Genomic DNA, 168241 nt, shown 5'->3' with positions numbered 1-168241 from the left:
CATTCTCGCCGACGAGCCGACCGCAGCACTCGACTCGAAACGCGCCGGGATCGTCATGGACCTGCTGCGCAAGGTCGCTGTCGAGCAGGAGGCCGCGATCATCGTCGTCACCCATGACGAGAAGATATTCGACTGGTTCGACCGCAAATTCACCTTGCGCGACGGTCGCCTTGCGTAGGATCTACGGGAAAACCAAGCATCGTCGGGGGCGATCGGATCTCCGCAAGCGCGTTGTTTGCCGAGTGTGGTCAGCAGCGGATCAGAACATGCCGGCAGTGCTGCCCGGCTTCTCAAGTCTCGCTGGCGCAAAAATGCCCGTAAAGCACTGTCATGATCTCAGTCACGACCGGGTGGCTAATGAAATAATACAGGGTCCGGTGATCGCGGCGGAATTCGACGATACCCTCGGTCTTCAGCTTGGAGAGGTGCTGGGACATCGAGGTTTGGGGCACACCGGTCGCTGCTATCAGCTCCGTAACGCTCCTTTCGCCCTGGGATAGCGCGCAGAGAATCAAAAGCCGGCTCGGATTGGCCAACCCCTTGAGGAAGCCGGCCGCCACCTCGGCTTTGTCAGGCATGATCTGCATCAAATCCATTGCGAGCCCCACTTCACATTTCATATTCTCCTTATATCATCAGAACATGAAGTGGTAAGCGAGCCAGCTAGGAGTGGGTTGTGAGCAAGGATTATCGCGCCATCACCAGGGATATCTCGGCCTACACCAGCGAGATCAGGAAGCTACAACCTGATGCTATGCAGGCCTTTTATGCCTTGTCGAAGGCCGCCGGTGCTGATGGCGCCCTCGACAGGAAGACCAAGGAACTGGTGGCACTCGCAATCGGCATCACGCAGCGCTGCGACGGCTGCATCGGATTCCACAGCAAGGCACTGGTCGGCCTTGGCGCGACGCGGCAGGAAGTGGCCGAGATCGCCTCGATGTCGATCTACATGGGTGGCGGTCCGGCGCTGATGTACGCCGCCGACGCCTTGCGAGCCTTCGATCAGTTCAACGAGCCTACGGCAGGGTAGATCAACCGGCTGGAGGGTGTGTTCGGCTCCGCCGCGGTTGGGCCTCGTCCGTCCCCTGCTTGCTTCAGATCAGAGGGCGGGATCGTCATCCCACGCGTTGATAGGCGGATCTCTGCCTCAAAGAGACAACCCAACTCCAACTCGAAGCGGCCACAGGCCAGAGGGGAATGGACCATGATCAGGAATGTAGGAGGGATCGATCGCCTGTTGCGAATCGTCGTGGGGCTGGTCCTGATATCGCTGATCTTTGTCGTCGAAGGTGGAGTGCGCTGGTGGGGATTGGTTGGACTCGTCCCGCTGTTGACCGGTCTTTTCCAGACCTGCCCGCTTTATTCGGTGTTTGGGCTCAACACTTGTCCGCTCCGGAACATCAGCAAGTGAGCGGAAGCCGGCATATTGCTGGGCGGGGTGTAACGCCTCATCCTGCATGTCGCCGCGCACATCGGTCGGCCGGTCGGAGCTGCCGTCCGTCGAGTCCGGATCGCTTCTCTCAGGCGAATGGCATAGTCACCGTCTCAAGAGCCGCTCGTGAGCGGAAGTGGCCGCAACGGGCGGCCACTTCATTGCGATCACAATTGCGGTCACTTTTTTTCGAGGGCAGCCACAATCCGGTCCTTCAGCGCCAGGCGCTGACGGCGCAGCGCCGCCTCGGCTTCTTCGGAAATGGCGTCGAGACGCGCCTCGGCCCGATGAATTCTGTCATTAACCTCATCGTACTCCGTCAGAATATGCGCAAATTCCGGACTTTTCGCCTTCAGAGCATGAATAGCGTCCATCTGTTCCGGGAACTCATCGCCAAGCGTATGCGGGGTATTGGACAAGGTTCTACTCTCCTTTGTGCGGTAGCGGCCCGGCGTCAGGGCTTTTCGACGCGCGCGACCTGATAGGTGTGAAACTCGTGTCCCCGCCCGACTGAGACATATTCACCAAGGCGGAAGCATTCCTCGCCCAGGCGGAAACCGATCTCGTCGTCCCGGTCACCCTCCTCATAATCGAAGTACCATTGGCCGCCGGGCTTGCGCCGCAACCGGCCGATCCTGACCGTCTCGCCCTTCCGGAAATACCGGACGCGACAGGATTCCTGGGATTTCTTCCATTCGTGAGGATCGAGGAAGCCTTCCCGGTCGAGCGGCAACAGAAGATCGTAGCCCTCCTCACGATCTCCGTCCGGATGCCCTTTGCCGCGAGCGAGAAGCAACCGCACATGGCGGAAGGCCGGGGCAAGTTCCCTGGTTTCGACCAAAATCCATTTCCTCCATTCCAGCGTTTCACCGAAGCCGGAGGGGTTTCGGCGGGTTTTGCGAGAGCCTCCCGTTCCTCTTACGCTATTCGTGCCGCATTCTTCTTGATCTGGCGCAACCGAGGTGACGGCAGGCGACCACGGATGCCCCTACTCACAGGCGGAACTCCTGATCCTGCCGTGGCACGACACCCTGCCAGCCTAGTTCACGCTCGATCCGGACGCGGAGCGCCTCGGACGCTTCCGGCTCACCATGGACGATGAACACGCGCCGCGGCGCTCGCTTGAATCCCGAAAGCCAGCGCATCAGTTCGTCGCTGTCGGCATGAGCCGACAGCATGTCCAACTGTGCGACCTCCGCGTTGATCGGCACCCAATCCCCATGGATTTTGAGATCCTTCGCACCCTGTTGCAGCGTACGCCCGCGTGTTCCGGGAGCCTGGAAACCCGAAAGCAGGATCGTGGACCTCGGATCGGGGCCGAACGTCTTGAGATGGTGCAGCACGCGCCCTCCCGTTGCCATGCCGGACGCTGCGATGACGATCTTCGGATACCGGCTCGCCGTGATCGCCTTCGAGGCTTCGACATCGTTGGTGTATTGGGCGATGCCGAAGGCTTCACGGCAGGTCGCGTGGTCCAGTTTATGGTCGTGCGGATGGCGGCACATCATATCGGTTGCGTCGGTGGCCATCGGGCTGTCGAGGAAGATCGGGATGGAGGCGAGGCGCCCGGCTCGCTTCAGTGCCCAGAAATAGTAGAGAAGCTGCTGCGCCCGGCCGACGGCAAAGGCTGGTATGACGAGCGTGCCGCCGCGCTTCACGGTGCGTTCCGCGATTGTGCCGAGCGCCTCGGCGGGATCCTCGGACGGATGGACCCGGTCGCCATAGGTCGACTCGACCACGATATAGTCAGGTTCCTCACCCGATACGGGATCTGGAAACAGTGGGTCGTCGTAGCGCCCGATATCGCCTGAAAACACCAGGCTCTGGCCGCCCCAGTGGATCTCGGCATGCGCGGCGCCCAGAATATGGCCGGCGTGCCGGAAACGCAGCGTCAGGCCATTGGATAGCGAAATCGTCTTGTCGAACGGTACGGTCGAGAACTGTTCGAGAGCTCGCCGCGCGTCGTGCACGCCATAGAGGGGTAGAGCGGGGGTGTGCTTCGACAAATGGTGCCGGTTAAGGAACTCGGCATCCTTCTCCTGCAGGAAAGCACTGTCCATCAAGATCAGTTCAGCCACATCCCGCGTCGCTTCCGTCGCGTAGATCTTGCCGCGGAAACCATCCCGGACGAGCCGGGGCAGGTATCCGCAATGGTCGAGATGGGCATGTGTCAGGATGACGGCGTCGATGGCGTGCGGTTGAACCGGGAGCTTCTCCCAGTTTAATTCGCGCAGGTTCTTGAGCCCCTGGAACAGACCGCAATCGATGAGGATATGGTGGCCGTCACAGGTGAGGAGGTGCTTTGATCCTGTGACGGTTCCGGCCGCGCCGAGCGATGTCAATGTAAGCATATGCGACCTCTCGCAGTTCTTGCGACAAGAGATGAGCTGGCGCCGCGCATTTGGCGCCAGGCCGGTCATGATGCAGTGGGCGATGTCGTCTGCGATCGAAGCACGCTGCTAACGGGAGCCGACGAGTTGGGTTGGCGATGAGCGGGTACGTTCCCATCACCACTGCGAATCCTGTCCGATAGGAGGCGCAGCCCATTCAGCACGACCAATACCGTGCCGCCCTCATGTCCGATCACGGCGAGCGGAAGCGGCAGGTCGAAGAACAGGCCGCCGATGACCAGTATTCCCATGGCGCCGATCGCGACGATGAGATTCTGCCGGATGATCGTAGCCGTTCGGCGCGCCAGACGGTGCGCATCGGCCAGCTTCGTCATGTCTTCCGATAGCAAGGCGACATCGGCTGCTTGAAGCGCGACGTCCGATCCGGCTGCTCCCATCGCGATGCCGACATCGGCGCGAGCCAGCGCGGCGGCATCGTTGACGCCGTCGCCGACGAAAGCGACCTTGCCAACGCGCGAGAGATCACCGACCTGGCGCACCTTGTCGTGCGGGAGCATCTCGGCATGAATCTCGTCGGGAGCAAGGCCGAGTTCCGCGCCGATGCGCAGCGCAACCGGCCTGCGGTCGCCCGTCATCATGACGATGCGGCTCACGCCACCGGCGCGAAGCGCGGCCAGCGCCGGAGCGGAACTGGCTCGCGCCTCATCCGCCACACTGACGGCGCCCAGGACCGTTGCGCCACGCCCGAGATAGACCACAGTCTGCGCGCTGTCGGCGAGTCCCTGAAATGCAGCGTGATCGACGGCGGCACCCATCTCTGCGACGAGGTGAGCGTTCCCTGCCCATATCGGGCCAAACACGTCGTAGCCAATGATGCCGGCGCTTGGCCGGGAGCTGACGTCGACGACTTTTGCCGGCTCGATGCCGTTGGCAAAGGCCTCCCGGCGGATGGCTGCCGCGACATGATGCTCGGAATGAGCTTCGAGCCCCGCCAGGAGAGACAGGAAGCGATGTTCGTCTCCCTCTAGTGCAACGACGAGCGTCACTGCCGCACGACCGTTGGTTAGGGTCCCGGTCTTGTCGAAAGCGAAGGTATCGACAGCAGCGAGCGTTTCGAGCGCGCCGCCCCCTTTGAACAGCACGCCGCCACGTGCCGCAGCGGAGAGCGCCGACAGGATCGCGGCGGGCACAGATATGACGATCGCGCAGGGACTGGCCGCAACCAGGAGCGTCGCAGCCTTGTAGAGGGCCTGCTCCCAATCAGCGCCAAGCCAATAGAAGACCGCGAAGGCGAGGCCGGCTCCCAGCAGGACGCCGACGGTATAACGCTGGCCGAACCAGGCGCTGAAGCGCTCGGAGGGCGCCTTCGCTTCCTGAGCCTCGGTCACGAGTTGGATCATGCGCGCGATCGTGCTGTCGCCGACCGTCCTGGTGACAGTCACGTCCAGAACCCCGTCGAGATTGACCGTGGCCTCGAAGACCTGCTGCCCAGGCTCCTTGGAGACCGGCATGGACTCGCCGGTGATGTTAGCCTCGTCGATGCCGCCGCGGCCATGCAGGATCACGCCGTCGGTCGGCACGCGGGCGCCCGGGCGCAGCACCACGACGTCGCCGACGACAAGATCGGAAGCGGGAACCTCGGCGACCGTGCCGTCCTCGCCCTTGCGGAAAGCCGTTTCCGGGCGCAGCGCCATCAGCGCCTCGACGGCACGGCGTGCGCGCCCCAGAGCCTGGTGTTCAAGCGTGGTCGAAACGCTGAAAAGCGTCAGCAGCACGGCACCTTCGAACGGCGCTCCGACGGCAGCAGCGGCCACGGCAGCAATGACCATCAGGAGATCGATGTCGAGGATGTGCTCGCGCCACAGCGCCGAAAGAGCGCTCCAGCCGGCGGGAAGCCCGCCGGCAGCATAAACCAATGCCAGGCCGGGCCATCTGAGAGCGGCGAGCCCTTCCGCTGGCGGCCAGGTCCCAATGATCGCCAGCATCATCCCCAGGACCGCCAGGCCAGACATGACGGTCTGAAAATCAAACGATACGCGCTTCATCGTCACACCGCCCGGCCGATGAGAGAACCGATCATCGCGGTTGAAGCCATCGCAACCGCTCCCCAGAACACCACCCTGACAGTGGGTTTCCAGGTGCTGGCGCCGCCAGCCCGGGCCCCGACCGCGCCAAGCACGGCAAGGCCGAAGAGGCAGGCGATGGATACGCTCCATGCGGCCGTTCCAGCCGGCGCAAGCAGAGCAACGAGCAGCGGCAGGGCGGCGCCGGTTGCGAACGTCACCGCCGAGGTGAAGGCGGCCTGGACGGGCCTCGCCATCACATGGCTCGCGAGCCCTAGTTCGTCCCGTGCATGGGCTTGGAAGGCATCCTTTGCCATCATCTGTTCGGCGACTTTCCGGGCAAGTTCCGGGGTCACGCCGCGCTGCTCATAGATCGCGGCGAGCTCAGCCAGTTCAGCCTCGGGCTGCGTCGCCAGTTCATGACGTTCGCGCGCTATATCGGCTTCTTCGGTGTCGGCCTGCGAGCTGACCGAGACATATTCGCCCGCGGCCATCGACATTGCTCCCGCGACGAGCCCCGCCACGCCTGCAACCAGGATTTCGTGCGAAGCTGCGGTCGCGGCGGCGACACCGACGATCAAGCTCGACGTCGAGATCAGTCCATCATTGGCGCCGAGCACAGCCGCCCGAAGCCAGCCTATGCGCTCGATGAGATGATTTTCCTTGTGAAGGGCACGCACGGACACAGCTTCCAAGCAGGCATTGCGGGATTGAACGACCTTGTCTCCTCGGGGAAGACGTTGTTCCAGAACAATCCGCCCTTCGCCCGACAAACAGGGTGCCCAACAGAGATAAATCTAGAGCAATTCTAAAACAAACAAGGGCCGGCGGATTTGTGCTGTGTCAAGGTTCCGGCATTCTGCTCCAGCGAGGCCATTCAGGAGGTTCGCAGGCCTGCACCGAGCCTGTCTCCGGCACCTTTGCGGGCAGATCGGATCACGCTTGTGGCCATGACCGTCGAAAGCCTCCGGATCGTAAAGCAGCAGCTCGCTTCGTCGCCCGTGCTGCCGCAGAAGATCTAGATGCCGTAATGGGCCGGCGCCACCTGGCTATGTCAGTTGGGTGGCTGTCCCTCAGAACGATGGTGTTTGAACGAGGTCCGAGCGATCGGCCTCAATCGAGGATTGAGATGGGACAAAGCCTGCCCCAAAATCGCCTCCTCTACCCAACCAGCAGGGTGGCCGAGATCGAAAAATGATCGATAGCCGAGGCGGTTACGCGCCGGCACTGTCCAGTACTCCGGCAAGAGCTGTCGCCAGGAAATCGAGCACGGCACGGATGCGGGCAGTATGGCGCAAATCCTCATGCGTCAGCAGCCACAGATCGAGACCAAACGTGTCGGGTACCTCGGCGAGGCGGATCAGGTCGGGCTTCCGGTCGGCAATGGCGCAGGGCAACACTGCCAGGCCAAGCCCTGCCTTGGCGAGCCGCACGGTGCAAGCGACCGAATCCGAGCGGATCACCGGCCGAACGCTGGGCAGGAACTGCTCAAAGCGGCGGACCAGAGGCGCGTGGGCACTGTCGAGGCCGATCCAGTCATGTTCCGCCAGTTCCAGGTCGGTGCGGGCCGCGCAATAGACCGGCGCGCCGTAGATCGCGAAATCCAGTCGCCCCACCCGCCGCCCCACCAGTGTTTCGGGCGGCGTGTTGCCGATCCGCAAGGCGATGTCGGTTTCGCGCCGCGACAGGTTGAGCGCTTCGTTGCCAACCACCATTTCGATCTCGATGCCCGGATAGGCGGCGCGGAACCGCGCCAGATGATCGGGCAGCAGCCAGAAGGCGAGCATGTCGATGGCAGTGATGCGCACCGTGCCGCTCAGCCGCAGGTCCTGACCGGTCACGGTGCGGTCGAGCGTCGCAACGTCGGCTTCGATGCGTTCGACAATGCCCAGCGCTTCCTCACCCGCCAGGGTCAGCGCGTAACCATTCGGCAACCGTTCGAATAATCGCACTCCCAATGTCGCCTCGAAGCCGGCAATCCGACGAAACACCGTGGAGTGATTGACGCCAAGATTGCGCGCCGCGCCCGACAGGCTTCCGGTTCGCGCAACCGCAAGAAAGACCCGCAGATCATCCCAGTTCGCAACCTGTGCGTTCATGCAAGCTTACCTTTCGGCTTTCGCTAATCCCTGTGCGCGGATGGCATAGTTATCTCCAGGTCACAGGCAATGCCGATCAATTGAAAGGATCAAGCCATGACCACGAAGAATATCCGCACCCTGCTGCGCAGCGACGAACTGTCCTGCCCAAGCTGTGTGCCGAAGATCGAAAAGGCGCTGTTGGCGCTGCCCGGCGTCACCAAGGCCGAGGTGAAGTTCTCCAGCGGCCGCATCGAGGTCGAGCATGATCCGGCGCTCAGCGACGCGGCCGCCCTGGTCAACTCCATCGCCAAGACCGGCTATGCCGCCAAGCCATCAGCATTCTGATCCTGACCGCCCCCCCTGAACGAGCCGCGGCGCGAAAGCCGCGCTCCACTCCTCGCCCGATGCTTCCGAGCCCTGTCGTTTTAGCGGCAGGGCTCGTCTGTGAAGGAGACAGCCCATGTTTTCCCGGTCAATCGCCATCTACGCAAACCCCGCCAGCCGGCGCAAATGGCTGACCGTTGCCAGTGGGATGTTCATCACCGCAGCGCTGGTCGCCTTTTACGGTTTCGGGCAGGCCGCCCCCTGGGCGCCGCTGATGACGATTGCCGCGATACTGGCCGGCTATGACATTGCGCTGCGGGCCTGGGCCTCGCTGCGGTTGCGGCACTTAAGCATTGAATTGCTGGTCATCGTCGCCGCCATCGGCGCGCTGTTCATCGACAATCACTGGGAATCGGCCGCCGTCACCTTCCTGTTCATGCTGGGAGCCTGGCTGGAAGCGCGCACCATGAGCCGCACCCGCGGCGCGCTGAAGGCCTTGCTCGACGCGACCCCCGTCACCGCAACCGTGCTGCGCGATGGCCAGCCGGTCGAGATTGCCGCCCATGAGGTCGTGCTTGGCGAAACTGTGCTGGTGAGGGCCGGCCAGCGGCTGCCGGTCGATGGCGCGGTGATCGAAGGCACGGCCGCCGTCAACGAGGCCGCGATCACCGGCGAGCCGATCCCGGCAGAAAAGGCGCCCGGCTCGCGCGTCTTCGCCGGAACGCTGGCCGAGAACGGATTGCTATATCTGCGCGCCATCGGTGTCGGGGCCGACACCACGCTCGCGCGCATCATCAGCCGCGTCGAGGAGGCGCAGGAGGCCAAGGCTCCGGCCCAGCGGATGATCGAAAGCTTCGGGCGCTGGTATACGCCCGGCGTGTTCGTGATGGCGGTCGTCAGCTACCTTGTCACACGCGACATCGAACTGGCCCTGACGCTGCTCGTGGTCAGTTGCCCCGGTGCGCTGGTGATCTCGACGCCTGTTTCAGTGGTGGCCGGCATCGGACGGGCAGCACGCGCAGGTATCCTGATCAAGGGCGGCGAACATCTGGAAAATGCCGGACGCATCACCGCGCTGGCGCTTGACAAGACCGGTACGCTGACCGAAGGCCAGCCGCGTCTGGCCGAAATCGTGGCGCTGGCGGGCCGCAGCAGGCAAGACGTGCTGCTGTGGGCGGCGATTGCCGAAACCGGCTCGAACCACCCGCTCGGCCGCCCGATCATCGAAGCGGCGCGGGCGGAAGGCCACCTGCCCACCGCCGAGGCGCTGGAGGAAATCGCCGGCATGGGTCTGATCGCCCGCCATGGCGGCGCTCAGATCGCGGTCGGCAGTCACCGGTTGTTCGACCATCTCGGCATTGCATTCAGTGCCGAGGTCAAGGACGGCATTGCTCGCCTGCATGAGCTTGGCCACACGGTGGTCATCGTGGCGCATAATGGCGAGGTCGTGGGCCTGCTGGGGCTGGCCGACATGCCGCGCGCCAGCGCAAGGCCGATGATCGACCGGCTGCACGCGCTCGGTGTGAACCGTGTGGTGATGCTGACCGGCGACCAGCGCCCCGCAGCCGAGGCGATCGCCGCCACGGTCGGGGTGGACGAGGTGCATGCCGCCATGATGCCCGATCACAAGCTCGACCAGATCCGGGTCATGCGCGCCGAAGGCTTCCGCGTGGCGATGGTTGGCGATGGCATCAATGACGCCCCGGCGCTGGCCGCCGCCGATATCAGCATCGCCATGGGCGCCAGCGGCAGCGACATCGCCATCGAGACGGCGGACATTGCGTTGATGACCGACGATCTGGGCAAGATCGCCGAGGCTATGGAGATTTCGCGCGCGACGCTGACCAATATGCGCCAGAACCTGGTTATCGCCGTGCTGACGGTGCTCGGCCTGCTGGCCGGCGTCTATACGGGCTCCATCCACATGGCGGGCGGCATGCTGGTTCACCAGTTGTCGGTGCTGATCGTCATCCTCAACGGCATGCGCCTGCTGCGCGTTCCCGCTGCCGACAAGGCGAGGGCAGCCATCGCGCAGACGACCGAACGAGTTGCCGCCTAGATCCGTTTCGAGCGAAGTGGACGCCGGTTCGCGTGAAGAAAGTGCGATAAAACAAAAGCTTGGAGCAGATCGGCGATTCGGAGAACCGCGAACCTGCTCTAGAGCATCGGCCCGAAAAACGGCATGCGGTTCCCGGCAAACGGTCTCTTATCTTAAGTTTAGAGACGGAGCCGGTTATAGCGGGGCCGGTCCAGGCCGCGGAACCCGCGCCTCGTCGGAGCGGGTTCCGGGTCATGAAGCGTGTCACCGGGACAGGAAGCTGCGCTGCCGCCCCGGTGAGGGCGTGCGATGGAAATGAAGGCCTGTCCGGAACTTTGGAAGCGGAGTGGATATGAAGCTTATCAAGGATCGCCGGGAATGGGGCGATGTTCTCGACTTCTGGTTTCCCGAGGGGCGCTTGCCGCATGTCGATGCGCAGATGCACAGCGCACATTGGTTCTGGAGAATGCGGGGCGGTGCCCATGGCGAGATCGTGGCGCGCTTTTCCAGTCTTACCGAGCAAGCGGCCAAAGGCGCACGCAATCACTGGGCGCTGAATCCGCTTGGACGACTGGCGCTGATCGTCGTCCTCGATCAGTTTTCCCGCTCCGTCTGGCGAGATAGCGCACGCGCCTATGCACAGGATGTTCACGCGCTGGCGCTGGTGACCGAGGGCTTTTCGAACGGTCACTATTCGTCTCTGGAAACGCCGTACTTTAAAGTCGTGTATGGTCTGCCACTGGGGCATTGCGAAGGCCCGGACCATTTGCGGCGCCTCGATCTCCTGATCGGCCTGCGCGCGGAGATCGCAGCAGAAGCGCCGATCCCGATACGGCCGATCTATGCATCCCTGCTCGACCAAGCTCGCGCTGTTCGCAAGGTCATTGCCGAATTCGGTCGGCACCCGCATCGCAATGCGGTGCTCGACCGCACATCGACCGCTGACGAAGAGAGGTATATCGCCAGGGGCGAGTTTCCGCATGTGAAGGCGTTTGACAATGTCGGCGGCGGTCGTGGCGTTGTCATCTGTGGACGGCCCCTGATCTGCAAGAGGTAAGTTCGGTTTGGCGGGGGAGATCTGCGGGGTGCGGACATCTGTCCGGCCTGTTGGTGCGGCTTTGATAGCCGCTGGCCCGGATGGAGTCCGCCGGTCGGGTCCCGTTCACATTAGCGAGCACGAAGCTCCGACAACGCCTCGGGTTGTCCCGGCCTGCGGCCGCGTTCAGATCGTCTCCGTCATTCCCTGTCGTCCCTCTGCAGTTCAGAGCGGGCGCCCCGATGGCCGCCGCGATTTCGATCAGGCCACGGCCTGTGGCCTGTAGCTCTCTCCTCGTGTCATGACGGCCCAGACGATGCGCGCGGTCTTGTCGGCCATGGCTACGGTGACCACGCGGGCCGGGCGGCGCTCGAGCAGGGTTCGAACCCAGTCAGCCGAGGCGAGTGAAGCGCCCGTTCGCACCCGTCGGATGACGGAGGTGGCCCCGACCACCAGCAGTTTGCGCAGATAGCTATCGCCCATCTTGGAGATGCGCCCAGCCGATCCTTGCCTCCCGAGGAGTTCTGTCTGGGGACCAGGCCCAGGAAGGCGGCGAATTCCCGACCGGATCGGAACAGGGACGGATCGCTGACGCTGGCCGACAGGGCCGTGGCGCTGATGATCCCGACCCCGGGATGGTCGCCAGCCTCTGACTGACCTGATCCTGCCGATGCCAGGCCAGCAGCTGGCGTTCAAGCTGATGAATCCGGTCGGCGAGGAGCAGAAGCTGATCCGCCAGCATCAGCAGCATCGATCGCGCCAGTTCGGGCAGCACGTCGTCTCCTGCCGATCGGATCTGGTCGATCAATTTCGTCACCTGCCGGGCGCCCTGCGGCCCGATCAGGCCGAACTCCGCGCAGTGGCTGCGGATGGCGTTGATCAGCATGGTGCGCTGGCGCACCAGAAGCTCCCGGGTCCGGTGCAGCGTCAGCACGCCTTGCCGCTCCACGCTCTTGACCGGCACGAACCGCATCGTCGGCCGCGTGACTGCCTCGCAGATCGCCTCGGCGTCGGCGGCGTCGTTCTTCTGGCGACGGACATAGGGCTTCACATAGTTCGGCGGCATCAACCGGATCTCATGCCCCAGCGCCGCCAGCTCCCGGGCCCAGTGGTGCGCGGTCGCGCACGCTTCCATGCCGATCAGGCAGGCCGGCAGATCCCGAAAGAACGCCAGCACCTCCGACCGGCGCAGCTTCTTGCGGACAGTAACAGTGCCGGCGTCATCGACGCCGTGGGCCTGAAACACGCTCTTGGCCAGATCCAAGCCTATGGTGGTAGTCTTCAAGGTGGACGGCTCCTGCCACTGTGACCGTTTCGACAACGACCACACTATGGCGCACTCGACGCCGGACGCAGGGGCCGTCCACACCATCACGTTGACGTCGGCTCGGCAGCAGACCGTGTAGATGAACCGGCACGAGCCTGCCGACCGTCAAGCACAAGTACATGGGTGCGGCATGCAGCTGCGCTTGACCCGTCAAGCGCCATCACTCGGCGCCAGCCGCTCCCTCAGCTTCGACCATCGCCGCCTGCCCGACGGATTCTTCGCGGCCATGGCGATGGCCTTTTTCTGGCCGAGCAGGATGACGAGGCGCTTGCCGCGTGTGACGCCGGTGTAGAGCAGATTCCGCTGCAGCATGACGTAGTGCTGGGTCAGGACCGGGATGACCACGACCTGTGCCGCGATCGGCGCGCATCTTGGCTGGACCGTGATGGTCTACAACATCGCCGAAACCCTGCCGAATTTCATCAACCCGTTATGAATGCTGCCGCTGCTCGGCGTGCTCAAGCTGAAGCTCAAGGACCTGATCGGCTACACCTCGATGCAGTTCTTCATCCACTTCCCGGTGGTCATGCTGCTCGCGGTCGCCCTGATGCACACCTTCACCTACCGGGCGCCGGTCATCCCCTGAGCACCCAGCTCCGCTTGAAGACGAAGGATGCATAGGCAGCGGTATGCCGTTGACAACAAGGCTTTGGCGGCAGATGGCCGCCATCTAGCAATGCTTGACTCGCCGGTCCGATTCCGCCGAGCCAAGATGGAGCCCCGTGGACTCCGATCGGCTGCGAGATCAGAATGTAGACAGCATCGATTCGGGCCGGTTCACCCCGATGCAGGCCTGCCGCTCGAGCCGGTGAGAGTGGTCGCGGTGGCTATCGGAGAAGGTCACCGGGTCGTGCCGTGACGCCCGCCCCTCTTGAGGGGGCTAATCACCGCGCTGCGGGGGCGAAGAACGTCGGCGAGCGGAAACGCTCCTCCACCTTCGCCGGACGTCCTCGATGCCAACCCATATGACTAGCCTGCCCGCGCTTGGAACAACCAGCAGCGGTCGCCGCCTGAAGCGGCTCGCGAGCACCAGCCGGGGTGCCGTCGACCGCGCGAGGACCGGACAAGAGGCGATGAGCGAGGAGGCCTGGGAACTTGCCCAGGCCTCCCGGCAGGAAATCCTGGCTCGATCGGCTGACGTGGCCGCGGCCATCGAGCGGGCCGGCGGCACGGCGTTTCGGCGTGCGCCCGAACTGACCGAGATCAACCTGGTGACGTTGAAGGAGCGTGCGGTTCCTCGGGGCTTCCGCAACAATAACTTCATACCGGCCGTCATGATGCTGAACACGCGTCACGTCCGACAGGAACTGGGTGTATACGTCTCGGAGCATCAGGTTTCTGGCTCCACCGTCGTTCTCGGCTGTGGTCTCCACGCTATGGAGGATCTGGACCGGATTATCGCGAGCATGTCCCGGACCATCTCCCGCATCGCGGATCACATAGCATCGAAGTTCAAGGTCGATGTGATCTTCGCGAACACCGAGGTGAAAGCCCACCGGACCGCCTCCGGGAAACTGGCCTTCCATGTGCATTGTCACGTCATCATTGACCACAACCGGCTTCCTTCGTCGCGCTTTGCCGCCCTTGTCGAGGACATCAAGCAGCGGGCGCCATCGCACTACGCGCGCGTCGATCCCTTCAAGGCTGGGGACACGGCACAGTCACTCGTCCGATACTGCATCGCTCCCGAGCTGTTCATCAACGTAGGGATGACCGATTGCGAGGCGCTCGCGCTCGCCGAGGTCGTGCGCGGCAAGAAATTCTATAGACCACTGGGCGGATTCAAGGTCTGGCGCCGGCAGTTCAGACCGATCACGAAGGCCATGTTCGTTATCCCGAATCCCGCGGACATTCATCGGTTCTCCTTCGATGAAGACGGAAATGTCAGGGAACGGCCGCGCCGCGCCCCTGTCGTCGCCGATCTCGGAAATGGCTGTCGGAAGGACATTCTCGAGATCCTGCGGAACGCACGACGGGCTGCGTCGCGTTATGATGCGGCAACCGGGAACGTGGGGCGCGAGACACGGAACCGCATGTTGATGGAAGCGCTTGGCGCTCGCCTGGACGAGCCGTCACTCAAAGAGATGACGCGATGCGCGATCCGCCTGACCCGGATGCAAGGTGTGGGGTCCGCGATCGGCAGGCCCCGTCGACGACTGGCGATCCTGCTCCGGCTCGCCCGTCTGATACACGGACGCCTCATCGAAAAGCCGCGGACGAGATCGGTGAAGACGGCTGAGCGGGTCGTAACCCTGAAAGAGGACACGGGCCGCGAAGTGGCCGTCCGCTTCGCCCCGTCGAGGCCCAGGCCCGTTCGGTTCGAAGCTTTCAAGACGACCATGAAAGACGTCGTCGTCCACCACGCGACCGCGGCCCCTCGGGAAACACGACGGATGGCCCCTGCGATCCTGGTCGCGTTCCGCTCGGAGTGCAGTCCCCTTGCCCTGCTCAAGATGAAGAACCTTGTGCAAGATCACTTGAAAGGGGCGGCCCTCTGGAACGCGCGGTGCGCGCCCAGCGAGCGCGTGGCGATAGCACCCGAGCTGATCGCGCGGGCGCTTGTCATCGACGGCCATCGGGTTGGCTGCATGACCAGCGGGACGTGGATGGCGAGCGATGGCGCCGCGTACCGCTCGGAATGCATTGGTGGACGCGTGTACGTATTTGACGTTCCGGCCGAGAAGAAGCTCGTCGGGGCTGCGGCCAGCTCCGCCTATAAGGGACTTATGACGCACTTATACACGACAACTGCGCCGCCCCAGCGAGGTTCAAACGGCCCGTCCCCACGAGGAGGTGCGCTTCTCACGGGACCCGGGAAACCGCCCATACCTACTCGACTGTCCGCCGCAGCCTGATAGCGAAGGTCTCTTCCAGAACGGCGACGAAGGCGCAGGCCTTGCTGGAAGGATGGTATCCGGTAGGGAGAGAGAGGTCGATCAGGCTCAGGCCCCTACCGAAAAGCGCGTAGCGATGCGGGCCTGACGGCCCCTACGCCGCCAGCGCCTCTGCCGCCGCCGTCACCTGCCAGCCTTGCAACTCCCGCCAGTTCGGCTCCAGCTCCGCGAAGCGCGACAGCTTGAAGGTCGAGATTTCGGCGAAGCTGCAGGTCCCGTCGAGCACGAGATCGCGGATCGCATGGCCGCTCGCCGGAGACAGGCCGAAGCCGACGCTCGAGAGTGTCGCGACCACGACATTCGCCTGCGAGTCGAGTCTGTCGATCACCGGGCGCCCGTCCGGCGTATTCTCGATTACGCCGGCCCAGGAGCGGATGATGCGGGCGTGGGCCGCCTTCGGCAGCAACTCAGCGAGACGCCGGCCCATGTGCAGCATTAGTGGCGTCGTGGGCTTGGCAGGGGAGCCCTGCTCGGCCATGGTCAACCACTCATGCGGCCCGCCGCCATAGGCTAGGTTGCCTCGCAACGTCTGGCGGCCGTAGAGGCCGCAGCCGTCGACCCCGCCGAGCGGCATCAGCGGCAGCGGTTCGGTGACGATCATCTCGCAGCGGGCCGACTGCACGGGCACTTCCTGCCCAAGCATGGCCGAAAGGCGCCCGGTCTGCGGGCCTGCGGCCAGGACGAGGCTATCGCAGCCGATCGGGCCGCGATCGGTCTCGACAGCCGTCACCCGACCACCCTCGCAGCGGAAGCCGGTGACAGTCGTATGCTGGAGCAAGCGCCCACCATGATCCTGCATCGCCCAGGCGTAGCCCTGCAGCGTGCGATGCGGGTTGGCGTGACCGCCGAACTTGTAGTGATAGCCGCCGACGATGGTGTCCCCCGCTAGAGGCACCATCGCCTTGGCCTGCTGCACGTCCAGCACCTCGGAGGCAAAGCCCTGGCGCTCCGCGTTTCGCAGGGCGCGCCCATAGAGCATCATCTGGTGCTCGCTGGCGGCGAGCCGGATGCGCCCACCGCTAAACTCGGTCGGGTAGCCGAGCAATTCGTCCATGATCGGCCACAGCCGCTGCTCCTCGGCGAAGAGTGGGGAGTGATGGTGAGAACAGCCACCACCGTTACGGCCGGACGCCTCCCAGCCGATCATGCCCTTCTCGATGACCAGCACGTCGACGCCGTCGCGCGCCAGCCACCAACCGGCCGAGAGGCCCGTAACGCCGCCCCCCACGATGACGACGGATGCTCCCTTGATCTCGCTCATGATGGCTCTCACTCGCTCGCGACAGGGCCGGTCGCGTCATTGGTCGCGACGGTGTAGCGCTCCGGGACCTCCCAGAACGGGACCCATTGCGCGTGCATGCCGAACCAGGTGTCCCAATGTTCCGCCTGCTCCGGCGCTTCGGGCACATGAGCCGTCATCGACAGCGGCATCGGCCGCGCCGGTGCGCGGTAGCTGGCGAGCGGGATGGCGGACAGGGGCTGCGCGGCGCCGAGCGCCAGCAGGGCCGCGACCTGCTCCCGGCAGCGCCGGCCTTGGCACGGGCCCATACCGGCGCGTGTCAGCCGTTTCACCTGATCGGGATTGGGCGGCCCCTCGCCGAGCAGCGCCGACAGCGAACGGTCGTTGCGGCGTTCGTCCCGCCAGTCAAGATAACGCGGCGGCCGGATCTCGAGGATCTCGCGTGCCGTCACCTCCTCGCACTGGCAGACATGGAATTCGGCGCGCGCCTCGACGACGCTCGCGCGGACCCAGGCCAGACGATAGGCTGAGATGTCATATTCTGGAGCCGGCGGCAGCTCGGTCCGGACATCGGTTGCAGCGGCACCGAGCGCGGCGACGGCGCGCACAGCCTCCGCCTCGGCAATCGCGCGGTCGCGTGTCTTGGCCGCCCAGATGCCGGCGCAGTCACCGACCGCATAGACATTGGCGATGCTGGTTTGCTGGCTGGCGTCGAGGATCGGCGCATAGCCGCCGCGCTCGGGCTGGAACGCCACCTTGCAGCCGCCGGCATCGATGAGATCGATGACGGGCGTGGCTCCGACCGCGAGCACGATGCCATCGCAGGCCAGGGTGCGCTCCTCGCCGACCGGATGCCCCGTGTCGTCGAGGGGACCAACGCTGGCCGCTTCGACGCCGTCGTGTCCGACAGCCGCGCGCACGACATGGCCCGTCAGGATTTCGGTCCCGCCGTTACGCAGATTCGCCAGCAAGGCCGCATCGCCAACGCCACCGTGCGCCTGCTCGACGATCGCGACGATCGCGACCCCGGTCTCGCGCAGGGCCAACGCCGTCGTCAGCGCCTCAGTGCTGGAGCCGAGAACGACGACCCGTTGCGGCCCGAGGGCGCCATATCGGGTCGCGAGATTGAGCGCCGCGGTGGCACCCATCACGCCCGGCTTCTCCCAACCGGGAAAGCCGAGCCCCATGTCGCGCCTGCCGCAGGCGAAGATCACATGCTGCGCCTCGACCAGGAGGCTGCGCTCCTCGTCGGCAAGCCCCACGACGAGCCCCGGCATCCAGCCGAGCGAGGCGCCGTTGGCGTAGAGCCCCCAGCAGGCCGTGCCGAGGCGAACGTCGATGCCGGCCTCGAAGGCTTCTTCGATCCGCGGCTCGGAGGCGACGAACGCTTCCATCATCGCGTTGCGGTTGCGGGCATTGGCAGCCATGCCCTGCCCGAAATGCAGCGGCACGTCGTCGCCCATCGTCCTGATGGGCACAGGGTTCTCGTCCACCAGAAGGACGCCGAATCCGCGCGCTGCCGCCCCGATCGCAGCTTCGAGCCCGGCCGCTCCTCCGCCGATCACCAGAACATCGACTCTCTCGTCGATGACCAGCGGCTTGCCGGTCACGGATTTCGGATCTGAAGCGGGAACGTTCATGGGATTCGATCTCGAATGACGGCTGGCATTCTTGGGCTGGCGGGCCGCATCGGCCGGCCGGCTTGCGGCATCTCGCGTCAAAGCACCTGGTCGAGAAAGGCGCGGGTGCGGGCCTCGCGCGGCGCGCCGAAGAACTCGGCTGGCGGCGCATGCTCGACGATGACGCCTCCATCGGTGAAATAGACGCGATCCGCGACCTCGCGGGCAAAGCCCATCTCATGGGTGACGAGGATGCAGGTCATACCTTCGGCGGCGAGATCGCGGATGGCGACGAGCACCTCCTTCTTGGTCTCGGGGTCGAGCGCCGCGGTGACCTCGTCGAACAGCATCACCTTCGGGTTCATCGCCAGCGAGCGCGCGATCGCGACGCGCTGCTGCTGCCCTCCCGAAAGCTCGCCCGGATAGGCGTCATGCTTGTGTGACAGGCCGACCTTGGCGAGCAGCTGCTTGGCCCGCTCCTCGACCTCGCCCCGGTCCTGCTTCAGGACGTGGATCGGCGCCATCATCACGTTCTGCAGGGCGGTCTTGTGCGGGAACAGGTTGTATTGCTGGAAGACGATGCCGACGTCCCGGCGCAGGGCCAGCTTGTCGAGCGCGGGGTCGTTGACCTGCCGGCCGGCGACGGTGATCGAGCCCTTGCCGATCGGCACCAGCGCGTTGATGCAGCGCAACAGCGTCGACTTGCCCGAGCCCGACGGGCCGATGATGCAGACGGTTTCGCCGCGGCGGATAGTTAGACTGACATCCTTCAGGACCGGGAAGGCGCCGAACGCCTTCTCGACGCCTTCGACGACGACGACGGGCTCGCCGAGTTGATGCTTGGCGGCCATGATCATCCCTTCACGTTGAAGCGGCGTTCGAGCGCGATGGTGAGACGCGCGATCGGATAGCAGTAGGCGAAGAACATCAGCAGGAGCAGCAGGTACATCGGCAGCATCAGCTCCGGCCTGCTTTCGGCGGCGAGGGCGGCGCGCGTCACCGTCAGCCCGTCCTGGATGCCGACCACCGAGATCAGCGTCGTCGCCATGGTCAGGATGGCGTAGAGGTTCATCCAGGGCGGGATCATCCGCTTGAAGGCTTGCGGCAGGATGATCATCCACATCGTCTGGCGGCGGTTGAAGGCCAGGGACTCGGCGGATTCCCACTGGCCCGAGGGGATCGAGCGGATGCCGCCGCGCACGATCTCGGAGACGTTCGCCGCGACCGGGAGCGCCAGCCCGATGATCGCCTTGATCCAGGCCGGAAACGCGATGGTGACCGGCCCCAGCTTCAGTTCGAAGGGCAGCAGGAACATCGCGTAGAACAGCAGGACGAGCCAGGGGGCATTGCGGAAGAACTGTGTCGCAGCCCAAGCCGGCCTCCGTAGGGCGGCGGATGGCGAAACCTGGCCGATGCCGAAGAGCACGCCGACCGCTGTCCCCAGCGCCATCGACAGGAAGCTGATCAGAAGATTGAACAGGAAGCCCTGGAAGATCAAGGGCGCCCAGCGCCACAGGATCGTCATGGCGCTGTCGCGAGCCGCCGGCCCGGTCGACTGCGCCACGGCGAGCGAAGCGGCGAAGACGAGGGCAACGCCCGCAACGAGACCGGCGCTCAGCAGCATCGGTGCCGCGAGCCCGCTCGGCGCGATCGGCCCCGCGCGAAACGGCTTCAGGACCGGAAGGTCGGTGGCGCCGGTCCTCATGGCATATAGCCCGGAATGCGCATGGCCTTTTCCCAACGGTGCATCACCCAGACCAGCACCGCGACGAGCAGTACATAGACGACGAGCAGGACATTCATCATCTCGCGGACGTTGAACATCTCCGACCAGATCTGCGACGCCGCATAGAGCAGTTCGGGCACCCCGATCGCATAGGCGAGCGTGGTGGTCTTCACGAGGTTGACGAGGTTGTTGTTCAGCGCCGGCAGGCAGATGCGGAAGGCGAGCGGCAGCACGATCTGGCGCCAGAGTTGAAAGCGGGTATAGCCGAGTGATTCGGCCGCCTCGACCATCGTCTCGGGGACGGCCTCGATGCCGGCACGAAAAATCTCGACATTGAAAGCGCCGGCGAAGAGCGAGAAGGCGATGATCGCCCAGCCCGTGCCGCTGACGAGCGGGGATTGGCCGCCGAAGCCGTCCGAGACCGTCGGCAGCAGGCCGCCGACGGCGAAGTAGAAGAAGGAAAGCTGCACCAGCGGCGGCGTGTTGCGGAAGAACTGGACGTAGATCCGCACGAGAAGCCGGCCGAACCGGGAGCCGCTGCCCGCGACCCAGACGCCAAGAAGCCCGATCACGAGCGAAGCCAGGATCGACAGGACGCAGATATAGGTCGTCGTCCACAGTCCCGTCAGGAAGCGCGAGCGATCGAACGCATCGTAGAAGATCGAGAAATTGAGCCCCTGCGTGTCGTTCAGGCGCTCGAAGAAGGCTGCGATCATGTCCGAAATCTCGGGTATGGCTGGCGTGTCATGATCGGGCGAAGCCTGGCCATTCCAGCCGCCAGCGATCAGGTCGCGTCATTCCTCGGCTCGCGCAAACGCTGCCGGGGAATGACGCCCCGAGGTTACGAACCGCTCTTCAGCTTCTTGTTGGTCTCGATCAGGTAGGGGCTCTGCTTGATCCCCCATTTGGTCTCGAGCGCTAGCAGCTTACCGCTCTTGTGCCATTCGACCGACATGTCCTTCAGCAGCTTGCCGAAAGCTCCATCGAGATCGTCGAGCCGAACGGCCACGGCCCAGAGCTGCGGGTCCTCCGAGTTGAGCGGCATCTCGTAATTGGCCCATTTCGGATCGCCGCTCGAAAGCGTCGAAACGATGAGCGTGTCGTCGAAGAGGAAGGCGACGCAGTTATTGCCCCGCAGCGCGTTGAGACCGTCCGGCACCGAGGGGAACACGACGAGCTCCGGCGAATACACCTGCGAGACGCGGCGGTTGTAATAGGCGCCCTGGACGGCACAGACCTTGCGGCCCTTCAGGTCTTCCCATTTCTTGAGGCCGGCGCTCTTCGGCGCGAGCACATTGGTCGCGCCGGCATAGTAGTTCGGCTCGATCATGCCGATCTGCTTGCGCCGCTCGGCGGTGTCACCGAGCGTCGCGATCATCAGGTCGATGCGGCCCTGGCGCAGGAACTCGATGCGGTTGGCGGCGATGACCGGGACCATCTCGAGCTTGACGCCGATCTTGTTGGCGACCTCCTGGGCGAGATCGATTTCGAGGCCGACGATCTTGCCCGACGGATCGAGGAAGCCCCACGGCTTGTAGTCGTTCTTGACGCCGACGGTGAGGACACCCTTCTCCTTGATCTTGGCCAGGGTGTCTTGAGCGAAGGCCGGCGCGGCGGCGAGCGTGGCGGCGAATGCCAAAGCGAGAGCGGTGAGCTTCTTCATCGGTCGCGATCCCCTGTCTTTTATTTGAAGCTCTAGACTTCCGGTGGATCGGCCTGCGGAATTGCCCCCATGCGACGCGTTCTTGACATTTAGCGTCGAGTAATCGGGGGCTGCATCAGCCGCTCGGACCTTGGGGGATGGCCGAAACGCCCACTGTAGCTGCGCGAGAAATGGCTGGCGCTGGCGAAGCCGCAGGCCAGCGCAACCTCCATGATCGAAAGACTGGTCTGCCGCAGCAGGTCGCGCGCGCGGTCGACGCGCAGAACCATGTAATGTTCGCCCAGCGACCGCCCGAGATGCTGGCGGAACAGGCGTTCGAGCTGCCGCAGCGAAACATTGGCGAGCCTGGCCAGGTCCTCGCGCGCCTCGGGATGCTCGATGGTCTGCTCCATGCGCCCGATGACGCGCAGCAACGGTGCGTGCGCGATGCCCAGCCGCTCGCGCAACGGCATGCGCTGCGGGCCGGCACCCTCGCGGACATGGGTCTGGAGGAACCATTCGCTGACGGCGAGCGCGAGCTCGCTGCCATGCTCGCGCGCGATCACGGCATGCAGCATGTCGAGCGGGGCCGTGCCGCCGCTGCAGGTCAGGCGGTCGCGGTCGATCTCGTAGAGCGAGCGGCGCAGATCGAGGTCCGGATACTCCTCCAGAAAGGCCGGCGCATGTTCCCAGTGGAGCGTGAAGCGATAGCCGCTCAGCACGTTCGCGCGGGCGAGCAGATAGGGGCCGCCCGAAACGCCACCGATCCGCACGCCACGCCGCGCGAGTTGTCGCAGCCAGGCAAAGGTCAGCTGATGGTGGAACAGCGCGGGGTTGCCGCCCGCGCAGACGAACAGATAGTCGAGCCGCAGATCGGCGCCCACGCTCGCATCGGCGGCGATGGCGACGCCGTTCGAGGCCGAAGCCGGGGCTCCGTCGATCGAAACATGGCTCCAGCGATAGAGCGACCGGCCGGAAAGCCGATTGGCAGCGCGCAAGGGTTCGATCGCCGAGGCATAGGGCAGCAGCGCAAAATCCGGGATCAGCAGGAAGCCGACATGGGCCGGTGTGCTGTCGTCGCTGGCAGGCAATCGAATGTCGCTGTCGAGCATGTCGCGGAGCCTATGTCGGTCAATCTCCAGATGACAAGCCTGTCCGGATCGTTCCATGCGCTATTCAGTCTTCTCGCTGCTCGCTCAGGCCCTGCAAGGGCACAAGGGCTGGACGCCGGCTTGGCGTGATCCCGTGCCGAAGCCGGAATACGATGTCATTATCATCGGCGGTGGCGGGCATGGCCTTGCCACGGCGCATTACCTCGCCAGCCGGCACGACATCACCAATGTCGCAGTGCTGGAGAAGGGCTATCTCGGCTCCGGCAATGTCGGGCGCAATACCACGATCATCCGGTCGAACTACCTCCTGCCCGGCAACACCCCCTTCTACGAACTCTCGATGAAGCTCTGGGAAGGGCTCGAGGAAGACCTGAACTACAACGCCATGGTCAGCCAGCGCGGCGTAATCAATCTCTACCATTCCGATGCGCAGCGCGACGCCTTCGCCCGGCGCGGCAACGCGATGCGGCTCGCCGGCGTCGATTCCGAGCTGCTCGGCCGCGAACAGGTCAGGGCGATGCTGCCCTATCTCGATCACGACAATGCCCGCTTCCCGATCCATGGTGGCCTGCTGCAACGCCGCGGCGGCTCGGCCCGGCACGACGCCGTTGCCTGGGGCTATGCACGCGCCGCCGACAGTCGCGGCGTCGACATGATCCAGAATTGCGAGGTCACCGGCATCACCATCTCGGGTGGACGGGCCGTTGGCGTCGAGACTTCGCGCGGGCCAATCCGCGCCAAGAAGATCGCCATGGCGGTCGCCGGCAACTCCGGGCGGGTAGCCGCGATGGCCGGTCTGCGCCTGCCGATCGAGACCCACGTGCTTCAGGCCTTCGTGTCGGAGGGATTGAAGCCGCTGATCGATACCGTCGTCACCTTCGGCGCCGGACATTTCTACATCAGCCAGTCGGACAAAGGCGGGCTCGTCTTCGGCGGCGACATCGACGGCTACAACTCCTACGCCCAGCGCGGAAACCTCCCCGTGATCGAGGACGTGATGGAATCGGCGATGGCGCTCTGGCCCGGCCTCGGCCGGGTGCGGATGCTGCGCCATTGGGGCGGCGTCATGGACATGTCGATGGACGGCTCCCCGATCATCGATTTCACGCCGGTCGACGGACTCTATCTCAATTCCGGCTGGTGCTATGGCGGGTTCAAGGCGACGCCGGCCTCGGGCTTCTGCTTCGCCCATCTGATCGCGACGGGACAGCCGCACCCGGTCGCGACCGCCTATCGGCTCGATCGCTTCGCCACCGGGCGAGTGATCGACGAGAAGGGCGCCGGCGCCCAGCCCAACCTGCACTGACCGCGCGCTGCCGAGGACCTTCCCATGCGCATTGATTGCCCCCATTGCGGCGCGCGCGACGCCCAGGAATTCTCCTATCTCGGCGCGGCCGACCCGCAACGCCCGAACGGCCTTAGGGCGACGCAGGCGGCCATGACGGATTACGTCTATCTCCGCGACAATCCGGCCGGCGTGAATCGCGAGCTTTGGTATCATGGCGCCGGCTGCCATTCCTGGCTGGTCGTGACCCGCGATACCCGCACCCATGCGATCACAGCGGTAGAACCGGCAAAGGCCCGCAAGGCAGGAGCAGCAGCATGAGCGGGCAGCCTCTCCGCCTTGCCTCCGGCGGACTGATCGATCGCAGCCGCGCACTGAGCTTCAGCTTCGACGGCAAGCTGTACCGGGGCCATGCCGGCGATACGCTGGCCTCCGCCCTGCTCGCTAACGGCGTCCGCCTGGTCGGCCGCTCCTTCAAATATCACCGGCCGCGCGGCGTTCTCTCGGCCGGGCCGGAGGAGCCCAATGCGCTGGTCGAGCTGCGCTCGGGCGCCCGCCGCGAGCCCAACACACGCGCCACCGTGGTCGAGCTGTTCGATGGGCTCGACGCCGCGAGCCAGAACCGCTGGCCCTCGCTCGCCTTCGACCTGCTCTCGATCAACGGGCTGTTCTCACCGGCGCTCGTCGCCGGCTTCTACTACAAGACCTTCATGTGGCCGGCGGCCTTCTGGGAGAAGCTCTACGAGCCGCTGATCCGCCGGGCCGCGGGCCTGGGTCGTGCGGCAGGAGCCGAGGACCCCGACCATTACGAGAAGGCCTTTGCCTTCTGCGACCTGCTGGTCATCGGCGGCGGCCCGGCGGGGCTCGCTGCCGCGCTCGCGGCCGGCCGCAGCGGTACCCGCGTCATTCTCTGCGACGAAGATTTCCGCCTCGGCGGGCGCCTGCTCGCCGAGAAGCGCGAAATCGCCGGCAAGCCGGCCGGCGAATGGCTGGCCGCGACGCTGGCCGAGCTCGAAAGCCTGCCCGAGGTGCGGATCATGCCCCGCACCACCATTTTCGGGCTTTACGACCACGGTATCTATGGCGCGGTCGAGCGCGTCGGTGATCATCTGCCGGAGCCGGCGGCTCATCAGCCGCGCCAGCGTGGCTGGCGGATCTATGCCAGGCGCGCGATCCTGGCCGCGGGCGCGCTGGAGCGGCCGATCGTCTTCCCCGGCAACGACACGCCCGGCGTCATGCTCGCCGGCGCAGCGCGCGCCTATGTCAATCGCTACGGCGTTCTGCCGGGGCGCGAGACGGTGCTGTTCACGGCCGGCGACGATGGCTGGGCCACGGCGCGCGACATTGCCGCTGCCGGCGGCAAGGTGGCGGCGATCGTCGATACCCGCGGGGGTGTCGACCCGGCACGCAAATCAATGGCCGAGAAGCTCGGTGCACGGCTGTTCGCAGGCGGCGTGGTCGAGGATGCGCGCGGCGGCCGCAAGCTCGACGCCGTCACCATCCGCGATGCCTCCGGCGCGACGACGACGCTCGGCTGCGATCTGCTGGCGGTCTCCAACGGCTGGAACCCGACCCTGCACCTGACCTCGCATCAGAACGGCAAGCCAGCCTGGGACGAGGCTCTGCAATGCTTCGTGCCGGGCGCCTTGCCGGCAGGTCTCGCCGTCGCCGGCAGCGCAGCCGGGCGTTTCACCCTGGCGCAGGCGCTGGACGATGGCGCACGGCTCGGCCGGGAGGCTGCCGCCGAGGCAGGACTGACGCCTGCCGGCGTCGAACCCATTCCCGCGACCGATCCCGAGACGACCAGGCTCCAGCCGGTCTGGCGGGTGAAGGGCTCGAAGGGCAAGGCCTTCGTCGACTACCAGAACGACGTGACCGACAAGGATGTCGAGCTTGCGGCCCGCGAGGGCTTCCGGCCGGTCGAGCATCTCAAGCGCTATACCACGCTCGGCATGGCGACCGACCAGGGCAAGACCTCGAACCTCTCCGGCCTCGCCATCATGGCCGAGCAGACCGGCAAGACGATCCCGCAGACGGGAACGACGACGTTCCGGCCGCCCTATACGCCGGTCGCGATCGGCGCGCTCGCCGGCCATCACCGCGGCAAGGATTTCAAGCCCGCCCGTCTTGCGCCGACCCATGACTGGTCGCGCGAGCAAGGCGCCGTCTTCGTCGAGGCCGGTCAATGGCTGCGCGCGCAGTATTACCCGAAGCCCGGCGAGAATGACTGGTTGACCACCGTCAACCGCGAGGTCCTGGCGGTTCGCGCAAGTGTCGGCATCTGCGATGTCTCGACGCTGGGCAAGATCGACATCCAGGGCGCCGACGCGGCCGAGTTCCTCGAGCGCGTGTACATCAATGGCTGGAAGGCCCTGCCGGTCGGCAAGGCGCGCTATGGCCTGATGCTGCGCGAGGACGGCTTCGTCATGGATGACGGTACGACCTCCCGCCTCGGCGAGCAGCATTTCCTGATGACCACCACCACCGCCAATGCCGGCAAGGTGATGCAGCATCTGGAATTCTGCCATCAGGTGCTCTGGCCGGAACTCGACGTGCGGATGGTTTCGGTTTCCGAGCAGTGGGCGCAGGTTTCGATCGCCGGCCCGAAGGCGCGCGAGACGCTGCGCTGGGTCGTCGACCCCGCGCACGACATCTCGAACGAAGCCTTCCCCTATCTCGCCGCACAGGCCGTGACTGTGGGCGGCGGCATCCCGGCGCGGCTGTTCCGCATCTCCTTCTCGGGCGAGCTGGCTTACGAGCTGGCCGTTCCCGCCGATTACGGCGACGCGATGGTGCGCGCGCTGATGCAGGCGGGCGAACGCTTCAGCATCACGCCCTACGGCACCGAAGCGCTCGGCGTGATGCGCATTGAGAAGGGCCATGTCGCCGGCAACGAACTCAATGGCCAGACCACGGCCCGCGATCTCGGCCTCGGCAAGATGATGTCGACGAAAAAGGATTTCGTCGGCCGCCTGATGGCCGGCCGTCAGGCCCTCGTCGAGAAGGATCGGCCGTCCTTCGTCGGGTTCAAGCCGGTCGACCCGTCGCAGCGCCTGCGCGCCGGCGCGCATTTCATCGGCATCGGCAAGGCGACGGCGATGGAAAATGACGAGGGCTACATGACCTCGGTCGCCTATTCGCCGCATCTCAACCACTGGATGGGCCTCGGCCTGATCCGGGGCGGCGCCGGCCGCATCGGCGATCGCGTCCGCGCCTATGACCCCGTCCGCAACGGCGACATCGTCGTCGAGATCTGCTCGCCCGTCTTCGTCGATCCCGAAGGGACCCATCTCCATGGCTGAGACCGCGACCTCGTGGAAACCGCGCGGCGCCTGGGCCAGCATCGCGCAGCCTGGCTCGCTCGGCGCGGAGGGCGAGGCCGGCATCTTCGTCACCGCGCTGGAGGGCTCCGGTCTGGCGAGCGTGATCGCGGGGCCGGATGGCACGGCGGCATTGTCGCGGATCGTCGAGACGAGACTTGGCCTCGCTCCGCCATCGGCGCCGCGGATCGCCCGGGGCCCGGCTCACGACCTCATCTGGGCCGGCCCGGATCAGTGGCTGCTGCGTGCCGCCTCGCGTGATGGCTTCGCCGGGCTTCTCGACGAACTCTCGGCCCATGCCGCGGTGAGTGACCAGAGCGATGCGCGCGCAGCGATCAGGCTCGCAGGGCCGCGGGTTCGCGACGTCCTGGCGAAGGGCGTGATGCTCGATCTGCATCCGGCCGCCTTTGCCGTGGGCGACACGGCGCTGACCAGCATCGCCTATGTCGGCGTCCATCTTTGGCGGCTGGAAGACACCCCCGAAGGGCCGGTCTTCGAGATTGCGGTTCCGCGCAGCATGGCGGGCAGCTTCTGGTCCTGGTTCGTCGCCTCAGCGAGCGAATTCGGTTGTCGCGTGGCCTCGGGCCGAGGTTGACGGCAGCGCGTTGCGCGCTGCCTACCCGCCTGTTCTCCCGTCAACCTTCTTTCAGGGACCCGCACCGGCGGGCCGATGATCCATGTCCAACGCTCCGCTGATCCTTGCCCTGTCCTGTCTGGACCGCCCCGGCATTGTTGCCGCCGTATCGACCCTGCTGGCCGAGGCAGGTTGCAATATCCGCGACGCCCAGCAATTCGATGACGCCGAAACCGGACGCTTCTTCATGCGTGTCGTCTTCGACCGCCTGGACGGAGCCCGCAGCGTCGCCGAGATCCGCAGCCTCGTCGACGAGATGGCGCTACGCTTTAAGATGACGGTCTCGCTGCGTGACGCAACAGCGCGAAAGCGGGTCATGCTGCTGGTCTCGAAATTCGACCACTGCCTCGCGGATCTCATCTATCGCTGGCGCATCGGCGAACTGGCGATGGATATCACCGGCATCGTCTCGAACCATGGCCGCGAGCACATCGCATCCACGGATCTCGGCGATTTGCCGTTTCACCATATGCCGGTCAATCGGCAGACCAAGATGGAACAGGAGGCGGAGCTCTGGCGCTTGATCCAGGAGACGCAGACCGATTTCGTCGTGCTTGCACGATACATGCAGATCTTGTCCGATGGACTTTCGGCCAAGCTCTCGGGGCGCTGCATCAATATCCACCATTCCTTCCTGCCCGGCTTCAAAGGCGCCAAGCCCTATCACCAGGCCCACGAACGCGGGGTCAAGCTCATCGGAGCGACAGCACATTATGTTACGTCAGATCTGGACGAGGGGCCGATCATCGAACAGGACGTCGAGCGAATTTCCCACCGCGACACACCCGAGGACCTGGTCCGCAAGGGCCGCGACATTGAGCGGCGAGTACTGGCTCGCGCCGTACGCTATCATTTGGAAGACCGCTTGCTGCTCAACGGCAAAAAGGCAGTGGTCTTCACCGACTGATCAGAGTCGGCGTGATCGCCGCCGCCAGGGCGCAGAGGATCTCCCGCGCCTGTGTATCGATCAAGCTTCCATCCGAGAGGCGCTAATTCTTGCGCCCTAAGGTCGGCGTTCCCGGCAGGAGCACGGCGTAGTCGGCCTCCGAGATCGGAATCAAGAACGAGCAGGAGGTCAAGGACCTGACAGCCTTCCTCAAGCAGTTCGCTCTGGACGGAAAAAAGGCGCCCTGAGCTAGCTTCGAACAGGAGAAGAAAGATCTCGAGCTGGCGCGGAAGGGTGGGGCTTGGCTGTCGAGGTCGCGCAGGGCGGCGGTGAGAGCAACGTCTGGACCGGTACCATCTGCTGGCGAAGGAGATCCCCATTCTCCCCTCGCGCTTTCCGTACCAAAGTCCGCAAGAAAAACCCTGCCCGTGAAGGAGGGCGCGAGGAGAGGGTGATACAGGCGGAGCAGCGAGAGCCCCTTTATCCTTTCCTCGCGCTCGTCGTCATAGGAAGGGGCTTGCGGGGAGGTCCTCCAGCGACAAACGAGTCCGATGGCCAAGATGAACGATTTAGCAAAGATTGTCATCTGTGGTAGCGTCCCCCGGGAATGGAGGAGCCCATGGCAACGATGAACGTGTCCCTGCCTGAGCCGATGAAGGCCTGGGTCGAACGCCAGGCGGCAGGTGGCCGATACGGCAACGCGAGCGACTATGTCCGCGATCTGATCCGCAAGGATCAGCAGCGAGCGGAAGCAATCGCGGCACTGCAGGCCGCTATCACCGAAGGGGTCGAAAGCGGAGAGCCGCAGTTCCTCGACGTTGACGCATTCAAATTGCGCATGCGCGAGCGTCATGCCGTTAGGTAGCGGAGCCCGCTATAGGCTCACGCCTCGGGCGCTGGACGATCTCGACGAAATCTGGCGTTTCTCCGCGGAGACTTGGTCGGCCGCGCAGGCCGACCGCTATGTCGACGCGTTGGCCCAGTTGTTCGAAACGATCGCCACCATGCCGACATTGGCGCGGGAGCGTGCCGAATTCACGCCGCCCGTGCGGATTCTCGCGCATGAAGCTCATGTGATCGTCTATACCATCGCCGCGGATCATGTCGTGATCCTGCGTCTGTTGGGCGGCCGCCAGGACTGGGGCTCGATTCTGAAAGCAACAGATCCCTGATCGTGTCCCGCTGGCTTGCTTGGGTCGGCAGACCCATGCCGCCGTTCGAGGTCAGGCCGTCGGCATTCTTCCCGCTCGCCTTCGACCGCTGCCTCTATCGTCATCATGGTCCGCCTCGTGCCTCCGAGGCCCGCCCAACATGGTGAGGAGAAGGATGCAGAGCAGTCGCCCTGCTTGCGGCCCCTCTCGCGCTCTCCCTTGCCGTTGCGATCAGCCATGTCCCGGGCTTCTGCCTCGAGGGGGCGGGTGGGTCTTGATTGGTTATCTGTTCATGATACGTTCGTTGTGTCCTGCCCGTGTGATTCGGATCCGCGGGGCGACGAATTCAGAGATCCGCTCGACACGGCGGGCTTGTGAGCGTCGTCCTGCCGAGCCTCAGCGGATAGAGAGGGCGGCCGCGCAGGACCGGGCCGTTTCCAGGTTCTATCCGCGGGGATGTCCCTGCGGAGGTGGGGGATTGAGCACGGACTGGGGTCGACGCATCGAATCCGTGTAGGGGCGCCGGAACTTCGCTACCTACACTACGCCGGGCCTTTCAGTGCCGTGCCCGGGTACGTCCGAGTGAGGCGCGGATGACCACCTGCCGAAAGGCGGGTTGGCCAGCCGTGGGCCTGCTTGATGCCTTCGATCCCGCCTCAGCTTTTCTTCCTGTCCCCGATTTTGTTCGGCCTGCTGCTGGTCGGCATGCCCGCAGTGTCCGGCTCTTCGAGAAGCCCCCGACCTTTCCGCGGCAGGGCGGTCTCTATGCCGCGTCTGCGCGTCGCTGCTTTGCGGTGACGGGCCGATCCGGAGCCATCAGTTAAGCGACCTGCCGCGCCATCACCTTCTTCCGTTCCAGGAGTGCCCAATGCCTATCGAGCAGCCCATGCGCAACAAGCCCAAGGACCCCGGCCAGCAGACCCGGTGGCTCGCCTATATCGACAACGATGCGGCCGGCGGCTATCCGCTGCCGTCCCCCTTCACTTGGCGCGGGTTCGCTCATAGCGAGAGCGACGCTATCGCCAAAGCGATGAGGGCGTCCGAGTTCACGCTTCGCGCCTTCGATGCGCTCGACCAGCGTCCGCCGGCCGGAGCCGCGCCCGTCCCGGTGTCAGCGTTGCGGGTCGAAGCCTTGCCGGAGGGATACGCCGGACGTAACGACCTCGCCCATGCGCTGAGCGTCGCTGGGGCGCCGTTCATCCAACCAGGCGGTGCCGAAGAGCAGTTTTGCCTCGCAGCCACCCGGCCGATGTTCAAGCCCGATCGCGTCGATTACAAGATCACCGACCAGATCAGACACATGACGACGTGGCTCCTGACGCTTGACCCCGAGGTTCACCGCGTGCTGCGCCAGGACCGGACCCTGACCGTCCGCTGGAGTGCGAATGTCGACGTGCTCCGTCAGCCGCACGGTCTCGAGCGACCCTACCGCGAGGTCGGGTTCAAGATCTGTGATCGGGACGGAGTCGCGGTTGCCGTGCATGAGTCGACTGCCAACGCTATCCTCATGCTCATGCTGGCGACGCGCGGGACGCGCGGTAGTTGGGCAACCTTTCGCCCGCTCTCCCTGTCCACGACCTGGGTTGCGCGGCTGTATAACCCTTCGCAAGAGGAGTTGAAGCAGAAGAGCATCAGGCTGCTCGCGAATCCTGGGCGGCGTCTCGGCAAGATTCTCCTGAACCTCCTCATGTCCGGACACACCGAACTCGCGGCCCATGTCGCTGCAATGGCCGACCCGACCGAGCCGCGTGTCTCTGCGCCGATCGCTGAGGACACCAAGACTGCGAAGGTCGCGCGCGCCGCTGTGCCGGTCTCGCTCTCCGCCGCCAATCCGAACTGATAGCCGGTTCCGGCGCGTCGGAAACGATCGCCCGGATCGTCTTCACGCCGTGACGATTGGCTCCAAGCCATAGATACATGGGCGCGGCACGTAGCTGGCGCTTGGCTGTCAAGTGCGATCACCCGGCGCCAGCCACTCCCTTAGCTTCGACCATCGCCGCCTGCCCGACGTATTCTTCGCGGCTATGGCGATGGCCTTTTTCTGGCCGAGCAGGACGACGAGGCGCCTGCCGCGTGTGACGCCGGTGTAGAGCAGATTCCGCTGCAGCATGGCGTAGTGCTGGGTCAGGACCGGGATGACCACGACCGGATATTCAGAGCCCTGCGATTTGTGGATCGTGGTGGCGTAGGCGAGCACCACCTGGTCGAGTTCTCCGAACTGGAAGGAGACCGAGCGGCCGTCGAAGCCGATCGCCATCTCACCCGTGTCGAGATCGATCGCCTCGACGAAGCCGACATCGCCGTTATAGACCTCCTTGTCGTAGTCGTTCTCGATCTGCATGACCTTGTCGCCGATGGCGAAGGTGGTGCCGAACTTCTCAACGCGCGGCTCGGTACCCGAGTTGAGCGCCTCCTGCAGCTCGATGTTGAGCGAGCGAGCCCCGACGCCGCCCCGGTTCATGGGGCAGAGCACCTGGATGTCGCGGACCGGGTCGACGCCGAAGCGGCGCGGAATGCGCTCCCGGACGATCTCGATCAGCCGCGGCACGGCGACCTCGGGACTGTCTGCCGGCACGAAATAGAAATCGGTCTCGCCTTCCGGCTTCGCGAGATCGGGAAGTAGGCCGGTATTGATCCGATGGGCGCTCTGGATGATCTGGCTCTGCGCAGCCTGCCGGAACACCTCGGTCAGATGGACGACGGGTACGGCCCCGCTTGCGATGATGTCGGCGAGCGCCTGGCCCGGCCCCACGGGCGGCAGCTGGTCGACGTCGCCGACGAAGATCACCGCCGCATCGTCCGGCACGGCCTTCAGCAGCGCGTTCATCAGTACGACGTCGACCATGGAGGTCTCGTCGACGACGAGCAGCTCGCAGGAAAGCGGGTTCTCGTCGTTGCGCTTGAAGCCGCCGGTCCTGGGATCGACCTCCAGCAGCCGGTGGATGGTCTTCGCCTCCCGGCCTGTGGTCTCCGTCATGCGCTTCGCGGCGCGGCCGGTGGGTGCGCAAAGCAGCAGGTCTATGCGCTTGGCGGCGAGGATCTTCAGGACAGAGTTGACCAGCGTCGTCTTGCCGACGCCGGGCCCGCCTGTGATCACCATGAGCTTGGAGGCGAGCGCGGTGCGCACCGCCGCCTTCTGGCTTTCGGCCAACATCAGTCCGGTCTTCTCCTCGACCCAGGGGATCGCTTTCCCCGCGTCGATCTCGGGCCAGGGTGTGGGGCCGGATTTCAGGGCTGTGAGACGCGACACGATCGACTGCTCGGCCCGGTAGAGCCCGGCGAGGAACACACAAGGATGGTCCTCGACCGTGTCGGTGATGACGGCGCCGGCTTCGAGCTCGAGTCTCAACGCGTCGATGATCACGGCTTCCGGAATATCCAGGAGCTCCATGGCGAGAGGTCGCAGCTTGTCGCTCGGTAGGCCGCAATGCCCGTCGTCGAGAGCCACGGTCAGCACATAGGAAATGCCGGCGCGAGCGCGGATCATCGCGGTCTTCTCGATACCGAGCTTCATCGCCACGGCGTCGGCGGTGCGGAAGCCGATGCCGCGAATATCCCGCGCTAGCCGGTACGGATCCTCCGAGATGAGCTGGATCGCGTCATTGCCATAGGTCTTGTAGATGCGGACCGCCCGCGAGGTGCCGACGCCATTCGCATGCAGGAAGATCATGATCTCGCGGATGACGCGCTGCTCGGCCCAGCCGGCGACAATCCGCTCTGCCCGTTTCGGTCCGATGCCCGTCACCTCGCGCAACCGCTCCGGCTCGGCCTCGATGACATCGAAGACCGTCTCGCCGAACGCGCGCACCAACTTCCTGGCATAGACCGGTCCGATGCCGCGGATCATGCCGGAACCGAGGTACTTCTCGATGCCCTCGACAGTGGTCGGCGGCGTCGCCTTGAGGAAGCGCGCCCGGAACTGAAGGCCGTGCTGGCGATCGTTCGCCCATTCGCCGCTCGCCTGGATGAACTCGCCCGCGGAGATGACGGCGGCGTGTCCGACGACGGTGACGAGATCACGCTTGCCGCGCGCCTTCACACGCAGGACCGCGAAGCCGTTCTCGTCATTGTGGAACGTCACGCGCTCGACGAGGCCCGCCAGGACTTCGGTCGCGGATTCAGCCGGACGGGATTTCATGGCGGCTATATTCGGCGGTTCTCCGATTGAGAGAAAGGGTCCCGGCGGCCCTTTTGTGGCGCTCTGGCGTCTGTTGACGCGGCCATCCCTTCCTCGCGCACTCTTGCCGGGCCGCCGCGTCTCGTTGTCTGGTCGCCGTAGGTGCCGTCGACGCGGATGAGCTCGATCGGCGGGATACGCCGGATCTCCTCCGCTGGATGGCGCGCTGGCACGTTCAAGTGGCCGGAGTAGAACGACGCGTTAGTCTTCCTCGTCCTCCGGCGAGCGGAAGGCCGCGTTGAACTCCGGATCGTTGCCGAAGATGCTGCGCGCGAGGTCGATTGCTCGAGCCTTTGCGTCGGTGTTCGACATCTTGGCATAGGTCGTGAGCGCCATGGCGTGCTGGTAGACCAGCATGCGGTAGTCCGTCTTCAGATTCTCATCCATCGTTCGTCTCCGTTGTGAATCCTGGGCTCACAGCCTCAGAGAGGCCTCTGTTTCAGACATGCGGCGAATTCCGCAGCCTGCTTCCCGCAGGCGATGCGGCGCCCGCGGAGGCCCTCCGTCTCGCGCAAAAGGGATTGGTTCTGCTGGTTCATGCGCGCGATCTCATCGGCGAGTTCACGGCGGTGCATCTCAATGGCCTTCGTGAGATTGGTGATCTCCGGGCCGCGACCCTGCCGCTCCCTCAGCCAGGCGAGGACGCCTATCAGCCCCTTCGCCTCGCTGCCCAGGAGTACCTGCCGAACCTCGGAAGGCTGCTCGCCGATGTGTTTCATCACCGTCCAGACATGCCGGTTTCGGCCAAGGAGAGCCCACTGCATCATGTCGTCGATGGCGTCGGCACGCTGATCGATCGGCAGCGCGGCGAGGTGGTCGACGACGCCGAGCAGGGCCGCCTCGCGGCCGGGATCGACCTGTGGCGCCGGCGTGCCGAAGACGCGCTCGAACCAGGTCAGGCTCGCAGGGTCGACTGGTCTTGCCGTGATCGTCTGATCGACGATGGCGACGGCGCGGGCGGCCGACCGGAACCTGATCCGAAGATCAGCCGCGGTGAGAGCGGCAGCGTCGGGCACGAGGTCGGCGACAAGACGGGCGAGTCGCACGCTGTCGCGAGGCACGATGCTGTAGCCCCCCACCACACCGGCGCAGACGGTCGCGGCGCCGGCGACAACGACCGAAACCGAAGCGATAAGGACGGTGCGCAGGACCACCGCCGGCTTCGCCATCGCGGCGAGCCGGCGGCTCCAGGTGTCTTCGAGGTCCCGGGCGCGGGTAATGCGCCCGAGACCGACCCTAAGGATCAACTCCTTGCGACGGGTCGGGTCGATCACGGAGCGGCCTCCGGCGCCAGCGGCGTACCATCGACCCGCCGGTTGGCGAGCGCCTGCCGGAAGGCCGGCAGCCACCGGGCCTTCTGCTCTTCCAGCCAGTCCTGGAACCAGAGGACCTTCGCCTCGTCGAAATACGACCTGGCCTCGCTCTCGTCTTCTCCGGCCCTGGCGAAGTTTTCCGCAGCGACGTCGGCGAAGCTCAGTCCAAGCGCGACAGCCTCGTCCGCCTCCTCGACGCCGAGATCGTCGATCCAGGTGTCGACGGCGCCGACCTGCTTCGCGTCCCGCAGGCTCCCGGTCGCCTCCCACCTCGTGAAATGCTCTTCCGTGCGGCCCTGGGCCCGGACCTGCATGAAGACGGTCGCGATGGCGCTCCCGGCGGTCGACATTGCGAAGTCGATCGCATTGCGCTGGGCCGAGCCAGAGGTCGTGATCGGGCGGATGACGAGAACCTGGCCGCCGACCGCCGCCATGGTCCGGGCGAAATAGTCGAGCTTCGCGCGGACGTGGACCTCGTCACGCGCGCCGGTGTCGAAAACGATCACGTCGGCGCCGCCGGGATGACCCATGCGCTGCAGGTGGACGCCGATCGTCGTGTGCCAGCCCGCCTTGCCCGCGCTGACGAACACGACGTCGTCATGGGTCGAGCTCATGATCGAGTTCGTCGTATCGCTCTCTGCGGCCAGGGTGACGTAGCCCAGGCTGCTGAAGCAGTAGTGCGCGGCATCGGCGGTGACGCTCTTGGCGACGCCGCCTTTGCCTTCGAGGACGATGAGGAGCAGGGGCGGGAAGCCGCTTTCGAGCGGCTTGCTACCAGTCCTGTTGCCGTTTCGGTTCACGATGTGCTCCTTGCGCTGCTGAGGTTCACCTGGGCCGGCTGACCTTGGTCGGTCGGTCGCTGTGGAGGGCTTCGACGTATTGATCCGCCACCTGACCCGGGCCCGGAGCCGGGTGCGAACTGTTGTCCGCAGGCGCAGAGGCTCGGGCGCCGTCGCTCGGGGAGGGTGAGGTTTCATCTGCCCGTCCCTGATGGACTTGAAGCGGAACCCGGGAGGTTCCTGCTTTGCCGCGGCGGGGGAGAGCGACGACAACCGGGTCCTGCGACGTCTCGTCCCGGCCATGCCCATCGTGGGCGCAGGCGAGACGGCCTTGACGACGATGCTCACAGACATAGTTGGCCAGGATCGGCGGCTCGATCGCGATGCCCGCGGCTAGGATCTCTGCGTGGATCTCTTTCCAGCTAAGACCCTTGGCTCGCGCCTCTTCGATCGCGGGCATCAGCGCCCGAATGCGGTCCTTGAGGGTTCGGCGCCGCGAAGAGCCCGGGGCAATCCGAGCGAGGCGTGCGACCGCCATCTCGACCTCGTTGTCCGCCGACATGTGCCACCTCCTTTCGCCAGGAGAGTGATCGCAAATGGCCGGCGCGCGATCCAGTAGACATGCGTGACAAATGAGACATTAGCGAAAAATGAGCCGCTTATATCTGGCTCATGGATAGTTGATCTCAAATTTATGGACGGGTCTTTTGAATTTATGATCGATGATCATTCACCGGATTATAATCAGGTGAGATCGCGGTGATTTTAAGCGAGGCCCTTTAGTGCGACGTTAGGCCAGTGACGACTTGTAGACATCGCAGGCGATGCTCCAAGTCTGCTGGCCAGAGGGCGCTGCCCCCGTGGACCCCCGCCGCCTCGTGGGACGAGCCGGGTTCTGTCCGCGCTATGCACGGAAGGTTCGCATGGCGATCCAACATGAAGAGAAAGACAAGGGCCTTATGCGACCGGTCAGCTTCAGGCTGCCGCCAGCCGATCGGGCCAGGTTGATGGAAGTGGCGGCCGCGCAGGGGCTCACCGCCGGCCAGTTCGCGCGCAGGATCGTCGCCCGCGACCTGGGCATGGTGGCAAAGCTGAACCACGTGCGCCGTGCCGTCGCGAACGCCGCGATCCTGCGACAGCTCCTCGGCGACCTCGGGCGCCTAGAAAACAAGCTGAACCAGATTGCGGCACGCCTCAATGCCGACGGAAGGCATGCGGATGCGATTCCGGATCTTGACCGCCTGCAGAGCGTTCTCGAGGCGGCGCTCGCGTGCGTGATCGCGACGCTGAAGCGGCGCCGGTCGTGATCATCCGCTCCAGCTTCGTCGGCGACGACCCGGACCGGGTCCGGCACCTTCTCGACGCCGAGAATAACGAGCGCGTCGTGGACCGGACCGATCTGGACCGGGACTGCCCAGCCGATCTCGATCGGGCGTTGCAGATGTTCTCCGCGCTGAGCGCGTCGAACGTGCGGGCGAGGATCACGGTCGCGCACATCAAATGCTCGCCGTTCCTGGCGCTCGACGAGGTGGGATTGCTCAGGATGATCGAGGTCGTCGAGCGCGAGCACGGGATCCCGGCCGATCAGCCGCGAAAGGTGATCGTCCACAAGAAGGGCAGGCGCCCCTCCCATGTTCACCTGCTCTATGCGGCCGTGAATCCGGCGACCGGGCGGGTCCTGTCGTCGAAGCTGAACTACAGGGCCGACGAACTGGCCGGCCGCATCCTCGAGCTCGAGTTCGGCGAGCAGATCGTGCCCGGACCGCGGATCCAGAAGAACGCGGAAGCCCTCCATGCGCGCGGCGAGATCGCCATGGCCGAGGTGCTCGCTCAATACGAACCGGTCCGGAATCGAGATCGCGATACCGAGGCAGACAGGCAGCAGGGCGCGCGGACGAAAATGCGGCCGGTCGAGTTCCGACGTCTGCTCGCGGCTGCGCTAGCCTCGTCCGGCCCTGCCTTGCCAGTTCCTCGTGCCCTCTCCCGTGCGGGTTTTGCGATCGCACTCGGCGACAGGCGGGAGGTGCTGATGGCTGTCCACATGTCTTCCGGGGCTGCCTATTCGCTGGCGCGGTCGCTCAAGAAGATCGTCCCAGAACCAATGGTCATCAGCGACGAGGATCTTGGCATCCTCCGATCGCAGGCCCGTCGACTGGCTGAGGTCGTCCGCAGCGGCCTGGTTGCCTCTCACCGCCGTGCTGAGGCCAATGTCGATCGCGAGATCTGCAGGGGCCTGTTCGAGGCCGCCGTCGACGGCGACCTCGACCCGTTTTTCGCCGAGCAGCGCCGCAGGCGCGCGAAAAGCCCGCGCGGCGACGAAGAGATGTCGCAACAGGCCCGGCGCATCGCGATCCGTGCCGCAGAACAGACAGCCAGTATCCTTCAGGAACGAAGGGCCAATCGCGCACTACGCGCTGCTCGAATCTTGCCGACGCCAGCTCGGCGCAAGGAGGTCGCTGGTCTGGCGGCCTCCGGTACTCTCCTGGCAGGCCCTGACTTCGCCATGCGGATGGGGGGAGGAGTTCTCCTGCCGGCCGCCATCGAGGCCAGCCAACGGCAATCCCTTACACGCACCTTGCTGGATAGTCGCGAGCAGAAACATAGAACCGGCCAGGGCGCGGGAAGGAATTTTCGGTCGGCGGTCGGCCAGGTGATGTTCGATGGCGATGTCGCGTCGAGGATGGCCGGCCTTCCACCGCCGAACCGCCGGCATGCGGACCGGACAACCATGCGGCCTGCGGCGTCCCAACAGCTTCTCGCTTCTGCCATGGCCTCGATGAGTTCATCCCTACCGCTCCCTCGCGCCTTCGCCGAAGCCGGCTTCGAGATCGCGCTTGGGGACAAGCCAGGCATTCTGATGGCAGTTCACCTGGCGACCGGCATGGCCCATGATCTTCAGTCGCAACTCACGCCGACCGCCCCTGGGGCGATGGCCATCACTCCTGACGACCTCGCCCTCCTGAGGGCACAGGCACGTCCCCTGGAGGACGTCATCCGAGATGGCTTGATCGCGGCCCATCGCCGCGCCGAGGCGCAGGTCGATCGCGAAGTCCGTTGCGGCCTGTTCGAGGCGGCGATCGACGGCGAGCATGATCACGTCTTCTCCGAGGTGCGCCGCAAACGCGCGCAGGAGCCGCGTCGCGACGGCGACATGTCGCGGAAGGCACGGCGCGCAGCGATCCGCGCTGCGGAGCAGGAGGCTCAACGTCTCCTGCAAAGACGGATCGACCGTGCCTTCCGCGCTGCGCGCATCTTGCAGACCACAGCCCTGCAAAAGGCCGCCTTCGCCCTGGCGATATCGGGTGGGCTTCTCGCCGGGGCGAGCTTTCCGATCGCGATCGGTGCGGGCTTCATGGTCGTGGCAATCCTGAGGGATCAGGCGAAGGCGCACCGGGCCGATGCGCACGCGCTCATCGATGAACGCAAGGGGAAGAGCGAGAGGACGCGGAAAGCGCGAGGCGCTCGGCCCTCCGAAAGGCTGGCGACGTTCGACTTCAACACCGTTCCGAAGGAGAGCCGCGTCCTCGCCGGCATCGCCCTGCGACACATGTCGCAAGGGTGGAGCACGGATCTCACGGCGGCGGTCGCGCGAGCCCTGGGGCCGGATATCATGGACGGCTTGCGTACGCTCCATGAGACCGGGTCGGAGAAGCAGAAGGCAGCCGTAACCGGTTGGGCCTCGAACACCCAGCGACACATCTTCGCGGCGGCATCGGCGCTGCGTCGGGCGGGCGAGCCGGCCGCAGCCGCCTCGCTCGAGCAGATCGGCCGTCGCAGCAATGCGAGAGCGGGCGATCCCGGTTGGGACAGGGTAGGAGGATGAACGACCCAGCTATAGTTCCATGCCGCCTGCGCCGGGAGCATTATAGACCTTGCCGCGTTTCACCCAGGCGATGAGCGCGCCCCGGCTGTAGGTCGGGCGGCAGCCGGGCAACTGTTCGAAGGGAGGTCCGCCGCCGCGTCCGCGGCGCTTGTTGAAAGCAGTTGGCGGGATCTCGAGGATCTGGGCGACCATTCCGGAGGTCAGGAATTCCGGCGCGCGCTCCAGGCGCTGCAACACCTTTTCAATGTAGGTCATCAAGCGATTTCCATCGCGTTTGCCATCCGATCGGGTCGGTACGGCCTTGCTCGCTCGAGTTTGCCGCTCGCGAGGGAAATCGGCGGGCCGAATGCGTCGCCCAACATCGACGAATAACCGCGATTATTGACACAGCAAGCCCTTTCGGACGGTCAAAGTGTGAAAATGTGGAACACTCGCGCGAATACCCACGATTCCGGAGGCCGCTCCGGTTGCGATCTGGCCTTTCGGTCCTACGATTGACGCCTGAAGGATAGCCGGCAATCGGAGGCGTCATGCACGATATGCTCGTCAGGCTCGACAGGGCGACGCTCAAGCGGATGAAGCGCGATGCGCGCGTCGTCTTCCCCGGGGTATGTCATGCCCAGGCTCTCGAAGCGATGGCGCGTGGCCTCGGTGCCAGCAGCTTCAACGAGTTGCGCGACTTTGGCCGGAATTATGGCGCTATTCTCTGGGATAGTGACGATTCGGAAGCCGACAAGTTTCTGCGCATCCGGGGCGCTTCAGCGCAGCCCGGCGGCCTCGCCAACCTCGTCAAAGGCCATGTGATCGATCACGAGGCGGTTCCCGGTTTCGATGTATGGATTCGTGCATCGGGCGCGCGCGCCGGCGCGAACTGTGTGAAGTAGCAAAGAGGGACGCACCCGTCTGACAACTGGGTCGTCTACGCCAAGCGGCCCGTCGGCGGCCCTGAGGCCATGCTGGCCTATCTCGCCCGCTATACCTACCGCGTCGCTATGGCCAATATCCGAGCGGTTAATTGCGCGCTGAGATGCAGAATTATCCGCGGAAAATCAGGCTCATGCCGGCGATCTGGAAGAAATAAGGAACGGCGTCAAATAGGCGTCCATTCCTTCGATTCCTCCTTCCGAGCCCATCCCGCTGTCGTGAACACCACCGAAGGGCGTCTCGGGCACGGCCAGTCCGAAATGGTTGATCCCAAGCATACCGGCCTCGATCGACCCAGCAATCCTCCGTTCAGTCTCCCTGCAGGTTGTGAAGGCATAGGCGGCGAGCCCGTATGGCAGGCGGTTCGCCTCCTCCAGCGCCTCGTCCAGATCATCAACCGGCGCGACGAGCGCGAGTGGTCCGAATGGCTCCTCGTTCATCACCTGCATCTGGGGTGTGACGTCGGCGAGCACGGTCGGCGCGAAGAAGTAACCGCAGTTTCCGATGCGCGTTCCGCCAGCCTCAATCCTCGCGCCCCTCTGCACGGCGTCCTCAACTAAGCGTTCGACCTTGTCGCGTTGGCCGGCCGTCGCCATCGGCCCCATCTGGGTCGCAGGCTCCGTGCCTTTGCCCACGACGATCTCCCGTGCCGCCTGCGCAACACCATGCACGAAATCGGGATAGAGGGAGCGATCGACCAGGAAGCGCGTCGGCGAGATGCAGACCTGCCCGGCGTTGCGGAACTTCCATTGCGCCGTCGCCTGTATCGCGTGACCGAGGTCGGCGTCGCGCGCGACGATAACCGGGTTGTGGCCGCCGAGTTCCATGGTCGTCTTCTTGAGCCGCTCTCCGGCCGCGCTTGCCAGGAGGCGACCAACGCGCGTCGAGCCCGTGAGCGTGATCTTGGCGATCTGTGGCGCTGCAACCAGCGCAGCGGAGATCTCTGCCGGAGCTCCCCAAATTAGCGCGAGCGCCTTGGGCGGCAAACCGACCTCAAGCAAGGAGCGGCAGATGCGCCACGCAGCGGAGGGGGTTTCTTCCGCGGGCTTCAGCACCACCGAGCATCCCGCCGCGAGAGCGGGCGCCAGCTTCTGCGCGACCGTGAAGGCCGGAAAATTCCAGGGCGTGAAGGCCGCCACGGGGCCGACGGGGCGCTTGCGCACGCACCAATCCATGTCCGCCGCCCGCGAGGGGATGATGCGGCCATAGGCGCGGCGCGCCTCTTCCGCGAACCAGTCGAACGCATCGGCAGCGCCGAGCCACTCGGCGCGTGCCTGTGCGAGCGGCTTGCCTTGCTCGCGCGTTATCTCCCATGCCGCGTCCTCGATCTCGTCGCGCATCCGCGTCGCAGCGGCTCGCAGGATCCGGCCGCGCTCGATCGGCGCGACCGCCGACCATTCGCGAAAGCCGATCGCAGCGAGGCGCGCCGCATCCTCGGCCTCCACGCGGCCACCGCGGGGCACGCTCGCGATCTTCTCCTCGGTTGCCGGGTCGATCAGGTCGTAAACGCCGAGGGACCCGGTATCGATCCGCTTTCCATCGATCAGGAAGCAGGTTTGCTCTGCGGTCATGTTCGCTTCTTCCGTCATCATGCGCGGGCCTTTGCCTGCCATGAAGGCAGGCGGGGGGCGTCGTCGAACCAGGTGTATTTGGTCATGTCGGCCGAGGTCGCGGGCGGGGGCGCGCGCCGGTCGGCGCATCGCTTATGCGTCGACCGGCGAACAGGCTGTCTCAACGCTGCCCGTCATGGACGCTGACATTCTCCTTCAGCAGTCCGCCGAGCCGGGAATGCAGGCGCCCACCCGTGCCCATGACGAGCGTGAACAAGATCTCATCCGGCCGGGGCGCGTCCTGTACGCCGACCTCGATGCTGTTGAAGTGGCTGCGCACATAAGAAGCGTGGATGTAGTGCACGGGCACCATCACCCGGTAGCCGGCGCTTGCGACTGCCTTGACCGCAGGCACCATCGCCTTGGGCTCGCCGAGCACCGAGCGCATCGCCCAGCCGCCGGCCTCGTGCCAGACGGCGCCGTGCTCCATCTCGCCATTGAGGCCGACGATCGCGGCCTTCGAATAGACCTCGACATTATCCTTGCCGAGCGTGGCGACGAGCTCTTCGGCGAGCTCCCGACCGAGCGGTCGCAGCGCAGCCATGAAAGGCATCAAATCGGGCTCGTAGCGCCCGGCGAAGGGGTTGCGGATCACGGCTGACGCGGCTGCGAGCTTCAGCGGCGTCTCGGGCGGGGGACCGAAATCGTGAAAGCTGGTTTCGATGGTCAGCACGCGCTTGCGGATATCGATCTTCATCGCTGTCATCCTTCCCTGGTTCCGCGAAGCGCCGCGACATGGCGGTAGACTTCGGTGTTGTCGGCGCGAGGGCCAAGCTCGGCGAGCGCGTCGCGCCAGATGGAGGCGCAGAGCTCGAGCTCCGGCGCATGAAGTCCCGTCGTCTCCTGAAGGGAGCGCGCGACGCGCAGATCCTTCTCCATCAGCCGCAATGCGAACCCGCCGGCGAAGGTCTCGGGGATCATGAACTGCTTGAGCTTGGTCTCGCTGGCGACGTTGCGGCCGCTCGAAGCGTTGAGCACATCGGCGAAGACCTCGACGTCGAGATCGAGCGCGCGAGCCATCGCCAGTGTCTCGGATACGGCGAGCAGGCCGGCGGCATAGACGTAGTTGTTCAGCGCCTTCATCGCATGCGCGGAACCCACCCGTCCCGAACGGATGATGGCGGTCCCCATCGCCTCGAGAACCGGGCGGGCGCGTTGGAATTCAGCGTCGTCTCCGCCGACGAGGATGGCCAACGTGCCGGATCTCGCCTTGACGACCGCGCCGGAGACCGGCGCGTCGATCAGTGCGATGCCTTTTGCCGTCGCCGCCTGCGCCAGCTTGCCGGTTTCCACCGGGTTGGACGAGCCCATGTCGATGATCATTGCGCCGGGTTGCAGGCAGTTGAGCAGACCGGCTTCTCCGTTGCTTCCGAGAATGACGGCGTTGGTGATCGTACTGTCGGGCAGTATGGTGACGACGATCTCGCGATCGGCGAACTCAGCGGGCGCCGAGGCGATGCGCAGCGAAGTGCTGAAAGACGGATGCCCTTCGAGCTGCTTCAGGGGCTCGGCGGCGCGGTCAAAGGCGACCAGGTCGAGATCCGGCCTTCCGGCAAGATTCTCCAACATGGGCAATCCCATGACGCCCAACCCGATGAAACCGACGCGCATGGCGTTTTCCCGATCCTTCATTCGCCGACGAACCTCGGCGTGCGCTTTTCGAGCATCGCGGCGACCGCCTCGCGATGATCCTTCGTCTCATGCGCGAGCGCCTGCATCGCGGCCGATAACTCGAGCAGCGGCTCCAGCCGCGAGGTCCATGCCTCGCGCAGCAGGCGCTTGGTCATGCGCACCGCATGCGGTGGGTTCGCCGCGATGCGCAGCGCGAGCTTTCGTGCGGTCGGAAGCAAATCCGCCCGGGATACGACGGCGCTGACGAGGCCGATCGCCTTCGCCTCATGCGCGTCGACGGCCTCGCCGGTCAGTGCCATTTCGCAGGCCTTCGAGAAGCCAACAACGCGTGGCAGCAGCCAGGCTCCCCCATCGCCCGGCACGATGCCGACCTTGACGAAGCTCTCAGCGAAGCGGGCCTCCTCGGAGGCGACGCGCAGATCGCACATCAGCGTCAGATCGCAGCCAGCTCCAACGGCAGGGCCGTTGACCGCGGCAATGACCGGAACCTCCAAGGCCTCGAAGGCGAGCGGCAGCTTCTGGATGCCACGCCGGTAGTTGAGCCGGGTGCGCGCGGGCAGCGGGTCGTTCAGCCCGCCCTCGGCGCCCATCTTCTTCAGATTGCCGCCGGAGGAGAACGCCGAGCCGGCGCCGGTGAGGATGGCGACGCGCACATCGCGGTCGCGTTCGAGGCGGTCGAGCGCCGCGTGCATCGCCTCGAGCATGTCATCGTCCGAGATCGGATTGCGCGTCTCCGGCCGGTTGAGCGTCAAGGTGACGATCCCGGCATCGTCCTTTTCGTAGAGAACTGGATCGGACATGGTCTCGTCTCCGGATGGTCAGCGCAGGCCGAGGCCGCGCGCGATGATCCCGCGCAGGATTTCGCGGGTCCCCCCGCGCAGGGAGAAGGCGGGGGCGTTCTGGATCGTCCAGGCGAGAGCCTGCGCGAAGTCGTCAGGCGCTTCGGCGGAGGGCTCGGCGGCGACATGTCGGCGGACGATTTCAGGGGTGTCCTGCTCCAGCAGTGCGCCCAGATCCTTCACCAGGGCGGCCTCGAGCGTGGGATCGGCACCCGCCTGCAACCGGGTCGCGACAGATCGCGAAAGCCGACGCAGGGTCACGAGATGCGCGACGAAGCGGCCGACCGCCTCGGTTCCACCGGACGTGGGCTCGGCGCGCACGACCTTGGAAAATTCGTCCATCAAGGTGAAGGAGGACAGGAAGCGCTCTGGTCCGCTGCGCTCGAAGGCCAACTCGTTCATCACCTGTGCCCAGCCCTGACCGGGCGTGCCGAGCAGCGTGTCGGCGGGGAGGAACACGTCGTCGAAATGCACCTCGTTGAAGTGGTGCGCTCCCGAGATGTCGCACACGGGCCGCACCGTCACGCCCGGAGTCGTCATCTCGACGAGGAACTGGCTGAGGCCCTTGTTCCGCTCGCCCTCGTCGGAGGTGCGGCAGAACAGGATCATGTAGTGCGATTTATGCGCGTAGGTCGTCCACAGCTTGGCACCCGAGACGCGCCAGCCTCCTTCGACCGGCCGGGCGCGCGTGCGCGTCGCGGCGAGGTCGGAGCCGGAATCCGGTTCGCTCATGCCGATGCAGAAGAAGCACTCTCCAGCTGCGATCCTCGGTAGGATCGCCTCGCGCTGCGCCTCGGTTCCGTAGCGCAGCAGGAGCGGACCGCTCTGGCGATCCGCTATCCAGTGCGCCGCGACCGGCGCGCCGGCGGCGAGCAGTTCCTCGAGCACCACATATCGCTCAAGAAAGCTCGCCTCGCGGCCGCCATAGCGCCGGGGCCAGGTCATCCCGATCCAGCCTCGCGCGCCGAGCTTGCGGGAGAACGAGGCGTCGAAGCCGCTCCACGACGGCGCCCGGTCGATCGCGCGGGCATTCGTGAGCTCGGTCGCGAGGAAGGAGCGCACCTCGGCGCGCAAAGCCTCTTCGGCCTCGCTGCGCGAGGGCGCGGGAAAGTCGAAACGCGTCATGATCGAGCGCTCCTTCAGGCCGCGGTGATGAGATGCCAGAGCGAGCCGCCCGGCGCCGCGAGCGCGGCCTCGCCGAGGCGGCGGTTCCAGAAGGCTTCCGGGCCGTGTTCGTCGCGCCAAGCCCAGAGGCGGCGGGTGACCAGCCGCAATGGATGCTCGTGCGAGAAGCCGATCGCGCCGTGGATCTGGTGGGCTATGCCGGCGACGCTCCCCGCTGCCTCACCGCAGCGGGCTTTAGCCACGGCGGCTCGCAGGCTTGCATTCTCGCCGTCATTCACCACGGCTTCGGCCGCGAGCGATGCGGCGCTCACGGCTGCCGCGACCTGGCCGGCGGCGGAAGCCAAAGCCTGCTGGATTGCCTGGAAGCGGCCGATCGGCTTGCCGAACTGGCTACGCTCGCCGGCATAGGCAACCGACAGATCGAGGGCCCGCTCCATTGCCCCAGCCATCTGGATTGCGCGAAGCGCAGCAAGGCGCCAGAGCAACCCCTCAGCGTCGACGGGCGAAGCGGCAACGCTTGCAGGCGGAATGTCGGCCGCGATCGACAGATCGTCACGAGGCTCGTCGGCCAGGTTGCGCCCCGCCGTCGCTGCGTAGCCGTCGCGCGGGACGAGTGCGATATGGGCGCGGCCATCCTGCGCCGTGACGACGACCAGTGCGGCGGATTGCGCGCCCCAGGCGACGCGCGTTGCCTTGCCCTGGACCCGCCAGCCAGAGGGGACCGGCGTCAGTTCGACGTCCCCGCAGGCCAGTGACAGCGGCCCGGCAGGCAGATTGATGCCGGCCTGGGCCAGCAGGCGTGCGGCAAGCATGGTTTCGGCCAGGGGGATCGGCGCAGCGTGATACGCCGACCGGCGCAGGAGGCCCGCGGCCGATTCCGGATCGACGCCGAGGCCGCCGGCCTCCTCGGGAATCAGTGCCAGCAAGAAGCCGGCTTCCTCGACCGCACGCCACAACGCGTCGGGGAAGACGCCGTTCTCTGCGGCGTCGGCGGCTTGCGGCGTCGCGAAATCGGCGAGCAATCGCTCGGCCGTCTCTGCGATGAGGTCGACTTCGGCCATCACTGCCCCCTTCGACCGGGTGTCACTTTGCCTGCAGGCGCGGCGGCGAGATCGCCGCGAGCTCGGCCGCATAGTCGAGCAGGGAGGAGAAATCCTTGCGCGCGTAGGGGCCGGAGCGTGCGGCGCCATAGACCGCATGGATCGCGGCGCCGCCGGGCAGGCCGAGCCGACAGGCGTTGGCCGCCTCCATGGCGAGCGTGAGGTCCTTGTGAGCGAGATCGATCGTGAAGCCCGGCTCCGTATCGCCGAGGAGCGACTTGGTCGCGAAATTCACCTGCATCTGGCCGTTGGTTGCGGTGGTACCGGCATTGATCGCCTTCACCGTCTCGACGTCGAGTCCGAGCTTGGCTGCCAGAACCAGCGCCTCGGCGGTGATCTGCGCGATCGTCAGCACCTGGAAGTTGTTGACGATCTTGACGCGGATTCCCGTCCCGCGCCCGCCGCAGCGGATGATCGTGTCGCCCATCGCTTCGAAAAGCGGCTTGACCTCATCGAAGGCCGCCTCGTCGTCACACCCCACCATGAAGAGCGATTTTCCGGCCGCTGCGTGAGAAGCTAGGCGCCCCACAGGTGCATCGAGGAAGCGCACGCCGCGCGCCTCGCACATCGCCGCCGCCGCGTCGGTGCCGGCAGGAGAGATCGTGCTCATGTCCAGCACGATTCCGCCCGGCTTCATCACCGCCAGCGCCGCAGCCACGACTTCATGAACCTGCGGCGTCGCCGGCAGCATGGTCACGACGATGTCGGCATTCTGCGCCGCCTGCGCGACGCTGGCGCAACGCACGCCTCCCGCCGCGACGACGCGCGCCAGATTGGCTTCGACGACATCGAACACATGGATCGGGCCGAGCGAGCGAATGGCGTTCGACGCCATCGGCCCACCCATGGCGCCGAGGCCGATGAAGGCGATCTTGCGGGTCATACGTAGCTCCCTGAACCGTTCCCCCACGAGGAGCGCATATGGCTCCTTGCGGTATTTCATTAGATGAAATAGAATTTCATTTACAACGTAGCCATTCTTTGCCATCGTGCCGGGCAGTTGGCAAGGCGAAATCGCAAGCCTGCTTTCGTGACGGAAAAAGCGCGACAGGCGGAGCGAGGCCCTGGTCAGCGACGAAAGAGCGGCTCGGTCCGCGACAAGAGAAACGCGCCCGCCGACGACTCCCGCCCCTAGCGGCGGAAGAAGCTCAGGGACCGGGCGCACGGGACGGAACACAGGGAGAGACTATGACCATGACTTACCTGCGCGCCGCCGCGATCGCGGCCGGGCTTACGATCGGCGCGGCTGCCTCGGCCCAAGACATCAAGCTGGGCGTCATCTACGATCAGACTGGCCCATTTGCCGGCGGGGGCTCGGTCAACGCCTCGATCGGGACTCAGACCGCCATCGACATGATCAACGAGAAGGGCGGCGTGGAGGGGCGCAAGCTCGCCCCGATCATCGTCGACGCGCAATCGAAGGTCGACGTCGCCATCAACGCCGCCGAGCGACTGCTGAACGAGGACCGAGTGGACCTCGTAATGGGCGTCTATTCAAGCGCGCAATGCGTTCCCATGGCTGCCAAGGTCGACAACGCCAAGCGGTTCATGTGGGCGAACGTCTGCATCTCGTCGGCAGTCTTCGCCAATCGCAATCTGCAATACGTTTTCCGCTCCCAGGTCCATTCCGACCAGTATGGCGAAGCGTCCTGCCTCTTCCTGAAGGAGAACGCGAAGGCGCGCTTCGGGGTCGAGCCGAAAGACCTGAAGATCGCCGTCATTCACGAGGATGGCCCTTATGGGACCGGCGTCGCGAAGGGCAACAAGGACACCTGCAGCAAGCTCGGTCTGAACATCGTCCTCGAGGAGGGCTATGCCGTCACAGCGACGGACCTCTCGGCGATGATCTCCAAACTTCGCCGCGCGCGGCCGGATGTCATCCTCCATACAGGCTACAATCCCGACATTGCGCTTTTCCTGCGCCAGGCCAAGGAGCAGGGCCTCAAGTGGAAGGCGCTGATCGGTCACGGTGCCGGCTATTCCAACATTGACCGGATCCGTGAATCGGCGGGCGACGACGTGCAATACATCATGGACGTCGATCCGGTGTCCGCGCAGCTCCTGGATGCGAAGACCTTAGCGCCAGGCCTTGGCGGCGTGATCGAGGAAGCCGTCAAGCGCTACAAGGCGAAGACGGGCAGCGAGCCTGAATCCAATTTCTGGATGGGCTTCAATCAGAGCTGGATCCTCTTCACCGACGTGCTGCCCCGAGCCATCAAGCAGTTCGGCGGCGTGGATCCCGAAGCGCTGCGCAAGGCCGCTCTGGCGTCCGACATTCCGGTCGGCGGAACAGTGCAGGGTTATGGCGTGAAGTTCTTCGGGCCGGGTGCTGCTATGTCCGGCCAGAACGAGCGTTCCTCGCCGGTCATCATGCAGCATACGCCGCAAGGCACGAAGGTCGTCTGGCCAACCGCGATCAAGACGGCCGATCCGGTGATGCCTCTCCCCAAGGGGCACGCCTACGCGCAGTGACGCCGCTGCCGCTCGGCTGCGCCAGCAGTCGAGCGGTTAACCTCTTTTCAACCTCGGACAACCGCTGACGTGGCAGGCGCCGCGGAGAGGCCTCATGCTTGCAGTGCGTGGACTAACCAAGAGTTTCGGTGGCTTTGCTGCTGTCTCGAATGTTTCCTTCGACGTACGCGAAGGCGAAATCATGGGCCTGATCGGGCCCAACGGCTCAGGCAAGAGCACCACCTTCAGCTGCATCGCGGGCTTCTACACGCCGACCGCCGGAAGCGTGACCTTCGACGGACGCGACATCACCGGCCTCGGTGCGCAGAGCATCTGCCACGCAGGCATCGGGCGGACCTTCCAGATCCCCCGCCCATTCGCCAAGCTAACGGTGCTGGAGAATGTCGCTCTCGCCGCCTGGTTCGGCCAGGACCGCAAGACGTCCCGCGACAAATGCTGGCGGCAGGCGGCCGAAGCCCTGGAACTGGTCGGCCTGCCCACCGATCCGCATTCGACCACCGAAGGCATGGGCGCTGCCGCGCTGAAGAAGCTCGAACTCGCCCGCGCGATCGCAAGTCAGCCTCGCCTGCTGCTCGCCGACGAAAGCCTGAACGGGCTCGACCCGAGCGAGATGAACCAGGCCGCCGCTATGCTCGACACCATCCGCAAGGAGCGCGGCATCACCATCATCTGGGTCGAGCACATCATGGGTGTGCTCATGCGTGTCGTCGATCGGGTCGTGGTGCTCGACCATGGCGAGGTCATCTATGACGGAGACCCAGCCGGCTCCCAGGCCGATCCGAACGTGATCGCGGTCTATCTCGGCCGCGAGGCCGCGAAGGAGGCCGCGCAATGAGCCTGCTCGAACTGAAGGACGTCGACGCAGGATATGGCGGCTTTCCCGCCATCAAGGATGTGCGGATGCGCATCGAGCCCGGGGAATCCGTCGCCGTGATCGGCGCCAACGGCGCGGGCAAGACGACGCTTCTTCGCGTCATCTCCGGTATGCTCCCGGCCCAGCGCGGCTCGATCCTGATGGCAGGGCGCGACCTGCGTGCCCTGCCGCCGCACCGGATCCTCGAGACCGGAATCGCGCATGTGCCGGAAAACCGACGCCTGTTCCCGGGACTTTCCGTCGAGCAGAACCTGCGCATGGGCGCATTTATCCGCTCGGCACGGCCGAAGTTCGAGGAACGACTCGACTATGTCTACGCGCTGTTCCCGCGCCTGAAAGAGCGCCGTGCGCAGCTCGCCGGCACCATGTCTGGCGGCGAACAGCAGATGTGCGCCATCGGTCGTGCCCTGATGAGCGATCCCAAGCTCATCCTGCTCGACGAACCTTCGACGGGCCTCGCTCCCGTCGTCGTCGAGCAGGTGTTCGAACTGGTGCGCCGCATCAGCGCGGACGGCTACACGGTGCTGATCGTCGAGCAGAACGTCCGGCAGGTCCTGCAGGTCGTCGATCGCGCATATCTGCTCGAGGTCGGCCGGGTACGCCTGAGCGGGGCGGGGAGTGAGATGTTGCATTCCGAAGTCGTCCGCAAATCCTACATGGGGCTTACGGCATGAGCTGCTCGCTCGATATCTTCTTCCTCGAGGCCATCCTGAACGGGCTTCTGCTGGCCGGCTTGCTGGCGCTGCTCTCGCTCGGCCTCAACCTCATCTTCGGCGTCGTGGACGTGGTGTGGATCTGCTACGCCGAACTGGTGATGGTGGGTATGTACGGCGTCTACTGGGCTTTCGCCGTGCTTGGCCTGCCCCTGCCACTCGCGATCGCGCTCGGCGTCGCGTTCACGGCAGGCGCCGGCGTGCTGTTGCATATGCTGGTCATCAGCCCGCTTCTCGACGCCCCTCCGATCAATCAGCTGCTCGCGACGGGAGGCGTGATCTTCGTTCTGCAGGCGCTGGCGACCATGGCGTTCGGCGTCGAGTTCCGCAGCCTCGGCGTCCAGCTCGGCTCCTTCTCCGCCGGCGATATGTTCTTCTCCTGGTCGCGTGTAGTCACCTTGGCGGTCGCCATCGTCGCCGTCGTCGCGCTGCGCTTTTTCCTGCGCCGCAGCTGGCTCGGCCTTGCCATCCTGGCGCTGAGCCAGGACCGCCGCGTGATGCCATTGATGGGAGCGGACGCGAAGCGGCTCTATGCCATCACATCCGCGATCGGTGGCGGCCTTGCCGGTCTGGCCGGCGCGCTGATGGCGATGCAGTTCGACACCTATCCGCAGATTGGACTGCAGTTCGGCCCGCTGATCTTCATGGTCTGCGTGCTCGGCGGGCTCGGCAACATCGTCGGCGGGCTCGTTGCAGCCGTCATCATCGCGCAGTTCATCACCATTGGCGGCTCCTGCCTCGCCAGTGAGTGGGGCTACGCGATCGCCTTCCTGTTTTTCATGGTCATGATGTTCATTCGCCCGCAGGGCGTCATGAGAGCGCGCTGATGAACCGCAAGATTCTCCTTTCGACGCTGGGCCTCGTCGTCCTCGCCTGCGTTCCGGTACTCATCGGCTGGGTCAACCCCGGTGGCTCGCGCTATTATCTGCATCTGGCCATCCAGATGCTGCTGTGGGCGCAGATCTACACTGCCTGGTCGCTCATGGGGCGCTTCGGCCTGACTTCGCTTGGCCATGGCGCGTTCACCGGTATCGGCGCGTATGCGACCGTTCTGCTGTGGAACCAGCTCGGCCTGACGCCGCTTCTCGGCATTCCGATTGCCGTTGCCCTCGCGGTCGTCGCGGCTCTTCTCGTTGGCTATCCCTGCTTCCTCCAGCGGATCAAGGGGCATTATTTCGCGCTGATGACCATGGCGATGGTCGAGTTCGTGCGGCTGTGCATCGTCGGCTGGCGCGGCGTCACAGGCGGCTCGCTCGGAACGCAGCCCACGCGCCATGGCGACGGGGTGTCCCTCTACGCCGTGCAGTTCGAGCCCAATCGCGTGCTGTCCTATTTCATAGTCCTCGCGCTCTGGGCGGGAACGCTCTATGTTTGGAGCCGTGTCGACCGTAGCATGGACCGCCTCGCGCTCGATGCCTTGGGCCAGGACGAAGAGGCTGCCGCCGCAGCGGGCGTCGACGTAACGCGCGAGAAGCTCAAGATCACGGCCATTTCGGCGGCGCTGTGCGCCTTGGGCGGCGCACTCTTCGCGCAATACCAGATGTATGTCTCGCCGGAGACCATCGCCGGGCTCGGCATTTCGCTGAACATCGTCTTCGGGGCCATCGCGGGCGGCATGGGTGTCCTGCTCGGCCCCACCGTCGGCGCCGTCTTCACCCAATTGCTCAGCGAAGGCCTGCGCGTGACGATGCAGAGTTCGCAGGTGCTCTCCGCCCTGTTCGGAACGCGTGCGCTGGCGCTCGACATGCTGGTCTATGGCGTGCTGCTGGTGCTCTTCATCATCTATATGCCGAAGGGCATTCTGGGCACGCTGCTCGATCGCTTCGCCCGGAAGCGTTCGGCATGATCGGAGTAGAACAGGCAACCGTGACTCCAGGCCCGTTGTCGCATCTCAAGGTGCTGGACCTAAGCCGCGTGCTCGCCGGGCCCTGGGCCGGCCAGGCGCTCGGCGATCTGGGCGCGGATGTCATCAAGGTCGAGGCACCGCAAGGGGGCGACGATACGCGCAAATGGGGCCCCCCCTTTCTCGATGGGCCGGACAACACGCGCGACGCGGCGTATTTTACCGCCTGCAACCGCAATAAGCGGTCGGTGACCATCGACTTCGCGCGGCCGGAAGGCGCCGCATTGGTGAGACGCCTCGCGGCGCGCTGCGACGTCGTGATCGAGAACTTCAAGGTCGGCGGCCTCGTCAAATACGGTCTCGACCATGAGAGCCTGCGCTCGGGCGACCCCCGTCTGATCTATTGCTCGATCACGGGCTTCGGCCAGACCGGCCCCTATGCTCATCGCGCCGGCTATGACTTCCTGGTTCAGGGCATGGGTGGGTTGATGAGCGTCACAGGCCAGGCAGACGGCCTGCCCGGGGCGGCGCCGATGAAGGTCGGGGTCGCCGTCAGCGACCTTTTCACCGGGATGTATGCCGTATCCGCCATTCTGGCCGCCTTGATCCATCGCGACCGAACGGGTGAAGGCCAGCATATCGACTGCGCCCTTCTCGATTGTCAGGTGGCGATGCTAGCCAATCAGGGGGCGAATTGGTTGGCCGGCGGTGCCGTTCCCACACGCATGGGCAACAATCACCCCAATGTCGTACCTTATCGCGTCTACCCGGTTGTCGATGGCCACGTCATCGTCGCCTGCGGCAATGACGGACAATTCCGGAAACTGAGCGCCGCACTCGGCTCTCCCGGCCTCGCCGACGATCCACGCTACGCGACGAACGAGGCGCGGGTGCGCAACCGCGCGGCAATCGACGATGAACTGACGACATTGTTGGCTGGGTTGATGCGCGACGAAGCGATCATGAGGCTGGAGCGGGCCGGAGTGCCGTGCGGGCCGATCAACACCCTGCCGGACGTCTTCGCCGACCCCCATGTGAAGGCTCGAAACCTCGAGATCGTGCTGGAGCGTTCGGACGGCACAGGCGTTAACGGAGTCGCCTTCCCAGCCCGCCTGAGCGCGACGCCGGCGACGTTCCGCGCTGCGCCGCCCTTGCTCGGGCAGCACACGGAAGCCGTACTTGGCGAGGAGCTTGGGCTCGACAGCTCAGCATTCGCCTGTCTTCGCGCGCAGGGCGTCATATAGTGATACGGGGCCAAGGTGCTCCAGAGAGCACATATCGGAGACGATCGGTCCATGGCGTCGTACAAGCCCGTTACTGCCGCACTACGTGTTCTGGACGTTCTGGCGGCCGTTAACATGGCGAATGGTCGGGCCACTGTAGGCGAGACGCATCGCCTGACCGGCATCGACAAGGCTACCATCGTGCGGATGCTGGAGACGCTGCAGCACGCCGGCTACGTCATGCGCGACGAGGCGAACGCGGTCTATCAAGTCACGGGCAAGACCCTGCTCTTATCCAACAGCTACGATCGGCACTCCGTCGTCGCTGCGCTGATCGCCGACGAGCTGACCGCTTTTCGTCGCGAGATCGGTTGGCCATCGGACGTCGCGATTCTGGACAACGACGCAATGCTGGTGATCAAGTCCTCGCGCGAGGGCGCACCGATCACCTTCAGTCGTCCACCGGGTTATCGGGCGCCGATGCTCGCAACGAGTCTGGGGCTGGCCTATGTCGCTTTCTGTCCCCAGGGCGAGCGGGCAGAGATCTTCAAGCGCGTAGCGGCGGATCCCAAGGCAACGAACGAGCTCATTCGTTCTCCGGAGAAGCTGGCTGCCAAGATCGAAAGCGTTCGAAGACTTGGCTACGCTACAATGGATGAGAGCTACTCGCGGCTCATGTACGAGGGAAAGATCTACAGCATCGGCGTGCCGATCATGTTCGACGAGCGTGTCTTCGCAACGATGAACGTGATCTATCTGCTGAGCGCGTTGACACCGGCCCAAGCCGAGGCGCGCCTGCTCACCCCCCTTCAGGCCGTGGCCGATAAAATGGGGCGCATCCTCGCGTCGAAGAATCAGGCTCTCGCTTAAGCGCAGTGAGCATCAGACATTATGGCCTTCAACGGATGCAGGCCCCAGCCAGGGATGCGATCGCCGACGGCGGACACCGTGTGCGTCTGCTCGTGTTCCGCTGAGTCTGCGTGAGCAATCTAGCTCCATCGATCCATCGAGGGTAAAGGAAGCCAGAAAAGCCGACCCGTCCGAAAGCAGATGGGGTGGATGGCTCCCGCTCCCGGCGTTGCGGCGCCACAGTGGTGCTGTCACGCAGCACGAGCTTGGAGCGACCACGATGGAGATCACGACTGTCGGCATCGATCTGGCCAAGAATGTCTTCCAGGTGCACGCTATCGGTGGAACGGGAGAGGTCCTCGCCCGACGAGCGCTGAGGCGAGCTCAGGTGATTCCCTTCTTCCGCAAGCTTGCGCCTTGCCTGATCGGCATGGAGGCTTGCGGCACGAGTCATCAACGGGCGCGCGAACTGACCGCTCTGGGTCATACTGTGCGATTGATGCCTACGGCCTACGTCAAGCCATATGTGAAGCGGGGCAAGACCGACGCCGCTGATGCGGAGGCGATCTGCGAGTCGGTCACGCGCCCGACCATGCGCTTTGTTCCGATCAAGTCGGTCGAGCAGCAGGCCGCGCTCGCGCTTCATCGCACCCGCGACCTCCTCGTTTGTCAGCGTACGCAACTCATCAACATGATCCGTGGGCTCCTGGCCGAGTTTGGCATCGATATCCCGAAGGGCATCACCCACGCCTTGGCCTTCGCCCGACGCGCTGTGGCCGGTGGCGCGTTCGGGGTTCCCGATCTCGCCGCCAAGGTGATCAGCGCCTTGGCCGAGCAAGCAATCGAGGCTCAGGACCGCATCCGCCAGCTCGAACGAGACTTGCTGGCCTGGTACCGATCGAGCGATCTCGCGCAGCGCATCGCCACCGTGCCGGGCGTGGGCCTGCTCGGAGCAAGCGCGTTGGCGGCCACCGTCACCGATCCGACCCAGTTCCGCTCCGGACGTCAGTTCGCGGCCTAGAGCGTCGGACGTTTAATCTGACGCATATCCTGCGTGTCTAAAGAGGTTTCTGCATTCGGCTGGTGTGACGATCTCGCAGATGTCTCCGACGGCCTTCCAGAGGGCGTCGAATGTTCTTGCGGCGCTGCGCCTGAGATGGGCCTTGAGCTTTGCGAAGGCCATCTCGATTGGGTTCAGGTCCGGGCTGTAGGGCGGCAGGAAGAGGAACCAGGCGCCTCTTTCGGCAAGGCATCGGGCGGCGCGGTCGCTTTTGTGGACGGCGAGATTGTCGAGGATGACGATGTCGCCCTTCGAGAGCGTCGGCGCGAGCTGGGTCTCGATGTAGAGATCGAAGGCGACGCGATCCATGGCCTTGTCGACGATCCACGGCGCGGTCAGCCCGTGGCAGCGCAGAGCCGCGATGAAGCTCTGGGTGCGCCAATGGCCGAAGGGCGCCGAGGCGGGCAGCCTCTCTCCGCGCTGGCTGCGGCCGCGCAGCCGGACCATCTTGGTGGTGATCGCGGTCTCGTCGATGAAGACGAGCCTATGAGGCTCGAGCCGCATCAGCGGCTGGCGGCGCGTGATCCAGAGGGTGCGCTGCTCAGCGATGTCAGCGCGTGCGCATTCCGACGCCATCAGCGCTTTTTTTATATGTGAAGCCCAGCCGGCACAGGAACCGCGACAAAACCGCCGGCGCCGCACTCACCCCCGTCGCCTGGACCAACCGGGCGGCGAGCTCCGGCATGGTGATGTCGGGCGTGGCCTCGACCTGGGCCACCAGGAAGGCGCCGTGCGCGTCCAGCCTGCTGCCGGGCGGACGTCCCTGCCGCGCCGGCCGCAACGTCTTCAGGCGGGTCGCGCGCTGAAGCAGCTTTACCGCAAAGCTCTCGCTCACCCCGAAATGACGCGCCGCCGCACGACGCGAATGCCCCGCCGCGACGAAGCCGGCAACCCGTTCGCGAAGATCAGACGAATAGCTGCGACCCATGATCCACCTCCAAAACCGTGAATCACAAAGCCGCCCTCAAGGGAATCCCACAGATTCCGATTTCAAATCCGAGGCTCTAGCTGGGCCTGACGCCGCTCAACAACTCCAGTAGCGGCAAGGAGCGCCTCGGTCGCATCTCCAAAACGGGCGATCAGTACCTGCGGCGGCTTCTGGTCACCGGCATGACGTCGCTCGTCAGACGCAACAAGCATCACCCCGATGCAGCGGATCCTCGCGTGAACCCGCTGCTCGGCCGCAAGCCGATCCGGCTCGTCACCGTCGCCCTGGCGAACCGGGCAGCGCGGGCGATCTGGGCCATCATGGTTCGGGGCGAGATTTATCGCATGCCAGCGCCGAGCTTGGCAGCAACCTGAGGATCAGTAGCCCAATCAGCGCGCTACCCGCGCGAAGGAGGTTGCGAGGACCCTGTGAGATGATGGCGCACCGGTCTGACCGGGGATGAGGACAACCCGCCGAATGTCGAGGGCGTCGAAGCCCGCAAAGCAGAATGGGACCTTTATCCGCGGAAACCATCAGGGCCAGCGGTCGATGACCGCGCGAACAGGCCGGACACAAGACTGCACCCGACCAGCACGCCAAACTGTCACAGACCCCCTTGCAACGCGGGAGCCATCCACACAGGACCACCTAGGCGTCAACAACGGGCCACCCTTTCTCCTTCGTAGCGGGAGCGGGCGGAGGCGGATCCTCGCCTGATGTCAGGCAAGCGAGCGGATTCCGGAACCCAGTGTCGGGAACCCCCGGGAATGAGCAGGTGAGCCGTCCCGGGTCCTGGAACCGGAACGGACTACCGATGAGTATGATGAACGACGGCGCCGCGACCGCGGAGGACGATGCGCGCCCGACGGCCGCTGACCTCGCACGCTATGCGCGGGCCTATCGGCTCAGCACCGAGCACGCCCGGATGTTTCCGATGTGGCAGGCGGCGCTGGCCCATGCGCTGCTTCTCGATCATGACGGCGACCACGCGCATGATGATCACGGTGGCCTGAGCGGCCGCCAGATGGCGGAGGGCGCGCGGTCGATGGCGCGGACCTTCGCGCTGCTGATCGCCGAGGCTCCGGCACGTGACGAGGCCGAGCTCGAACAGAAGATCCAGATCTACGAGATGATGAGCTTCCTGCCGGGCGAGATGGAGCGCTCGCGGACGGCGTCGATGGTGGAGTTGGCGATGCATTTCGACGGTGTCGATCTCGGCATCGAACTGCGCAAGGCGCGGTACGATGCCGGCCCCGGCGGCGTGCAGTAGGATCGCCGCCATGTCCGCCTTCATCATCTACGATCTCGAGACCACCGGCCTCGATCCGGCCTGGAACGTGCCCTTGCAGGCCGCCCTCATCCACACGGATGAGGAACTGCGCCCGCTCGGCGAGCTCTCGCTGCGCTGCGCCCTTCCGGCCCATATCGTGCCGAGCCCCGGCGCGCTGCTGACCACCGGCGTCCGTCCGGAGCAGCTGGAGCAGGCGCCGATGTCGAGCCTCGACATGCTCGGCCAGATCGCCCGGGCGATCGGGGCGTGGTCGCCCGCGACGATCCTCGGTTACAACACCTTGCAATATGACGAGGAGGTGCTGCGGCACTCCTTCTTCAGCCATCTCCTGCCGCCCTATGCGACGCAAGGAGCAGGCCTGAAGCGGGCCGATCTTCTGGTCATGCTGCGGGCGGCGATCATACTGGAACCTGGCGCGATCACGATCCCCGTCGACGGCAGCGGCAAGCGCTCGCTCAAGCTCGGCGCCGTCTGCCGGGCCAATGGAATCCAGCTCGGCGAGGACGAGGCGCATGACGCGCTGTTCGATGCCCGCGCCACGCTCGCGCTGTTTCGGTTGCTGAAGGCGCGCGCACCGCGGACGGTCGAACTCATGCTCGCCAATGCCCATAAATCGGGACCGATCCGGCTGCTAGCACGTGGTGATCTCATCTGCCTTGGTGGTCACTCGGCGCTGGTGCCGGCCGTCGGCATCATGCCGAACCCCGACAATGCGACATCCTGGGCCACCGCCGATCTTTCGATCGATCCTGCGAGCTATCTCGACGGTACCGCGGAAGAGATCGCGTCATTGCTGACGCGCTCCGGCGCGCGGCCGATCCGGATGGTGAAGGCGAACTCGCAGCCGATCCTGTTCGGCTGGGACGACGCGCAGCATGCGCTCCCAGCCGAGCGGCTCGATGACGCGGTCTACCACGACCGGGCCCGCATGATCCGCCAGCATCCAGCCTTCCGGCACCATCTCACCGCGGCGCTGAAGAACCGCTTCGCTGGCCGTGAGCCGTCGCCCTTCCCGGAAGCCACGCTGTACTCGGGCGGGTTCCTGTCGGATGCCGACGTTCGCGTCTGCGAGCGCTGGCACGAACTGCCCTGGGATCAGAGGGGCGCGCTCACGAAGCATATGGGGGACGTCCGCCTCCAGGCCTTCGCCAACCGCCAGATGTTTCTGGAGGCGCCGGAATGCCTCGCGCCCGAAGCCTGGTGCAAGGGCCGCGACTGGCTGCGTGAGCGGCTGACGACCGAGGAGGACGTGCCCTGGCTGACCCTGCCAAAGGCGCTCATCGAGGTCGCGGACCTGCGCGCCACGCTCGATCCGCAGGATGCCGATCGTCATGCCCATCTCGATGCGATCGAGCGTTGGCTGCGCGAGTGCAGCGACCACCAGCGATTGGCGGCATGATGGAGAGAGAGAGAGGCCGGCGTCCCGGACGCCGGCCGTTCGGACGGAAAGCGCAGAGGCGCTGCCACGGAGGCAGTAACCCCCAAAAACCTCTGGATCCGATATGCAGACCGACAACCCGACCGCCACCACCTTTGCCGACCTTGTGCTCGAGCCCGTGATCCGGCCCGTCACCGACGAGCTCGACGGCATCGCGCGCAGGCTTCTTCACTCCGGTGATCGCGACGGCGCCTATGCCGCCTTCGTAGGCGAGCGCTTCCCGATCAGCACTGTGGCGGGTCGTGCGCTCGGCTTCGGGCAGGAGACCGAGCGCTTCCTCGCGCTCGCCCAGGCCTCGGCAAAGCCGCAGGCGATCGCCTGCCTCGACATGCTCACCGCGCTGACGCTGCTCAACGCCGCCTCGGTCATCGCGGTGGCGATCATGCCGCCGCGAACCGCAGACGATCTGCTGGCACGTGAGTTCATCGCCGGGAGCGTCGATTCCAGGCTCCGCCAGTCCGACGATCTCGCCATGGTCGAAGCGGCGGCGCTCGCGTTCGGGATCCGCCTGCTGTCGATTGCGATCGGCGAGCAGCAGCGCCGGACCTTCGTGCTGGCTGGGGCCGTCCCGCCCGCTGCCACGCTCATCCGCGAGGGCGTGCCCGCCATGGTCGGCCTGGAGCAGGGTTTGAGCCTGGTCGCCTTCATGCAGGACCTTCCACAGGTCGCGGCGCTCGTCGCTCGCGCCGGGCTCCAGCTCGACGATGCCGACCGCATCGCGCGTGCGATCGCCGACGGTGACCCTGGCCATGAAGCGCGCGATCGGCTCGAGCGCGCTCGCAGCGGAGCCATCCTGCTGGCGACGGTCGATCTCGCCCGCGCCTGTCTCTATGCCGACCTCGTCGTGGAAGGCGCGGCCGCGAAGGAGCGCGCGCTCGCACTCGCGCCGCGCCTGCCCGAGGCGAGGCTGCAGAGCATCGTCGCCTTCGCCGCCCTGACCGGCGGCGTCATCGGCGAGCTCAGCAATACAGCGCGTGATCTCGCCATTGCGGCCCGGGGGGACTGAGCGTTCGAGCACGGAGCCGGAGAAGACGAAGGGGCGCTCCCGGAGCGCCCCTTCGCGATTCCAGGGACCGGGACGGGGATGCAGTCGAGATGGCTGTCACCCCCATGGAAAGATCCCATCATGTCCAAGAAGAACGATCAGGGCCGGCTGCCGCCGCCCAGGACCAGCAGCCTCGCGCTTCGCGAGGGAACGCGCTTCCGCGATCCGATCGAAGTGCTGACCTCCGGCTTCGGCGAGGATCCGACGCTCGCAGATCTCATCGCCTTCCGCCGGAGCCGGCCCGACCTCAAGGAGGCCGCGCGGGTGTCGCGGCAGCTCGACCACGAGGCCCATCGGGTCGCCTATGCCGATGATCGGCATCGCGAGGCGGGAACGATCGCGGCCGCCATGGAGCTCGCCGCGCTCCTCTGCGACGGCCTGGTCTGCGCCTGGCCGGCCGACAGCCTCGACGAGGTCGATGCCAAGCGCGCCCTCGCGGACGGGCGGGGTCCGTACGGCACCGACCAGGAGCCCGACTATGTCGCGTCGCTCGACGCGACGACCGCACGCCGCATCCGGGTGATGCGGGCGGCGTTCAACGTGGGCGAGCTGACCGTTCCGCCGGCGCCGCCGGCGCCCGGTCCCGACGACCGCAACCTCGCGGTCTGGCCGCGCCGGCGGTACGATCTGCGCGACCTTCTGCCGATCCGTGGCGGCCAGCCGGTTCTCGACCTCGCCCCGGAGATGTGGATCGCGTTCGCCCGCAGCGGCCCCGACTTCGGCGGCTTGCGCGAGCGCGTCGTCGCGATGTTCGCGACCGCGGAACGCCTGTTCGATCTCGCGCGCAGGAATGAGGATGGCAAGAGCCTTGACCTGCGGCTCGCCGCCGAGGGGGCTCAGATCCTGGCTTACCTGGCCGCCTGCCAGGCGGTGATCTGGCCGGCGCGCTCCAGGGCGGACATGGCCGAGAAGCGCGCCGTCGCGCGGATCGTCAACGATCGTGCCTGCCGCCCGGACCCGCTGCACCAGCAGGCGATCGTTCGCCACCTGGTCGACGAGGCGATCTGGGTCCATCGCCGGCTCGGACTGCATGATCAGGCGCTCTTCACGACCGACTGGATCGAGATCGTCTGAACCACATTCGCGTTGTCGATAGCGGACCATAGCGCGCACGAGGCGGCGTCCCCCCGGGGCGTCGCCTCGTTTGGTTGCGGGGAGAGGGAGGAAAGCGACTGCCCGGAGCAGCTCACCCCTGAGAAACGAGAGAATACCGAACATGTCCTCCAGCACGCCCAGCTCGCTGTCCGACCTGAAACTCGATCCGCTCACCTTCCCGATCACCGATGAACTGACCGGGCTGGAACGGCTCCTGCCCGAAGGGCCGGACGAGATCGAACGCTTCGCCATCCTCGGCGGCCAGACGCCGTCGATCCTCGACATCCGCGGCCGCGCCCTGACGCATGAGAGGCAGATGGACCGCTTCATCATCCTGATGGGCGATGACCCGGAGGGCCTTGAGGCCCGCCTGGATACGGCGAGGGCGCTGACGATCCTTGCACGTGCCGGCCATCTCGCACAGATGCTCGCCCCGGCGCGGACCGAGGAGGACCGCTGGGCTCAGGCCGAGATCGCCCACGTGCACAAACGTGCCGCAAGGCGCAGCAAGAACAAGAGTGAAGCCGATCTTCTGTTGCGTTTCGCCAGCGGGACACCGCCTCGCGTCAAGGAATACCGCCTTGATGACGCAGCCACCCTCTCGGATTCCGTCACCGCCATGGCGCGCTATGTCGGCGCCATCCTGCCCGAGCCCACCGACGATCGCAGTGTCCGGCCGGGGGAGCCCGGTGCCTACCGGCTGGAGAACGCGCGCAGCCTCGAAGGGTATTTCGTCGCGCCGCCCGACCTGACGGATCTCCTGACGCAGGCGCACGGACTCCTGCAGCGGAGCGATCGCTGGTCGCAGGACGAAGATCATCCCGCCGAAATGGTCGACGCTGCCCGTCGGGCTGCGCTCATGCTTGCCTATGCCCGCCTCGCCAGGGTCGGTCTCTGGCCAGCCCGGAGCGAGGCTGATCTGGAGACGAAGTCGATGGTGAAATCTCTCGCTGCGTTCCGCAGCAACGATCCTGACCATCTCCGGGCTCTGGTCTTGCTTGCTCTCGACACCGGCGATCTCATCGCGCGCCAGAGCGACCGCTTCATGTCCGCCGCGGCTGGCGAACTGTAAACCCACGGTCTCATCGCGATCATCACAAGGCGGCGTCCCCCGGCGCCGCCTTTCGTGTTGACCCTGCCGCAGGGAAAATCCGGAGACTGGATCCGCGGACGCTATCCACTCCGGCTGGCAGGATTCAATGTGCGATCATTTCTTCAAAATTCTGAATTAATTCCAGTTGAACATCTGTCAGGCAATTTTCCGACGAGAACAAAAAAAGAACTTGAAACAAAATCGTCTCGTCGCCATCATGAAAAATAGAAGGATTTGAGGCGGATACGGCAACCATAAGGGAAATTGCCTCACGACGCTCCCAGGAAGCGGTTGTGTATGTTCAAATGGAGGCTGAGAAATGTTTGATCGGAACGAAGAGGATTTGTATTTCGATATCGACGACAGCGTGCTGGAGAGGGCCTTCTTCGCGCTGGGTACGAAGGCGGAAGCCGAAAAGTGCCGCTCGCTCTACGCTGAGATCGCCGCGATGTATTCCGCTGGGGATTTTGAGTATCGCGTGCGTGAGCTGACCCGGGAGGAATACAACGAAGCTTGTCTCGACCTCGACGACTGCGAGGCGTTCGCCGAGCCGATGTGCGTCGTCATCGAAGGGCTCGAAATGAAGCTCCACGAGCACTGGCGGGAGGCCAAGTACGAACTGGAGGGCGAGATCACGGAACTCGTGGCCAGCATCGGCGATATCGAGGACGACCTCGATGAGAAGCGGGCGAAGGTGGCGCTGCTGGCATCCAAGCTGGAAGCGTGCAGCTCCGCTGTTGCATGACGCAGGACGCTACCGTCGACAATACCTCGTACGATCAGGCCTGCGTTATCCGGGCCGGCCACGTGAGAGAACTTGGCAGGCGCCTCCACGGGGCGCCTGTTTCGTTGTGGGCCGGAGACCGGAGGCGTCAGCCGATTGGGAATCGGCGCGCGTCCCGTGGCGCTGCTGCACTGGAAGACCGCCCGTGACGCCGGGCGGCCGGCACCTGTCGGCGTGAGGAAGAGAGAGGAGGAAACGACCTCAACGGGAGGTCACCCCCGAAAACCCTGTGGGCCATGCATGTCGATCACCATCAGCAACTCCTCGCTCGCCGACATCGCGCTCGAGCCCGATCTCCGCCCCGTCATCGACGACCTCGACGGCCTCACACGACGCCTGCCTCGCGGGGGCAGCCGGGAGCGCAACTACGCCGATCTCGTCACCAGCCTTCCTCCGGTGAGTGACGTCGCCGGCCGGGCACTCGGCTTCGCGGCCGAGACCCAGCGCTTCCTCGCGCTCGCCGGGAGTTCGCCGCCGGCCCTGGTCTCCAGTTTCCTCGAGGCGCTGACGGCGCTGTGTCTGCTCAATGCCGCCTCGGCTCTCACCATCGCGATCATCCCGCCGCAGGGCGTCGATTACGTCCTCGCCCGCGCCCTGGTCGCCGACAGCGTCGATGCCTCGCTGCGGCAGGGTGACGACGCGGCGATGGCGCAGACGGCGGCACTTGCCTTCACGATCGGATCGGCAGGCTTCGACATCGCCGAGGCCAAGCGCAAGGCCTTCGTGATCGAGACGGCGACAATTCCCCGAACAGAGGATCTGCGCGAGGGCGAACCGACCATCCTCGCGATCGAACAGGCGCATAGCCTCACCGCCTTCCTGCGTCATCCGCCACGGCTCGAGGCTTTGGCGCAGAGGGCCGCGCTCGAACTCCACGACGCTGATCGCTTCACCCTGGCGATCGACGAGGGCGATCTTGGCCATGAGGCTCTCGACCATCTCGAACGCGCCCGTCAGGGCGCCTCGCTGGTCGCGGCCGGCGATCTCGCCCGGATCTGCCTCCATGCCGGTCTCGTTGTCGATGGACGGGCGATAAAGGAGAAGGCCCTCGCTCTCACCGAGCGTCTCGGCGAGCCGCGCCTGCGCAGCATCGTCGCCTTCGCGGCCCTCGCCGGCGATGCCCTCGGCGATCTCCACAGGTCGCGGCGCCGGTTCATCGACGAGGTCCGGCTGCTGTCCTGACCGGTGTTGGCCGAGATCGGCTGACGGCTGGACCGCGGCATCCATCCTGGAGCGGCAGGAAGGCGCGCCCACGTGGCGCGCCTTTCGTCATGACGAGGAGGAGACGGTGAAAGGGCGGATAGGCCGACCCCTCAGGACAAGTTCAGATCATGACCGACAACAACGCACCGTCCCTGCGCGATCTCGTCTTCACGACCGACACCGTGCCCGTCATCGACGAACTCGCCGGGTTCGACGCCCTCGTGCCCGACCTCTCGGACGATCTCAAGCGTCTCACCGCGCTGCTCGAGCGGCTGCCGCCGATCCTCGACCTCCGCGGAAGGGCTCTTGTTCATACGCAGCAATACGAGCGCTTCCTCGCGCTCGCCGAAGCGGATCCCGAGGAGCTGGGAGCGCGTGTCGATACCGCCAACGCGCTCGCTATCCTCGCCCATGCCGGCGAGATCGCGATGTTGCTGGTACCGTCGGGCTCGCCCGAGAACCGTTTCGCGCGGGCCATGCTCTCGAAAGAGCGGAACAAGCAGTATCGCAATGGCGGTGGTGTTCATGATCCGGAACTCATGGATCGGGCGCTGCGGCGGTCCTTCGCCCATGGCAGTCCGCAGCTTGCGCTCGGCAAGCGGATCCCGCCCGGCATGGAGAACGCGGCGAAACGGTTCAGCGGCGCGGTCCTGCCGCTGCCCGAGACGTGCGACGGCACGAGCCCCGGCGTTCATCACCTCGAGCATGCGTCGGCGCTGGAGGCTTGGTTCAACGCCCCGCCCGACCTCGACGCTCTGCTTGATGGGGCCAGGAAGCTGCTCAAGCAGATCGATGTCCGCTCGCAGGCGGCCGATGCCTGGCCGTTTCTGTATGGCGCCCGCCGCGGCGCACTCATCCTCGCCTATGCAAAGCTCTGCCGGATCGGACTCTGGCCGGCGCGCAGCTCGGCCGATCTCATTGCGAAGATGGAGGTGGAGCGCCTGATCACCGAGCGCGCCCATGACCCCGACGCGATGCGCGCCCTGGTCGAGATCGCGCTCGGGGTCGGGCGCCGCATCGCCAAGCAGAGCGGACGCTTCCTGACCATCCTCGACGGCGTTGAGCTGTGAGGCCGGTCATGAGCATCACACCTCAGGATCCCATTGAAGCCTACGAGAACCGGCGCCATCTCGACCTTCAGTTCCTGCTTGCTCATTTGCGTGACCAGCGTCCCGACGGCGGAGGCACGCAGTCTGTCGAGCAGCCTGCTCGCCACGAGCCAGATCAGGCCGGTCCCTCGATCGAGATCTACGATGCCGATCGGCTCGCCCGCCGTCTCGGGCATGGCGACGGTTTCGTCGGTGATCCGACCGAGAACGGCGGCGACGAGGACACGGCGCAAGCGCGCCAGGTCAAGCTCTGGAACCGGATGCAGTCCGACGAGCGCGGCCCCTGGCGCAAGCTCGTCATTCCCGATGAGGCCATGATCGCGCGCCTCGCCGGTCTCGATGTGATCTGCCCGCAGTTCCGGGAGGTCACGGCCTGGATCGTCAGGGCGGCGGGCCTGAGTTTTGCGACCGGCACGCCGCTTCGGCTCGATCCCGCCGCGGTCGTCGGGCCGCCGGGGATCGGCAAGACCTTCTACGCCGGCAAGCTCGCCGGGGCGCTCGGCGTGCCGAGCGAGGTCATGGCGATGAACCTGATGACGGACAGAGGCGCAGCCTTCTCCGGCCTCGCCCCGATCTGGCGGGCGTCATCACCCGGCAAGGTCGCCAAGCTCCTGATCGAGGGCAGTCATGCCTGTCCGCTCATCGTCATCGACGAGATCGAGAAGGCTTCGCCGATCAATCCCAGCGAGACCCCGGAGAACGTCTTGCATTCGCTGCTCGAACGCGAGAATGCCGCCCGCTTCGTCGACGAGTTCGTCGATCTCCCGATCCGCGCCGATCACATCTTCTGGCTCGCGACCGCCAATAGCCTCGATCCCTTGCCGGCAAGCATCGTCGACAGGCTGATCGTATTCCAGGTCGAGCAGAAGGCGGCCGAGATGCTGGTGATCCAGAAGAGCATCTTCCACGAGGCGAACCTGCGGGTCGGACAGTGTTTCGCCGAGCCGGGCATGGCGTTGTTCGAGGCCACCGCCAGACACAATCCGCGCACGCTCTCGCGCCTCTGGGACATCGCCATGGGGTTCGCTTGCGAGCAGGGCCGGCGGCACCTCGTCGCCGACGATGTCCGAAAGGCCGAACAGGTGCTGCTCGCGGGGAAGGAGGGCGTGAGGCGGCCCATCGGGTTCATCCGGTCGATGTCGAAAGGAAAAGAAGGTCGAGAGTGAGGGTGAAGACGGGAATGCCCCCGGAAACCCCGCACGAACGAAAGATCAAGGCCATGACGAATCCCACCGACCAGACCATGACGACGACGCTGCGGCGCATCCGCGAAGAAGGCAGCACGGCTGCCGTCACGCACTATGTCGATACCCGCTGGCCCCGCATCGGCGGCGAGGAGCTCGCGCTGTTGCCTGAGCGGGCCTTCCTCGATATCGAGTTCGCCGAGGCCTACCAGCCCGGCCAGGTCGCCTATGTCTATGTCGCCGGCTGCGGCGACACGCTGAAGGCGCCCGACCAGCCGACCGGCCTGCATGGCCTGGCGCGCCGCTTCGCCATGCCGCTGTTCAAGATCTCCGCTACCGGCTCAGAGAACGCGCTCGCCCGGGCGAATATGCGACCTTCGGCAGCAATGATCGCGGGGCCGCTGAGCTTGGCATACGCCGCCAACGTCTCGGCATTGCTGACCGAACGAACCTCGCCGGCTTCCAGATTAGCAAGGATGACGCGACTGATTCCGCCGCTCATCGCGAGCGCGCTTGGGGTGACACGGGATGCTGCCGCGCGTAGGCGAAAGCGCCGGACTCGGGCTGGCCATAGCGGAGGCAGTCGCAGCCGGTACCGGCCGCACTTTCGAACTGTACTCTCCAAGGAGAGACACAAAGACAGCTTCGAGGCCCCGCTTCGGATCGGCGGGCTTGATCCCGCCCTCCGCCGGCGAGCGAACAACCCCGGCGGTCTCAAATAGGGGGCGCTGGAGGATGGCTCGGCCGGCGCAGCAAGCGGTTTCTTGAAGATAATTTAACGAATTCCGACGTAATCCAAAATTTGATGTAAGGGGATGTAAATCAAATTGCATGGACTGGATCTCCGGGTAATCTATTCAGCCGATCGCGCCCGCCAGACTGGTTTTATTTTCCGCCGGCGATGTGAGCGGTGATATGCGCGAGATCGTTTTCGGTTCGTCATTCGGCCTTCTGGTGGCCGTTGCCGCATTGATTTCTGCCACCTGGCCGGTCGCCGGTCGTCCCGTTGCGGTGCTCTTCGGATCAGATACTTCGCCCGCCGAGATGATAGCCGCAGTCCAGCGTGCTGGCGGCCTTCTTCTGGAGGTCGATGCTGGGTCATCGCTGGTGATCAGCATCAGCGACCAGTCCGACTATGTCGCAAAGCTGTACCAAGCCGGAGCCCGGTTTGTCACCAGCGCTACCTTGGCCAAACTTTGCTTCAGCCGTTCTGGCAGGGAACAGTAATGACCGATGTCGAGCAATTGAGAATCCGCTTCGCCCGGATTATGGTCGCGGTTCTCTGGGCCAATGCAGCACTTCTCGTCGCCACAAGCATCCACGCGCAGCCTGAGAACCCGCTGCCAATCCTGATCTGCAACCTTGGCCTTGCCAGCTTTGGCACGGCGACATGGTGGCTGAAGGGCACAGGCTGGGTGGTACGGCAGGTCACCTCCATCTGCACGATGGGGCAGGTCATGCTGCTGCTCTACATCTATGTGGGCCACCCCTATCAGGTGGACATCCATATGTATTTCTTCGCCATGCTAGCGATTCTCGCCGCCTGGCTCGATTGGCGTATTTTCATCTCGGCGTCGGCAGCAATTGTCGCGCATCATACCGTGCTGAGTCTGATCTACCCAGCCGGAGTTTTTCCAAACGGCGGAAGCTTCGGCCGCGTCGCGCTGCACGCGGGCATCGTAGTGGTTCAGGTCTGCGCACTCAGTTGGATCGTAGCTTGGCTCAGATCAGCCTTCGCGACCTCGGAGAGCGAGAGGAAAGCCGCGCTGGGTGCGAGATTCGAGGCGGAGCAGGCAAGAGGCGACCTCATGACCGCCACCGAGGCTGCGGCGGCGGAACGGCGTGAGGCCCTGTCCGCGGTTGCCTCCGATTTCGAAAGCAAGGTCGCCGGCATAGCCCAAGACGTTTATGCCTCCGTGCAGGCTTTGCGTTCAGCCGCCCTGCAAATGACAACTGGGGCATCCGAAGCTGCCGAGCGCTCGCATGTGACATCGATATCGACGCGGCAGACATCGTCGAATGTGGTCGCCGTTACTCAGGCCACCTCCGAGCTCAGCTCGTCCATTCGTGAAATCGACCAGAGAATGGCCCAATCGCTCCAGATCGTTGGCTCAACAACGGAGAATGCCGAGAAGGTGCTTACGAGCGTTGCCGCCTTGTCGGGCAAGGTGGACGGTATCGGCAATGTCGTAGCGGTAATTTCCGAGGTTGCGGCGCAGACCAATCTGCTCGCTCTCAATGCAGCCATTGAAGCGGCCCGCGTTGGCAGGGCCGGCAGTGGTTTTGCAGTTGTCGCGCAAGAGGTCAAAGCTCTCGCCAACCAGATATCATCCGCGACGGAAGAGGTTCAGTCGTCGATCGGAGCCATCCGCAGCTCCGGCAGCGAAGCAGCCGCCTGCATCAAGGCCATGGGCTGCTCGATCGGGCTGCTCAACGAAGTGGCTATGGCCATCGCGAGCGTCGTCGAGGAACAAAATACTGCAACCCTCGGCATCGCCCGGAATATCGAGGGAACGGCGCAGGAAGTGGTGGCAACCTCGGAGAATGTCGAGGCTGTCAGCCGGATTGCAGCCGAGACCGGCATAGCCGCACAATTCGTGGCCGAGTCCGCCGAGCAATTGAGCAGGCAGTCCCACCACCTCGATGCCGAGGTTGCTGCGTTCCTGAAGCGGGTACGAGCCGCCTGAGGAGCGGCATTATCGCATCGTACGCTTCCGTCCGGGATGTGGAGGCGATGATCGTTGCGGCTCTGCCGGAGGCGCTCAATGCCCTTTGTAGGCAGATCAAGAGCCTATCCGAGACGAGGGCCTTCTTCTGGAACGAGTAGCCGCGACTCGTTGTCTCGGCCCGCTTTCCTTGTCAGGATGTTAAGCGCTCTGAGCGTAAAGCTTCAGGTGACGTCTAATATGGAAACCCAAATTGCTTGGCTTCCGAGGTGAATTTCGTAGCGCCGTCGAGCGCGCCAATGCCGTGATCGAATTCGGGATCGACGGCTCAATCCTGTATGCAAATACAGCTTTCCTGGAATTGGCAGGCTATGATCTGGCCGACCTCATCGGAAAGCATCACTCGATCCTTGTGTCGAAGGAATACAAGCAGTCGCCGGAATACGAGCGTTTTTGGAACGATCTGGCGAAAGGTATCGGCTTCGCATCGGAGTATCGTCGGTTTCGGAAGGACGGCAGTGAGTTCTGGATTAGCGGGAGCTATAATCCCGTGATCCGCCGGGGACGGGTTCAGAAAATTGTAAAGATCGTAAGGGACATCACCGCAAAGAAGATTGAACGCGCCCATGACAGGAGTAGTCTTGCGGCGCTTGACCGCTCCCAGGCGATCGTTGAGTTTGCCTTGGACGGCACCGTTATCGCGGCAAATCAAAACTTCCTGACTGCGTTCGGTTACTCGCGGGAAGAGGTGAACGGTAAACATCATCAGATGTTCGTTGACCCAGCCGAGGCCAAGAGCCTTGCCTACCAAGCTTTCTGGCAAAAGCTCAGAAGCGGAGAGTTCGAGGCTGCGGAATACCAGCGAGTGGCCAAGGGCGGGAAGGCTGTATGGATTCAAGCCAGCTACAACCCCTTGCTTGACGCCAGTGGCCGTGTCATCGGGATCATCAAGTTTGCGACGGATATCACACAGGCCAAAGACCTCGCTCGTCGCCTTCAGGCGCAGTCCGACCGGCTTCTCGGCCAAGCCGTGGCGGATATCGCCGGCTCGGTTTCAGATATCAACAGTCAGGCCGGAAGCGCGGCGGAAGCGGTCGCCAACGCCTCTGACAACATCCGCGCGGTTGCTGCGGGATCGACGCAGATCGCCGCATCCGCTTCCGAGATCAGCATGAAGCTGACGCGAACGTTGGCCGTTTCGAGTGAGGCTGTTCGCGAAGCTTCTCTGGTCGATACACTGATGGTTGGCTTGGCCGATAACGCACGGCAGATCGGGTCGATCGTCGATCTAATCGCGTCAATCGCCGCACAAACCAACCTGCTGGCGCTCAATGCGGCGATCGAAGCGGCCCGTGCCGGTGTCACGGGCAAAGGCTTCACGATTGTTGCCGGCGAGGTCAAGAAACTTGCTGGGCAAACAGAAAGTGCTGCCCACGACATTGCAGCCCGTATTGCCTCCGTTCAAGGAGCGAGCGGGCGCGCGTGCGAGGCGATCCGACAGATTGGCCAGACCATCGAGCATATTCATGTGGCGGCGACCGACATTACGAACGAGGTCGCGGCGCAATCGGCCGTTACGCATACAATGTCGAGCAGCATGCTGGAGATGGCCACCGGCATCGAGTTGATCGGAGCGACTCTGAGCAATTCCGCCCGGCTCACCCAACTGGTGGATCAACGCATCCAGGACATTCAGCGAACTGCGAAAAGCGTGGCGTGAATGGAGTTGACCCGGTTCCGTGGACCGTTCACGGCTATGGCAGGTCAGGTCAGTTCATGGTGCAGCCTTTCGTATTCGATGGGCGAGAGGTAGCCCAGCGCCGAGTGGCGACGTGACGGGCTGTAGAAGCCTTCGATGAAGCTGAAGACCGCCATCCTCGCCTCGCTGTGCGAGCAGAAGCGGTTCCGGTCGAGCAACTCGCATTCCAGCGTCGCGAAGAAACTCTCGCACATGGCGTTGTCGTAGGCATCACCGATTGAGCCGGTCGAGGGCCTGACGCCGGCGTCCCTGCAGCGGTTGCCGAAGGCCAGCGAGGTATATTGGGCGGATTCAACCGGTCGTCGCAACACCGGCATCATACTGCTGAGCGAGGAACTGATCGAGCACGACGCGGGTCTTCAGATCGGCCGAGAAGGCCCATCCGACGATCCGGCGCGACCAGGCATCCATGACAACGGCCAGGAACAGGAAACCGGCGAGCGTGGGCACGAAGGTGATGTCGGCCACCCAAAGTTCGTTCGGCTTCTCGACAAAGAAGTTCCTCCGGACCAGATCGTTCGGCGGCCGATGGTCGGGATCGCGCCGGGTCGTCGTGACGCTTCTGCGCCGGCTGGCGCCGACAAGCCCGGCCGCGCTCATCAGGCGGGCCACACGCTTCTTGCCGATGGCGACCTCCTCGGCCTTGAGCTCGGTATGGATCCGCGGCGCACCATAGGTTTTGCGCGAGGCTGCATGGATCGTACGGATTTTCCGGGTGAGGTCGAGGTCGGCAGTCGCTCGCGCCGACGCAGGCCTGCCGCGCCAGGCGTAATAACCTGACGCGGAGACCTTGAAGACGCGGGCCATAGTCTTGATCGAGAAGACGGCCTGGTGCGCGCTCATGAACCGGAAAACCCGTTCGGGTTCGCCTTGCTCTCCCGCGCGAACCAGGCTGCCGCCTTTGACAGGATATCGCGCTCCTGGCGCAGGCGCTGGTTCTCACGGCGGAGGCGGATCAGCTCTTCGCGCTCGGCCGTCGTCGTACCGTCACTGCGCTTGCCGGCGTCGCGCTCGGCCTGACGGACCCAGTTCGCAATGGATTGCGCAGTTGGCTCGAACTCCCGTGACAGTTATTCAGGCGTTCGCCCGGATCGGAACAACTCGACCACCTGCCGCCGGAACTCCGGCGGATACGCAGCTCGAAAACGCGGCATCGGACACTCCAGAAAATGACTTCAAGGGTGTCCACAAAACCGGGGCAACTCCAGAAAGCCGCCGCGCCGGGTTTGATCGGAGGGTTGCCTCTGCGCTGGCCCGGAGCTGACAAAGCGGCTGACCACCAGTTTGCCGCTGGTGGTCAGCCTAATTCACTCGCTAGAATTCTTCCCAGCCCGTGCTGATGCCGCCATTGGCCGTTTTCCGGCTGCGCAGCGGGGCAACCTTGCTTTGGCTGAAAGCGCTGGCTGCAAGGCTACGAAGGCGATGAAGCTCGGTCGCCGGTGGCTGTGGGGCCGCGACAGGGGGAGCGCTATTCGTCTCGGTGCCAATCCGGAATGAGGCGATCAGCTCGTAAAGGCTTCCGGCTTTTTCCGAGAGGACATTGGCCGAGGCCGCGCTTTCTTCAGCCAATGCCGCATTGGCTTGCGTGATCTCGTCTAGGTGCGCGACCGTTTGGCTCATCTCGTCGATGCCGTTCGCCTGCTCGCCTGCCGCCGCTGAGATGTCCGCGATGGTGCTCGCAACCTTTCTGGAGGATTCGAGGATCGCGGTCAGCGCCTCGCCGGCTTGGTGCACGAGCTTCACCCCCTGGCCGACTTCGGCATGGGAACTCGATATGAGCCCCGAAATATCCTTGGCTGCCGTGCCGGAGCGCTGGGCCAGCGTCCGGACCTCCGAGGCGACCACGGCGAAGCCCTTGCCCGCATCGCCAGCGCGAGCGGCCTCGACCGCCGCATTGAGAGCCAGGAGGTTAGTTTGAAAGGCAATGTCGTCGATGACCCGGATGATGTCCGAAATCTTCGTGGATGAAGCTTCGATCCGGGACATGGCCTGTACGGCCTGGCCCACAATGGCGCCACCTGTCTCAGCCGTGCGCATCGCTTCCATTGCGATGCCCGATGCCTGTTGGGAAGCTTGGCTTGTGGCCTTGACCGAGGCTGCCAGCTCTTCCGTGGTCGCTGCGGTTTCTTCCAGCGAGGAGGCCTGCTCTTCGGTGCGTTTGGATAGATCGTCGGCGGCTGTCGTGATTTCCCGCGACGTTTCGTTTACATCCGCTGCCGTCGCCGAAACGGAGCCAATGACCTCGGCGTAGCTTTTGACGAGTTCGTTGACGCCGTTGCAGAGCGCGAGCACGTCGCCGCCAAGCCCTTCCGTCGAAATCCGCTTCGTCAAGTCGCGCTGCATGGCAGCCTCGACGACGGTCCGGGTCTGCGCAACCGCGCCCCGAAGGTCGCCTTCCGCCTTTGCAGCGGTAATGTCGCTGGCGTATTTTACGACTTTCCAGGGCTTGCCGGAAGCATCTAGGATGGGGTTGTAGCTGGCCTGTAGCCAGATCACGCGTCCGCCCTTTCCAAGACGCATATACTGCCCCTCATCGTATTCACCCTGGCCGAGCTTCTTCCAGAAGGCCTGATACGCCGGGCTGGCACGCGTCTCTTCATCGACGAACAGGCTGTGGTGGCGACCCGCAATCTCTTCGAGCGCGTAGCCGGTCACCTCCAGAAAGTTGGGATTGGCGTGCAGAATCTTGCCGGTCAGGTCGAACTCGATCACGGCCTGGGCCTTGTTGATGGCCGCAATCTGCCCCTGAAGGTCCGCAACCAAGTCCTTATGCGCGGTGATGTCGGTCGCGAACTTGATGACCTTGATCACCTTTCCTGCGCGATTGACGATCGGCGTATAGGTTGCCTGGAGCCAGAGATGGTGTCCGTCTTTGGCGATTCTCAGGAACTGGCCCTGGAACGCCTCTCCGGATGCCAGTTTGTTCCAAAAAGACTGGTAAGCAGCACTTTCGCGCTCCCGCGCTTCCAGAAAGATGGCGTGATGTTTGCCCCGGATCTCATCGAGACCGTACCCGACGGCTTCGAGAAACAGCTTATTTGCGTCGAAAATTAGCCCTGAAGCACCAAACTCGATGACTGCCTGCGTTCGCTTGATGGCTTCCAGTTCGGGGCTATTGGTTTTGAGCGACCCAAGAAAGCTGATTTTTCCCAAGATTATACCTTGCCGATCATCCCGGAGTTCTGCTGCGTCAGCCGTACCTGAGGGGCCGGGTGGACCTAGGAAGGCTCCCTCTTTAGATAAATTCGAAAAGTTAACATAATTGGCGGCCTTTTATCCAACGCATGACCTTGCTCGAAGCACAATACGCTTGAGAGCTGGCTATGTCCTTCGTGGGAAAGGCACATGCTACGGTTGGCGGGGCAAAGGTGGTTCGATCGCCGACCTGTTCGCCTGCGCGCGGCTGACGCTTATCGAGGATAAAGGGGCAGGCGAGATTCGCGTGTTAAGGGCGCTATGTCGTTCGATCAGGCTGCATCGCTTGAAGACTGTCTTGCACCAAGGGGGCTCTTCCCACGGCGAAAATCAGGCGGTTGCCGAGCTGTGCAAGCCCAGGATGATACCAACGGCCCTCATGCTTGACCGATATGGGCCCATTTCCTGGTGCCGATGGAAGCGATGATGGCGGGCTGCGCCGTGAGCCTGTTCCAGGCTTCGCAAGCGGCGTCGAGGATAAGCGGTATGGCGAGGTGGAGAACCCTTCGCGACCTGTCTCGACGAGGGCGGGCTCAGCCCGGCCGAGCGCGACCAGATGATGGCAGCCCAGGAGGGCGCCATGCTGCAGCATCCCCTCGCGCTGGCCGAACTCGCGCTGCCGCGACGGGAGGTCGACGCCGACCTCATCCTCGGCGCAACCCACCCCGAGGTGATGGCGCGCGCGCAGATGAGCGCGGTCCTGTTCATCGCGATCGCGGCCGGTCGGCATCACCGGACGATGCTCGCCCCGATTCCCTACTGAACCTTGAGGGCTGTTGCTCCCTGCTGTGTCCCTGCGTCCTTCCACAGGGTTCTGAACAGGAACGTGCTCCCTCGGCCCTCTCTGTCGCCAAAATCTGCAAGGAGGACCGTGGGACGACCAAGGCGATCGGTTGGCTTGGTCGTGCCAACGCAATCCCTGCGTCCTTCCTCGCTTCCGGCGCAAGGAAGACCGTGGGCGGCCCGTGGGAGCGGCGAGGAAAGGAATTGGACAAAGGAAGGCGCCCTCAAATGGGGGCGCCTTCTGCGATTCCAGGATCGGGTGTGATTGCAGCCGCGTGGCTGTAACCCCCATCGAAAGAAACACCATGACCGACAAGTACCGTGGCCTGATGCGGACGCGCATATCCCGACCTGGATCGAGATCGTCTGAACGATGTTCGACATGCGAAGACCCGACCCGAACGACGTTCGAACAGCGTTCTGGTCGCGTCGCCGCTTAACGACTGTGCACTGCGAACAGCATTCCGAACGCTGTTCGCATCATCGGGCACACACCGCGAACAACGTTCTACCTTCCCTGCGATCGGGGGACAGAGGTTGAGGGTCGGGGCGCGAGGCGACCGGCTCATAACGGCAGACAACACGAGGGTTCGAAGGGGGGATGCCCCCGGGGGAAGCCACTCCTGACCATAGAGAAAGTAATACGATGAAGACCACGACAATCGGCCCAGTGAGCTCAGCGGCTCGGGCGCTTCCCCCTTCGCCCAAGGCGCCCCTACAGCCGGGCAAAAGGCTTCTTCCTCTCGGCTCCGCCGGCGCGGTGACGCATTGGTGGGAGGTGCGTTGGCCGCGGATCGGTGGCCTCAACCTGCTGTCGCTGTCAACCGGCGCGTTCAAGAGCGTGGCGTTCCAGAGTGCCTATCAGCCCGGGACCCTGGTTTATATCTACTGTGCCGGCTGTGGAGAGGATCATCGCATGCCGGAGGTCTCCACGGGACTACTCGGCGTCGCGCGTCGCCTGTTCGCGGCGATTCACAAGGTCTCGGTGACCGCTCAGGTTAAGCTGACCGATCGGCTTCGCGAGCTGAACCGGGATCGGTACGGCTGCGTCACCGTCAGCCGTGACGGCTATCCCTGTTCCGACCGCGGCTTCGACAATTACATGTTGCAACACATCTTGCCGGCTGGCGGGCCGCTGGCCGATTCTCCGGTCAGCGTCGGCAATCGCTGCCTGCTCGTTCGTCTTCCGTTAGGCCTTTCGCGCGACGAGTTCGAGGAACGGCTTCATCAGCGTATGCATGATGCCTCTCTGAATGCCTGGCTGGAAACGGCCGAGGGACGCAGCCATTGCGCCCAGATCGGCAGCGCGCCCGCCGAGTTCAGCCGCAGGACGTCCTATGGATTCGGGGACAGTGCTCGCTGGAGCGTCGCCAAGGAGTTTTATTTCTTCCGCCCGAAAACCGACGATGCCGATCGGCTCGTACGGATCGCCGAGGTCATCATCCACGACTGGGTTGTCAATCCAGCGTCCCGCAAGACCCTGGTCAGCTACAAGTCGCTTGGGCAGGGCTACGTCGTGGCGCTCCCGATCAAGTAATGTTGGAGCCGGCATTCCAACGACGAGGCGAGCCAGTAACTGTCGGTGGAGGCCGGCACACAAGGCATATGATCAGCCTGGCCGGCAGCGCCCCTATTCGATTACGTAGCGCGGATACCGATCCATCCGGACCTTCAGCGCCGACATGCGTCCTCGGAAATAGCCGTCCGAGACGTCCTTGCCGTGGTTGTGCCCGGTGATCGCATTGCTGAAGCGCTTCGAGATGTTGGCCTCCTCGGCGCGGGTCACGAACAAATGCCTCCAGCCATGGTTGGGGCTGACGCCATCTTCGAGCTTGACCTGCTCCTGAACCCATTCGGCCAATTCGCTGGCGCGCTGCTCCTGTTGGCTGCGCGTTGCGCCTTCCTTTTGAGGCACGTCCCCCACGAACAGGAACCCGGCAGGCGCCTTTTCCCAGAAGGCCAGAAGGCCTTCTTCGACAAGCGCAGGATGCATGGGAACCTTCCTTGCGACATTCGTCTTGGTTTTTGGGAAATGGATCACCCAGATCTCACCCTCCTGGCGAATGTCATGCCGGCTCAGCCAGCAGACCTCCTGGATGCGGGCGCCGGTATAAGCGCAGATCCATGGCGCCCAGCGGCGCGATGCGGATGCACGCGGGTAGCGACGGCTCGGCTTCGCATTCCGCGCCGCCATCAGGATCGCTGACACCTCGTGGTCCTCGAAGTGCTTCTCGCGAGTCGTTGTTTTGCGATCGACGTCGAGCTTGATGTCGCGGGCGGGGTTGTCGCTGCGCCTGCGGCCGCCTTGCCGCGTGGTTGCCCAGGAGAAGATCGATGAGACGGCAACGAGGTCGTTGCGGTTGATCGTGCGCGGGTCGATCTTGTCGACATCCTTGCGGTGGTTGGCCCAATCCCAGATGTCGTCGCCACTGACGAGGCGCCAGTCCTTGCCCTTCCAGAAGCGATCGAGCGATTCGAGCGACGGGCCATAGCGGCGCAAGGTACTCGCCGCCTTCTTGTCGGTTTGATATTCGCACCAGCGCTTGTAGAGGTCTGATACCGACTCAGGCTCTCGATCGGCCTTCGATGTGGCGGCGGTCGTCGGAGCGGGGGGCGTCCAGGCCGGCAGGTGCTTACCGATGTCATCGGAGTGATCGGCGCTCGAAAGCCGGCGAATCGCTAGTTCACTGAAGGCTTCGCCGATCTTGACGAGCTCCTTGGACAGCCGCGCCAGCGACTTCTGGTCGATTTGCATCTGGTTGTCGGCGACTAGCTGGCGCGCCTCGCCACCGAAGGCAGCGTCGACGATCTCATCCCGGTTCAGGACGCCGTCGCCATGACGAAGCGCGTAGGCGTGTAGCGCGAGCGGGTCCTGCATCTCGATCGATGCCATCCGCTCGGCCACTTTGGGGTCGTCGACGCCGTTGTCGAGATGCCATTGGGTCGCATCGCGATACTCTTGGACGAAGGCTTCGATCCGGTCGTTGAAATCGAAGTCGGCATCGAGTCGCTCAACCGCTTTGCGATAGGTTTCGCCGGCGAGGGCCTTCACCTGCAGCGGGGTCAGCGTCTGCTCAGGAGTGCGAAGGGAATCCCAATAGGCGAGGAGCCGACCCAGTGCGGCCTGGAACCGCTCCTTGGCCTCTCTTGCGCTCTTGGTGCGCAAGGAGACGTAGACCTTGTCGGAGATAGTGACGGTCACCGACTCGCCGGCGATCGGCAGCGTCACGGCACGCCCGCGAGCGACCTCGCGGAGCTCGTTCGGCACCCGAACGTTGAGGTAGTAAGATCCCGACTTGGTAGCGAAGGGACGGGGCATCGCAAGGGCCATGTGTGAAACCGCTGTGTGAAAGCGGATACCCAATAAGCCCTTACAAAACCGTAACTCTTTCTCCTGCTGAGGAAAAAGAGTGGTGCCCAGGAGAGGACTCGAACCTCCACGCCCTTGCGAGCGCCAGCACCTGAAGCTGGTGCGTCTACCAATTCCGCCACCTGGGCAACGAGGGTCCGTTTAGGGGGGGCGGACGCGCCTGTCAACGGCCTAGCCGACGAAATTATCAGGCGGCTGTGCAGAGTACTCTGCAGCGGGCGGCGAGGCGTTGCGCCGCCTTCACAGTTGGGATGCGATGAACTAGGACAGGCGCGAGAGAAACCGCTTCCAGCGCTTCAAAAATCGGAGCTCGCGTGACCATGGCGAACCTGCCTCCCGCTCAGCAACTCGTCACCGTCTTCGGCGGCTCGGGCTTCCTCGGGCGGCATGTCGTGCGGGCGCTCGCCCGGCGCGGCTATCGCGTCAGGGTCGCTGTGCGCCGGCCCGATCTCGCGAATTTCCTGCAGCCGCTCGGCATTGTTGGCCAGATCCATGCGGTGCAGGCCAATCTGCGCTACCCTGATTCGGTCGCTGCCGCGGTGCGGGGCTCGGATGCGGTGATCAATCTGGTCGGTATCCTCAGCGAGAGCGGCCGGCAGAATTTCTCCAACGTTCAGGCTCAGGGTGCGCGCACCGTCGCTCATGCCTGTGCCAGCCTCGGCATCGAGCGTCTCGTCCAGATCTCGGCGCTCGGCGCCGACGCCGATTCGAAATCGCGCTATGCCAGCACCAAGGCGCAGGGCGAGGCGGCGGTGTTGGAACAGATCGAGAGCGCGGTCGTGCTGCGCCCTTCGATCATGTTCGGGCCGGAGGATACCTTCTTCAATCGTTTCGCCTCGCTGGCCCGCATGCTGCCGGTGCTGCCGCTGGTCGGTGGTGGCGAGACCAAGTTCCAGCCTGTCTTCGTCGGCGATGTCGCCAGGGCGGTCGCGCTCGCGATCGACGGCAAGGTCGCGGGCGGCAAGGTCTATGAGCTCGGCGGGCCGGAAGTGAAGAGCTTCCGCGAACTGGTCGAATATGTCTGCGAGGTCACCGGCCGCCGGCGCTTCATCGCTTCGCTGCCGATCCCGCTGGCACGCTTCCAGGCCCGGATCCTCGAGATCGTCAACACGCTCTCGCTCGGTCTGCTGCCGGACGAGTTCCTGCTGACCCGTGACCAGGTCACCCTGCTGCAGAGCGACAACATCGTCTCCGAGGCGGCGCGCAAGGACGGCCGCACGTTCGCGGGCATCGGCATCGCGCCGGTCTCCTTCGAGGCGGAGGTGCCGTCCTATCTCTGGCGCTTCCGCAAGGCCGGGCAGTTCGCCACCTCGCGCGGCGGCTGAAGATTGGCTCCGGGGCAGGGCCCCGGAGCGCGCAGCGTTCCCCAGGGACACGGCACGGCCGCGTGCGCGCGCTGTCGATCTGACTGCGCGCGCGACGGCGTGCTTCGTCGGAACGGGTCCTTAAGCTGCCGGGCAGGCCTTCAGGCTGCGCTCAGAGCATGCTCGGCAGCACGCGATCCGGCGGCTTGTGCCCGTCCATGAAGGTCTTGATGTTGACGATGACCTTCTCGCCCATATCGGCGCGGCCCTCATGTGTGGCCGAGCCCATATGCGGCAGCACCACGACACGGTGCTGGCGGGCGAGCTTGAGCAGGCGCGGATTGACCGCCGGCTCGTGCTCGAACACGTCGAGCCCGGCACCGGCGAGTTCGCCGGCCTCGAGCATGCGGGCGAGCGCCGTCTCGTCGACGATCTCGCCGCGCGCCGTGTTCACCAGGATCGCATCCGGCTTCATCAGCTTCAGCCGGCGGGCCGAGAGCAGGTGATAGGTCGCCGGCGTATGCGGGCAGTTGACCGAGACGACGTCCATCCGCGCCAGCATCTGGTCGAGCGAATCCCAATAGGTGGCGTTGAGCGCCTCCTCGGCCCGCAGGTCGATGCGGCGGCGGTTATGGTAGTGGATCGACAGGCCGAAGGCGGCGGCGCGGCGCGCCAGGGCCTGGCCGATGCGGCCCATGCCGACGATGCCGAGGCGCTTGCCGGTGATCCGGCGTCCGAGCATCCAGGTCGGCGACCAGCCGCCCCATTCGTCATCGGTGATGACGCGCGCGCCTTCGGCGATGCGCCTGGCGACGGCGAGGATCAGCGCCATCGTCATGTCGGCGGTGTCGTCGGTGAGCACGCCCGGCGTGTTGGTGACGGTGATGCCGCGCTGCACGGCGCTGGCGACGTCGATATTGTCGACGCCGTTGCCGAAATTGGCGATCAGCCGCAGCTGTTCGCCGGCCTGGGCGATCAGGCCGGCATCGAGCTTGTCGGTCACGGTCGGGACCAGCACGTCGGCGGTCTTCAGCGCCTCGACCAGCGCCGCCTGGCTCATCGGCGTATCGTCGAGATTGAGCCTTGCGTCGAACAACTCGCGCATCCGTGTCTCGACGACAGCGGGCAGCTTGCGCGTAACGACGACCAGAGGCTTCTTCTTCGACATAAGCGGCTCCTCCGGGGCGCTCGGCGCAGGCGCTGCGCCTGATCGCCGACTGCTCCCAACACACGGGCGCCGCCCGTCTCGTTTCCGCCTCAACCCGCCATTAACCGAGGCGCTTCAGGAATGGGGCGAGTGGCGTTTCGACGACCGGCAGCCGATCTGTTGTCTAGAGCAGGATGCGGCAAAGTGGAAACCGGATTTTCGTGCGAGATCGCCGCCGGGCTCGGTCGCCTTTTGAGGCGCACGGCCCGACGCCGCGCCGTGGCGGCGCCCGGCAGGCATGAAGGAGTTTGAAAGGATGGCGGCTAGCATGAGGGGTGCACTCGCCTGCCTGGCGCTGGCATTGATGGCGGGGCTTGCTCTGACATCGCCGCGTGCGGTCGCACAGGAGCTGGCCGTCGGCCAGGTCAGCGGCCTGCCGGTGCCGCGCTATGTCAGCCTGAAGTCGGACCGCGTCAATCTGCGCGAGGGGCCGTCGAAGGAGCATCGCACCAGCTGGGTCTTCCAGCGCGCCGGCCTGCCTGTCGAGATCACGGCCGAGTTCGAGACCTGGCGGCGCGTGCGCGATGCCGATGGCACCGAGGGCTGGGTGCTGCACAGCCTGTTGTCCGGGCGCCGCACGGTGCTGGTCGCGCCCTGGTCCAAGGTGAAGGGCGAGACGTTCGCCCTGCGCGACTCGGCCAGCGACAACGCCGCGATCCTCGCCAGCCTCGAGCCGGGCGTGATCGCCAATGTCCATTCCTGCCCCGGCGGCGGCTGGTGCAATGTCACGGTCAACAAGATCAACGGCTATCTGCGCCAGGACCGTCTCTGGGGCGTCTATCCCAACGAGAAGCTGAACTGAGTCGCGGCCGCCCGCTGACGGGCGGCCGGTCACATCGCCGAGAAGGTCATCATCGGCCGGCCGCGTCCATCGAGCAGGACGAGCTTGCCGCGCGCCGGATCGGTGCGCCAGCGCCGAACCTCGCGCAATCCGGCGAAGAATTTCTGCTCCTGGTTCATCGCGGCGGGCGTGCAGGCCATCTGCGTGGCGGCGACCGGTCCGAAGCTGATTCGCGTGCCGGTGATTGTGGCCGAGCCGCTCATCCGGTTGCAGCCGCCGGAGCCGCTCACCCTGCCGTCGGCTGCGATTTCGAGCACTGTCTGCAGCCGGTCGATCACCCCCGCTCGCCGGATATCCTCGAGCAGCCAGCGGCCGACGGGCGAGGCTTTGCGCTCCGGGGCAGGCGAAGGCGAGGCGGCGACACGCTCGACGCGGATATCCGTCAGCTCCGGCCCGCCATCGAAAATGCCGTGATGGCTGGTGTTGATGAAGAGCAGCTGCCCGCGGTGCAGGATGCGGGCCTGCAGCGCATAGCGCCGGCGCGGCTGGATCTGCGTCCGGTCGAAGTGCAGCACATAGCGCGCGGGGTTGCGCGCGCCGCTGACCCTGGTCTCGGCGATGATGCGCGCCGGCGCATCGGCGAGCGAGACGTCCAGCAGCTTGACCTCGACGATGGCGCCGGGCGGCAACGCGATGCGCTCGCGATAGGAGACCGTCCCGCGCAGGGTCCTTGTGGTGGCGAAGGCTCCTCCTGCCGGCAGCAGCAGCCCGAGCGCCAGGGTGGCGACGAAAGCACGCCGCGATGCAGTCATGATATGAAATCCTGTTCTTGTCGCAGCGCTCCGGCCCGTTCCGGCCCGGAAATGCCTCAGCCGTCGATCTTGCGCAGGCGGACGACGACGTCGACGCGCGCGATCTCATAGCCTTCGGGCGGCGGCGGAAGCTCCGCGACATCGACCGCGGAGGCGGGGATGTCGATCACCTTGTCTTCGCCGTCGACGACGAAATGATGGTGGTCGCTGCTGTCGGTGTCGAAGAAAGTCTTGGCGCCGTCGATCGCCAGTTCGCGCAGCAGGCCCGCCTGGGTAAACTGATGCAGCGTATTGTAGACCGTCGCGAGCGAAACCGGCACCCGCGCCTTCATCGCTTCTTCATACAGCATCTCGGCGCTGACATGCCGGTCGCCCTTGGCGAAGAGCAGCCAGCCGAGCGAAACGCGCTGGCGTGTCGGCCGCAGGCCGACGCGGCGCAGGCGCAGGCGCACGTCGTGGAACGGACATCCCTGGCGCGCGCTCGATCCGTAGCCCAGGTCTTGTGGCGTCAGATCGTTCATGCTGCGGGTCCGCCTCCGGAGTTTGCTGCCGGCAGGCGAAAGGCCTCCGGCTCTTCCTCGATTTAAGGCTTCGATCCTCGGCCCGCAAGCGTCGCGGCACCGCGCCGCGCCTTTGCATCTGCGGCGTGCCGGCTGCGGCGCGACGGTTCGGGAGCAGGTCGGGGCGCGGGGCCGGGTCATCCACGCCCTGGCGCGCTTGCGCCCTTTCGTTTCCCGGCGACACCGTGTTAGGCACGCGTCACGAGAAATGACCGCCTTGTCGGCGGCCGGAACGGAGCGGAACGGGAATGGCGCGGCAATCGTCTTTCAGCTACGAGGAGATCCTCGCTTGTGGTCGCGGGGAGCTGTTCGGGCCGGGCAATGCGCAGCTGCCGCTGCCTCCGATGCTGATGTTCGATCGCATCACCGAAATCAGCGAGGAAGGCGGCCCGCACGGCAAGGGCTTTGTCCGCGCCGAGTTCGACATCCGCCCGGACCTTTGGTTCTTCGACTGTCACTTCAAGGGCGACCCGGTGATGCCGGGCTGCCTCGGCCTCGATGCGCTCTGGCAGCTCACCGGCTTCTTCCTCGGCTGGCTCGGCCTGCCGGGCCGTGGCCGCGCGCTCGGTGTCGGCGAGGTCAAGTTCGCCGACCAGGTTCTGCCGAGCGTCAAGCAGGTGGTCTACGGCGTCGAGTTCAAGCGCGTCTTCAAGTCGAAGCTGGTGCTGGGGATCGCCGATGGCTGGCTCGAGGCCGACGGCAAGCGTATCTATACGGTCGCCGACATGCGGGTCGGTCTGTTCAAGCCGGAAGCGGCCTGAGCGGAAACAGCTCGGGCGGACCAGGACGGGCCGGCTGCCGGCTCGTCGGACGAAACCGCTCTGAAACGCCGAAATCGATCACGTTTGTGATCTTGGACGAGAGTGATCCCGGATCATCGTGATCGAGGCGCCTTGCGTTCGCCGCCTGCGCGGTCCATTTGCGCAGGAGCTGACCTTTATGGGGTCCGGGGCTGGCTTCCCGGCCCGTCACCAAAGAGCCGGAGAAACAGCATGAGACGCGTTGTGGTCACCGGGATGGGCATCGTCTCGTCCATCGGCAACAATACGCAGGAAGTGCTGGCTTCGCTGCGCGAGGCCAAATCCGGCATCTCCTATGTCCCGGATTTCGAGAAGCACGGCTTCCGCAGCCGTGTCGCCGGCGTGCCGACGCTCGTCGCCGCCGATGTCGTCGACCGCCGCGCCATGCGCTTCCATGGCGGCGGCACGGCCTGGAACCATGTCGCCATGGACCAGGCGATCCTCGATTCCGGGCTCGAGGCTGCGGAGATCAGCCATGAGCGCACCGGCATCGTCATGGGCTCCGGCGGTCCCTCCACCCGTGCCCTGATCGATGCCTATGACAAGGCGTGCGAGAGCGGCTCGTCCAAGAAGGTCGGCCCCTTCGCGGTGCCCAAGGGCATGTCCTCGACCGCGTCCGCGACGCTCGCGACCTGGTTCAAGATCAAGGGCGTGAACTATTCGATCTCCTCCGCTTGCGCGACCTCGAACCATTGCATCGGCAATGCCTACGAGCTGATCCAGTGGGGCAAGCAGGACGTCGTCTTCGCCGGCGGCTGCGAGGAGCTCGACTGGACGCTGTCGGTGCTGTTCGACGCCATGGGCGCGATGTCGTCCAATTTCAACGAGACCGCCGCCCGGGCCTCGCGCGCCTATGACGTCAACCGCGACGGCTTCGTGATCGCGGGTGGTGCCGGTGTGCTCGTGCTCGAGGAACTCGAGCACGCCAAGGCACGCGGTGCCAAGATCTATGGCGAGATCGTCGGCTATGGCGCGACCTCCGACGGCTACGACATGGTCGCCCCGTCCGGCGAGGGCGCGGTGCGCTGCATGCGCATGGGGCTCCAGGGCGTCAACGCCAAGGTCGACTACATCAACCCGCATGGCACCTCGACCCCGGTCGGCGACGGCAAGGAGATCGAGGCGATCCGCGAGGTTTTCGGCGCCGGCGAGAAGAGCCCGCCGATCTCCGCGACCAAGTCGTTGACCGGCCATTCGCTCGGCGCCACCGGCGTGCAGGAGGCGATCTACTCGCTGCTGATGCTGAACAACGACTTCATCTGCGAGAGCGCTCATATCGACGAGCTCGACCCGGCCTTTGCCGACATGCCGATCGTGCGCAAGCGCATCGACAATGCCGGCCTCGGCTGCGTGCTCTCCAACTCCTTCGGCTTCGGCGGCACCAACGCCACCATCGTGATGAAGCGCCTGGAGGCCTGAGCACGCCATGCTGTTCATGGTGATCGAGCATTTCGATCAGGGGCGCGTGAAGGATGGCTACGCTCGGTTCGCCGAGCGGGGCCGGATGGCACCGGACGGGCTGCGCTACGTCGACAGCTGGGTCGCTGCCGATCTTTCACGTTGCTTCCAGGTCATGGAATGCGACGACATCACCTTGCTGCAGCAATGGGTGCTTGCCTGGGGCGATCTCGTCCGTTTCGAGATCGTGCCGCTCGCGACCTCGAAGGCGACCGCCGCAGCCCTGAGCGGGCAGACCTGACCGGCGCCGCGAGGCGCCTGATCCGCTCCGGGCTTCCGGGGCGGTGAAAATGCCGCTATGAGCGGCAATTGATCGCAGCCAGACCGGAACCCCATGCTTCCCTTGATGCACAACAAGCGCGGCCTCGTCATGGGCGTCGCCAACCAGAATTCGATCGCCTGGGGCATCGCCCGCACCTTGCACGCCCATGGTGCCGAGATGGCCTTCACCTATCAGGGCGAGGCGCTGGGCAAGCGCGTCAAGCCGCTCGCCGAGAGCATCGGCTCGAAGCTGATCATTCCCTGCGATGTCGAGGACATCGCTTCGGTCGACGCGACCTTCGCGGCGCTGGACGAGGCCTGGGGCGGCGATCCCGAGCGCAACACGCTCGATTTCCTGATCCACGCCATCGGCTTCTCCGACAAGAACGAGCTCAAGGGCCTCTATGCCGACACCAGCCGCGAGAATTTCTCGCGCACCATGGTGATCTCCTGCTTCTCCTTCACGGAGGCAGCCAAGCGCGCCGCCGAGCGTATGCCGCAGGGCGGCAGCATGATCACGCTGACCTATGGCGGCTCGACCCGCGTGATGCCGAACTACAATGTCATGGGCGTCGCCAAGGCGGCGCTCGAGGCGAGCATGCGCTATCTCGCGGCCGATTACGGCCCGCGCGGCATCCGCGTCAACGCGCTCTCGCCCGGACCTGTGCGCACGCTCGCCGGCGCCGGCATCTCCGACGCCCGTGCGATGTACTCCTGGCAGCGGACCAATTCGCCCCTGCGCAAATCGGTGTCGCTCGAGGATATCGGCGGCGCCGCGCTGTATTATCTTTCCGATCTTTCGGGCGGCGTCACCGGCGACATCCATCATGTCGATGCCGGCTACAACATCACCTCGATGCCGGTGCTCGACGGGTTGCGCGCCGCCGATTCCGGCAATGGCGAATAGGTCGGGCGGCGGAGCGCGGCCCTTCCCTCGATCGGCCTGACGGCGTTATCCTCGCTCATGGTGGAACCCGACGCGGCCGCGGCGGTTCGACCTGTGAGCGATGGAGAATGCTCATGGTCATCGTCAAATACGAGGTCGTCCAGCACGATGGCGGCTGGGCCTATAAGGCAGGCGGGGCGCTCTCCGAGACGTACCGGACGCATGATGCTGCGCTGAAGGCGGCCGAGAAGGCGGCGGCGCGGCAGAAGCGGCCTGGCACCACCGACGGCATCGTCTACCAGGACGCCGATGGCCGATGGCATGAGGAGCTCGCTGACGGACGCGACCGGCCGGGAACGCGCGTCGTCGACGAGCCCTGAGCCCTCTCAGTTCTGGGTGAAGAAGGTCAGCAGCACCTTGCCTTTCTCGCCGAGCAGGCAGAGGAACCGGCGCGGCTTGTCGGAGCGATCGGTCTTCAGATAGGCCTCGCCCATGATGATGCGCGTGATCCGCGTATCCTCGACCTTGGTTTCCGAGGTCGCGATCGTCAGCCCGTCCTCGTCGATCACGATGTCCTTGATCTCGGGCTCGCGCGCGGTGATCGCCACCATCGCCGTCGATTTGCAGGCCGCAAGTTCGGGCGATGCCGGCTTCTCGACCGGCGCGGGCGAGGCCGGCGAGGCGTTCTGCGCCAGGGCAGGGGCGGCGAGAAAAGCGAGCAGCGCGGTCGTGCAGGCGATGTGTCGGAGCATGTGAACCTCGGTTGCTGTCGAGGTTCAACGCGGATCGGCCTGCCGGGTTCAATTCTGCCGCGGCGCTCATCGTTCCAGGCCAGCGTCGCTGCGGCCGGAAGGACGGGCGGCGGCCCCGAATTCAGCCGCCCAGCGCCTGCTGGAGATCGGCGATCAGGTCGTCGGCGTGCTCGAGGCCGATCGAGAGGCGGATCAGCCCATCGCCGACCCCCATGCTGGCGCGCACTTCCGGCGTGAAGCGCTGGTGCGTCGTCGTCGCCGGGTGGACGATCAGGCTCTTGGCGTCGCCGAGATTGTTGGAGATGCGGATCAGCCTGAGCCTGTTGAGGAAGCGGAAGGCGCCTTGCTTGCCGTCGGCAACCTCGAAGGCGATCAGCGTCGAGGGGCCGCTCATCTGCCGGGCGATGATCTCGGCTTGCGGATGCTCGGGGTCGCCGATGAAGGCGACATGCGGGAGTTCCTTGCGGCTCTTCAGCCATTTGGCGACCGCTGCCGCATTCTGCGCCTGCTGGCGGATGCGCAGTGGCAGCGTCTCCAGCGCCTTCAGCATCACCCAGGCATTGAAGGGCGACAAGGCCGGGCCGGTCTGGCGCAGATAGGTCTGGATATCGCCCTCGATCAGCGCCTTCGCGCCGAGGATGAGCCCGCCCAGGCAGCGGCCCTGACCGTCGATGTGTTTGGTCGCGGAATAGACCACGAGATCGGCGCCGAGTTCGAGCGGGCGCTGGAAAAGCGGCGTGGCGAAGACATTGTCGACCACGAGGATGATGCCGGCCTCTTTGGCGATCGCGGCGACGGCGGCGATGTCGATCACCTCCAGCGTCGGATTGGCCGGGCTCTCCAGGAAGAACAGCTTGGTGTTGGGCTTGATCGCGGCACGCCAGGCGGAAGGGTCGGTGCCATCGACCAAGCTCGACTCGACGCCGTAGCGCGGCAGGTGATCCTCGATGACGTAGCGACAGGAGCCGAACAGGGCCCGCGCCGCAACGACATGGTCGCCGGCGCGCACCGGCGCCATCACGGCCGCAGTGACGGCGGCCATGCCGGTCGCGGTGGCGCGGCAGGTCTCGGCACCCTCGAAGGCGGCCATGCGCTGCTCCAGCATGGCGACGGTGGGATTGGACAGGCGTCCGTACTGGAAGCCGGGATCGGTGTTGAGGAAGCGGCCCTCGCTCTGTTCGGCGCTGTCGTAGACATGGCCCTGCGTCAGGAACAGCGCCTCTGAGGTCTCGCCGAATTGCGAGCGCAGCGTGCCGGCATGGACCAGTCGGGTTTCGGGGTGCAGAGCTGTTGTGTCTGCCGCTTCGATGCTCATGACCCGCCATCCGTTTCGTTCGTTATAACGGACGAAGCGAATATCACCGTCGATTGTGTTCGTAAAGGCGAACGTTTTTCCCTTCTAGGGACTGCCGCCGGCCGTGCTGTGTCAGGATTACGGGATGGGCGGTGCCACGCCTCAGCTTCGCGGGCTGCTGGAGGGAACGACCAGTTCGCCATCCTCCTTGATGAACGGCCCGATCTGCGGGTTCGGCAAGATCTGCAGCACCTCTTCCGAAGGCCGGCAGAGCCTGGTTCCCTTCGGCGTCTCGACGATGGGACGGTTGATCAGGATCGGGTGCGCCAGCATGAAATCGACCAGTTCGTCATCCGTCCATTTCGCATTGCCGAGATCGAGCTCGGCATAGGGCGTGCCCTTTTCACGCAGCAGCCCCCGCGCGCCGATCCCCATGGCCTCGATCAGTTCGATGAGCCGGGCGCGATCTGGCGGTGTCTTGAGATACTCGACGATGACGGGGTCTTCGCCGCTCTTTCGGATCATGGCGAGCGTGTTGCGGGAGGTGCCGCAAGCCGGGTTGTGGAAGATCGTGATGGTCATGGTCGTCCCTCGGCGGCTCGGATTTCGGTATTGTCTGTGCGCGCTGACAACAACCATGTCATCGCGGCCAATGCGCAGAGCGCGCCTGCCAATTCGGCCAGGATGAAGCCCGGCAGGTCGATGGCCCGGATTCCGGCGAATGTGTCGGTCAGCGATCGTGCGATCGCGACCGCCGGGTTGGCGAAGGAGGTCGAGGCGGTGAACCAGTAGGCCGCTGCGATGTAGAGGCCGACCAGCCAGGGGACGGCGCTCCGTTCGAAGCGCAGCCCGGCGAGGATGGTCGCTGCGAGCCCAAAGGTTGCGAGCCCTTCTGAGAGCCATTGCTCGCCGCCGGTTCTGATCCTGGAAGAGGCGTGCAGCAACGGCAGCGCGAACATCGCATGCGCGACCAGGGTTCCGGCGATGCCGCCGACCGTCTGGACGAGTATGTAGAGCCCGGCATCCCGGCGCGGCAACTCGCCTCTGAGCGCAAGGATCAGGCTGATCGCCGGGTTGAAATGTGCGCCCGAGACCGGCCCGAGCACGGTGATGAGCACGACGAGCATCGCCCCGGTCGCCAGCGTGTTGGCGAGCAGGGTCAGCGCCGGGTCGCGGGCGAGCGTGTCCGCCATGATGCCGGAGCCGACGACGGTCGCGACCAGGAAGGCTGTGCCGATGGATTCGGCCGCGAGGCGCTGGGGCAGAGCGCTGCTCATGGCGATCCGGCCGCGCAGCAATCGGCCAGCGCGGCGACCGCTGGACCGCAGATCGCGGGATGACCCTGGCAGCAATCACGCATCAGGAAAGCGACGAGGCCCGACAGCGCCGGATAAGCCACGCTGTAGATGATCGAACGCGCCTCGCGGCGCGACTGGACCAGGCCTGCCTGCTCGAGATGGCTGAGGTGGAAGGAAAGCCGCGACGAGGAGGCGCCGACCGTCTCGCCGATCGCGCCGGCGGCGAGCCCGTCCGGCCCCGCCGTCACCAGCAGTCGGATGATGCGCAGTCTGGTTTCCTGCGAGAGGGCCGAAAAGGCGGCGAGGGCTTGCGCTTCCGTCATTTTCATCTCAACATCTCAATAGAGATTGAAATGAAGGTAGCCGAAGATGCCGATCGAAGCCAGCCCCTCGTCGGTGGATTTTCAGGGCGATGCCCTGCTCGGGACGCTTCTCGATGCTCTCGAACCCTATGCGGCCCTGCCCCTGCTGTTCGACTATGCCGGGCGGACGATCCAGCCCGGCTATCACCTGACCGAGGTCAAGGCAGGGGCTTTCGTCACGCTCGACTGTGGCGGAAATCCCGACCGCTGGCAGGAGACAATCCTCCAGATCGAGGACCTGCCGGCGAGTGATGGCGACGGCTGCATGCCGGTCGGAAAATTCCGGTCGATCCTCGACCGGGTCGCGGCGCGAATCGCATTGGCGGCGGATGCCCGCCTGACTTTCGAAGTTGGCAGGCCGGACGAGCCGATGCGGATCTTCGATCTCGCTGCGCTCGCGCCGCAGCAGGGTCACGTCCTCCTGCGGCTCATGGCGCGATCGGCCATCTGCAAGCCGCGTCACCGCGTAGCGCGCCAAGCCACCAGCCCGGCATGCTGTGCGCCGGCATCATTGCAGGCGGGCTGCTGCTGATCGACTGCGCCGGAGCCGGCGCCGCCGTTCCGTGCGGGGCGGGCTCAGATCGCCGCGCCGTCGCTCACCGTATCGGCGCCGAGGTCGACGCGCACCGCCCGCACGATCTCGGCTTCCGCCGCCGCGCCGCGCCGGCGCGGATGCGGCGCCGAAATCCGGTGCTCGGCGATGATCTGGCCGGGCGCGCCGGAGAGCACCACGACCCGGTCCGCGAGATAGGCGGCCTCGTCGATGTCGTGGGTGACGAAGAGCACGGTCTTGCCGGTGCGCTGCCAGACGCGGATCAACTCGTCCTGCAGCGTCTCGCGGGTCAGCGCATCCAGCGCCGAGAAGGGCTCGTCCATCAGGAGGATCTCGGGCTCGACCGCGAGCGCACGGGCCAGCGAGACGCGCTGGCGCTGGCCGCCGGAGAGCTGGTGCGGCCAGCGCTGGGCGAGGCTGCCGAGGCCGACGAGGTCCAGCGTCTCCTGCGCCTTGGCGTGGCGCTCGCTCCGCGAGGCCCGGCCTTCGAGACCGAAGCCGACGTTGGAGACCACCTTTCGCCAGGGCAGCAGGCGCGAATCCTGGAAGACCAGGGCGACCGGCCGGCGCGAATTATCCTTCGCGTGGATCGTCACCTCGCCGCCGCTCGGCCTGGCGAGGCCGGCGATGACGCGCAGCAGCGTCGACTTGCCGACGCCGGAGGGGCCGACAATGGCGAGGAATTCGCCGCGCGCGACCTGAAGGTCGAGTTTGCGCAGCACCTCGGTCGCCTCTCCGTCGCGGGTGAAGGTCAGCGACAGGCCCTTGATGTCGATCACGCTTTCCAACGCAGCACCCATTTCTGGAAGGCGACGAAGGCAGTGTCGAGCAGCCCGTAGAGAGCAGCCATCGTCAGCATGTAGATCACCACGAGATCGGTCGCGAGCAGGCTCGAAGCCTGCATCATGCGCTGGCCGACCCCGGCGACGCCGAAGATCTCGGCCGCGACCACGGCCATCCAGGCCTGGCCGAGCGCGGTGCGCACGCCGACCAGGATGCCGGGCATCGCCGCCGGCAGCAGGATCTTGGTGAGGCGCTGCCACGCCGAATGGAAGCCGAAGGCGTCGGCGACCTCGATCAGGTCGCGGTCGACGCCGCGGATCGCGCCCTGCGCCGCGAAGAACACGATCCAGAACACGCCGATCGCGATGATGAAGACCGCCGCCTGCGGGCTGACGCCGAACCAGATGATCGCGAACGGGACCCAGGCGAGGCCGGGGATCGGCCGCAGCAGGCGCACCACCCAGGCACTCAGCTCCTCGGCGATCTTCGACATACCGGTCAGCACGCCGAGCGCGATGCCGAGCCCTGCGCCGGTGCCGAGCCCGATGAAATAATGCCCGAGCGAGCCGGCGATCGCCGACAGCCAGGCGCCCGACTGGACCTCGCGCAGGAAGGCGGCCGGCAGCGCGCTCGGCCCGGGCAGGAAGGCCGGGTTGACGATGCCGAAAAAGGGGATCGCCTCCCACAGCAGCAGGAAGGCGACGAGGCCCGTCAGGGCTAGGGCCGGGGCCCGCAATGACTGCAAGATCGTTCCTCTGGGGGGCGTTGGCACAACCCGCCGTCATTCCGGCCGCAGCGAAGCGGAGTGCCGGAATCCATCGAAGGGAGTTGCGCTCTACGATGGATTCCGGAGCTGAGCCGCTTCGCGGCTCGTCCGGAATGAGGGTGCGTCGCGTGCTTGTGTGGGCGGGCGATCGCCGTCAGCCGGCCGCCTTGAGCGCCCGCTCGTAGAACTGCGTCTCGAACAGGCCGTCGAAGGGCAGCTCCTTCTCCAGCGAGCCGAGCTTGACCTGATAGGCCTGCATGGCCCGCGCCGGTGCGATGATCTTGCGCGGATCGATCTCGAACTTGCTGGCTGGGGAGACCAGCGCCTTCTGGATCAAAGCGGGGTCGACGATACCCTTGCCGAGCGCGGCGCCGACATGGGGGGCGGCCTTGTCCGGCGACTTGGCCAGCAGGTCGGCGGCGCGGACGAGGCCGTTGACCAGCTTCTGGACAGCGTCGGGGTTCTTGGTGACGAAATTGCCGGAGGCGGCGACGACCGTGCCCGGCTGGCCCGGGAAGAGTTCCTCGCCGCCGGCGATCAGCTTGATGCCGGGATTACGGGTCTGGACGATGGTCAGGGCCGGCTCGCGCACGATCGCGCCCTCGACGGCGCCGGCGAGCACCGCCTGCTGAGTCGCGTCGATGCCCATCGGCACGATCTCGACATCGGCCTTGTCGGCCTTGGCGACCTCCCAGAGCCAGTATTGCAGCACGGTGTTCGGCACCGAGCCGGCCGGCTGCGTGGCGAGCCGCGCGACCTTGCCGGTCGCGGCCTTGTGCGCCTTGAAGGCGGCCGCTGCGGCCGTGCCCGCCGTGAAGAATTTCGCCAGCGCGGGGGCCGCGACGAAGACGTTCTCACCGGTCGCGGTCGAGGCGACGACACGGATGTCGACGCCGCGCGAGCGGGCGACGGCAAGCGGCGCGACGCCGGCGACGTAAAGGTCGATCGTGCCCGAGGCGAGCGCCTGGATCATGTTCGGACCGGATTCGAACACGGTGAAGGCGGGCTCGATCCCGGCCTGTTTCAGCCAGCCCTCGCCATTGGCGACGAAGATCGGCGCAGTGCCGATGATCGGGATGTAGCCGATGCGGGCGGCAATCGGCGCCTGCGCGCGGACGCCGGCGAAAGGCGTGGCGGCGAGCAGCGAAGAGCCGGCGAGCAGGAACTGGCGGCGGTCCATGGCTTAATCCCTCGATCAGCGTGTGTATCTCAGCCTATTGACGTCTGATAAAAGGATTTTCTATCTAATGACAATAACTCGCCGGTAAAAAGAAATTCCTTCTAACGATGCCGGTTCAGAGAAATAATTCGTCTCGAAATCCAAGGATCTATGGAATGGACGCGATCGACCGGAAGATTCTCACCGTCCTGCAGGCGGACGCCAACATCTCGATCGCGGAGCTCGCCGACCGTGTCGGCCTTTCGCAGACACCGTGCTGGAAGCGCATTCAGCGCCTGGAGCAGTCCGGCGTTATCACCAAGCGTGTCGCGCTGGTGGCTCCGGAGCGGATCGGGCTCGGGCTCACCGTCTTCGTCCAGATCGAGACGGCCGACCATTCCGGCCCCTGGCTGGAGAAGTTCGCCCAGAGCGTCGCGGCGATGCCGGAGGTGATGGAATTCTACCGCATGGCCGGCGATGTCGATTACATGCTGCGCGTCGTCGTCGCCGACATGGCCGCCTATGACGGCTTCTACAAGAAGCTGATTGAGACGATCCCGCTGAAGAACGTCACCTCGCGCTTCGCCATGGAGCGGATCAAGGCGACCACCGCCTATAAGGTGCCGGACCTGCCGAAGGCGTCGTGATCGACGCTTCGGCCTGACACTTACCCTCATCCTGAGGAGCGCTCCGCAGGAGCGCGTCTCGAAGGATGCGCCAGAGAGGCTCCGGAACCAGCTGGAGCATCCTTCGAGACGCAAGCTCCGCTTGCTCCTCAGGATGAGGGCTGGGGAGAGGAGGCTTGCCGGGAATGCCGGCATTGCAGGCCGGTCCCGCCTGCGGTGGGCCTTGCCGAAGCCGGCTTGCTCCCGCATGAACGCTCTGGATTTCTCGAACGAGGCGCGCCATGTCCAGCTATGTCATCGACCCGCCGAAGGTTGCCGCTGCCCCAGTCGCAGGCGGCGGGCTCTTCCCGGTGCGCCGCATCTTCTGCGTCGGGCGCAACTACGCCGAGCACACCCGCGAGATGGGCGGTGATCCCGATCGCGAGGAACCCTTCTTCTTCACCAAGCCGGCCGATGCGCTCCTGACCGCTGGCGCCGACATGCCCTATCCGACCAGGACCGCCGATCTGCACCACGAGATGGAGCTCGTCGTCGCGATCGGGAAGGGTGGCAAGGACATCGCCGAGGCCGATGCGCTCGGCCATGTCTATGGCTATGCCGCCGGCCTCGATATGACGCGTCGCGACCTGCAGGCCGCCGCCAAGAAGGCCGGCCGGCCCTGGGACATGGCCAAGGGCTTCGACCTCTCGGCGCCGATCGGCGAGATCGTGCCGGCGGCCAGGGCCGGCCATCCCGATGCCGGACTGATCGAGCTCAAGGTCAACGGCAAGGTCCGCCAGAGTTCCGATCTCGCCAAGCAGATCTGGAACGTGCCCGAGACCATCGCCTATCTCTCCGGCCTGGTCGAGCTCGCACCCGGCGACCTGATCCTGACCGGAACGCCGGAAGGCGTCGCCGCGGTGGTGAAGGGCGATCTGCTGGAAGGCTCGATCGCCGGCGTCGGCAGCGTCCGCACCCGCATCGTCTGAAGTTTCGGCCTCGGCCGGCCGCCCTTGCGGCCGCTCCGCGATTATCGTGAACAGGTAGGATCGAACATGCGTCTGACTCCCGAAGCCGGCGGCGTCTTCCCGATCGCCCCGACCCCGTTCATGCCCGACGGCGCTGTCGACTGGAACTCGGCCGACAAGCTCTTCGAGTTCTATGCCGATATCGGCTCGGACGGCGTCACCGTGCTCGGCATCATGGGCGAGGCGCCCAAGCTCGAGCCGGAGGAATCGGTCGGCCTCGTCAAGCGCGCGGTCGCGAAGATGGGCGGCAAGCCGATCATCGTCGGCGTTTCGGCTCCGGGCTTCGCCGCGATGCGCTCGCTCGCCCGCCAGGTCATGGATCTCGGCGCCGGTGGCGTGATGATCGCGCCGCCGCCGAGCCTGCGCACCGATGACCAGATCACCGGCTATTACGCCCAGGCCGTCGAGGCGATCGGCACCGACATCCCCTTCGTCATCCAGGACTATCCGCTGACGCTCTCGGTGGTGATGACGCCCGCCGTCATCCGCAAGATCATCCAGGACAACCCCTCCTGCGTGATGCTGAAGCACGAGGATTGGCCGGGGCTGGAGAAGATTTCGGCCCTGCGCAAGTTCGAGGCCGAGGGCAGCCTGCGCCATGTCTCGATCGTCACCGGCAATGGCGGCATCTTCCTCGATTTCGAGATGGAGCGCGGTGTCGACGGTGCCAATACCGGCTATGCCTTCCCGGAGCTGCTGATCGACGTCGTCAGGCTGAGCAAGGCCGGCAAGCGCGACGAGGCGCATGACATCTTCGACGCGCATCTGCCGCTGATGCGCTACGAGCAGCAGCAGGGCGTCGGCCTTGCGGTGCGCAAATACACCATGATGAAGCGCGGCATCCTCGCCCATGACGCGCAGCGCAAGCCGGGTTCCGCCCTGTCCGCAGCGGCCAAGGCCGAGGTCGATTACCTGCTCGCCCGCCTCGCCAGGCACGATCCGCGCGCCGAGCTCTGAGTCCGCCCGGCAAGGCTTTCCGCAACGCAACATGGCGGCGCTCCGGTCAAAACCGGAGCGCCGTTTTTGCTTGGCGCCCCGCTGCGGCCGGGCGCGGATGTCTCAGTACTTGATCACGCCGAAGCGCCGGAAGGCGTCGTGGATGCGGTCGGCGTAGGTGTTGAAGCTCGGATAATCGCCGAGATGGGCCGGGCGCGGCCGCGGCAGCTCGATCTTGATCTCGTCGACGATCCGCCCCGGCGTCGGCGACATCACCAGCACCCGGTCAGAGAGGCCGATCGCCTCGTCGATCGAATGGGTGATGAAGACCACGGTCTTGGCTTGCTCCAGCCAGAGCATTTCGAGATCGTGCCGGATCTGGGTGCGGGTGATTGCGTCGAGCGCGCCGAAGGGCTCGTCCATCATCAGCACGGACGGGTCGTGGATCAGCGCCCGGGCGATCGAGACGCGCTGGCGCATCCCGCCCGAGAGCTGCTTCGGATAGCGATCGACGGCATGCGAGATGCCGAGCTTCTTGAAGAGTTCGAGCGCCCGCTCCTTCGCCGGTGCGAGCGGCAGGCCACGGATCTCGGCCTGGAGCATGACGTTCTGCAGCGCCGTCCTGAATTCCAGCAGGAGATGATCCTGGAAGACGATGCCGATATCGGTCAGCGGCTCGCGCAGGGGCTTGCCGTTGACCAGGAGTTCGCCGCTGCTGGTCGGGATCAGCCCGGCCGCCATCAGCATGAAGGTGCTCTTGCCGCAGCCGGACGGGCCGATCAGGCTGACGAACTCGCCGCTCCTGATGTCGAGTGTCAGCCCGTCGACGGCGGTGAAGCCGCCGAAGCTCTTGACGATGCCGCGCCCCTCGATCGAGGCGGCGGCGGAAGCGGCTGTGGCGGTCATTCTTCGTTCCCAGTCGAGAGCCGATCCGTCATTTCGGGCAAGCCGCGAAGCGGCGTAGACCCGGAATCCATCGAAGGGCGTCCTGCTCTACGATGGATTCCGGCGCTCCGCTTCGCTGCGGCCGGAATGACGGCGCGTTTCCGTTGATGCTCCGTGCGGCTTAAGAGCAGGCCGGCGGCGAGGCCGGCAGCAGCTCGGTGGTGTAGTAGTCGGTGATCGGCTTGTCCTTGGGCAGGCCGAGATACTGGGTCAGCAGCTCGAAGCTGGTGTTCCAGTTCTTCTCCGGCACCTTGCCGAGCGCGGTCGCGCCGGGAGCGCAGAGCAGCTTGTTGACCACCTCGAACTGGGCCAGCACCTGCGCCTTCTTCACCGCGGGGAACTGCGCGACGACGGCGTCGGCGGCGGCATCCGGGTTCTTGCGGGCGGCGTCCCAGCCCTGCAGGCTCGCCTCGATGAACTTTTTGTAGAGGTCCGCATCGGCCTTGATCTTGTCGTCGCGCGCGATGATCGAGAGGCCGACCGTCGGCACGCCGACATCGCGGTAGAACATGTCGCGCACCTTGAAGCCGCGCTCGCGGATCTGGATCGAGTGGAAATCGGCGCCACCCAGGATCGCGTCGACCTTCTTCTCGAGCAGCGCGCCGACGAAGGCGCCGGGATCGATGTTGATGACGTCGACCTTGCTCTTGTCGATCTGGTTCGAGGCGAGGATGGCGTCGAGCAGGATCGTCTGCGCCGTGCCGGGCTGGACCGCGAGCTTCTTGCCGACCAGGTCCTTGGGCGAGGCGATGCCGCTGTCTTCGAGCGAGATGATGGCGAAGCCATTGGTCTGCAGCACGGGGGCGATGATCTTCACCGGCGCGCCCTTGGTGCGCAGCTGCATCGCGGCCGGCGCATCGGCGAAGCCGACATCGCTCTGCCCGGTCGCGACCATCTGCGCCGTCGTGCCCGAGCCCTTGCCTTCCTCGATCGTCAGATTGATCCCGGCCTTCTCATAGAGGCCCATCTGCTTGGCCATCATGAAGCCGGCATTGGGCGCGGCGGCGAGGAAGTTCAGCGTGATCTTCATCGGCTTGCCGCCGGCCTGGGCGAGCGCGCCCGTGGTGCCGAGCGCCAGCACGGCGGCTGCGGTGAGTAAGGTCCTTCTGAGCATGATCCTGTCCTCCCTTATGGTTCCGGTTTGCCCGGTTTGATGGTCGTGTTCCCTTAGCCTTCAGCCTTTACGCTGCCACGGCATCAGCAGCACTTCGAGCCCGTCGACGAGATAGCTGAACAGGATGCCGACGAAGCTCAGCGCCACCAGGCAGGCGAAGATCAGCGGCATGTCGAGGAAACTGGTCCCGCGCAGCAGGAGATAGCCGAGCCCGGCATTGGCGCCGACGAACTCGCCGACGATGGCGCCGGTCGCCGCGAACACCGCGGAGACCTTGAGGCCGGAGAAGATGTAGGTCAGCGCTGCCGGCACCCGGACATAGCGGAAGGTCTGCCAGGCCGAGGCGCCCATCGAGCGGGTCAGGTAGAGCACGCGCTCGTCCAGCGCCCGGAAGCCCGTCATGCTGGCGACCAGCGTCGGGAAGAAGCAGAGCAGGAAGGTGAGCAGCACCTTCGGGAACAGGCCGAAGCCGAACCAGACCACGAAGAGCGGCGCGATCGCGATCTTCGGCACCAGCTGGAAGAAGACGATCACCGGGTAGATCGCCTTCTCGAGCAGCTTCACCGAGACGATGACGTAGCCGAGCGGGATCGAGATCGCCGCCGCCATCAGGAAGCCGAGCACGATCTCGTTCGCCGTGACCAGCGTGTGCTGGAAGATCAGGGCGCGGTCGGTCCAGAGACGCTCGAAGAAGGCGCTCGGGACGGGGAGGATGTATTCCGGGATGCCGGCGGCCGGCACGAACCATTGCCAGGCGAGCAGCAGAACGGCGAAGCTCGCCAGCGGCCAGGCGATGGCGGAGGCCAGTGCGCCGGCTTTCGCGCCGCCGGTGGTGGCCGGTGCCGGAGCGGAAGTGGTGGTGGTGCTGTCCTGGCTCATGCGGCTGTTCCCGTTGCCGGTGCCGTAGCGCCCAGGCGTGGTGCCTGTGCTCCGGCCGGCGCGATCTGTCGGCGCCGCAGCGGCCAGATTTCGGCCATGGTCTGGGCGGCGCGCTGCAGGGCGGCGGCGATTTCTTCGCGCCTGGCTTCGTGCATGCGCTGCAGCGGGCCGGCGACGCTCAATGTCCCGGCGATGGCGGCATCCGGCTCGGGGCCGGCGCGGAAGGTCACGGCCATGGCGACGGTGCCGATCTCGCCTTCCTCGACGGCGAGCGCGAAGCCGCGCCTGCGGGTCTCGTCGAGATGGGCGCGTAAGGCATCGACGTCGCCCAGCGCGTTGGGGCCGGTGCGTCCTTCCGCCTTGAAGCCGCGGGCGCAGACGATGCGCAGCGCCTCCGCCTCCGGCAGGCTGGTGAGCCAGGCTTTTCCGGTCGCGGTGGCGTGCAGCACGATGTCGGTGCCCATTGGCGGTTCATAGCGCAGGCCGGCCGTCGCGCCCTGCGCGCGGGCGATCCAGACGAGATCCTCGCCTTCGACGACGGCGAGGCGACAATATTCGCGGGTGGTGCGGGCGAGCTCGTCGAGCACCAGTTGGCCGGCGTCGGGCAGGCCGCGCCGGTCGAGATTGCGAAAGGCGAGCTGGGCGAGTTTCAGCGTCAGCCCATAGGCGCCGGAGCTGGCATCCTGTGCCACCAGGCCGCGCTCGGCGAGCGTCGCCAGCAGGCGATGCGTCGCGCTGACCGGCAGGCCGAGCCGTTCGGCGAGCATGCTGAGATCGGCGCCCTCGGCCTCGTCGGCCAGGGCTTCCAGCATCTTCAATGCGCGCTCGACCGCAGCGATCGTCACCTGTTCCGTCCCGTTCGATGTTATAATTGGAAATGATTTCCAATTTGGATTTGATTTTCGTATACGGACGGAAGCGGGCCGAGTCAACGCGCCCGGCAGAGAGCCTGACGGAGGAAAGATGAGTCTGGCGGGTGAGGGGGCGGTCGCGATCTGGCACGACATCGCGCCGGAGGGCAGGGCGGATTTCTACGCCTGGCACGGGCAGGAACACATGCCGGAGCGGGTCGGGATTCCCGGCTTCCTGCGCGGCCGGCGCTATGTCGCGATCGAGGCCGATCTCGAATTCTTCAACCTCTACGAGGCCCAGACCGTCGAGGTCCTGAAGGGCCAGGACTACACGGCCCGCGTCAATGCGCCCACGCCTTGGACCCTGTCGGCGGTGAAGCATTTCCGTTCGGTCGCCCGCTCGATCTGCCGTGTCGCCCACGCGGCCGGGCCGGCTCAGGGCGGCCTGATCGCGACGCTGCGCTATGACGTGCCGGATGAGGCTGCCGAAAGCCATAAGGCCGCGCTGCTGCGCGGTCTCATTCCCGATCTGTTGGCCCGGCCGGGCGTCGCGGGTCTGCACCTGCTGACGGCCGATGCCCAGGCCAGCGGCGTCGCCACCGCCGAGCAGAAGGCGCGCGGCGTCGCCAATGCCGTGCCGCGCTGGGTGCTGCTGCTGGAAGGCTGGGGCGACGAGGCCGATTTCATCGCGCTGGCCAAGGCCGAGCTCGCCTCCGACCGGCTGGCGGCGCTCGGCGGCGAGGCGCCTTTCACGCTCGGCCTCTACCGCCACCAGATCACCCGCACCAAGACGCAGTGGAGTGCCGGCTGATGAGCGTGCGCTACGATCTTTCCGGCCGCTGCGCCATCGTTACCGGCGGCGCCGGTGGGCTGGGGCGAGGCATCGCCCGGGCGCTTCTCGCCGCCGGGGCGAGCGTCGAGCTCTGGGATCAGGATGCCAATGCGCTGACCGAGGCTGTCGTCGATCTCGGCCGCCGTGTGAGCCGGCGCCAGCTCGACATAAGGGTGGCCGGGGCGGTCGAGGAGGCGGCGCAGGCGGCCTTCGCCAGCCATGGCCGGATCGACATTCTCGTCAACAATGCCGGCGTGCTCGGCGAGGTGAAGCCGATCTGGGAGACGACGCCCGAGAATTTCCAGCGCGTGCTCCAGGTCAACCTGTTCGGCACCTATCTGGTGACCCGCTCGGTGGTCGGGCTGATGCGCCGCCAGGCGCCGCGCTCGCCCGATGCCGGCGGTCATCCCCTGCGCGGCCATGTCGTCAACATCGCCTCGATTCAGGGCAAGGAAGGCATGCCGATGGCCAGCGCCTATTCGGCCTCGAAGGCCGGGATGATCGCGCTGACCAAGAGCGTCGCCCGCGACACCGCGACGGACGGTATCATGGTCACGGCGGTGACGCCCTCGGCGGCCGAGACGGCGATGGCGAAGGAAATCTCCGCCGAGCGCCGGGCCGAGATCATGGCGCGCATTCCGATGGGCCGTTTCGTCGAGGTCGACGAGGTCGCCCGTATGGTGCTCTGGCTCTCCTCGGACGATTGCTCCTTCTCGACCGGCGGCATCTTCGATCTCTCGGGCGGGCGGGCGAGCTACTGAGCGCCCCGATCTGAGGCTCTCATGGCCTGGCGCATCGGCGCGGGGCCATGCGCCAGGCTGCTGCACGGCCGCGCTTTGCCGGCTACCGCAAGCCGGCGGCTTCGTGCCAGCATGCCCGGGTCCGGCCCGATCCTGCGGCCGTCAAGCCATCCAGGAACCTGCCATGCTTTCGGTTCGCGATATTGCCCGCCGCGTCGCCAATGGCGAGGTTTCGGCCCAGGCCGCCCTTGCCGAGAGCGAGCGCCGCATCGAGGCGCGTGATGGCGAATTGCGCGCCTTCGCCAGCCGCCCCCAGGTCTTGGTGCCGGGCGAAGGTCCGCTCGCCGGCATCGCCTGCGGCGTCAAGGACATCATCGACACCGCCGATCTGCCGACCGGAATGGGCTCGCCGATCTATGAAGGCTGGCAGCCGCGCGCCGACGCCGCGATCGTCATGGCGCTGAAGGCGGCCGGCGCGACCGTCGCGGGCAAGACCCAGACGACCGCCTTCGCCTTTCTCGATCCCGCTCCGACCCGCAATCCACATGATCCGACGGCGAGCCCCGGCGGCTCTTCGGCCGGCTCGGCCGCGGCGGTCGCTGCCGGGCTGATCCCCCTGGCGATCGGCACCCAGACCGGCGGCTCGGTGATCCGCCCGGCCGCGTATTGCGGTGCCGCGGCGATCAAGCCCTCCTACGCCCTGCTGCCGACAGTCGGCGTTAAGCCCTATTCCTGGTCGCTCGACACACTCGGGCTGATGGCGGCCAGCGCCGACGATCTCGGCTTCGCCCTGGCGGCGCTAACCGGGCGGCCGGAGCTCGACGCCGCCGAGGCTTCCTTGCAGGGCCTCCGGCTCGGCCTCAACCGCCAGGAATTCGCCGAGGCGCCGGAGCCGGCCTGCGAGCGGGCCCTGCAGCGCATCGCGGAGCTGGCGCGACAGGCCGGCGCGAGCGTCGTCGATCTGGCTGCACCGGCCGCGCTCGGCGATGCGTTCCGGGCGCATGGGCCCTTGCAGGACTGGGAGGCGACCCAGGCTCTGGGCTGGGAATATGCCAATCATCGCGAGGCCTTGCCGCCCAAGCTGCGTGCCTATCTCGACGAGGCGCGCCGGACCACGCCGGCCCAGTACGACGAAGCGAGACGCGTCGCGCGGCGCGGGCGCCATCTCACCGAGGCGTGGCTCGGCGAAGTCGATGCTATGCTGACCTATGCCGCGCCGGGCGAGGCGCCGGCGACGCTGGCCTCGACCGGCGATTCCCGCTTCAACCGGCTCTGGACCCTGATGGGAACGCCATGCGTGACCGTGCCGCTGCTGCGCGGCCCGCGCGGCTTGCCGGTCTCCTTCCAGCTCATTGGTCGCTTCGGCGAGGATGCGCGGGTGATCGCCGTGGCCAAGGCACTCGAGCGGCTGATCGTGGCGTCTGCCTGACGGAAGGTTGGCGGGAAGGTCAGCCCGTTCCGTCTGGAACAATATTGCATCGCAATAATTTTGGCGAAATGGTGGTGTCGGCTGCGTTAGTAGAACTTGCGAATACTAATGCCCGCTGCGGGAATGGTCTTTATCTTGACTATATACAAAGCAAGATATTGCTTTAACGCTTGATTAAGGTCATTGCTCTCGGGCGGTTCGGCTTCTCGCGCCGTTTCCGCTTGCGGCGCTCCGCGATTCTGCTAGTTTCCATGTCAGGTCAGTGACAAAGGAGGGTTCTATGAGCCTCGCGCTAAGTCTCGACCGGTTGGCCATGGGAGCGGCGTTTTTGCTCGTTCTGGCGATCGTGGTCGGAGCGTTCTGACAGAAGTCAGTCTGAAGTCTGAAGACCATTGAGACGGTTAGGAAGCGTCGCCGGAAGGATCCGGCGGCGCTTTTCCTTTTTCGGCCCGCTCGCCAGCGGGAAACGCGTGCTCAGCTCTCGGGGCAGGGATTCTCGCTCACTTCCCAGGACATCATGTTGATGACCCGGCCGCACAGGGCGAGGCGACGCCCCTTGGTGGTGCGGATGCAGGCGGTCGCGCCTTCGGCGATCTTCTTGCCGTCGCTCCAGCAGAAGCAATAGGGCTCGGGCGCCTGCGCCAGCCTCGGCCGGTCGAGCGCCTCGGCGTGCTCCTGCGCCCGCGCCGGCGGGGACTGCGCCTGGAGCGCCAAAAGCAGCAGCGATGTCGCGAGAGGCGCGGCGAGGCGTGACGCCGTCGCGCCGGTGCGGTGCAGCCTCCGAAGGACCCGGATCATGGCCTGCTCCTTTCGTTCGCTGCCGGAGCGTAACGAAGTCGAAAGCATAGCACGGCGCACAGGCCATCCAAACCGGCCATGTCCCGCGAAAGCCGGCTTTTTCGGAGAGCCTGTCTCCTTGCGAAAGTCGTACGACCTCTCCATATTTGCGCGAAGAGGGCCAATCCGGCCCCGGGAGGGACCATGTCTTTGATTTCGCTTGCCCGGCGTGGCCGGGCCGTCGCTCTTGTAGCTGGCGCGCTGATGCTCGTTCCGGTTCTGGCCGAGGCCCGCCCCGGTGGCGGCAAAGGCTTTGGCAGCCGCGGCTCGCGCACCACGCAGCAGGTAGCGCCGACCCAGACGGCGCCGACCGGCGCTGCGCCGATGCAGCGTACCGCGACCCCTGCGCCCAGCGCTGCGGCGGCCGCCCCCGGCGCTGCCGCCGCCGCCCAGGCGGCGCGTCCGTCCTTCGCCCGCAACATGATGATGGGCATCGGTGCCGGCCTGCTCGGCGCCGGCCTGTTCGGCCTGCTCTCGGGCGCCGGCTTCGGCGGTCTTGCCGGCATGCTCGGCATGCTGTTCCAGGTGGCGCTGATCGGCGGCCTGATCTGGCTCGCGCTGCGCTTCTTCCGTCGTCGCGCGCAGCCCCAGCAGCAGTTCGCTGCGGCCGGCGCGCCGCTCGATCGCGCGCCCTATCAGCCCCAGCAGGAGCAGCCGCAGGCGGCCCAGCGCATGGGCGGCATGATGGGTGGCATGGGTGCGGCGACCGCTGCGGCCAAGCCCGTCGAGTTCGAGCTCGCGCCAGCCGACTACGGCAGCTTCGAGCGTCTGCTCAACGACGTCCAGATCGCCTATTCGAACGAGGATCTGGCCACGCTGCGCCAGCTCGCTACGCCTGAAATGGCCGGCTATTTCGCAGAGGACATCGCCGAGAACGCCAGCAAGGGCCTCGTCGACCGTGTCGCCGACGTCAAGCTGCTGCAGGGCGACCTCGCGGAGTCCTGGCGCGAGGCCGGCGTCGAATACGCCACCGTCGCCATGCGCTTCAGCTCGCTCAATGCGCTGGTCGAGCGCGAGGGTGGCCGCGTCGTCGAGGGCCACGCCACGATCCCGCGCGAGGTCACCGAGCTCTGGACCTTCCTGCGTCCGCGCGGCGGCCAGTGGCAGGTCTCGGCGATCCAGCCGGCCGAGTAAGGCCAGCTTCACCTCCAATCGGAACGGCCGGGTTCGCCCGGCCGTTTTTCGTTTCGGCCGGCGCCGAAGCGGCTTATAGGCATTCGCGGCGCCCGTTCGGGTGCAGGCTTGGCTTTTCTGGAGCGTTTCATCATGAGCGATATGCGCCTCGTCGTCGTCGGCGCCGCCGGCCGGATGGGCCGCACGCTGATCAAGGCGGTCGCGGAGACGCAGGGCTGCGTGCTCAGCGCCGCGATCGAGCGTCCGGGCTCGCCTGCGATCGGTCAGGATGCAGCGGTTCTGGCCGGGCTGCCTGCCAGTGGCGTCCTCGTCACCGACGATGCCCTGCCGGCCTTCGTCGAGGCCGAGGGAGTGCTCGATTTCACCTCGCCAGAGGCCAGCGTCGCCTTTGCCGGCCTCGCCGCCCAGGCCCGCATCACCCATGTCGTCGGCACCACCGGGCTGGAGCCCGGCCATCTCGCCCGGCTCGAGGCGGCTGCCCGGCACGCCGCGATCATCCGCTCGGGGAATATGAGCCTCGGCGTCAATCTCCTGGCGGCGCTGGTGCGCAAGGTGGCGGCGACGCTCGGCACCGACTGGGACATCGAGATCGCCGAGATGCATCACCGGATGAAGGTCGATGCGCCCTCGGGCACGGCCGTGCTGCTCGGCGAGGCCGCTGCGGAAGGGCGCGGCGTCGATCTCGCCCAGGCCCGCGTCGCCGTGCGCGACGGCCAGGTCGGGGCGCGTCCGGCCGGCGCGATCGGCTTTGCCGCCCTGCGCGGCGGCACCGTGGTCGGCGATCACAAGGTGATCTTCGCCGGCGCCGGCGAGCGCCTCGAGCTCGCCCATGTCGCCGAGGATCGCAGCCTGTTCGCGCAGGGCGCGGTCAGGGCGGCGCTCTGGGGCCGCGGCCGCAAGCCCGGTCTCTATTCGATGGCCGACGTGCTCGGCCTCGACAAGTTCTGAGCCGGACGGTGCCGCTCGCGGTCGCCCCCGGCGTCACGCATTGGCCGGGTTATTTCGACGCAGGTGAGCAGGCGGCGCTGGTCGCCGAATTGCGCGAGGTCGCGCGGCAGGCGCCGTTCTTCACCCCGCGCATGCCGAAGACGGGCAAGCCCTTTTCGGTCAGGATGACGAATTGCGGCGTGCTCGGCTGGGTCTCGGACGAGGGCGGTTATCGCTACCAGCCCAACCATCCCGAAACCGGCGAGCCCTGGCCGGCCATGCCTTCGCGACTGCTGCAGGCCTGGGAGGAGCTCGCGGGCTACCCGCTTCCGCCACAGGCCTGTCTGATCAATTTCTACGAGCCGACGGCGAAGATGGGCCTGCACCAGGACCGCGACGAGGAGGATTTCGCTGCTCCGGTCCTGTCCCTGTCGCTTGGCGACACCGCGCTGTTCCGAATCGGCGGCACGGTGCGCGGTGGAAAGACCGTCTCGCTGAAGCTGGCCTCGGGCGATGCGCTCGCCTTCGGCGGCGCGGCGCGGCTGGCCTATCACGGCATCGACCGCATCCTGGCCGGTTCGTCGAGCCTGTTGCCGCAGGCCGGGCGGATCAATCTGACCCTGCGCCGGGTGACAAAGCCGCGGGTCTGATTCTCGACGGTTTGGCCAGTGGATCGATGCCGGCGAGGGCGGCGCTGTCGCTCGCCCTCGCGCCGTCGTTCAGTTGCCGGAGGCGGGCTTGTCCCCGGCTTCCGCCGCAGGGGTCTCGTTCACGGCAGGCTTCGCGCCGCCAGCAGAGACGCCGACCAGGGCCGGACGCAGCACGCGCTCGCCTATCTTGTAGCCGGTCTGCACCACCTTCGAGACCAGGCCCTTTGCGATGCTTTCGTCAGGCGCCTCGAACATCGCCTGGTGCAGGTTCGGGTCGAATTTTTCGCCCTGCGGCTCGATGCGGCGCACGCCATGGCGCTCCAGCGTCTTGAGCAGTTCGCGCTCGGTCAGTTCGACGCCTTCGACGACGGCCTTCAAGGCGGTGTCGGCGGCGGCCTCGGCCGTCGTCGGCACGCTCTCGATGGCGCGGCGGAGGTTGTCGGCCGAGCCCAGCATGTCGCGGGCGAAGCTGGTCACGGCATAGGCCTTGGCATCGGCGATCTCGCGCTCGGTGCGACGGCGCAGATTCTCCATCTCGGCGAGCGTGCGCAGCAGCTTGTCCTTGAGGTCGTCACGCTCGGCCAAGGCGGCGGCGAGCGCGTCGGGCGCCTGGCCCTCGGTCTCGACCTGGGCTTCCGTCTCGGGCTTGGGATCGTCCATCGCAGGGTTCTGCGTCATCGCGTCATCAAACTCCGGTCATGCAGACTCTCAGGAGCGGGGTTTCACCCGCCTCTGTTCGAGGCCGATATCGGATTTCGGTCGACCGAAATCAAGTTCGGGCCATCGCTTTGCTCTTCGTGGCCTTGTCATGGTCGAAGCTGAAGACGGCGAGCAGCGCCTGGCGGATGATCAGCTGGCGGGCGGTGGTGGTGATCTTCGCACCCGTCAGATCGGTGACGTAGAAGACGTCGACGGCCTTCTCGCCGAAGGTGGCGATATGGGCCGAGGCGATGTTGAGGTTGAGCTTCGAGATCGCGGTGGTCAGGTCGTAGAGCAGGCCCGGGCGGTCGAGGCCCGAGACTTCGATCACCGTGTGGCGGGTCGAGAGCACGTTGTCGATGACGACTTCGGGCGCGACCTGGAAGGTCTGGCCGCGCGGCGGCGGGGCGCGGCGCTGCGCCACCAGATCGGCGATCTTGATCTCGCCCTTGAGCGCGCGCTCGATCGCTGCCGCGATGCGCTCGGCCCGGCGCAATTCGTCGTCGTCGCGCTCGAAGGCGCGTGAGACGAAAATCGTGTCGAGCACGAGGCCGTCGCTGGTGGTGAAGATCTGGGCGTCGACGATGTTGCCGCCCGCCGCGGCGCAGGCGCCGGTGACGATGGCGAGCAGGCGCGGATGGTCAGGCGCCAGGATGGTGAGTTCGGTGACGCCACGGAAGCGATCGGTCTCGACCCGCGTCGCCGTGGTGCGGCCGGCCGCCTCGGCCGCGTGCAGGAAGCGGGCATGCTGCTCCTGCCGGTCGAGCTCGACCTTGAGCCAATAGGCCGGGTAGTGCCGGGCGAGATAGGCCTCGCGCGCCGCCGGCTCCCAGTCGGAGAGCCTTGCGGCGAGTGCGTCCTGCTTCAGCTCGACCCTGGCCTTGCGCTCGATCGCCGAATGGCCGCCGGCGAGCACCATCTCGGTCTCGTAATAGAGCGTGCGCAGGAGCTGGCCCTTCCAGCCGTTCCAGACACCGGGGCCGACGGCTTTGATGTCGGCGACGGTGAGCACGAGCAGCAGCTTCAGCCGCTCCAGCGATTGCACGGTCGCTGCGAAGCTCTCGATCGTCTTGGGGTCGCCGAGATCGCGGCTCTGGGCGACGGTCGACATCACCAGATGGTTCTCGATCAGCCAGACCACGGTCTCGGTCTGCGCTTCCGTCAGGCCGAAGCGCCGGCAGAGCTTGCGGGCGATGCGTGCACCGGCGATCGAATGATCTTCCGGTCGCCCCTTGGCGATGTCGTGCAGGAACAGCGCGACATAGAGCGCGCGCCGGTTGGCGATGCTCGGGAAGATCGCATTGGCGAGCGGATGCTCGGCCTCGAGCGCTCCGGCGTCGATCTCGGCGAGGATGCCGATCGAGCGGATCAGGTGCTCGTCGACCGTGTAGTGATGATACATGTTGAACTGCATCATCGCGACGATGCGGCCGAAATCCGGGATGAAGCGGCCGAGCAGCCCGGATTCGTTCATCCGCCGCAGCACCGCCTCGGGCGAGCGCCGCGCGGTCAGGATCTCGACGAAGATGCGGTTGGCCTCGCGGTCATGGCGCAATTGCGCCGTGACCAGCCGGAGCGACTGCGTCACCAGCCGGCTGGTCGCCGGGTGGATGGCGAGGTCGTCGCGGCTGGCGATCTCGTAGAGTCGCAGCAGGTTGACCGGGTCGCGCTTGAAGGCGTCGTCGTCGACGACGCCGAGGCGCTGGCCCTTCAGGGTGAAATCCGGGTGGCCGAGCGCGCGCACGCGCTTGCGCTTGGTCAGCGAGCCGAGCAGATGCGTCAGGCTGGCGCGCGGCTTCTGCTGGCGCGCTTCGAGCGCGGCGCAGACGATGGCGGTGAGATCGCCGACATCCTTGGCGGTGAGGAAATAGGCTTTCATGAAGCGCTCGACCGGCGCCAGTCCGCTCCGGCCGGCATAGCCGATCGCCGCCGCCACCTGGCGCTGCAGGTCGAAGGACAGGCGCTCTTCCGCCCGGCCGGTGATGAAGTGCATCCAGCAGCGCACCCGCCAGAGGAACTCCTCGGCGCGCTGGAAGATAGCGAGCTCGCGGGCGTCGAACAGGCCGGCCTCGACGAGATCAGCCGAATTATCGACGCGATAGGCGTATTTCGCGATCCAGAACAGGGTGTTGAGATCGCGCAGCCCGCCCTTGCCGTCCTTGACGTTGGGCTCGACCAGATAGCGCGAGGCGCCGGCCCGCATCACCCGCGTCTCGCGCTCGGCGAGCTTCGCCTCGGTGAAGGCGGGAGCCGTGCCCTCGACCACTTCCGCGCCGTAGCGCCGCAGCATGTCGGCGAACAGCGTCGCATCCCCGGCCACCAGCCGCGATTCCAGCAATGCGGTGCGGATCGTCATGTCGCCGCGCGCCTCGCGGATGCAGTCCTCAACCGAGCGGACGGAATGACCGATCTTCAGCTTCAGGTCCCAGAGCGGATAGAGCACTGCCTCGACCACGCTCTCGCCCCAGGCCGTCTGCTTGTCCGGGAACAGGAAGAGCAGGTCGACATCCGAGCCCGGCGCCAGCGTGCCGCGGCCATAGCCGCCGACGGCGACGACCGCCATGCGTTCGCCCGAGGACGGGTTCTGCACCGGGTAGAAATGCCGGGTCGCCGCGGCATGCAGGCTGCAGACCACGGCATCCATGCTGGCGGAGAGCCGCTTGGCGCAAGCGAGGCCGTTGCGGGTGCGGACGAGCAGTTCCTTGGCCGAGGCGCGGCCTTCCTCGAGCGCGTCGCGCAGCGCGGGGACGAGGACGGCGCGGAGCGCCTCGGGGCCGCCACGGGTCTGCCGCGCCAGCCTGGCGACGGCCGCGGCCGGGTCCTCGATCAGCTCGGCCAGTTTCGGGGCAGGCTTGTCGTCGATGGGCGGCACGGTGGCGCTTTCGCGGCGGAGGATCAGGTGCGATCCCTAACACGTCGGCGCGCCATGGCGGAAATCGTTATTGAACGCATATTGTATGTGAATAATGGGTAAGCCGATTTTTGAAAGTGTTGTTTGACAAAAAGAACATGTGAGCCTAAAAACCGGATACGCGCCGATTTGAGCCACCAGCTTGCGGGCGCGAAACAAGTGCAGCTAAAGCGTGGGGCGCGGGAGGCCCGGCAAGGCCTCCGATCCCTTCGCAGCCATGTGACGAAAGGGAAACGCCATGATCCGGACCTTGCTTCCGAACCGCCGCGCCGTGCTTGCCGGCCTTGCCGCTGTCACCATCGCAGCCGGCGCCGCTTTGGCCCAGGCGCCGAAGGAAATCCGCGTCGACTATGCGACCTACAATCCGGTCGGCCTCGTCCTGAAGGAGCGCGGCATCCTCGAGAAGGCGCTCGAGGCCGATGGCATCAAGGTCCGCTGGGTCTTCTCGGCCGGCTCCAACAAGGCGCTCGAATTCCTCAATGCCGGCTCGCTCGATTTCGGCTCGACCGCCGGCGCCGCCGCGCTGATCGGCAAGATCAACGGCAATCCGATCAAGTCGATCTATGTCTATTCGCGGCCGGAATGGACGGCGCTGGTCACCGGCGCCAAGAGCGAGATCACCAAGGTTTCCGATCTCAAGGGCAAGCGCGTCGCCGTCACTCGCGGTACCGATCCGCACATCTTCCTCGTTCGCTCGCTCGCCGATGCCGGCCTGACTGAGAAGGACGTCAAGCTCGTCCTGCTCCAGCATGCCGATGGCCGCCTCGCGCTGGAGCGCGGCGATGTCGAGGCCTGGGCGGGGCTCGACCCACTTATGGCGGCTGCCGAGGTCGAGAGCGGCGCCAGGCTCTTCCACCGCAAGGCGGCCGACAACACTTGGGGCGTGCTCAATGTCCGCGAGGAGTTCGCCGAAAAGAACCCGGAACTCGTCCGCAAGGTGCTGAAAGCCTATGAGGAGGCGCGCGCCATTGCCCTCGCCAACCCGGCCGAGGTCAGGAAGGCGCTGGTCGAGGCGACCAAGCTCTCCGATGCGGTGATCGAGCGCCAGCTCACCCGCACCGAGCTGACCCACAGCAATATCGGGCCGGCCCAGGCCGAAACCACCCTTGCCGCCGGCCTCGCTTTGCAGCAGGCCGGGGTGCTGCCCGCGAGCACGGATGTGAAGGCGGCGGTCGACGCGCTGCTCGACCGGCGCTTCGCCGCCACCAACTGAGTGGCGTGATCCTGCGACGATGAGCGCGATCGAGATCGGAACGGCGGCAGCGGCGCCCGAGGCCGTCCCGGCGAAGCGGGCGGGCCGGGCGCAATTGCGGCTCGCCGGGCTGGTGCTGCCGGTCGTGCTCGCCGTGATCTGGGAGGCGCTGGTCAGGGCGGGCCTCGCCAATGGCCGGCTGATGCCGCCGCCGAGCGTGGTCGGCGCGACGCTCTGGGAGCTGGCCGCCAGCGGCGAGCTCGCCACCCATGCCGCTGCGACGCTCTGGCGCGTCCTTGCCGGCTTCGGCCTCGGCGCCCTCGCCGGCACGGTGCTCGGCGCGCTGACCGGGGCGCTGCCCGTAGCGCGCGGACTGCTCGATCCGACCTTGCAGGCGCTGCGCGCCATTCCCTCGATCGCCTGGGTGCCGCTCTTCATCCTCTGGTTCGGCATTTTCGAGGCCTCGAAAGTGGCGCTGATCGCGGTCGGCGTCTTCTTCCCGATCTATCTCGGCGTCGCCGCCGCCATCCTCTCGATCGACCGCAAGATCGTCGAGGTCGGTCGCGTCTTCCGCCTCGGCAGGCTCGCCATGGTCCGGCGCGTGCTGTTGCCGGCGATCCTGCCGGACTGGTTCACGGCTTTGCGCGGTGGCCTCGGCCTCGGCTTCATGTTCGTCGTCGCCGCCGAGATCATGGGCGCGAGCGAAGGCCTCGGCTATCTCCTGGTCGATGGCCAGCAACTCGGCCGGCCCGCCACCATCATCGCTGCCATCATTTCCTTCGCCGTGCTCGGCAAGCTCGCCGACGGCGTGCTCGTCGCGCTCGCACGCCCCTTCCTGCGCTGGCAGGACACGGCCCGCGACAAGCTCTGAGGCCGTGGCGATGCTGACCTTCGACAACCTCTCCAAGACCTATGCCGACGGCACCAGGGCGCTCGCAGGCATCACCGCCGAGGTGGCGGCGGGCGAGATCCTCGCCCTCGTCGGTGGCTCCGGTTGCGGCAAGACCACCTTGCTGCGCCTCGTCGCCGGGCTCGACCGGCCGAGCGAGGGCCGGATCGTGCTGGACGGCAAGGCGATCTCCGAGCCGCGCGCCGATGTCGGCGTGATCTTCCAGGAGCCGCGGCTCTTCCCCTGGCTCAGCGTCGCCGACAATGTCGGCTTCGGCCTGTCGGAGCTCGCATCCGCCGAGCGCCGGCACCGCGTCGGCCATGCGCTCGAGCGCGTCGGTCTCGGCGGGTATGACAAGCGCTGGCCGCGCGAGCTCTCCGGCGGCCAGCAGCAGCGCGTCGCCATTGCGCGCGCCCTGATAACCCGTCCCAAGCTCCTGCTGATGGACGAGCCCTTCTCGGCGCTCGACGCCACAACCCGTGCCAGCCTGCACGAGCATCTGCTGGCGCTCTGGCAGGAGAGCCGGCCGACCGTGGTGATGGTCACCCATGATGTCGAGGAGGCGGTGACGCTGGCCGACCGGATCATGGTGATGCAGCCGAGGCCGGGCCGCGTCTTCGACGAGCTCGAGAACCCGCAGGCCCGGCCGCGTGACCACCTCTCGCCCGCCTTCGAGGCCGCCAAGCGCGAGGTGCTGCGCACGCTCGACCGTTCGCTGCGCGACGACCAGCCCCGGCAGCAGAAGACGGCGGCCAATGCCGGGCTGTGGTGGTGACGTCAGGCTTGCGTGTTTGACAAAGCGGACAATGAGGCCGTAATAAAGGATACGCGCCGATTTGAGCCTCAGCTTGCGGGCGCGAAATAAATGCCGCTAAAGCGTGGGAGACGAGATGACGGCCGTGGCCGTCGTGCGCTTTCCCTCCGCCTTGCTTGGGAAGGAAACGCGCCATGTCCGCCAAATCCAATGAGTCAAAGCTCTTCGCCGCCGGTTTCGACGCGGCTGCGCTGCGCCCGGCGCCGGGGCAGGTCGTCGCCTTGCTCGGCGGGCAGGCTGAAGGTCGTAGCGCTCTGCTGCGCGCTCTGGCCGGCCTCGATGCCGAAGCCGATCCGGTGCCGACAGCCGAACTGGGGCTGCTCGCTGCCCGGCCCGGCTTCTTTCCCTGGCTGAACCTTGCCGAGAACCTTGCATTCGGCCTCGCTGGCACGACGCCCTTCGCCCGCGAGGGGCTGATCGCCAATGCCCTAGTCAGGGCCGGCCTCGGCGGGTTGGCGGATCGTCGTCCGGGCGCACTCTCGCCGGTCGAATTGCAGGGGCTGGCGATCGCCCGGCTGTCGCTGCTGCGTCCGAAGCTGCTGCTGGTCGATGCGCCCTTCGCCGCGCTGGACGACGAGGCGCAGGAGCGTCTCGCCGAGCCTCTCGCGGATCTCTGTCGGCAGGGCCGCCCGGCGGTAGCGATCGCCACGGGCTCCGTCGAGGAGGCCGTCCGTCTCGCCGATCGGATTCTGGTCCTGCCGCAGGCGCCTGGTCCGCTCGCCTTCCGGCTCGACAATCTCCTGCCGTATCCGCGCGATCCCCGTTCTGTCGGCTTCGTCGCCCTGCGGCGCGAACTGCGCCACTCGCTCGAAAAGGAACGCGGTGCCGCGCTGCCGGAGCAGGCGGAAGTCGCCGCCTGACGCGGCAGCCAGAGACCCTGCCGAAAACCGCATCCACTTTCCTGCCCGATGCGGTAAATCCTGCCGGCATCCGTTTCGAACGAGGACAAGTCATCATGGACGTCACCGCGCTTCGCGCCCTCCAGGCCCCGCTCAAGGACAAGTATCGCGAAGCCCCCGACGCGGCCGTGATCACCCTCAAGGCCAAGGGCGAGCTCGACGACCAGCACATCGCCTGCAAGGTCGAGACCGGCCGCGCCATCGCGCTCGCCGGCCTGCACCCGGCGACCGGCGGCACGGGCGCCGAGCTCTGCTCCGGCGACATGCTGCTGGAGGCGCTGGTCGCCTGTGCCGGCGTCACGCTGAAGGCGGTCGCGACCGCGCTCGAGATCGAGCTGAAGAAGGGTGTCGTCCGTGCCGAGGGCGATCTCGACTTCCGCGGCACCCTCGGCGTCGCCAGGGACGCCGCCGTGGGATTCAAGGCGATCCGCCTGTTCTTCGACGTCGAGACCGACGCCCCGCAGGAGAAGCTCGACAGCCTGCTCAAGCTGACCGAGCGTTATTGCGTCGTCTTCCAGACGCTGAACGTCAAGCCGGAGCTGTCGGCGACATTGCAGACGGCCTGAGCCGCCGGCTCAGGCGGGCAGCGGACGCGGCGTTCCGTCCGCGTCCGTCGCTTCCGGCTCCTGCGAGATCGGCGCCGCCAGCGGGTCGATGATGGCGAAGGGCCGCTCCGCCATCTGCTCCGGCGGCGCGCGGTGCCTGATGCGCAGGCCGGCGACCGCGGCGAGCGCGACCGTCGCTGCAGCCATGAAATAGAGCAGTCCGTTGATGTCGAGCTGGCCCATCACCTGGGCGCCGAGGATCGGCCCCAGTGCCGAGCCGATGCCGCTGACCAGGATCAGCCGGCCGCTCACCGCCACGACCCGGTCCTGGGGCATGCGGTCGAGCGCATGGGCGACGCTGACCGGATAGAGCGTCGACATGAAGCCGCCGAGCAGGGCCGCGACCGGCAGCACGAAGGCGAGCCTCGGCGGCACGAGCTGGATCAGGAGGGCCGCGGCCGAAAAGCCGATCGCGAGCCCGGCGAGTACGACCCGCCGGTCGCCGCGGTCCGAAACCTTGCCGACCGGGACCTGGAAGGCGAAGCCGCCGAGCACCGCGACCAGCATGAACAGCGCGATTGTCTCCTGGGGAATTTCGTTGCGTGCCATCCAGGCGGGCACCAATGCGTAGAAGGCGCTGGTGACGATCCCCGATACGACGCAGCCGAGCACCGAGACCGGCGCCTGCCGGGTCAGCTCGCCATAGGGCAGTGAAGCCTCCGCCGGGAGCGCAGGTGCCTCCGCGCGCGTCGCGCTGACCATCATCAGCGCCAGCGCGAACAGCGCGATGATGATGAAGAACGGCGTCATAGAGGCGATCGGCAACGAGCCGATCAGCAATTGCCCGGCCGCCAGCGCCAGGAAGGTGCCGACCATGTAGATCGAGAAGATCCGGCCGCGCTGGTCCGGCGGAGCCTTGGCGTTGAGCCAGCTCTCCGTGGTGATGAACAGGCCGACGCAGCCGATGCCGATCGCCATCCGGCACAGGATCCAGCCGAGTGGCGAGACGAAGATCGCCATTCCGGCCGTGCCGACGACGACCATGCCGGCGAAGGCGGCATAGGCGCGGATATGTCCGATGCGCTGGATGATGCGGCCGCTGCCGACGGCGCCGGCCGAGAAGCCGATGAAATAGGCGCTGAGCACGATGCCGGTGAGTGTCGGGCCGAAACTCTCAGTCGTCAGCCGCAGCGACAGGAAGGTGTTGAAGAAGCCATTGGCGAGTTGGACGACGCTGGTTGCGGCAATGAGGGTTCCGATCTGGACGAGCACGCCGGGCGATCTCCTGAGCAGCGGGGGCGGGCTGCGCAGGACTACGCGGGAATGTGATCTTCAGATGGCGGTGCGGGTTTATTCTGCCGCTTTGAGCAGGGTTTCCCGCGCGAAGGGCAGGCTCGGCTGACTGCCAGGGCCGTCGTCGAACTCCAGCGCGCCGATTTTCTCGGCCCGGCCGGTGACCTTGCCGGCCGAGGTCTTGATCAGGCCGACATCCTCCTGCGCCTGGCGGAAATGCGTATCGAGCTTGTCGACCCGCTCGCCGAGGCGACGGACATCGTCGAGCAGTTTGCCGACCTCGGACTGGATCACCTGCGCTTCTTCGCGCATGCGGGCGTCGCGGATGAGCGACTGCATCAGCTGGATCGCCAGCGCCAGCAGCGAGGGCGAGACGATCATCACCCTGGCCCGGTGCGCCTTCTGGATCAGATCGTCGAAATGCTCGTGCAGATCGGCATGGAGCGCCTCCGAGGGCACGAAGAGCAGCGCCATGTCCTGCGTCTCGCCGGGCAGGAAATAGCGCTCGGCAATGTCCTTGATGTGCTGGCCGACATCGCCGCGTACCCGCGCCGCCGCGGCCTTCTTCTCCTGCTCGCCGCGCGCCGCGCGCAGTTGCGTGAAGCTTTCCAGCGGGAACTTGGCGTCGATGACGAGGCCGCGCCCGTCTCCCGGCAGGGTCACCAGGCAGTCTGGCCGCCGGCCGTTGGACAGCGTCGGCTGGAACGAGAAGAACGCGGCCGGCAGCCCGTCGCGGATGATTGCTTCCATCCGGCCCTGGCCATAGGCGCCGCGCGCCTGCTTGTTCGCGAGCACCTCCTTCAGCGTCACCACCTCGCCGGTCAGCTCGGTCAGGTTCTTCTGGGCGCTGTCGATCACGGCGAGCCGCTCCTGCAGCTTGCCGAGATGCTCGGTGGTCTGGCGGACATTCTGTTCGAGCCCGCTGCCGACCTGCTGGCGCAGTCCGTCGATCCGGTCGGCGACGAGTCGGGCGAGGTCGCCCTGCCGGGTCGAGAGGATCTCGGCCATGGTCTGCATGCGGCCGGTCAATTCGGCCTGCATCCGGTTCATCTCGGCGACCTTGTCGTCCATCTCGCGGGCGCGTTCGGCGGCTGCGCCCGCCTCCGCTGCGTGCCGCCTCCCGCTGCGCCAGGACGAGAGCAGCGCCAGCGACAGGAGCAGCAGGACGAGCCCGGCGAAGCCGAAGGCGGCCTCGCCCCAGCTGACGGGGCGTTCGAGCAGGAGGAAGGCGGTCTGGTTCATGCCGGCGATCCTATATCAACTCGAACAAAAGCGGAACAGTTTGACCGCTCCCGCACAAGTGCTTATGTCGCCAGAACCTTCATTATTCCTGCTCCAGAGCGCCCCATGGCCATTCGCCCCCTCGTCATCCTGCCCGACAGCCAGCTCAGGCTGGTCTCGGCGCCCGTCGCTTCGGTCACGCCCGATATCCGCAAGCTCGCCGACGACATGCTCGAGACGATGTATGACGCGCCCGGCATCGGCCTTGCCGCCATCCAGATCGGCGAGCCGGTCCGCCTCGTCACCATCGACGTCTCGAAGAAGAGCGAGGAGGACGAGGAGACGCCGAAGGCGCCGATGGTCTTCATCAATCCCGAGGTCATCTGGAACTCGGAAGAGATGAACGTCTACGAGGAGGGTTGCCTGTCGATCCCCGAATATTACGAGGAGGTCGAGCGGCCGGCCCGCGTCAAGGTGCGCTACATGAATCTCGACGGCGCGACGCAGGAGATCGAGGCCGACGGCATCCTCGCCACCTGTCTCCAGCATGAGATCGACCACCTCAACGGCATTCTCTTCATCGACCATCTGTCACGCCTGAAGCGCGAGCGCGTCACCAAGCGCTTCGCCAAGGCCGCCCGTCGCGAGAGCGCGGCCTAGGCCAGGGCGACGAAACACACCGTCATTCCGGACGAGCCGCGTGAGCGGCACCGCTCCGGAATCCATCGTAGAATGCCGGAGACCTTCGATGGCCTCCGGGTCTTCGCTTCGCTACGCCCGGAATGCCGGGCGCGTTTGGGGTAAATTCCGCGTATGAGCTTGCGCGTCATCTTCATGGGCACGCCGGACTTCGCCGTGCCCACCCTGACCGAGATCATCGGCCAGGGCCACGAGGTCGTTTCCGTCTATACGCGCGCGCCCGCGCCGGCCGGGCGCGGCATGGAATTGAAGCCGTCGCCGGTGCAGCGCACCGCCGAGCGCTTCGGCATCCCGGTCTTCACGCCGAAGACGCTGAGGAGCGCCGAGGCGGCCGAGATCATGGCCTCGCACCAGGCCGATGTCGCGGTCGTCGTCGCCTATGGCCTGATCCTGCCCAAGGCGATCCTCGAGGTTCCCGAGCTTGGCTGCCTCAACCTGCACGCCTCGCTGCTGCCGCGCTGGCGCGGCGCCGCCCCGATCCAGCGCGCGATCATGGCCGGCGACGCCGAGACCGGCGTCTGCGTGATGAAGATGGAGGAGGGGCTCGATACCGGCCCGGTCGGCATGGTCGAGCGCCTGGCCATCGACAGCGACGCCACCGCCGGCGACATGCATGACCGGCTCTCCGTGCTCGGCGCCGACCTGATGGTCAGGGCACTGGCGGCGCTCGGCCGTGGGGGCTTGCGCTTCACGCCGCAGGCGCAGGAAGGCGTCACCTATGCCAGCAAGATCGGCAATGAGGAGGCGCGGCTGAGCTGGACCAGGCCGGCGCAGCAGGTGCACGATCTCGTGCGCGGTCTCTCGCCCTTTCCCGGCGCCTTCGTCGAGGTCGATCTCGGCAAGGGCCCGGAGCGGCTCAAGCTGCTGCGCACGGCACGCGCCGGCGGCGCCGCCGAGCCGGGCACCCTGCTCGATGACGAGGGCACTGTCGCTTGCAAGGTCGGGGCGGTGAAGCTGCTCCAGGTCCAGCGCGCCGGGCGTGCGCCGATGAGCGGCGGCGAGTTCCTGCGCGGCGCCCGGCTCAGCGCCGGTGCGAAGCTCTAGCGCGATGCCGCGTTACAAGCTCGTCATCGAATATGATGGCGGCCCGTTCTCGGGCTGGCAGCGCCAGCTCAACGGCCCCTCCGTGCAGCAGAGCGTCGAGGAGGCCGTCGAGGCCTTCTGCGGCCACCCCGTGCGGCTGCATTGCGCCGGGCGCACCGATGCCGGCGTCCATGCCACCCATCAGGTCGCCCATGTCGAATTGGAGCGCGAGTGGCGCACCGATGTCGTGCGCGACGCCAGCAATGCCAGGCTGAAGCGCCTGCCGGTCGCGGTGCTGAGCGCCGAGGCGGTGCCGGACAGCTTCGACGCCCGTATCTCGGCGAAGCGCCGCTATTACATCTATCGTATCCTCGACCGCCGGGCGCAGCCCGCGCTCGATGCCGGCCGCGTCTGGCATGTTCCGGTCCGGCTCGATCACGAGGCGATGGACTGCGCCGCCAAGGCTCTGCTCGGCCATCACGACTTCACCACCTTCCGCGCCGCCGAATGCCAGGCCAACAGCCCGCTGCGCACGCTCGACCGGCTCGATTGCCGGCGCGAGGGCGCCGAGATCGTGGTCTACGCCCATGCCCGCTCCTTCCTGCACCATCAGGTCCGCTCCATGGTCGGTTGCCTGAAGATGGTCGGCATGGGGCGCTGGCCGGAAAACAAGGTCGGCAAGGTGCTGGCGGCACGCGACCGTTCGCAATGCGCGGCGCTCGCCCCGCCCTGCGGGCTTTATCTCGACGGTGTCGACTACTGATCCGCGCTTCCGCGGCCCGAGGCTTGAGGTTCAGAACCCGGCGAGTCCGAAAGTCCTGATGATCGCGTAATCGGCGAGCAGGCTCGCGCAGGCGATCGCCCCGGCAATACGGGATTCGGCACCGAACGTGGCGCGCGCCACGCAATAGCGCAGCCGCAGGATGATCGTGCCGAAGGCGAGGGCCTGGATCACCGCGATGCCGCCATGCGACCAGCCGAGTGCGAAGACCGCGGCAGGTACCGCGATCAGCCCGGCTGACAGAATGCTCGCCCAGTTCCAGGCGATGATGAAGCCGGTGAAGCGCGGGGATTGCCGCAGCCCCGGCACGAGCAGCACGAGAAGAGCCGGCACGGTGATGACGGCCAGAAGCTGGGCTGCGATCACCGAGGCGAGCAGGAGAGGGGCGTCGAAGAGGCGGCCGGTGTTCGGCAGGCCGGCCAGCACCCGCTCGGCCGCCAGCACCGGGATGATCGCCGGAACCGTCAGGACCAGCGCCAGATAGGAGCGCCAGAATCCGTCGCGGGAAAGGTCGAGATCGGGCAGGGCCTTGGCGTCGGCCGAGAGCAGGCGCCATGAGGCCCGCAGCGAGCGCGTCACATCGTCGGCAGCAAGCCTCATGGCCAGACCCTCCGGGTTCGACGGCATTAGACTTTCGTCTAAAGCATGTCGAGCCGGGAAGGTTCCGTCAAGCCGTGGGTGCTGCGGCGAAATAGGCGCTCAGCAGGCGATGGGTGATCCGCTCCAGGGCCGCGAGATCGACGAGGGCGACGCGTTCGTCGATCTGGTGCATGGTCTGCCCGACGACGCCGTATTCGACGACCGGGCAGTAATTCTTGATGAAGCGTGCATCCGAGGTGCCGCCTGTCGTCGAGAGCGCCGGGCGCTTGCCGGTCTCGGCCTCGACCGCGTCGGCGACCATGGCGACGAAGGGGCCGGGCTTGGTCAGGAAGGCGACCGCGTTGGTCGGCTCGAAGGTGATCTCGTAGCGCACCGTGTTGCCGGCCGCCTCGCGCAGCCGGCGCTCGATCTCGGCGGCGAGCGTCTCGGGCGTCCAGAGATCGTTGAAGCGGATGTTGAACACTGCCTTGGCTTGCGCCGGGATCACGTTCGATGCGGGGTTGCCGACATCGAGCGTCGTCACCTCGAGATTGCTCGGGTCGAAATGCTCCGTGCCGGCGTCGAGCGGGCTCGCATCGAGCCCGGCGAGCAGGCGGACCATGCCGCGGATCGGGTTCTGCGCCAGATGCGGATAGCCGACATGGCCCTGCACGCCGGCGACCGTCAGCTTCCCGGTCAGCGAGCCGCGCCGGCCGATCTTGATCATGTCGCTCATGTTCGCCGGATTGGTCGGCTCGCCGAGCAAGCAATGGTCGAAGCGCTCGCCGCGCGCTTTCGCCCATTCCAGCAGCTTGACCGTGCCGTTGACGGCCGGGCCTTCCTCGTCGCCGGTGATGAGGAAGGCGACCGATCCGTGCGACTGCGGATTCTCGCGGCGATAGCGGATCGCCGCCGCCACCATCGCAGCGAGGCCACCCTTCATGTCGCAGGCGCCGCGGCCATAGAGGACGCCGTCGACGATCGTTGCCGCGAAAGGATCACGCGTCCAGGCGGCGAGGTCCCCGGGCGGCACGACGTCGGTATGTCCGGCGATGACGAGGACCGGTCCGTCAGCACCGATCCGGGCATAGAGATTCTCGACATCCGGCATGCCGGGCGCCGAGAACACCGGCCGGTCGACCGTGAAACCCTCCGCCGTCAGCACGGCGTCGAGCAAGGCGAGCGCGCCGCCTTCGGCAGGCGTCACCGAGGGGCAGCGTATCAGCGCCTGGGTCAGGGCTACGGGATCGGCGGCGTCGAAGGCGGGGGCGGTGCTGTTCTGGCTCATGACGCCGGTTTAGCAGCAGCCCTCTGTGCTGCAAGCTGCCGATCGGGCCTGGCGCCCGGCAGCAGGCCGAGATCGACCAGCGCGATCAGCCAGGCGATGGTCGAGATCGCATCGAGCGAGGGACGCCAAGCATAGCCGAGATGCGGCTGCAATTCGGCCGGCAGCACGATGGCGCAGACGAGAAAGATGCCGAATTGCGCCGAGCCGCCGCGGTCGGTGGCGCGCTTGGCGGCCAGGGCCGCCCAGGGGAACAGCGCGAAGGCCTTGGTGAAGGCGATGATGCTCATCGCCATAGGCATCTCGACCAGGCGCGGCGCCGCCCATTGCACCAAGAACAGGCAGAGCGCCAGCGCAATGCTGCCGAGCCAGAACTGGCGCAGGCCGATGCGGCCATCGAGATCGGTGAACAGGCGGATGACGGACATGAGTTGGGCTCCGATCACCAACCTTGGCACGTCTTGGCCGCGAAATGAAAGATATGGTGAATGAAGGGTTAATTTTCTCCGGACAGTTGCAGCGAGAAAAGGCTTGTCTGGCGCCGGTCGGCTCGCTAGCTGGCAAGGGCCGCCCGCCTGGACGGTGAGCGGCCAGTATTCGCAAGGGTTGATTCCACACCATGACCATTCGTCTGCATCGCGGCGATCTGCCGGCCGATTTCCAGCCCGGGCCGATCCTGGCGATCGACACCGAGACGCTCGGTCTCAACCCGCAGCGCGACCGGCTCTGCGTGGTGCAGCTCTCGCGCGGCGATGGTTCGGCGGATATCGTGCAGATCCCGAAGGATGTACCGCCGCCGGCCAATCTCTGCCGCATCCTCGCCGATCCCGGCGTGCTGAAGCTCTTCCACTTCGCCCGCTTCGACATCGCCGCGCTGCAGAAGGCCTTCGGCGTCGTCACCGCGCCGGTCTACTGCACCAAGATCGCCTCGAAGCTGGTCCGCACCTATACCGACCGGCACGGGCTCAAGGATCTGGTCAGGGAGCTGCTCGGCATCGATCTGTCGAAGCAGCAGCAGTCATCCGACTGGGGTGCCGAGACACTCTCCGAATCGCAGCTGAGCTATGCAGCGGCCGACGTGCTGCATCTGCATGCATTGAAGGCCAGGCTGGATGTGATGCTCGAGCGAGAGCAGCGGGCTCATCTGGCCAGTGCCTGCTTCGACTTCCTGCCGGTCCGGGCGGAACTCGATCTCGCCGGCTGGCCTGAAACCGACATCTTCGCACATACGTAAAGTTGATGTATTCCAGCTAGGTCAATCGTCGACCGGTCGGTCCGGTGGCCCGCGGCCTTGCAGCCGGACGGGTGGGTGCCGACATGAAAAAGCCGCCGGCGGCTGGCAATGGGCGGGGCATGACCTTGGCAATGACATCGCCTGACATGGCGGCAACACTGGCAAAGCAGGCGCGGGCGCGGCAGGCGGCGTTCAAGGCGGCGCGCCGCCATTCCGGCCTGGTGCGGCTGCTGCGGCGCGCCATCCCGGTCGGTGCGGTCGTGGCCGTGCTCGGCCTGATCGTCGCTCCCTTCCTCAGCCCGCTGCGCGAGGTCGGCAATCTCTCGCTCGGCTCGATCGGGCTGTCCGGCGGCAAGGTCGTGATGGAGGCCCCTAAGCTTGCCGGCTATCGCAAGGATAACAGCCCCTACGTGGTCACGGCCGAGTCCGCCCTTCAGGACATCCGCAACCCCACCCAGATCGAGCTGGTGAAGATGACGGCGCGGGTCCAGATGAAATCCGAGGATGGCTGGGTCACGGTCAATGCGCGCAGCGGCCATTTCGACCAGCAGAAGGAGAAGCTGAAGCTGGTCGACGACGTCAAGATCCGGACGGAATCGGGCTATGACGTGCAGATGCGGACGGCGGATGTCGACTTCAAGGCCGGCACCGTGTTGTCGCGCGAGCCGGTCACTGTCAATCTCGGCACCACCACGGTCAATGCCGATACACTCGATGTTAAGGATAACGGGGGCCTGATCGTGTTCGAGGGGCGGGTGCGTGTCGTGATCGAGAACGCGCCGGCCAACAGCCTGGCCGGTCCGGAGCGCCAGGGCAGCACGCCCAATCCCGATCTGCTGCGGCCCGCCGCGGAGGCGGGGGCTGCGACCGCACCGGCGCCGCAGCGCTGAGAGGCGGGCCGAAAGTGAAGCTCAAGCGAATGACAGGTCGGCGATGAAACCTACAACCCTCCTCTTCGCAGCGATGTCCGCACTCTTCTGGCTGCCTTCGGCGGCGCAGGCTCAGCAGCAGGCCCCAGCCAGGTCCGGCGCGGCGCCGGCGCAGCCGGCCGCCAAGCCTGCGGCCGCCCCGGCCAAGGCGCGTGGCGGCGCTCCGGGTTCGCCCTTCGGCGGCATGGGTGGCGACAGCAAGGAGCCGATCAAGATCGACGCCGACAAGCTCGACGTGTTGGACAAGGACAACAAGGCGATCTTCTCCGGCAATGTCGTCGCCGTCCAGGGCGAGACCACGGTTCGCTGCTCGACCATGACGGTGTTCTATGAGGGGCGTGGCCAGAACGGCGCCGGCAAGCGCACCGCGCCTGCGCCGGCCCCGGCGGCGGGCGCCGCGCCTTCCTCGAACGATGGCGCGATCAAGCGCATCGAATGCGCGGGGCCCGTGACCGTCGTCTCGAAGACCCAGGCCGCGACCTCGGATAACGCGGTCTTCGACCGTGCCAACAACAAGGTGATCATGACCGGCAATGTCGCGCTGAACGACGGCCCGAACATCACCCGCGGCGAGCGCCTCGTCTATGACACGCAGACCGGCATCGCCAATGTCGACACGAAGCCGGGCGGCCGCGTGCAGGGCTTCTTCGTGCCCAATTCGGCCGAGGCCGGCAAGGAGAAGCCGGGTGCGGCGGCCAAGCCCGCCACCCCGACGAACTGATCCCGCCGCACGGCATTTCGTGATGATGAGGGCGTTGCCAGTTTGGAACGCCTCGAATACCAGAGCACACGCCGTGCCGAAAAACAGCAGGTTACGCCCTTTCCCGTGACGATCTCCCCGCCATCGCCCGCCGAAACCGTCGCAAGCCCGCAGCGTTCGCAAGCCTCGGCCGCAGCCGTGGCGTCGCCCGGCGGCGGTGGTGTGTTCTCGCGCCTCGGTCGGTTCTTCGGCAGGAAGGGCGATACCCGGGCGAGCGAGCCGTTCGCGGGGGCGGAGCCGGTCGCGTCCTCGATCGGCGGACCTGGCATCCTCGCCGTCAGCGGGCTGCGCAAGAGCTATGGAGCCCGCAATGTCGTGAGCGAGGCGTCGCTCTATGTCCGCAATGGCGAGGCCGTCGGCCTGCTCGGGCCGAACGGCGCCGGCAAGACCACGATCTTCTATATGATCACCGGCCTGGTCGGGGCCGATATGGGCGTGATCTCGCTCGAAGGAAACGACATCACCAATCTGCCGATGTACCAGCGCGCCCGGCTCGGCATCGGCTATCTCCCGCAGGAAGCTTCGATCTTTCGCGGTCTCTCGGTCGAGGACAATATCCGGGCGGTCCTCGAGGTGGTCGAGCCCAACCGCAAGAAGCGCGAGCGCGAGCTAGACAAGCTGCTCGACGAGTTCAACATCACCCGCCTGCGCAAGGCGCCTTCGATCGCACTCTCCGGCGGCGAGCGCCGCCGTTGCGAGATCGCCCGCGCGCTGGCCGGCCGGCCTTCCTTCATTCTGCTCGACGAGCCTTTCGCCGGCATCGACCCGATCGCCGTCGGTGACATCCAGGAACTGGTCCGGCAGCTGACCGATCGCGGCATCGGCGTGCTGATCACCGACCACAATGTCCGCGAGACGCTGGGTCTGGTCGATCGCGCCTATATCATCCATTCCGGCCGCGTGCTGACCGAGGGCTCGCCGGCCGAGATCATCGCCAATGCGGACGTCCGCCGCGTCTATCTCGGCGAGGATTTCCGGCTCTGAAAGCGGTTTCCGGCCCGGATCGCCGGGCGTCCTGTCGGATGCGGATTGGCAATCTGCCTCATCGTGAAGGCATCGGATGCGCCCGAAGAGTGGATTTCACCTCTCGGTGCGCTGCACTGGCGCCTCGCTTCAGGACGTCAGGCTGCGGCGGATCGGCCTTTGACCTCATCCGCCGAGGCGGGTAGGGTTCTGCTTCAAGCAAGAAGCGTGCCGGCAGATTGGCGTGCCGGCCGGGTCTTGCAGGAGTTGGAGTGAAGGCCGTCTATGGCGATGATGCCGCGCATGGAGTTGCGCCAGGGGCAATCCCTGGTGATGACGCCGCAGCTTCTGCAGGCGATCAAGCTCCTCCAGCTTTCCCATCTCGAATTGCAGAGTTTCGTCGAGGGCGAGCTCGAGCGGAACCCGTTGCTCGAGCGCGGTGACGAGGCCGGCGAGCCGGCGCTGCCCGGGGCCGCCAACGAGGCTGTGCTGGCTGCCGACCAGGCAAGCTATGAGCGGGCCGAGAGCCTGAACACCCAGGAGGGCATCGAAGGCCGGCTCGGCACCGGGCTGGAGAACGTCTTCCAGAGCGAGCAGCCGCAGGTTGCGCGGCTCGACAGCCGTGGCGCCGACAGCCTGCCGATCACCGGCGGGGCCTATGGCGGCAATGGCGGCTCCTTCGAGGATGGCCCCGAGGGCTTCGAGTCGAGCCTGACCGCCGAGCTCTCGCTGCACGAGCATCTCGCCGCCCAGCTCGACCTTGCCGTGGCCTCGCCAGCCGAGCGCCTGATCGGGCGGCACATCATCGACGGGGTCGACGATGCCGGCTATCTCGCCGAGCCGCTGGCCGAGATCGCGTCGCGGCTGGGCGTCGACGAGGCCATGGTCGAGGCGGTTCTGCGCCTCGTCCAGGGTTTCGATCCGAGTGGTGTCGCGGCGCGCGACGTCGGCGAGTGCCTCGCCATCCAGCTGCGCGACCGCGATCGCTACGACCCCGCCATGCAGGCCCTGCTCGCCAATCTGCCGCTGCTCGCCAAGCGTGATTATGCCGCGCTGAAGCGCATCTGCGGCGTCGACGACGAGGACATCGCCGATATGGTCGCCGAGATCAGGCGCCTCGACCCGAAGCCGGGCCGAGCCTTCGGCGGTTCGGCGGCCGAGACGGTGGTGCCGGACGTCTTCATCCGCGCGGCGCCGGATGGCTCCTGGCTGATTGACCTCAACCCCGACACGCTGCCACGGGTGCTGGTCAACCAGACCTACCATGCCCGTGTCTCGCGCGCGGCGCGCAATGACGAGGACAAGGCCTTCATCGCCGAATGCCTGCAGACCGCGAACTGGCTGACCCGATCGCTCGAACAGCGTGCCCGCACCATCCTCAAGGTGGCCAGCGAGATCGTGCGGCAGCAGGACGGGTTCTTCGCCCATGGCGTCGAGCATTTGCGGCCGTTGAATCTCAAGACCGTCGCCGACGCGATCGGCATGCACGAATCGACGGTGTCGCGCGTAACCTCGAACAAGTATCTGGGCTGCCCGCGCGGCGTCTTCGAGATGAAGTATTTTTTCTCGGCCGCGATCGCCGCCACCGGTTATGGCGAGGCCCATTCCGCCGAGGCGGTGCGTTACCGGATCAAGCAGATGATCGACGAGGAGAGCGCGTCCGGGATCCTTTCGGATGACGCGATCGTCACCAGGCTGAAGGCGAGCGGCATCGATATCGCCCGGCGAACCGTCGCGAAATACCGCGAATCGCTGCGCATCCCATCCTCGATGGAGCGCCGTCGCGAGAAACTCGCCATGGCCGGAGGCGGGCGCTGAGAGCGGCCACGGCCGGCCCGGAAGAGCTCTGCACGGGCGGCTGGCAGAGGCGGGAGCTTGTCCTGCCTCGGGTGCTTTCGGTGCCCTAGCGGCAGGTGTCAATTTCGGAGCAGTCCCTTCGAAGCACCCGCCTTCCGGCTCATTGACAAGCCGGCAACCCCGTCCTTACCTCCAGTAGATGGCCGACCACTGGCCATGGCGACAAGAAGGGGAAGCACTCCATGAGCTTGCGAATCTCCGGCAAGAATCTCGATGTCGGCGAGGCCCTGCGTGGCCAGGCCGAAGCGCGCGTGGCGGCAGCCCTGAGCAAGTATTACGAGGGCGGCTATCAGGGGCACGTCACCGTCGGCAAGGACGGAACGGCGTTCAAGACGGATGGTGTCCTGCATCTCTCCTCCGGCATCACGCTCGAAGCCTCGGCCATCGCGCATGATCCCTATGCCAGCCTCGAAAAGATGGCCGAGCGGATCGAGAAGCGGCTGCGCCGCTACAAGCGCCGGTTGAAGGATCGTTCCGCGGCGATGAACGGGCGCGAGGCCGGGCTCGCCATCCCCAGCTATGTCATCGCGGCTCCCGACCAGGACGTCGAGGAACATGATGCGGATCTCGTCGGCGAAAACCCGGTGATCGTGGCCGAATCAACGAAATCCCTGCATCAGATGACGGTGGGTGACGCAGTGGCCGAGCTCGACATGACGGGCGCGCCGGTCGTCATCTTCCGCCACGCTGGCAATGGTCGCATGAACGTCGTATACCGCCGCCGCGACGGCAATATCGGTTGGATCGATCCGCCGGCTTCTCTTTCTTGAGGTTCCGCCGCCGATGAATCTGGGCGCCCTGCCGGGCTTGCCGGTAGGGACCGGACGCCAGGCACGGGACATGCATGGATTGGCCTATGACGTTGACCGATCTCCTTCGGCCCGAGGCGGTGATTTCGCCGCTGCGCGCCAACAGCAAGAAGCAGGCGCTTCAGGAACTGGCCCAGCACGCGGCTTTGCTCACCGGCCTGCCCGAGCGTGAACTCTTCGAGGCGCTGCTGCAGCGCGAGCGCCTCGGCTCGACCGGAATCGGCGATGGAATCGCCATTCCCCATGGCCGGATGCCAGGCATCGACAAGCTGGTCGGTCTGTTCGCGCGCGCCGAGAAAGCGCTTGATTTCGAGGCGCTCGATGGCCAGCCCGTCGACATCATCTTCGTGCTGATCGCCCCGGAAGGGGCGGGGGCCGATCATCTCAAGGCGCTGGCGCGCGTCGCCCGCGTGCTGCGCAACCAGACTGTGCTGGAGCAGGTGCGCCATGCGCATGATCCGGCGGCGATCTATGCGATCCTGGCGGAGACCGCCGCCAAGGCGGCCTGAGTTTCGCAAGGGGCTCCGAGCCCCTCGTCCGGAGGCGCCGCTGGGCGGCGGTCTCGAAGAATGCTCCGGAAGGCATCGGAATCATCTGGGGCGGCTTGCGAGACGCGAATTGCGATCGGGCCTCGGGACAAGGGTTCGTATCGCGTTTCGAGCGCCGCCACCCCTCCCTGGAACCATCGCAATCTAGGCTTGGAGGCCTTGGCCCAAGGGGCTATGACGCGCCCGAAGCTGTGAGGTGTCGCGCCAGGCGCCACCGAAATGCCGGAGTGTCGCCCGATGGCCTATACCCATGTCGATCTCTTCCCGCTCGGCGAGGACAAGACGCCCTATCGCTCGCTCGGCACGGAAGGTGTCACGGTCGAGAAAATCGGTGATCGCGAGCTCCTGACGGTTTCGCGCGAGGCGATCCGCCGGCTCTCCGAGCAGGCCTTCATCGACATCAACCATCTCCTGCGCCCGGGGCATCTCGCCCAGCTTCAGAAGATCCTCGACGATCCCGAGGCGACCTCGAACGACAAGTTCGTCGCCTATGACCTGCTCAAGAACGCCAATATCGCCGCGGGTGGCGTGCTGCCGATGTGCCAGGATACCGGCACGGCGATCATCATGGGCAAGCGCGGCCGCAAGGTCTGGACCGATGGCGATGACGAGGCCGCGCTCGGCGAAGGCGTCGCGGATGCCTATTTCAAGCGCAATCTGCGCTATTCGCAGCTCGCACCGCTCTCCATGTTCGAGGAGAAGAACACGGCGACCAACCTGCCGGCGCAGATCGACATCTATGCCGAGGGCGAGGACGCCTACAAATTCCTCTTCGTCTGCAAGGGCGGCGGCTCGGCCAACAAGACCTTCCTCTACCAGGCGACGCCCTCGCTCCTGACCAAGGACCGCATGACGGCGTTCCTGAAGGAGAAGATCCTGACGCTCGGCACCGCGGCCTGCCCGCCCTATCACCTCGCCATCGTCATCGGCGGCACCTCGGCCGAGCAGAATCTGAAGACCGTCAAGCTCGCCTCGACCCGTTATCTCGACGGCCTGCCGACCAAGGGCTCGCCCGCCGGTCACGCCTTCCGCGACATCGAGATGGAAGAGGAAATCCACAAGCTGACGCAGTCGCTCGGTGTCGGCGCGCAGTTCGGCGGCAAGTATTTCTGCCATGACGTCCGCGTCATCCGCCTGCCGCGCCACGGTGCCTCGCTGCCGATCGGCCTCGGCGTCTCCTGCTCGGCCGACCGTCAGGCCAAGGGCAAGATCACCCGCGACGGCATCTTCCTCGAGGCGCTGGAGACCAACCCGGCCAAATACCTGCCCGAGGTCGAGGACGCTTCGCTCGGCGGCGATGTCGTCAAGGTCGACCTCAACCAGCCGATGAGCGAGATTCTGGCCACCTTGACCAGGCATCCGGTCAAGACCCGCCTTTCGCTGACCGGTACGATCGTCGTCGCCCGCGACCTCGCCCATGCCAAGATCCGCGAGCGGCTCGAGAGCGGGCAGGGCATGCCCGATTATTTCAAGAACCACCCAGTCTACTACGCCGGCCCGGCCAAGACGCCGGACGGCATGGCTTCCGGCTCCTTCGGCCCGACCACGGCCGGGCGCATGGATTCCTTCGTCGACCAGTTCCAGTCCTTCGGCGGCTCGATGGTCATGCTCGCCAAGGGCAACCGTTCCTCGGCGGTGCGCGAGGCCTGCGCCCGCCATGGCGGCTTCTATCTCGGCTCGATCGGCGGACCGGCGGCGCGGCTGGCGCAAGACTGCATCAAGAAGGTCGAGGTGCTCGAATATCCCGAGCTCGGCATGGAAGCGGTCTGGAAGATCGAGGTCGAGGACTTCCCGGCCTTCATCGTCATCGACGACAAGGGCAACGACTTCTTCAAGGAGCTGAATCTCGGATGATTCGCCGTGCCATCCTTGGGGTGACGCTCGCGCTGCTGCCGACGCTGGCTGCGGCGCAGCCGCGCCCGGTTCCGGCGACCTGCTCGCGCGACCTGTTCCAGAACGAGGCGGCCATGCGTCAGCGGCAGTACAAGATGCAGCAGGTCGCCAATGCCGACCAGGCGACGCAATGTGCGGCCTGGCGCGAGCATGTCGCCTTCCTACAGAAGGCCCGTTCGGTCTTCGCGACCTGCCAGAGCGGGCGCGAGCGCGAGCAGAACGTCGCCCAGATGGACGAATCGCTCTCCGACTACCGGGTGCTGCTCGCCAATCGCTGCGGCAAGCGCTAGCTTGCCCGGCGAAATCTGACCGCATTCCCGCGTCATTCCGGGGCTTCGCGCAGCGAAGCGCCCGGAACCCATGAACATGACGCTTGCCACGATGAGCGCACGGTCCGCGCCTGCCTGATGCCTGTCGTGTTCATGGGTTCCGGGCTCGGGCCTTCGGCCCGCCCCGGAATGACGCGCGTCTCCCGAACAATCAGCCGCTCAGGCGGATTCCCAGCGAAAGGCACCGCATGAACGACCAACCGCAGCCCCCGCTCAGCATCGCCGTCATTCCGGTGACGCCGTTTCAGCAGAACTGCTCGCTCGTCTGGTGCACCAAGACCATGGAGGCGGCGATCGTCGATCCCGGCGGCGATGTCGCGCGCATCCAGGCGGCGCTGAAGGAAACCGGCGTCAAGCCGGTGGCGATCTGGCTGACCCATGGCCATCTCGACCATGCCGGTGGCGCGACCGAGCTCGCCGAGGCGCTTTCCCTGCCGATCATCGGCCCGCACGAGGCTGACAAGTTCCTGCTCGACGCGCTGCCCGAACAAGGCCTGCGCTTCGAGATCCGCGACATGAAGGCCGTGACGCCGACGCGCTGGCTCGCGGAAGGGGACAGCGTCTCAGTCGGTGACGTTACATTCTCCGTCCAGCACGTGCCGGGCCACACGCCGGGCCATGTCACCTTCTTCCAAAAGGAGCTGCGTTTCCTGCTCGCCGGCGATACCGTCTTCGCCGGTTCGGTCGGCCGCACGGATTTCCCTTATGGCAGCCATGAGGACCTGATCGCCGGCATCAAGGGCAAGCTCCTGCCGCTCGGCGACGACGTCCAGTTCTTGCCCGGCCACGGGCAGGCGAGCACGCTCGGCGAGGAGCGGCGCAACAACCCGTTCCTGCGCGACTGATATAAAAAGACCCGCCGCGAGCGCTCGCGGCGGGTCTCTGATTGGCCAACGGCCATGTCCCGAACCTGTGCGCGTACATCCGGCGTCACCGGTCCAAATTCATGGCCGTCTTCAACGACGCTGGAGGGCCGTGGAACGCCCTCGACATCGCCGTGAACCCGATATGGGTATGCCCCCGCCGTTGCGCAAGGGGTGAAGCGCTACGCCGGTGCGAGCGCCATTGCCGGGGCTGCCGGCCGTGCGATAGTCGGCGCCATGTGGGAGATTCTCTACGGCTACTGGCCGCATATCCTGGCCGCGCTGTCGCTTGCGATCACCGTGGTCGCCGCCAGCCACGCCGCGCTGACCAAGGACGAGGTCCGCGCCGCCATCGGCTGGGTTGGCGTCATCCTGCTCTCCCCTTTTCTGGGCGCACTGATCTATGCGGTCGCCGGCGTCAACCGCATGCGCCGGGCCTCGATCGTCTCGCAGCGAAGGCGGGAGTCCGGGGCCGGCGCGGCGGGCGAGCCCGCCGCGACCTCCGACGAAGCGGTGGCGCGCACATTCGGCCGGCGCTTCGCCGCGCTGAAGACGCTCGGCGACAAGGTGGTACGCCGTCAGCTCAAGAGCGGCAACGCCATCGCGACCCTGCGAACCGGTGACGAGGCCTATGCCGCGATGGCGGAAGCGATTGCGAGCGCCCGCCGCGCGGTCATCCTCGAGACCTATATCTTCGACCGGGATCCGATCGGGCGGCGTCTCGCCGATGCGCTGATCGCGGCGCGCGGGCGCGGCGTCGCGGTGCGGGTTCTGATCGATGCGGTCGGCGCGCGCTATTCGGTGCCGAGCATCGTCGGCTATCTGCAGAAGGGCGGGGTGCCGGTCGACGTCTTCAACGGCAACATCATCATGGGACTGCGGCTGCCCTATGCGAACCTGCGCACGCACCGCAAACTCCTGATCGTCGACGGGGAGATCGCCTTCGCCGGCGGCATGAACATCAGGCAGGGCTTCACCCGGGAATTCGCCGGGGACGCGACGGCGCGAGACACGCATTTCCGTATCGCCGGCCCGGTGGTCGAGGATCTGCTCGCGGTCGCCGCCGAGGATTGGCGCTTCGCCTCGGGCGAGGACCTCGCCGACGCCGCCTGGTCGGTTGCACCGCAGCCGCCCCCCGGCGAAGGCGGCGTGGTGATGCGCGCGGTCGCCTCGGGGCCGGATTCCAGCCTCGAGACCAATCACCGGCTGCTGATCGGTGCCTTCTCGGTGGCACGCGACTCGATCCGGATCATGTCGCCCTATTTCCTGCCGGATCGCGAATTGATCAGCGCGCTCGTCACCGCCGCCCGCCGCGGGGTTGCGATCGACATCGTCGTGCCCGAGGTCAACAATCTCGTCCTTGTCGACCGCGCCATGCAGGCGCAGTTCGACCAGGTGCTGAAGGATGGCTGCCGGGTCTGGCGCGCCACCGGCGCCTTCGACCATTCCAAGCTGCTCGCCATCGACGGAACCTGGGCCTATGTCGGCTCCTCCAATCTCGACCCGCGCTCGCTGCGGCTGAATTTCGAGATCGACCTCGAAGTGCTGGATGCGGATTTCGCCCGCAGCATCGAGGCGCGTATCGACGGGGTGATCGCCAAGGCGCGTCCGGTCACCTTGGCGCAGTTGCGGGCCCGGCCCTTTCCGATCCGCCTGCTCGACCGCCTGCTCTGGCTCTGCTCGCCCTATCTGTGACGGGCCGCTGCATCCAGTGGCGTTACGGAGTGACGGAGGCGCAGTCTCTCCGAAGTCCGGGCGAGCCGCTTGCCGTCATGGTCGGGCTTGTCCCGACCATCCACGTCTTCCCGTAGCGAGTGCGGTGTTCAAGAGATGGATGCTCGCCCCAAGGGCGAGCATGACGGCGGTCGTCCTTTCCCTGCGCTCGCGGTGGTGCGGCGCGACTCAGGCGTCGAACACGCCCTTGAGGAAGTCCTGCTTGCCGATCGAGAAGCAGTTCTCGCGCAGGATCGCGTAGGCGGTGGTGGCGTGGAAATAGAAGTTCGGAACGGCGAAGCGCGTGAGATAATCCGCGCCCTTCATCGTCACGGTGGCGGACTGACCGCGCGGGAAGGTGACGTCCCGTTCCAGCCCGGCATCGAGCGCCGCCTTGTCGACGGAGGCGAGGAAATCGAGCGTCCGGGCGATCCGCGCCTTGAGTTCCGGGAAGCTCTTCTCCTCGTCGGGGAAGCGCGGATTTTCGCCGCCGGCGAGGCGCGCCCCGGCATTCTTGGCGAAATCCGACATCAGCTGGATCTGCCGGGTGAAGGGCAGCATGTCCGGCGCGAGGCGGCTCGCCAGCAGCACCTCCGGCTGGATCTTGCGCGTCTCCGCTTCGGCCTGCGCCTTGTCGAGGATGGCGTCGAGTGCCTTCAGGGTCTGGATGAAGCCGGTGAAAGCGGCGGCATGGGCGGAAAGCGGCATGGTCTGGCTCCAGAAACGGAAACGGGCCCGGAAAGGGCCCGCTGCCTCATTCTATAGCGCATGCGCCGTCAGGCGGCGCGCCGAAGCGCGATCAATCCTTCGCGCGCTCGACATAGGAGCCGTCGGCGGTCATCACCACGATGCGCGTGCCGACGCCGATATGCGGCGGCACGGCCGAGCGCACACCGTTCGAGAGGATTGCCGGCTTGTAGGAGGAGGAGGCCGTCTGGCCCTTGGTCACCGGCTCGGTCTCGACCACTTCGAGCGTGACGCGCTGCGGCAGCTCGATCGCCACCGCCCGGTCGTCGAACACCGAGAGGGTGACCTTCATGCCTTCCTGGAGATAGGCGGCGAGATCGCCGACCACATCGCCGTCGACCGGCAGCTGGTCATAAGTCTCGGGGTTCATGAAGACGTATTGCTCGCCATCCTGGTAGAGATAGGTGAAGTCACGATCCTCGACATAGGCGCGCTCGACCTGCTCGGTCGTCTTGTAGCGCTGCGAGACCTTCACGCCGTCCGCGATGCGGCGCATGTCGATCTGTGTCGTCGGCGTGCCCTTGCCGGGGAAGAAGCTCTCGGCCGACAGCACCGAGCAGAGATGCCCGTCGACTTCGAGGACGTTGCCCTTGCGGACGGAGGAGGCGATGACCTTGACCACTTGAAATTCCTCGCTGGTGCGCTGCTGAGGGGCGCGCTATGCCGATTTCATCGCCGCGCAACTACCGCATTTACGCGCAAAACGAAAGCTGGCTGACGGTTTCGCCAGAGGATCCATGAACGAAAATGCCCCGCCCTTCTGGCGGCCGGACATCCATGCCGACCGGCGCCCCGCCTTGATGGCGCGTGGCCGCGTCAAGGCGGCGCTGCGGCGCTGGTTCGAGGCGCGCGATTTTATCGAGGTCGAGGCGGCACTGTTGCAGCGCTCGCCCGGCAACGAGACGCATCTGCACGGTTTCCGCACCGTCTTCGTCGACGATGGCGGCGCCGAGCATCCCTATTACCTGCACACCTCGCCGGAGTTCGCCGCCAAGAAGCTGCTGGCGGCCGGCGAGCGACGCATCTTCGATTTCGCCCGCGTCTTCCGCAACCGCGAGCGCACGGCGCTGCATCATCCCGAATTCACCATGCTGGAATGGTACCGGGTCGGCGAGCCCTATGAGGCGCTGATGGCCGATTGCGCCGAATTGCTGGCGCAGGCTGCACGGGCAGCCGGTGCGGCCCGCCTGCGCTGGCGCGGCTCCGAGGTCGACCCTTTCGCCGAGCCCGAGCGACTCACCTTGCACGAAGCCTTCGCCCGCGATGCCGGGATCGACCTGATGGCGACGATCGCCGCCGATGGAGCGACCGATCGCGAGGCACTGGCCGGGCAGGCGCGGGCCGCCGGCATCAGGTTGGCCGAGGACGACAGCTGGGCCGACATCTTCAGCCGCGTCCTCGCCGAGAAGGTCGAGCCGCATCTCGGCCGTGGGCGCGCCACCATCCTGTGCGAATACCCGATCTCCGAGGCGGCGCTGGCCCGGCCGAAACCCGGCGATCCGCGCGTCGCCGAACGCTTCGAACTCTTCGCCTGCGGCGTCGAGCTGGCGAACGCCTTCGGCGAACTGACCGATCCGGCCGAGCAGCGCCGGCGTTTCGAGGCGGATATGGACGAGAAAGAGCGCATCTATGGCGAGCGCTATCCGATCGACGAGGATTTCCTCGCGGCGCTCGGAGCGATGCCCGAGGCCTCCGGCATCGCGCTCGGCTTCGACCGGCTGGTGATGCTCTGCACCGATGCGCGCCGCATCGAGGATGTGCTCTGGACGCCGGTCGCGCAACCGGGCAGGGCAGGACGATGACCATCCATCAACCGCCCGGCCAGCCGCTGAAGACGATCGACGCCCTCGTCGAGCGCGGCCTCGTCGCGCCCGCCCGGCGCGAGGCCTTGGCCGAGGTCGCAGCGCGCTACGCCGTTTCGGTGACCCCGGCTGTCGCGGCGCTGATCGACCCGGCCGAGGCGGCCGACCCGATCGCTCGCCAGTTCGTGCCGGATGCCGCCGAGCTCAGGACCCTGCCCGAGGAACTGGCGGATCCGATCGGCGACGAGGCGCATTCGCCGGTCGAGGGCGTGATTCATCGCTATCCCGACCGCGCGCTGCTCAAGCTGGTCCATGCCTGCCCGGTCTATTGCCGCTTCTGCTTCCGCCGCGAGATGGTTGGTCCGGGCGGCGACGCGCTGACCGGCGAGAAGCTCGACGCGGCACTCGCCTATCTCGCCTCTCGGCCTGAGATCTGGGAGGTGATCATGACCGGCGGCGACCCGCTGATCCTCTCCGCCCGGCGCCTGCGCGAGGTCGGCGAGCGGCTCGCCGCGATCCCGCATATCAAGGTGGCGCGCTGGCACAGCCGCGTGCCGATGGTCCAGCCGGAGCGCGTCACGCAGGATTACGCCAGGGCGCTGCGTGTGCCCGGCAAGGCGAGCTATGTCGCGGTCCACGCCAATCACCCGCGCGAGTTCACGCCGGCGGCGCGCGCGGCGCTCGCCCGGCTCGCCGATGCCGGCCATGTCCTGGTCAGCCAGAGCGTGCTGCTCAAGGGCGTCAACGCCGATGTCGAGACCCTCTCGGCGCTGATGCGCGCCTTCGTCGAGAACCGGGTCAAGCCCTACTACCTGCACCATCCCGATCTCGCGCCAGGAACCTCGCATTTCCGGCTGTCGCTGGCGGAAGGGCAGGCGCTGGTCAAAAGCCTGCGCGGCAATCTTTCCGGCCTCTGCCAGCCGACTTATATCCTCGACATCCCCGGCGGCGCCGGCAAGATTCCCGTGGGCCCGACCTTTCTCTCGGGCTGCGAGACGCCCGGCGCGCAGGGCCATGCGGAAGATCGCCATGGCGATCTCCATGCCTATCCGCCGATCTGAAACCTGCCGCGCCCAGCGCCAAGGAACGAGTCATGCAAGACAAGCTGCCGATCGCGATCGTCTCCGATCTCGCCTGCCCCTGGTGCTTCATCGGCAAGGCGCGGCTCGAGACGGCGCTCGCCAATCACGGCCTGACCGAGCGTGTTGCCATCACCTGGCTGCCCTATGAGCTCAATCCGGAGATGCCGGAGGAGGGCATGGACCGCACCGCCTATCTCGATGCCAAGTTCGGGCCCGGCAAGCGCAGGGAGATCGAACTGCGGCTCTCCGAGGCGGCGCTGGAAAGCGGCGTCACCTTCAACTGGGCTGCGGTCAAGAAGAGCGTCAACACCCGCATGGCCCATATGCTCGTCGCCGCCGCCTCGACCGTGCAGCGCGGCAGCGAGATGAAGGCGGCGCTGTTCAAGGCCTATTGGCAGGACGGCCGCGACATCGGCGATCTCGACACGCTGGTCGCGATCGCGGGCGAGCAGGGCTATGACGAGCGGGCGGCGCGCGACGAACTCGCCAATGACGAGTTGCGCGAGACGGTGATCGGCCTCGAGGCGCATGCGCAGCGGGTCGGCGTCACCGGGGTGCCCTTCTTCATCGTCGACGGCAAGCTCGCCGTCTCCGGCGCGCAGACGCCCGACGTCTGGGCCAAGGTCTTCGCGCAGGTGTTGAGCGGGGCGGCCTGAGGCGCCTCTTCGCCCGCGAGCAAGCAGGCAAAGGTTGCGCTCCCCGTCGAATCGTGCCCCATCGCCGCCGGGCAGCGAGGAGGACAGGGCCATGGCGCAGAAAATCAACGATCTCCGGGACCGCATGATCGTCGCGCTCGACGTTCCGACGATCTGGGACGCCTATCGCATCGTCGCGACGCTCGGCGACCAGGCGAGCTTCTACAAGATCGGCTACCGGCTCGCCTTCGCTGGCGGGCTCGACCTTGCCCGCCAGCTGATCGGCGAGGGCAAGAAGGTCTTCCTCGACCTGAAGCTGCACGATATCGGCAACACCGTCACCGAAGGGGTGGAATCGCTGACCAAGCTCGGCGTCACCTTCCTCACCGTGCACGCCTATCCGCAGACCATGCGCGGTGCGGTCGAGGGGCGCGGCGATTCCGCCATGAAGCTGCTCGCCGTCACGGCGCTCACCTCCTATGACGATGGCGATCTCAAGGATGCCGGCTATGGGCTCGCCGTGCGCGATCTCGTGCGTATGCGCGCCCAGCAGGCCCGCATCGCCGGCGTCGACGGCATCGTCTGCTCCGCCGCCGAGACCGAGATCGTGCGCGGCGTCATCGGTCCGGACATGGTCATCGTCACCCCCGGCATCCGCCCGGCCGGCAGCGCCGCCGGCGACCAGAAGCGCACCTTGACGCCGGGCGAGGCCATTGCCGCCGGGGCCGACCATCTGGTGATCGGGCGTCCCGTCATCCGCGCGGCTGATCCGCGCGCGGCGGCTGCCGCGATCATGGACGAGATCGCCGGCGCCGCCTAAGCTTCGCCCCCCATCCAAACGGAAATGGAAGCCGAAATGCCCAAGGGATATGTGATCGCGCGCGCCAAGGTCTCCAACGCGACGCTGTGGGCGGCCTATGCCGCCAAGGCCTCGGAAGCGATCAAGCAGTATCGCGGCACGCCTTTGGTGCGTGGCGGCCAGATGACGGTCGGCGAGGGCGAGGGCAGGGCCCGCAACATCGTCATCGAGTTCAAGGATTTCGAAGCGGCCAAGGCCTATGTGAACTCGCCGGAATACGCCGCGGCGCGCAAGGAGCGCGAAGGCGCCGGCGAGATCGACATCGTCGTCGTCGAAGGCGTCTGATCATGGCGAAGGGCTACTGGATCGCCCGCCTCGATGTGCAGAACGAGGCTGAATACGCGACCTACCGTTCGCTCAACGCCATCGCTTTCGCGAAGTATGGCGGCAAGTTCATCGTCCGCGGCGGCGAGTACAAGCTCGCCCGCGGCGAGGGCCGCAAGCACAACGTCGTCATCGAGTTCAAGGACGAGGCGACGGCCCGTGCCTGCTATGAATCGCCGGAATATCAGGCGGCGGTGCAGCACCTCGCCAAGGTCGGCCCGGTCGATCTCGTGATCATCGGCGGCTATGACGGAGCCCAGCCGGGCGATTGAGCCCGCCTGGTGCGCAAGACTCGTCTTTCCGGGGCGGCCGCAGGGCCGAGCCCGGAACCCATGAACACCACTTTTGCCGTCATGGTCGGGCTTGTCCCGACCATCCACGTCTTCCTGTTACGAGAGCGGTGTTCAAGACGTGGATGCTCGCCACAAGGGCGAGCATGACGAACTGGAACAACACCGATATAGGGGTCTGGCTCTTCGCTGCGCGAAGCCCCGGAATGGCAGCTCGAACCCAGTTCAGCTTTCGAACAACTCCTTCAGCTGCCGCGGCTGGGAACGCAGATACTGCTTCGGCGCCTTGACGCTGGCGCCGAGATGGGCGGCCGCGTGCCAGGGCCAGCGCGGATCGTAGAGAATGCCGCGCGCCAGTCCGACCATGTCGGCATCGCCGCCGGCGACGATCGCCTCGGCATCCTCGTATTCGGTGATCAGCCCGACTGCGATGACCGGCAGCGCCGTCGCCGCCTTCACTGCCCGCGCCAGCGGAACCTGATAGCCCGGCCCGAGCGGGATCTTCTGCTCCGGCGAGAGGCCGCCGCTGGAGACATGGACGAAGCTGACCCCGCGTGCCTTCAGCGCCTGCGCGAAGGCGATGGTCTGCTCGATCTCCCAGCCGCCCTCGACCCAGTCCGTGCCGGAGACCCGCACGCCGACCGGGATTTCGGCCGGCACGGCGTCGCGCACCGCCTCATAGATCTCGAGCGGAAAGCGCAGCCGGTTTTCGAGCGCGCCGCCATAGGCGTCGTCGCGCCGGTTGGCGAGCGGCGAGAGGAACTGGTGTAGCAGATAGCCATGGGCGCAATGGATCTCGACCATCTGCAGGCCGAGCCGCGCCGCGCGCTTCGCCGAGGCGACGAAGGCCTCGCGCACGCGCTTCAGCCCGTCGGCATCGAGGGGCAGCGGCGGCCGATCGTTCGGGTTCATCGGCAGGGCCGAGGGCGCGAGGGTCTGCCAGCCGCGATCGTCGAGCGGTCGCTGGCGGCTGCCGTTCCAGGGTGAGTGGATCGAGGCCTTGCGCCCGGCATGGCCGAGCTGGATGCCGATCGGCATGTCGGAATGGCGCCGGACGGCGTCGAGCACGCGGCCGAGCGCGCGCTCGTTCTCATCGCTCCACAGGCCGAGATCGTCGGGACTGATCCGGCCCTCGGGCTCGACCGCGGTCGCCTCGATGATCAGGAGGCCGGCGCCGGAGAGCGCGAGATTGCCGAGATGGATCAGGTGCCAGTCGGTGGCCGAGCCGTCTTCCGCCGAATATTGGCACATCGGCGCGATGACGATGCGGTTCGGAAGCTGGAGCCCATCGAGTGCGAGCGGGCGGAAGAGCTGGCTTGTCATGCGCTGTCCTCGAGATTGCTGGAGCAGTGGAAAGGCAGGAATTGCGACGGGCTGCGGTTCAGCCGGAGACCAGCCAGATCGCGATGGGGAAGGTCAGGGCTGCGGCGGTGGTCGAGATCACGATGGCGGCGGCCAGCGGCCGGCTGTCGGTCTCGAAGCGCTCCGAGATCACGAAGACATTGGCGGCGATCGGCAGCGCCGCATAGAGCACGCCGGCTTTGACCCAGAACGGGTCGAGTCTGAGCACGATGGCGAGCACGAACCAGGTCAGCAGCGGGTGCAGGACGAGCTTGCCGAGGACGAGCGGCAGCACGCCTTTCAGCGGCAGCCTGCCTTCCCGGCTCCACTGCCAGGCGGCGACGCCGAGCGCGAAGATGCCGACCGGGGCGGCCGAGCCGCCGAGGAAGACGAGGAAGCGGTCGATCGGCTCGGGGATGGAAAGGCCGCTGAGCGAGAGCGCGACGCCGCCCATGATCGAGAGCATGAAAGGATTGACGATGGTGCCGCGCACCAGCCTTGCCGCGATGCGCCAGGGCGAGCCCTTGCCCCGCCCGGCCTCGATCAGCCCGATCGCGAGGGGAACGACCAGTGCCGTGTCGCAGATCAGCCCGATCGCGATCGGCGCCGCCGCCCCGTCGCCGAGGAAGGCCAGCATCAGGGGAATGCCGAGGAAGGCGAAATTGCCGCCGACCAGGCTCTGGCCGCGCGAGACCGCATTGGGGAAGGGCATCCCGAAAAAGCGGCGCGCCACAAGGATGCCGAGGCCCATCCCCACGATGCCGAGCAGGGCCAGGGCGGCGAAGAACACCCCGTTCCAGAGCTCGGCGATCGGCTGGCGCGACATCACCCGGAGCACCATCGCCGGCGTCGCCACCATGAAGGCATAGGTGTTGAGCACCCGGACCGCATCGCTGCCGAACAGGCCGCGCCAGGCGGAGAGGGCACCGAGCCCGATCACGGCGAAGAAGGGCGTGCTGGTGGCGAGGAATTGCAGCATGACAGGTCCGGCGGTCCGTGCGTTGGACCTCGGGCGAGGAGCTAGCAGATTTGCGTGGGGATGACGGCCCCAGCTCATGCATGGCGCCCGGCATGTTTGCGGGGGGAGGCGGAATACCGGCGGCTGTGATGCGGATCAGGGCTGGCCGAGACGTGCGAGCGCGAGCTGGAGCGGCAGGTCGGAGACGCGGATGAAGCCGAGATAGGGGTGGTCCATGTCGATGATCAGCACCAGTGCTGCCGTCACCGACAAGGCCGAGCCTAACAGCGTCGCCACGACCGTGGCATTTCCCGGGCTCAGCAGACCGAAGGAGGCGAAGAGCAAAGCGAGCCAGAAGACGAGGATGATGATGAAGATGCCGGGGAAGCCGCCGGTCTCGGTTTCTGGCCGCTGCCACCTCATTTCCGAGATCTGTCCGCTGAGCTGGAGGGCTCGGGCCTGAAGCCAGCGCTGTCCGTCATTGGCCGGTACGAGATGCCTGAGTCCGATCTGGATGGGCTCGACGTCGAGGCCCTCATGCAGCAGCCCCTCGCGTTCATCTTTGAGCTCGTTCAGCCTCGTCTCGAGGCTCTGTCGCAGGGCGACGCGCAGCGGCTTCGTCTCCGGCCCGTATTGGGCCATCGTCCGGTCGAGGAGCACGACATGGGCCGCCGAGGTTCTGAGCTCGGTCCCGGCTTCGTCGAAGGAGCGCTTCGCCGAGGCGATCAGCAGGCCGAGCGCGATCGCGGACAGGGTTCCGATGATGGCAGTGGCGAGCTTGATCAACTCCCGGGAGTCGGGGGAGAGATGATGATCCGGCAGGCGCGCGCGCAGCAGCATTCCGCCGGCTGCTGCGCCGAACACGAAGATGAACGCGACGGCGCCGACCAGGAACGGAGTCATGCTCTTTCCCCGCATATCTGTGGCGTGAGATTATTCGGCGAGCCAAGGGCACGGTAGTGGTCGTTTGGGTAGCGAAGTGCTGCCCGCCAGGGCTTCCGCCGGCTGGACTACTTCCTCGCCGCGGCGCCGGCGGTCTTCGCCGCCCTGCCGCGCCAGATCCGGAGGGCCGGCTCGACGACGAAATGCATGCCGACGAGGCAGAGCCCGCCGATCGCAAGCCCGAACACGGCCGAGGCGCCGGCAGTGGTCAGCCATTCCAGCAGGCCGGACGCCGCCGGGACGGTCTGCCCGACCGCCACCGCGACGCCGTGAATGGCGTGCTCGATCCCGTCGAGGCCGTAGCCGGCGAGGCCGTGGATGATGATGCCGCCGCCGACCCAGAGCATCGCGGCGGTGCCGACTGCGCTCAGCGCTTTCAGGAAATGCGGCATGCCGCGGACGAGGCCGCGGCCGATCGGCCGGATCAGCGGCTTGCCGGTGCGCGCCATCGCGGCGCCCGCATCGTCCGCCTTCACGATCAGGGCGACGGCGCCATAGACTAGCAGGGTCATGCCGAGGCCGACCACGGCAAGCACCAGGGCCTGCGTCCAGTAGGACGAGGCGGTGACGGTCGCGAGCGTGATCGCCATGATCTCGGCGGAGAGGATGAAATCGGTCTTGATCGCGCTTGAGATCTTCTGTGCCTCGAGCTGCGTGGCATCGAGGATTTCGGCCGTGGCTTCGCCCTGCACCGCCTCGTGCCCGGCATGCGGCATGACGAGCTCGTAGACCTTCTCGAAGCCCTCGAAGCAGAGATAGGCGCCGCCTGCCATCAGGAGCGGCGTGATCGCCCAGGGCGCGATGAAGCTCAGCACCAAAGCCGCCGGTAGCAGGAAGATGAGCTTGTTCTTGAGTGAGCCGAGGGCGATCTTGCCGATGATCGGCAGCTCGCGATCGGCCGAGAAGCCGACGGCATAGCGCGGCGTCACGGCCGCATCGTCGATGACGATGCCCGCAGCCTTGGCGCCCGCCTTGGTCGCCTGGCCCGCCGCATCGTCGAGCGCAGCGGCCGCGACCTTGGCGAGGCCGGCGATGTCGTCGAGAAGCGCGAACAGTCCTGAGCTCATCTCTGTCCCCGGGAAGGCGGCGGCGGGCGTGCCTGCCTCGCAGCAAGCCGATCGGCATTGCCTTGATATGACAGAAACCCTGCGATTGGCGACAGTTGCGCGGGCTGGGAGGCGATTCCTGCCGCGTCTCGCCTTCGGGCAAGGAGCGTGCCGCATATCCGGGCTTGACTCCGGCAGAGTTTGGGAGTGGTTTTAGATAGGAACAAATAGTGAACATTTTTCATGCCCGATATCCCTTCCTCCGCGCTGGCCAGTCTCCGGCAAAGCCTCGCTCTGGCGGGGCTGGCGCGCGAACTCGCGCCGGTGGAGCGGGTCGATTTCGGCATGGCGGGGCTCGATGAGCCGCTGGGCGGCGGCGTCGCCCGCGCCGCCCTGCACGAGGTCTATGCGTCCGGCGGGGCCGATCTGCCCGCCGCGACCGGCTTCGCCGCGGCGCTGGCCCTGCGGGCCGCGGGGGCGCGACCGCTGCTCTGGGTTCGGCAGGATTTTCTGGCGGCCGAAGCCGGCCGGCTGCACCCGCCCGGCCTCGTCGAGCTCGGCCTCGACCCCGCGCAGGTTCTGCTGGTGCGGGCCCGCGACGCCGAGGGCGTGTTGCGCGCCGGGGCCGAGGCGGCCCGCTGTTCGGCGCTCGGCGCGGCGCTGATCGAGCCCTGGGGCGAGCCGCGCCAGCTCGACCTGACCGCCAGCCGGCGCCTTGCTCTGGCAGCCGGGGCTTCCGGCGTCATGACCCTGCTGTTGCGGGTCTCTCCTGAGCCAGCGCCCAGCGCGGCGACGACCCGCTGGCTGGTGCGGGCCCTGCCGTCGCGGCCGCGCGAGGCCAATGCGCCGGGCGATCCGGCCTTCAGTTTGAGGCTGCTGCGCCATCGCGGCGGCCTCGGTGAGTGTGAGTGGCGTGTGGAGTGGAACCGTGAGCGACGATCTTTCCAGGAATGGAGCCGGGAGGATGGAGGCCGAAGCGATGCAGCGCCGCTATCTCGCCCTCTGGTTTCCCTTCCTGGCGAGCGACCGGCTGCATCGGCAGAGGGCGCTCCCGCCTGGCGCCGCGCCGGATGAGCGACCGCTCGTCCTGGTCGAGAAGGAGGGCGGTGCGCTCAGGCTCGCCGATTGCGACCGGCGCGCCGTCGCGCTCGGCCTGACCCGCGGCCTGACCCTCGCCGATGCCCGCGCCCGCATTCCCGATCTCGCCATCGCCGAGGCCGATCCCGCCGCCGATGCGCGCTTCCTCGAACGCCTTGCCGGGCTTTGCGACCGTTTCACCCCGCTGGTTGCGCTCGATCCGCCGCATGGGCTGGTGCTCGACATCAGCGGCTGCGCCCATCTCTTCGGCGGCGAGGCGGCATTGCGCCAGGAGATCGGCATCCGGCTGCGCCGGCTCGGCCTCCAGCTGCGCGCCAGCATCGCCGGCACGCCCGAGGCGGCGCGGGCGCTCGCCCGTTTCGGCGATTGTGCCGTCTCCCCGCCGGGTGGCGATGCGGAGCGCACCCGGCTCCTGCCGGTCGCCGCTCTGGAAGCGCCGGCCGAGACCGTTCTCGCCCTGTCGCGGGCCGGGCTGAAGACGCTCGCCGATCTTGCCGCCCGCCCTTCGGGCACGCTGTCGGCCCGCTTCGGCGAGGCCCTCGCCAGGCGGCTGCGGCGCATCCTCGGCCATGAGGATGTCCGTATCACCCCCTTGCGGCCGCCGCCCGATTGCATGGTCGAGCGGCATTTCCCCGAGCCGCTGCAGGATACCGATGGGCTGGAGGCGATCCTGCGGCATTTGCTCGACGAGGCCGCCCGCATCCTCGAGCAGCGCGGCGAGGGCGGGCGCGCTTTCGAGATCAGCTTCTTCCGCAGCGACGGCGCCGTCCGGCGCCTGTCCCTCGTGACCGGTCGTCCCTCGCGCGATCCCGCCGCCATATTGCGGCTCTACCGCGAACGCATCGACACGCTGGCGGACCCGCTCGATCCCGGTTTCGGCTTCGATGCGATCCGCCTCGCCGTGCCGGTCTGCGAGCCGCTCGGGACGCCGCAGGCGAGCCTTGACGGGCGCGCCATCGAGGAGGAGGCGGTGGCCGATCTGGTCGACCGGCTCGTCGCCCGCTTCGGCCGTGACCGGGTGCTGCGCTTCGTCGCCCGCAACTCCCACCATCCCGAGCGGGAAGCGGGGATGGTCCCGGCCGTCGGCACGCCATCCGAGGTGCAGCCCTGGCCGGAGCCCGAAGCGGGCGAGCCGCCGGCGCGGCCGCTCCAGCTCTTCGAGCCGCCGCAGCCGGTCGAGACGCTCGCCGAGGTGCCGGACGGCCCGCCCTTGCGCTTTCGCTGGCGCCGGGTGCTGCACGAGATCGCCCGCGCCGAGGGGCCGGAGCGGATCGCGCCGGAATGGTGGCGCGACGGGCCGGACGAGCCGACGCGCGACTATTACCGCGTAGAGGATGCGCAGGGTCGCCGCTTCTGGCTGTTCCGCGCCGGGCTCTACGAGCGCGAGAGCGTCCAGCCGCGCTGGTTCCTGCACGGTCTGTTCGCATGACGACTTACGCCGAGCCCGTCGCCGCGACGAATTTCTCCTTCCTGCGCGGCGCCTCGCCCGGGCCGAACCTGGTCATGACCGCGCTGCTGCTCGGTCAGACCGGCCTCGGCATCGCCGACCGGAACACCGTGGCCGGCGTGGTGCGGGCCTGGAGCGCGCTGCGCGATCTGCGTGAGGACGGGCTGCCTCCGCGGGAGAAGCTACGCCACGGCGGCAGTCCCGGCGAATATGTCTGGGTCGAGAATCCGGTCTTCGCCGACCTGCCCTTCACGTCTGAATGGCTCCAAGCGAAGGCGAAGGCCTTCAAGCTCGCCACCGGTAGCCGGCTGGTCTTCGCCGACGGTACGCCCGATATCGTCGCCTATCCCGCCAATCGTGCGGGCTGGGGCCGGCTCTGCCGCCTGCTGACCGCTGGAAATCTGAAAACGGAAACGAAGGGCGAATGCATTCTCGTCCTCGACGATCTCCTGCGCGACGCCCGCGACCTCCTGCTGATCGTCGTGCCTGAGCGTCGGCTCGACGGCCTCTCCGAGCTTCTCGTTCAGCTTGATGCCGCCGCGCCCGGCGCGGTCTGGCTCGCCGCCACCATGTCGCGCCGCGGCGATGATCGCCGCCGCCTCGCCCGGCTGAGAGGCGTTGCGGCTGCGACCCGCACCCCGCTGATCGCCACGAACGATGTGCTCTACGACGCGCCGGAACAGCGCGATCTCCAGGACCTCGTGACCTGCATTCGCGAGGGCGCGACGATCGCCAGGGCCGGCCGCCTGCTCGAGGCCAATGCCGAGCGCCATCTCAAGACCCCGCAGGAGATGGTCCGGCTGTTCAAGGAGGCGCCGGAGGCGATCGAGGAGACGCAGCATCTGCTCGGCCGCATCGATTTCGACCTCGATCAGCTCAGATATGAATATCCCGACGAACCGGTGCCACCGGGCTGGACGCCGCAGGGCTGGCTGGAGGAGCTGGTGCGCCGGCGCCTGCCGATGCGCTATCCCGACGGCATCCCGCCCGCGGTCCAGAAGCAGGTCGACGACGAGCTCGTTCTGATCGGCAGGCTCGACTATGCCCGCTATTTCCTGACCATCCGCCAGATCGTCGAATTCGCCGAAAGCGAAGGCATCCTCTGCCAGGGGCGAGGCTCCGCCGCCAATTCGGCCGTCTGCTACGCGCTCGGCATCACCGCGGTCGACCCGGCCGAGCATACCCTGCTCTTCGCCCGCTTCATCTCGGAGGAACGGCGCGAGCCGCCCGATATCGACGTCGATTTCGAGCATGAGCGACGCGAGGAGGTGATCCAGTGGATCTACCGGACCTATGGCCGCGAGCGCGCCGGCATCGCCGCGACCGTGATCCATTACCGGCCGCGCAGCGCCATCCGCGAGGCCGGCAAGGCGCTGGGGCTGACCGAGGACGTCACCGCCCGGCTCGCCTCGACGCAATGGGGCAGCTGGGGCTCCGACATCACCCGCGAGCAGGTCCGCCAGGCCGGGCTCGATCCCGATAATCCGGTGATCGCGCAGGCCGTGCACTTCGCCGTGCGCCTGCTCGGCTTCCCGCGCCATCTCTCGCAGCATGTCGGCGGCTTCGTGCTGATGCGCGGGCGCCTCGACGAAACCGTGCCGATCGGCAAGGCCGCGATGGCGGACCGCACCTTCATCGAATGGGACAAGGACGATATCGACGCGCTGCGCCTGATGAAGGTCGACGTGCTGGCGCTAGGCATGCTGACCTGCATCCGCAAGGCGTTTGACCTGCTGCGCGAATGGGAAGGTAAGGATTACGGCCTTGCCGACATCCCGCAGGGGGATCGCAAGACCTACGCCATGCTCCAGCGAGGCGAGTCGCTCGGCGTCTTCCAGGTCGAAAGCCGGGCGCAGATGAACATGCTGCCGCGGTTGAAGCCCGATAGATTCTACGACCTTGTCATCCAGGTCGCGATCGTCCGCCCCGGCCCGATCCAGGGCAACATGGTGCATCCCTATCTGAAGCGGCGCGCTGGCATCGAGGAGGTGCACTATCCATCGCCCTCACCGGCTCATGGGAGGAGGGACGAACTCTATCACGTCCTGAACCGCACCCTGGGTGTGCCGCTCTTCCAGGAGCAGGCGATGCAACTCGCCATGACGGCGGCGAAATTCACCGATCCGGAAGCCAACGGCCTGCGCCGCGCCATGGCGACCTTCCGCAATCTCGGCACCATCGGTCAATATGAGGCGCTGATGGTCGGGCGCATGGTCGAGCGTGGCTATGAGCCGGCCTTCGCCCAGCGCTGCTTCGAGCAGATCAAGGGGTTCGGCAGCTATGGTTTTCCCGAGAGCCATGCCGCCTCCTTCGCCAAGCTGGTCTATGTCTCCTCCTGGCTGAAATGCCATCATCCGGCGATCTTCGCCGCGGCGCTGCTGAACTCGCAACCCATGGGCTTCTACGCCCCGGCCCAGATCGTCCGGGAGGCGCAGGAGAATGGCGGCGTCGAGCCGCGCCCGATCGATGTGAATTCCAGCGCCTGGGACAATCTCTTGGAGCCGGCGGCGCCTGGCTGGAAAAGCCCCTGGGCCTTGCGCCTCGGCCTGCGCCAGCTCGACGGCTTCAAGAAGGAATGGGCGGAGCGCCTCATCGCGGCCCGCGGCGAGGGCTATCGCGATGTCGAGGGTCTTGCACGCCGGGCGCGGCTCCCGGCGCGCGCCATGCGTCTGCTCGCCGATGCCGACGCCTTCCGCTCGCTCGGGCTGGACCGGCGCGAGGCGCTCTGGGCCGTGCGCCGCCTGCCGGAAGACGAGGCGCTGCCCTTGTTCGAGGTCGCAAAGGCCCGCGAGCTCGGGGAGGAGCCGGCTGCTGCTTTGCCAGTCATGCCGCTCGCCGAGCATGTCGTCGCCGACTACCAGACGGTGCGGCTTTCGCTGAAAGGCCATCCGATGGGCCTGCTGCGTCCACGTTTCGCCGGGGCGGGCGTCGTGACCTGCGCGGCGATCGCCGCCGGGCGCGACGGCGCCTGGGCGAATGTCGCCGGCGTCGTGCTGGTGCGTCAGCGCCCCGGCAAGGGCAATGCGGTCTTCATCACGCTCGAGGACGAGACCGGCATCGCCAACATCGTGCTCTGGGCCCGTGATTTCGTCCGCTTCCGCCGCGAGGTGATGGCGGCGCGGCTGTTGCTGGCCGAAGGCAGGGTGCAGAAGAGCCAGGAAGGCGTGGTGCATCTGATGGCGCGGCGCGTCTTCGACCGCTCGGCCGATCTGCTCGGCCTGTCCGACACCCACCGCGCCGAGATCGCGCTCAGCCGCGCCGACGAGTTCCTGCATCCGCAGCACCCGCGCGCCGGCCATCCGCGCAATGTCCGCATCCTCCCGAAGTCGCGCGATTTCCACTGAGCTTGCGCTGCTCAGAAAACGACATGATTTACGGGCAGATGAAGGCGGCCCCTGTCGGGCCTTGGTTGAAATAGGAACGGATGAACGACGGAGAACGGCTTCTTCGCCTGGCCTTCAAGCGCCTGGAACAGGAACTGCCCGAGAGGCTCGCCGCGGTGAGCCGTTGGCTCAGGCATCCCTCGTCGCGCCTCGTCCGCATCCCCGCGGCGCTTCTGCTGATCCTCGGTGGCATCTTCTCGATCCTGCCTTTTCTCGGCCTCTGGATGCTGCCACTGGGCCTGATGCTGATCGCCGCCGACATCCCCTTCCTGCGCAAGCCGATGGCGGCTTTCGCCATGCGCAGCGTCGGTCTGCTCGAGCGCTACCGTGCCTGGCGAGCGAAACGGTGAACCTCGCCGGTGCCTTGCGCTGGCCGCGGGGCGCGAGGTTCCGGCGGGAGGCGCAGCGATCCGCGCAGCCGTGAATGGGGCGGACATCGGCAAGGGCGCCGGCTCAATGAACGGCGGAGCCGGGTTCGGGCACGTAATACCCCTCCGCGACATAGGCTGCGATCTTGTTCCGCAGCGTCCTGATCGAAACACCGAGGATATGGGCGGCATGCGTACGGTTGCCGCGCGTCTCACGCAATGTCGCGAGGATGAGGTCGCGCTCTACCTGTGCGACAGGCAGGCCGACGAGGTCATTGACCGCGGTCGCTTCTGGCCCGGCATCGCCCATGGCCTTATCCTTTTCCGGTTGCCCAGCCCCCGGTCGGATGTCTTCCAAGAGAGAGCCATAGGGTTAACAAATGGTTGAGGCTGCGGCCGCCGTGCCTCGTGGCTGGTCGGGCAGGGCCCGAGCCGGCATGATGCTCCACGGATTCGCGGGGATGAGGTCATGGGCGAGCGCGTCGACTGGGATGCCGAGCAATATCTACGCTTCGAGGACGAGCGGACGCGCCCTTCGCTCGATCTGCTCCTGCGTGTCCGCCCGGCCCAGCTGGAACGCTGCATCGATCTCGGCTGCGGACCCGGCAACAGCACCGAGCTGGTCGCGGCGCGGTTTCCGGCAGCGCAGATCGAGGGCCTCGATTCCTCGCCCGACATGCTCGACAAGGCGCGCAAGCGGCTGCCGCAGGTCACCTTCCAACTGGCGCAGCTCGAGGAATGGTCGGCACGGAGCCGCTACGATCTGATCTTCGCGAATGCCGTTCTGCAATGGATTCCCGATCATGCCACCCTGTTCGCCCGGCTGGCGCGTGCCTTGAAGCCGGGCGGTGTGCTCGCGGTCCAGATGCCGAACAATCTGGCCGAGCCTTCGCATGTCGCGATGACAGAGGTGGCGGCCGATGGTCCCTGGGCGCAGCGACTGGCGAGCGCGCGCGAGGCGAGGGCACTGATCGGTTCGTTCTCCGACTACCGCCGCTGGCTCCAGGAGGCGGGCTGCGCCGTCGACATCTGGCAGACGACCTATGTGCATGCGCTGGCAGGGCCCGGCGCGATCGTGGAATGGTTCAAGAGCACGGGGCTCAAGCCCTTTGTCGATCTTTTGTCCGCCGAGGAGCGGACCGCCTTCCTGGACCAGTATCTGAAACGGATCGCTGCAGCCTATCCAGCCGAACCGGACGGCAAGGTGCTGCTCCGGTTCCCGCGCCTGTTCATCGTCGCGACGCGGCAGGGCACCTAATGTATCGGCCCGAAAAGTGGGATCCACTTTTCGGGCCGATGCAATCGCAAAGAGCTGGATCGCTGACCCGCGTCCGGTGGGACGCCCGGTGATCCAGAGCATTTCCGCGGTTCTCTGAAACGCGCAGATGCTCCAGGTCTTTGTTCTATCGCGTTTTCTTCACGCGAACCGGTGCCCAGTTCGCCCGAAAATGCTCTAGTTCAAGCCGCTTTCGGCCAGGAACTGGCGCGCAACTTCTTCGATCGGGGTCTTGTCGACATCGACCTTGGCATTGAGGCCCTGCAGGACTTCGTCGGAAAGCTTGCCGGAGAGCGCATTGAGCGTCGCTTCGAGGGCCGGATTGGCCTTGAGGATCTCGGCGCGCACCACCGGGACGGCGGCATAGTTCGGGAAGAACTCCTTGTCGTCGGCGAGCACGCGGAACTTGAAGGCCTGGATGCGCCCATCGGTGGCGAAGACGAGCGCGACGTCGACCTGGGAGTCGCGGAGCGCCTGGTAGGTCAGGCCGGAATCCATCGATTTCAGATTGGCGCGCCCGGCCTTGAAGCCATAGGTCGTCTGCAGGCCCGGCAGGCCGTCGGGACGCCCGGAAAATTCGGCGTTGATGGCGATGCTCAGCGGCTTCTTGGCGTTGAAGGCGGCGGCGAGATCCGAGAGCGTCTTGACCGAAGCCGTCTTGGGATCATCGGAGCGGACGGCGAGCGCATAGGTGTTGTTGGCGCTCGAAGGCTGAAGCCAGACCAGGCCGAGCTTGGCATCGAGCTCCTTGACGCGCTCATAGGTATCCTTGGCGCTCAGGCGGTCCTTGATCTTGTTGTAGGTGACGAGCGAGGTGCCGGTATACTCCCAGTAGACGTCGACCTGGCCGCTGATCTGGGCGTCGCGCAGGACTTGCGAGCCGATGCCGTCGCGCTTGTCGACCTCCAAACCCTTCTTCTTGAGCAGTTGCGTGGTGATCTCCGCGAGCAGCAATTGCTCGGTATAGTTCTTGCCACCGACGACGATGGGCTTGGCCTGCACGGGCATCGCCCAGAGGGCCGCGAGCGCGGCCATGGCGAACATGCGCGACGAAAGCTTCATGCCAGGTCTCCTTGAAGCTACTGCGGGAAAAGGCCGGAGGGGTCAGCGCAGCGGGTTGACCCCTCGGGGGATGGTCCAGAACTGGAGCTGGGCCATGATGAAATCGATGAGTACCGCCAGCAGGGCGGTGGGGATGGCGCCGGCGAGCATGGTGCCGAATTCGTTGAGCGCGATGCCGGTGAAGATCAGCTCGCCGAGCCCGCCGCCGCCGATCAGGAAGGCCAGCGGTACGGTGCCGACATTGATCGCCAGCGCGGTGCGGATGCCGGTGTAGATCACGAACAGGCTGTTGGGCAGCTCGACCTGGAGCAGCGTATGGCGCGCCGAAAGGCCCATGCCGCGCGCCGCCTCGAGCAGATGCGGAGGCACGGCGCGCAGGCCCGCCATCGTGTTGCTGACGATCGGCAGCAGGGAGGCGACGAACAGCGCGAAGATCGCCGAACCGTTGCCGATGCCGAGCAGGCTCATCGCCAGGGCCAGGACGGCGAGCGTCGGAATCGTCGCCCCGACATTGAGAAGCTGAAGCGCCATGTCGCCGAGCCGGCGAAAGCGCGGCCGGGTGAGGAGAACGCCGAGCGGCACGCCGAACAGGATCGCGGCGCCGCCCGACACGGCGACCAGCTCGATATGCTGCCAGCCGAGAAAGGCGATGTCGTCCCATTTCTCGATCAGGCCCGGCAGCAGGCCGCCCGCCCAGGCCCATGCTCCGAGCAGGAAGACGGCGAGATGGACTCCATTGCGGCGCAGCCGGGTCAGCATGGGCAGCACCCCGTCAGCCATCCCGGTAGGTCTCCGAGAGCAGGCGCGTCATGCCACGCAGGGTGACATAGCCGACGAACATGCCGTCCTCGTCGACACAGGCGAGCCAGGAGACGTCATGGCGGAACATGGTCGAGACCGCGGTCCGCAGATCCTCATGCGGCCTGATCGTCGTCGGCAGGGTCTCGTGGTTCTCGCCGACCATGCCGCTGGCGCCGCGCGCCGCCTGGAGCGAGACATAGCCGCGTGCCCGACCGCGCGGCCCGACCATCACGATCGCCTGGTGCCCATGCCGCTCCATCGTCGAAGCCGCCTGGCTCAGATCGTCCGTGGCTTTGACGCGCGGCGGATCCGACAGCATGGCGTCGCGCACCGTCAGCAATTGCAGGCGCTTCAGCGTCCGGTCGCCGCCGACGAAATCGGAGACGAAGCTGCTCGCCGGATGGGCGAGGATGTTGTCCGGCGTATCGTACTGGACCAGCCTGCCATCCTTGAAGATCGCGATCCGGTCGGCCATCTTCACGGCCTCGTCGATATCGTGGCTGACGAACAGGATGGTCTTGCGGATCTGCGCCTGCATCTTCAGGAACTCGTCCTGGATGATCACGCGGTTGATCGGGTCGATGGCGCCGAAAGGCTCGTCCATCAGCAGGACCGGCGGATCGGCGGCGATGGCGCGCAGCACGCCGATGCGCTGCTGCTGGCCGCCCGAAAGCTCCCGCGGATAGCGGTGCAGGAAGGCGCCGGGCTCGAGCGCGACCATGTCGAGCAGCTCGGCCGCCCGCTCGCGCGATTTGCGCCGGTCCCAGCCGAGGATGTCGGGGACGATGCAGATATTGTCCTCGACGGTCTTGTTGGGGAACAACCCGATCTGCTGGATGACGTAGCCGATGCTGCGCCGCAATTGCGTGACGTCGCAATCGGCCGTGCTCTTTCCGTCGATGAGGATGTCGCCGGAACTCGGCTCGATCAGCCGGTTGACCATCTTCATCGTCGTCGTCTTGCCGCAGCCCGAGGGGCCGAGCAGGACGCAGATCTCGCCCGCGGGAACCTCCAGCGAAACGCGGTCCACGGCCGGCATGGTGCTTCCGGCGAAGGTCTTGCTGACCTGGTGCAGTCTGATCATCTGGTCCTCAGTCCCGGAGAGGTGAGCTTCCGCTGCAGCCACAGCAGGGCGAGGTCGGCGACGATGGCGAGCAGGCTGACGGCGAGGGCTCCGGTGATGAGCTGGCGCGGATCGGTCTGGCTGATGCCCCGCGAGATGAAGGTTCCGAGTCCGCCGGCGCCGATATAGGCGGCGATCGCGGTCACGCCGATATTCATCACCACTGCGAGCCGCACCCCGGTCATGATCACCGGCAGTGCGAGCGGTAGCTCGACCTCCCGCAAGCGCTGGCCTCTGGTCAAGCCCATGCCTCGCGCAGCTTCTCGCAGGGCCGGATCAAGATTGCGGATCGCGGCGTATGTATTCCGGATAATCGGCAGCTGCGAGTAGAGTAATACCGCAATCACTGCCGGAAGGTAGCCGATCCCGTGGCCGACCAGCGACAGGACCGGGATCATCATCCCGAACAATGCGATTGACGGGATGGTGATCACCATTGACGCCACATAGAGCACAGCGTCCGCCACGCGTCGGTTCTGGCTGATCGCCACGCCGATCGGCACGCCGGTCAGAATGGCCAGCGCAACCGCGACCCCGACGATGGCAACGTGTTCGCCAGTCCGGGTGACGATGAGCCCCCAGTTCGAAATGATGTAATTGAGAATGTCCATTGCGTTGAGGCGGCTTTTAGAGTAGGATATCCGGACTTGGCAACCCATTTTTGAGATTTTTTTATGATAATGTGACAGTTATTCCCGATGATATCTATTCTCTGATTCTATTTAGTTTGAAATATTTATTTCTCATATGACGAATGAATACTTTGTATATCTCAAATTAAATTTTAGAATTTAGCAAATTAACTCTTTGTCGAAACCTTGTAGCTTTTCATGCGTGGCGCAATCCGGTGTCGAGCGTCTTGAAAAGCCGTGAATGAAGAGGATGTTTCATGTGTGGCTTCGTGTGCCTGTGGGAGATCGATGACCAGGACGGGACGCTGATCGAGGCAATGCTCTCGCGCCTTGGGCATCGCGGTCCCGATGCGACCGAGGTCGCCGGGCTGAGTGGGGCACCGGCCGTGATGGGCCATTGCCGGCTCTCGATTATCGGAGCCGAGAACGGCCGCCAGCCCATTCGGGCCGGTGCGGAAATGCTGGTCGCCAATGGAGAGATCTATAACCATGAGGATCTGAGAGCGATCCTCGGCGCCGAGATCTTCGATACGGCGAGCGACAGCGAAACTATTCTTCACTTGTTCCGCACCGGTTCGCAGCGCTGGATCAGCCGGCTCGACGGCATGTTCGCCTTCGTGCTGGCGACGCCGGACCGGATCATCGCGGCGCGCGATCCTCTCGGGATCAAGCCGCTCTACATGGCGCGCCGCGGCAAGGGCCTGGCGTTCGCCTCCGAACTCAAGGCCTTCGACGGCCTCGGTTTCGAGGAGATCAGCGCGCTGCCGCCCGGTGCGCTCTTCGACAGCCGCGGCGGGCTGAGGCAATGGTATCGCGTCCCGTCGGGAGCGGCAAAAGCCGAGCCGGAGCTCGACGTCGATGCGGTGGCGGGTGAATTGCGCCTAAGCCTGGAAGAGGCGGTGGCGAAATGGATGGTCGCCGATGTCGAGGTCGGCTCGTTCCTGTCCGGAGGGCTCGACAGCTCCATCATCGCGGCGCTCGCGCAGAAGGTCAGGGTCAATGCGGGGCGGGGGCCGCTCAAGACTTTCGCCGTCGGCACGGCCGGCTCCTCCGACCTGATCGCGGCGCGGCGCGTGGCGGAGCATATCGGTACGGAGCACCATGAGTTCACCTTCACGGCGCAGGACATCGCCGACAACCTGCCGCATGTGATCTATCATCTCGAAAGCGCCGATGCCGATCTCGTCCGCAGCGCCATCCCGACGCTGTTCGCGGCCAGGCTGGCGCGTGCCCATGTCAAGGCCGTGCTGACCGGCGAGGGAGCCGACGAGCTCTTCGCGGGCTATACCTACCACCATGACTATGTCGACCAGCCGCGCGCCCTCGCGGACGAGCTGACGCGCAGTCTTTGCGCCATGCACAACATCAACCTGCAGCGGGTCGATCGCATGACCATGGCGGAGTCGCTGGAAGCGCGGACCCCGTTCCTGGACCGCGAACTGATCGCCTTCGCCCAATCCATCCCGGCACAGCTCAAGCTACGCCGGACCGATCCGGCGATCACGGAGGCGACCGGGCCGACGACCGAGAAATGGCTGCTGCGCAAGGCCTGCGCCGACCTGCTGCCGGTCGATCTCGTCTGGCGCAAGAAGGCGCAGTTCGACGAGGGCTCGGGGACCGTGGAGGCGCTGCAGCAGGCGCTGCGGATCCTGACGGGCGGCAGGGGCGAGATCGGGCGGCAGCGTGAGAGCGCATTGTATCGCGAGATCCTGCGCCGCCGCTTCAAAGATCCCGGCATGATCCTGAGCCAGGCCGGGCAATGGAACGCCAACCGCATCGCCGCCTGACCTTGGCGCCGGACGCAGGACGGACTTTCGAAGGCTGAGCAAGGCATCGGATCGAGCCGTTCAGCGGCAGGATCCGTGTCCGCCGCGGCACGCCGCGAAGGCGCGGCGCGGGCGGATGTTCCGCGTGGCGCCGTCGCGCGGACGACCCGGCGCAATCGCGCCACCGGGCTCCGAGATGGTTCGCCCGGCCGCTCGAGCATCGGACCGAAAAGTGGACTCCAGTTTTCGGAAAACTCCGATGCGATAGCACTGAGATAGATCACCGCGACCGCGTCCGAACGGACGCGCGGCGATCTCGAGCATTTTGGAGCGAAGCGGGTACCGGTCAACGTGAAGAAAATGCGATTAAACAAGGAGATAGGGCGTTCCCGCGATTCAGGGAAACCCGGAAATGCCCCGAGGTTTCGCGCATTGCTTGGTCTCTGCCAAAAAGCCTGAAAGATTGCATCGAATGCCGCTTGCAAAAATGAGTTGCATTTCCTTGCGGTCCGGAAGAATGTGAGAGGGATTGCAACTTAAGGTTGATGTTACGGCAGTAAACGCCTCTCTTGAAAAGCTTCGCCAATAATGAAGGAGCCTGCTCAAGGAACTTCCTCGCGGAGGAATGGGGTCATGGCGGCCCGGTTTGCGCGAGACGGCTCGAGACAATCAACGTTCGATTTGGAGCACTATACAGCCACCGCGTAACCGACGGCATGATCCGGGGAGATCACCGATGGAGACGAAGGATAAACGGCGCCTCAAAGCAGCAACGGTACTTACGGATTCAGAATTCTCACGGCGCCTTTCCGCTGAAATCGGTTCGCTCGCCCCGAACCTGCTGCTGATCCCGCGCGACGGCACGGATGTGACGAAGCTGCCGTTCGATTGGCCGAGCGCCAGAAAATACTATGCGGAATACTGTTCCCGCGGTGGCGGAAACGACTGCCCCGATCACGAATTTCCCTTGGATTGCACGCATTTCGTCGCTCACGGCCTGTCGAAGAGCAAAATCCTCGTCAACCTCCCGAGCACGACCTGCGCCAATGGTGTCTGCATACGCGTGACGGAACTCGCTGCCGCGTTCAAGAACGCTGCCGGCAAGTACTCGAACGTCAAGCCCATCACTGATCTCAGCAAAACGAAAGAAGGCGATTTCTGCTTCGTCGTCAGCTGGTTCGGCCTGTCGAAGGATCATGTGATGGTTCTGGCCGGCCCCGTCAGCGCCTCCGGCGGCAAGGTCTGGGGGCATACCAATCATCGCTGCGGAGAGCCGGTCGACCTCAGCGGCCAGAGCCTCGTGGTCTATCGGGTCGAATAGCCGCTTCCGTGCCGAGGAAACCGGGCCGGTCCAATGCGAGGCCGCGCCACAGACATGACGTGTTGCGCCTGAGCTGAAGCAAGAGCGCCGATCCGAGCGGCGCCAGCAGAAGATGGGGGGCTGCCTGCGATGGTTCTCGCGTTCAAACTCCATGGCGATTTCCATTGGCCGCCCACACCGGAGCCGGCGCTGCAGCCGACGACGAAATCCGGGACGATCGAGGTCCACTACGCGCAAAGGGGCGGAAACAACCTCGATGCGTTCCTGCGCTGGGTTCCGCGGGGCGTCCCGGATACGGCGGTCGAACTTCCGAAGGAGAACATCTATCGCATTTCCGATGCGGCCCAATGGTTCGTCGAGCACCAGGAGCAGGTTGCGTCGCTCTGGATCGATAACGAAGTCGCAACTGACGATATCTCGAAGGTCGCGTTCCGCGGGGCCTTCCTGATCGACCAGTACGAAACAGACGCGGCAGGCAAGCCGAGGCTCGACCTGCGCCTGCCTTTGGTCACGGCCTGCGCCTATCGGAAGAACAAGACAGTCCATAGCGAACTCGTCGTCGCGCGTATTTCGGGCAGCGCGATCTTTCGCTTCAATCTCCATCTGCCCCTGCCGGTGCGCCGCACCACTCTGGCGACCGGCCGGAACCACAACCCCGCCTCGTTTCCCTTCTGCGTCGTCTATCCGACACGCCGGCCTGCGGAGAAAATCCTCGACTTCACCACGCTGGTCGGCGGCTGGATCGGCGCGGGCGACGGCCAAACCTCGTTCGTCTTCGACGGCAGCCATTTGCCGAAGCGGCGACGACTGGGCCAGTTCGGCTTCGCCGCCCTGGCGGCGGGCGCCGGCAAGGACTTCGCGGCCTATGAAGGAAACAAGTATCTCGGCGGATCGAAAGTCGATCCCTTTCGCTTCTGGCCGCGGAGCAGCGAGGCCTTCGTTCATGATGTGCTGTCGCGCAGCGGGTTCGCCGTGCCGGAGCGCAAGAGCTGGCTCACCATCAATCCCGCACAGGCCTGCGATCTCAGCCTGCGCTTCCGCGCCGAAGAGGGCGGCGGTCACACGCTGGTCTACCGTATGCGCGTCGTCGCCACGGCCGACCCGGCCGAGCCGGGCGACGAGGACATCCGCTCCTATGACGGGCTGGCTCTGCGCCTGACCTCTGAGACCGGTGGCTGGCTGCGAACCGCCGACACCGTCCATGTCGAATGCACCTTGTCCTGGAACATTCCGGATGACGCGATCTTCGAGGACCGCGCGCGTCACTGGAAGGCGTTTGCGACGGTCAAGCTGCTCTGGGACGAAAGGATCGCACCCGGCTTCGCAGCCCCGCCACAGAAGGACGGCATTCTCTTCGCCGGCACGCTCGCACAGGCCGCGCACTCGCTCAGCGCAGCGCGCAAGGCTTTGCAGGCGACGGAGGCCGGACAACCCCAGTCCTTCCTGCCTGACCTCGTCGCCAGGACGAGGCAGACCGTGCGGTTCGCGCTCTATGCGCCCCGCTTCACGGCGCGCTTCCTGAAGGACGGCAATTTCCTTGTCTGGGGAAGACCCGAACGAAGCGGAAAGACCCTGCCGGTCTTCCCGCGTCCGCGCATGTGGTTGAGCCTTGCGAGCGAGGCCGACCTCGTCACGGGTTACGAGACGCCAAAAAGCGTCGGACTGAAACTCGCGCTCGGCGGGGAGCAGCTGAGCTTCTTCACCAATACCGGCATGCGCTGCGACCTCATTCTGTCGCATGATGAGAGCTGGCGGCGGGAGACGGCGAAGGATGTCGCGGATGGCGATCCGTTCTTTGCCTCCTTCGCCCTCGACGTTGCCGGACAAAGGAAGTGGCAGGGGCGCCTGTCGTCGCTGCAATTCAGGCGCTCCCGGGCGGACGGGGAGGAAGGGGACGATGAGACGCCGGTGTCCTGGGTGGGCAAGGAGGCTCACTATCTTCGGGTCGCCGGTCCCGGGGCCCGGTACGGAATGGGCCATGGCGCCGCGCCGATCAGCCTGGCGACGGGCTATGTCGCGGCCCTGCTGCGCATCATCGTTCCGCTGTCGCGGGTCGAGCCGGTCGCCGTCGCCGTCGCCCGGACGGATCGCAGCGGGCGGCCGACTCCGCTTCTGATACCGCTGAACCAGAGCGCGGGCGGTGCAGGCATCGCGTTTCATCTGCAGGTGACCGAGCAGATCTCACCGACGCAGGACCGCCTGCTTGAGGTCGACCTGCTGGAAGACGGGACCGATGGTGGCAGCGTCTCCTATGTGCTGCTGTCGCAGGAACCGTTCTCGCTGATGCGCTTCACCCAGCGGCCGCTCGGCGACCGTGGTGATCTCGGCAGCGCGTCGGTCGCCTTCTATTCGAGCGACACGCGCGTCTGGGAGTTCCGGCGCGTCAACGAGCTCTTTCATTACAGGATGGCCTCGCAGGTCGCCGCGGAGAGCGCCGACAAGCCGCGCCGGCTCGAGATCCACGATCTGCCCGATGGTGCAGTCGAGATGCCGCCGCGGCCCTTCGTCAGCGATCTCGACGAAGACTCCGGAAAGCCTGCCCGGTTCCAGAGCGGGCTGAAACGCCGGGCGGTGGAGTTCCGGCTGACGCCGTCGGCCGAAATATGGATCCGTCCGAGCGATGTCGAGCGCGGTTACTTCATGCCGGAATCGTCGAGCCACGAGATCTTCCGGCAGCGCGGCGAATATGGGCTCGGCGCTCCGCTCGCCTTCATCCGGGCCGAATTCCTGTACGGGCTGTCGGTAGGCATCGACGTGGCGAAGGAACGTACGGTCGCGCGTTTCGCCAGAATCGCCGAGATCGAGGCGTTGACCGGCCGGATCGTTGGCAACGCGCGCGAAAGACATGCAGATGCTGCGCTGCGCGACCGTTGGAACGGCCTGTCGCAGGCGCTCGCGCGCCGTCCGGAACGCCTGGAAGTCTGGGCGCGCGATCCCGACGCGACCGTCGACTTCGCCCCGGCGCGCTTCTCGGACGGGGTCAACTTCGCCTTGCGCGCAACGGCGCTGCATCGCGCGCCGCTCAAGGCGCTCGAAGACGAAACGGATTATCCGGAACTGCCCAAGGGCAGCCAGGGCAGGGCGCCGGTACCCGGCGCACCGCGCTACCACCCGCAGGGCTTGAGCGGCGGCGCACTCTTTGCAGTCGAGTCGGTCAACCTGTTCAATCTCCTGCTCGAGCGCCCGGAAGCGCGCGGCGGTGCGATCGAGGCGATCGCTTTCACGCCGCTCGGCGGCGACGCGACGCAAAAGGCGGAGTTCCTCAACGGCATCGTCACGATCCTGAGCGAGACCCGCAACGGCTTCATCGAACGGCAGAAGGTCGAGGTGCTCGGCCGCATCTGCGCGCTCTGGCACCGGGCCAAGCATGTCGTGGTCTATGAGCGCACGGTCAACGCTTCGGCGCAGTTCGCGCCGAAATATGAGGACGACCCGGGCAGAACGAGGTCGCGCCGGCCGATCCTGCGCAAGGTCCGCGAATATATCGAGCTGCTCGAGCCGGAGCGAGCCTATCCCGATTTCGACAATGCGGCCGCGCGCAGCGCCGGCTTCCTCGAACGGGTGCGCTTCAATTCGAGGATCATCAATGTCGACAGCGCCTGGAGCAGTGAGGTCGGCGACTATGGCTGGCAGATTCCGCTGTGGAACCGGCTGAGCGCACGCGAACGGCCGCAGGTCTATCCGATGCCGGACATCGCTTTCGTCACGGTGGCGGAAGGCGAGGGCGAGAAGCCGGTGGCGGCGCAGGAATGCCGCGATCCGGACTTTCTGTTCTTCTTCGCGGATTTCAAGGCGATCACCTCCGACACCGATGCCTGGCCTGCCCGCATCGATCTCGATTTTGCCAATATCCCCGCCGCCCAGGCGATGATGAAAGCGCTCGCCCCCGCGCGCCCGCAGAACCCTACCGTTTCCGGCGGCGGCGACCCGCGGCAGGCATCCGTCAGCCGCTTCCTCCCCGGGCTGCGCCGCTTCACCTGGCGACTGGCGCCGGCGGCACAGAAGACCGCGATCAATGCCGGCCGGGCCAGCAAGCCGGTCTATGTCAGTCTCGACACCGTCACCTTCATGCGCGCCTCGCATGTCGCGGCGGTGGAGAAACCTCTCCACGCGGATCTCGGCAAATTGCTCGCCGGCCTGGCCGAACTGACGCCGGACAAGGAGCCCCCGGCGATCAGGGAACTGACCTACTGGGATGCTGTGGGCAATGACAGCAGCGTGCCGGACGGCGCTGCGTTTTCGGGATTGGTCAAGGATCTGCGCGACGCGCTCGCGGCCGAGGACCCGGGCAGGACCGGCACGGCGCTGGCGGCGCTCAAGGCCAAATGGGCACAACACCCCGGCAGCTATGCGCAGATCGTGGCGGACAATCTCAAGCCGCGCGCCAAGGATGCTCAGGGTTTTCTCGACGGGCTGAAAGGGGCGCTCGGCAGCTTCGCCGACCAGGAGAGCCCCTGCGAGAAGATGAAGTCCGATGCCGTCGGCATGATCCGGCGCAAGCAGATGCTGATCCGCAGCGCGCTCAGCGAGTGGGCGGACGATGCGCGAGCGGTGCTGCCGGACAACTTCGAGTTCACGACGAAGGCAGCGTTGATCGAGGCGCTGCTCGATCGCAGCACGGCCTATATCGAGCCGCATTTCCGCGAAGCGAGCCAGGATGTCGGCAAGGCCGGCGAAGGCGCCGAGAAGGCGCGCGCCATCATCCGCGACCTCGATTCCGAATTCGCGGCGATGGTCACGCGCGCCCGTCAGCGCGTCGAGGAGTTCGTCGCGGGCTATGATCGCGACAAGCCCTGGTCGGCAGGACGCATCAGGAGCCTTCACGCCGGGTTGCGCGCCTGCACCGGCAATATCGCGGCCGACATCAGCGCGCTGATCGGCGAGGCACAGCAGCGTTTCGCCTCGGAGCTCGATGACGCGAGCCAGGCGATCGGCGGCTATTTGGCGAAGGCCCTGAGCGAAATCGCAGAGCAGCGCGCCGGCGCATTGTCCGGCCTCGGTTCGTTCGCCAACAAGCTTGAACTTCACACGGCGCGGGCCGCGCTGGACCGACTCGCGCCTGACGGAAAGCCCGGCCAGATCGATACGGCGATCGTCAGGATCAATGCCGCAATCGTCAGCGTCGCCAATGAGGGCAAGATCGACGCAGCGCTGAAGGGCAAGGTCCTGACGGCGTTGCAGGCGCTGCGGACCGCCGCGAGCGACGCCAAGACGACGGTATCGAACACGCGCCAGCAGCTCGACAAGATGGAAGCGCAGGGCGACGAGGCGCTGGACCGGGCGGCGGCCACGGTCGCCAGCCTCTCCGAGGCACTGTCATCCGTCGTCACGGCCCTGGCCGGGACGGCCGATGAGGTCATTGCCTTTGCAAAGGAGCTCTCCGATCTGGGCTTCGATGCGATCGCGAATGCGTTCAAGGCGATCTGGCCGGATGTCGAGAGCGAGATCGGTGAACTCGCCGGCTGGGTCGAGACGAAGCTTGCGCCACTCGAAAAGGAATTGGCGGATCTCGGCAAGCTGCTCGACTTCCTGATCGCGTCGGCGCTCGCGCGCCTCGACGGCGTGCTCGAAGAGCTCCGCGGCGATGTCGACGAGGTCGAAGCCCGGATCACCGCAATCGTCGACGATGTGGCCGGTGCCCTCAAGGCGGCTCAGCTCGCGCTGGCGCCGCAAGGCCTGCTGGCGACCGTGGTGCGCGAAAAGGTGCTGCGTCCGGCGCTCGAAGAGCTGCTCAGATCGCTGACCGAAGCGGAACTCGGAAAGCCCGACGAGGCGCTCGCACGGATCCGCCAGCAGATGCGCGCCTTGGGCGAGGCGATCCAGGAGCCGATCGGCGAGCTCTCGGCCGCGACGCTCGGAGCGCTGGACGAAGTCTCGCTCGCCTGCGGGGCGGTCTTCGAAGGCGTGGACAAGGCCAGATCCTATCTCCAGGCCCTGGCGACCGATGCGGAGAAATATCTCGATACGAAGGCCGAGGAGCTGAAGGCCGCATTCGGTACGGTCACGAAGCGCATCGAGGATGCCATCGGCGGCAGTATCGAGGATTTTGGCAGGAAGGCAGACGCGCTGCTCGCCACGGTGAACGCGCTGGATCATTCGGTGCGCGGCCTGCAGAACGACCTTGCCTGCTCGACCGAAACAGCGCGCATGTATGGCGAGCGCGCCTTCGGCGCAGCGAGCCGGCTCACCACGGGCGGGCCGATGGCGGCCCCGTCCAATGTCCTGAAGCTCTATTCGGCGGTCACCTCGGCGCCCGAGCTTGCCGCTCTCAAGGCCGATATCGACCGTATCCGGTCAGGCTATGACGAGCTTTCGGACATCATCGACACCACCGAGACGAAGGCGCTGTTCAACCGGCTCGGCGACGAGCTGAAGGCGCTCGGCCTGTCGCTGCCCTTCGACAGGATCGGCGACCGGCTGCTGCCCTCCGACCTGTCCGGGCTCGATATCGGCGCGGTGTTCCGCAATCTCGGCGGCGCCAAGCTCGACGGCCTGTTCAAGGGCTTCAAATTGCCTGCCGGCGTTCGCGACGCCATCAAGGTCACGCACGACTTCGACAAGGCTCAGGCGCGCGCCTGGGTACAGCTCGACATCAACGCGCCCATGCCGGGGCGTCGCAGCCTGTTCTCGGTCGGTCCGTTCAGCGCCGATTTCGTCGACATGGGGCTCACCGGCCGCGTGCGGCTGGAAGCCTCCAAGGACGAGGATCGGCCGACGGAAAGCGGCTTCGGCCGCATCGACACCAGCATCGACATCGTCGTCGGCGGCCAGTCGATGCTGCGCTTCGACAAGTTCGCGCTCGCCTTCACGCGCGAGAAGGGGCTCGAGATCGAGTTCGATCCGAAGAACATCCGGCTCAATCCGAGCTTCAAATTCATCCAGGACTTCCTTTCGACCCTCTTTACGGACGAGATCGGTGGGCTGAAGCTCGTCAAGCGCGATGGCGTCCCGGTCGGCATCGAGCACGAATTTGCGATCCCGCCGCTCGCTCTGAACTTCGGCACCAGCGGCATCTCGAACCTTTCGATCGAGAACCGCTTCAAGCTGCTCGCCTATCCGGACTTCATGCTCGCCGACCGCTTCAACCTGTCGACGGTGGAGCGGCCCTTCATCTTCTCGATCTTCATCATCGGCGGCACTGGCTACATCCAGGTCGAAGCCGAATACCGGCCCTTCGACTCCGAGCTGATGGTCGCGGTCGAGGCCGGCGCGGGCGGGTCGGCGTCGCTCGCCTTCGCCGTCGGCCCGTTCTCCGGCCAGGTCTTCATCACGCTTTCCGGAGTGCTGAGCTACCGCAAGCTGATCGGCCGTCCCGGCGGCGGGCTCTCGATCGCCTTGGTGCTGGTGGTCGCCGGCCACGTCAATGTCGCCGGCATCGCCACGGTCGGCATCGTGCTGATGCTGCGGATGACCTATCGCGACTCCGGCCAGATCGACGCCGACGGCACGCTTTCCGTGACCATCCGCATTTCGAGGTTCTTCAAGATCACGGCGCGCGCCGGCGTCCGATACAAGCTGCGCGACGGCAAGGCCGAGACCGCCACGAGCCTGAGCGTCGCCGCAACGGCAGCCAATCCAAGATCGGAGCCTGAATTCCAGACGCAAGCCAGGAAATTGCAGGGAGCGAGGAGCTGAGCCATGGCCTTGCAAGACCCCGTCCTCCATTGCCTGCTGGATCGCGAGCCGGCCTCGTTCCACCCCGCCAGCGCCGAGAAGCCGATCGTCTTCGCGGTCAATCTCAGTCTGGAATGCCCGTCGGTTTCCGGATCGGCCGCGCCGATCGATGACGAGGAGGCCGCGGCGCGGCGCCTCTTCGATAGATTTCTGCAGGCCGTGCAGCAGGTCCGGTTCCATGTCTGGAAATACGTCACCGGCCAGGGGCTGGCATGGGTCGGCAAGGTCGACGACCAGATTTCCGAGACTTCGCTCGGTGCGGCCGGGGAACTCCTGGCATGGCTCGACAAGGAAGAGCGGCCAACCTCGACATCCTCGTCGCGGTACTGGTCGGCCAGCGCAGCTGCCAACACGCAAGAGCCGACGGAGATCACCGTCCAAGCTGCCGGAGCGGCCGACCGGCTGCGGGCGGCCCAGTCGTGGAACGCGCCGATCGCCCACAAATTCGGGCTGACGCATCTGCTACGCCCGGCGAGCAAGGGGCTCGGGCACTATCTGGTGCTGCCGTATTTCGCCGACCCGGGCGAGCATCCGGAGGTGCCGACGACCGCTGGCACCGTCGCCGATCCGAACTGGGATGTCAGCTATGATTCGCTTGGCAAACTCGGCAAAGTCACTTGCAGGACCGAGCTGCTGAGCGAGGCGGCCCTGCCGCTCGACCTTCCCGGGGAAGTCGACGACATCATCGGCTCAGAGGGCTTTCTCAAGGTCGATTGCGACGCCGTCAATCTGTGGCGCGTCGCGCGCTGGTTCGAGGAACGTGCCGCCACGTTGCTGGCGGTCGGCCCTGCGCTGGCTTCGTCTGTCGGCGAGGCGGACAGGCCGTACGAAGCATTGTTCGAGCCGAGTTCAGTTCCCGCCGAGCCGGAAACGCCGTCGCCGATCGCCGTCTGGGCCGCGGCCGCGGGACTCTGCGCTGCGCTCGACACCCTCGTCATCGGTCTCCTGAAACCTGCCTCTGGCGATGACAGCGAGGGGCCGATCCTCGCGCCATTGGTCACGGCGCTGCTCGAAGAGCTCGAACGGCCGGCGTTCCAAGACGCGCATAAGCTCACCCCGGAGAATTTGCGCGCGCCGTTCGTGACGGGCGCGCTGCGCGATACGTTGCGGCACAGTCCGCTTGCGCAGCGTAATGCCGATCGCGCGCAGCTTGCCGCAGCCCTGCGCCATGTGCACGGCATCGGCAAACCCGGATCCGATGCTTCGCCTGAAGCAGCCTATATCGAGACCTTGCTGCGCATTTATGAGGGCGCGTCGGGAGTGGTGCTCGACCCCGCCCGGCTCTCGGTCACCGAGGAGCAGGGGCTCGCGATGCTGATGCGGGGCCTCGCCGCCGCCGAACAGCGTCTGCAGGACGAAGCGGGGCTGGAAGCGGCGACATTGCGGCTGATCGAGACCAGCGCACCGGCTTTCAACGGACCACCGGCGCGGCTGATCGCCAAAAACTATGCGAAGGCGATCGGGCGGCCCGGCGATGAGGCGCTCATCGGCGCCATCGAGAGCGATGTGGTCCCGTCGGCCTGGGCCGCCTTCCGAGCCCTGCTCGACGGCGCTTTCAACGGCGCCGAGGCGGCCAGGCGTGCTGCCGGCAGCGAGTTCCTCAAACTGGTGCTGGAGCGGCTGGACGGCACGGAGCGAAGCAGATCGACGCAATTTCGCGAGCTCGCCAGGGAAGTCGATTATTTCGGCAGGCGTCTGCTCGGCGAGGACGGCGCTACGGCAGAGCCGGGATGTTTCGCCACGTTGATCGAGGCGCTGCCGACGCCGGCGTTTCCGGGAACGCCCGAGGACAGGCGGCTGGTCCACGCGCATCTCGCGCGAGCCTATGCTGCCTCGATCGCGGGGCTCGACCGCCTCCTCGATCCGCTGGCGCATTTCATCCCTGAGAATGCGCCGCACCCGCTGCCTATCCAGATTGCAGCCGATATGGACGGAGCCAGGGTCGACGTTTTCGCGCAGCATCTGAATGGCATCGGCGTCTGCCTGCGGCGCATCGACAGCACCGATGACAGCAAGAACCTCTGGGCACATGCCAATCTGGCCGAGCTGACCTGGCCGCACGATCCTGACAAGCCCGCATCCGTCACGACCGTCGAAGCTGCGATCCATCCAATGCTGCCAGCGGTGAGCGAC

General features: G+C 66.0%; 155 protein-coding genes, 1 tRNA gene and 6 pseudogenes (1 of these 162 running past the window's edge). 94 read left to right on the top strand and 68 right to left on the bottom strand.

The window, feature by feature from the left end; all coding sequences use genetic code 11:
- Positions 1-290 precede the first annotated feature (290 nt).
- Positions 291-596: an ArsR/SmtB family transcription factor gene (locus J0J10_RS11640; protein ID WP_291646688.1), complete on the bottom strand. Its 306-nt coding sequence runs from the start codon at positions 594-596 to the stop codon at positions 291-293.
- Between the two features lie 80 nt (positions 597-676).
- Here J0J10_RS11640 and J0J10_RS11635 point away from each other — a divergent pair, with 80 nt between their 5' ends.
- Complete coding sequence (locus tag J0J10_RS11635; protein ID WP_291646687.1) at positions 677-1030, top strand: carboxymuconolactone decarboxylase family protein; 354 nt, start codon at positions 677-679, stop codon at positions 1028-1030.
- 174 nt (positions 1031-1204) lie between these two features.
- Complete coding sequence (locus J0J10_RS11630; protein WP_291646685.1) at positions 1205-1411, top strand: YgaP family membrane protein; 207 nt, start codon at positions 1205-1207, stop codon at positions 1409-1411.
- Positions 1412-1611: 200 nt separating this feature from the next.
- Here J0J10_RS11630 and J0J10_RS11625 read toward each other — a convergent pair whose 3' ends face one another.
- From J0J10_RS11625 to J0J10_RS11600, 6 genes are all read right to left on the bottom strand, one after another.
- Positions 1612-1851: a YdcH family protein gene (locus tag J0J10_RS11625; RefSeq protein ID WP_291646684.1), complete on the bottom strand. Its 240-nt coding sequence runs from the start codon at positions 1849-1851 to the stop codon at positions 1612-1614.
- Between the two features lie 35 nt (positions 1852-1886).
- On the bottom strand, positions 1887-2273 hold the full coding sequence (locus J0J10_RS11620) for a hypothetical protein (protein ID WP_291646682.1): 387 nt from the start codon (positions 2271-2273) through the stop codon (positions 1887-1889).
- Positions 2274-2424: 151 nt separating this feature from the next.
- Complete coding sequence (locus J0J10_RS11615; protein WP_291646680.1) at positions 2425-3783, bottom strand: MBL fold metallo-hydrolase RNA specificity domain-containing protein; 1359 nt, start codon at positions 3781-3783, stop codon at positions 2425-2427.
- 65 nt (positions 3784-3848) lie between these two features.
- Entirely contained in the window at positions 3849-5828 is a 1980-nt protein-coding gene (locus tag J0J10_RS11610) for a cation-translocating P-type ATPase (protein WP_291646679.1), read from the bottom strand.
- 2 nt (positions 5829-5830) lie between these two features.
- A complete protein-coding gene (locus J0J10_RS11605; protein ID WP_291646677.1) occupies positions 5831-6526 on the bottom strand; it encodes a VIT1/CCC1 transporter family protein in 696 nt (231 codons plus the stop codon).
- A 534-nt stretch (positions 6527-7060) separates the two neighbouring features.
- Positions 7061-7945 (bottom strand): LysR family transcriptional regulator, encoded by an 885-nt coding sequence (locus tag J0J10_RS11600; protein ID WP_291646675.1) that lies wholly within the window; start codon positions 7943-7945, stop codon positions 7061-7063.
- A 96-nt stretch (positions 7946-8041) separates the two neighbouring features.
- On the opposite strand from J0J10_RS11600, the gene J0J10_RS11595 reads away from it, so the two are divergent.
- The 3 genes from J0J10_RS11595 (at position 8042) to J0J10_RS11585 (ending at position 11346) form a co-directional block, all read left to right on the top strand.
- The gene (locus J0J10_RS11595) at positions 8042-8272 is read left to right on the top strand and encodes a heavy-metal-associated domain-containing protein (protein WP_291646674.1); all 231 of its coding nucleotides are present in this window, start codon (positions 8042-8044) and stop codon (positions 8270-8272) included.
- Between the two features lie 115 nt (positions 8273-8387).
- The gene (locus J0J10_RS11590) at positions 8388-10310 is read left to right on the top strand and encodes a heavy metal translocating P-type ATPase (RefSeq protein WP_291646672.1); all 1923 of its coding nucleotides are present in this window, start codon (positions 8388-8390) and stop codon (positions 10308-10310) included.
- 331 nt (positions 10311-10641) lie between these two features.
- Positions 10642-11346 (top strand): DUF924 family protein, encoded by a 705-nt coding sequence (locus J0J10_RS11585; protein ID WP_291646670.1) that lies wholly within the window; start codon positions 10642-10644, stop codon positions 11344-11346.
- A gap of 240 nt (positions 11347-11586) precedes the next feature.
- On the opposite strand, the pseudogene J0J10_RS11580 reads toward J0J10_RS11585, so the two are convergent.
- Together J0J10_RS11580 and J0J10_RS11575 are read right to left on the bottom strand one after the other, a co-directional pair.
- Positions 11587-12610: pseudogene (locus tag J0J10_RS11580) on the bottom strand (IS110 family RNA-guided transposase).
- 192 nt (positions 12611-12802) lie between these two features.
- Positions 12803-12997 (bottom strand): annotated as a pseudogene (locus J0J10_RS11575) (ATP-binding domain-containing protein); the annotation flags it as partial.
- Positions 12998-13088: 91 nt separating this feature from the next.
- On the opposite strand from J0J10_RS11575, the gene J0J10_RS11570 reads away from it, so the two are divergent.
- The gene (locus J0J10_RS11570) at positions 13089-13238 is read left to right on the top strand and encodes a hypothetical protein (protein WP_291646666.1); all 150 of its coding nucleotides are present in this window, start codon (positions 13089-13091) and stop codon (positions 13236-13238) included.
- A 379-nt stretch (positions 13239-13617) separates the two neighbouring features.
- Positions 13618-15507, top strand: a complete 1890-nt coding sequence (locus J0J10_RS11565) for a hypothetical protein (RefSeq protein ID WP_291646665.1) — start codon at positions 13618-13620, stop codon at positions 15505-15507.
- Between the two features lie 133 nt (positions 15508-15640).
- Here J0J10_RS11565 and J0J10_RS11560 read toward each other — a convergent pair whose 3' ends face one another.
- The 7 genes from J0J10_RS11560 to J0J10_RS11530 form a co-directional block, all read right to left on the bottom strand.
- Positions 15641-16807 carry an NAD(P)/FAD-dependent oxidoreductase gene (locus J0J10_RS11560; RefSeq protein WP_291646663.1) on the bottom strand — a complete coding sequence of 389 codons (1167 nt, stop codon included), beginning with the start codon at positions 16805-16807 and terminating at the stop codon, positions 15641-15643.
- A gap of 8 nt (positions 16808-16815) precedes the next feature.
- The gene (locus J0J10_RS11555; protein ID WP_291646661.1) at positions 16816-18426 is read right to left on the bottom strand and encodes an FAD/NAD(P)-dependent oxidoreductase; all 1611 of its coding nucleotides are present in this window, start codon (positions 18424-18426) and stop codon (positions 16816-16818) included.
- A 77-nt stretch (positions 18427-18503) separates the two neighbouring features.
- Entirely contained in the window at positions 18504-19256 is a 753-nt protein-coding gene (locus J0J10_RS11550; protein WP_465247194.1) for an amino acid ABC transporter ATP-binding protein, read from the bottom strand.
- A 2-nt stretch (positions 19257-19258) separates the two neighbouring features.
- The gene (locus J0J10_RS11545) at positions 19259-20110 is read right to left on the bottom strand and encodes an amino acid ABC transporter permease (protein WP_291646657.1); all 852 of its coding nucleotides are present in this window, start codon (positions 20108-20110) and stop codon (positions 19259-19261) included.
- Positions 20107-20847 (bottom strand): amino acid ABC transporter permease, encoded by a 741-nt coding sequence (locus J0J10_RS11540; protein WP_291646656.1) that lies wholly within the window; start codon positions 20845-20847, stop codon positions 20107-20109. The genes J0J10_RS11545 and J0J10_RS11540 overlap by 4 nt, the downstream gene beginning before the upstream one ends.
- Before the next feature lie 125 nt (positions 20848-20972).
- The gene (locus tag J0J10_RS11535) at positions 20973-21794 is read right to left on the bottom strand and encodes a transporter substrate-binding domain-containing protein (RefSeq protein ID WP_291646654.1); all 822 of its coding nucleotides are present in this window, start codon (positions 21792-21794) and stop codon (positions 20973-20975) included.
- A gap of 89 nt (positions 21795-21883) precedes the next feature.
- Positions 21884-22885 carry a GlxA family transcriptional regulator gene (locus tag J0J10_RS11530; protein ID WP_291646653.1) on the bottom strand — a complete coding sequence of 334 codons (1002 nt, stop codon included), beginning with the start codon at positions 22883-22885 and terminating at the stop codon, positions 21884-21886.
- A 55-nt stretch (positions 22886-22940) separates the two neighbouring features.
- Here J0J10_RS11530 and J0J10_RS11525 point away from each other — a divergent pair, with 55 nt between their 5' ends.
- From J0J10_RS11525 to J0J10_RS11490, 8 genes are all read left to right on the top strand, one after another.
- Positions 22941-24191 carry a sarcosine oxidase subunit beta family protein gene (locus J0J10_RS11525; protein WP_291646652.1) on the top strand — a complete coding sequence of 417 codons (1251 nt, stop codon included), beginning with the start codon at positions 22941-22943 and terminating at the stop codon, positions 24189-24191.
- Positions 24192-24215: 24 nt separating this feature from the next.
- Complete coding sequence (locus tag J0J10_RS11520; RefSeq protein ID WP_291646650.1) at positions 24216-24491, top strand: sarcosine oxidase subunit delta; 276 nt, start codon at positions 24216-24218, stop codon at positions 24489-24491.
- On the top strand, positions 24488-27472 hold the full coding sequence (locus J0J10_RS11515; protein ID WP_291646649.1) for a sarcosine oxidase subunit alpha family protein: 2985 nt from the start codon (positions 24488-24490) through the stop codon (positions 27470-27472). Before J0J10_RS11520 ends, J0J10_RS11515 begins: the two co-directional genes overlap by 4 nt.
- Positions 27465-28085, top strand: coding sequence for a sarcosine oxidase subunit gamma (locus J0J10_RS11510; RefSeq protein ID WP_291646647.1), 621 nt, complete (start codon positions 27465-27467; stop codon positions 28083-28085). The genes J0J10_RS11515 and J0J10_RS11510 overlap by 8 nt, the downstream gene beginning before the upstream one ends.
- An 82-nt stretch (positions 28086-28167) precedes the next feature.
- On the top strand, positions 28168-29031 hold the full coding sequence (gene purU, locus J0J10_RS11505) for a formyltetrahydrofolate deformylase (protein WP_291646645.1): 864 nt from the start codon (positions 28168-28170) through the stop codon (positions 29029-29031).
- A gap of 598 nt (positions 29032-29629) precedes the next feature.
- Positions 29630-29875, top strand: coding sequence for a type II toxin-antitoxin system ParD family antitoxin (locus J0J10_RS11500; RefSeq protein ID WP_291646643.1), 246 nt, complete (start codon positions 29630-29632; stop codon positions 29873-29875).
- Positions 29862-30182, top strand: coding sequence for a type II toxin-antitoxin system RelE/ParE family toxin (locus J0J10_RS11495; protein ID WP_291646641.1), 321 nt, complete (start codon positions 29862-29864; stop codon positions 30180-30182). Before J0J10_RS11500 ends, J0J10_RS11495 begins: the two co-directional genes overlap by 14 nt.
- A gap of 847 nt (positions 30183-31029) precedes the next feature.
- A complete protein-coding gene (locus J0J10_RS11490) occupies positions 31030-32001 on the top strand; it encodes a hypothetical protein (protein WP_291646640.1) in 972 nt (323 codons plus the stop codon).
- A 108-nt stretch (positions 32002-32109) separates the two neighbouring features.
- Here J0J10_RS11490 and recD2 read toward each other — a convergent pair whose 3' ends face one another.
- The 5 genes from recD2 to J0J10_RS11465 form a co-directional block, all read right to left on the bottom strand.
- A complete protein-coding gene (gene recD2 / locus J0J10_RS11485; protein ID WP_291646639.1) occupies positions 32110-34299 on the bottom strand; it encodes an SF1B family DNA helicase RecD2 in 2190 nt (729 codons plus the stop codon).
- A gap of 240 nt (positions 34300-34539) precedes the next feature.
- Positions 34540-34725, bottom strand: coding sequence for a hypothetical protein (locus J0J10_RS11480; RefSeq protein ID WP_291646638.1), 186 nt, complete (start codon positions 34723-34725; stop codon positions 34540-34542).
- Positions 34726-34760: 35 nt separating this feature from the next.
- Positions 34761-35612, bottom strand: a complete 852-nt coding sequence (locus J0J10_RS11475) for a hypothetical protein (RefSeq protein WP_291646637.1) — start codon at positions 35610-35612, stop codon at positions 34761-34763.
- The gene (locus J0J10_RS11470) at positions 35609-36451 is read right to left on the bottom strand and encodes a hypothetical protein (RefSeq protein WP_291646636.1); all 843 of its coding nucleotides are present in this window, start codon (positions 36449-36451) and stop codon (positions 35609-35611) included. The genes J0J10_RS11475 and J0J10_RS11470 overlap by 4 nt, the downstream gene beginning before the upstream one ends.
- A gap of 25 nt (positions 36452-36476) precedes the next feature.
- On the bottom strand, positions 36477-36992 hold the full coding sequence (locus J0J10_RS11465) for a hypothetical protein (RefSeq protein WP_291646634.1): 516 nt from the start codon (positions 36990-36992) through the stop codon (positions 36477-36479).
- A 361-nt stretch (positions 36993-37353) separates the two neighbouring features.
- On the opposite strand from J0J10_RS11465, the gene J0J10_RS11460 reads away from it, so the two are divergent.
- Positions 37354-37737 (top strand): plasmid mobilization protein, encoded by a 384-nt coding sequence (locus J0J10_RS11460; protein ID WP_291646633.1) that lies wholly within the window; start codon positions 37354-37356, stop codon positions 37735-37737.
- Entirely contained in the window at positions 37701-40253 is a 2553-nt protein-coding gene (locus tag J0J10_RS11455) for a hypothetical protein (RefSeq protein WP_291646632.1), read from the top strand. The genes J0J10_RS11460 and J0J10_RS11455 overlap by 37 nt, the downstream gene beginning before the upstream one ends.
- 9 nt (positions 40254-40262) lie before the next feature.
- Here J0J10_RS11455 and J0J10_RS11450 read toward each other — a convergent pair whose 3' ends face one another.
- Positions 40263-40508, bottom strand: coding sequence for a hypothetical protein (locus J0J10_RS11450; RefSeq protein ID WP_291646631.1), 246 nt, complete (start codon positions 40506-40508; stop codon positions 40263-40265).
- 284 nt (positions 40509-40792) lie between these two features.
- On the opposite strand from J0J10_RS11450, the gene J0J10_RS11445 reads away from it, so the two are divergent.
- Together J0J10_RS11445 and J0J10_RS11440 are read left to right on the top strand one after the other, a co-directional pair.
- Positions 40793-41137 carry a hypothetical protein gene (locus tag J0J10_RS11445; protein ID WP_291646630.1) on the top strand — a complete coding sequence of 115 codons (345 nt, stop codon included), beginning with the start codon at positions 40793-40795 and terminating at the stop codon, positions 41135-41137.
- 27 nt (positions 41138-41164) lie between these two features.
- Positions 41165-41261 (top strand): annotated as a pseudogene (locus J0J10_RS11440) (transposase); the annotation flags it as partial.
- 47 nt (positions 41262-41308) lie between these two features.
- Here the strand turns inward: J0J10_RS11440 and J0J10_RS11435 are convergent.
- From J0J10_RS11435 to J0J10_RS11405, 7 genes are all read right to left on the bottom strand, one after another.
- The gene (locus J0J10_RS11435; protein WP_291646698.1) at positions 41309-42766 is read right to left on the bottom strand and encodes an NAD-dependent succinate-semialdehyde dehydrogenase; all 1458 of its coding nucleotides are present in this window, start codon (positions 42764-42766) and stop codon (positions 41309-41311) included.
- 142 nt (positions 42767-42908) lie between these two features.
- On the bottom strand, positions 42909-43484 hold the full coding sequence (locus J0J10_RS11430) for an amino acid synthesis family protein (RefSeq protein ID WP_291646628.1): 576 nt from the start codon (positions 43482-43484) through the stop codon (positions 42909-42911).
- Positions 43485-43489: 5 nt separating this feature from the next.
- The gene (locus J0J10_RS11425) at positions 43490-44398 is read right to left on the bottom strand and encodes an NAD(P)-dependent oxidoreductase (protein WP_291646627.1); all 909 of its coding nucleotides are present in this window, start codon (positions 44396-44398) and stop codon (positions 43490-43492) included.
- A 17-nt stretch (positions 44399-44415) separates the two neighbouring features.
- Positions 44416-45219 (bottom strand): crotonase/enoyl-CoA hydratase family protein, encoded by an 804-nt coding sequence (locus J0J10_RS11420; RefSeq protein WP_291646625.1) that lies wholly within the window; start codon positions 45217-45219, stop codon positions 44416-44418.
- 18 nt (positions 45220-45237) lie between these two features.
- Positions 45238-46383 carry an acyl-CoA dehydrogenase family protein gene (locus J0J10_RS11415; protein ID WP_291646624.1) on the bottom strand — a complete coding sequence of 382 codons (1146 nt, stop codon included), beginning with the start codon at positions 46381-46383 and terminating at the stop codon, positions 45238-45240.
- Positions 46384-46397: 14 nt separating this feature from the next.
- Positions 46398-47444: an acyl-CoA dehydrogenase family protein gene (locus J0J10_RS11410; protein ID WP_291646623.1), complete on the bottom strand. Its 1047-nt coding sequence runs from the start codon at positions 47442-47444 to the stop codon at positions 46398-46400.
- 22 nt (positions 47445-47466) lie between these two features.
- Positions 47467-48366, bottom strand: coding sequence for an NAD(P)-dependent oxidoreductase (locus tag J0J10_RS11405; protein WP_291646622.1), 900 nt, complete (start codon positions 48364-48366; stop codon positions 47467-47469).
- A 311-nt stretch (positions 48367-48677) separates the two neighbouring features.
- Here J0J10_RS11405 and J0J10_RS11400 point away from each other — a divergent pair, with 311 nt between their 5' ends.
- From J0J10_RS11400 to J0J10_RS11365, 8 genes and pseudogenes are all read left to right on the top strand, one after another.
- Positions 48678-49955 carry an ABC transporter substrate-binding protein gene (locus J0J10_RS11400; RefSeq protein WP_465247196.1) on the top strand — a complete coding sequence of 426 codons (1278 nt, stop codon included), beginning with the start codon at positions 48678-48680 and terminating at the stop codon, positions 49953-49955.
- Positions 49956-50049: 94 nt separating this feature from the next.
- Positions 50050-50790, top strand: coding sequence for an ABC transporter ATP-binding protein (locus J0J10_RS11395; RefSeq protein ID WP_291646618.1), 741 nt, complete (start codon positions 50050-50052; stop codon positions 50788-50790).
- A 2-nt stretch (positions 50791-50792) separates the two neighbouring features.
- On the top strand, positions 50793-51503 hold the full coding sequence (locus tag J0J10_RS11390) for an ABC transporter ATP-binding protein (RefSeq protein ID WP_291646697.1): 711 nt from the start codon (positions 50793-50795) through the stop codon (positions 51501-51503).
- Positions 51500-52369, top strand: coding sequence for a branched-chain amino acid ABC transporter permease (locus J0J10_RS11385; protein ID WP_291646616.1), 870 nt, complete (start codon positions 51500-51502; stop codon positions 52367-52369). The genes J0J10_RS11390 and J0J10_RS11385 overlap by 4 nt, the downstream gene beginning before the upstream one ends.
- Positions 52369-53388, top strand: coding sequence for a branched-chain amino acid ABC transporter permease (locus J0J10_RS11380; protein WP_291646614.1), 1020 nt, complete (start codon positions 52369-52371; stop codon positions 53386-53388). Before J0J10_RS11385 ends, J0J10_RS11380 begins: the two co-directional genes overlap by 1 nt.
- Complete coding sequence (locus tag J0J10_RS11375) at positions 53385-54629, top strand: CaiB/BaiF CoA transferase family protein (RefSeq protein ID WP_291646612.1); 1245 nt, start codon at positions 53385-53387, stop codon at positions 54627-54629. Before J0J10_RS11380 ends, J0J10_RS11375 begins: the two co-directional genes overlap by 4 nt.
- A 51-nt stretch (positions 54630-54680) precedes the next feature.
- Entirely contained in the window at positions 54681-55478 is a 798-nt protein-coding gene (locus J0J10_RS11370) for an IclR family transcriptional regulator domain-containing protein (RefSeq protein WP_291646610.1), read from the top strand.
- 259 nt (positions 55479-55737) lie between these two features.
- Positions 55738-56475 (top strand): annotated as a pseudogene (locus J0J10_RS11365) (IS110 family RNA-guided transposase); the annotation flags it as partial.
- 15 nt (positions 56476-56490) lie between these two features.
- Here J0J10_RS11365 and J0J10_RS11360 read toward each other — a convergent pair.
- Positions 56491-57445 (bottom strand): IS630 family transposase gene (locus J0J10_RS11360; protein WP_291646608.1). Its coding sequence is split into 2 segments (ribosomal slippage): positions 56491-57096 and positions 57098-57445, totalling 954 coding nucleotides; the frame shifts between segments, so codons are not numbered across the junction.
- Positions 57446-57525: 80 nt separating this feature from the next.
- Between J0J10_RS11360 and J0J10_RS11355 the strand changes: the two are divergent.
- From J0J10_RS11355 to J0J10_RS11290, 14 genes and pseudogenes are all read left to right on the top strand, one after another.
- A pseudogene (locus J0J10_RS11355) lies at positions 57526-57819 on the top strand (transposase); the annotation flags it as partial.
- A 440-nt stretch (positions 57820-58259) separates the two neighbouring features.
- Positions 58260-58715 (top strand): hypothetical protein, encoded by a 456-nt coding sequence (locus J0J10_RS11350; RefSeq protein WP_291646607.1) that lies wholly within the window; start codon positions 58260-58262, stop codon positions 58713-58715.
- Between the two features lie 10 nt (positions 58716-58725).
- Positions 58726-60135, top strand: a complete 1410-nt coding sequence (locus J0J10_RS11345) for an exonuclease domain-containing protein (protein ID WP_291646606.1) — start codon at positions 58726-58728, stop codon at positions 60133-60135.
- 103 nt (positions 60136-60238) lie between these two features.
- Entirely contained in the window at positions 60239-61180 is a 942-nt protein-coding gene (locus tag J0J10_RS11340; protein ID WP_291646605.1) for a hypothetical protein, read from the top strand.
- Between the two features lie 120 nt (positions 61181-61300).
- Positions 61301-62293, top strand: coding sequence for a hypothetical protein (locus J0J10_RS11335; RefSeq protein WP_291646604.1), 993 nt, complete (start codon positions 61301-61303; stop codon positions 62291-62293).
- Between the two features lie 142 nt (positions 62294-62435).
- Positions 62436-63386: a hypothetical protein gene (locus J0J10_RS11330; protein WP_291646603.1), complete on the top strand. Its 951-nt coding sequence runs from the start codon at positions 62436-62438 to the stop codon at positions 63384-63386.
- Between the two features lie 340 nt (positions 63387-63726).
- Complete coding sequence (locus J0J10_RS11325; RefSeq protein ID WP_291646602.1) at positions 63727-64152, top strand: hypothetical protein; 426 nt, start codon at positions 63727-63729, stop codon at positions 64150-64152.
- A gap of 279 nt (positions 64153-64431) precedes the next feature.
- A complete protein-coding gene (locus J0J10_RS11320; RefSeq protein ID WP_291646601.1) occupies positions 64432-65373 on the top strand; it encodes a hypothetical protein in 942 nt (313 codons plus the stop codon).
- 149 nt (positions 65374-65522) lie between these two features.
- Positions 65523-66464, top strand: a complete 942-nt coding sequence (locus tag J0J10_RS11315; protein ID WP_291646600.1) for a hypothetical protein — start codon at positions 65523-65525, stop codon at positions 66462-66464.
- Between the two features lie 8 nt (positions 66465-66472).
- Positions 66473-67669 carry an AAA family ATPase gene (locus J0J10_RS11310; protein WP_291646599.1) on the top strand — a complete coding sequence of 399 codons (1197 nt, stop codon included), beginning with the start codon at positions 66473-66475 and terminating at the stop codon, positions 67667-67669.
- 53 nt (positions 67670-67722) lie between these two features.
- Positions 67723-68409 carry a hypothetical protein gene (locus tag J0J10_RS11305; protein ID WP_291646598.1) on the top strand — a complete coding sequence of 229 codons (687 nt, stop codon included), beginning with the start codon at positions 67723-67725 and terminating at the stop codon, positions 68407-68409.
- A gap of 193 nt (positions 68410-68602) precedes the next feature.
- Positions 68603-68914 (top strand): hypothetical protein, encoded by a 312-nt coding sequence (locus tag J0J10_RS11300; protein WP_291646597.1) that lies wholly within the window; start codon positions 68603-68605, stop codon positions 68912-68914.
- On the top strand, positions 68914-70374 hold the full coding sequence (locus J0J10_RS11295; protein ID WP_291646596.1) for a methyl-accepting chemotaxis protein: 1461 nt from the start codon (positions 68914-68916) through the stop codon (positions 70372-70374). The genes J0J10_RS11300 and J0J10_RS11295 overlap by 1 nt, the downstream gene beginning before the upstream one ends.
- A gap of 232 nt (positions 70375-70606) precedes the next feature.
- Complete coding sequence (locus J0J10_RS11290; protein ID WP_291646595.1) at positions 70607-72073, top strand: methyl-accepting chemotaxis protein; 1467 nt, start codon at positions 70607-70609, stop codon at positions 72071-72073.
- A gap of 44 nt (positions 72074-72117) precedes the next feature.
- Here J0J10_RS11290 and J0J10_RS11285 read toward each other — a convergent pair.
- Positions 72118-73266: pseudogene (locus tag J0J10_RS11285) on the bottom strand (IS3 family transposase).
- Between the two features lie 160 nt (positions 73267-73426).
- Positions 73427-75265 (bottom strand): methyl-accepting chemotaxis protein, encoded by a 1839-nt coding sequence (locus J0J10_RS11280; RefSeq protein WP_291646594.1) that lies wholly within the window; start codon positions 75263-75265, stop codon positions 73427-73429.
- A 622-nt stretch (positions 75266-75887) separates the two neighbouring features.
- On the opposite strand from J0J10_RS11280, the gene J0J10_RS11275 reads away from it, so the two are divergent.
- Together J0J10_RS11275 and J0J10_RS11270 are read left to right on the top strand one after the other, a co-directional pair.
- Positions 75888-76070 (top strand): hypothetical protein, encoded by a 183-nt coding sequence (locus J0J10_RS11275; protein WP_291646593.1) that lies wholly within the window; start codon positions 75888-75890, stop codon positions 76068-76070.
- Positions 76071-76736: 666 nt separating this feature from the next.
- Positions 76737-77627 carry a hypothetical protein gene (locus J0J10_RS11270; protein WP_291646592.1) on the top strand — a complete coding sequence of 297 codons (891 nt, stop codon included), beginning with the start codon at positions 76737-76739 and terminating at the stop codon, positions 77625-77627.
- 93 nt (positions 77628-77720) lie between these two features.
- On the opposite strand, the gene J0J10_RS11265 is transcribed toward J0J10_RS11270, so the two are convergent.
- Positions 77721-79421 carry a tyrosine-type recombinase/integrase gene (locus J0J10_RS11265; protein ID WP_291646590.1) on the bottom strand — a complete coding sequence of 567 codons (1701 nt, stop codon included), beginning with the start codon at positions 79419-79421 and terminating at the stop codon, positions 77721-77723.
- An 80-nt stretch (positions 79422-79501) separates the two neighbouring features.
- Positions 79502-79588: transfer RNA gene (locus J0J10_RS11260), tRNA-Leu, on the bottom strand.
- A gap of 192 nt (positions 79589-79780) precedes the next feature.
- Here J0J10_RS11260 and J0J10_RS11255 point away from each other — a divergent pair.
- The gene (locus tag J0J10_RS11255; protein WP_291646696.1) at positions 79781-80785 is read left to right on the top strand and encodes a complex I NDUFA9 subunit family protein; all 1005 of its coding nucleotides are present in this window, start codon (positions 79781-79783) and stop codon (positions 80783-80785) included.
- Positions 80786-80936: 151 nt separating this feature from the next.
- On the opposite strand, the gene J0J10_RS11250 is transcribed toward J0J10_RS11255, so the two are convergent.
- On the bottom strand, positions 80937-81932 hold the full coding sequence (locus J0J10_RS11250) for a 2-hydroxyacid dehydrogenase (RefSeq protein ID WP_291646589.1): 996 nt from the start codon (positions 81930-81932) through the stop codon (positions 80937-80939).
- Between the two features lie 307 nt (positions 81933-82239).
- Here J0J10_RS11250 and J0J10_RS11245 point away from each other — a divergent pair, with 307 nt between their 5' ends.
- On the top strand, positions 82240-82773 hold the full coding sequence (locus J0J10_RS11245) for an SH3 domain-containing protein (RefSeq protein ID WP_291639989.1): 534 nt from the start codon (positions 82240-82242) through the stop codon (positions 82771-82773).
- 29 nt (positions 82774-82802) lie between these two features.
- On the opposite strand, the gene J0J10_RS11240 is transcribed toward J0J10_RS11245, so the two are convergent.
- Complete coding sequence (locus J0J10_RS11240; protein ID WP_291646588.1) at positions 82803-83564, bottom strand: META domain-containing protein; 762 nt, start codon at positions 83562-83564, stop codon at positions 82803-82805.
- 56 nt (positions 83565-83620) lie between these two features.
- Entirely contained in the window at positions 83621-84085 is a 465-nt protein-coding gene (gene irr / locus J0J10_RS11235; RefSeq protein WP_291646587.1) for a Fur family transcriptional regulator Irr, read from the bottom strand.
- 287 nt (positions 84086-84372) lie between these two features.
- Here irr and fabA point away from each other — a divergent pair, with 287 nt between their 5' ends.
- The 5 genes from fabA to J0J10_RS11210 all read left to right on the top strand — a co-directional run bounded on the left by fabA (position 84373) and on the right by J0J10_RS11210 (position 87909).
- On the top strand, positions 84373-84885 hold the full coding sequence (gene fabA / locus J0J10_RS11230; protein ID WP_291646586.1) for a 3-hydroxyacyl-[acyl-carrier-protein] dehydratase FabA: 513 nt from the start codon (positions 84373-84375) through the stop codon (positions 84883-84885).
- 231 nt (positions 84886-85116) lie between these two features.
- Positions 85117-86343, top strand: a complete 1227-nt coding sequence (gene fabB / locus J0J10_RS11225) for a beta-ketoacyl-ACP synthase I (RefSeq protein ID WP_291646585.1) — start codon at positions 85117-85119, stop codon at positions 86341-86343.
- A 7-nt stretch (positions 86344-86350) separates the two neighbouring features.
- Positions 86351-86623 (top strand): DUF3303 domain-containing protein, encoded by a 273-nt coding sequence (locus J0J10_RS11220; protein WP_291646584.1) that lies wholly within the window; start codon positions 86351-86353, stop codon positions 86621-86623.
- 93 nt (positions 86624-86716) lie between these two features.
- Positions 86717-87550 carry an enoyl-ACP reductase FabI gene (fabI, locus tag J0J10_RS11215; protein WP_291646581.1) on the top strand — a complete coding sequence of 278 codons (834 nt, stop codon included), beginning with the start codon at positions 86717-86719 and terminating at the stop codon, positions 87548-87550.
- Positions 87551-87663: 113 nt separating this feature from the next.
- The gene (locus tag J0J10_RS11210; protein WP_291639975.1) at positions 87664-87909 is read left to right on the top strand and encodes a DUF2188 domain-containing protein; all 246 of its coding nucleotides are present in this window, start codon (positions 87664-87666) and stop codon (positions 87907-87909) included.
- A 6-nt stretch (positions 87910-87915) separates the two neighbouring features.
- On the opposite strand, the gene J0J10_RS11205 is transcribed toward J0J10_RS11210, so the two are convergent.
- The 5 genes from J0J10_RS11205 to J0J10_RS11185 form a co-directional block, all read right to left on the bottom strand.
- Complete coding sequence (locus J0J10_RS11205; RefSeq protein WP_291646580.1) at positions 87916-88281, bottom strand: hypothetical protein; 366 nt, start codon at positions 88279-88281, stop codon at positions 87916-87918.
- A 121-nt stretch (positions 88282-88402) separates the two neighbouring features.
- The gene (gene metZ / locus J0J10_RS11200) at positions 88403-89596 is read right to left on the bottom strand and encodes an O-succinylhomoserine sulfhydrylase (protein WP_291646578.1); all 1194 of its coding nucleotides are present in this window, start codon (positions 89594-89596) and stop codon (positions 88403-88405) included.
- 141 nt (positions 89597-89737) lie between these two features.
- Positions 89738-90157: an arsenate reductase (glutaredoxin) gene (gene arsC / locus J0J10_RS11195; protein WP_291639970.1), complete on the bottom strand. Its 420-nt coding sequence runs from the start codon at positions 90155-90157 to the stop codon at positions 89738-89740.
- Entirely contained in the window at positions 90154-90852 is a 699-nt protein-coding gene (locus tag J0J10_RS11190) for an aquaporin (RefSeq protein ID WP_291646576.1), read from the bottom strand. The genes arsC and J0J10_RS11190 overlap by 4 nt, the downstream gene beginning before the upstream one ends.
- Positions 90849-91196 carry an ArsR/SmtB family transcription factor gene (locus J0J10_RS11185; RefSeq protein WP_291646574.1) on the bottom strand — a complete coding sequence of 116 codons (348 nt, stop codon included), beginning with the start codon at positions 91194-91196 and terminating at the stop codon, positions 90849-90851. The genes J0J10_RS11190 and J0J10_RS11185 overlap by 4 nt, the downstream gene beginning before the upstream one ends.
- Positions 91197-91242: 46 nt before the next feature.
- Here J0J10_RS11185 and J0J10_RS11180 point away from each other — a divergent pair, with 46 nt between their 5' ends.
- The gene (locus J0J10_RS11180; RefSeq protein WP_291646573.1) at positions 91243-91767 is read left to right on the top strand and encodes a DUF6428 family protein; all 525 of its coding nucleotides are present in this window, start codon (positions 91243-91245) and stop codon (positions 91765-91767) included.
- A gap of 44 nt (positions 91768-91811) precedes the next feature.
- Here J0J10_RS11180 and J0J10_RS11175 read toward each other — a convergent pair whose 3' ends face one another.
- From J0J10_RS11175 to J0J10_RS11165, 3 genes are all read right to left on the bottom strand, one after another.
- Positions 91812-92588: an ABC transporter ATP-binding protein gene (locus tag J0J10_RS11175; RefSeq protein ID WP_291646571.1), complete on the bottom strand. Its 777-nt coding sequence runs from the start codon at positions 92586-92588 to the stop codon at positions 91812-91814.
- Positions 92564-93316 (bottom strand): ABC transporter permease, encoded by a 753-nt coding sequence (locus tag J0J10_RS11170; protein WP_291646569.1) that lies wholly within the window; start codon positions 93314-93316, stop codon positions 92564-92566. Before J0J10_RS11170 ends, J0J10_RS11175 begins: the two co-directional genes overlap by 25 nt.
- A gap of 175 nt (positions 93317-93491) precedes the next feature.
- Positions 93492-94517, bottom strand: coding sequence for an ABC transporter substrate-binding protein (locus J0J10_RS11165; protein ID WP_291646568.1), 1026 nt, complete (start codon positions 94515-94517; stop codon positions 93492-93494).
- A gap of 155 nt (positions 94518-94672) precedes the next feature.
- Between J0J10_RS11165 and J0J10_RS11160 the strand changes: the two genes are divergently transcribed.
- The 3 genes from J0J10_RS11160 to J0J10_RS11150 all read left to right on the top strand — a co-directional run bounded on the left by J0J10_RS11160 (position 94673) and on the right by J0J10_RS11150 (position 97086).
- Positions 94673-95143: an Lrp/AsnC family transcriptional regulator gene (locus J0J10_RS11160; protein ID WP_066478449.1), complete on the top strand. Its 471-nt coding sequence runs from the start codon at positions 94673-94675 to the stop codon at positions 95141-95143.
- A 260-nt stretch (positions 95144-95403) separates the two neighbouring features.
- Positions 95404-96090 (top strand): fumarylacetoacetate hydrolase family protein, encoded by a 687-nt coding sequence (locus tag J0J10_RS11155; RefSeq protein ID WP_291646566.1) that lies wholly within the window; start codon positions 95404-95406, stop codon positions 96088-96090.
- Positions 96091-96156: 66 nt separating this feature from the next.
- Positions 96157-97086 carry a dihydrodipicolinate synthase family protein gene (locus J0J10_RS11150; RefSeq protein WP_291646564.1) on the top strand — a complete coding sequence of 310 codons (930 nt, stop codon included), beginning with the start codon at positions 96157-96159 and terminating at the stop codon, positions 97084-97086.
- Positions 97087-97188: 102 nt separating this feature from the next.
- Here J0J10_RS11150 and J0J10_RS11145 read toward each other — a convergent pair whose 3' ends face one another.
- The 4 genes from J0J10_RS11145 to J0J10_RS11130 all read right to left on the bottom strand — a co-directional run bounded on the left by J0J10_RS11145 (position 97189) and on the right by J0J10_RS11130 (position 100848).
- The gene (locus tag J0J10_RS11145) at positions 97189-97971 is read right to left on the bottom strand and encodes an ABC transporter ATP-binding protein (protein ID WP_291646562.1); all 783 of its coding nucleotides are present in this window, start codon (positions 97969-97971) and stop codon (positions 97189-97191) included.
- Positions 97972-98131: 160 nt separating this feature from the next.
- On the bottom strand, positions 98132-99124 hold the full coding sequence (locus J0J10_RS11140) for an ABC transporter substrate-binding protein (protein ID WP_291646560.1): 993 nt from the start codon (positions 99122-99124) through the stop codon (positions 98132-98134).
- Between the two features lie 60 nt (positions 99125-99184).
- On the bottom strand, positions 99185-100003 hold the full coding sequence (locus J0J10_RS11135; RefSeq protein ID WP_291646559.1) for an ABC transporter permease: 819 nt from the start codon (positions 100001-100003) through the stop codon (positions 99185-99187).
- The gene (locus J0J10_RS11130) at positions 100000-100848 is read right to left on the bottom strand and encodes an IclR family transcriptional regulator (RefSeq protein ID WP_291646558.1); all 849 of its coding nucleotides are present in this window, start codon (positions 100846-100848) and stop codon (positions 100000-100002) included. The genes J0J10_RS11135 and J0J10_RS11130 overlap by 4 nt, the downstream gene beginning before the upstream one ends.
- A gap of 118 nt (positions 100849-100966) precedes the next feature.
- On the opposite strand from J0J10_RS11130, the gene J0J10_RS11125 reads away from it, so the two are divergent.
- From J0J10_RS11125 to J0J10_RS11115, 3 genes are all read left to right on the top strand, one after another.
- Entirely contained in the window at positions 100967-101665 is a 699-nt protein-coding gene (locus J0J10_RS11125; protein ID WP_291646557.1) for a hypothetical protein, read from the top strand.
- Positions 101665-102447, top strand: coding sequence for an SDR family NAD(P)-dependent oxidoreductase (locus J0J10_RS11120; protein WP_291641289.1), 783 nt, complete (start codon positions 101665-101667; stop codon positions 102445-102447). The genes J0J10_RS11125 and J0J10_RS11120 overlap by 1 nt, the downstream gene beginning before the upstream one ends.
- A gap of 163 nt (positions 102448-102610) precedes the next feature.
- The gene (locus tag J0J10_RS11115; protein WP_291646556.1) at positions 102611-103855 is read left to right on the top strand and encodes an amidase; all 1245 of its coding nucleotides are present in this window, start codon (positions 102611-102613) and stop codon (positions 103853-103855) included.
- Between the two features lie 474 nt (positions 103856-104329).
- On the opposite strand, the gene J0J10_RS11110 is transcribed toward J0J10_RS11115, so the two are convergent.
- On the bottom strand, positions 104330-104653 hold the full coding sequence (locus J0J10_RS11110) for a hypothetical protein (protein ID WP_291646555.1): 324 nt from the start codon (positions 104651-104653) through the stop codon (positions 104330-104332).
- 183 nt (positions 104654-104836) lie between these two features.
- On the opposite strand from J0J10_RS11110, the gene J0J10_RS11105 reads away from it, so the two are divergent.
- The 3 genes from J0J10_RS11105 (at position 104837) to J0J10_RS11095 (ending at position 107403) form a co-directional block, all read left to right on the top strand.
- Positions 104837-105826: a TIM44-like domain-containing protein gene (locus J0J10_RS11105; protein WP_291646554.1), complete on the top strand. Its 990-nt coding sequence runs from the start codon at positions 104837-104839 to the stop codon at positions 105824-105826.
- Positions 105827-105967: 141 nt separating this feature from the next.
- Positions 105968-106774: a 4-hydroxy-tetrahydrodipicolinate reductase gene (dapB, locus tag J0J10_RS11100; RefSeq protein WP_291641304.1), complete on the top strand. Its 807-nt coding sequence runs from the start codon at positions 105968-105970 to the stop codon at positions 106772-106774.
- Between the two features lie 8 nt (positions 106775-106782).
- Positions 106783-107403 (top strand): alpha-ketoglutarate-dependent dioxygenase AlkB family protein, encoded by a 621-nt coding sequence (locus J0J10_RS11095; protein ID WP_291646552.1) that lies wholly within the window; start codon positions 106783-106785, stop codon positions 107401-107403.
- Positions 107404-107472: 69 nt separating this feature from the next.
- Here the strand turns inward: J0J10_RS11095 and grpE are convergent, their stop codons facing one another.
- Both grpE and J0J10_RS11085 read right to left on the bottom strand, forming a co-directional pair.
- The gene (gene grpE, locus J0J10_RS11090; RefSeq protein WP_452116901.1) at positions 107473-108081 is read right to left on the bottom strand and encodes a nucleotide exchange factor GrpE; all 609 of its coding nucleotides are present in this window, start codon (positions 108079-108081) and stop codon (positions 107473-107475) included.
- 91 nt (positions 108082-108172) lie between these two features.
- A complete protein-coding gene (locus J0J10_RS11085) occupies positions 108173-110929 on the bottom strand; it encodes a [protein-PII] uridylyltransferase (protein ID WP_465247195.1) in 2757 nt (918 codons plus the stop codon).
- 322 nt (positions 110930-111251) lie between these two features.
- Here J0J10_RS11085 and J0J10_RS11080 point away from each other — a divergent pair, with 322 nt between their 5' ends.
- The 5 genes from J0J10_RS11080 to J0J10_RS11060 all read left to right on the top strand — a co-directional run bounded on the left by J0J10_RS11080 (position 111252) and on the right by J0J10_RS11060 (position 115373).
- A complete protein-coding gene (locus J0J10_RS11080) occupies positions 111252-112226 on the top strand; it encodes an aliphatic sulfonate ABC transporter substrate-binding protein (protein ID WP_291646550.1) in 975 nt (324 codons plus the stop codon).
- Between the two features lie 19 nt (positions 112227-112245).
- Positions 112246-113076 carry an ABC transporter permease gene (locus J0J10_RS11075; protein WP_291641275.1) on the top strand — a complete coding sequence of 277 codons (831 nt, stop codon included), beginning with the start codon at positions 112246-112248 and terminating at the stop codon, positions 113074-113076.
- 10 nt (positions 113077-113086) lie between these two features.
- On the top strand, positions 113087-113869 hold the full coding sequence (locus tag J0J10_RS11070; RefSeq protein WP_291641273.1) for an ABC transporter ATP-binding protein: 783 nt from the start codon (positions 113087-113089) through the stop codon (positions 113867-113869).
- Between the two features lie 173 nt (positions 113870-114042).
- On the top strand, positions 114043-114768 hold the full coding sequence (locus J0J10_RS11065; RefSeq protein ID WP_291646548.1) for an ATP-binding cassette domain-containing protein: 726 nt from the start codon (positions 114043-114045) through the stop codon (positions 114766-114768).
- A 95-nt stretch (positions 114769-114863) separates the two neighbouring features.
- On the top strand, positions 114864-115373 hold the full coding sequence (locus tag J0J10_RS11060) for an OsmC family protein (protein WP_291641269.1): 510 nt from the start codon (positions 114864-114866) through the stop codon (positions 115371-115373).
- 9 nt (positions 115374-115382) lie between these two features.
- Here the strand turns inward: J0J10_RS11060 and J0J10_RS11055 are convergent, their stop codons facing one another.
- Positions 115383-116624, bottom strand: a complete 1242-nt coding sequence (locus J0J10_RS11055; protein ID WP_291646547.1) for an MFS transporter — start codon at positions 116622-116624, stop codon at positions 115383-115385.
- A gap of 78 nt (positions 116625-116702) precedes the next feature.
- On the bottom strand, positions 116703-117887 hold the full coding sequence (locus tag J0J10_RS11050) for a DNA recombination protein RmuC (RefSeq protein ID WP_291646545.1): 1185 nt from the start codon (positions 117885-117887) through the stop codon (positions 116703-116705).
- A 105-nt stretch (positions 117888-117992) separates the two neighbouring features.
- Between J0J10_RS11050 and def the strand changes: the two genes are divergently transcribed.
- The 3 genes from def to truA all read left to right on the top strand — a co-directional run bounded on the left by def (position 117993) and on the right by truA (position 120351).
- Positions 117993-118526, top strand: coding sequence for a peptide deformylase (def, locus tag J0J10_RS11045; protein WP_291641263.1), 534 nt, complete (start codon positions 117993-117995; stop codon positions 118524-118526).
- Positions 118527-118679: 153 nt separating this feature from the next.
- Positions 118680-119609, top strand: a complete 930-nt coding sequence (gene fmt / locus J0J10_RS11040; protein WP_291646543.1) for a methionyl-tRNA formyltransferase — start codon at positions 118680-118682, stop codon at positions 119607-119609.
- 4 nt (positions 119610-119613) lie between these two features.
- A complete protein-coding gene (gene truA, locus J0J10_RS11035; protein WP_291646542.1) occupies positions 119614-120351 on the top strand; it encodes a tRNA pseudouridine(38-40) synthase TruA in 738 nt (245 codons plus the stop codon).
- A gap of 30 nt (positions 120352-120381) precedes the next feature.
- Here the strand turns inward: truA and J0J10_RS11030 are convergent, their stop codons facing one another.
- The 3 genes from J0J10_RS11030 to J0J10_RS11020 all read right to left on the bottom strand — a co-directional run bounded on the left by J0J10_RS11030 (position 120382) and on the right by J0J10_RS11020 (position 122661).
- The gene (locus J0J10_RS11030) at positions 120382-120969 is read right to left on the bottom strand and encodes a hypothetical protein (protein ID WP_291646541.1); all 588 of its coding nucleotides are present in this window, start codon (positions 120967-120969) and stop codon (positions 120382-120384) included.
- A 67-nt stretch (positions 120970-121036) separates the two neighbouring features.
- Positions 121037-122236, bottom strand: coding sequence for a succinyl-diaminopimelate desuccinylase (dapE, locus tag J0J10_RS11025; RefSeq protein WP_291646540.1), 1200 nt, complete (start codon positions 122234-122236; stop codon positions 121037-121039).
- Positions 122233-122661, bottom strand: coding sequence for a DUF805 domain-containing protein (locus tag J0J10_RS11020; protein WP_291646539.1), 429 nt, complete (start codon positions 122659-122661; stop codon positions 122233-122235). Before J0J10_RS11020 ends, dapE begins: the two co-directional genes overlap by 4 nt.
- Positions 122662-122852: 191 nt before the next feature.
- Between J0J10_RS11020 and J0J10_RS11015 the strand changes: the two genes are divergently transcribed.
- The 11 genes from J0J10_RS11015 (at position 122853) to J0J10_RS10965 (ending at position 134113) form a co-directional block, all read left to right on the top strand.
- Complete coding sequence (locus J0J10_RS11015) at positions 122853-123467, top strand: ribonuclease D (RefSeq protein ID WP_291646538.1); 615 nt, start codon at positions 122853-122855, stop codon at positions 123465-123467.
- 131 nt (positions 123468-123598) lie between these two features.
- Entirely contained in the window at positions 123599-124357 is a 759-nt protein-coding gene (gene lptC, locus J0J10_RS11010) for an LPS export ABC transporter periplasmic protein LptC (protein ID WP_291639801.1), read from the top strand.
- A gap of 43 nt (positions 124358-124400) precedes the next feature.
- A complete protein-coding gene (locus tag J0J10_RS11005) occupies positions 124401-125117 on the top strand; it encodes an LptA/OstA family protein (protein WP_291646536.1) in 717 nt (238 codons plus the stop codon).
- 177 nt (positions 125118-125294) lie between these two features.
- Complete coding sequence (lptB, locus tag J0J10_RS11000; protein ID WP_465246199.1) at positions 125295-126140, top strand: LPS export ABC transporter ATP-binding protein; 846 nt, start codon at positions 125295-125297, stop codon at positions 126138-126140.
- Between the two features lie 264 nt (positions 126141-126404).
- Entirely contained in the window at positions 126405-127937 is a 1533-nt protein-coding gene (gene rpoN, locus J0J10_RS10995) for an RNA polymerase factor sigma-54 (RefSeq protein WP_291646533.1), read from the top strand.
- Positions 127938-128158: 221 nt separating this feature from the next.
- Positions 128159-128746 carry a ribosome hibernation-promoting factor, HPF/YfiA family gene (gene hpf, locus J0J10_RS10990; protein WP_291646531.1) on the top strand — a complete coding sequence of 196 codons (588 nt, stop codon included), beginning with the start codon at positions 128159-128161 and terminating at the stop codon, positions 128744-128746.
- 86 nt (positions 128747-128832) lie between these two features.
- Positions 128833-129294: a PTS IIA-like nitrogen regulatory protein PtsN gene (ptsN, locus tag J0J10_RS10985; protein WP_291639812.1), complete on the top strand. Its 462-nt coding sequence runs from the start codon at positions 128833-128835 to the stop codon at positions 129292-129294.
- Between the two features lie 276 nt (positions 129295-129570).
- Positions 129571-131187, top strand: a complete 1617-nt coding sequence (locus tag J0J10_RS10980; protein WP_291646529.1) for a fumarate hydratase — start codon at positions 129571-129573, stop codon at positions 131185-131187.
- Positions 131184-131516: a hypothetical protein gene (locus J0J10_RS10975; RefSeq protein ID WP_291646527.1), complete on the top strand. Its 333-nt coding sequence runs from the start codon at positions 131184-131186 to the stop codon at positions 131514-131516. Before J0J10_RS10980 ends, J0J10_RS10975 begins: the two co-directional genes overlap by 4 nt.
- A 227-nt stretch (positions 131517-131743) precedes the next feature.
- On the top strand, positions 131744-132400 hold the full coding sequence (locus tag J0J10_RS10970; protein ID WP_291646526.1) for an MBL fold metallo-hydrolase: 657 nt from the start codon (positions 131744-131746) through the stop codon (positions 132398-132400).
- 255 nt (positions 132401-132655) lie between these two features.
- Positions 132656-134113, top strand: a complete 1458-nt coding sequence (locus tag J0J10_RS10965; protein WP_291646695.1) for a phospholipase D-like domain-containing protein — start codon at positions 132656-132658, stop codon at positions 134111-134113.
- Positions 134114-134320: 207 nt separating this feature from the next.
- Here J0J10_RS10965 and J0J10_RS10960 read toward each other — a convergent pair whose 3' ends face one another.
- Positions 134321-134839: a DUF1993 domain-containing protein gene (locus J0J10_RS10960; protein WP_291646524.1), complete on the bottom strand. Its 519-nt coding sequence runs from the start codon at positions 134837-134839 to the stop codon at positions 134321-134323.
- Between the two features lie 91 nt (positions 134840-134930).
- Positions 134931-135500: an elongation factor P gene (efp, locus tag J0J10_RS10955; RefSeq protein WP_291639821.1), complete on the bottom strand. Its 570-nt coding sequence runs from the start codon at positions 135498-135500 to the stop codon at positions 134931-134933.
- 115 nt (positions 135501-135615) lie between these two features.
- Between efp and epmA the strand changes: the two genes are divergently transcribed.
- The 6 genes from epmA (at position 135616) to J0J10_RS10925 (ending at position 139852) form a co-directional block, all read left to right on the top strand.
- Positions 135616-136680 (top strand): EF-P lysine aminoacylase EpmA, encoded by a 1065-nt coding sequence (epmA, locus tag J0J10_RS10950; protein WP_291646522.1) that lies wholly within the window; start codon positions 135616-135618, stop codon positions 136678-136680.
- On the top strand, positions 136677-137741 hold the full coding sequence (locus tag J0J10_RS10945; protein WP_291646521.1) for a lysine-2,3-aminomutase-like protein: 1065 nt from the start codon (positions 136677-136679) through the stop codon (positions 137739-137741). The genes epmA and J0J10_RS10945 overlap by 4 nt, the downstream gene beginning before the upstream one ends.
- A gap of 32 nt (positions 137742-137773) precedes the next feature.
- Positions 137774-138418, top strand: coding sequence for a DsbA family oxidoreductase (locus J0J10_RS10940; protein ID WP_291646520.1), 645 nt, complete (start codon positions 137774-137776; stop codon positions 138416-138418).
- 91 nt (positions 138419-138509) lie between these two features.
- Positions 138510-139217 (top strand): orotidine-5'-phosphate decarboxylase, encoded by a 708-nt coding sequence (gene pyrF, locus J0J10_RS10935; protein WP_291639829.1) that lies wholly within the window; start codon positions 138510-138512, stop codon positions 139215-139217.
- A gap of 36 nt (positions 139218-139253) precedes the next feature.
- The gene (locus J0J10_RS10930) at positions 139254-139541 is read left to right on the top strand and encodes a DUF1330 domain-containing protein (RefSeq protein WP_291646519.1); all 288 of its coding nucleotides are present in this window, start codon (positions 139254-139256) and stop codon (positions 139539-139541) included.
- A gap of 2 nt (positions 139542-139543) precedes the next feature.
- Positions 139544-139852, top strand: coding sequence for a DUF1330 domain-containing protein (locus J0J10_RS10925; RefSeq protein ID WP_066478322.1), 309 nt, complete (start codon positions 139544-139546; stop codon positions 139850-139852).
- A gap of 243 nt (positions 139853-140095) precedes the next feature.
- On the opposite strand, the gene J0J10_RS10920 is transcribed toward J0J10_RS10925, so the two are convergent.
- From J0J10_RS10920 to J0J10_RS10905, 4 genes are all read right to left on the bottom strand, one after another.
- Positions 140096-141193: an NADH:flavin oxidoreductase/NADH oxidase gene (locus J0J10_RS10920; RefSeq protein ID WP_291646518.1), complete on the bottom strand. Its 1098-nt coding sequence runs from the start codon at positions 141191-141193 to the stop codon at positions 140096-140098.
- 58 nt (positions 141194-141251) lie between these two features.
- Positions 141252-142190: an AEC family transporter gene (locus J0J10_RS10915; protein WP_291646517.1), complete on the bottom strand. Its 939-nt coding sequence runs from the start codon at positions 142188-142190 to the stop codon at positions 141252-141254.
- A 135-nt stretch (positions 142191-142325) separates the two neighbouring features.
- Positions 142326-143072: a bestrophin-like domain gene (locus J0J10_RS10910; protein WP_291646516.1), complete on the bottom strand. Its 747-nt coding sequence runs from the start codon at positions 143070-143072 to the stop codon at positions 142326-142328.
- A 107-nt stretch (positions 143073-143179) separates the two neighbouring features.
- The gene (locus J0J10_RS10905; protein ID WP_291646514.1) at positions 143180-144178 is read right to left on the bottom strand and encodes a DUF808 domain-containing protein; all 999 of its coding nucleotides are present in this window, start codon (positions 144176-144178) and stop codon (positions 143180-143182) included.
- A gap of 222 nt (positions 144179-144400) precedes the next feature.
- Between J0J10_RS10905 and J0J10_RS10900 the strand changes: the two genes are divergently transcribed.
- The 4 genes from J0J10_RS10900 (at position 144401) to J0J10_RS10885 (ending at position 150435) form a co-directional block, all read left to right on the top strand.
- The gene (locus J0J10_RS10900; RefSeq protein ID WP_291646513.1) at positions 144401-145231 is read left to right on the top strand and encodes an ImuA family protein; all 831 of its coding nucleotides are present in this window, start codon (positions 144401-144403) and stop codon (positions 145229-145231) included.
- Positions 145137-146684 carry a Y-family DNA polymerase gene (locus tag J0J10_RS10895; protein WP_291646511.1) on the top strand — a complete coding sequence of 516 codons (1548 nt, stop codon included), beginning with the start codon at positions 145137-145139 and terminating at the stop codon, positions 146682-146684. The genes J0J10_RS10900 and J0J10_RS10895 overlap by 95 nt, the downstream gene beginning before the upstream one ends.
- On the top strand, positions 146681-150046 hold the full coding sequence (locus tag J0J10_RS10890) for an error-prone DNA polymerase (RefSeq protein ID WP_291646510.1): 3366 nt from the start codon (positions 146681-146683) through the stop codon (positions 150044-150046). Before J0J10_RS10895 ends, J0J10_RS10890 begins: the two co-directional genes overlap by 4 nt.
- An 80-nt stretch (positions 150047-150126) precedes the next feature.
- On the top strand, positions 150127-150435 hold the full coding sequence (locus tag J0J10_RS10885) for a hypothetical protein (RefSeq protein ID WP_291639849.1): 309 nt from the start codon (positions 150127-150129) through the stop codon (positions 150433-150435).
- A gap of 103 nt (positions 150436-150538) precedes the next feature.
- Here J0J10_RS10885 and J0J10_RS10880 read toward each other — a convergent pair whose 3' ends face one another.
- Entirely contained in the window at positions 150539-150763 is a 225-nt protein-coding gene (locus J0J10_RS10880; protein ID WP_291646508.1) for a helix-turn-helix domain-containing protein, read from the bottom strand.
- A 159-nt stretch (positions 150764-150922) separates the two neighbouring features.
- On the opposite strand from J0J10_RS10880, the gene tam reads away from it, so the two are divergent.
- A complete protein-coding gene (gene tam / locus J0J10_RS10875; protein WP_291646507.1) occupies positions 150923-151711 on the top strand; it encodes a trans-aconitate 2-methyltransferase in 789 nt (262 codons plus the stop codon).
- 195 nt (positions 151712-151906) lie between these two features.
- Here the strand turns inward: tam and J0J10_RS10870 are convergent, their stop codons facing one another.
- From J0J10_RS10870 to J0J10_RS10855, 4 genes are read right to left on the bottom strand one after another with little or no spacing between them, the layout of a single operon-like run.
- Entirely contained in the window at positions 151907-152791 is an 885-nt protein-coding gene (locus J0J10_RS10870) for a glycine betaine ABC transporter substrate-binding protein (protein ID WP_291646506.1), read from the bottom strand.
- Between the two features lie 42 nt (positions 152792-152833).
- A complete protein-coding gene (locus tag J0J10_RS10865; RefSeq protein ID WP_291639855.1) occupies positions 152834-153571 on the bottom strand; it encodes an ABC transporter permease in 738 nt (245 codons plus the stop codon).
- Positions 153564-154676, bottom strand: coding sequence for an ABC transporter ATP-binding protein (locus tag J0J10_RS10860; RefSeq protein WP_291639857.1), 1113 nt, complete (start codon positions 154674-154676; stop codon positions 153564-153566). Before J0J10_RS10860 ends, J0J10_RS10865 begins: the two co-directional genes overlap by 8 nt.
- A complete protein-coding gene (locus J0J10_RS10855; RefSeq protein WP_291639859.1) occupies positions 154673-155326 on the bottom strand; it encodes an ABC transporter permease in 654 nt (217 codons plus the stop codon). The genes J0J10_RS10860 and J0J10_RS10855 overlap by 4 nt, the downstream gene beginning before the upstream one ends.
- A gap of 278 nt (positions 155327-155604) precedes the next feature.
- On the opposite strand from J0J10_RS10855, the gene asnB reads away from it, so the two are divergent.
- From asnB to J0J10_RS10835, 4 genes are all read left to right on the top strand, one after another.
- Positions 155605-157134, top strand: coding sequence for an asparagine synthase (glutamine-hydrolyzing) (gene asnB, locus J0J10_RS10850; RefSeq protein WP_291646505.1), 1530 nt, complete (start codon positions 155605-155607; stop codon positions 157132-157134).
- A 715-nt stretch (positions 157135-157849) separates the two neighbouring features.
- Positions 157850-158434 (top strand): hypothetical protein, encoded by a 585-nt coding sequence (locus J0J10_RS10845; RefSeq protein WP_291646504.1) that lies wholly within the window; start codon positions 157850-157852, stop codon positions 158432-158434.
- Between the two features lie 129 nt (positions 158435-158563).
- The gene (locus tag J0J10_RS10840) at positions 158564-166069 is read left to right on the top strand and encodes a hypothetical protein (RefSeq protein WP_291646503.1); all 7506 of its coding nucleotides are present in this window, start codon (positions 158564-158566) and stop codon (positions 166067-166069) included.
- Positions 166070-166072: 3 nt separating this feature from the next.
- Positions 166073-168241, top strand: the start of a protein-coding gene (locus J0J10_RS10835; protein ID WP_291646502.1) for a hypothetical protein. It continues 4296 nt past the right edge of the window; only the first 2169 of its 6465 coding nucleotides appear in the window; it begins with the start codon at positions 166073-166075; its stop codon lies off the right edge, out of view.

Source organism: Allobosea sp. (assembly GCF_017308075.1).
Classification (GTDB): domain Bacteria; phylum Pseudomonadota; class Alphaproteobacteria; order Rhizobiales; family Beijerinckiaceae; genus Allobosea.
Note: the sequence above shows the minus strand (reverse complement) of the source record. Positions and strands in the feature narration are given on the sequence as shown.

Coding starts and splice junctions, on each gene's coding strand:
- J0J10_RS11410 (WP_291646623.1), bottom strand. CDS start 47,444: ATGGCCGAAGTCGACCTCATCGCAGAGACGGCCGAGCGATTGCTCGCC.
- J0J10_RS11265 (WP_291646590.1), bottom strand. CDS start 79,421: ATGGCCCTTGCGATGCCCCGTCCCTTCGCTACCAAGTCGGGATCTTAC.
- J0J10_RS10965 (WP_291646695.1), top strand. CDS start 132,656: ATGTGGGAGATTCTCTACGGCTACTGGCCGCATATCCTGGCCGCGCTG.
- J0J10_RS11385 (WP_291646616.1), top strand. CDS start 51,500: ATGAGCTGCTCGCTCGATATCTTCTTCCTCGAGGCCATCCTGAACGGG.
- J0J10_RS10975 (WP_291646527.1), top strand. CDS start 131,184: ATGATTCGCCGTGCCATCCTTGGGGTGACGCTCGCGCTGCTGCCGACG.
- J0J10_RS10900 (WP_291646513.1), top strand. CDS start 144,401: ATGCCCGATATCCCTTCCTCCGCGCTGGCCAGTCTCCGGCAAAGCCTC.
- J0J10_RS11445 (WP_291646630.1), top strand. CDS start 40,793: ATGCTCGTCAGGCTCGACAGGGCGACGCTCAAGCGGATGAAGCGCGAT.
- J0J10_RS11110 (WP_291646555.1), bottom strand. CDS start 104,653: ATGATCCGGGTCCTTCGGAGGCTGCACCGCACCGGCGCGACGGCGTCA.
- J0J10_RS10940 (WP_291646520.1), top strand. CDS start 137,774: ATGCAAGACAAGCTGCCGATCGCGATCGTCTCCGATCTCGCCTGCCCC.
- J0J10_RS11115 (WP_291646556.1), top strand. CDS start 102,611: ATGCTTTCGGTTCGCGATATTGCCCGCCGCGTCGCCAATGGCGAGGTT.
- fabB (WP_291646585.1), top strand. CDS start 85,117: ATGAGACGCGTTGTGGTCACCGGGATGGGCATCGTCTCGTCCATCGGC.
- J0J10_RS10855 (WP_291639859.1), bottom strand. CDS start 155,326: ATGGACATTCTCAATTACATCATTTCGAACTGGGGGCTCATCGTCACC.
- J0J10_RS11250 (WP_291646589.1), bottom strand. CDS start 81,932: ATGTCGAAGAAGAAGCCTCTGGTCGTCGTTACGCGCAAGCTGCCCGCT.
- J0J10_RS11120 (WP_291641289.1), top strand. CDS start 101,665: ATGAGCGTGCGCTACGATCTTTCCGGCCGCTGCGCCATCGTTACCGGC.
- J0J10_RS10960 (WP_291646524.1), bottom strand. CDS start 134,839: ATGCCGCTTTCCGCCCATGCCGCCGCTTTCACCGGCTTCATCCAGACC.
- J0J10_RS11370 (WP_291646610.1), top strand. CDS start 54,681: ATGGCGTCGTACAAGCCCGTTACTGCCGCACTACGTGTTCTGGACGTT.
- J0J10_RS10970 (WP_291646526.1), top strand. CDS start 131,744: ATGAACGACCAACCGCAGCCCCCGCTCAGCATCGCCGTCATTCCGGTG.
- J0J10_RS11540 (WP_291646656.1), bottom strand. CDS start 20,847: ATGATCGCAGCCTTCTTCGAGCGCCTGAACGACACGCAGGGGCTCAAT.
- J0J10_RS11150 (WP_291646564.1), top strand. CDS start 96,157: ATGCGTCTGACTCCCGAAGCCGGCGGCGTCTTCCCGATCGCCCCGACC.
- J0J10_RS10910 (WP_291646516.1), bottom strand. CDS start 143,072: ATGACTCCGTTCCTGGTCGGCGCCGTCGCGTTCATCTTCGTGTTCGGC.
- J0J10_RS11600 (WP_291646675.1), bottom strand. CDS start 7,945: ATGAACGCACAGGTTGCGAACTGGGATGATCTGCGGGTCTTTCTTGCG.
- J0J10_RS11305 (WP_291646598.1), top strand. CDS start 67,723: ATGACGAATCCCACCGACCAGACCATGACGACGACGCTGCGGCGCATC.
- J0J10_RS11435 (WP_291646698.1), bottom strand. CDS start 42,766: ATGACGGAAGAAGCGAACATGACCGCAGAGCAAACCTGCTTCCTGATC.
- fabA (WP_291646586.1), top strand. CDS start 84,373: ATGGCGCGGCAATCGTCTTTCAGCTACGAGGAGATCCTCGCTTGTGGT.
- J0J10_RS11210 (WP_291639975.1), top strand. CDS start 87,664: ATGGTCATCGTCAAATACGAGGTCGTCCAGCACGATGGCGGCTGGGCC.
- asnB (WP_291646505.1), top strand. CDS start 155,605: ATGTGTGGCTTCGTGTGCCTGTGGGAGATCGATGACCAGGACGGGACG.
- tam (WP_291646507.1), top strand. CDS start 150,923: ATGGGCGAGCGCGTCGACTGGGATGCCGAGCAATATCTACGCTTCGAG.
- J0J10_RS10925 (WP_066478322.1), top strand. CDS start 139,544: ATGGCGAAGGGCTACTGGATCGCCCGCCTCGATGTGCAGAACGAGGCT.
- purU (WP_291646645.1), top strand. CDS start 28,168: ATGTCCAACGCTCCGCTGATCCTTGCCCTGTCCTGTCTGGACCGCCCC.
- rpoN (WP_291646533.1), top strand. CDS start 126,405: ATGGCGATGATGCCGCGCATGGAGTTGCGCCAGGGGCAATCCCTGGTG.
- J0J10_RS11515 (WP_291646649.1), top strand. CDS start 24,488: ATGAGCGGGCAGCCTCTCCGCCTTGCCTCCGGCGGACTGATCGATCGC.
- J0J10_RS11335 (WP_291646604.1), top strand. CDS start 61,301: ATGTCCAAGAAGAACGATCAGGGCCGGCTGCCGCCGCCCAGGACCAGC.
- J0J10_RS11255 (WP_291646696.1), top strand. CDS start 79,781: ATGGCGAACCTGCCTCCCGCTCAGCAACTCGTCACCGTCTTCGGCGGC.
- J0J10_RS11595 (WP_291646674.1), top strand. CDS start 8,042: ATGACCACGAAGAATATCCGCACCCTGCTGCGCAGCGACGAACTGTCC.
- J0J10_RS11560 (WP_291646663.1), bottom strand. CDS start 16,807: ATGAGCGAGATCAAGGGAGCATCCGTCGTCATCGTGGGGGGCGGCGTT.
- J0J10_RS11545 (WP_291646657.1), bottom strand. CDS start 20,110: ATGAGGACCGGCGCCACCGACCTTCCGGTCCTGAAGCCGTTTCGCGCG.
- J0J10_RS11565 (WP_291646665.1), top strand. CDS start 13,618: ATGACTAGCCTGCCCGCGCTTGGAACAACCAGCAGCGGTCGCCGCCTG.
- irr (WP_291646587.1), bottom strand. CDS start 84,085: ATGAACGATCTGACGCCACAAGACCTGGGCTACGGATCGAGCGCGCGC.
- J0J10_RS11060 (WP_291641269.1), top strand. CDS start 114,864: ATGGACGTCACCGCGCTTCGCGCCCTCCAGGCCCCGCTCAAGGACAAG.
- J0J10_RS11190 (WP_291646576.1), bottom strand. CDS start 90,852: ATGAGCAGCGCTCTGCCCCAGCGCCTCGCGGCCGAATCCATCGGCACA.
- J0J10_RS10880 (WP_291646508.1), bottom strand. CDS start 150,763: ATGGGCGATGCCGGGCCAGAAGCGACCGCGGTCAATGACCTCGTCGGC.
- lptC (WP_291639801.1), top strand. CDS start 123,599: ATGACATCGCCTGACATGGCGGCAACACTGGCAAAGCAGGCGCGGGCG.
- J0J10_RS11415 (WP_291646624.1), bottom strand. CDS start 46,383: ATGACGCGTTTCGACTTTCCCGCGCCCTCGCGCAGCGAGGCCGAAGAG.
- J0J10_RS11185 (WP_291646574.1), bottom strand. CDS start 91,196: ATGACGGAAGCGCAAGCCCTCGCCGCCTTTTCGGCCCTCTCGCAGGAA.
- J0J10_RS11430 (WP_291646628.1), bottom strand. CDS start 43,484: ATGAAGATCGATATCCGCAAGCGCGTGCTGACCATCGAAACCAGCTTT.
- J0J10_RS11030 (WP_291646541.1), bottom strand. CDS start 120,969: ATGAGGCTTGCTGCCGACGATGTGACGCGCTCGCTGCGGGCCTCATGG.
- J0J10_RS11640 (WP_291646688.1), bottom strand. CDS start 596: ATGGATTTGATGCAGATCATGCCTGACAAAGCCGAGGTGGCGGCCGGC.
- fmt (WP_291646543.1), top strand. CDS start 118,680: ATGAGCTTGCGCGTCATCTTCATGGGCACGCCGGACTTCGCCGTGCCC.
- J0J10_RS11550 (WP_465247194.1), bottom strand. CDS start 19,256: ATGGCCGCCAAGCATCAACTCGGCGAGCCCGTCGTCGTCGTCGAAGGC.
- J0J10_RS11325 (WP_291646602.1), top strand. CDS start 63,727: ATGTTTGATCGGAACGAAGAGGATTTGTATTTCGATATCGACGACAGC.
- dapE (WP_291646540.1), bottom strand. CDS start 122,236: ATGAGCCAGAACAGCACCGCCCCCGCCTTCGACGCCGCCGATCCCGTA.
- J0J10_RS10945 (WP_291646521.1), top strand. CDS start 136,677: ATGACCATCCATCAACCGCCCGGCCAGCCGCTGAAGACGATCGACGCC.
- J0J10_RS11420 (WP_291646625.1), bottom strand. CDS start 45,219: ATGTCCGATCCAGTTCTCTACGAAAAGGACGATGCCGGGATCGTCACC.
- J0J10_RS11050 (WP_291646545.1), bottom strand. CDS start 117,887: ATGAACCAGACCGCCTTCCTCCTGCTCGAACGCCCCGTCAGCTGGGGC.
- J0J10_RS11465 (WP_291646634.1), bottom strand. CDS start 36,992: ATGTCGGCGGACAACGAGGTCGAGATGGCGGTCGCACGCCTCGCTCGG.
- J0J10_RS11480 (WP_291646638.1), bottom strand. CDS start 34,725: ATGGATGAGAATCTGAAGACGGACTACCGCATGCTGGTCTACCAGCAC.
- J0J10_RS10870 (WP_291646506.1), bottom strand. CDS start 152,791: ATGAAGCTTTCGTCGCGCATGTTCGCCATGGCCGCGCTCGCGGCCCTC.
- J0J10_RS11080 (WP_291646550.1), top strand. CDS start 111,252: ATGATCCGGACCTTGCTTCCGAACCGCCGCGCCGTGCTTGCCGGCCTT.
- J0J10_RS11315 (WP_291646600.1), top strand. CDS start 65,523: ATGACCGACAACAACGCACCGTCCCTGCGCGATCTCGTCTTCACGACC.
- J0J10_RS11495 (WP_291646641.1), top strand. CDS start 29,862: ATGCCGTTAGGTAGCGGAGCCCGCTATAGGCTCACGCCTCGGGCGCTG.
- J0J10_RS10840 (WP_291646503.1), top strand. CDS start 158,564: ATGGTTCTCGCGTTCAAACTCCATGGCGATTTCCATTGGCCGCCCACA.
- J0J10_RS11590 (WP_291646672.1), top strand. CDS start 8,388: ATGTTTTCCCGGTCAATCGCCATCTACGCAAACCCCGCCAGCCGGCGC.
- J0J10_RS10980 (WP_291646529.1), top strand. CDS start 129,571: ATGGCCTATACCCATGTCGATCTCTTCCCGCTCGGCGAGGACAAGACG.
- J0J10_RS11220 (WP_291646584.1), top strand. CDS start 86,351: ATGCTGTTCATGGTGATCGAGCATTTCGATCAGGGGCGCGTGAAGGAT.
- J0J10_RS11015 (WP_291646538.1), top strand. CDS start 122,853: ATGACCATTCGTCTGCATCGCGGCGATCTGCCGGCCGATTTCCAGCCC.
- J0J10_RS11135 (WP_291646559.1), bottom strand. CDS start 100,003: ATGAGCCAGGACAGCACCACCACCACTTCCGCTCCGGCACCGGCCACC.
- J0J10_RS11275 (WP_291646593.1), top strand. CDS start 75,888: ATGCTGCAGCATCCCCTCGCGCTGGCCGAACTCGCGCTGCCGCGACGG.
- J0J10_RS11610 (WP_291646679.1), bottom strand. CDS start 5,828: ATGAAGCGCGTATCGTTTGATTTTCAGACCGTCATGTCTGGCCTGGCG.
- J0J10_RS11530 (WP_291646653.1), bottom strand. CDS start 22,885: ATGCTCGACAGCGACATTCGATTGCCTGCCAGCGACGACAGCACACCG.
- J0J10_RS11395 (WP_291646618.1), top strand. CDS start 50,050: ATGCTTGCAGTGCGTGGACTAACCAAGAGTTTCGGTGGCTTTGCTGCT.
- J0J10_RS11510 (WP_291646647.1), top strand. CDS start 27,465: ATGGCTGAGACCGCGACCTCGTGGAAACCGCGCGGCGCCTGGGCCAGC.
- J0J10_RS11555 (WP_291646661.1), bottom strand. CDS start 18,426: ATGAACGTTCCCGCTTCAGATCCGAAATCCGTGACCGGCAAGCCGCTG.
- J0J10_RS11345 (WP_291646606.1), top strand. CDS start 58,726: ATGTCCGCCTTCATCATCTACGATCTCGAGACCACCGGCCTCGATCCG.
- J0J10_RS11585 (WP_291646670.1), top strand. CDS start 10,642: ATGAAGCTTATCAAGGATCGCCGGGAATGGGGCGATGTTCTCGACTTC.
- J0J10_RS11070 (WP_291641273.1), top strand. CDS start 113,087: ATGCTGACCTTCGACAACCTCTCCAAGACCTATGCCGACGGCACCAGG.
- J0J10_RS11145 (WP_291646562.1), bottom strand. CDS start 97,971: ATGACCGCCACAGCCGCTTCCGCCGCCGCCTCGATCGAGGGGCGCGGC.
- J0J10_RS10920 (WP_291646518.1), bottom strand. CDS start 141,193: ATGACAAGCCAGCTCTTCCGCCCGCTCGCACTCGATGGGCTCCAGCTT.
- J0J10_RS11400 (WP_465247196.1), top strand. CDS start 48,678: ATGACTTACCTGCGCGCCGCCGCGATCGCGGCCGGGCTTACGATCGGC.
- J0J10_RS11105 (WP_291646554.1), top strand. CDS start 104,837: ATGTCTTTGATTTCGCTTGCCCGGCGTGGCCGGGCCGTCGCTCTTGTA.
- J0J10_RS11570 (WP_291646666.1), top strand. CDS start 13,089: ATGCTGCCGCTGCTCGGCGTGCTCAAGCTGAAGCTCAAGGACCTGATC.
- metZ (WP_291646578.1), bottom strand. CDS start 89,596: ATGAGCATCGAAGCGGCAGACACAACAGCTCTGCACCCCGAAACCCGA.
- def (WP_291641263.1), top strand. CDS start 117,993: ATGGCCATTCGCCCCCTCGTCATCCTGCCCGACAGCCAGCTCAGGCTG.
- J0J10_RS10865 (WP_291639855.1), bottom strand. CDS start 153,571: ATGGCTGACGGGGTGCTGCCCATGCTGACCCGGCTGCGCCGCAATGGA.
- J0J10_RS11300 (WP_291646597.1), top strand. CDS start 68,603: ATGCGCGAGATCGTTTTCGGTTCGTCATTCGGCCTTCTGGTGGCCGTT.
- J0J10_RS11175 (WP_291646571.1), bottom strand. CDS start 92,588: ATGGGTGCTGCGTTGGAAAGCGTGATCGACATCAAGGGCCTGTCGCTG.
- J0J10_RS11525 (WP_291646652.1), top strand. CDS start 22,941: ATGCGCTATTCAGTCTTCTCGCTGCTCGCTCAGGCCCTGCAAGGGCAC.
- J0J10_RS10845 (WP_291646504.1), top strand. CDS start 157,850: ATGGAGACGAAGGATAAACGGCGCCTCAAAGCAGCAACGGTACTTACG.
- J0J10_RS11330 (WP_291646603.1), top strand. CDS start 62,436: ATGTCCTCCAGCACGCCCAGCTCGCTGTCCGACCTGAAACTCGATCCG.
- J0J10_RS11425 (WP_291646627.1), bottom strand. CDS start 44,398: ATGCGCGTCGGTTTCATCGGGTTGGGCGTCATGGGATTGCCCATGTTG.
- J0J10_RS11005 (WP_291646536.1), top strand. CDS start 124,401: ATGAAACCTACAACCCTCCTCTTCGCAGCGATGTCCGCACTCTTCTGG.
- J0J10_RS11310 (WP_291646599.1), top strand. CDS start 66,473: ATGAGCATCACACCTCAGGATCCCATTGAAGCCTACGAGAACCGGCGC.
- arsC (WP_291639970.1), bottom strand. CDS start 90,157: ATGACCATCACGATCTTCCACAACCCGGCTTGCGGCACCTCCCGCAAC.
- J0J10_RS11155 (WP_291646566.1), top strand. CDS start 95,404: ATGTCCAGCTATGTCATCGACCCGCCGAAGGTTGCCGCTGCCCCAGTC.
- recD2 (WP_291646639.1), bottom strand. CDS start 34,299: ATGAAATCCCGTCCGGCTGAATCCGCGACCGAAGTCCTGGCGGGCCTC.
- J0J10_RS11460 (WP_291646633.1), top strand. CDS start 37,354: ATGGCGATCCAACATGAAGAGAAAGACAAGGGCCTTATGCGACCGGTC.
- J0J10_RS11490 (WP_291646640.1), top strand. CDS start 31,030: ATGCCTATCGAGCAGCCCATGCGCAACAAGCCCAAGGACCCCGGCCAG.
- J0J10_RS11450 (WP_291646631.1), bottom strand. CDS start 40,508: ATGACCTACATTGAAAAGGTGTTGCAGCGCCTGGAGCGCGCGCCGGAA.
- J0J10_RS11320 (WP_291646601.1), top strand. CDS start 64,432: ATGTCGATCACCATCAGCAACTCCTCGCTCGCCGACATCGCGCTCGAG.
- J0J10_RS11245 (WP_291639989.1), top strand. CDS start 82,240: ATGAGGGGTGCACTCGCCTGCCTGGCGCTGGCATTGATGGCGGGGCTT.
- J0J10_RS11140 (WP_291646560.1), bottom strand. CDS start 99,124: ATGCTCAGAAGGACCTTACTCACCGCAGCCGCCGTGCTGGCGCTCGGC.
- J0J10_RS11075 (WP_291641275.1), top strand. CDS start 112,246: ATGAGCGCGATCGAGATCGGAACGGCGGCAGCGGCGCCCGAGGCCGTC.
- J0J10_RS10885 (WP_291639849.1), top strand. CDS start 150,127: ATGAACGACGGAGAACGGCTTCTTCGCCTGGCCTTCAAGCGCCTGGAA.
- ptsN (WP_291639812.1), top strand. CDS start 128,833: ATGACGTTGACCGATCTCCTTCGGCCCGAGGCGGTGATTTCGCCGCTG.
- J0J10_RS11205 (WP_291646580.1), bottom strand. CDS start 88,281: ATGCTCCGACACATCGCCTGCACGACCGCGCTGCTCGCTTTTCTCGCC.
- J0J10_RS10930 (WP_291646519.1), top strand. CDS start 139,254: ATGCCCAAGGGATATGTGATCGCGCGCGCCAAGGTCTCCAACGCGACG.
- J0J10_RS11160 (WP_066478449.1), top strand. CDS start 94,673: ATGGACGCGATCGACCGGAAGATTCTCACCGTCCTGCAGGCGGACGCC.
- J0J10_RS11615 (WP_291646680.1), bottom strand. CDS start 3,783: ATGCTTACATTGACATCGCTCGGCGCGGCCGGAACCGTCACAGGATCA.
- grpE (WP_452116901.1), bottom strand. CDS start 108,081: ATGACGCAGAACCCTGCGATGGACGATCCCAAGCCCGAGACGGAAGCC.
- J0J10_RS11240 (WP_291646588.1), bottom strand. CDS start 83,564: ATGACTGCATCGCGGCGTGCTTTCGTCGCCACCCTGGCGCTCGGGCTG.
- J0J10_RS11065 (WP_291646548.1), top strand. CDS start 114,043: ATGTCCGCCAAATCCAATGAGTCAAAGCTCTTCGCCGCCGGTTTCGAC.
- J0J10_RS11350 (WP_291646607.1), top strand. CDS start 58,260: ATGAGTATGATGAACGACGGCGCCGCGACCGCGGAGGACGATGCGCGC.
- pyrF (WP_291639829.1), top strand. CDS start 138,510: ATGGCGCAGAAAATCAACGATCTCCGGGACCGCATGATCGTCGCGCTC.
- dapB (WP_291641304.1), top strand. CDS start 105,968: ATGCGCCTCGTCGTCGTCGGCGCCGCCGGCCGGATGGGCCGCACGCTG.
- J0J10_RS11520 (WP_291646650.1), top strand. CDS start 24,216: ATGCGCATTGATTGCCCCCATTGCGGCGCGCGCGACGCCCAGGAATTC.
- epmA (WP_291646522.1), top strand. CDS start 135,616: ATGAACGAAAATGCCCCGCCCTTCTGGCGGCCGGACATCCATGCCGAC.
- J0J10_RS11165 (WP_291646568.1), bottom strand. CDS start 94,517: ATGGACCGCCGCCAGTTCCTGCTCGCCGGCTCTTCGCTGCTCGCCGCC.
- hpf (WP_291646531.1), top strand. CDS start 128,159: ATGAGCTTGCGAATCTCCGGCAAGAATCTCGATGTCGGCGAGGCCCTG.
- J0J10_RS11375 (WP_291646612.1), top strand. CDS start 53,385: ATGATCGGAGTAGAACAGGCAACCGTGACTCCAGGCCCGTTGTCGCAT.
- J0J10_RS11270 (WP_291646592.1), top strand. CDS start 76,737: ATGAAGACCACGACAATCGGCCCAGTGAGCTCAGCGGCTCGGGCGCTT.
- J0J10_RS10860 (WP_291639857.1), bottom strand. CDS start 154,676: ATGATCAGACTGCACCAGGTCAGCAAGACCTTCGCCGGAAGCACCATG.
- J0J10_RS11630 (WP_291646685.1), top strand. CDS start 1,205: ATGATCAGGAATGTAGGAGGGATCGATCGCCTGTTGCGAATCGTCGTG.
- J0J10_RS11405 (WP_291646622.1), bottom strand. CDS start 48,366: ATGACCCGCAAGATCGCCTTCATCGGCCTCGGCGCCATGGGTGGGCCG.
- J0J10_RS11340 (WP_291646605.1), top strand. CDS start 60,239: ATGCAGACCGACAACCCGACCGCCACCACCTTTGCCGACCTTGTGCTC.
- J0J10_RS11380 (WP_291646614.1), top strand. CDS start 52,369: ATGAACCGCAAGATTCTCCTTTCGACGCTGGGCCTCGTCGTCCTCGCC.
- J0J10_RS11295 (WP_291646596.1), top strand. CDS start 68,914: ATGACCGATGTCGAGCAATTGAGAATCCGCTTCGCCCGGATTATGGTC.
- J0J10_RS11535 (WP_291646654.1), bottom strand. CDS start 21,794: ATGAAGAAGCTCACCGCTCTCGCTTTGGCATTCGCCGCCACGCTCGCC.
- J0J10_RS10915 (WP_291646517.1), bottom strand. CDS start 142,190: ATGCTGCAATTCCTCGCCACCAGCACGCCCTTCTTCGCCGTGATCGGG.
- J0J10_RS11500 (WP_291646643.1), top strand. CDS start 29,630: ATGGCAACGATGAACGTGTCCCTGCCTGAGCCGATGAAGGCCTGGGTC.
- J0J10_RS10890 (WP_291646510.1), top strand. CDS start 146,681: ATGACGACTTACGCCGAGCCCGTCGCCGCGACGAATTTCTCCTTCCTG.
- J0J10_RS11125 (WP_291646557.1), top strand. CDS start 100,967: ATGAGTCTGGCGGGTGAGGGGGCGGTCGCGATCTGGCACGACATCGCG.
- J0J10_RS10895 (WP_291646511.1), top strand. CDS start 145,137: ATGCAGCGCCGCTATCTCGCCCTCTGGTTTCCCTTCCTGGCGAGCGAC.
- fabI (WP_291646581.1), top strand. CDS start 86,717: ATGCTTCCCTTGATGCACAACAAGCGCGGCCTCGTCATGGGCGTCGCC.
- J0J10_RS11020 (WP_291646539.1), bottom strand. CDS start 122,661: ATGTCCGTCATCCGCCTGTTCACCGATCTCGATGGCCGCATCGGCCTG.
- J0J10_RS10905 (WP_291646514.1), bottom strand. CDS start 144,178: ATGAGCTCAGGACTGTTCGCGCTTCTCGACGACATCGCCGGCCTCGCC.
- J0J10_RS11180 (WP_291646573.1), top strand. CDS start 91,243: ATGCCGATCGAAGCCAGCCCCTCGTCGGTGGATTTTCAGGGCGATGCC.
- truA (WP_291646542.1), top strand. CDS start 119,614: ATGCCGCGTTACAAGCTCGTCATCGAATATGATGGCGGCCCGTTCTCG.